This window comes from Rhizobium glycinendophyticum (assembly GCF_006443685.1).
Classification (GTDB): domain Bacteria; phylum Pseudomonadota; class Alphaproteobacteria; order Rhizobiales; family Rhizobiaceae; genus Allorhizobium; species Allorhizobium glycinendophyticum.
Genome location: NZ_VFYP01000002.1, coordinates 280,636 through 511,321, shown reverse-complemented (window position 1 = coordinate 511,321; position 230,686 = coordinate 280,636). Strand labels below are relative to the sequence as shown.

Annotated in this window: 205 protein-coding genes, 2 tRNA genes, 1 pseudogene and 3 riboswitches (2 of these 211 running past the window's edge); of the genes and pseudogenes, 103 read left to right on the top strand and 105 right to left on the bottom strand. The window is 59.9% G+C overall.

Annotated elements, in window-relative coordinates; translation table 11 throughout:
* From FJQ55_RS17010 to FJQ55_RS17000, 3 genes are all read right to left on the bottom strand, one after another.
* Positions 1-469: the 5' portion of an alpha-ketoglutarate-dependent dioxygenase AlkB family protein gene (locus tag FJQ55_RS17010; RefSeq protein WP_140829988.1), read on the bottom strand. The gene continues 161 nt to the left of window position 1, outside the view; 469 of the gene's 630 nt are visible here — the first part of the coding sequence; its start codon is at positions 467-469; its stop codon lies beyond the left edge, outside the window.
* A gap of 2 nt (positions 470-471) precedes the next feature.
* Positions 472-906 (bottom strand): alternative ribosome rescue aminoacyl-tRNA hydrolase ArfB, encoded by a 435-nt coding sequence (gene arfB / locus FJQ55_RS17005; protein ID WP_140829986.1) that lies wholly within the window; start codon positions 904-906, stop codon positions 472-474.
* A 112-nt stretch (positions 907-1,018) separates the two neighbouring features.
* Positions 1,019-2,629: a phosphoenolpyruvate carboxykinase gene (locus FJQ55_RS17000; protein WP_140829984.1), complete on the bottom strand. Its 1,611-nt coding sequence runs from the start codon at positions 2,627-2,629 to the stop codon at positions 1,019-1,021.
* A 344-nt stretch (positions 2,630-2,973) separates the two neighbouring features.
* Between FJQ55_RS17000 and FJQ55_RS16995 the strand changes: the two genes are divergently transcribed.
* From FJQ55_RS16995 to trxA (FJQ55_RS16940), 12 genes are all read left to right on the top strand, one after another.
* Entirely contained in the window at positions 2,974-3,702 is a 729-nt protein-coding gene (locus FJQ55_RS16995) for a response regulator transcription factor (RefSeq protein WP_140829981.1), read from the top strand.
* A gap of 69 nt (positions 3,703-3,771) precedes the next feature.
* Entirely contained in the window at positions 3,772-5,553 is a 1,782-nt protein-coding gene (locus FJQ55_RS16990) for a sensor histidine kinase (protein WP_140829979.1), read from the top strand.
* On the top strand, positions 5,550-6,011 hold the full coding sequence (locus tag FJQ55_RS16985; protein ID WP_140829977.1) for an HPr kinase/phosphorylase: 462 nt from the start codon (positions 5,550-5,552) through the stop codon (positions 6,009-6,011). The genes FJQ55_RS16990 and FJQ55_RS16985 overlap by 4 nt, the downstream gene beginning before the upstream one ends.
* Before the next feature lie 115 nt (positions 6,012-6,126).
* Entirely contained in the window at positions 6,127-6,528 is a 402-nt protein-coding gene (locus FJQ55_RS16980) for a PTS sugar transporter subunit IIA (RefSeq protein WP_062281551.1), read from the top strand.
* A gap of 4 nt (positions 6,529-6,532) precedes the next feature.
* A complete protein-coding gene (locus FJQ55_RS16975) occupies positions 6,533-6,811 on the top strand; it encodes an HPr family phosphocarrier protein (RefSeq protein WP_140829975.1) in 279 nt (92 codons plus the stop codon).
* A 163-nt stretch (positions 6,812-6,974) separates the two neighbouring features.
* Complete coding sequence (ahcY, locus tag FJQ55_RS16970; protein ID WP_140829974.1) at positions 6,975-8,372, top strand: adenosylhomocysteinase; 1,398 nt, start codon at positions 6,975-6,977, stop codon at positions 8,370-8,372.
* 375 nt (positions 8,373-8,747) lie between these two features.
* Positions 8,748-11,159, top strand: coding sequence for a PAS domain-containing sensor histidine kinase (locus tag FJQ55_RS16965; protein ID WP_140830093.1), 2,412 nt, complete (start codon positions 8,748-8,750; stop codon positions 11,157-11,159).
* Positions 11,156-12,685, top strand: a complete 1,530-nt coding sequence (gene tsaE, locus FJQ55_RS16960; protein WP_140829973.1) for a tRNA (adenosine(37)-N6)-threonylcarbamoyltransferase complex ATPase subunit type 1 TsaE — start codon at positions 11,156-11,158, stop codon at positions 12,683-12,685. The genes FJQ55_RS16965 and tsaE overlap by 4 nt, the downstream gene beginning before the upstream one ends.
* 5 nt (positions 12,686-12,690) lie before the next feature.
* Positions 12,691-13,425, top strand: a complete 735-nt coding sequence (locus tag FJQ55_RS16955; protein ID WP_140829971.1) for a nucleotidyltransferase family protein — start codon at positions 12,691-12,693, stop codon at positions 13,423-13,425.
* A gap of 2 nt (positions 13,426-13,427) precedes the next feature.
* Positions 13,428-16,616: a double-strand break repair protein AddB gene (gene addB / locus FJQ55_RS16950; protein ID WP_140829970.1), complete on the top strand. Its 3,189-nt coding sequence runs from the start codon at positions 13,428-13,430 to the stop codon at positions 16,614-16,616.
* Positions 16,609-20,172 carry a double-strand break repair helicase AddA gene (gene addA, locus FJQ55_RS16945; RefSeq protein WP_140829969.1) on the top strand — a complete coding sequence of 1,188 codons (3,564 nt, stop codon included), beginning with the start codon at positions 16,609-16,611 and terminating at the stop codon, positions 20,170-20,172. Before addB ends, addA begins: the two co-directional genes overlap by 8 nt.
* A 73-nt stretch (positions 20,173-20,245) precedes the next feature.
* Positions 20,246-20,566 (top strand): thioredoxin, encoded by a 321-nt coding sequence (trxA, locus tag FJQ55_RS16940; RefSeq protein WP_062281573.1) that lies wholly within the window; start codon positions 20,246-20,248, stop codon positions 20,564-20,566.
* A 52-nt stretch (positions 20,567-20,618) separates the two neighbouring features.
* On the opposite strand, the gene FJQ55_RS16935 is transcribed toward trxA (FJQ55_RS16940), so the two are convergent.
* From FJQ55_RS16935 to FJQ55_RS16900, 8 genes are all read right to left on the bottom strand, one after another.
* A complete protein-coding gene (locus tag FJQ55_RS16935) occupies positions 20,619-21,959 on the bottom strand; it encodes a bifunctional folylpolyglutamate synthase/dihydrofolate synthase (RefSeq protein WP_208758222.1) in 1,341 nt (446 codons plus the stop codon).
* 40 nt (positions 21,960-21,999) lie between these two features.
* Positions 22,000-22,896, bottom strand: coding sequence for an acetyl-CoA carboxylase, carboxyltransferase subunit beta (gene accD, locus FJQ55_RS16930; RefSeq protein ID WP_140829967.1), 897 nt, complete (start codon positions 22,894-22,896; stop codon positions 22,000-22,002).
* A gap of 38 nt (positions 22,897-22,934) precedes the next feature.
* Positions 22,935-23,774, bottom strand: coding sequence for a tryptophan synthase subunit alpha (gene trpA / locus FJQ55_RS16925; protein ID WP_140829965.1), 840 nt, complete (start codon positions 23,772-23,774; stop codon positions 22,935-22,937).
* Positions 23,775-23,776: 2 nt separating this feature from the next.
* A complete protein-coding gene (trpB, locus tag FJQ55_RS16920) occupies positions 23,777-24,997 on the bottom strand; it encodes a tryptophan synthase subunit beta (protein ID WP_140829963.1) in 1,221 nt (406 codons plus the stop codon).
* The gene (locus tag FJQ55_RS16915; protein WP_140829961.1) at positions 24,994-25,668 is read right to left on the bottom strand and encodes a phosphoribosylanthranilate isomerase; all 675 of its coding nucleotides are present in this window, start codon (positions 25,666-25,668) and stop codon (positions 24,994-24,996) included. The genes trpB and FJQ55_RS16915 overlap by 4 nt, the downstream gene beginning before the upstream one ends.
* Before the next feature lie 69 nt (positions 25,669-25,737).
* Positions 25,738-26,496: a M48 family metallopeptidase gene (locus FJQ55_RS16910; RefSeq protein WP_140829959.1), complete on the bottom strand. Its 759-nt coding sequence runs from the start codon at positions 26,494-26,496 to the stop codon at positions 25,738-25,740.
* A 91-nt stretch (positions 26,497-26,587) separates the two neighbouring features.
* On the bottom strand, positions 26,588-27,022 hold the full coding sequence (locus FJQ55_RS16905; protein ID WP_140829957.1) for a DUF2852 domain-containing protein: 435 nt from the start codon (positions 27,020-27,022) through the stop codon (positions 26,588-26,590).
* Between the two features lie 147 nt (positions 27,023-27,169).
* On the bottom strand, positions 27,170-28,450 hold the full coding sequence (locus FJQ55_RS16900) for a polyhydroxyalkanoate depolymerase (protein WP_140829955.1): 1,281 nt from the start codon (positions 28,448-28,450) through the stop codon (positions 27,170-27,172).
* Positions 28,451-28,733: 283 nt separating this feature from the next.
* On the opposite strand from FJQ55_RS16900, the gene FJQ55_RS16895 reads away from it, so the two are divergent.
* The gene (locus tag FJQ55_RS16895) at positions 28,734-29,324 is read left to right on the top strand and encodes a nitroreductase family protein (protein ID WP_140829953.1); all 591 of its coding nucleotides are present in this window, start codon (positions 28,734-28,736) and stop codon (positions 29,322-29,324) included.
* A 139-nt stretch (positions 29,325-29,463) separates the two neighbouring features.
* Here the strand turns inward: FJQ55_RS16895 and gyrB are convergent, their stop codons facing one another.
* From gyrB to FJQ55_RS16870, 5 genes are all read right to left on the bottom strand, one after another.
* Positions 29,464-31,899, bottom strand: coding sequence for a DNA topoisomerase (ATP-hydrolyzing) subunit B (gyrB, locus tag FJQ55_RS16890; protein WP_140829951.1), 2,436 nt, complete (start codon positions 31,897-31,899; stop codon positions 29,464-29,466).
* A 141-nt stretch (positions 31,900-32,040) separates the two neighbouring features.
* Positions 32,041-32,406 (bottom strand): helix-turn-helix domain-containing protein, encoded by a 366-nt coding sequence (locus tag FJQ55_RS16885; protein WP_140829949.1) that lies wholly within the window; start codon positions 32,404-32,406, stop codon positions 32,041-32,043.
* Positions 32,403-32,966: a Smr/MutS family protein gene (locus FJQ55_RS16880; protein ID WP_140829947.1), complete on the bottom strand. Its 564-nt coding sequence runs from the start codon at positions 32,964-32,966 to the stop codon at positions 32,403-32,405. The genes FJQ55_RS16885 and FJQ55_RS16880 overlap by 4 nt, the downstream gene beginning before the upstream one ends.
* Positions 32,967-34,082: a murein transglycosylase A gene (gene mltA / locus FJQ55_RS16875; protein ID WP_140829946.1), complete on the bottom strand. Its 1,116-nt coding sequence runs from the start codon at positions 34,080-34,082 to the stop codon at positions 32,967-32,969. It abuts the gene before it with no gap.
* Complete coding sequence (locus FJQ55_RS16870) at positions 34,079-34,777, bottom strand: Tim44/TimA family putative adaptor protein (protein WP_140829945.1); 699 nt, start codon at positions 34,775-34,777, stop codon at positions 34,079-34,081. Before FJQ55_RS16870 ends, mltA begins: the two co-directional genes overlap by 4 nt.
* 148 nt (positions 34,778-34,925) lie before the next feature.
* Between FJQ55_RS16870 and FJQ55_RS16865 the strand changes: the two genes are divergently transcribed.
* Together FJQ55_RS16865 and secB are read left to right on the top strand one after the other, a co-directional pair.
* Complete coding sequence (locus FJQ55_RS16865; protein WP_140829943.1) at positions 34,926-35,420, top strand: FxsA family protein; 495 nt, start codon at positions 34,926-34,928, stop codon at positions 35,418-35,420.
* 84 nt (positions 35,421-35,504) lie between these two features.
* Positions 35,505-35,981 (top strand): protein-export chaperone SecB, encoded by a 477-nt coding sequence (secB, locus tag FJQ55_RS16860; protein WP_140829942.1) that lies wholly within the window; start codon positions 35,505-35,507, stop codon positions 35,979-35,981.
* Between the two features lie 48 nt (positions 35,982-36,029).
* Here secB and dnaQ read toward each other — a convergent pair whose 3' ends face one another.
* The 5 genes from dnaQ to FJQ55_RS16835 are packed head-to-tail and all read right to left on the bottom strand — an operon-like array spanning position 36,030 to position 39,644.
* The gene (dnaQ, locus tag FJQ55_RS16855) at positions 36,030-36,731 is read right to left on the bottom strand and encodes a DNA polymerase III subunit epsilon (RefSeq protein WP_140829941.1); all 702 of its coding nucleotides are present in this window, start codon (positions 36,729-36,731) and stop codon (positions 36,030-36,032) included.
* Complete coding sequence (coaE, locus tag FJQ55_RS16850) at positions 36,724-37,338, bottom strand: dephospho-CoA kinase (RefSeq protein WP_140829939.1); 615 nt, start codon at positions 37,336-37,338, stop codon at positions 36,724-36,726. The genes dnaQ and coaE overlap by 8 nt, the downstream gene beginning before the upstream one ends.
* Complete coding sequence (locus tag FJQ55_RS16845; RefSeq protein ID WP_140829938.1) at positions 37,335-38,195, bottom strand: shikimate dehydrogenase; 861 nt, start codon at positions 38,193-38,195, stop codon at positions 37,335-37,337. The genes coaE and FJQ55_RS16845 overlap by 4 nt, the downstream gene beginning before the upstream one ends.
* On the bottom strand, positions 38,188-38,787 hold the full coding sequence (locus tag FJQ55_RS16840; RefSeq protein WP_140829936.1) for a Maf family protein: 600 nt from the start codon (positions 38,785-38,787) through the stop codon (positions 38,188-38,190). The genes FJQ55_RS16845 and FJQ55_RS16840 overlap by 8 nt, the downstream gene beginning before the upstream one ends.
* A gap of 35 nt (positions 38,788-38,822) precedes the next feature.
* Positions 38,823-39,644: a pyruvate, water dikinase regulatory protein gene (locus tag FJQ55_RS16835; RefSeq protein WP_140829934.1), complete on the bottom strand. Its 822-nt coding sequence runs from the start codon at positions 39,642-39,644 to the stop codon at positions 38,823-38,825.
* Between the two features lie 403 nt (positions 39,645-40,047).
* On the opposite strand from FJQ55_RS16835, the gene hemE reads away from it, so the two are divergent.
* The 8 genes from hemE to FJQ55_RS16795 all read left to right on the top strand — a co-directional run bounded on the left by hemE (position 40,048) and on the right by FJQ55_RS16795 (position 48,687).
* Entirely contained in the window at positions 40,048-41,079 is a 1,032-nt protein-coding gene (gene hemE / locus FJQ55_RS16830) for a uroporphyrinogen decarboxylase (protein ID WP_140829932.1), read from the top strand.
* On the top strand, positions 41,039-41,620 hold the full coding sequence (hemJ, locus tag FJQ55_RS16825) for a protoporphyrinogen oxidase HemJ (protein ID WP_140830088.1): 582 nt from the start codon (positions 41,039-41,041) through the stop codon (positions 41,618-41,620). Before hemE ends, hemJ begins: the two co-directional genes overlap by 41 nt.
* Before the next feature lie 190 nt (positions 41,621-41,810).
* Positions 41,811-43,076, top strand: a complete 1,266-nt coding sequence (gene rho, locus FJQ55_RS16820) for a transcription termination factor Rho (protein ID WP_140829930.1) — start codon at positions 41,811-41,813, stop codon at positions 43,074-43,076.
* Positions 43,077-43,128: 52 nt separating this feature from the next.
* Positions 43,129-44,457, top strand: a complete 1,329-nt coding sequence (gene mnmE, locus FJQ55_RS16815; RefSeq protein ID WP_140829929.1) for a tRNA uridine-5-carboxymethylaminomethyl(34) synthesis GTPase MnmE — start codon at positions 43,129-43,131, stop codon at positions 44,455-44,457.
* Positions 44,458-44,488: 31 nt separating this feature from the next.
* The gene (mnmG, locus tag FJQ55_RS16810) at positions 44,489-46,354 is read left to right on the top strand and encodes a tRNA uridine-5-carboxymethylaminomethyl(34) synthesis enzyme MnmG (RefSeq protein WP_140829927.1); all 1,866 of its coding nucleotides are present in this window, start codon (positions 44,489-44,491) and stop codon (positions 46,352-46,354) included.
* Complete coding sequence (gene rsmG / locus FJQ55_RS16805; protein ID WP_246085166.1) at positions 46,351-46,974, top strand: 16S rRNA (guanine(527)-N(7))-methyltransferase RsmG; 624 nt, start codon at positions 46,351-46,353, stop codon at positions 46,972-46,974. The genes mnmG and rsmG overlap by 4 nt, the downstream gene beginning before the upstream one ends.
* Positions 46,975-46,989: 15 nt before the next feature.
* Positions 46,990-47,784 (top strand): ParA family protein, encoded by a 795-nt coding sequence (locus FJQ55_RS16800; protein WP_140829925.1) that lies wholly within the window; start codon positions 46,990-46,992, stop codon positions 47,782-47,784.
* Positions 47,785-47,802: 18 nt separating this feature from the next.
* Positions 47,803-48,687, top strand: coding sequence for a ParB/RepB/Spo0J family partition protein (locus FJQ55_RS16795; protein WP_140829923.1), 885 nt, complete (start codon positions 47,803-47,805; stop codon positions 48,685-48,687).
* On the opposite strand, the gene holA is transcribed toward FJQ55_RS16795, so the two are convergent.
* From holA to leuS, 3 genes are read right to left on the bottom strand one after another with little or no spacing between them, the layout of a single operon-like run.
* Entirely contained in the window at positions 48,684-49,730 is a 1,047-nt protein-coding gene (gene holA, locus FJQ55_RS16790) for a DNA polymerase III subunit delta (RefSeq protein ID WP_140829921.1), read from the bottom strand. The genes FJQ55_RS16795 and holA overlap by 4 nt on opposite strands.
* A gap of 8 nt (positions 49,731-49,738) precedes the next feature.
* A complete protein-coding gene (locus FJQ55_RS16785) occupies positions 49,739-50,227 on the bottom strand; it encodes a hypothetical protein (RefSeq protein ID WP_167507746.1) in 489 nt (162 codons plus the stop codon).
* Between the two features lie 16 nt (positions 50,228-50,243).
* Positions 50,244-52,865, bottom strand: coding sequence for a leucine--tRNA ligase (leuS, locus tag FJQ55_RS16780; protein WP_140829918.1), 2,622 nt, complete (start codon positions 52,863-52,865; stop codon positions 50,244-50,246).
* Positions 52,866-53,055: 190 nt separating this feature from the next.
* Between leuS and FJQ55_RS16775 the strand changes: the two genes are divergently transcribed.
* Together FJQ55_RS16775 and FJQ55_RS16770 are read left to right on the top strand one after the other, a co-directional pair.
* Positions 53,056-53,715 (top strand): YggS family pyridoxal phosphate-dependent enzyme, encoded by a 660-nt coding sequence (locus FJQ55_RS16775; RefSeq protein WP_140829916.1) that lies wholly within the window; start codon positions 53,056-53,058, stop codon positions 53,713-53,715.
* A gap of 111 nt (positions 53,716-53,826) precedes the next feature.
* Positions 53,827-55,761, top strand: a complete 1,935-nt coding sequence (locus tag FJQ55_RS16770) for a propionyl-CoA synthetase (RefSeq protein ID WP_140829915.1) — start codon at positions 53,827-53,829, stop codon at positions 55,759-55,761.
* 93 nt (positions 55,762-55,854) lie between these two features.
* Here FJQ55_RS16770 and FJQ55_RS16765 read toward each other — a convergent pair whose 3' ends face one another.
* Positions 55,855-56,562, bottom strand: a complete 708-nt coding sequence (locus FJQ55_RS16765; protein WP_062281665.1) for a DUF1013 domain-containing protein — start codon at positions 56,560-56,562, stop codon at positions 55,855-55,857.
* A gap of 232 nt (positions 56,563-56,794) precedes the next feature.
* Between FJQ55_RS16765 and acs the strand changes: the two genes are divergently transcribed.
* Positions 56,795-58,747 carry an acetate--CoA ligase gene (gene acs, locus FJQ55_RS16760; protein WP_140829913.1) on the top strand — a complete coding sequence of 651 codons (1,953 nt, stop codon included), beginning with the start codon at positions 56,795-56,797 and terminating at the stop codon, positions 58,745-58,747.
* Positions 58,748-58,887: 140 nt separating this feature from the next.
* On the opposite strand, the gene bfr is transcribed toward acs, so the two are convergent.
* From bfr to FJQ55_RS23445, 5 genes are all read right to left on the bottom strand, one after another.
* Complete coding sequence (gene bfr, locus FJQ55_RS16755; RefSeq protein WP_140829912.1) at positions 58,888-59,373, bottom strand: bacterioferritin; 486 nt, start codon at positions 59,371-59,373, stop codon at positions 58,888-58,890.
* A 205-nt stretch (positions 59,374-59,578) separates the two neighbouring features.
* On the bottom strand, positions 59,579-59,899 hold the full coding sequence (locus FJQ55_RS16750; protein ID WP_140830083.1) for a (2Fe-2S)-binding protein: 321 nt from the start codon (positions 59,897-59,899) through the stop codon (positions 59,579-59,581).
* 99 nt (positions 59,900-59,998) lie between these two features.
* A complete protein-coding gene (locus tag FJQ55_RS16745; protein ID WP_140829910.1) occupies positions 59,999-63,376 on the bottom strand; it encodes an error-prone DNA polymerase in 3,378 nt (1,125 codons plus the stop codon).
* On the bottom strand, positions 63,373-64,962 hold the full coding sequence (locus FJQ55_RS16740) for a Y-family DNA polymerase (RefSeq protein WP_167507750.1): 1,590 nt from the start codon (positions 64,960-64,962) through the stop codon (positions 63,373-63,375). The genes FJQ55_RS16745 and FJQ55_RS16740 overlap by 4 nt, the downstream gene beginning before the upstream one ends.
* Entirely contained in the window at positions 64,850-65,794 is a 945-nt protein-coding gene (locus FJQ55_RS23445) for an ImuA family protein (RefSeq protein WP_167507745.1), read from the bottom strand. Before FJQ55_RS23445 ends, FJQ55_RS16740 begins: the two co-directional genes overlap by 113 nt.
* A gap of 160 nt (positions 65,795-65,954) precedes the next feature.
* Between FJQ55_RS23445 and FJQ55_RS16735 the strand changes: the two genes are divergently transcribed.
* Complete coding sequence (locus FJQ55_RS16735; protein WP_140829906.1) at positions 65,955-66,398, top strand: metallopeptidase family protein; 444 nt, start codon at positions 65,955-65,957, stop codon at positions 66,396-66,398.
* A gap of 46 nt (positions 66,399-66,444) precedes the next feature.
* Here the strand turns inward: FJQ55_RS16735 and ftrA are convergent, their stop codons facing one another.
* Entirely contained in the window at positions 66,445-67,449 is a 1,005-nt protein-coding gene (gene ftrA / locus FJQ55_RS16730) for a transcriptional regulator FtrA (RefSeq protein ID WP_425467544.1), read from the bottom strand.
* 90 nt (positions 67,450-67,539) lie between these two features.
* On the opposite strand from ftrA, the gene FJQ55_RS16725 reads away from it, so the two are divergent.
* Positions 67,540-67,947 carry a rhodanese-like domain-containing protein gene (locus FJQ55_RS16725; RefSeq protein ID WP_140829902.1) on the top strand — a complete coding sequence of 136 codons (408 nt, stop codon included), beginning with the start codon at positions 67,540-67,542 and terminating at the stop codon, positions 67,945-67,947.
* A 9-nt stretch (positions 67,948-67,956) separates the two neighbouring features.
* Here the strand turns inward: FJQ55_RS16725 and FJQ55_RS16720 are convergent, their stop codons facing one another.
* The 10 genes from FJQ55_RS16720 to obgE all read right to left on the bottom strand — a co-directional run bounded on the left by FJQ55_RS16720 (position 67,957) and on the right by obgE (position 77,921).
* On the bottom strand, positions 67,957-68,490 hold the full coding sequence (locus FJQ55_RS16720; RefSeq protein ID WP_140829901.1) for an RNA pyrophosphohydrolase: 534 nt from the start codon (positions 68,488-68,490) through the stop codon (positions 67,957-67,959).
* Positions 68,491-68,497: 7 nt separating this feature from the next.
* A complete protein-coding gene (locus tag FJQ55_RS16715) occupies positions 68,498-69,676 on the bottom strand; it encodes a divergent polysaccharide deacetylase family protein (protein ID WP_140829899.1) in 1,179 nt (392 codons plus the stop codon).
* 86 nt (positions 69,677-69,762) lie between these two features.
* Positions 69,763-71,082 carry a S41 family peptidase gene (locus FJQ55_RS16710; RefSeq protein ID WP_062281699.1) on the bottom strand — a complete coding sequence of 440 codons (1,320 nt, stop codon included), beginning with the start codon at positions 71,080-71,082 and terminating at the stop codon, positions 69,763-69,765.
* Complete coding sequence (locus FJQ55_RS16705) at positions 71,072-72,472, bottom strand: murein hydrolase activator EnvC family protein (protein ID WP_140830081.1); 1,401 nt, start codon at positions 72,470-72,472, stop codon at positions 71,072-71,074. Before FJQ55_RS16705 ends, FJQ55_RS16710 begins: the two co-directional genes overlap by 11 nt.
* Before the next feature lie 148 nt (positions 72,473-72,620).
* Positions 72,621-73,103, bottom strand: coding sequence for a 23S rRNA (pseudouridine(1915)-N(3))-methyltransferase RlmH (gene rlmH, locus FJQ55_RS16700; protein ID WP_140829897.1), 483 nt, complete (start codon positions 73,101-73,103; stop codon positions 72,621-72,623).
* Between the two features lie 104 nt (positions 73,104-73,207).
* On the bottom strand, positions 73,208-73,693 hold the full coding sequence (gene rsfS / locus FJQ55_RS16695) for a ribosome silencing factor (RefSeq protein WP_140829896.1): 486 nt from the start codon (positions 73,691-73,693) through the stop codon (positions 73,208-73,210).
* Between the two features lie 60 nt (positions 73,694-73,753).
* Positions 73,754-74,344 carry a nicotinate-nucleotide adenylyltransferase gene (locus FJQ55_RS16690; protein ID WP_140830078.1) on the bottom strand — a complete coding sequence of 197 codons (591 nt, stop codon included), beginning with the start codon at positions 74,342-74,344 and terminating at the stop codon, positions 73,754-73,756.
* Between the two features lie 37 nt (positions 74,345-74,381).
* A complete protein-coding gene (locus FJQ55_RS16685) occupies positions 74,382-75,665 on the bottom strand; it encodes a glutamate-5-semialdehyde dehydrogenase (RefSeq protein WP_140829894.1) in 1,284 nt (427 codons plus the stop codon).
* Complete coding sequence (proB, locus tag FJQ55_RS16680; RefSeq protein ID WP_140829892.1) at positions 75,658-76,833, bottom strand: glutamate 5-kinase; 1,176 nt, start codon at positions 76,831-76,833, stop codon at positions 75,658-75,660. Before proB ends, FJQ55_RS16685 begins: the two co-directional genes overlap by 8 nt.
* Positions 76,833-77,921: a GTPase ObgE gene (gene obgE, locus FJQ55_RS16675; RefSeq protein ID WP_140829890.1), complete on the bottom strand. Its 1,089-nt coding sequence runs from the start codon at positions 77,919-77,921 to the stop codon at positions 76,833-76,835. Before obgE ends, proB begins: the two co-directional genes overlap by 1 nt.
* An 86-nt stretch (positions 77,922-78,007) precedes the next feature.
* On the opposite strand from obgE, the gene FJQ55_RS16670 reads away from it, so the two are divergent.
* The gene (locus FJQ55_RS16670) at positions 78,008-78,868 is read left to right on the top strand and encodes an endonuclease/exonuclease/phosphatase family protein (protein WP_140829888.1); all 861 of its coding nucleotides are present in this window, start codon (positions 78,008-78,010) and stop codon (positions 78,866-78,868) included.
* A gap of 36 nt (positions 78,869-78,904) precedes the next feature.
* Here the strand turns inward: FJQ55_RS16670 and FJQ55_RS16665 are convergent, their stop codons facing one another.
* The 4 genes from FJQ55_RS16665 to rplU all read right to left on the bottom strand — a co-directional run bounded on the left by FJQ55_RS16665 (position 78,905) and on the right by rplU (position 80,876).
* The gene (locus tag FJQ55_RS16665; RefSeq protein WP_140829887.1) at positions 78,905-79,489 is read right to left on the bottom strand and encodes a GNAT family N-acetyltransferase; all 585 of its coding nucleotides are present in this window, start codon (positions 79,487-79,489) and stop codon (positions 78,905-78,907) included.
* A complete protein-coding gene (locus tag FJQ55_RS16660; protein ID WP_140829885.1) occupies positions 79,486-80,124 on the bottom strand; it encodes a GNAT family N-acetyltransferase in 639 nt (212 codons plus the stop codon). Before FJQ55_RS16660 ends, FJQ55_RS16665 begins: the two co-directional genes overlap by 4 nt.
* A 127-nt stretch (positions 80,125-80,251) precedes the next feature.
* Positions 80,252-80,521, bottom strand: coding sequence for a 50S ribosomal protein L27 (rpmA, locus tag FJQ55_RS16655; RefSeq protein ID WP_062281726.1), 270 nt, complete (start codon positions 80,519-80,521; stop codon positions 80,252-80,254).
* 40 nt (positions 80,522-80,561) lie between these two features.
* A complete protein-coding gene (rplU, locus tag FJQ55_RS16650; RefSeq protein ID WP_062281728.1) occupies positions 80,562-80,876 on the bottom strand; it encodes a 50S ribosomal protein L21 in 315 nt (104 codons plus the stop codon).
* A 271-nt stretch (positions 80,877-81,147) separates the two neighbouring features.
* Between rplU and FJQ55_RS16645 the strand changes: the two genes are divergently transcribed.
* A tRNA-Ser gene (locus tag FJQ55_RS16645) sits at positions 81,148-81,237 on the top strand.
* A 45-nt stretch (positions 81,238-81,282) separates the two neighbouring features.
* Here the strand turns inward: FJQ55_RS16645 and FJQ55_RS24010 are convergent.
* Positions 81,283-81,524, bottom strand: a pseudogene (locus FJQ55_RS24010) (hypothetical protein); the annotation flags it as partial.
* Between the two features lie 285 nt (positions 81,525-81,809).
* Here FJQ55_RS24010 and FJQ55_RS23440 point away from each other — a divergent pair.
* From FJQ55_RS23440 to FJQ55_RS16630, 3 genes are all read left to right on the top strand, one after another.
* A complete protein-coding gene (locus tag FJQ55_RS23440; RefSeq protein WP_167507744.1) occupies positions 81,810-81,947 on the top strand; it encodes a hypothetical protein in 138 nt (45 codons plus the stop codon).
* A 217-nt stretch (positions 81,948-82,164) separates the two neighbouring features.
* Entirely contained in the window at positions 82,165-82,818 is a 654-nt protein-coding gene (locus FJQ55_RS16635; RefSeq protein WP_140829883.1) for a thiamine diphosphokinase, read from the top strand.
* A 4-nt stretch (positions 82,819-82,822) separates the two neighbouring features.
* Positions 82,823-84,655, top strand: a complete 1,833-nt coding sequence (locus FJQ55_RS16630) for an ABC-F family ATP-binding cassette domain-containing protein (protein ID WP_140829882.1) — start codon at positions 82,823-82,825, stop codon at positions 84,653-84,655.
* 9 nt (positions 84,656-84,664) lie between these two features.
* Here FJQ55_RS16630 and FJQ55_RS16625 read toward each other — a convergent pair whose 3' ends face one another.
* Entirely contained in the window at positions 84,665-86,443 is a 1,779-nt protein-coding gene (locus tag FJQ55_RS16625) for an ABC transporter ATP-binding protein/permease (protein WP_140829880.1), read from the bottom strand.
* Positions 86,444-86,572: 129 nt separating this feature from the next.
* Positions 86,573-86,687: riboswitch (TPP riboswitch) on the top strand.
* A 44-nt stretch (positions 86,688-86,731) separates the two neighbouring features.
* Between FJQ55_RS16625 and thiB the strand changes: the two genes are divergently transcribed.
* From thiB to FJQ55_RS16605, 4 genes are all read left to right on the top strand, one after another.
* The gene (thiB, locus tag FJQ55_RS16620) at positions 86,732-87,757 is read left to right on the top strand and encodes a thiamine ABC transporter substrate binding subunit (protein ID WP_140829878.1); all 1,026 of its coding nucleotides are present in this window, start codon (positions 86,732-86,734) and stop codon (positions 87,755-87,757) included.
* Between the two features lie 7 nt (positions 87,758-87,764).
* Positions 87,765-89,417, top strand: coding sequence for a thiamine/thiamine pyrophosphate ABC transporter permease (thiP, locus tag FJQ55_RS16615; RefSeq protein WP_140829877.1), 1,653 nt, complete (start codon positions 87,765-87,767; stop codon positions 89,415-89,417).
* Positions 89,407-90,144: a thiamine ABC transporter ATP-binding protein gene (gene thiQ / locus FJQ55_RS16610; RefSeq protein WP_140829875.1), complete on the top strand. Its 738-nt coding sequence runs from the start codon at positions 89,407-89,409 to the stop codon at positions 90,142-90,144. The genes thiP and thiQ overlap by 11 nt, the downstream gene beginning before the upstream one ends.
* A gap of 249 nt (positions 90,145-90,393) precedes the next feature.
* Positions 90,394-91,893 carry a M48 family metalloprotease gene (locus FJQ55_RS16605; protein WP_246085164.1) on the top strand — a complete coding sequence of 500 codons (1,500 nt, stop codon included), beginning with the start codon at positions 90,394-90,396 and terminating at the stop codon, positions 91,891-91,893.
* Positions 91,894-91,962: 69 nt separating this feature from the next.
* On the opposite strand, the gene FJQ55_RS16600 is transcribed toward FJQ55_RS16605, so the two are convergent.
* Positions 91,963-92,835 (bottom strand): RNA polymerase factor sigma-32, encoded by an 873-nt coding sequence (locus FJQ55_RS16600; protein WP_140829872.1) that lies wholly within the window; start codon positions 92,833-92,835, stop codon positions 91,963-91,965.
* A 309-nt stretch (positions 92,836-93,144) separates the two neighbouring features.
* Complete coding sequence (gene leuB, locus FJQ55_RS16595) at positions 93,145-94,257, bottom strand: 3-isopropylmalate dehydrogenase (RefSeq protein ID WP_140829870.1); 1,113 nt, start codon at positions 94,255-94,257, stop codon at positions 93,145-93,147.
* A gap of 174 nt (positions 94,258-94,431) precedes the next feature.
* Here leuB and FJQ55_RS16590 point away from each other — a divergent pair, with 174 nt between their 5' ends.
* Positions 94,432-95,364: a pyridoxal-phosphate dependent enzyme gene (locus FJQ55_RS16590; protein ID WP_140829869.1), complete on the top strand. Its 933-nt coding sequence runs from the start codon at positions 94,432-94,434 to the stop codon at positions 95,362-95,364.
* Positions 95,365-95,415: 51 nt separating this feature from the next.
* Here FJQ55_RS16590 and leuD read toward each other — a convergent pair whose 3' ends face one another.
* Entirely contained in the window at positions 95,416-96,021 is a 606-nt protein-coding gene (gene leuD / locus FJQ55_RS16585) for a 3-isopropylmalate dehydratase small subunit (RefSeq protein WP_140829868.1), read from the bottom strand.
* Between the two features lie 179 nt (positions 96,022-96,200).
* The gene (locus FJQ55_RS16580; RefSeq protein ID WP_062281809.1) at positions 96,201-96,431 is read right to left on the bottom strand and encodes a hypothetical protein; all 231 of its coding nucleotides are present in this window, start codon (positions 96,429-96,431) and stop codon (positions 96,201-96,203) included.
* 111 nt (positions 96,432-96,542) lie between these two features.
* On the opposite strand from FJQ55_RS16580, the gene FJQ55_RS16575 reads away from it, so the two are divergent.
* The 3 genes from FJQ55_RS16575 to FJQ55_RS16565 all read left to right on the top strand — a co-directional run bounded on the left by FJQ55_RS16575 (position 96,543) and on the right by FJQ55_RS16565 (position 99,084).
* The gene (locus FJQ55_RS16575; RefSeq protein ID WP_140830076.1) at positions 96,543-97,466 is read left to right on the top strand and encodes an HpcH/HpaI aldolase/citrate lyase family protein; all 924 of its coding nucleotides are present in this window, start codon (positions 96,543-96,545) and stop codon (positions 97,464-97,466) included.
* Positions 97,463-97,669, top strand: coding sequence for a DUF1737 domain-containing protein (locus tag FJQ55_RS16570; protein WP_140829866.1), 207 nt, complete (start codon positions 97,463-97,465; stop codon positions 97,667-97,669). Before FJQ55_RS16575 ends, FJQ55_RS16570 begins: the two co-directional genes overlap by 4 nt.
* A 200-nt stretch (positions 97,670-97,869) precedes the next feature.
* Positions 97,870-99,084, top strand: a complete 1,215-nt coding sequence (locus FJQ55_RS16565; RefSeq protein ID WP_140829865.1) for a ubiquinone biosynthesis hydroxylase — start codon at positions 97,870-97,872, stop codon at positions 99,082-99,084.
* Positions 99,085-99,107: 23 nt separating this feature from the next.
* On the opposite strand, the gene FJQ55_RS16560 is transcribed toward FJQ55_RS16565, so the two are convergent.
* From FJQ55_RS16560 to FJQ55_RS16545, 4 genes are all read right to left on the bottom strand, one after another.
* Positions 99,108-99,302, bottom strand: a complete 195-nt coding sequence (locus FJQ55_RS16560) for a Trm112 family protein (protein WP_140829863.1) — start codon at positions 99,300-99,302, stop codon at positions 99,108-99,110.
* Positions 99,303-99,309: 7 nt separating this feature from the next.
* On the bottom strand, positions 99,310-99,987 hold the full coding sequence (locus tag FJQ55_RS16555) for an LON peptidase substrate-binding domain-containing protein (protein ID WP_140829861.1): 678 nt from the start codon (positions 99,985-99,987) through the stop codon (positions 99,310-99,312).
* 85 nt (positions 99,988-100,072) lie between these two features.
* Complete coding sequence (gene trxA, locus FJQ55_RS16550) at positions 100,073-101,047, bottom strand: thioredoxin (RefSeq protein ID WP_140829859.1); 975 nt, start codon at positions 101,045-101,047, stop codon at positions 100,073-100,075.
* A 66-nt stretch (positions 101,048-101,113) separates the two neighbouring features.
* Positions 101,114-101,635: a prolyl-tRNA synthetase associated domain-containing protein gene (locus FJQ55_RS16545; RefSeq protein WP_140829857.1), complete on the bottom strand. Its 522-nt coding sequence runs from the start codon at positions 101,633-101,635 to the stop codon at positions 101,114-101,116.
* 268 nt (positions 101,636-101,903) lie between these two features.
* Between FJQ55_RS16545 and FJQ55_RS16540 the strand changes: the two genes are divergently transcribed.
* Positions 101,904-101,978 (top strand) — tRNA-Gly (locus FJQ55_RS16540).
* Positions 101,979-102,064: 86 nt separating this feature from the next.
* Positions 102,065-102,832: an SDR family NAD(P)-dependent oxidoreductase gene (locus FJQ55_RS16535; protein WP_140829855.1), complete on the top strand. Its 768-nt coding sequence runs from the start codon at positions 102,065-102,067 to the stop codon at positions 102,830-102,832.
* A gap of 1 nt (position 102,833) precedes the next feature.
* On the opposite strand, the gene FJQ55_RS16530 is transcribed toward FJQ55_RS16535, so the two are convergent.
* From FJQ55_RS16530 to FJQ55_RS16520, 3 genes are all read right to left on the bottom strand, one after another.
* Positions 102,834-103,844, bottom strand: a complete 1,011-nt coding sequence (locus tag FJQ55_RS16530; protein WP_140829853.1) for an aldose epimerase family protein — start codon at positions 103,842-103,844, stop codon at positions 102,834-102,836.
* Between the two features lie 52 nt (positions 103,845-103,896).
* The gene (metA, locus tag FJQ55_RS16525; protein ID WP_140829851.1) at positions 103,897-104,826 is read right to left on the bottom strand and encodes a homoserine O-acetyltransferase MetA; all 930 of its coding nucleotides are present in this window, start codon (positions 104,824-104,826) and stop codon (positions 103,897-103,899) included.
* 89 nt (positions 104,827-104,915) lie between these two features.
* Positions 104,916-104,993, bottom strand: a riboswitch (SAM riboswitch).
* Between the two features lie 83 nt (positions 104,994-105,076).
* The gene (locus FJQ55_RS16520) at positions 105,077-106,027 is read right to left on the bottom strand and encodes a LysR family transcriptional regulator (RefSeq protein WP_140829849.1); all 951 of its coding nucleotides are present in this window, start codon (positions 106,025-106,027) and stop codon (positions 105,077-105,079) included.
* A 98-nt stretch (positions 106,028-106,125) separates the two neighbouring features.
* Here FJQ55_RS16520 and FJQ55_RS16515 point away from each other — a divergent pair, with 98 nt between their 5' ends.
* The 9 genes from FJQ55_RS16515 (at position 106,126) to FJQ55_RS16475 (ending at position 115,524) form a co-directional block, all read left to right on the top strand.
* Positions 106,126-106,998, top strand: a complete 873-nt coding sequence (locus FJQ55_RS16515; protein ID WP_140829847.1) for a dioxygenase family protein — start codon at positions 106,126-106,128, stop codon at positions 106,996-106,998.
* Positions 106,995-108,050 carry a maleylacetate reductase gene (locus tag FJQ55_RS16510; RefSeq protein ID WP_140829845.1) on the top strand — a complete coding sequence of 352 codons (1,056 nt, stop codon included), beginning with the start codon at positions 106,995-106,997 and terminating at the stop codon, positions 108,048-108,050. The genes FJQ55_RS16515 and FJQ55_RS16510 overlap by 4 nt, the downstream gene beginning before the upstream one ends.
* 61 nt (positions 108,051-108,111) lie before the next feature.
* On the top strand, positions 108,112-109,392 hold the full coding sequence (locus FJQ55_RS16505) for an ABC transporter substrate-binding protein (protein WP_140829843.1): 1,281 nt from the start codon (positions 108,112-108,114) through the stop codon (positions 109,390-109,392).
* Between the two features lie 67 nt (positions 109,393-109,459).
* The gene (locus tag FJQ55_RS16500) at positions 109,460-110,179 is read left to right on the top strand and encodes an ABC transporter ATP-binding protein (RefSeq protein WP_140829841.1); all 720 of its coding nucleotides are present in this window, start codon (positions 109,460-109,462) and stop codon (positions 110,177-110,179) included.
* 2 nt (positions 110,180-110,181) lie between these two features.
* Positions 110,182-110,901: an ABC transporter ATP-binding protein gene (locus tag FJQ55_RS16495; protein WP_140829839.1), complete on the top strand. Its 720-nt coding sequence runs from the start codon at positions 110,182-110,184 to the stop codon at positions 110,899-110,901.
* Positions 110,888-111,751, top strand: a complete 864-nt coding sequence (locus tag FJQ55_RS16490) for a branched-chain amino acid ABC transporter permease (protein ID WP_140829837.1) — start codon at positions 110,888-110,890, stop codon at positions 111,749-111,751. Before FJQ55_RS16495 ends, FJQ55_RS16490 begins: the two co-directional genes overlap by 14 nt.
* 7 nt (positions 111,752-111,758) lie before the next feature.
* Positions 111,759-112,874, top strand: a complete 1,116-nt coding sequence (locus FJQ55_RS16485) for a branched-chain amino acid ABC transporter permease (protein WP_425467541.1) — start codon at positions 111,759-111,761, stop codon at positions 112,872-112,874.
* Complete coding sequence (locus FJQ55_RS16480) at positions 112,867-114,621, top strand: FAD-dependent oxidoreductase (protein ID WP_140829835.1); 1,755 nt, start codon at positions 112,867-112,869, stop codon at positions 114,619-114,621. The genes FJQ55_RS16485 and FJQ55_RS16480 overlap by 8 nt, the downstream gene beginning before the upstream one ends.
* A gap of 9 nt (positions 114,622-114,630) precedes the next feature.
* A complete protein-coding gene (locus tag FJQ55_RS16475; protein WP_140829833.1) occupies positions 114,631-115,524 on the top strand; it encodes an intradiol ring-cleavage dioxygenase in 894 nt (297 codons plus the stop codon).
* A 91-nt stretch (positions 115,525-115,615) separates the two neighbouring features.
* Here FJQ55_RS16475 and FJQ55_RS16470 read toward each other — a convergent pair whose 3' ends face one another.
* The 5 genes from FJQ55_RS16470 to FJQ55_RS16450 are packed head-to-tail and all read right to left on the bottom strand — an operon-like array spanning position 115,616 to position 120,564.
* Positions 115,616-116,674, bottom strand: coding sequence for a DUF2218 domain-containing protein (locus tag FJQ55_RS16470; RefSeq protein WP_140829831.1), 1,059 nt, complete (start codon positions 116,672-116,674; stop codon positions 115,616-115,618).
* On the bottom strand, positions 116,671-117,501 hold the full coding sequence (locus FJQ55_RS16465) for an ABC transporter ATP-binding protein (protein ID WP_140829829.1): 831 nt from the start codon (positions 117,499-117,501) through the stop codon (positions 116,671-116,673). The genes FJQ55_RS16470 and FJQ55_RS16465 overlap by 4 nt, the downstream gene beginning before the upstream one ends.
* On the bottom strand, positions 117,498-118,532 hold the full coding sequence (locus FJQ55_RS16460; RefSeq protein ID WP_140829828.1) for a FecCD family ABC transporter permease: 1,035 nt from the start codon (positions 118,530-118,532) through the stop codon (positions 117,498-117,500). Before FJQ55_RS16460 ends, FJQ55_RS16465 begins: the two co-directional genes overlap by 4 nt.
* A 2-nt stretch (positions 118,533-118,534) precedes the next feature.
* Positions 118,535-119,578: a FecCD family ABC transporter permease gene (locus tag FJQ55_RS16455; RefSeq protein ID WP_140829827.1), complete on the bottom strand. Its 1,044-nt coding sequence runs from the start codon at positions 119,576-119,578 to the stop codon at positions 118,535-118,537.
* A complete protein-coding gene (locus FJQ55_RS16450; protein WP_140829825.1) occupies positions 119,575-120,564 on the bottom strand; it encodes an iron-siderophore ABC transporter substrate-binding protein in 990 nt (329 codons plus the stop codon). Before FJQ55_RS16450 ends, FJQ55_RS16455 begins: the two co-directional genes overlap by 4 nt.
* A gap of 305 nt (positions 120,565-120,869) precedes the next feature.
* Between FJQ55_RS16450 and FJQ55_RS16445 the strand changes: the two genes are divergently transcribed.
* Positions 120,870-123,011, top strand: a complete 2,142-nt coding sequence (locus FJQ55_RS16445; RefSeq protein ID WP_140829824.1) for a TonB-dependent siderophore receptor — start codon at positions 120,870-120,872, stop codon at positions 123,009-123,011.
* Positions 123,012-123,019: 8 nt separating this feature from the next.
* Here the strand turns inward: FJQ55_RS16445 and FJQ55_RS16440 are convergent, their stop codons facing one another.
* Positions 123,020-123,913 (bottom strand): helix-turn-helix domain-containing protein, encoded by an 894-nt coding sequence (locus FJQ55_RS16440; RefSeq protein WP_208758221.1) that lies wholly within the window; start codon positions 123,911-123,913, stop codon positions 123,020-123,022.
* Positions 123,914-124,369: 456 nt separating this feature from the next.
* On the opposite strand from FJQ55_RS16440, the gene FJQ55_RS16435 reads away from it, so the two are divergent.
* The 5 genes from FJQ55_RS16435 (at position 124,370) to FJQ55_RS16415 (ending at position 130,659) form a co-directional block, all read left to right on the top strand.
* Positions 124,370-124,708: a P-II family nitrogen regulator gene (locus FJQ55_RS16435; protein ID WP_140829823.1), complete on the top strand. Its 339-nt coding sequence runs from the start codon at positions 124,370-124,372 to the stop codon at positions 124,706-124,708.
* A gap of 27 nt (positions 124,709-124,735) precedes the next feature.
* Positions 124,736-126,097, top strand: a complete 1,362-nt coding sequence (locus tag FJQ55_RS16430) for an ammonium transporter (RefSeq protein WP_062281893.1) — start codon at positions 124,736-124,738, stop codon at positions 126,095-126,097.
* Between the two features lie 193 nt (positions 126,098-126,290).
* Entirely contained in the window at positions 126,291-128,942 is a 2,652-nt protein-coding gene (locus FJQ55_RS16425; RefSeq protein WP_140829822.1) for an FtsK/SpoIIIE family DNA translocase, read from the top strand.
* A gap of 131 nt (positions 128,943-129,073) precedes the next feature.
* Positions 129,074-129,730 carry an outer membrane lipoprotein carrier protein LolA gene (locus FJQ55_RS16420; RefSeq protein ID WP_425467547.1) on the top strand — a complete coding sequence of 219 codons (657 nt, stop codon included), beginning with the start codon at positions 129,074-129,076 and terminating at the stop codon, positions 129,728-129,730.
* Positions 129,731-129,852: 122 nt separating this feature from the next.
* The gene (locus FJQ55_RS16415; RefSeq protein ID WP_140829819.1) at positions 129,853-130,659 is read left to right on the top strand and encodes an exodeoxyribonuclease III; all 807 of its coding nucleotides are present in this window, start codon (positions 129,853-129,855) and stop codon (positions 130,657-130,659) included.
* Between the two features lie 4 nt (positions 130,660-130,663).
* Here FJQ55_RS16415 and FJQ55_RS16410 read toward each other — a convergent pair whose 3' ends face one another.
* Positions 130,664-131,122 (bottom strand): cyclic nucleotide-binding domain-containing protein, encoded by a 459-nt coding sequence (locus tag FJQ55_RS16410; protein WP_140829817.1) that lies wholly within the window; start codon positions 131,120-131,122, stop codon positions 130,664-130,666.
* A gap of 127 nt (positions 131,123-131,249) precedes the next feature.
* Positions 131,250-131,933, bottom strand: coding sequence for a response regulator transcription factor (locus FJQ55_RS16405; RefSeq protein ID WP_062281907.1), 684 nt, complete (start codon positions 131,931-131,933; stop codon positions 131,250-131,252).
* A gap of 176 nt (positions 131,934-132,109) precedes the next feature.
* Here FJQ55_RS16405 and FJQ55_RS16400 point away from each other — a divergent pair, with 176 nt between their 5' ends.
* The 6 genes from FJQ55_RS16400 (at position 132,110) to FJQ55_RS16370 (ending at position 138,170) form a co-directional block, all read left to right on the top strand.
* Positions 132,110-132,613, top strand: coding sequence for a L,D-transpeptidase family protein (locus FJQ55_RS16400; RefSeq protein ID WP_140830068.1), 504 nt, complete (start codon positions 132,110-132,112; stop codon positions 132,611-132,613).
* Between the two features lie 153 nt (positions 132,614-132,766).
* Positions 132,767-133,597: an aldo/keto reductase gene (locus FJQ55_RS16395; RefSeq protein ID WP_140829815.1), complete on the top strand. Its 831-nt coding sequence runs from the start codon at positions 132,767-132,769 to the stop codon at positions 133,595-133,597.
* Between the two features lie 209 nt (positions 133,598-133,806).
* Positions 133,807-134,604 (top strand): basic amino acid ABC transporter substrate-binding protein, encoded by a 798-nt coding sequence (locus tag FJQ55_RS16390; protein WP_140829814.1) that lies wholly within the window; start codon positions 133,807-133,809, stop codon positions 134,602-134,604.
* A 37-nt stretch (positions 134,605-134,641) separates the two neighbouring features.
* Positions 134,642-135,472, top strand: a complete 831-nt coding sequence (locus tag FJQ55_RS16385) for an amino acid ABC transporter permease (protein ID WP_140829812.1) — start codon at positions 134,642-134,644, stop codon at positions 135,470-135,472.
* Between the two features lie 261 nt (positions 135,473-135,733).
* A complete protein-coding gene (gene leuC / locus FJQ55_RS16375) occupies positions 135,734-137,143 on the top strand; it encodes a 3-isopropylmalate dehydratase large subunit (RefSeq protein WP_140829808.1) in 1,410 nt (469 codons plus the stop codon).
* 196 nt (positions 137,144-137,339) lie between these two features.
* Positions 137,340-138,170 (top strand): DMT family transporter, encoded by an 831-nt coding sequence (locus FJQ55_RS16370; protein WP_140829806.1) that lies wholly within the window; start codon positions 137,340-137,342, stop codon positions 138,168-138,170.
* A gap of 103 nt (positions 138,171-138,273) precedes the next feature.
* Here the strand turns inward: FJQ55_RS16370 and rplS are convergent, their stop codons facing one another.
* Positions 138,274-138,810, bottom strand: coding sequence for a 50S ribosomal protein L19 (gene rplS, locus FJQ55_RS16365; protein WP_062281921.1), 537 nt, complete (start codon positions 138,808-138,810; stop codon positions 138,274-138,276).
* 272 nt (positions 138,811-139,082) lie between these two features.
* Here rplS and FJQ55_RS16360 point away from each other — a divergent pair, with 272 nt between their 5' ends.
* The gene (locus tag FJQ55_RS16360; RefSeq protein WP_140829804.1) at positions 139,083-139,829 is read left to right on the top strand and encodes a sulfite exporter TauE/SafE family protein; all 747 of its coding nucleotides are present in this window, start codon (positions 139,083-139,085) and stop codon (positions 139,827-139,829) included.
* Here the strand turns inward: FJQ55_RS16360 and trmD are convergent.
* The 5 genes from trmD to ffh all read right to left on the bottom strand — a co-directional run bounded on the left by trmD (position 139,811) and on the right by ffh (position 143,550).
* Positions 139,811-140,503, bottom strand: a complete 693-nt coding sequence (gene trmD / locus FJQ55_RS16355) for a tRNA (guanosine(37)-N1)-methyltransferase TrmD (protein WP_140829802.1) — start codon at positions 140,501-140,503, stop codon at positions 139,811-139,813. The genes FJQ55_RS16360 and trmD overlap by 19 nt on opposite strands.
* Before the next feature lie 3 nt (positions 140,504-140,506).
* Complete coding sequence (gene rimM / locus FJQ55_RS16350; protein ID WP_140829800.1) at positions 140,507-141,085, bottom strand: ribosome maturation factor RimM; 579 nt, start codon at positions 141,083-141,085, stop codon at positions 140,507-140,509.
* 123 nt (positions 141,086-141,208) lie between these two features.
* The gene (gene rpsP / locus FJQ55_RS16345) at positions 141,209-141,583 is read right to left on the bottom strand and encodes a 30S ribosomal protein S16 (protein WP_140829798.1); all 375 of its coding nucleotides are present in this window, start codon (positions 141,581-141,583) and stop codon (positions 141,209-141,211) included.
* A 64-nt stretch (positions 141,584-141,647) separates the two neighbouring features.
* Positions 141,648-141,968, bottom strand: a complete 321-nt coding sequence (locus tag FJQ55_RS16340) for a chorismate mutase (RefSeq protein WP_113377843.1) — start codon at positions 141,966-141,968, stop codon at positions 141,648-141,650.
* Between the two features lie 10 nt (positions 141,969-141,978).
* Positions 141,979-143,550 (bottom strand): signal recognition particle protein, encoded by a 1,572-nt coding sequence (gene ffh / locus FJQ55_RS16335; RefSeq protein ID WP_140829796.1) that lies wholly within the window; start codon positions 143,548-143,550, stop codon positions 141,979-141,981.
* Positions 143,551-143,858: 308 nt separating this feature from the next.
* On the opposite strand from ffh, the gene FJQ55_RS16330 reads away from it, so the two are divergent.
* The 11 genes from FJQ55_RS16330 to FJQ55_RS16280 all read left to right on the top strand — a co-directional run bounded on the left by FJQ55_RS16330 (position 143,859) and on the right by FJQ55_RS16280 (position 154,516).
* Positions 143,859-144,944, top strand: coding sequence for an MBL fold metallo-hydrolase (locus tag FJQ55_RS16330; protein WP_140829794.1), 1,086 nt, complete (start codon positions 143,859-143,861; stop codon positions 144,942-144,944).
* Between the two features lie 47 nt (positions 144,945-144,991).
* Positions 144,992-145,125: riboswitch (TPP riboswitch) on the top strand.
* Between the two features lie 91 nt (positions 145,126-145,216).
* Positions 145,217-147,055, top strand: a complete 1,839-nt coding sequence (thiC, locus tag FJQ55_RS16325; RefSeq protein ID WP_140829792.1) for a phosphomethylpyrimidine synthase ThiC — start codon at positions 145,217-145,219, stop codon at positions 147,053-147,055.
* Positions 147,052-148,035, top strand: coding sequence for a glycine oxidase ThiO (gene thiO / locus FJQ55_RS16320; protein ID WP_140829791.1), 984 nt, complete (start codon positions 147,052-147,054; stop codon positions 148,033-148,035). Before thiC ends, thiO begins: the two co-directional genes overlap by 4 nt.
* A complete protein-coding gene (gene thiS / locus FJQ55_RS16315) occupies positions 148,032-148,229 on the top strand; it encodes a sulfur carrier protein ThiS (RefSeq protein WP_140829789.1) in 198 nt (65 codons plus the stop codon). Before thiO ends, thiS begins: the two co-directional genes overlap by 4 nt.
* Position 148,230: 1 nt before the next feature.
* Positions 148,231-149,007: a thiazole synthase gene (locus FJQ55_RS16310; RefSeq protein WP_140829788.1), complete on the top strand. Its 777-nt coding sequence runs from the start codon at positions 148,231-148,233 to the stop codon at positions 149,005-149,007.
* Positions 149,004-149,609, top strand: a complete 606-nt coding sequence (locus FJQ55_RS16305; protein WP_140829787.1) for a thiamine phosphate synthase — start codon at positions 149,004-149,006, stop codon at positions 149,607-149,609. The genes FJQ55_RS16310 and FJQ55_RS16305 overlap by 4 nt, the downstream gene beginning before the upstream one ends.
* Before the next feature lie 87 nt (positions 149,610-149,696).
* Complete coding sequence (dapF, locus tag FJQ55_RS16300) at positions 149,697-150,605, top strand: diaminopimelate epimerase (RefSeq protein ID WP_140829785.1); 909 nt, start codon at positions 149,697-149,699, stop codon at positions 150,603-150,605.
* On the top strand, positions 150,602-151,894 hold the full coding sequence (mtaB, locus tag FJQ55_RS16295) for a tRNA (N(6)-L-threonylcarbamoyladenosine(37)-C(2))-methylthiotransferase MtaB (RefSeq protein ID WP_140829784.1): 1,293 nt from the start codon (positions 150,602-150,604) through the stop codon (positions 151,892-151,894). Before dapF ends, mtaB begins: the two co-directional genes overlap by 4 nt.
* Positions 151,895-151,913: 19 nt before the next feature.
* Positions 151,914-153,260 carry a signal recognition particle-docking protein FtsY gene (gene ftsY, locus FJQ55_RS16290; protein ID WP_140829783.1) on the top strand — a complete coding sequence of 449 codons (1,347 nt, stop codon included), beginning with the start codon at positions 151,914-151,916 and terminating at the stop codon, positions 153,258-153,260.
* Between the two features lie 27 nt (positions 153,261-153,287).
* The gene (locus FJQ55_RS16285) at positions 153,288-153,929 is read left to right on the top strand and encodes a septation protein A (protein WP_140829781.1); all 642 of its coding nucleotides are present in this window, start codon (positions 153,288-153,290) and stop codon (positions 153,927-153,929) included.
* Complete coding sequence (locus tag FJQ55_RS16280; protein WP_425467540.1) at positions 153,926-154,516, top strand: DUF2585 domain-containing protein; 591 nt, start codon at positions 153,926-153,928, stop codon at positions 154,514-154,516. Before FJQ55_RS16285 ends, FJQ55_RS16280 begins: the two co-directional genes overlap by 4 nt.
* A 4-nt stretch (positions 154,517-154,520) precedes the next feature.
* Here FJQ55_RS16280 and FJQ55_RS16275 read toward each other — a convergent pair whose 3' ends face one another.
* Genes FJQ55_RS16275 through ccmA form a run of 5 tightly spaced genes read right to left on the bottom strand, consistent with a single transcriptional unit; the run spans position 154,521 to position 157,412 of the window.
* A complete protein-coding gene (locus FJQ55_RS16275) occupies positions 154,521-155,111 on the bottom strand; it encodes a DsbE family thiol:disulfide interchange protein (RefSeq protein WP_140829778.1) in 591 nt (196 codons plus the stop codon).
* Positions 155,108-155,284, bottom strand: coding sequence for a heme exporter protein CcmD (gene ccmD / locus FJQ55_RS16270; protein ID WP_140829776.1), 177 nt, complete (start codon positions 155,282-155,284; stop codon positions 155,108-155,110). The genes FJQ55_RS16275 and ccmD overlap by 4 nt, the downstream gene beginning before the upstream one ends.
* Positions 155,281-156,048, bottom strand: coding sequence for a heme ABC transporter permease (locus FJQ55_RS16265; protein ID WP_140829774.1), 768 nt, complete (start codon positions 156,046-156,048; stop codon positions 155,281-155,283). Before FJQ55_RS16265 ends, ccmD begins: the two co-directional genes overlap by 4 nt.
* Positions 156,049-156,108: 60 nt before the next feature.
* On the bottom strand, positions 156,109-156,768 hold the full coding sequence (ccmB, locus tag FJQ55_RS16260) for a heme exporter protein CcmB (protein ID WP_140829771.1): 660 nt from the start codon (positions 156,766-156,768) through the stop codon (positions 156,109-156,111).
* Entirely contained in the window at positions 156,765-157,412 is a 648-nt protein-coding gene (gene ccmA / locus FJQ55_RS16255; RefSeq protein WP_140830063.1) for a heme ABC exporter ATP-binding protein CcmA, read from the bottom strand. Before ccmA ends, ccmB begins: the two co-directional genes overlap by 4 nt.
* 274 nt (positions 157,413-157,686) lie before the next feature.
* On the opposite strand from ccmA, the gene acnA reads away from it, so the two are divergent.
* A complete protein-coding gene (gene acnA, locus FJQ55_RS16250; protein WP_140829769.1) occupies positions 157,687-160,380 on the top strand; it encodes an aconitate hydratase AcnA in 2,694 nt (897 codons plus the stop codon).
* A gap of 165 nt (positions 160,381-160,545) precedes the next feature.
* Positions 160,546-161,352 (top strand): DUF1223 domain-containing protein, encoded by an 807-nt coding sequence (locus FJQ55_RS16245; RefSeq protein WP_246085163.1) that lies wholly within the window; start codon positions 160,546-160,548, stop codon positions 161,350-161,352.
* A gap of 248 nt (positions 161,353-161,600) precedes the next feature.
* On the opposite strand, the gene FJQ55_RS16240 is transcribed toward FJQ55_RS16245, so the two are convergent.
* The 9 genes from FJQ55_RS16240 to chvE all read right to left on the bottom strand — a co-directional run bounded on the left by FJQ55_RS16240 (position 161,601) and on the right by chvE (position 172,358).
* Positions 161,601-162,233 (bottom strand): 2-dehydro-3-deoxy-6-phosphogalactonate aldolase, encoded by a 633-nt coding sequence (locus FJQ55_RS16240; protein ID WP_140829766.1) that lies wholly within the window; start codon positions 162,231-162,233, stop codon positions 161,601-161,603.
* A 4-nt stretch (positions 162,234-162,237) separates the two neighbouring features.
* Positions 162,238-163,167 carry a 2-dehydro-3-deoxygalactonokinase gene (locus FJQ55_RS16235; RefSeq protein WP_140829763.1) on the bottom strand — a complete coding sequence of 310 codons (930 nt, stop codon included), beginning with the start codon at positions 163,165-163,167 and terminating at the stop codon, positions 162,238-162,240.
* Between the two features lie 10 nt (positions 163,168-163,177).
* Positions 163,178-164,692, bottom strand: a complete 1,515-nt coding sequence (locus FJQ55_RS16230) for an aldehyde dehydrogenase (NADP(+)) (protein WP_140829760.1) — start codon at positions 164,690-164,692, stop codon at positions 163,178-163,180.
* 21 nt (positions 164,693-164,713) lie between these two features.
* Positions 164,714-165,643 (bottom strand): Gfo/Idh/MocA family protein, encoded by a 930-nt coding sequence (locus FJQ55_RS16225; RefSeq protein ID WP_140829758.1) that lies wholly within the window; start codon positions 165,641-165,643, stop codon positions 164,714-164,716.
* Between the two features lie 11 nt (positions 165,644-165,654).
* On the bottom strand, positions 165,655-167,400 hold the full coding sequence (araD, locus tag FJQ55_RS16220) for an L-arabinonate dehydratase (RefSeq protein ID WP_140829755.1): 1,746 nt from the start codon (positions 167,398-167,400) through the stop codon (positions 165,655-165,657).
* A 49-nt stretch (positions 167,401-167,449) separates the two neighbouring features.
* Positions 167,450-168,415 carry an AraD1 family protein gene (araD1, locus tag FJQ55_RS16215; RefSeq protein ID WP_140829753.1) on the bottom strand — a complete coding sequence of 322 codons (966 nt, stop codon included), beginning with the start codon at positions 168,413-168,415 and terminating at the stop codon, positions 167,450-167,452.
* Between the two features lie 10 nt (positions 168,416-168,425).
* Positions 168,426-169,637, bottom strand: coding sequence for a multiple monosaccharide ABC transporter permease (gene mmsB, locus FJQ55_RS16210; RefSeq protein WP_062282000.1), 1,212 nt, complete (start codon positions 169,635-169,637; stop codon positions 168,426-168,428).
* Positions 169,637-171,172, bottom strand: coding sequence for a multiple monosaccharide ABC transporter ATP-binding protein (gene mmsA / locus FJQ55_RS16205; protein WP_113377975.1), 1,536 nt, complete (start codon positions 171,170-171,172; stop codon positions 169,637-169,639). The genes mmsB and mmsA overlap by 1 nt, the downstream gene beginning before the upstream one ends.
* A 115-nt stretch (positions 171,173-171,287) precedes the next feature.
* Positions 171,288-172,358: a multiple monosaccharide ABC transporter substrate-binding protein gene (gene chvE / locus FJQ55_RS16200; RefSeq protein WP_140829751.1), complete on the bottom strand. Its 1,071-nt coding sequence runs from the start codon at positions 172,356-172,358 to the stop codon at positions 171,288-171,290.
* A 95-nt stretch (positions 172,359-172,453) separates the two neighbouring features.
* Here chvE and FJQ55_RS16195 point away from each other — a divergent pair, with 95 nt between their 5' ends.
* On the top strand, positions 172,454-173,470 hold the full coding sequence (locus tag FJQ55_RS16195; protein ID WP_246085162.1) for a LysR family transcriptional regulator: 1,017 nt from the start codon (positions 172,454-172,456) through the stop codon (positions 173,468-173,470).
* Positions 173,471-173,568: 98 nt separating this feature from the next.
* Positions 173,569-173,967, top strand: a complete 399-nt coding sequence (locus tag FJQ55_RS16190; protein ID WP_140829749.1) for a DUF2794 domain-containing protein — start codon at positions 173,569-173,571, stop codon at positions 173,965-173,967.
* Between the two features lie 3 nt (positions 173,968-173,970).
* Here the strand turns inward: FJQ55_RS16190 and FJQ55_RS16185 are convergent, their stop codons facing one another.
* On the bottom strand, positions 173,971-174,522 hold the full coding sequence (locus tag FJQ55_RS16185; RefSeq protein ID WP_140829747.1) for a GNAT family N-acetyltransferase: 552 nt from the start codon (positions 174,520-174,522) through the stop codon (positions 173,971-173,973).
* Positions 174,523-174,952: 430 nt separating this feature from the next.
* Between FJQ55_RS16185 and FJQ55_RS16180 the strand changes: the two genes are divergently transcribed.
* Both FJQ55_RS16180 and FJQ55_RS16175 read left to right on the top strand, forming a co-directional pair.
* Positions 174,953-175,987 (top strand): aspartate-semialdehyde dehydrogenase, encoded by a 1,035-nt coding sequence (locus FJQ55_RS16180; RefSeq protein ID WP_140829745.1) that lies wholly within the window; start codon positions 174,953-174,955, stop codon positions 175,985-175,987.
* A 171-nt stretch (positions 175,988-176,158) separates the two neighbouring features.
* On the top strand, positions 176,159-176,980 hold the full coding sequence (locus FJQ55_RS16175; protein ID WP_140829743.1) for a lytic murein transglycosylase: 822 nt from the start codon (positions 176,159-176,161) through the stop codon (positions 176,978-176,980).
* A gap of 105 nt (positions 176,981-177,085) precedes the next feature.
* Here FJQ55_RS16175 and FJQ55_RS16170 read toward each other — a convergent pair whose 3' ends face one another.
* Both FJQ55_RS16170 and pdxY read right to left on the bottom strand, forming a co-directional pair.
* Positions 177,086-177,736 carry a carbonic anhydrase gene (locus FJQ55_RS16170; protein ID WP_140829741.1) on the bottom strand — a complete coding sequence of 217 codons (651 nt, stop codon included), beginning with the start codon at positions 177,734-177,736 and terminating at the stop codon, positions 177,086-177,088.
* 72 nt (positions 177,737-177,808) lie between these two features.
* Positions 177,809-178,690: a pyridoxal kinase PdxY gene (gene pdxY, locus FJQ55_RS16165; RefSeq protein ID WP_140829739.1), complete on the bottom strand. Its 882-nt coding sequence runs from the start codon at positions 178,688-178,690 to the stop codon at positions 177,809-177,811.
* A gap of 189 nt (positions 178,691-178,879) precedes the next feature.
* Between pdxY and FJQ55_RS16160 the strand changes: the two genes are divergently transcribed.
* Both FJQ55_RS16160 and FJQ55_RS16155 read left to right on the top strand, forming a co-directional pair.
* Positions 178,880-183,667 carry an NAD-glutamate dehydrogenase gene (locus tag FJQ55_RS16160; RefSeq protein WP_140829738.1) on the top strand — a complete coding sequence of 1,596 codons (4,788 nt, stop codon included), beginning with the start codon at positions 178,880-178,882 and terminating at the stop codon, positions 183,665-183,667.
* Positions 183,668-183,765: 98 nt separating this feature from the next.
* Positions 183,766-185,094 carry an MFS transporter gene (locus FJQ55_RS16155; protein ID WP_140830057.1) on the top strand — a complete coding sequence of 443 codons (1,329 nt, stop codon included), beginning with the start codon at positions 183,766-183,768 and terminating at the stop codon, positions 185,092-185,094.
* A 79-nt stretch (positions 185,095-185,173) separates the two neighbouring features.
* Here FJQ55_RS16155 and purH read toward each other — a convergent pair whose 3' ends face one another.
* From purH to htpX, 4 genes are all read right to left on the bottom strand, one after another.
* The gene (gene purH, locus FJQ55_RS16150) at positions 185,174-186,790 is read right to left on the bottom strand and encodes a bifunctional phosphoribosylaminoimidazolecarboxamide formyltransferase/IMP cyclohydrolase (protein WP_140829736.1); all 1,617 of its coding nucleotides are present in this window, start codon (positions 186,788-186,790) and stop codon (positions 185,174-185,176) included.
* Between the two features lie 100 nt (positions 186,791-186,890).
* The gene (locus FJQ55_RS16145) at positions 186,891-188,567 is read right to left on the bottom strand and encodes a heparinase II/III family protein (RefSeq protein WP_140829734.1); all 1,677 of its coding nucleotides are present in this window, start codon (positions 188,565-188,567) and stop codon (positions 186,891-186,893) included.
* Positions 188,568-188,760: 193 nt separating this feature from the next.
* On the bottom strand, positions 188,761-190,152 hold the full coding sequence (locus FJQ55_RS16140) for an RsmB/NOP family class I SAM-dependent RNA methyltransferase (protein ID WP_246085161.1): 1,392 nt from the start codon (positions 190,150-190,152) through the stop codon (positions 188,761-188,763).
* Entirely contained in the window at positions 190,143-191,102 is a 960-nt protein-coding gene (htpX, locus tag FJQ55_RS16135) for a zinc metalloprotease HtpX (protein WP_140829732.1), read from the bottom strand. The genes FJQ55_RS16140 and htpX overlap by 10 nt, the downstream gene beginning before the upstream one ends.
* Positions 191,103-191,222: 120 nt before the next feature.
* On the opposite strand from htpX, the gene FJQ55_RS16130 reads away from it, so the two are divergent.
* Positions 191,223-191,426, top strand: coding sequence for a DUF1674 domain-containing protein (locus FJQ55_RS16130; RefSeq protein WP_140830054.1), 204 nt, complete (start codon positions 191,223-191,225; stop codon positions 191,424-191,426).
* Positions 191,427-191,478: 52 nt separating this feature from the next.
* Positions 191,479-191,928, top strand: coding sequence for a thermonuclease family protein (locus FJQ55_RS16125; protein WP_140829731.1), 450 nt, complete (start codon positions 191,479-191,481; stop codon positions 191,926-191,928).
* 46 nt (positions 191,929-191,974) lie between these two features.
* Here FJQ55_RS16125 and FJQ55_RS16120 read toward each other — a convergent pair whose 3' ends face one another.
* Positions 191,975-192,655, bottom strand: a complete 681-nt coding sequence (locus FJQ55_RS16120) for a GntR family transcriptional regulator (RefSeq protein WP_140829729.1) — start codon at positions 192,653-192,655, stop codon at positions 191,975-191,977.
* Between the two features lie 183 nt (positions 192,656-192,838).
* Between FJQ55_RS16120 and FJQ55_RS16115 the strand changes: the two genes are divergently transcribed.
* On the top strand, positions 192,839-193,525 hold the full coding sequence (locus FJQ55_RS16115; protein ID WP_140829728.1) for a type 1 glutamine amidotransferase: 687 nt from the start codon (positions 192,839-192,841) through the stop codon (positions 193,523-193,525).
* Between the two features lies 1 nt (position 193,526).
* On the opposite strand, the gene FJQ55_RS16110 is transcribed toward FJQ55_RS16115, so the two are convergent.
* Positions 193,527-194,438, bottom strand: coding sequence for a LysR family transcriptional regulator (locus FJQ55_RS16110; RefSeq protein ID WP_140829727.1), 912 nt, complete (start codon positions 194,436-194,438; stop codon positions 193,527-193,529).
* A gap of 119 nt (positions 194,439-194,557) precedes the next feature.
* Between FJQ55_RS16110 and FJQ55_RS16105 the strand changes: the two genes are divergently transcribed.
* Together FJQ55_RS16105 and FJQ55_RS16100 are read left to right on the top strand one after the other, a co-directional pair.
* The gene (locus FJQ55_RS16105) at positions 194,558-195,490 is read left to right on the top strand and encodes a ring-cleaving dioxygenase (protein WP_140829725.1); all 933 of its coding nucleotides are present in this window, start codon (positions 194,558-194,560) and stop codon (positions 195,488-195,490) included.
* A gap of 67 nt (positions 195,491-195,557) precedes the next feature.
* The gene (locus FJQ55_RS16100) at positions 195,558-196,163 is read left to right on the top strand and encodes an alpha/beta hydrolase (protein WP_140829723.1); all 606 of its coding nucleotides are present in this window, start codon (positions 195,558-195,560) and stop codon (positions 196,161-196,163) included.
* Positions 196,164-196,202: 39 nt separating this feature from the next.
* On the opposite strand, the gene FJQ55_RS16095 is transcribed toward FJQ55_RS16100, so the two are convergent.
* From FJQ55_RS16095 to FJQ55_RS16065, 7 genes are all read right to left on the bottom strand, one after another.
* Entirely contained in the window at positions 196,203-197,222 is a 1,020-nt protein-coding gene (locus tag FJQ55_RS16095) for a zinc-binding alcohol dehydrogenase family protein (RefSeq protein ID WP_140829721.1), read from the bottom strand.
* 78 nt (positions 197,223-197,300) lie between these two features.
* Positions 197,301-198,272 carry an ABC transporter permease gene (locus FJQ55_RS16090; protein ID WP_140829720.1) on the bottom strand — a complete coding sequence of 324 codons (972 nt, stop codon included), beginning with the start codon at positions 198,270-198,272 and terminating at the stop codon, positions 197,301-197,303.
* Positions 198,273-198,324: 52 nt separating this feature from the next.
* The gene (locus FJQ55_RS16085) at positions 198,325-199,878 is read right to left on the bottom strand and encodes a sugar ABC transporter ATP-binding protein (RefSeq protein WP_140829718.1); all 1,554 of its coding nucleotides are present in this window, start codon (positions 199,876-199,878) and stop codon (positions 198,325-198,327) included.
* A gap of 105 nt (positions 199,879-199,983) precedes the next feature.
* Positions 199,984-200,970, bottom strand: coding sequence for an ABC transporter substrate-binding protein (locus tag FJQ55_RS16080; RefSeq protein WP_140829717.1), 987 nt, complete (start codon positions 200,968-200,970; stop codon positions 199,984-199,986).
* A gap of 193 nt (positions 200,971-201,163) precedes the next feature.
* Positions 201,164-201,610, bottom strand: a complete 447-nt coding sequence (locus tag FJQ55_RS16075; RefSeq protein WP_140829715.1) for an RbsD/FucU family protein — start codon at positions 201,608-201,610, stop codon at positions 201,164-201,166.
* A gap of 8 nt (positions 201,611-201,618) precedes the next feature.
* Positions 201,619-202,638 (bottom strand): aldo/keto reductase, encoded by a 1,020-nt coding sequence (locus FJQ55_RS16070; RefSeq protein WP_140829712.1) that lies wholly within the window; start codon positions 202,636-202,638, stop codon positions 201,619-201,621.
* 28 nt (positions 202,639-202,666) lie between these two features.
* Positions 202,667-204,172, bottom strand: a complete 1,506-nt coding sequence (locus tag FJQ55_RS16065) for a UxaA family hydrolase (RefSeq protein WP_140829710.1) — start codon at positions 204,170-204,172, stop codon at positions 202,667-202,669.
* Between the two features lie 259 nt (positions 204,173-204,431).
* Between FJQ55_RS16065 and FJQ55_RS16060 the strand changes: the two genes are divergently transcribed.
* On the top strand, positions 204,432-205,319 hold the full coding sequence (locus tag FJQ55_RS16060; RefSeq protein ID WP_140829708.1) for a GntR family transcriptional regulator: 888 nt from the start codon (positions 204,432-204,434) through the stop codon (positions 205,317-205,319).
* A gap of 4 nt (positions 205,320-205,323) precedes the next feature.
* Positions 205,324-206,412 carry a mannitol dehydrogenase family protein gene (locus FJQ55_RS16055; protein ID WP_140829706.1) on the top strand — a complete coding sequence of 363 codons (1,089 nt, stop codon included), beginning with the start codon at positions 205,324-205,326 and terminating at the stop codon, positions 206,410-206,412.
* Positions 206,413-206,442: 30 nt separating this feature from the next.
* On the opposite strand, the gene FJQ55_RS16050 is transcribed toward FJQ55_RS16055, so the two are convergent.
* The gene (locus FJQ55_RS16050) at positions 206,443-207,369 is read right to left on the bottom strand and encodes a helix-turn-helix domain-containing protein (protein ID WP_425467539.1); all 927 of its coding nucleotides are present in this window, start codon (positions 207,367-207,369) and stop codon (positions 206,443-206,445) included.
* Positions 207,370-207,517: 148 nt separating this feature from the next.
* On the opposite strand from FJQ55_RS16050, the gene FJQ55_RS16045 reads away from it, so the two are divergent.
* The 10 genes from FJQ55_RS16045 (at position 207,518) to FJQ55_RS16000 (ending at position 219,882) form a co-directional block, all read left to right on the top strand.
* Positions 207,518-208,750 carry an ABC transporter substrate-binding protein gene (locus FJQ55_RS16045; RefSeq protein WP_140829702.1) on the top strand — a complete coding sequence of 411 codons (1,233 nt, stop codon included), beginning with the start codon at positions 207,518-207,520 and terminating at the stop codon, positions 208,748-208,750.
* 179 nt (positions 208,751-208,929) lie between these two features.
* Positions 208,930-209,748, top strand: a complete 819-nt coding sequence (locus FJQ55_RS16040; RefSeq protein WP_246085176.1) for a carbohydrate ABC transporter permease — start codon at positions 208,930-208,932, stop codon at positions 209,746-209,748.
* Positions 209,748-210,599, top strand: coding sequence for a carbohydrate ABC transporter permease (locus FJQ55_RS16035; protein ID WP_062282072.1), 852 nt, complete (start codon positions 209,748-209,750; stop codon positions 210,597-210,599). Before FJQ55_RS16040 ends, FJQ55_RS16035 begins: the two co-directional genes overlap by 1 nt.
* Positions 210,596-212,701 carry an alpha-galactosidase gene (locus FJQ55_RS16030; RefSeq protein ID WP_140829698.1) on the top strand — a complete coding sequence of 702 codons (2,106 nt, stop codon included), beginning with the start codon at positions 210,596-210,598 and terminating at the stop codon, positions 212,699-212,701. The genes FJQ55_RS16035 and FJQ55_RS16030 overlap by 4 nt, the downstream gene beginning before the upstream one ends.
* On the top strand, positions 212,694-213,788 hold the full coding sequence (locus FJQ55_RS16025) for an ABC transporter ATP-binding protein (RefSeq protein ID WP_140829696.1): 1,095 nt from the start codon (positions 212,694-212,696) through the stop codon (positions 213,786-213,788). Before FJQ55_RS16030 ends, FJQ55_RS16025 begins: the two co-directional genes overlap by 8 nt.
* Entirely contained in the window at positions 213,788-215,719 is a 1,932-nt protein-coding gene (locus FJQ55_RS16020; RefSeq protein ID WP_140829694.1) for a beta-galactosidase, read from the top strand. Before FJQ55_RS16025 ends, FJQ55_RS16020 begins: the two co-directional genes overlap by 1 nt.
* 124 nt (positions 215,720-215,843) lie before the next feature.
* Positions 215,844-216,701 (top strand): SDR family oxidoreductase, encoded by an 858-nt coding sequence (locus FJQ55_RS16015; protein WP_140829692.1) that lies wholly within the window; start codon positions 215,844-215,846, stop codon positions 216,699-216,701.
* A 51-nt stretch (positions 216,702-216,752) separates the two neighbouring features.
* Positions 216,753-217,559 carry an alkaline phosphatase family protein gene (locus FJQ55_RS16010; protein ID WP_140829690.1) on the top strand — a complete coding sequence of 269 codons (807 nt, stop codon included), beginning with the start codon at positions 216,753-216,755 and terminating at the stop codon, positions 217,557-217,559.
* Between the two features lie 71 nt (positions 217,560-217,630).
* The gene (locus FJQ55_RS16005; protein WP_140829688.1) at positions 217,631-218,347 is read left to right on the top strand and encodes an SDR family NAD(P)-dependent oxidoreductase; all 717 of its coding nucleotides are present in this window, start codon (positions 217,631-217,633) and stop codon (positions 218,345-218,347) included.
* A complete protein-coding gene (locus tag FJQ55_RS16000; RefSeq protein ID WP_208758219.1) occupies positions 218,341-219,882 on the top strand; it encodes a cryptochrome/photolyase family protein in 1,542 nt (513 codons plus the stop codon). The genes FJQ55_RS16005 and FJQ55_RS16000 overlap by 7 nt, the downstream gene beginning before the upstream one ends.
* Before the next feature lie 14 nt (positions 219,883-219,896).
* Here the strand turns inward: FJQ55_RS16000 and FJQ55_RS15995 are convergent, their stop codons facing one another.
* Positions 219,897-221,642 (bottom strand): glucan ABC transporter ATP-binding protein/ permease, encoded by a 1,746-nt coding sequence (locus FJQ55_RS15995; RefSeq protein WP_140829686.1) that lies wholly within the window; start codon positions 221,640-221,642, stop codon positions 219,897-219,899.
* Between the two features lie 290 nt (positions 221,643-221,932).
* On the opposite strand from FJQ55_RS15995, the gene FJQ55_RS15990 reads away from it, so the two are divergent.
* Positions 221,933-222,670: a LuxR family transcriptional regulator gene (locus FJQ55_RS15990; RefSeq protein ID WP_140829684.1), complete on the top strand. Its 738-nt coding sequence runs from the start codon at positions 221,933-221,935 to the stop codon at positions 222,668-222,670.
* A gap of 115 nt (positions 222,671-222,785) precedes the next feature.
* A complete protein-coding gene (gene pyc, locus FJQ55_RS15985) occupies positions 222,786-226,247 on the top strand; it encodes a pyruvate carboxylase (RefSeq protein ID WP_140829683.1) in 3,462 nt (1,153 codons plus the stop codon).
* A 99-nt stretch (positions 226,248-226,346) separates the two neighbouring features.
* Here pyc and FJQ55_RS15980 read toward each other — a convergent pair whose 3' ends face one another.
* Positions 226,347-230,686, bottom strand: the 3' portion of a protein-coding gene (locus FJQ55_RS15980) for a glycoside hydrolase family 94 protein (RefSeq protein WP_140829681.1). It continues 4,156 nt past the right edge of the window; the window shows 4,340 of its 8,496 coding nt (coding positions 4,157-8,496); the start codon falls outside the window, past its right edge; the stop codon is at positions 226,347-226,349.

Genomic DNA, 230,686 nt, shown 5'->3' with positions numbered 1-230,686 from the left:
CAGTCCGGGAGAGCCCGCCGATCCTAAACAGGCAGGTATTCCCAAGCGATATTGACAGCACCGGCGCCAGAAGATCCGTCTCATCGCGATCCTGATGAAGCCCCATTTTGGCGTCATCGGCATAAAAGTTGACGAGGCAAGCCTCGGGGTCCTTGGAATATCCCGACAGATCACGCCAGAGATCGAGCAGGACGTGCGGAATTTCTGGCCAGGGCTGGTTCGTCACTGGGTGCGTCGACTGATAGCGATAACCCCTTTCCTTATCGGTTACCCAGCCGAGCGGACCGCAATTGGTCATGCGCACCGACATCGGACGACCACTGCCCGGCATGACAGGGATGTAAAGGGGCGCTTGCTCGACGACGGCGCGGATTTGCTCGACCAGGCGCTCCTGAACCTCACGGTCTAGCCGACCCGGAAGATAGCGCAGACCTGGCGACAGGTTCAGTTCCTTCGCTGTGCTCGTCATCCTCAATCTCCCGCAGGTTTGCTCCGCATCTTCTTGACGTCGGCGCGACCCGATTTTTCCTTCAGGCGTCGCTCAATGGAGCCTTTCGTCGGTTTCGTCTTCTTGCGCGCGGGCGGTGGGGGCTTGGCCGCTTCAAGGATCAGTTCCTTTAGTCGTTCACGCGCGTCCTCGCGGTTGCGCTCCTGACTGCGATAGCGGCTGGCTTCCAGCATCAGGACGCCCTCTTTCGACAGGCGCTTGCCCGCGAGCTTTGCCGCGTTTTCCTTGACCCGGTCGCTGAGCGACGGCGAGCCCATGAGATTGAAGAAGAGCTGAACCGCCGTTGAGACCTTGTTGACGTGTTGACCGCCAGCGCCTCCCGCCAGAACGAATTGTTCCGTGAGCTCCCATCCCGCGATGATGATGCGGCTGTTGATCTGAAGGGGGTCGCTGGCCATGTCGTCGGTTCTTCCTTTGTCCGACCTCATATCGGCCGGGTCTTTTCAGAAGGCAAGCCCAACGCAAGAGCCCGGCTATTCGCCGGGCTCTTGTGGGTAGTGTCTGGTCACCTTATTCGGCAGCGATCCGGATACCCGGGGCTGCGTCGCGCACCTTGCCATCGACATGGGCTTCAAACTTGGCGAAGTTGTCGATGAACATGCCAACCAGCTTTTTCGCCTGGCTATCGTAGGCCTGTCCATCGGCCCAAGTCGAACGCGGGTCGAGGATCTTGGTATCGACGCCAGCGACGGCAACGGGGACGGCGAAGCCGAAATTGGCGTCGGTGCGCATATCGACCTTCTTCAACTCTCCGGTTAGCGCGGCCGTCAAAAGCGCACGGGTCGCCTTAATCGGCATGCGGTTACCAGTACCGAAAGCGCCGCCCGTCCAGCCGGTATTGACCAACCAGCAATCGACCTGGTGGCTAGCGATCAGGTCGCGCAGCAGGTTGCCGTACTCGGTCGGATGGCGCGGCATGAACGGCGCCCCGAAGCAGGTCGAGAAGGTCGCTTCCGGCTCCGTGACACCCTTTTCCGTACCGGCGACCTTGGCGGTGTAGCCGGACAGGAAGTGGTACATGGCCTGCTCGGGCGTCAGCTTGGCAATCGGGGGCAGCACGCCGAAAGCATCTGCCGTCAGCATGATGATTGTTTTCGGATGTGGTGCGCGACCGGTCTCCGAAGCATTCGGGATGAAATGCAGCGGATAAGCACAACGCGTATTTTCCGTCAGCGACCCGTCGTTGAAGTCCGGAACCCGGTCTTCATTCAGAACAACGTTTTCAAGAACGGTTCCGAAGCGCTTTGTCGTTGCATAGATTTCTGGTTCGGCCTCAGCCGACAGACGGATCGTCTTGGCGTAGCAGCCACCTTCAAAATTGAAGATACCGTTCTCGCCCCAGCCGTGTTCGTCGTCACCGATGAGCGTCCGGCTGGGATCGGCCGAGAGCGTGGTCTTGCCGGTGCCCGACAGACCGAAGAAGACGGCCGCGTCACCGTCAGGACCGACATTGGCCGAGCAATGCATCGGCATAACGCCCTTCGGCGGCAGGAGGTAGTTGAGCACCGTGAAGACCGACTTCTTCATCTCGCCGGCATAGGAGGTGCCACCGATCAGCACGAGGCCATTGGTGAGATCACAGGCGATGACCGTCTCGGTTCGGCATCCATGACGGGCCGGATCTGCGCGGAAGCTCGGTAGATCGATGATCGTCAGCTTAGGCACAAAGCTTTTCAAGGCCTCGCGCTCCGGGCGGATCAGCAGATTGCGGATGAACAGAGAGTGCCAGGCAAATTCTGTGACAACGCGTGTGGGAAGGGCATTGTCCGCGTCCGCTCCGCCAATCAAGTCCTGTACGAAGAGGTCCTTGCCGGCCGCATGAGCCAGCATGTCCTGATGCAGCACACGGAAATGCTCCGGCGACAACGGTTTGTTGTTGTCCCACCAGATCTGGTCCACGGTCTTGTCGTCGCGCACGACGAACTTGTCCTTCGCAGAACGGCCGGTGTGTTGCCCCGTGAGGGCGCGCAATGCGCCATCGGCCGTCAGCTCCGCCTCACCCCGACGAATCGCCTCTTCGTAGAGCGCACCCTCAAGAAGGTTGTAGCGAACGCTCGCGGCCCTTCCCAAGCCAGCTTCTGCGAGACCTGTCGCCAGGTTTCTGATGCCGAATTCCTCCATGATGCGCCGTCCTCTCGTATGGGCCACCTCTCCGATGGGAAAAACATAGATCGAAGACGGACGCGGCGCAAGGTAGCGTTCGAAAATAATCAACAATATCAATCATTTAATCGATTTAAAACACGGAACAGCCAGTTTAAATCGTTTAGTTCCCGTTATATTCCGTCAGTCCGCGACTGCTCTGGACGCTCCACAGAGGAGGCAAACACTCTTTTCGACCCGCCCTACCTTTCCCTTTGCCACAATTTGTTCCACCTTTATCCTCATGAAGCACTGCCGTGAAACCGGAGCTGGGCTGGGGTAGAGCCAGGAGCAGCGCTTAAGATATGATGGAGAGTTACATTATGCAGACGATCGCCCTGGTGGATGACGACCGCAACATTCTGACATCCGTCTCGATCGCGCTCGAAGCCGAAGGCTATAAGGTCGAAACCTATACCGACGGCGCATCGGCCCTTGATGGCCTCCTGGCACGGCCCCCGCAGCTTGCGATCTTCGATATCAAGATGCCTCGCATGGACGGGATGGAGCTGCTGCGCAGGCTGAGGCAGAAGTCCGATATTCCAGTGATTTTTCTCACTTCCAAGGACGAAGAGATCGATGAACTGTTCGGCCTGAAGATGGGTGCGGATGATTTCATCACCAAGCCCTTCTCCCAGCGCCTGCTGGTGGAGCGGGTGAAGGCCATTCTACGTCGTGCGGCAAGCCGGGAGAATCTGGCTGCGACCGGCGGAGCCTCTGCCAAGCCCGGCTCTGAGCAGCAGGCACGCACGCTGGAACGTGGTCAGCTGGTCATGGACCAAGAGCGCCACACTTGCACCTGGAAGGGCGATCCCGTCACCCTCACCGTTACGGAATTCCTGATTCTCCAGTCGCTTGCGCAGCGTCCGGGCGTGGTCAAGAGCCGTGACGCCTTGATGGATGCGGCTTATGACGAACAGGTTTATGTCGACGACAGGACGATCGACAGCCACATCAAGCGCTTGCGCAAGAAGTTCAAAATGGTCGACACCGACTTCGATATGATTGAAACCCTCTATGGTGTGGGCTACCGCTTCCGCGAGGCGGCTTAAGCTCCCGGCCTCGCCGATCTGCCGCGAATGGAGTTGCAGATTTAAGCGGCACGGGTGAAAGGGTGAGACTTGGCCAGGCAGATTGAAGATGGGGCATTGGAGGAGCTGGAGGGCGGCTCCGAACAGCGACGGCTGTTTTCCCATCCCTTCATTCTCATCCGACGGATCTTCGGCCACGCGCTGTTTTCCAGCCTGACGCGCCGGATCGTCTTCTTCAACCTCGCTGCGCTGATCGTGCTGGTCGGCGGGATCATGTATCTCAACCAGTTTCGCGAGGGTCTGATCGATGCGCGCGTCGAAAGCCTTCTGACGCAAGGCGAAATCATCGCCGCTGCGGTTTCGGCATCCGCCTCGGTCGACACGAACTCCATCACCATTGATCCGGAAAAGCTGCTGGAGCTTCAGGCCGGGCAAAGCATCACGCCGGTCCCCAATGACGAGGACCTCGAGTTCCCGATCAATCCGGAACGGGTCGCTCCCGTTCTCCGGCGGCTGATCTCACCGACCCGCATCCGCGCCCGGCTCTTCGATGCTGATGCCAATCTGCTGTTGGATTCGCGGCATCTTTATTCTCGCGGCCAAGTGCTGCGTTTTGACCTGCCGCCGGTGGACAACGACACGTCCAGCCTGACCGACTGGATTACCCGGATGTTCAATACCATCCTGCAACCCGGCAACCTTCCCATCTATAAGGAAGCGCCGGGCGGAGATGGATCGATTTACCCGGAAGTGATGAATGCGCTGACTGGCGTTCGTGGTGCGGTGGTTCGGGTCACCGATCAGGGCGAGCTGATCGTCTCCGTCGCCGTCCCTGTGCAACGCTCGCGTGCCGTTCTCGGTGTCTTGCTGCTGTCTACCCAGGCAGGCGATATCGACAAAATCGTTCATGCCGAACGTCTGGCCATCCTGCGCGTCTTTGGAGTGGCAACGCTTGTCAATATTGTCGTGTCGCTACTGTTGTCCTCGACGATAGCAAATCCCTTGCGCAGGCTTTCAGCCGCTGCAATCCGGGTGCGCCGCGGCGCCAAGGAGCGCGAAGAGATCCCTGACTTCTCCGTCCGTCAGGACGAGATCGGCAATCTGTCAATTGCGCTGCGCGAGATGACGACAGCACTTTACGACCGTATCGACGCGATCGAAAGCTTTGCCGCCGACGTCAGTCATGAACTCAAGAACCCGCTGACGTCGTTGCGCTCTGCCGTGGAAACCCTTCCCCTGGCGAAAACGCCGGAATCCCGGCAGCGGCTGATGGATATCATCCAACACGATGTTCGCAGGCTGGATCGACTGATCAGCGACATCTCCGACGCATCAAGACTCGACGCGGAACTGGCGCGCTCGGATGCAAAGCCGGTTGATCTGGAAATCCTGCTCTCAAGCCTTGTCGATATCTCCCGGGAAATCCGACACGGCAAGAAGGCTGTAAAGATTGACTATGTGATCGATCAGAAGCCAGGCTCCAGGCAGGGCTTCATCGTCAATGGACATGATCTGCGGCTCGGACAGATCGTCACCAATCTTATCGAAAATGCCCGCTCTTTCGTGCCAGAACAGGGTGGCTGCATCACGGTCCGTCTTTCGCGCACACGCACACGCTGCCTGATTCAGGTGGAAGACAACGGACCGGGTATTCAGGCGGAAGATATCGACCGGATCTTCGAGCGGTTTTACACCGACCGGCCCGAGGGCGAGAGCTTCGGCCAAAATTCGGGTCTGGGCCTTTCCATCAGCCGCCAGATCGCGGAAGCCCACGGCGGTACGCTGCGCGCGGAGAACGTCCTCGATGGCAAAGGGGGTCGCGTCACGGGGGCCCGCTTCATCCTGTCCTTGCCTGTCGAGATCGGCAATTGAGCGGCGAGCCGTCCAATGTGCACGGCACGGCCATTGTGGTCGATGGCACTGGGCTGCTGTTCATCGGCCCGTCCGGCAGCGGAAAGTCTGCCCTTGCATTTGACTGCCTGGCTGAGGCCAGTCTTCGCGGTCTTTCCGCGGCGCTCGTCTCAGACGATCAGGTTTTTCTGTCGCGCCGAAACGAACGGACTTTCGGGCAGAGGCCGGCGGCGATCCATGGCCTGATCGAGTTGCGCTACAGCGGCATCGTTGTTCTCGATAGTATCGAGGAAGCAGAACTCCATTTTGTTATCTCTCCTGTGGTCTCTGCGGACAGTCCTCGCCTGCCGCCGGAGGACGAACGGCTTTCGCTTTTGCGTGACATCGATCTTCCTGTGATAAGGGTACCGTTCTGGAGCCGTTTTCCGCTGGCTCTCATCTTGGCACAAATTGTCACGATGAAAGCAAAGCGCTCCTAAGCACGCGCTTTTGGCTTGCACTTCCCGTTTTCATGGACAAGATGGCGTCCTATCGATGGACGAACCACTGGTGTTGCGCTATCTGGCGACTTTTTCCGCTAAGGGGCAGTAGAGAATGATCGGACTTGTGCTTGTCACTCATGGCAAGCTGGCTGAAGAGTTTCATCACGCGGTGGAACATGTCGTCGGCCCACAGAAATGCATCGAGACGGTTTCCATTGGCCCCGAAGACGACATGGACCAGCGTCGTCAGGATATTCTGGATGCCGTCCTGCGCGCCGACGATGGGCACGGCGTGATCATTCTGACCGACATGTTTGGCGGCACGCCTTCCAACCTCGCCATCTCCGTCATGAACACCGGCCGGATCGAAGTCATCGCTGGGGTCAACCTTCCCATGCTCATAAAGCTCGCCGGCATTCGAGGCGACAACGACATGGACCGTGCCCTAGTGGAAGCGTCCGAAGCGGGCCGCAAATACATCAACGTCGCCAGCCGCGTCCTTAGTGGAAAGTGATGCAATGACTGCCCCACTTGCACGCGAGCTGCTGATCATCAACAAGCGCGGCCTTCATGCGCGCGCTTCCGCCAAATTCGTCCAGACAGTCAGCGGCTTCGACGCTCATGTTACCGTGTCGAAGGATGGAACCAGTGTCGGCGGCACCTCTATCATGGGCTTGATGATGCTGGCTGCCAGTCCCGGCTGCTCCATCAGCGTGACCGCATCCGGAAACGACGCCGAAGCGGTGCTCGATGCGCTCACGGCTTTGGTCGCAGATCGCTTCGGTGAGGAGATGTAAAGCATCTCCACATAAGGACATAAAGACTTCTTTATGTCTGATTGCCTTCTTTGACGATCCCTGCTAGGAACAGCGCAATCGCCGCGATATCAATGTCGCGGGTCGAGCGTTCCTCGTTTCTGCTTCAGGCGGAGACCGGGCCCAGATCCAGCCGGAGACTCTCATGAGCAAACATGACTACGTCATCGCCGACATCGGTCTTGCCGATTACGGTCGCAAGGAAATCAGCATTGCGGAGACGGAAATGCCGGGCCTGATGGCCTGCCGCGAAGAATTCGGCGCCAGCAAGCCGCTTACGGGTGCGCGCATCACCGGCTCGCTGCACATGACGATCCAGACTGCCGTGTTGATCGAGACGCTGGTTGCACTCGGCGCCGATGTGCGCTGGGCATCCTGCAACATCTTCTCGACCCAGGACCATGCGGCAGCCGCGATCGCCGCTGCCGGCATCCCGGTCTTCGCCATCAAGGGCGAGTCGCTGACCGACTACTGGGACTACACCGACCGCATCTTCCAGTGGGCCGATGGCGGCGTATCCAACATGATCCTCGACGATGGTGGCGACGCCACCATGTACATCCTGCTGGGTGCACGCGCCGAAGCAGGCGAAAACGTGCTGTCGAATCCCGGCTCTGAAGAAGAAGAGATTCTCTTCGCTCAGATCAAGAAGCGCCTCGCCGCCTCCCCAGGCTGGTTCACCAAGCAGCGGGATGCCATCAAGGGTGTCACGGAAGAAACCACCACAGGCGTGCACCGCCTCTACGAACTGGCCAAGAAGGGCCTCCTCCCCTTCCCGGCCATCAATGTCAACGACTCCGTGACCAAGTCGAAGTTCGACAACAAGTATGGTTGCAAGGAATCGCTGGTGGACGGCATTCGCCGTGGTACCGACGTGATGATGGCTGGCAAGGTTGCCGTCGTCTGCGGTTATGGCGACGTTGGCAAGGGTTCGGCCGCTTCGCTGCGTGGCGCCGGCGCCCGCGTCAAGGTGACGGAAGTCGACCCGATCTGCGCCCTGCAGGCTGCCATGGACGGCTTTGAAGTTGTCACGCTGGAAGATGTCGTTGCGTCTGCCGACATCTTCATCACCACAACGGGCAACAAGGACGTCATCCGCATCGAGCATATGCGCGAGATGAAGGATATGGCGATCGTCGGGAACATCGGTCACTTCGACAACGAGATCCAGGTCGCGGCTCTCCGAAACCTCAAGTGGACGAACATCAAGCCGCAGGTCGACATGATCGAGTTCCCCAAGGGCAACCGTATGATCCTGCTTTCGGAAGGTCGTCTCCTGAATCTCGGCAACGCAACGGGCCACCCGTCCTTCGTGATGTCCGCCTCGTTCACCAACCAGGTTCTGGGCCAGATCGAACTCTTTGTGAAGACCGACGAGTATAAGCCTGGCGTCTATGTCCTGCCGAAACACCTCGACGAAAAGGTCGCCCGCCTGCATCTGGAAAAGCTCGGCGTGAAGCTGACGACGCTTTCCGACGAACAGGCCGCCTATATCGGCGTCACGACGCAGGGTCCTTTCAAGGCAGAACACTATCGCTATTAAAATATAGCTGGATAATATCTACATCTAGTGGGCGACGCCTTGACAAAGGCGCCGCCTTCTTTTTTGGGCCTCGGCCTTCCCGCCACTTTCCATCGGCGGTATTGTTTTAGAACTTGATTCGTGGACCGCACGAGCGGACTGCGAACACGGATGTCTTGTCGACGATGCGGCACATAATGAGACGGAGACAGACCGAGAATGTCGGTAGATCAACGCACCCCGCGTTTGCGGGATACGGCTATGATGGCCGGTATTTCGAGCCTTTGGCGGCACAATCTTGAACTAAAACCTTCAGGGCGGAGCTCCACCGTCCCGCGGCAAAGCGTGGTCGGATCGCTGCGAAGGATCCTGGCTGGCAGCAGTGTGCTGGCGGGGATGCTGTCGCCATCGCTCGCTCGGGCGGAAGCGGTTCAATCCATCGTTGGCGATTTTAACAGGGTCGATGTTGCAGGCTATGCCCTTCTGCTTGGCGCTCTTTCGGCTGCCCTGGTGTCCGCGGGCTGGCTTGCGCGGCAGCGCAACCGCCTGGAATCCGAGAGCCGCGGCCTGCGTTCGGAACTCTCGGTCAGCCAACACAAGATTTCCAAATATCAGGCCTTCATTGCCGACAAGAACCGGCGTGTTGTCATTTGGGACGGCCAGAACAGCAAGGCCGAGCTTCTTGGCCAATTGCCGAGCGAAACCGGGGCGCCGCAGAACGATGGTGATTTCCTTGCGTTCGGCCGTTGGTTGACACCAGGATCCGCAAGTGAAGTGGAACGAGCTATCGAAGCTCTGCGCTCCCATGCCTCTACCTTCGATCTCGTGGTGGAGACCAGCCGTGGGGAGGTTATCGAGGTTCAGGGGCGCCTCTATGGCGGGCGTGCCTATGCCGTTTTCCTCGCCCTCAACAATCTATGGGCAGAGCTGGCAGAGCTGAAGATCGAGCGCAACCGTCTGCGCAACTCGATCGCTTCCTTCGAGTCCCTTCTGGATTCGATCGAGCAACCGGTGTGGCAGAGAGACGCCGAGGGACGGCTGACCTGGGTGAACCACGCTTACTGCGAGGCAGTAGAGGCGAGCTCCCCCAATCAGGCGGTCCAGGAGGGCCGGGAGATCCTCGGAACACTGACGCGCGAGAAGATCAAGGCCACCACCACGCCGGAATCGCCGTTCCGGGACACGGTCTCGACTGCAGTGCGCGGCGGGCGGACGTTCTTCGAGGTCGTGGACGTGCGCGGGCCGGCGGGATCCTGTGGCATGGCGATCGATGTCTCCTCGGCGGAGACTTTGCGTGAGGAACTTGTTCGCACCCTGAAAAGCCATGCCGAAACGCTTGATCATTTGGCAACGCCCGTGGCGATTTTCGATGCCGATAGACACCTGCAGTTCTACAATCAGGCCTTCGTGCAGCTTTGGGGTCTCGAGACATCCTTCCTCGAATCGCGGCCCGATCATGCGGAGCTCCTTGACCGGCTGCGCTCTGCGCATAAGCTGCCAGAACAGCTGAGCTGGAAGGCCTGGAAAGAGAGCTGCCTTTCGGTTTATCGCGCGCTGGAAACCCAGACCGACCTCTGGCACCTTCCGAACGGACAGACGCTCCGCGTTATCGCCTCGGCCCACCCGCAAGGCGGCGTCACGTGGATGTTCGAAAATCTGACCGAGCAGGTGAGCCTGGAAACCCGCTACAACACGCTGCTTCAGGTTCAGGGCGAGACCATTGATCACCTTTCCGAAGGGGTGGCGGTGTTTGGTCCAGACGGCCGAATCCAGCTTTCTAACCCCGCCTTTCGGGCGCTCTGGGGCATCACGGAAGCTCAGGCGGCCGTTGGAACCCATATCCGCCTGCTCGAAGCGGCCTGCAAGTCGTCCTATGACAAGGCTGACGGCTGGAAGGCATTCGGCAAGATGATCACCAGCTTCGAGGACGAACGCCCGTCGAGCCAGGGAACACTGGAGCTCTATTCCGGTCTTGTCCTCGACTATGCCGTAACGCCTCTGCCAAATGCCCAGACCATGCTGACCTTCGTCAACATGACCGATAGCGTGCGGGCCGAACGTGCGCTCAAGGAGAAGAACGAAGCGCTGCGCAAGGCGGACGAGCTGAAGAATGATTTTGTCCAGCACGTTTCTTATGAACTGCGCTCACCGCTGACCAACATCATCGGCTTCACCGACCTCCTGAAGACACCGGCCATCGGGCCGCTGAATGAGCGTCAGTCCGAATATGTCGACCACATCTCGACATCCTCGTCGCTGCTGCTGACGATCGTGAACGACATTCTTGACCTTGCCACCGTCGACGCCGGCATCATGCAGCTCGACTATTCCGAGATCGACCTCAGCGATCTTCTTGATGACGTCTCCATGCAGATGACGGATCGCCTGCAGGAAGGCGGCGTCACCCTCGAAATCTCGGCACCCTCGCAGCTAGGCCACATCATTGCCGATCGTCAGCGTTTGAAGCAGATCCTGATCAAGATCCTGACCAACGCGGTCAATTTCGCTCCCGAAGGGACAGCCGTGAAAATGAAGTGCTGGCGCGAAGGTGTCGACTTCGTGTTCTCCGTCACGGACCGTGGACGCGGCATGGAAGCAGAAATGCTGTCCTCAGCCTTCGATCGGTTCTCAACCAATCCCAAGGGCGGAAAGCGCAGCGGTCCGGGCCTCGGCCTCTCGATCGTGCGCAGTTTCGTCAACCTGCATCACGGTGAAGTGTCGATCGACAGTGCACCCGGCCAGGGCACCACCGTCAATTGCCGCATCCCGTCGGCCAGCATTCCGCAAGTGATCGCCGCAGCCGAATGACGGAGCAACTGGATCTGAACGAGCAGAACCTGCCGGACGAGACCGCAACGGTCGAGTTCGGCCAGGATCTGGCGCTCGCACTTCAAGCCGGCGACTGCGTTGCGCTGTGGGGAGATCTGGGCGCTGGAAAATCGACCCTCTGCCGCGCGCTCTTGCGCGCAATCGCAGATGATCCGGACCTTGAGGTTCCGAGCCCCACATTCACGCTCGTGCAGAGTTACGAGATTCGGATTCCGGTTTCGCATTTCGATCTCTACCGCCTCGCCGATGTCAGCGAGCTCGATGAGCTCGGCTTTGACGAAGCCCTCTCGGCAGGGATCTGTCTGGTGGAATGGCCCGAGAGAGCCGGCCGTGCCTTGCCTAAGAAGCGGATCGACATCCGCTTCCAGTTTACGGCAGAGGGCGGCAGGATCGTCTCGATCTCGGCGCCAGAGGCCAAGATGGCAAGGCTTCACCGTGTCTGGCAGATTAGGCGTTTCCTCGATGACCAAGGTTTTCCGCATGCGGCGAGACGCCATCTCACAGGCGACGCGTCCAGTCGCGCCTATGAGCATATTTATCCTGGGAACGGTGATGCGCGTCTGGTGCTGATGGACGCGCCGGCGCGGCCAAACGGACCGCCGATCCGGGACGGAAAGCCCTATTCACAGATTGTCCACCTGGCAGAGGACGTCTATCCCTTCGTTGCCATCGATGAAGCTCTTCGCGCACGCGGATTTGCGGCTCCGGCCATTTTGGCGGCAGATTGCGATTCTGGTATACTTCTGCTGGAGGATCTGGGCACGGAGGGCGTTCTCGACCCGCAAGGGAACCCAATCGAAGAACGCTATAGAGCAGCCGCGGCTTGTCTGGCCGCGATCCATGACGCTTCATTCGACCGTAAGATCCACCTCAAAGGTGGGGATTTGCACGTCATCCCGGACTTCGACCGGCCTGCAATGAAGATGGAAGTCGAGCTACTGCTGGACTGGCACCTTCCCTGGAAGCGGAACGGAGCAGCGGTCAACGACGTGGAGCGGGAGGCCTATCTCGGCATCTGGGACAGTCTGATCGATGAGCTGGCGGCGGTGGAGAAATCCATCGTGCTGCGCGACTTTCACTCTCCGAACATAATATGGCGGGGCGATCGCACCGGTCACGACCGAATCGGGCTCATCGATTTTCAAGATGCGATGATGGGGCCCTCGGCTTATGACTTGGTCTCTCTCGTTCAGGATGCGCGCGTGACCATCCCCCGGCCGCTGATGGATCAGTTGATGGCCGATTATCTCGCCCTTCGGAACAAGGCCGCAGGCTTCGACGAAGCCGGCTTCCTCAAGGGCTGGGCCATTATGTCCGCTCAGAGGGCCTGCAAGCTGAACGGACTTTGGGTTCGTTTGCTGAAACGAGATGGAAAGCCCGGGTATATGCGACATATGCCGAGAACACTCTGGCATTTGTCGGTGGCGTTTGAGCATCCCGTGCTTACCCCCTTGCGCAGCTGGTGCGCAGAGGCTGGAATCGAACTTCCCGAATCAGCGGCGTAGTTCAAATGACCATCACACAAGCCATGGTACTCGCGGCCGGTCTCGGTACGCGAATGAGACCTATCACCGACACGACGCCTAAACCGCTCGTCAAGATCGGCGGCAAGGCAATGATCGACTATGCGCTGGATGCTCTGAGAGAAGCAGGCGTTACGACGGTGGTGGTCAATGTCCATCATCATGCAGACCAGATGGAGCGCCATTTGGCGAACGTCGAAGGGTTGGACATCATCATTTCAGACGAGCGGGCGCGGCTGATGGATTCCGGCGGCGGGCTGGCCCGGGGCCTTAAACTCCTCGATCGCGCTGTACCGGCTCTCGTGATGAATGCGGATCTGTTCTGGATCGGTGAACCTGAGGGAAAACCTTCTAACCTCACGCGGTTAGGTAACCGTTTCGACCCCGGGACCATGGATATGGCGATGCTCTGCGTTGAAGAGAGCCGCACGACTGGCCACAATGGTAAGAACGACTTTTCCATGGCTGCGGACGGAGCGCTGACACGCTTTCGCGTCGGAGATCCTGCCCCGGTCGTCTATGCTGGTGCGCTGACCCTGATGCCGGCGCTGTTGTCCGACGCCCCGGAGGAACCCTTCAATCTCAACATCTATTTTGACCGTGCGATCGCCGCGCGACGGCTATTTGGAGAGCAACTCGAAGGACATTGGCTGACGGTTGGCACACCGGATGCTGTCGCACCGGCCGAGGCTATGATCGCTCGCTATCGGCAGGAGAGTTGAACGTGGCAGCGGAATCCCCCCGTGTCTTTACCATTCCACCGGGGCGTCCTTTCCTTAAGACGCTGACGCAGGCGCTGCTCGACGGTTCGCTGGTGCAAGGTTACCGCTACGACCCCAACGACCCCCTGTCCCTAGCCAAGGTGACCATTCTCGTGCCGACGCGACGCGCGGCACGTGTGCTGCGGTCGGAATTTGTGGATCTGCTGGGAGGTCGGTCCGCAATCTTGCCTAACATTCGACCTCTCGGCGAAACGGACGATGACATCGGCTATTTCGATCAGGGCACGCCTCTCCTGATGGATCTCGCCCCGCCGGTCAGCGGCACAGTCATGCTGCTTGAGCTTGCCCGCTTGATCCTCGCCTGGCGAAACCAGTTGCCGGAAATCGTGCGCTCAATTCACAGCGACACGCCTCTTGTCGCTCCCGCAAGCCCGGCCGATGCCGTCTGGCTTGCTCGAGCGCTCGTCGAGTTGATCGAAGCGGCTGAGACTGAAGGCTGCGACTGGGAAAACCTGAACAACCTCCAATCGGCAGACTTCGGTTCCTGGTGGCAGCTGACGCTGGAATTCCTCAAGATCGCAACGACTTTCTGGCCTGAACGACTGAAGGAACTGGTGCGTTCGTCGCCCGCCCGGCACCGCGACGCCGTGTTGCGGGCTGAGGCCGAGCGCCTTCGCCGGGCGGCGTCCACCGGGCCGATCATCGTTGCTGGGTCGACGGGCTCGATTCCGGCTGCGGCGGAATTAATCGCTGCGATTGGTGGACTTGATAACGGGGTCGTCGTGCTGCCCGGCCTCGACCAACATATGCCGGAAGAAGACTGGCTGAAGCTGAATGATCGAGGCATGTCGGCCCTTGCGCCCAACCCGGCCGTTCGCGGGCATCCTCAGTATGGCCTCGCCCAGCTTTTGCGACACATGGGTATGGAGCGCAGCGAGATTACTGCGCTCGCCCAAGCAGAGGCCGTGCTGCAGGATCGGACGGAGATCGTCTCCCGGGCCATGGCGCCGGCCGAAGCCACCGACAGCTGGAAGTCTTGGCGCGACGATTTCGCAACCGGGCGCGTCTTGGCGGCTTTCCAAGACGTATCTTTGATCGAAGCAGCGAATGAGAGAGAGGAGGCGACGGCTATTGCAATAGCGCTTCGGCTTGCCCTCGAAGAGACGGCCGATGTCTCGGAAAGCCGCGTTGCCTTGATCACGCCCGACCGCGCGCTTGCGCGCCGCGTCATGTCCGAGTTGGCTCGCTTCGGTATCGAGGCCGACGATTCGGCGGGTACGCCATTGACGGGTACTCTTGCCGCTACCCTGACCCAGATCGTCACGGAAGCCTGCCTGAGGCCCGGCGACCCAGTCCCGATCGTGTCCCTGATCAAGCATCCGCTTGCCCGGTTCGGATTTTCTGAGGAAGCGATGCGCAGGGCTGCCGATGCGCTTGAGGTCATCGCTTTGCGCGGCGGCATCCGCATGCTGGATCTTGCCGAGATGGAGGTCCTCTTCGAGGAGGGGATGGTCGAACATCTGGCGGACCGGCACAAGCCCCAGTGGCGCCTCTCCGTCCCGCCGGAAGACCTCGAACTTGCTCGCCTTCTGGCGAGCAAGATTGTTGCAGGGGTGGAGCCACTGATTTCCGCAGTTGTTCGATCGACGGACGGTTCATCGCTGACGCATCGGTTTACCCTTGCCGATTGGGCCGAACGGACGGGCCGTGTTCTGGAGGCGGTTTGCATTGACGACCGACAGAATCTCGCGGCCCTATGGGGCAATGAGGGCGGCGAGACGCTGGCGCAACTGCTAGGTCAGGTGATGGAGGCCGACGGACAGATCGAGGCGGACGGAGGGCAATGGGTGGAGATCCTGACGGCGCTGATGGCCGGTCAGGCGGTCAAACCGAGAGCCATGCGCCATCCACGCGTCTTTATCTTCGGTACGCTCGAAGCCCGCCTGCAGAATGTCGACATGATGGTCATCGGCGGCATGAACGAGGGCAGCTGGCCGGGCCAGACCAAAAACAATCCCTTCCTATCGCGGATGATGAAGACCGACATCGGACTCGAACCACCCGAGCGACAGACCGGTCAGGTCGCGCACGACTTCCAGATGGCCTGTGGGACGCGCAAACTGATCTTCACCCGTGCGCTTCGACAGGGATCCGCCCCAACCGTTGCCTCCCGCTGGCTCCAGCGGCTTTTGGCGCTGGGGGGGCGTGAACTCGAGGAAGCAATGAAGCTGCGCGGCCAGGTGTTTCGCCGCTATGCCGATTTAATCGACCAGGGAGACAGCCAGCCGCCTGCCCAGCGTCCGGCGCCCCGGCCCCGTCTCGAACTTCAGCCTCAATCCTTCAGCTTTTCCGAAGTTGGCCGGTTCCGACGGGACCCCTATGCGATTTACGCGCGACGCATCCTCAGGCTCGATGCCGTGGAGCCGTTCAATCAGGATCCCGGTGCGGCGGAGCGTGGTACCCTTTATCATCGAATTGTCGATCGTTTCGTTCGAGAGAACCACGATCCCAGTCGCCGCGACGCCATCGACATCCTACGTGCCATCACCGACGAGGAGTTCCTGACGGAGGCCCTTCCCCTGCACCTCGACGTCGTGTGGCGCCAGCGCTTCTACGCCGTGGCATCCGAATTTATCGAATGGGAACGCAAGCGACGTCCGGAACTGCGCCGGATCCTGACGGAGGTCCGGGGGAGCGTAGTTCTGGAGCCCGTCGGCATCACCATCAGCGGCCTCGCCGACCGCATCGATATCAAGGGCAGCGGTTATGCAGACATCATCGACTACAAGACGGGTTTGGCGCCCAGTGTCGGGCAAGCCCGCAGCCTGCTCGATCCACAGCTGGCGCTTGAAGCCGCCGCCCTTCTGCAAGGGGCGTTCAAACCCGCCGGGCAGGTGCGACCGGAAAACCTGATCTATGTTCGCCTGAGGCCTGGGGACCGGTTCAAGGTGGATCCCGTGAACAACGAACTTAGCGGGCGCGGAGACAACAAGAAATCGGCAGCTGATCTGGCATCGCAGGCGGTCGATGAACTTGGCCGCTTCGTTGCCGCTCTCCATAGCGGGGAGCGCGGTTATGTCTCAAGGCTCATTCCCGCCGAGCAAAACAGTTACGGTGGCGAATACGATCATCTCGCGCGCGTCGCCGAGTGGTCGACGGCCGATACCGAGGAGGCGAGCGCCGATGAGTGAAAGCGATCTCGGCATCGACACGTTGCCCAGCAACAGCGACCCCGCCGCGTTGCTGGACTGGACCTCGCGAGAACAGTCCCGGGCCTCCCATCCAGGCCAGTCGGCCTGGGTGTCTGCTAATGCCGGTTCCGGCAAGACGCATGTCTTGACGCAGCGGGTGATCCGCCTGCTGCTCGCTGGCGCTCGCCCCTCCTCTATCCTCTGCCTCACCTATACCAAGGCTGCGGCTTCAGAGATGTCGAACCGCGTGTTTCAGCGCTTGGCTGAGTGGGCGACGCTCGATGACGCCGAGTTGTCTCAGCGGATTGCCAGGATTGAGCAGCGACAACCGGATCGCGTGACGCTCGCAACTGCTCGACGGCTATTTGCAAAAGCTTTGGAAACACCGGGTGGGTTGAAAATCCAGACCATCCACGCCTTCTGCGAGGCCTTGCTGCATCAATTTCCGCTGGAAGCGAATGTTGCTGGCCACTTCAATGTCTTGGACGATCGTGCGGCCGTAACCGTTCTTGCAGAGGCCAGGCGATCACTTTTGACGGCGACATCCACGGAAAACGATCCCGCGCTCGCCGAAGCTTTCTCCAAGGTTCTGAGCATTGCGGATGAAAGCGGATTGGAGAACCTGATCGGCGATATCGTTGCCAATCGGCACGCCGTACGTGATTTTCGTGGGGCAGCAGAAAGGTTTGGCGGGCTTGATCTCGCGCTGCGGCAGCGTTTCGGCATAGGTCCGACCGAAACCGAACTCTCGCGCGCCGCGGATTACTGGCCCCTTGCTGGGCTCTCGGGACCGAGCTTTGCGCATTATATCCGGCTGGCTTTGGAGAAGGGTGGAGAAAAGGTCCGCGCCGTTGCCGAGACCTTAGAACGTGCTCTTGTCGAAACCGATCCCCTGCTACGGGTAAGCCTGATCGATAGTGCCTTTTTGACAAGTTCGGAAACTGCCAAGGCCGATAGTTCCCTTATCGCCGCAGCCATGACGAAAGCGGCGCCCGAGCTTAAAGATGCCGTCATCGCTGCGCGCGAGCATGTCATGACGAGGCGCGACAGACTGCGGATATTCCGCATGTACGAAGCGACAAAGGCAGCCCTAACGCTCGCCCTGCGGCTGGACACTGATTACGAGGAGCTTAAGAAGCGGCGTTCACAGCTCGATTTCGAGGACCTGATCGTCCGCACCGCACAACTGCTGACGCGCAGCGATGTCGGCGCCTGGGTGCATTACAAACTTGACCAGGGCATCGATCATATCCTGGTCGACGAGGCGCAGGATACGAGCCCTATCCAATGGGCCGTTATTCGGTCGTTGCGGGAAGACTTCTTCAGCGGAGCCAGCGCGAAAGCGGGCATCCGCACCTTTTTCGCCGTGGGTGATGAGAAGCAGTCAATCTATTCCTTTCAGGGCGCACGTCCGGAACAGTTTTCGGCCGAGGCGAAGCAGACACAAACGGCTGTGTCCCAGAGCGGCCAGACCTTCAACGCGGTCCGATTGCCCCTCTCCTTCCGTTCCACCGAATCCGTTCTGCAGGCGGTTGATCAGGTATTCCTTGCACCGGAGAACCGTCGCGGCCTAAGCGCCGGCGGAGATGATATTGTTCATCGCTCCAGCCGGATTGGGCAACCCGGCGTCGTCGACGTTTGGGATATGATTGTCGCCGACAAACAGGAAAAGACGGAAGACTGGACCGCGCCTTTCGATGCAACGCCGGAAAGCGCACCGTCTGCGCTTCTGGCCAGGCGGATCGCCTACCAGATCCGCGAGATGGTCGGGCGCCAAACGATCATCGAAGACGGGCGCGTGCGCTTGATTCGGCCGGGCGATATCCTGGTTCTCGTCCGCAAACGCGACAGTTTCGTCAATTCCCTGACCCGTGCACTCAAGCGGCCGTATAACATTCCTGTCGCTGGTGCCGATCGGTTGAAGCTAACGAGCCACATCGCGGTCCAGGACATGCTGGCTCTGGGACGCTTCATGCTGCTGCCGAACGACGACCTGTCGCTCGCGGCGCTCTTGAAGTGCCCGCTCTTCAATCACGCAGAAGACGATCTTCTGACGCTAGCTTCGGAGCGGCCGGAAGGCGAGAGCCTGTGGCACCGTTTGCAGCACCAGGCTGAGCCTGAGGATTCCCCCTGGCGCCGAACCTTCGAGACGCTCACCTTATTTTTCGAGCAGTCGCGTGTGTTTTCGGTCCACGACTTCTTCGCCCGCGTGCTTGGCGCTCACCATGGGCGCAAGGCGTATCTCGCGCGGCTCGGATCTGAGGTGAGCGACATTCTCGACGAATTCCTGAGCTTTGCCCTCGCATTCGAGACGGCTGGTCTGCCCGGCCTGCAATCCTTCATCTCGACGCTGGAGATGGAAGCGCCGGAGGTGAAGCGTGAGCAGGACAAGGAGCGGAACGAAGTCCGCATCATGACCGTGCATGCCTCCAAAGGATTGGAGGCACCGATCGTGTTTCTGGTCGATGGTGGTTCAAAGCCATTCAACAGCAACCACCTGGCGAAGTTTCGCCTGCTGGAGGCGGAAGATGGTGTTGCAACCCCATTCTGGGTGCCGGGAAAGTCTCTGTCCAACTCCCTGACACAGCGTGACAGCGATCGACTGCAAGCTCTTGCGGAAGAGGAATATCGCCGGCTGCTCTATGTGGCGATGACACGGGCAGCTGACCGACTGATCATCGCCGGTTATCGCGGCGTCAATGATCCCGGCGATATCTGGCACCGGATGGTCCTCGACGCCCTCAAAGCCGACGAAACACGCTGCGTACCAGCAGAGTATCATGGGCCGGATGGAACCTGGAACGGCGTCCGTTGGAGCATGCCGGATCGAGACCGCGAATTTCCCCAAGCGCTCGAATCCAGCGAAGAACAGCATACGATCGACCTGCCGAAACATCTGTGGCGGCCTCTTCCCCCGCCCATCGCGCTACCACGTCCTTTAAGCCCATCGACCGCGGGAAGCATTCTGATCGATGACGACAGCGAGGACATGATCACGGCCTCGGCTCTCTTCGTATCGGATGAGAAGCCGGACATTGCCCTTCAGCGGGGTCGCCTGATCCACCGCATGCTGCAAAACCTTCCCGAGGTTCCCCGGGCGGAGTGGGCCGATGCGGCGGAGCGCTACGTGAACAGGTCGGCCCGTTTCTGGCCAATGCCAGAACGCCAGCGCCTCATCTCGACGGTATTGTCTATTCTGGAAAATCCAGACCTGACATCACTCTTCACTGACAGAAGCCAGGCGGAAGTCTCCGTCATGGGAACGCTGATGCTGCGTGGTGAGCCCCGGGCCGTTTCCGGCCGTCTGGACCGCATGGCCGTCCTTCCGGACAAGGTCGTGATCGCCGACTACAAGACCAACCGAAAACCGCCCCGCGACGCTGCCTCAGCACCCCTCTCGCACCGCGCACAGCTTGCGATCTACAGAGAGATCCTGAAACCGCTTTACACCGAAAAGTCCATCGAATGCTGGCTCGTCTACACCGAGACCGGAAGCCTCGTCCGTCTTGACGACACAGTCCTTGCGCGCTCCCTTGCCGACCTTCAAACATCGTGACATACCGCATATTGAAATTCCCGCGACGCGGCATCACATATCTAGTCAATTCCAGTTCTATAAGGAGAGCCCCATGGCTACCGTGAAAGTCGACACATCCAATTTTCAGGCAGAGGTTCTCAACGCGTCCGAACCGGTCGTCGTCGATTTCTGGGCTGAATGGTGCGGCCCCTGCAAGATGATTGCTCCGAGCCTCGAAGAAATTTCGAACGAGATGGCCGGCAAGGTGAAGATTGCCAAGCTGAACATTGACGAAAATCCGGAGCTGGCTGCCCAGTTCGGCGTGCGGTCCATCCCGACGCTTGCTGTCTTCAAGGGTGGTGAAGTGGCTGACATCAAGGTCGGCGCCGCTCCGAAGACCGCGCTTACCAGCTGGATCGCCGGCGCGGCCTGAGTGGCTGCCGCACAGCTTTAGAGACAAGAAGCCCGGCTCAACCGGGCTTTTTTCATGTCGGGATAGTGCCGTTTTGGGCAAGGACGTTGCCGGCGAGATATAGCGATCCGCCAATCATGATGCGCGGCGGGGCAGAATCAGCACTGCGCGTACGAATGGCTTCCAGTGCTTCACCGACAGAACTCATCGGCAACGCCTTTAATCCAGCCTCTGCCGCGGATTGGGCAAGAGCCACCGGATCCAGACCTACATCCGAACCAAGGATCGGAACCGTGTAGACCTCGTGCGCGATATCCGTGAAGGCCCGGAAATATCCGATCGGGTCCTTGGTGTTGATCATGCCGACAATCAGATGCAGCGGACGCGCCTGCTTTTCTTCCATCGCGGCCATGGCTTCGGCAATGACTTCACCGGCACCCGGATTGTGTCCGCCGTCCAGCCAGATCTCGGCGCCAACAGGCGCGTGCTCGATGAGAGCGCCCTCCGTTAGACGCTGCAATCGACCAGGCCATTCGACTGACAACATCGCCTTCTCGGCGATCTGGTCGGTCACCGGGAATCCAGCGGCTTTCACGGCCCGAATAGCGGTCGCCGCATTGCCGATCTGGTGACGCCCCGGCAAGCGGGGGAGCGGTAGATCCATCAGGCCGAATTCATCCTGATAAACAAGCCGACCAAACTCCTCATAGCCGAGGAAATCTTGGGCAAAGACGGTCAGCGGACAGCCAAGTCGCTCAGCCGTGCTGATCAGAACGTCCTTGGCACCGTCGAATTCCTGATGGCCGATGACGACAGGAATGCCGCGCTTCATGATCCCGGCCTTTTCAGCCGCGATCAGTTCCACCCGGTCACCGAGATAGGCCTGGTGGTCGAGAGAGATCGGCTGAATGATGGACACGGCAGGTTTGTCGATCACATTGGTCGCGTCGAAGCGGCCGCCGAGGCCAACTTCGATGACGGCAACATCCGCCGGCTGCTCGGAAAACAGAATGAAGGTAACAGCCGTGAGGATCTCGAAAACCGTGATCGGCTTGCCGCCATTTGCATCTGCGACGCGGCGCAAGGCGTTTGCGAAGAGCTCATCTTCGACCAAACGTCCTGGACCACCCTTCACGCCGAGACGATAACGCTCATGCCAGCGAACGAGATGCGGTGATGTATGAACGTGGACCGAAAGGCCTTGGGCTTCCAGAAGGGCACGACAGAAGGCTGTTGCCGAGCCCTTGCCATTGGTGCCGGCCACATGGATGACCGGCGGAAGACGCGCTTGGGGATTTCCCAACACGTCGAGGAGACGGCGGATACGATCGAGCGAGAGATCGTATCCCTTGGGGTGCAACCCCATGAGCTTTTCGATCTCTGCGTCGGCCAAGCTGACGATAGGGGTTGTCATCACATATGTTCCGCTGCCGCGGCCTCGACGGAATGGGGTCTCAGGCCGATGCCTTAGCCGCCGGCACCACAACTGCGGTGTCGTTTGCCGGACGCTTGGTCATGATTTTCAAGAGGCGGGCCAGTGTGTCTGGAATGTCATGGCGCTTCACCACCATATCGACCATGCCGTGCTCCAGCAGATATTCCGAAGTCTGGAAACCTTCCGGCAGCTTTTCGCGGATCGTCTGTTCGATCACGCGCTTGCCGGCAAAGCAGATTTCGGCACCCGGTTCTGCAATGTGCAGGTCGCCTAGCATGGCATAGGAAGCCGTGACGCCGCCCGTGGTCGGGTTGGTCAAGACCACGATGTAAGGCTGGCCGGCTTCCTTCAGCATGTCGACGGCGACCGTCGTGCGCGGCAGCTGCATGAGGGAAAGAATGCCCTCCTGCATGCGGGCGCCACCTGAAGCCGGGAACATGACCAGCGGGCACTTTTCCTTGATGGCGCGTTCGAATGCCTTCACGATCGCTTCGCCAGCGGCGATGCCGAGCGAGCCGCCCATGAAGTTGAACTCATGCACGACGGCGACGAGCTTCAGGCCCCGGACAGTGCCGACGCCGGCGAGGATTGTGTCTTCCTGTTCGGTCTTCAGACGACTGTCTTTCAGGCGATCTGTGTATTTCTTGGAATCGCGGAACTTCAGTGGATCCTGCGCCACCTTCGGCTGCGGCAGAGCCTCGTACTGACCACTGTCGAAAAGGTCGGTCAGGCGGGCCTTGGCCGGCATCTTCATGTGGTAGCCCGAGGCCGGGATCACCCACTTGTTCTCTTCCAGATCCTTGTGGAAGACCATCTCGCCCGTTTCCGGGCACTTGATCCAGAGATTTTCCGGAACTTCGCGGCGGCCCAGCATGGAATTGATGCGCGGGCGAACATAGTTGGTGATCCAGTTCACGCGGTGTACTCCTGACGTTTCCAGTCCATATGGGAAAGTTATTCGGCCGCAGCAAGGCGCGCGCTGCGCACGCCGCTGGCAAGACCGCGAACAAGCGTAACGACGGCCTGTACCGTGTCAGCCGTGGCTTTCCCGTCGGTGGTGAGATTGGTGGCAACCTGATTGACAATCGCCGTGCCGACGACGACGCCATCAGCATTCGCACCGATCAACCGCGCATGTTCGGCAGTCTTCACGCCGAAGCCGACGCAGATTGGAAGGTTCGTGTGGTTCTTGATCCGCTGAACAGCGCCTGAGACGCGGGACGGATCCGGCAGCGAAGACCCGGTGATACCGTTCATCGAGACATAATAGACGAAGCCGGACGTGTTCTCCAGCACCTTGGGCAGGCGCTTGTCGTCGGTGGTCGGGGTCGCGAGACGAATGAAGTTGATATCGCGGCTGCGAGCCGGGATGCAGAGTTCGTCATCCATTTCCGGCGGAAGGTCGACGACAATCAGCCCGTCGATGCCAGCTGCGAGTGCGTCGTCAAGGAAACGCTCGACGCCATAGACGTAAATCGGGTTGTAGTAACCCATCATGACGATCGGCGTTTCGTTGTCCGTCTTGCGGAATTCGCGCGCCAGATCGAGCGTGCGCACGAGGGTCTGGCCGGCCTTGAGGGCCCGCTGGCCGGCAAGCTGGATTGCCGGGCCATCGGCCATCGGATCGGAGAAGGGCATGCCGAGTTCTATTACGTCAGAGCCTGCTTCCGGCAGTGCCTTCATGATGGCGAGAGAGGTGTCATAGTCCGGATCGCCGCCCATGAAATAGGTGACGAGAGCCGGACGGCCTTCCGCCTTCAAGTCCGCGAAGCGCTTATCCATACGAGCAGTCATGATCAGAGCCCCATTCCCAGAATCTTGCCGACGGTGAAGATATCCTTGTCGCCGCGACCGCAGAGATTCATGACAATGATCTGGTCCTTGTCCATGGTCGGCGCACGCTTGATCACTTCGGCAAGAGCGTGGCTTGGCTCAAGCGCCGGGATGATGCCTTCTGTACGCGTCAGCAGCTGGAAGGCGGCAAGCGCTTCGTCGTCCTTGATTGGAACGTATTCGACGCGGCCCATATCCTTGAGCCAGGAATGCTCAGGGCCAATACCGGGATAGTCGAGGCCTGCCGAAATCGAGTGGCCTTCCTTGATCTGACCGTCTGAATCCTGCAGCAGATAGGTGCGGTTGCCGTGCAGAACGCCCGGGCTGCCGGCCGTGAGCGAAGCGCAATGCTCTTCCCCTTCCAGACCCTTGCCGCCGGCTTCAACGCCGACGATGCGCACACTTGCGTCATCAAGGAAGGGATGGAACAGGCCGATGGCATTGGACCCACCGCCAACGGCTGCAATCAGCATGTCCGGCAGGCGGCCTTCGGCAGCCAGCATCTGCTCGCGCGTTTCCCGCCCAATCACGGACTGGAAATCGCGAACCATTTCTGGATAGGGATGCGGGCCAGCCGCAGTGCCGATCATGTAATAGGTGTCGTCAACATTGGTGACCCAGTCACGCAATGCCTCGTTCATCGCATCCTTGAGCGTGCCATGGCCAGCGGTGACAGGCTTCACTTCGGCACCGAGGAGCTTCATGCGGAAGACGTTCGGCGCCTGGCGCTCGACGTCGGTTGCGCCCATATAGACGACGCAAGGGATGCCGAAGCGGGCCGCAACCGTGGCCGAGGCGACACCGTGCTGGCCGGCACCGGTTTCGGCGATGATGCGGGTCTTGCCCATACGCTTGGCGAGCAGGATCTGGCCGAGGCAGTTGTTGATCTTGTGCGAGCCGGTGTGGTTGAGCTCGTCGCGCTTGAAGTAGATCTTCGCGCCACCGAGTTCCGCCGTCAGACGTTCGGCGAAATAGAGGGGGCTCGGACGACCGGTGTAATGGGTGTTGAGATGCGCCAGCTCCGCCTGAAATTCCGGATCCGTCTTTGCCTTTTCCCATTCCGCCTGCAGATCGAGGATCAGCGGCATCAGCGTCTCGGCCACGAAGCGCCCGCCGAAAATGCCAAAACGGCCGTCTTCGTCGGGACCTTCGCGGAAGGAATTCGGCTTGGGTGACTGGTTCACTTGACACTCCCTGATACCGGCGCTCGGCGGGTCGCCTCGGCGACCGCCGCGAAAAACTCATCCATCATCTGCAGATCCTTCACTCCGGGCGCAGACTCGACGCCTGAAGAGACATCGATCGCGCGTGCACCCGTTTCGCTCATCGCTTCTGCTATGTTGTCCTTGTTAAGACCACCGGAAAGCATGTAATCCACGCTGTCGTCAAGCGATCGCAACAAGCGCCAGTCGAAGCTCACGCCATTCCCACCCGGCAGATCGGAACCGGCGGGCGGTTTGGCGTCGAAGAGAAATCGATCTGCAATACCGATATAGGGCTCGATGCGCTTGAGATCATCAGCATCGCGGATGGAAAATGCCTTCATGATCGGCAGACCCGTCACCGCCTTCACCGTCAGCAGACGCTCCGGCGTCTCATGCCCATGAAATTGCAGGATGTCCGGCCGCAGCAAGGCGATGATCTCATCCAGATCATCATTGTTTGCATCGACGGTCACGGCCACGGTCTTCACTCGCCCGCGAACACGGTCTGCCAGCGCTCCTGCAATGTCGGGCTCGATGTTGCGCGGGCTCTTTTGAAAGAAAATGAAGCCAATATGGCTGGCACCGCGCTGGGCCGCACGATCAACCGCCTCCGGCGTCTTCAATCCGCAGATCTTGATATCGGGTTTCATGCGAGCGACGTCGCACGAAATCAAAAAAGAGTCGAGCCAAATTGCGACAAGAGATGATTGGTCGCGGCTTCAGCCGAAGTCTATTGCATGCAGCGATGACCCGTTTCGCTTCAACCACGACTTTGCCTGATCCATATGAGGACACAGCTCTTCGCAAAGCCTCCAGAAGGCCGGCCCATGATTCATTTCGCGCAAGTGCGCCACTTCGTGGGCGGCCAGATAGTCGATCACAATGGGTGGCGCCATGACGATGCGCCAGGAGAAGCTGAGTTTGCCGTCCCAGGAACAAGAACCCCAGCGGCTGCGGGTGTCCTTGAGACTGAGACTCTTCACCGGCTTATCCACGCGCCTGGCATACCGTGCCACAAGCACCTCGAGGTCCTTACGCGCTTCCTTCTTAAGAAAGTCCGCGACACGACGAGGCAGATGATCTTCAAGACCGCTGACGCTGAGGACGTGGCCGATCTCGCTGTCGATGGACTGAGTCAGCCCTCGAAGCTGGCCCGTGTGGACGACACGGTGGCTGATTCCGCGCAGGAGAATATCGCTGCCATCCTCGACCCGTGCACCGGCCTTTTGCCTAGCGAGGCGGGTGCGCAGCCAGCCACTGTGCCGTTCGAGGAAATCATCGACATCACGTTCCCGCAGCCCTGGTGGCACGGTCATCTTGAGCGCACGACCGCCGGGCTCTATGCGCAAGGTGATGCGGGTGGCTCTGCTGTTCCGGCGGATGGTCAGCGGCACGGCTCTGCCGTCGACGGGAACCACCCGTTCCAGCACCAGGGCCGGTTCACGCGCCGGCTTCAGCTTTTTCAACAGAGGAAACATCGGGATGTTCTAGCCGATTCGCCGTAAAAAACGGGACAGAAAAAGCCGGCATCCAGGATGCCGGCTCGATCGTTTGTCTGGTTCTCGCCGCTCAGTTGCCGGAATAACCGGCCGGCGGAGTGGTATCGCTTGAGGGCTTTACCTGTTGGCGATCGCGCATGAAGCGATCGAACTCATCCTGGTCCTTTGCCCGGCGCAATTCGCGGACATAGGTATCGAAGTCGGCACGCATCTCATCAAGCCTGCGGCGTTCTTCATCGAGCCGATCGAGTTCGGCCTTGCGCCAATCATCGAAAGCGACATTGCCCGTCGAGTTGACCGGGCCGGCATAACGGTTGGAGCGGCACCAGGCGTAGGCATCGTCGGCCTTGCGATTTGCTTCACGCTTGAAGTTCTGAAACTTCTCGCCAAACATGATGTAGGCAAGCATTGCCAGACCCAGCGGCCAGAAGACCACGAAGCCCAGCACCATCAACGCGACGGTTGCCGGAGTCCAATCCGGCCGAAGCAGTGCTGACTGGTTCATCATCGAGTACCCTCGTTTCCTCCGGGAGACAGGATGTCTCCCGATGATTTCGATGTGGGAAATGCGAGGGTCTGCTTCAAGAAATGCGCGGACCCAATCGGAGAACCATCTGAATCCTTTCACATAAATCGATGTTCCAAGAAGCGCTTAGCCTGCTTTGCCGCCCTTGATAGCGCGCTTGACGGGGGTCTGCTTCACCGTCTTCCCATGGGTCTTGGCAAACTGGACGATGCGCGGCGCGATTTCGCGACGGAAGCGGGAGCCGTTGAAGACACCGTAATGACCGACATCGGGCTGGACATAGTGCATGCGCATGTCGTCCGGGATGCTGGAGCAGATCGTCTGCGCCGCATGAGTCTGGCCGACACCGGAGATGTCGTCGTTTTCACCCTCGACCGTAAGAAGTGCAACATTCTTGATTGCGGTGGTATCGACCCGCTTCGTGCGGTGCATCATCTCGCCCTTCGGCAGAGCATGCTTGATGAAAACGGTATCGACCGTTTGGAGATAGAACTCGGCGGTGAGATCCATAACAGCCAGATATTCGTCATAGAAGTCGCGATGCTTTTCCGCCGGCTCCCCGTCATTCTTGACGAGGTGCATGTAGAAGTCCTTGTGGGCAATCATGTGCCGATCAAGGTTCATCGACATGAAGCCTGAGAGCTGCAGGAATCCGGGGTACACGCTGCGCATGACACCCGGTTGCGGCCAGGGAACCTGCATGATGACGTTGTCACGGAACCATTCGAGCGGCTTTTCCTGGGCCAGCTGATTGACGGCTGTCGGATTTATGCGGGTGTCGATGGGACCACCCATCAAGGTCATCGATGATGGTGCGCAGACATCGCCATCGGCTTCCATGACGGCGACCGCCGCAAGAACGGGGACGGAGGGCTGACAGACGGCAACGATGTGGGTGTCGGGCCCGAGATGATGCAGGATCTCGATCACATAGTCGATGTAGTCATCCAGATCGAAGTCACCCTCGGTCACTGGCACCATGCGGGCATCGATCCAGTCGGTGATGTAAAGATCAGCGCTCGGCAACAAAGCTTCGACGGTTCCGCGCAACAGCGTGGCATAATGCCCGGACATCGGCGCAACAATCAGGATGCGAGGGCCTTTATCGGCGCCCATCGGGAGGTGGCGCTTGAAATGGATCAGGTCGCAGAAGGGTTTGCGCCATACCACTTCTTCCTCAACGGTAACGCTGTCGCCATCAATAATCGTTGTCGGAAGCCCAAACTCGGGCTTCGAATATCGCCGAGTCATCCGCTCAAAAACTTCAAAACCCGCCGAGAAACTCCGGCCTACAACGGTATGAGACCAGGGATTGAGCGGGTTCTTCCAAGCGAGATTGAATGCATCTGCGCTGGCTCGGAACGGAGCCATCATCGCGTGGTTGAGTTCGTAGAGCTGATAGAACATCGCGTCTCTTACCTTTGCGTCACAGGCCATCGGCCTTCACAGAAGTGATACAGTATCAGAGTTTTTGCAGTGCAAAAACCCTCACCTTTCGTTGCGCCTGGCAGGCAACCTGCGCAGTGCAACCTGTCTTTATGATGCCCGAAAAGGCTTAAAGTTCCCTGCTAGACAGCGGGTGAAACGTCTGCGGCGAGCGACAATAAATTTCGAAAGACAGGGCTTTCGCAGTGCGGCATTTTGCTGTTTGTTCCACAGGTCATCCTCCCCTGACGCACAAAGGACCATTATGACTGACAGCAATCACCGTCACTCCGAGTACAATGTCGACCCGCTGTTCCTTGATCGGTGGTCACCGCGCGCATTTGACGGGAGCGCGATGCAGAAAAACGATCTTCTGACCATTCTGGACGCAGGACACTGGGCACCTTCGGCCTTCAACTATCAGCCCTGGCGTTTCGTCTATGGTCTAAAGGGCACTCCAGAATTCGAAAAGCTGCTCGGCCTTCTGATCGAGTTCAATCAAGGCTGGGCACGGAACGCGTCCGCGCTGGTCTTCGTCGTTTCTGATACTCTCAGCCGTCCCGCCGACGGTTCTGAAGCGAAGTCCTACCGCAGCCATAGCTTTGATGCCGGGGCTGCCTGGGGTCTTCTTTCGCTCCAGGCCGTCAAGCTCGGTTACTTTGCCCATGCCATGACGGGCGTGGATTTCGACCGTGCCATGACCGCGTTGAACGTGCCTGAAGGTTTCCACATCAATGCTGCCGTTGCGATCGGCAAGCTGGGCGACCTGTCGGTCCTGCCGGAAGGGCTTCGTGCTCGCGAAACGCCGAGCACTCGCAAGCCACTGGCTGAAGTGGCACTCGAAGGCGGGTTTTGAGGCACTCGGGTCTCAAGCCTCGGGTTTCACGTGAATCACGTTAACTACGTTTACAACCTGGCTCTGTTCCAAGCCAAAAAGGGCCGCTTCGATCATTCGAAGCGGCCCTTTTTCGAGATGCGATTGATTGCTCCTCCGATCAAATATCGAGGTTGGCAACGTTCAGCGCGTTCTCCTGAATGAAGTCGCGCCGGGGCTCGACCTCGTCCCCCATAAGGCGGGAGAACAGACCGTCGGCATCGGTCGCGTCGTTGACCTTGACCTGAAGCAGCGAGCGGACATTCGGATCCAATGTCGTTTCCCAAAGCTGCTCGGCGTTCATTTCGCCCAAGCCTTTGTAGCGCTGCATGGAGAGTCCCTTGCGTCCGGTCGCGAAAATGGAGTCCAGCAAGGCGCGCGGACCCGACATTTCCGTGCGTCCATCCTTGCGCATCAGCACCGGGGGCGCGGCATATACCTCGCGAAGACGCGTCGACATCTGATCCATGTGGCGGGCATCAGCTGATCCGATCAGGGCCACATCGACGGCAGCCACTTCCTTGACGCCACGGACCATGCGTTCAAAACGCAATCCGCCCTCGTCGGTGACGAAGCCCTGCCAGCCGCGTTCGGTTTCTTCGGCAATCATGTCGAGGCGACGCGCCACTTCCGCTGCAGTGGCTTCCGCCTGCTGACGGTTGCCCGTCAGTTCGGGATTCAGGGCACCGGCGATTGCCGCCTGTTCGATGACATTGCGATTGTAGCGTGAATGTAGGCCATCAATCAGAGAGCGGATCCGAAGCGCATCCTGGATCACATCTCTCAGGTCCTGCCCTGCCCTCACCTCACCATTGGAAAGCGTCAACGTCGCTTCTTCCAGGCCCATAGTGATCAGGTAATCTTCCAGCGCCTTTTCGTCCTTCAGATACTGCACCGACTTGCCGCGCGACACCTTATAGAGCGGCGGCTGGGCGATATAGAGGTGGCCGCGCTCGATCAGCGCCGGCATCTGGCGGAAGAAGAAGGTCAACAACAGCGTTCGAATATGGGCGCCGTCGACGTCGGCATCCGTCATGATGATGATCTTGTGGTAACGCAGCTTGTCGGCGTTGAACTCGTCCTTGCCGATTGACGTGCCAAGGGCCGTGATCAGCGTGCCGATTTCTTGGCTCGACAGCATCTTGTCGAAGCGCGCGCGCTCGACGTTCAAGATCTTACCGCGCAGCGGAAGGATCGCCTGGCTCTCACGAGACCGGCCCTGCTTGGCCGAGCCACCTGCGGAGTCACCCTCTACGAGGAACAGTTCGGACTTCGCCGGATCACGTTCCGAGCAATCTGCGAGCTTGCCGGGCAGTGAAGCAATGTCGAGTGCACCCTTGCGGCGGGTCAGTTCGCGCGCCTTGCGGGCGGCTTCACGAGCAACTGCGGCTTCCACGACCTTGCCGACGAGGATCTTCGCTTCTGTGGGGTGTTCTTCGAACCAGGTGCTGAGCGCCTCATTCACGAGGTTTTCGACCACCGGACGTACTTCGGAGGAAACCAGCTTGTCCTTGGTCTGCGATGAAAACTTCGGATCGGGAACCTTGACCGAGAGCACGGCCGTCAGGCCTTCACGGCAGTCTTCCCCTTGCAGGGAAACTTTTTCCTTCTTGGTGATACCGGAGGAATCGGCATAGGAGGTGACCTGACGCGTGAGGGCGCCACGGAAACCGGCCATGTGCGTGCCGCCATCGCGTTGCGGGATGTTGTTGGTGAAGCAGAGCACGTTCTCGTGGTAGCTGTCGTTCCACCACATCGCGACTTCTACGGTGATGCCATCCTTTTCACCCTTGATGGCAACGGGCTTGTCGACGAGGGGCTTCTTCGAGCGATCGAGGTAATGGACAAAGGCTTCCAGGCCGCCGTCATAGAGCATCTCTTCCTGGCGGATGTCCGACTTGCGCTTGTCGGTCAGGAGAATGCGCACGCCCGAGTTCAGAAAGGCAAGCTCGCGCAGGCGGTGCTCAAGCGTCGCGTAATCGAATTCGGTCTTGGTAAAGGTTTCGCTGCTCGGGAGGAAGGTGACCTCGGTCCCCGAGCGGCCTTCATAGTCGCCGATCACCTTCAACGGACCATCTGCCACGCCATGGGTGAAGCTGATTTCGTGCAGCTTGTTGTTGCGCCGGATCTTGAGGTTAAGCTTGACCGAAAGCGCGTTAACAACGGAGACACCGACGCCGTGCAGACCGCCAGAGACCTTGTAGGAATTCTGGTCGAATTTCCCGCCTGCATGAAGTTGGGTCATGATGACTTCGGCTGCAGACACGCCTTCACCGGTGTGAATGTCGGTCGGAATGCCGCGTCCGTTGTCGGTGACCGTGACGGATCCGTCCGCGTTCAGGGTCACCGTGACGATATCTGCATGGCCGGCCAGCGCTTCGTCGATGGCGTTGTCAACAACCTCATAGACCATGTGATGGAGGCCGGAGCCGTCATCCGTGTCGCCGATATACATGCCCGGCCGCTTTCGAACGGCGTCGAGCCCCTTCAGCACCTTGATGGAATCGGCGCCATATTCGGCCTGTCCGCCATTTTCCTCGATCGGCAAGTCGGTCATTCAGCAATCTTTCCAGTCATTTCTCAAAGGTTCCGCTGATTCGAATCAGCGGCTTCAAGCGCGTCGACTATAGGGGTTTTGGCAGGAGTTCCAAAGGCGAGAGCGTTGTTTCCCGTGGATAGCGCGGGGAATCAGACGCGTTCACGGCCGTTTTTTGGCGCCATCAACAATATCCTGCAAATTTCTTAGCACGTCCGGCGGCAGGTGGCGAATCACCCGAGCCAGGTCGTTGGCGAAGGCCGTGTATTCCGGCGGCATGCCAGAGGTATCTACGACGACGCGGGGGTGGGAAACTGCGGCGACGGAGAAGAGCTCTTCGGCCTCATCCCAGATAATGTTGAAGTAGCCCGCAACCCTTTGCAGAAAGTCGAAATTCGGCACACCACGTTTGCCGTGCTCCAGGGCCGAGAGATAGGCCGGGGACACGCCGATCGCAACCGCCATCTCCTTCTGCGAGACGCCCTTGCGTTTGCGCAAGTCTCTGACCGCATGGCCGAACGGCGTCATCGCCGGCCCTGCCCTTGGCGCGAGAGGCGCACGTACATGGCACCCTCTCCACCATGCTGGCGGGCAGCCGGCTCATAGGAGGAGATCAGGAAGCGGAATTCGGGTAGCGAAAACCAAAGGGGAACGGCACGCTTCAGCGCCCCGTCGCTGCCAAGCGAACTGCCTTTGCCCGTGATCACGAGGACGTGGCGCAGGCCCCGTTCATGGGCACGGATGAGGAAGTCCAGGAGCATTCCGTGCGCTTCGCTCTGGATCAGCCCATGCAGGTCGATGCGCGCCTCAAGCGCCAGATGGCCCCGGGACAGTTTCCGCTTGACCGGTCGCTCGAGCGGATGGTGATGACGAACCGGCGCATTACGATTGGTGGTCGACGACTGCGGATCTTCATTCTGGCTAAGCGAAGCACGGTTGAGTGGGGCGGGTTCTTCCTCGGGTAAGGGTTCGAACTCCTGCTCGAACGTAACAAGTTCTTCCATGCGGCCCGGCAGCGGTCGCGTGGAGCGGGCCACCTTGGCCCACAAAATTCGATCTTCCGGATTGAGCTTGGTCCCGCCCGACACTCAGACAAACCTCTCCGCTGCCTGTTTTGGAACGAGCATGTAGAAATCTGCGGCGTTACGCACCGCTCCTGCCCTATCGCCAGCTTCCGGGCCGGAGCCGGTGAAGATGTCGCCCCGCGCAGGACCGACGATCGCCGAACCGGTATCAAGGGCGAGCATCAGGCGGCTGAAGTCTCGGCCGCCGTCGAGCCGGGTGAGGCCTGGGGCGCGGACAAAGAAGGGAAAGCCGAAGGTGTGAATGGTGCGATCAACGGCGAGCGAGCGCCCTGCGATCAGAGGGACCTTGGCTGCGGCGATGGGACCACGGGTCAGGTCGGTAACTTCTGCCTCGCGGAAGAAAATGTAGGATCGATTATGCCAGAGGATTTCATCGACCCGCTTTGGATTGCTGCTCAACCAGGCGCGGATCGACTGCATGGAGATATCCTGCTCGCGGATTTCGCCCAACTCAATCAGATGTCGACCAATGCCGGAAAAAGGATGTCCGGCTTTGGCCGCATAGGTGATCCGAGCGATGTGCCCGTCCGGATATTTTAACCGAGCTGCCCCTTGGACATGGGTGAAGAAGACATCAACTTTGGACTTCGCCCAGGCAATCTCAAGGCCGCGACTATCGAGGTAACCTAGGTCTATCGCCTGACGATCAGGATAAGGCTTCAGCCCATCCGCATCTGCAAGAGCGAAAGCATAGTTCGGGTCCATTCCAGAGGGACGGTTGTCTTCGGTTAAGTCAACCAGATCATGAGGGCGGGCATAGAAGGGATATTTGTATACATCATCCGGCCGCGCGCTGACTTCGACTTCCGGCTCGTAGAAGGCTGTGACCAGACCGGACCCGTGCTCAGGGATGATCTGCAACACCTGACACTGAGCTTCGAAAAAATGGCGAGCCTCAGATGCATCCTGAGGAACCGCGCCGGCAGCGGCTTCCAGCAGTGGCAGCAAATCGGGCGCCGAAAGGCCGAGCGAGCCGCTTCGATAAGGCTTCGCATTTTGAAGATGTTTTAGGCAATCCGCCATGGCAGGCCACAGGCTCGAAGGATCGTCCTGTTGCCAGCCTGGAAGCTCGTCGAATCCGACGGGCTTCAGTCGGTATCTCCTAGATGCCTCGTTCATTGTTCGGCTTCGGTCGCAATCAGTTTCCAGTTTGGATCGCGCGAGCGAACATCGCGAGCGAATGTCCAAACGTCATTGACGTCGGCAACCGCCTCGGCATCGCCATCAATCAGCGCGCCGCTCTTGTCATAGGTCGCGGTAATCAGCTGGCTGAGGATTCGGACAGTCACCTGCTCCTCGTTGTCCTTAGCCGAGGCGTGCGTGATTTCAGCCTTCTCAATTCCGACGAAGGTCGACTTCATGGTTTCGCCGCGGCTCTCGCGATCTGCAATGGCGCTCTCGAAACCTTCGAAGACCTCTCGCGACAAGAGACCCTTCAACGTCTTGCGGTCGCCCTCGGCGTAAGCAAGCACGATCATCTCATAAGCAACCTTGGCACCGTTCAGGAACTCCTTCGGCGTAAATGCTGCATCGTGACGAAGGAGTTCGCGAAGCTGTTCATTGAGCGGGGTCCCGACGGGGGCATAGGCGTCGATAATCGAGAAGCGGTCTTCGCCATTCGCTTCGTCCCGGCGCTGCAGTGTCACAACCTTACCGTCGTCGCTGCCCGGTGCCTTCGTAGCTTCCCGCTGCGCCAGGGTTTCGAAGGGCGACTTTTCGTTGCCCGTGCGGCGGCCAAGCACACTGCGCAGCTGAAAAAAGATCAGCACCGCGGCGACCAGGAAGAACAAAGTGACAAAATCGCTAGATCCCATGGATACCGCCAGGCTTGATTGAATTCGCTTTTTCCATCTCCCATATAGTCTTGCGCGCCGCATCATTCAAATGGCGTGATGCATTCTTTGCAGCGAGTAGGCGCCGACTTCTGCGAAATCCGGATCACGAAGGCGTATGGAGATCGAAATGCGCCTTCCGCTGGTGCTTTTTCTTATTGCACCGTTTCTGGAAATCGCCAGCCTTATCCTCGTCGGACAGGCGATCGGGGTCCTTTGGACTCTCGCGCTCGTCGTCTCGTCCGCCGTCCTCGGCCTCTTCCTCTTAAAGCAGCAAGGCGGAGGTATACTGAGGCGGCTTCAAGAGGAGACGCAGCGTGGGATCGATCCCAGTCGTGAGATGGTGCATGGCGCCTTGCTCGTGGTTGCCGCCTTCCTGCTGATCGTACCGGGCTTTGCCGGAGACATCATCGGGCTGCTGCTCTTTATTCCAAAACTGCGCGATCTCCTGTGGCAGATGCTGAAGCCGCGGATCATTATAAAGGGCCAGTTCCGTCAGGCAGGAGGTCGGGGATACAGGAACGGTTTTGGCACAGAGACCGTGGTCGATCTCGACGACGGCGAATTCACCCGCGAGCCTCGCAGGAATTCCCCCTGGAATGGGCCGCGGATCGGAGGCGACTGAGGGGTTTGCGGCAGCCTGCGAGGGTTGTAAGCTCTGGGCTCAAATGTTAGATGGCCATAGCAATTCAATTCAAGGACATGGCCTATGGCTGACAACACTCAGGGAACGCAGTCTCCTTCCCTCAACATTCTTGCCCAGTATATCAAAGACTTTTCGTTCGAGAATCCCGGTGCGCCACGCTCGCTTCAGGCGCGTGACAAGGCTCCGGCGATCAATATCAATGTGAATGTCAACGCCAATCCGCTGTCTGATACCGATTTCGACGTCGTACTGTCGCTGAACGCGGAAGCCAAGGACGGTGATAAGGTCGTCTTCGTAACCGAACTGGTTTATGGCGGTGTCTTCCGGATCACCGGCTTCCCGCAGGAGCACATGCTTCCGGTTCTCTTCATAGAGTGCCCGCGCCTTCTCTTCCCGTTTGCACGTCAGATCGTTGCGGACGCTACGCGCAACGGCGGTTTCCCGCCGCTGATGATCGACCCGATCGATTTCGCCCAGATGTTTGCCCAGCGCGTTGCCGAAGAGCAGTCGCGGGCCCAGTCGCAGTCGGCTCCAAATTAATAGCCGAACATCCCCTGACAAAAAGAAGGCCCCTCACCGGGGCCTTTTTCAATTGGTGTATTTCGACCAGATCGCCTTTGATCCAAGGCTGGCCACCAGCTGGGCATGGCCTTCGATCTCTTTAGGCGACAGGCGTGCAGCCATAGGCCGGGGCCTCTCGTAGGAGATCTCTATGACTTCCGTGACCTCGACCACCTGGTTGCGTCTGGGGTCTACCGAGGTGAGACCGAGTGCCGCCTGGCGACCACCCAACATCTCGATATAGACCTCGGCTAGCAGTTCGGAGTCGAGCAGCGCTCCATGCTTGGTCCGATGCGAATTGTCGATGCCATAACGTCGGCAGAGCGCATCGAGAGAGTTCGGTCCCATCGGATGTTTGCGACGCGCCAGCGAAAGCGTATCGATTACGAGGTCCGGCGTGACAGGTGGCAAGCCAAGGCGATCGAATTCGGCGTTGATGAAGCCCATGTCGAAGGTGGCATTATGAGCCACCCACTTCGCGCCATCAAAGAATTCCAGCAGTTGCGGGACGATCTCTGCGAAGCTTGGCTTATCCTTGAGGAAGGCATCGGTGATGCCATGGACGGCCAGGGCATCCGGGTGCACCTTGCGATCACCGGGATTGATGTAGACGTGAAAGGTACGGCCCGTCGGGAAATGATTGAGCAGTTCCACACCGCCGATTTCAATGACGCGATCAGCCTTGTTTTCGAGACCAGTGGTTTCCGTGTCGAAGACGATCTCACGCATTGTCCGTCTTTCCTGATCGAGAGTTGCGTCCGCGCAGTGTCGCAAGAATGTCCTGCACCTGTCGTCTGGCATCTTCGATACTGACGCCAGTGTCCACGACGAAATCCGCGCGCGCCCGCTTTTCCCCATCCGGCACTTGTCTAGAGAGAATGAGATCGAGCTTTTCCTCTGTCATGCCTGGCCGCGCCAGCACACGCCGGCGCTGTATCGCTTCGTCACAACTCGCAACCACCTTTTGATCGACCCGCTTATCCGCCCCCGTCTCGAAGAGCAGCGGGATGTCGAGAACTGCGAAGTCAGCGCCTGATTGCCTTTGCTGCTCCAAGAACTTTTGCTCGCGCTGTCGCACTAGCGGATGGACTATCTTCTCCAACCGTTCGAAGTTAGCCGGATTCTTTGCCAGATTCTCGGCAAGAAGACGGCGATCGACTTGTCCCTCTTTCACAACCTCCGGGAAGACGGATCCGATCGGGGCAACTGCCTCGCCTCTGTAAAGATCGTGAACTGCGGCATCAGCGTCATGCACGGCTATTCCTTCAGCGGCGAACAGTCCGGCTGTCGTGGTCTTCCCCATTCCAATAGAGCCCGTCAATCCAATGACAATCATGAGCTTGCCTCGATATCCGCGAGGACCAAGCGGCGGAGCTGCTCTGTGACCTCAGGCCTTTCGCCGAACCATTTTTCAAAACCTAGAACGGCCTGATGCAGCAACATGCCGAGGCCGTCTACTGTCGACAAACCGGCCGCTTCCGCCTGCAAGAGAAATGGCGTCTTGAGAGGAACGTATACGATATCCGTGACGAGTGACCCTGTGCGCATGCTCTCGAACGGGAGGTCCGGTGCTTCGCTTCCGTCCATTCCGAGCGAAGTCGTGTTGACGAACAAAGTGGCGTCCTGCAGCAACTCCGGCAAAGCGGCCATCGGGTGGGCCTGCAAGCGGGGGCCGAAGCGATCAACCAGTTCCTGCGCGCGTGCCACTGTCCGGTTGACCACGTGAATCGTTCCCAAGCCCCGATCCCGCAGTGATTGCAGGATAGCCCGACTTGCGCCACCAGCGCCTAAGACAACGGCCACTTCTGCCTTGTCCCATCCGGGACAGCCTGCATCCAGGTTGCTCGCAAACCCAATGCCGTCGGTGTTGGTTGCCAGGAGCTGCCCTTCCGCCAACCAAAGCGTATTGGCAGCCCCAAGTTCCTCAGCCAAAGGATCAACCTGATCTGCGAGCCGCGAAGCTGCTTCCTTATGTGGTATCGTGATATTGCCACCGACATACTCTGCATCCCCGTTTTTCAGGTTGAGGATGAATGCCGGGAAGTCCTCCGGAGTGACGGCAACTTTTTCATAGGATCCTTGGATCGCGAGCTGCTTGAGCCAGTACCCATGTATGATAGGAGAGCGGGAGTGCTTGATCGGATAGCCGGCAACGAAAGCGCGGGGGGTGATTGTTTCACGTGAATCACGCATGGTTAACCCCAAGTTTACGCAGCTCTTCCAAGAGCGGGAGCAGCGGAAGTCCAAGGATTGTGAAATAATCACCCTCTATCGCCTCGAACAGCTGGATGCCCTCGCCTTCCAGCTGATAGCAGCCGACGCTCCCCAACAACCTGCTGCCGTTTCGTTCCAGGTAGGCATCCAAAAACGCATCCGAGAAAAGGCGCATCCGCATGGTCGCAACGGAAAGGTGGTTCCACAAAACTTCGTTATTGCGCACGAGGCAGACTGCACTGTTCAGGTGATGCGTCTTGCCGCGGAGAGCCTGCAATGTCTGTTTTGCCGACGAAAGATCAGGCGCCTTGTGGAAGAGCTCAAAACCGAGCGACATGGTCTGATCGCAACCGATAACGATCGACAGCGGATTCCGCATCGATACGGCCTTTGCCTTGGCTATGGCAAGATGTATTGCGATAGACGACGGCGTTCGCTCCGCCTCCGGCACCTCCTGCTCGACCTGCCTCTCGTCCACCTGCGCTGCTTCTGCGATATAGTCCAACCCCGCATTGTCCAAGAGGCTTCGGCGCGCGCTGCTGGCCGAGGCCAATATCAAAGGAGTCGCCATATCTTCTCACCTCCGGTTGCCTTGTTGTATGGCGATTAGCGCAGCTTCGGACGGAGGGCAACGATGGCCGCAGCCGTCTCCTCGATTGAGCGGCGTGTGACATCAATGACCGGCCAGTTGTTTCGCGCGCACAGCGCCCTTGCATACTTCAGTTCTTCCGTGATTGACGCGCGATCCACATAATCGCTTCGATCGTAACCTGGGGTATTCCCGAGGATCCTGTTTTCACGCACTTGGGAAATGCGGTCTGACGTGGCGATGAGGCCAACCACGAGTGGCCTCGTTGCGGTCAGCAGACTCTCTGGCAGGGGGACCCCTGGCACGACGGGAAGATTTGCGGTCTTTATTCCTCTGTTGGCGAGATAGATCGACGTCGGAGTTTTTGACGTCCGGCTGATGCCGATGATCACGACATCCGCTTCATTGTAATCTTCCTGCGCCTGGCCGTCGTCATGATCCATGGTGAAGTTGAGGGCCTCGATCCTGGCAAAATAATCAGCGTTGAGCACATGCTGTGCACCAACCCTGCCACGCGAGGGAGCGCCGAGATAGGATTGAAACTTTTCGATGATGGGCGCGAGGACGTTGACGCAGGGCAGTCCAAGTTCATGGCAACCGGCTTCGACCAGTGCGGCCAACTGATGATCGACGATTGTGTAGAGCACAATGCCGGGTTCACGATCGATGGCTTCAATCAGCGCCTTCACCTGCTTACGGCTGCGGATGAGAGGATAGACATGCTCAATGGCATTCGAGCCGCGGAATTGCGCCGCGGCGGCTCTGCCTGCGGAGATCAGAGTCTCACCCGTGGAGTCAGAAATGAGATGGAGATGGAAGAAGTTTTTCCGGTTCTCCACGATCTTCTCCTGGGGCTGTTGATAGTTCGGGATAAACAGAGGTAGCGAGCCCAGGCGAGAAAGGACAGGGGGAAAAAGGGCGATTTATCCACAAAGCGATTTGGCTTGGGATACGATGGCCGCGGTCTGTGGATTGTGGTGACAGGAGGGTGTTGTCAAATTCGGTCCCCAGACAATGAACGCAACAGTTCCCGATCTGCTCTTCGTGAAGCTTCTGGAATCACCGGTTAATTTCAACTTTTCCCCAGAGTTCACAACCGGGCTTCAATCATTCCAGGGCGAAAGGGGGCCGCTTGCGATCAAGGGAGATTCCTGTGGTCTTCCTTTAATCCTTGATAGTCACCGACTCTTAGAAATAGAAGAAGATTCAATATCTCTTTTCTTTATTGAAGGGGCATGAGCCTTGAGCAGCCAGAACCGCAAAGTCCTCGACGTGCTTGACGGGAAAACGGTCACGCCACCACCAATCTGGCTTATGAGACAGGCAGGACGTTACCTTCCGGAATATCGGGAAACGCGTCAGCAGGCCGGAAGTTTTCTCGATCTCTGTTATAATCCGGAACTGGCGGCAGAGGTGACGCTACAGCCCATTCGCCGATATGGCTTCGATGCGGCCATCTTGTTCTCGGACATTCTCGTGATACCCGATGCCTTGCAGAGGAATGTCCGTTTCAGCGAAGGGCACGGGCCTCAGATGGACCCGATAGACGAAGATGGGATCGAGCATTTGAAGGCCGATCACGTCGCTGATCATCTGAAGCCTGTCATTGAGACAGTACGCCGGTTGCGGCGTGATCTGCCGACGGAAACAACCCTGCTCGGCTTCTGCGGAGCGCCGTGGACGGTTGCGACCTATATGATTGCCGGGCATGGGACACCGGATCAGGCCCCTGCCCGTCTGTTCGCCTATCAACATCCTGAACCCTTTGCCCACCTCCTTGATTTTCTCGCAGACGTTTCGGCAGACTATCTGGTGGCCCAGATCGATGCAGGTGCGGATGCAGTCCAGATTTTCGATTCCTGGGCGGGTGTGCTCGGAGAAGCCGAATTCGAGAAATACGCCGTTAGACCAGTTCGTCGGATGATCCAGTCCGTGAAAGCGAGACGTCCCTCGGCCAAAATCATCGCCTTTGCCAAGGGCGCAGGCATTCTTCTCAGGAATTATCGTCAGGCGACTGGTGCGGACGCGATTGGTCTCGATTGGTCGGTGCCTTTGACCTTCGCGGTTGAACTCCAGAAGGAAGGGCCGGTTCAAGGCAACCTCGACCCAATGAGGGTTGTGGCGGGTGGAAATGCTTTGCGGGAGGGGATCGATGCAGTGCTGCAAGCACTGGGTCAGGGCCCCCTTATCTTCAATCTTGGTCATGGCATCACACCTCAAGCCAATCCCGCGCATGTCACCGACCTCGTCAACCAGGTGCGAAGCTTTGGTTGAAACGCCTGAAAAGCAAACGGATGTGCAGCCCGGGCGGGTTGCTGCCAAACGGGCGGCGGTCGCGCTCGGCTTCTTTGGGTTGATCGGGATCGCGGTTGTGGTCGCCGGTCCGGATACTGCTTATCCTTGGATCAAAGCGCTCCATGTGATTGCGATCATTTCCTGGATGGCGGGGATCCTTTATCTGCCGCGACTTTTCATCTATCACAGTGATTGTGAGTCGGGGTCAGATCAAGCCCGAACTTTCGCCGTGATGGAACGCCGGCTGGTCTCGGTAATCATGAACCCCGCCATGGTGGTGTCGTGGGTTCTGGGGCTCTATCTCGCCTGGTCAGTCTTCGGCTTTCAGGGTGGCTGGCTGCACATGAAACTTGTGGCCGTCACCGCGCTCTCAGGTGTGCATGGTTATTTTGCCAGGTCCGCTCGCTTGTTCGGCGAGGGTCGTTACGTCAAGACGCCGCGCTTCTGGCGGATGATGAACGAAGTGCCGACTTTGTTGATGATCGCAATCGTGATCCTGGTTGTCGTCAAACCCTTCTGATCGATAACCGGCTCCGCTTTATTTTAATTGCAGTCGGCTTTTCGCTTGCGGTTAAAAGCGTGAATCGCTATTTTCGCGCCACTCCTCTTTTTGGCTTGCGTAACATTCAGTCATTTGCGGCCCTCGCATCGTACCGAATTCCACCAGCTCGCCGCTCCCCAGAAAAATCTAGAATGACGTGGTCCTCTTCATGGCTGAAATGAAGCTACAAGAACTCAAGAGCAAATCTCCGACGGATCTGCTGACCTTTGCTGAATCCCTTGAAGTTGAAAACGCGAGCACGATGCGCAAGCAGGAGCTCATGTTCGCCATTCTCAAGATGCTGGCGAGCCAGGATGTCGAGATTATCGGTGAAGGGGTCGTGGAGGTCCTGCAGGATGGCTTCGGGTTCTTGCGGTCGGCCAACGCCAATTATCTGCCCGGTCCCGATGATATCTACATCTCACCCTCGCAGATCCGCCGCTTCTCGTTGAAGACGGGTGACACGGTTGAGGGCCCGATCCGTGGACCGAAAGAAGGCGAACGCTACTTCGCCCTCCTCAAGGTCAACACGATCAATTTCGAGGATCCGGAAAAGATTCGTCATAAGGTCCACTTCGATAACTTGACCCCCCTCTATCCGAATGAGCGGTTCAAGATGGAGCTGGACATCCCGACTTCGAAGGATCTGTCGGCGCGTGTGATCGATCTCGTCGCACCGCTTGGCAAAGGCCAGCGCGGCCTGATCGTTGCGCCGCCGCGCACCGGTAAGACGGTGCTGCTGCAGAATATTGCTCATTCCATCACAGCGAATCATCCGGAATGCTATCTGATCGTATTGCTGATCGACGAGCGTCCGGAAGAAGTCACGGACATGCAACGCTCGGTCAAGGGTGAGGTAGTCTCCTCGACCTTCGACGAGCCTGCAGTTCGCCACGTTCAGGTAGCCGAAATGGTGATCGAGAAAGCGAAGCGTTTGGTCGAGCATGGGCGCGACGTCGTGATCCTGCTCGATTCGATCACGCGTCTCGGCCGCGCTTACAATACGGTGGTCCCCTCCTCCGGCAAGGTTCTGACAGGTGGTGTCGACGCGAACGCGCTGCAGCGCCCGAAGCGCTTCTTTGGTGCTGCACGTAACATCGAAGAAGGTGGATCGCTGACCATCATTGCCACCGCGCTGATCGATACCGGCAGCCGAATGGACGAAGTGATCTTCGAAGAGTTCAAAGGCACCGGTAACTCGGAAATTGTGCTCGACCGCAAGGTCGCCGACAAGCGTATTTTCCCGTCAATGGACATTCTGAAGTCCGGGACCCGCAAGGAAGACCTGCTTGTTCCGCGCCAGGATCTGCAGAAGATTTTTGTTCTGCGTCGTATCCTTGCGCCGATGGGAACGACAGATGCGATCGAATTCCTCATCGACAAGCTCAAGCAGACGAAGAACAACGGCGACTTCTTCGATTCGATGAATACCTGAAGCAGAGGCGGCCACCATGGCGGCCGTATTCTGATCGGCGAGGAGCAAACGGTTGGCGGCTTTGTCAGATACCATTTTTGCTCTTTCGTCGGGCGCAGTACCTTCCGGCGTTGCCGTTTTGCGGATCAGCGGGCCACGGGCCTTCGAGGTCTCTTCAATCCTCTGCGACGGAGAATTGCCGCTGCCGCGCAGAGCCGGCCTGAGAACGCTCTCCCTTCCTGAGGGCGGTTTTCTTGATCAGGGCCTAGTGCTGATATTTCCCGGCCCGAATTCCTTCACTGGCGAAGATTGCGTCGAGTTCCATCTTCATGGAAGTCGCGCCGTCGTGGCAGCCGTTCTCGACTCCTTAGCCGGATTCGACGGAATGCGAATGGCGGAAGCGGGAGAGTTTTCGCGTAGGGCATTCCAGAACGGAAAGCTTGACCTCGTCGAAGTAGAGGGACTGTCTGACCTTCTTGTCGCAGAAACTGAAATGCAGCGCCGCCTTGCAGTGGAACAGGCCAGTGGCCATTTCTCGCGTGTCTATGAGGGCTGGCGGGAGAAGCTCATCTTTGCCCGAGCCATGATCGAAGCCGAACTCGACTTCAGTGACGAGGGTGATATCCCCGGCTCCGTTTCCGGCCGCATTTGGTCTGAAATTGAGCAACTGATTAAGGAAATGGACCAGACCGTTCAGAGTCAGAAGTCCGGCGAGATCATCAGGGATGGCTTCAAAATTGCTCTAGCGGGGGCGCCTAATGCCGGAAAATCGAGTCTGCTGAATGCCCTTGTTCAGAGAGATGTTGCAATCGTAACCGACATTGCAGGGACCACGCGTGATATCATCCGCTGTGAGCTCGATCTCGACGGATATAAAGTTGAACTCTTTGACACAGCGGGACTTAGGGAGACGGATGAGATTGTCGAACGGGAGGGCATCAAGCGAGCTGAGAGGGTGATCGCGGAGGCAGATCTGGTCTTGCATCTTGTTGATCTCGGCGAAGGCCGAGCCTCTGAATGCGTCGAAAGCCCCGCAGTATGGCGCGTCGGAACGAAGCTTGACCGGCTGAATGGAGAATCTCCCACGGTCGACGGCGTCGTGACGAGTCTGTCTTCGGTTACCGGAGAAGGGCTTCGAGATCTCCGCAGGCTCATTGTTCAGGAGATTGAGCGGCGGACGGCGACCGCAAGTCTGGCAGTGCCGAGCCGTTTACGGCAGGTTCAAAATATTGTATCTGCGGCTACTCATCTCCGGGAAGCGCTTTCTAGGCGGGACAAACCCTTAGAACTGCGCGCGGAGGATCTGCGCCTCGCCTCCGACGATCTCGCGAGGTTGACGGGACGAATCGATACCGAAACACTTCTGGGGAAAATCTTCTCCGAGTTCTGCGTCGGTAAGTGATTCACGTGAAACATGGCCAAGGACTAATTACATGGCAACGCATTATGACGTCATAGTCGTTGGCGGGGGACATGCTGGCACAGAGGCTGCGGCAGCTGCTGCTCGCATGGGCGCATCAACCCTGCTGGTGACACACAGGCGCGATACCATTGGGACGATGTCTTGTAATCCGGCAATAGGCGGTCTGGGCAAGGGCCATCTGGTGCGCGAGATTGATGCCCTTGACGGTGTGATGGCCAGAGCGGCAGATCGCGGTGGTATTCAGTTTCGCATGCTGAACCGAAAGAAGGGTCCGGCTGTCTGGGGCCCGCGCACGCAGGCTGATCGAGGCCTCTACAAAGCTGCGGTCCAGGACATTCTCACGGAATACCCACATCTTTCCATTGCTGAAGGGGGTGTTGTTGCGCTGAACCGAGTCGGAAGCGAAATAAACGGCGTGGTTCTTGAGTCCGGCGAATTGGTTCTTGCAAATGCTGTCGTCCTCACCACAGGGACTTTCCTCAAAGGATTGATTCATATCGGTGATCGCAGGACACCTGCAGGTCGCGCCGGAGAAGCGCCGAGCCTCGGTCTCAGCGACGATCTTGCAGCTCTTGGCCTGAAGCTGGGACGGCTGAAGACCGGGACGCCAGCCCGCCTTGATGGCCGAACGATTGCTTGGGATCGGCTTGAGATGCAGGAGGCGGATGAGGTTCCCAGGCCCTTCTCCTTCATGACTGATCGCATCGAGACGAGACAGATCAGCTGCGGGATTACGCGAACCACGGCAGAGACTCACCGCATCATAAGAGAAAATATCCACCGCTCCGCGATGTATTCTGGCCAGATAGAAGGCATTGGCCCCCGATATTGCCCCTCGATCGAGGACAAGATCAATCGTTTTGGTGATCGCGAGGGTCACCAGGTTTTCCTTGAACCGGAGGGCCTGGATGACGACACGGTCTATCCGAATGGGATCTCGACGTCTCTACCAGAAGATGTTCAGGAGGCAATGATCCGCTCCATACCAGGATTGGAGCAGGTTCAGATCCGCCAGTTTGGCTACGCCATAGAGTATGATTTTGTCGATCCGACGCAACTTGATTTGTCTTTGGCTGTAAAGTCCGCGAAGGGCCTGTATCTGGCTGGTCAAATCAATGGCACTACCGGCTACGAAGAAGCGGGCGCTCAAGGTCTGGTTGCAGGAATCAACGCAGCGCTCTTCGCGTCTGCGCGAGAGCCTGTCCACTTTAGCCGGACCGATTCTTATATTGGGGTCATGATTGATGATCTGACCACCCGCGGTGTAACGGAGCCCTATCGCATGTTCACCTCTCGGGCGGAATACCGTTTGTCGCTGCGGGCGGACAACGCCGATATGCGTTTGACCCCGAAAGGGATGAAGATCGGCTGCGTTGGCGCGGCACGTGCAGCGCGTTTCTTATCCTATTCTCAGAAACGCACGACATTGTCCCTGCAGCTGGAAAATCTGACTGCGTCTCCCAAAGAGATGGAAGCAGCAGGTATCTCCGTGAATCAAGATGGACGGCGGCGGACGGCGGCGGAGGTTCTTTCTTATCCAGATAGATCGTGGGATGATATTTGCCGGCTATGGCCAGCGCTCGTGGCCGTGGAAGCACCCATCGCGGAAGCCGTGCGGATTGATGCCCTTTATGCAGTTTATCTGGAACGTCAGGCCACGGACATTGCGCGCGTGACGTCAGAAGAGGCTCGGATTATTCCCGCCGACTTCGATTTTGACTCTATCTCGGGACTGTCCAATGAGCTGAAACTGAAGCTCACCCGCCAACGGCCAAACAATATTGCTCAAGCGGCTCGGATTGAGGGGATGACCCCTGCGGCAGTCGCACTGTTGATCACGCTGTTGCGGAAATCCGTGGATCGGTTGGCGTCGTGAATAAACAAGACCGAATAGCTAATGTTTCACGTGAAACGCAGAACCGACTCGAGAAATTTGCTGCATTATTCCTGAAATGGGCGTCGAAAATCAATCTAGTGGCGCCCTCAACGACTGAACAGCTCTGGACGCGTCATATTGCAGACTCGTTGCAACTCCGAAATATAGTTGCGGCTCCGGCAAACTGGATTGACTTGGGCAGCGGCGGCGGATTTCCAGGCATCGTCACTGCGATCACACTCGCAGAGCAAGGTGAAGGTTGGGTCCATATGGTGGAGAGCAACCATAAGAAATGTAGCTTTCTGCGCATGGCCCTGATCGAGACCGGGGGCCGGGGGTCAGTCCACCCGCTTCGCATTGAAGATGCGCAGAACACCCTGAAGGCACCAGACGTTATTTCCGCCCGCGCCCTTGCAGACCTTGATCAGCTTTTTAGCTTCAGCGAACCCTGGGGCCTACAGAACTCCGCGATGAAGATGCTCTTCCACAAAGGTAGGGATTATCGGGCCGAGATCGAGAAAGCGCGTGGTCGATGGGCGTTTGATCTGATAATACACGAGAGCGTCGTCGAGGCAGATTCAGTCATCCTGGAAATCTCTTCGCTTGAGCGCAGGGCCTAAGAACTCGGGTGCCAGATGAACATCGCAAAGAACCGCATCATCACCATTGCCAATCAAAAAGGCGGCGTTGGGAAGACGACGACTGCCATTAATCTGGCAACCGCGCTTGCGGCGATCGGCGAGCGTGTTCTGATCGTTGATCTTGATCCTCAGGGCAATGCAAGCACGGGTCTCGGCATCGATCGACGCGATCGTGTTTTGTCGTCCTATGATATCTTGGTAGGAACCCATTCGGTTTCTCAGGCGGTTCTTGAAACGGCTGTGCCTAACCTTTCCATTATTCCCTCCACTATGGACCTCCTGGGTTTCGAGATGGAAATCTCGCAGCAGGCGGACAGGGTTTTTCGGTTGCGCAAGGCGCTCAATCTCGATGATGCAAAGGCCTACAGCTATGTCCTGCTCGACTGCCCTCCGTCGTTCAATTTGCTGACAATGAACGCGATGGCCGCTGCGCATTCGGTACTTGTGCCGTTGCAGTGTGAATTCTTCGCTCTGGAGGGACTTAGCCAGTTGCTCGAGACGATCAATCAGGTGCGACAAACCGTGAATCCGACCCTCGACATTCAGGGCATCGTGCTGACGATGTTCGATTCCCGCAACAATCTGGCGCAGCAGGTCGTGAACGATGTTCGTGAACATCTGGGTGAGAAGGTCTATACGACGCTCATTCCACGCAATGTTCGGGTTTCAGAGGCACCCTCTTACGGCAAGCCTGCCATCCTTTACGATTTGAAATGCGCCGGAAGCCAGGCTTACCTCCAACTGGCTTCAGAAGTCATCCAGCGCGAACGGCTGCGCAAAGCGGCCTAATTCTACGGGGATAAGAGTATGAGTGAAGACGTATCGAAGCGGCGCCTTGGGCGCGGCCTGGCAGCGTTGATCGGGGAGATGGACCAGCCCATTCCCGTTGGCGACACGCGCCCCAGCGTCAATCCGGATCGTACCCTTCCGATCGAATTTGTCTCGCGGAGCCCAAAAAATCCTCGTCGCTATTTCGATGAGGCGGAACTTCAGGATCTTGCCGGCTCTATCAGGCAGCATGGGATTGTGCAGCCGGTGGTCGTTCGCACGATCGCGGGTAGTAATCGTTATGAGATCATCGCCGGTGAGCGCCGCTGGCGGGCCGCGCAACTTGCCGGACTCGTGGAAATCCCCGTGATTATTCGCGACGTCGATGATCGGACGGCCCTGGAGTTGGCAATCGTAGAGAACGTTCAACGGGCCGATCTTAATCCGTTGGAAGAGGCGCTTGGTTATGACCAGCTGATCGCCGAACACGGCTATACCCAGAATGATCTGGGTGAGATTATCGGGAAGAGCCGTAGTCATGTGGCCAACAGTCTGCGTCTGTTGAAGTTGCCGGAACCCGTCCGCGACATGCTCGCCGAGGGTACCCTCTCCGCAGGCCACGCCCGCGCGCTAGTGTCGACACCGGACCCCGTCAGCCTTGCCAAGGTCATCACTGCCAAGGGTATGTCGGTACGTGACGCGGAGAAGCTGGCGCAGAACCACATCAAAGCGCAGACCGCGCCTTCCCCGGCAGAACCTCGTGGCCAGAAAGATTCCGACACGATCGCGCTCGAGCGTAGCCTGTCCGATCGTCTGGGGTTGCAGGTTTCCATCAGCCACAAAGGCAGCGGTGGCCAGATGAAGATCAACTACGGGTCACTTGATCAGCTCGAGGAGATCTGCAGGCTTCTCGAAGCGCGTTAAGCGCGCCGATTGCGACGAGCGGATTGCAGGGTGGTTGCCAAGAGTGTTTGAATTGCCGCCTCGCCTTCAAGCGAGGCGCGCTGGCGTCCAATGAGGATGGCCGACTGCAGTTTCGAAGCCTCACGTCCCAGATCCGCACTGTTCCAGCTGCGTAACGTCTTTTCGACGACGGGCTTTCTGCGAAAATGAATGCCTCGGCCAAGAGTCTGCATGACCTGGGCCACCTGCTGCTGTTTGTCGTCCATCTCAAGGCGCATGGCCTCAAGCATCTGAAATTGTTTCATTGTCGACTGCAAGACCAGAAATATCGCCGTCTTTGACGCAATCACCTTCTGGACAGCATGCAGGAATGCGTCAGCATCCCCGTTCAAAACGGCATCCACTACCTCGTCCGTTGACGTGGCGCTCGCGTCGCCAATGATGTCAAGCACGTGCTGTTCATCGACTAACTCGTCGTGCAGGCAGTAAAGGACGAGCTTGCGGATCTCATTTCGGGAGGCGACTCGGTCGCCGCCTATCGATGCGAGAAGCAATTCCCGAGCCGCTGGCGTGATGCGCAGATTGGCCGATGCCAATTCCTGATCGACCAATGCGTTCAGCGCACGTGCGTCGTCGTGGTAGCAAGCGATGGAAGCGACCGAACGATGAGACTCGCCAACTTTCCTGAGTGCCGAGCCCTTCTTCAGGTCGCCGGCCTCGACAATGACATAGCTCCCTTCGGGAGGGTGACTTCCCAGATGTTGGAGCGCGTCTACCAACTGCTTTTCATTGGATGCGCCGCGGATCCAGATCAGCTTTTCGCCGCCAAAGAGGCCGAAGGAATTCACCTCGTCGAGAAGTCGGCCGGGGTCGCTCTGGATGTCACTGATATCCAGTTTTATCAAAGCGAAGCCGTCGTTCAGATCCACGCCGGTCACCGCCGCCAGAGCGATTGCCCGTTCCGCTACCAATCCCTTATCCGGGCCATAGACGATAAAGATGCGATATAGTTTCGCTTGCTTCTGCAGGAAGCTATCGACCTCGTGGGATTTGATCTCTGCCATGGCCGCCTTTAGCGACCCAAGGCCATGGTCAGATCTGCGTAAATCAGTTCCGCCAGTTCACGGGCGGCCCGTGTCTCGGCATCCCGAACAGAACGCAACTTGGCGAATTCCTGGCGCGGATAGTCGAAGAGCGCAACGGCTTGACGGCGTCCGGACTTCACGACCGTGTCGTCGGAAATCCTCTTGAGGGTGTAAGTGCCAGTAGCGACTGCCCTGCCCGCGTTTGCAGTGTCGGCAGCACGATCGAGCAGAACGCCTTCGACCGTACTGGTGACATCCAACTCTACCCGGTATTGCGGTGTCGTCGATTCAGCCCCGCCGGTCGTAAGGAAGAGGAGACGGTTACGGGTTTCCAGACCAACCCTTGAATCCGCGGGAGAGTAGGCGATCGCCGCCAAGGTGGCCTTCGTCCTGCCGTCCGGATCCTGGTAGAGGGGACGCGCCTGACATCCTGCGAGAAGCAGTGCGCCTGCGATCAAAACCGAGCGTCGCAGCATTTTAGACTTCCGAGGTTCAGAGAACAATGTTTACGATCCTTCCCGGAACGACGATGATCTTCTTCGGTGCTTGACCGCTCAGCGCAGTGCGAACCGCATCGAGTTCAAGAACCGCTTGGCTCACGGCACTTTGATCCGCGTCACGCGCGATTGTCAATTCCGCCCGCTTCTTGCCGTTGATCTGCACAGGCAGAGTCACTTCGTTCTCCGCGACCAGAGCCTCGTCGTAACGTGGCCACGAGGTGCGCGCGACAAGCTCTTTATTACCCAGCAAAGTCCAGCACTCTTCGGCCAGATGCGGCGTCATCGGCGCGATGAGGTGTATGAGAATCTCGGCCGCATCCCTGACAGCACCCTTCAATGCCGCGTCGGCTTTGCCGGCGGCGACTTGGGTAAACGATGATGCCAGCGAATTGACGAGTTCGTAGATCCGCGCGATAGCCTTGTTGAACGCCAGCTTGTCGAGATCGCTCTGCACCGCCATCAGGGTCTTGTGCGCTGCGCGCGATACGTCCAGCCCTACGCCCTCCTTAGCCGGATTCGCAGCAACTCCTTGCAATTCGGAAGCTGCCTCTGACAGCAGACGCCAAACGCGCTGAACGAATCGGTGAGCACCTTCGACCCCTGCCTCGGACCAGATCACGTCCCGATCCGGCGGTGAGTCTGACAGTACGAAGAAGCGAGCCGTGTCCGCGCCATAGGAGGAGATGATGTCGTCTGGATCGACGACATTTTTCTTTGACTTCGACATCTTTTCGATGGAGCCGATGCGTACCTCTTGACCGTTGGACGCCAGATAGGCCCGACGGTTCCCGTCAATTTCCTCGATCTTCAGATCGGCCGGAGCCACCCACTCGCGCTCCAGGCCTTCACCGATGCTGTAGGTCTCGTGGACGACCATGCCCTGAGTGAACAGACCCTTGAACGGCTCCTTGATGTCAACGTGGCCGGTTTCGCGCATCGCGCGGGTAAAGAAGCGCGAATAGAGCAGGTGAAGGATCGCGTGCTCGATCCCACCAATATACTGGTCGACCGGCAGCCATTTGTTGGCGGCGGTGACATCGGTCGGATTGTTTTCCCAAGGTGCGGTAAAGCGGGCGTAATACCAACTTGAATCGACGAAGGTGTCCATCGTGTCTGTTTCACGCCGTGCATCCTTGCCGCAGCAGGGGCAGGCAACATGGCGCCATGTCAAATGACGGTCCAATGGATTGCCTGGCTTGTCGAAGGTGACGTCGTCGGGCAAGCGAACGGGGAGGTCCGACTTCGGCACTGGCACGACGCCGCAATCATCGCAATGGATGACCGGGATCGGGCAACCCCAGTAACGCTGACGTGAAATACCCCAGTCACGCAGACGGAAATTGACCTTGCGCTCACCCTGCGGTGCATTGCCGAGCGATTGGCTGGACAGACGCTTGGCCACTTCTTCGAAGGCTTCCGCTGTCGAAAGACCGTCCAGGAAGCGGGAATTGATCATCACGCCGTCATCAGTAAAGGCAGTATCGCCAATCACGAAGGAGGCTGCGTCCCCTTCCTTCGGCATTACCACCGGAACTACCGGGAGATCATATTTGCGCGCGAAATCAAGGTCGCGCTGGTCGCCCGACGGGCAGCCAAAGATAGCGCCCGTCCCATATTCCATCAGGACAAAGTTTGCGACGTAGACGGGCAGCTCCCAATTGGGGTCAAGCGGATGCTTGACACGGATGCCGGTGTCGATTCCCCTCTTCTCGGCAGTCTCTAGGGCTGCCAGGGATGTCCCTGCATGGCGGCACTCCTGGCAGAAGACATCTACGTCCGGATTGGTTGCCGAGACTTCGCGCGCCATTGGATGATCGGCGGCAATGGCCAGGAACGATGCGCCGAACAAGGTATCGGGGCGTGTCGTATAAACGGTTACTTCTTTTTCCTGGCTACCGGATGCGACTTCCCAGCGGACCAGCATGCCTTCCGACCGGCCGATCCAGTTCTTCTGCATCAGCCGGACCTTTTCAGGCCATTGGTCAAGCTCATCCAGTGCATCGAGCAGGTCCTGGCTGAAGTCAGTGATCTTGAAGAACCACTGTGTCAGTTCCCGCTGTTCCACCAAAGCGCCCGAACGCCAGCCACGGCCGTCGATAACCTGCTCATTTGCGAGCACGGTCATGTCTTCGGGATCCCAGTTGACCTTGGAATTTTTGCGGTAGACCAGACCCTTTTCCATGAAATCGAGGAAAAGGTGCTGTTGGCGATGATAATAATCGACGTCGCAAGTTGCAAATTCACGCGACCAGTCGAGCGATAGGCCCATGGACTTCAGTTGGCCGCGCATCGTCGCGATATTTTCGTAGGTCCAGGCCTTGGGGTGGACCTTGTTCTTCATCGCCGCGTTTTCTGCCGGCATGCCGAAGGCGTCCCAACCCATGGGATGCAAGACATTATAGCCACGCGCGCGCTTGTAGCGTGCAACGACGTCGCCCATGGCATAGTTGCGCACATGGCCCATATGGATCCGTCCCGAGGGATAGGGAAACATCTCGAGCACGTAGTATTTCTCACGCGGGTCCGCGTTGTCAGTCTCGAAGACCTTCTCCTCGGCCCATTTGGCCTGCCAACGGGGTTCGGCATCGCGCGGGTTATAACGTTCGGTGGCCATGGATTGCAGTTCCGGAAATAGCGTCAAAAAGGAGGGCTGACCTTCATCACGAAACGGCCCAAGCGTCAAGTTTTTGAGGCGCTTCACTGATCGTCGATCGCCCCGTCTTGCCATGCGAGGCCGAGGCGCTTAACCCATTGCAGAAATGCATGATTGCCCCATGTCGTGGGTAGCGGGACGAGGAATTTCAATGTCTGTCGAACAAAGGCTGGGCGAGGTTCGCTCAAAGATCGCAGTGGCCGCCCGGGAATCGGGTCGTGAGCCGGATTCCATCCAACTGGTCGCGGTGTCCAAGACTTTTGACGCGCCCGACATCCTGCCGGCGATCGAAGCGGGTCAGAGGGTGTTCGGCGAAAATCGGGTTCAGGAGGCTCAAGGAAAATGGCCGGCGCTCAAGACGGATACACCTGAGATCGAACTGCATCTAATTGGGCCACTGCAGTCGAACAAGGCTGCTGATGCGGTTGCTCTGTTCGACGTGATCGAAAGTGTCGATCGTGAAAAGATTGCCCGAGCGTTGGCGGCCGAGATGGCGGCACAGCGCCGTCGATTGCGCGTTTATGTGCAGGTCAATACGGGGCTGGAGCCGCAAAAAGCCGGCATCGCGCCAGATGATGTGGCAAGTTTCGTGGCGATGTGTCGCGAGGACTTGGGCCTGCAGGTTGAAGGTCTGATGTGTATCCCACCGGTGGACGAGAACCCCGGGCCACACTTTGCGCTTCTCGCCAAGCTCGCTGGCGAAAACAACCTCGAAAAACTATCCATGGGCATGTCGGGGGACTTCGAGACCGCCATCGCTTTTGGTGCCACCAGCGTTCGGGTCGGGTCTGCCATCTTCGGCAGCCGCTGAGGGTTCTTAGACCTTCGGCATAGCGCTTTGGTCTGGCTTCTCACGCAGGGCCGGCAATCTTAAGATCGGGGGCAAAGGCCGAAGGGCCGGCCATGCCTTGGGAGGGTTGCCATGCACGAAAGCTACCTGGACATCTATTCCGCTTGGGAGGCGGATCCGAAAGCATTCTGGGCCAGGGCTGCCGAGGATATCCACTGGTACAACCCGCCGGAGGGGGTTTTCGACGAGACGCTGGGCGCCTACGGACGCTGGTTTGCGGGAGGCAAGACCAACACCTGCTATAACTGCATTGACCGGCATATCGCCGCAGGCAGGGGCGATGAGACTGCCGTCATCTATGATAGCCCCATGACCGGGCAGACCGCACGCTTCACTTACAACGACGCCTTGACCGAGATTTCAGCCATTGCGGGCGTTCTGCGCAACCACGGAGTAATGAAGGGCGACCGGGTCATCATCTATATGCCGATGATTCCAGAGGCCGTCTTCGCGATGCTGGCCTGCGCCCGGATCGGCGCCGTGCATTCCGTCGTCTTCGGCGGATTTGCAGCTCATGAACTTGCCACCCGTATCGACGATTCCGGTGCCAAGGTTGTAATCGGGGCCAGCTGTGGGCTGGAACCGGGGCGGATCGTTCCCTACAAGCCGCTGCTCGACCAGGCGATCGATATGGCGAAGGTAAAGCCGGATTATTGTCTTGTGTTGCAGCGGGATCAGTATCATGCGCCCCTGCGTTATGAGCACGGCGACATCGACCTGGCTCAGGCGGTTGAACAAGAGAAGTTGACGGGCAGGCTCGTCGAATGTGTTACCGTTGAGGCCACCGACCCCCTCTATATCCTCTACACCTCGGGAACGACCGGACAGCCCAAGGGCGTCGTTCGTGACACGGGCGGCCACATGGTCGCGCTCAACTGGACTATGCGCAATATCTACGGCGTGAAACCGGGCGAAGTGTTCTGGGCCGCGTCGGATATCGGTTGGGTCGTCGGCCATTCCTACATCGTCTATGGCCCCCTTCTCTCCGGCAATGCGACAGTCATCTTTGAAGGCAAGCCGGTGGGCACCCCCGATGCCGGGACTTTCTGGCGCGTCATCAGTGATCACGATGTGAAAGTGCTGTTTACGGCACCCACTGCTTTCCGGGCGATCCGCCGTGACGATCCTGAGGGCGAACATATCGCCCGCTACGATCTTTCCGGATTGCGCGCACTCTTCCTGGCGGGTGAGCGCGCGGATCCGGAAACTCTGAAATGGGCTGAAGCGAAGCTCAAGATCCCGGTTATAGATCATTGGTGGCAAACCGAGACGGGTTGGGCCATAGCGGCCAATCCGGTAGGGCTGGGGCTACTCCCCGTCAAGCATGGCTCGCCAACCAAGCCGATGCCTGGTTACGCGCTGGATGTGCTGGATGACGCGGGTCATCCCGTTCCCCCGGGCACACTTGGCAATATCGTGGCGAAGCTTCCCCTGCCTCCGGGCTGCCTGGTGTCGTTCTGGAATGCGGACGAACGGTTCCGTGCGTCCTGCCTGGAAGAATTTCCGGGATACTACAAGACCGCAGATGCCGGGATCATCGATGAGGACGGCTATGTTTTCGTCATGGCGCGTACGGATGACATCATCAACTGCGCAGGGCATCGTCTGTCGACCGGCGGCATGGAAGAGGTTTGTGCCATGCATCCGGATGTCGCCGAATGCGCCGTCATCGGCATTGCTGACGAATTGAAGGGACAGATCCCTTGCGGGTTCCTTGTTCTTAAGAAGAATGTCCACCGCGACCACGCGGTGATCGCCAAGGAGGTCGTCCAGCTCGTACGGGACGAAATCGGACCTGTTGCCGCCTTCAAGATGGTTTTGATGGTTGATCGTCTGCCAAAAACACGATCGGGCAAAATCCTACGCGGGACGATGCAGAAGATCGCCGACGGTCTGCCGTGGAAGATGCCGGCAACGATTGATGATCCGGCAATCCTCGACGAGATCACGGCCGTTCTGCAAGCCCATGGCCAAGTGCCCGTCGCTGCCAAGGCTGCAGCCGGATAATCGGCTAGCGCGTAATTTTCTGCCGGCTTCGATAAAAGAAAACCCCGGTCACCAGATGGTGCCGGGGTCTCGTTGGCGATTGCCGTATGAGGCTCAGTACTGGTCGTCTTCGTCGTCGTTGCGACGGTCTGACTTGAGCGACTGGAGCTTGGCAAAAACGGCGTTGGCGTCGATTTCCTTTTCCTTCTCTTCCTCGCGGCCATAGCCGAAGGGGAGATTCTCCGTTTCGAGGGTCGACTGCAGCGTGGCGCCAAGTTCAGCCGCGGTGGGCAGCGGACGGCCCTTCGACGCCTTTTCCACTTCCAGATCCAGATCGATCTGGCTGCAAAGGCCAAGTGTCACCGGATCCATCGGCGCGAGGTTGGTGGAGTTCCAGTGAGTGCGCTCGCGGATCTGTTCGATTGTCGACTTGGTCGTGCCGACGAGACGCGAGATCTGGGCGTCCTTCAGTTCCGGATGATTGCGCACCAGCCAAAGGATAGCATTGGGGCGGTCCTGACGCTTGGATACCGGCGTGTAACGCGGGCCACGACGTTTGGAATCCGGTACGCGTACCTTCGGTTCCGAAAGCTTCAGCTTGTGGTTCGGATCCTTCTCGGCCTTGACGATCTCATCACGCGACAGCTGGCCGGTGGCGATCGGATCGAGACCCTTGATGCCCTGGGCTGCTTCGCCATCTGCAATCGCTTTCACTTCGAGCGGATGCAGTTTGCAGAACTGCGCAATCTGGTCGAATGACAGCGCGGTGTTGTCGACGAGCCATACGGCAGTCGCCTTCGGCATGAGCAGTGTCTGGGCCATGGATACAATCCTTCTGAACGTCCGCGCCGGTTGTCGCGGGCCGTGGGTTTAAACCACTATTTCCGGGAATTCGGCGTCCTTATAGCGATAATGTAACGAAATTGCAATTCTCCAAGACACGAATGACCTTTGTCTAATTGCTGGCCGAATTTCTCCTGATATGAATAGCCGCAATAGGCCGGGGAGGACGGTCCTGGTCATTTGGAGTGGCCCGTCAACATGGGAGGAATTCATGTCAGCCAAAACCTATCCGGTGCTGAAATCAGCGAAGGCACAGGCGCTGATCGATGAGGACAAGTACCTGAAGTGGTACGAGGAAAGCGTCGAAGACCCGGAAAAGTTCTGGGGCAAGCACGGCAAGCGCATTGACTGGTTCAAGCCCTATACGAAGGTCAAGAACACCTCGTTCAAGGGCAAGGTCCCGATCAAATGGTTCGAGGACGGCCTGACGAACGTCTCCTACAACTGCATCGACCGTCACCTGAAGACGCATGGCGAGCGTACCGCCATCATCTGGGAAGGTGACAACCCCTATATCGACAAGAAGATTACGTATAACGAGCTCTACGAGCATGTTTGCCGGATGGCGAACGTCTTGAAGAAACACGGCGTGAAGAAGGGTGACCGCGTCACCATCTACATGCCGATGATCCCTGAAGCGACCTATGCCATGCTGGCCTGTGCTCGCATCGGGGCCATCCACTCCGTCGTGTTTGGCGGCTTCTCACCGGAAGCGCTGGCGGGCCGCATCGTCGACTGCGAATCGACCTTCGTCATCACCTGTGACGAAGGGGTGCGCGGCGGCAAGCCCGTCCCTCTCAAGGAAAACACCGACATCGCGATCGACATTGCAGCCAAGCAGTATGTCATCGTCAACAAGGTACTGGTCGTGCGTCGCACCGGCGGCAAGATCGGCTGGGCGCCGGGCCGCGATCTCTGGCATCACCAGGAAGTGCATACCGTGAAGGCCGATTGCCCGCCGGTGAAGATGAAGGCGGAAGATCCACTGTTCATCCTCTACACATCGGGTTCGACGGGCAAGCCGAAGGGTGTGATGCACACCACGGGCGGGTATCTCGTCTACGCGTCCATGACACACGAATATGTTTTCGATTATCACGACGGCGATATCTACTGGTGCACGGCTGACGTCGGCTGGGTAACCGGCCACTCCTACATCGTCTATGGGCCGCTCGCCAATTGCGCGACGACGCTGATGTTCGAAGGCGTGCCAACCTTCCCCGACCAGGGGCGGTTCTGGGAAGTGGTGGAGAAGCACAAGGTGAACATCTTCTACACCGCGCCGACGGCGATCCGGTCGCTGATGGGAGCCGGTGACGAGTTCGTCAAGCGTTCGAACCGCTCGTCGCTGCGCCTCCTGGGTTCCGTCGGCGAACCGATCAATCCAGAAGCCTGGGAGTGGTATTACAACGTCGTCGGTGAACAGAAGTCGCCGGTCGTTGATACCTGGTGGCAAACGGAAACAGGTGGCATCATGATCACACCGCTACCGGGTGCCACGCCGCTGAAGCCCGGTTCGGCAACCCGCCCCTTCTTCGGGGTGAAGCCGGAACTGGTCGACAACGAAGGCAAGGTGCTAGAGGGTGCCACCGACGGCAATCTTTGCATTACCGACAGCTGGCCCGGCCAGGCGCGTTCGGTCTATGGCGACCATGAACGTTTCGTCCAGACGTACTTCTCAACCTACAAGGGTAAGTATTTTACCGGTGACGGCTGCCGTCGCGACGAGGACGGCTATTACTGGATTACGGGACGCGTGGACGACGTGCTGAATGTCTCAGGACATCGGCTTGGTACGGCCGAAGTCGAATCCGCCCTCGTCTCGCACCATTTGGTGTCGGAAGCCGCTGTCGTCGGTTATCCACACAGCATCAAGGGCCAGGGCATCTATTGCTATGTCACGTTGATGTCGGGACATGAAGGCAACGAGACGCTGCGCGCCGATCTGGTCAAGCATGTGCGCTCGGAGATCGGGCCGATTGCAAGCCCCGACAAGATCCAGTTCGCGCCTGGACTTCCAAAGACGCGCTCAGGCAAGATCATGCGGCGCATTCTGCGTAAGATTGCTGAGGATGATTTCGGCGCACTCGGCGATACGTCCACGCTTGCCGATCCCGGTGTCGTTGATGATCTCATCGCAAACCGGCAGAACCGAAGCGCATGAACTGCAACATCCAGCGTCGTCGACGTCGGATGTTTTTTATCTGCTGTCAGCAAAAAGCCCGAAGGTTGTTCTCAACCTTCGGGCTTTTTGTGATTGTGTTCAGCTGGGTCGGCCGCGAGCGCCAAGCCGACTTAAGGTTGTTAATCGGCAGAATCCGCTGATTCGGCATTGAGCTGGCCGTATTTCTCTTCGCCAATCTTGGCGAGCAGATCCAATTGGGTTTCGAGGAAGTCGATGTGGCCTTCTTCATCCATCAGCAGAGTCTCGAAGAGTTTCATGGATACATAATCGCCGGCAGCGTGACAGATGTCGCGCGAGGCTTTGTAGGCAGTGCGGGCGTCGTACTCGCCGGCGAGATCGGCTTCCAGCACTTCCTTGACATTCTGGCCGATACGCAGCGGCGCCACGGTCTGCAGATTGGGATGGCCTTCCAGGAAGATGATGCGGTCGATGATCTTGTCAGCGTGCTGCATTTCCTCGATCGATTCAGCCCGCTCCTTCTTGGCGAGCTTCGTGTAGCCCCAGTCGTTGAGCAGCCGGTAATGCAGCCAGTACTGGTTGACAGCGCCGAGCTCGAGAAACAGCGCTTCGTTGAGCTGCTCAATGACCTTGGGATCACCCTTCATCTTCGTCGTCCTTTGCGTGAGTGTAATTCGGGAACACTAGCGTTGACGGGACGCTCTGTCGAGATGCCTTTTTAGAAGGATTCTAATTCTAAGGCGTTAGCAAAGTCATGCCTTCATCAGTCGAACATGGTATTGCACAAGAGGGTGATCAGGCACCAAGGACTGACGTCGCGCTCCGAGAGCTATTGGAAATATTGAAGATAGATCAGCCTACGCGACGGGCGGCGACCATAGCCTGACGCCGCTCTGCGAGCGCGACTTTCTGCTCTTCATGGAACAGCTTCAGACGTTCCATGAAATTGACGACCTTGGTTTCTTCGGTCTTGCGTGCCGCATGGTATTCGGCGGTGGTCTTGATGATCAGGTCGACCACGTTCGGGAAACAGCCACAGCAACGACCCCGCTTGCCCATGGCATGGTAGACCTTGCCCGGAACGATCAGCTGCCAACAGTCTTCATCCAGCAGTTCATTGATGACTGCCTTGATGTCCTTGTCGGTGATGTAATTGCAGCTGCAGACCAGCATGGGATCGGGAACCGTCAAACATGACACTTACTCTCTCCTTTCTGGTAAACCTTATGCTCTTTGTCAAGAAAATTCGCAGACACGTCAGCCGTCCAAATGTCAGTGGAAATTGCGTCCCTTGGGCAGTAAATCGGCCATGGCACTTCTGCGTGGATGGCCGGGAGGCGGGGCCGCCACGACCGGAGGTGCTTGTTTCTGGCGCATGACCTGGCGCTGATCGACGCCCGGCCTTCGGACTTCGTCGGCATGAGCCAGTGTGCTGAACGCTGCCAAATCCTTCTGCAGCAGGCCGAGGCGTTGTGTCGCATCGACCAGATGGTCGGCAACTACATGGATCACGCCATGGGCCTTTTGCAGTCTGCCGCGAAGGCAAACGAGGCGGGCCCCCATCACGATGGGCCGGTAGCGTTCGAAGATCTTCGGCCACACGATGACATTCGTGGTGCCCGTTTCGTCCTCAAGCGTCATGAAAATTACGCCCTTCGCTGAACCTGGCCGTTGGCGCACCAGGACCAAGCCTGCGACGGTGACTTTGGCGCCATGGGGCAGGGTCTCCAGATCCAAGGCTGATTTCAATCCAGCCTTTCGCATGTCTGGGCGCAGAAAAGAAATAGGATGAGCTTTCAGCGAGAAAGTGAGCGTTCGATAATCGCTCAAGACCTCCTCCCCCGGCAGCATGCGCGGCAGTGCAACCTCGGCCTCTTGCTGCAGGTTTTCGAGGGGTGCCGTCTCGAAAAGTGGCAAAACCTCGATGGCCGCTTCTGCATCGAGCGCCTGGGCTGCCCACAGCGCATCGCGGCGGGACAGGCCGAGGGAGGAAAAGGCGTCGGCATCGGCCAGTTTTTCGATGACGCTGCGGGGAAGGCGGGTGCGCAGCCAAAGATCGCGGACAGAATCATAGCCTTCACCCCTGCACGCCACCAGACGCTCCATATCCGCCTGGGACAGACCCTTGATCTGGCGGAAGCCGAGGCGCACGGCCTGCTTGGTTCTGATCACGGAAGTCATAGAGCGATGACGCGGTGCGATGCGGTTGGGATCAAAAACGGGGATCCCATCGACCCCGGCTTCAAGCCCGCAATCCCAATGGGAATGATTGACATCGACCGGCCTCACGTCGACGCCATGTTCACGCGCATCGCGCACCAGTTGTGCTGGGGCATAAAAACCCATGGGTTGGGAGTTTAGGATCGCGGCGCAGAAAACGTCGGGATAATAGGCCTTAAACCAGCAGGAGACATAAACCAGCAAGGCAAAGGAGGCCGCATGGCTTTCGGGAAACCCGTATTCGCCGAAACCTTCGATCTGGCTGAAGCAGCGGGCGGCAAACTCCGGATCGTAATTGCGTGCGACCATGCCCTCAATCATGCGCTTTTGAAAACTCGAGACCTGACCGGTGCGGCGGAAGGTGGCCATAGCACGGCGCAATTTATCGGCTTCAGCCGGCGTGAAGCCGGCAGCGGTGATGGCGATCTGCATTGCTTGTTCCTGGAAAAGAGGCACACCCAGCGTCCGTTCCAGAACACCGCGCAGTTCCGGACTGGGGTAGTCGATCTCCTTGCCCGCAAGGGAATCTTCCCGGCGCTTGAGATAGGGATGAACCATGTTGCCCTGGATCGGGCCGGGGCGAACAATCGCGACCTCGATCACGAGATCATAGAATATGCGGGGTTTGAGCCGTGGCAGCATGCTCATCTGGGCGCGGCTTTCGATCTGGAAGACCCCGAGTGTATCGGCCCGGCAAATCATGTCGTAGACTTCCGAACACTGGTCCGCGTTGACGGAAGCGAGGCTCTCGTGCCGATCGTAATGCTTTGATAGAAGAGCGAAGGCTTTGGCGAGACATGTCAGCATACCGAGAGCCAGCACGTCAATTTTCAAGATCTTCAGCGTGTCCAGATCATCCTTGTCCCACTCGACCATATATCGGCCATCAGCCGTGTTCATGATCGGCACAACTTCATCCAGCCGGTCGCGGGTAATGACGAAGCCGCCGACATGCTGGGAAAGGTGGCGCGGGAAACCTTGCAGAGCCTGGGCATAGGAAAGCACCCGGCGCGTGGTGGGGTCCTTCAGGTCGAGCCCGGCGGCATTCGCCTGTTGCTCGGTAAAATCACTCGTCCACCAGCCCCAGATCGAGCCGGCCAGAGCGGACTGGACATCCTCAGACAGACCAAAGGCTTTTGCCACTTCGCGGCCGGCCGAGCGCGCGCGGTAACTGATGACGGCAGCCGTGAGTGCGGCATGTTCACGGCCATAAGTCTGATAGATGAACTGAATTACATCCTCCCGCTTCTCATGCTCGAAATCCACGTCGATATCGGGTGGTTCATCACGCTCTGTGGAGATGAAGCGGTCAAACAGAAGCGTCGTCTTTTGCGGATCGACCTCTGTAATTCCAAGACAGAAACAGACAGCGGAATTCGCCGCCGATCCCCGCCCCTGACATAGGATCCCGCTCTCGCGAGCGTGGCAGACGATGCGGTAGACGGTTAGAAAATAGGGCTCGTAGCGTTTATCTGCGATGAGCTTCAGCTCGTAATCGAGCAAGCCGAGTACCTTTTCCGGAACGCCTTCGGGATAACGGTTTCTGGCGCCTTCATAGGTCAACCTGCGCAAGGCCAACGCCGGCGATTCTGCCCCGAAGCTTTCGTCTGGATATTGATGGGCCAGTTCATCGAGTGAAAAATTTAGCCGGCCAAAAAACCTGATGTTATTGGCGATGGCCTCCGGATATCCTCGCAGAAGTCGGGACATCTCCCGGCCACTTTTGAGATGACGTTCGGCATGGGCATGCAGCCGGAACCCTGCTTCCGCTACCCCCACATGCTCACGGATGGCGACAACCACATCGGCGAGAGGTTTTCGCTCCGGTGCGTGATAGAGGGCGTCATTGGTGGCAACCAATGGCAGGCGCAGGTTGCGGCTTATGAGTTCCAGTTCTGCAAATGTCTTGCGATCCAGGCCGTCATGACGCGGGGTGAGTGCCAGATGGAGCTTGTCCTTCAAGGTCGGCAGCAGGCTTTGCAGACGAAGCTCAAGAGCTTCGCTGTCACCCACCTCCGGCAAGGGTGGCGACATGGCGACAAAGAGGAGATTGCCAGACCATTCCAGGAGGTCTGCCTGGTAGAGCGTGCAGACGCCTTTTTGCGAGCGCAGATTTCCAACACTCAGCAGGCGACAGAGATTGCCCCAGCCTTTGCGATCGATGGGATAGGCGAGAAGTTCCGGCGTATCGTCGGCGAAGACAAGGCGCGCTCCGGGCCGAAAGGCTAGCCCCTTCTGCTTGGCCGAGGCGTGAAGCCGCACGACGCCAGAGACGGTGTTCACATCTGCAAGACCAATGCCGCGAAGGCCGAGGTCCAGAGCCTGCTGGACCAGTTCCTCGGCATGCGAGGCTCCGTCGAGGAAGGAAAAATTGCTCTTCAGACCAATCTCGTAAAATGGGTGCTCGTTCGTGGAGACGGGGGGTGTCACGAAAACATCCCCTGAAGAAACCAGGTGGGACGATTCTCCGTTTCCCGCTCGTAAAGCCCTTTGCGATACAGCCAGTAGCGCTGACCGATCGTGTCCTCGATGCGGAAATAATCACGCGGTTCCGCATTCTCACCATCTACCCACCATTCAGGAGCGAGACGCTCAGGCCCCTCGGCGCGCGTGATACGGCGCTGAACCCGTCGCCAGCGAAAGCTCGCAGGCGGACCATCAGGTACCGAGGACATGACCTCCACCTCCTCAGGGCGGGTGAGCAGACGCAAAGGCCTGATTCCCCTCACGGGGGGCTTCATGGCCTGCTCGCCGTCTCGACGGCCCAGTGTTTTCAATCCGTCGGTGAGCGGCGCATGGGTTGCCGCGCGATCCGGCCAATGGCTGGCGAGGGATACCGGCAGACGAAGCGCCCTTTCGCCGAGGCGCGCAAATACCTGATCCAGGAAGCGTGTGAGATGTTCGTCCTCCTCTTCCTCCTCTTCCTCCTCTACAAGACGGGCCTGACGAATTTCAAAAGGTTCGCTCAACAGCACGTTGAGGCGCAACAGTTCGAAACCGTATCCTGCCTCCAGTTCGTCCTTCAGGACAGACAGGCGCTCCTTGAAGAGGGCCTTGATGCGATGAGGATCGCGCAATGGAGCAGATGCGCCGACTTCGATGCGAAAGACGCGGCCGTCCACACGAAAGATCAGCAGTTCGAACAGGCGTCCACCTTCGTTTCTAGCTTCCAGGGCAGCTTTCAAGCCTGCAGCGAGACGTCCTGCAAGGTCCAGAATATGGTCTTCTGCGACAATCGGTTCGGCCAGTCGTCTTTCTGCAGAAAGCAGTGCCGGCGTCCGGCGTGGCGAGATGGCCTCCCCTTCCCGGCCCAGTGCCTGATCGAGCCGCAACAGCGGCGTGCGACCGAAACGACGGGTGATTGGCGCGCGGGCGGCAGCGAGGAGATCGCCAATGGTTTTCAGGCCGACCCTTGCCAGATCCATGACGGTTTGTGGCTCGAGACGAAGGGCTGCTACCGGCATCGGCCTAAGAATGTTCGAGGCTTCAGGACCGACAATCACCCGCGGTCCGCCGAACCGGCTGACGGCGCGGGCGAGGCCCGGGGTCGAGGCGACCGACACCTGCACAGCAAGGCCAAACCCCGTCAGCCGTCCGGCAAGATCCTCGACAAGGCAGATTTCGCCGCCAAACAGGTGGGCACAGCCGGTGATGTCGAGCGCAAGGCCATCTTCTCCATCCAGTGCCACCAGGGGTGTGTAACGGTCACACCAGTCTGCAATCGCCTCAAGGAAGGCCCGATCCGCTGCCGGATCGGCTTCAACGACATCCAGCGCTGCGCAGATGGCCCGGGCCTCTGCCAAACCCTGGCCTATGCGCAGGCCAAAGCCTTCGGCTACTTCATCGAGTGCGGTCAGCCGCATGACATTGGCGGTGCGGGCGGCACAGACGAGGGGTGGCTTTTCAGGATGCCCGGTCGAGGATAGGGCTGAACGCCACGACAGACCCCATCGCCGGCGCGCGATGCGATCTGTCGCGAGCCGTGGGAAGTAGAGGCAGAGAATCCGGCGATCCAATACCGGTTGATCCTGCATCAGTGAGGGGGCGAAGGCGGCGGTCATCAGGGTTCCACTCCAGGATTAGCTCGGTCTGTCCCAAGTATCGGGACTTCTCGGCAAGGATACGAAAGGCAGGAAACCCGATGCTGCCGCCCAGCAGGGTTCCGTCGGCGAGGAAGCGCGCCGCCGCCGGTGCGGTTTGGACAGACAGGCGAAGCGAGGCGCTCGAGGCCTCTTCTTCTCCTGCCTGCCGCAGCACAAATAGCCTGCCACCGGTGCCACGGGCCTTCAGGCTGAGGCGCCGGCTCTCGGTCAGGCCGAATTTCTTCGGGTTCCCAAACACTTCGAGCACAACGGTGGAAAAGGCTCGGGATGTCAGAGCCGCTTCTGCCAGCCAAAGCGCATCTTCGATGCGTCGTGGCAGCGCGTGCACCAGTTCGGCAGGCTCCAGCCCGAAATCCACCAATCCAGGAGCGTAGATGAGGCCAGCTTCCCGTACGACCTGCGGATCGGCGATGAAAAGCAAACGCTTTGAAGGGCCACCCGTCGCCGGTTCGGCGCCCATGATCGCCAACGCAAGCGCAAATCCGGTGGTGGTGCCGGCCTGCTGTAGCCGCTCACCCCGCAACTCGACCATCATGCCCGGCATCAACAGGTCCGTCGTCAGGCTTTCGAAAGTGAATCTCGACAGATCAACGCCCTCATGCCCTGTGTTGCCCCGCCTTTGGGGCTCGTTCTCCACGTTAAGTCCTGCGGCCAGACGGGCGTCATGGTGTGGCTTTCCCTCGATGCGGGCAATGGCTTGCCGCAGGGTAAAAAGCTCTCCATTCGCCTGAGGGCCCAAGCCCATGACGGTCTCTCCTACATCAGATGTTCTCTATATGTTCCTAGAGATTCCAGAGCTCGACAAAAGAGTCAACCGGATTTCAATAAGAATTTATTCCTCTTCCGGATTTGCTCTCGAAATAGCCGGGCAAAACGCCTATATCTTCAAGCAGTAAGGAGTAATCATGGCCCGTATTGACCAGAGCGAGGATTGGCGCGAACGCCATGCCCCGACGATCAGCACGTTCGAGTCGCTGGCGATTGAGGCCTATGGCCATCTGCCGCAGGAATTCCGCGACCTGACCAAAGATCTCATCATCGAGATCACCGATTTTCCAACGGATGAAGTGTTCGAGGATATGGCGTTGGAAACGCCTTTCGATCTGCTCGGCCTTTTCGAAGGGCGCGGCATTTCCGAACGTTTCACGATGGAAACAGGCCTGATGCCGAACCGTATCACCCTGTATCGCCGTCCCATCCTTGATTATTGGGCCGAAAACGAGGAGGCGCTGGGGGATATCATCACCCATGTGCTGATTCATGAAATCGGCCATCACTTCGGTCTCTCCGATGACGACATGGAGCGGATCGAAGAAAGTGCTGAAGAGGCTGCAGCGACGGATCGCTAGCCGTTTCCACTTACACCTGCCTTGTAAGCATCACCCTTGCCCGCTTTCAATCGGCATGCCGGAAACGGGTCCGGTAAGCGGCGGGACTGGTCGATAGGCGGTTGCGGAAATGATGGCGCAATGTCGCCGGCGTGCCGAAACCTGAGGCGAGTGCTATGTCATCGACCGAGATTGTCGCCTGCCGTTCCAGGAGATCGCAGGCGCGGCGCAGTCGGCGGGCGAGCAGAAATTCGCCGGGACTGCTGCCGGTGAGGTCGCGGAAGCGGCGCTGGAATGTCCTCTTGCTCATGCCCGCACGGTCGGCCATGTCCGCAAGGGTTAGTTCGTTCTGCAGGTTCGTATCGATCCAGTCGATGAGGGGGCCTAGCCGCTGCCCCTCGCGCTCCCTGGGCACTGGTCTCACGATGAACTGCGCCTGACCGCCCTCGCGATGGGGTGGCACGACCAGACGTCTTGCCACGCTGTTGGCCACGTCCGGGCCGAAATCCCGGCGCACGACATGCAGACAAAGGTCAATCCCGGCGGCACTTCCTGCTGCCGTCAGGATGTCGCCCTCGTCGACATAAAGAACATCCGGATCAAGATGGATCTGGGGGTGGCGGGTGGCGACTTTTTCGGCATATCGCCAGTGGGTCGTGGCGCGACGGGCATCGAGCAGACCGGTAGCAGCCAGCACCGCGATACCGGAACATAGAGACATCAGGCGCGTACCCCTTGCGTGGGCGCCACACAAGGCGTCAAGCAACGGGGCTGGAACAGGCGCGTCGATCCCCCGCCAGCCGGGCACCACGATGAGGTCCGCCTCTTCCAGCAGTTCCAGTCCACCCGCTGCCGTGGCGATCAGACCACCTGCGGCGCGCAGCGGTCCCGGTTCAATCGCCGCGGTGGCATGCCGATACCAGGTTTCTCCCATCTCCGGCCGGGCAAGTCCGAAGACTTCCACGGCAACCCCGAATTCAAAAGTGCAAAGGCCATCATAAACCAGGCTCACCACCCGAGGTCCTGTCAGGTGCGAGGATGAGAAGGGTGAACTCTGCTGCGTCATTGGCATGATCTTTACGCAAGTTGTCCTTCAGGCCAATTTCGCGAAATGGCACAAAAAGGCAAGTTCCGATCGTCGCCACCCGAAAGGAACTTGGAAATGCCCAGTCTTGTCAGTGAAGTACCCGCCGCAGAACCTGCTCTTGTCGCAGCGCATTACGCCGCTCGCCTATCCTTCGAAACAGATTGCTGGGATGTGCAGCACGCGCTTCAAGGAGGGAGCGCAGATTTCATCCTCCTCGACGTGCGCGGCCCCAAACTGTTCGAGGCGGCCCATGTGCCGGGTGCCATCAATCTGCCGCACGGCAAGATGACCGAGCGGAAGATGACGGAATGGCCGGAGGATACGCTGTTCGTTGTCTATTGCGCCGGCCCCCACTGCAACGGCACCGACCGTGCAGCGCTGAAGCTTGCCCGGTTGGGACGCAAGGTGAAGGTGATGATCGGGGGTATGACAGGATGGTCAGATGAGGGATTCGACTTCGCCACGGGGCCGTTGCCGGAGTAATCCTAGCTGTCAGTCCACCAAATGCGAGAACTCTGCTACGACCTCTTCATAGACACGACGCTTGAAGGGGACGATTAGATCAGGCAGATCCTGCATCGGCTTCCATTCCCAGGCATCGAATTCCGGTTCGTGGTCGCCGGGCGGCGGGTTGATGGCAATTTCGCTCTCGTCGCCCTCGAAGCGAAAGGCGAACCAGCGCTGCGTCTGGCCGCGATACTTGCCCTTCAGCCCGACGCCGATCAATTCGGCCGGTAGGTCGTAATTGATCCAGCGACCGGCTTCCGCGAGCAGGGAAACCGTCCTGATGCCCGTCTCCTCGTAAAGCTCGCGGATGGCGGCCGGCAAGGGGGCCTCGCCCGGGTCGATGCCGCCCTGCGGCATCTGCCAGAGTTGCGGTGAGCCGTCATATTCGGAATTGCCGATGGGAATGCGGCGACCGGACCAAACGAGGCCGGCCTGGTTGAGGACCATGATGCCAACGCAGGGACGATAGGGTAGATCTTCGGCCTTGATCTGGCGACTTGATGTCTCGTTCTTGCTCATGATGTCCTCAGGGTCTGTTTTCATTGGCAAGCGCCGACACGCCGACGAATTCGATGCCACGGGCTACAGCTTCATTGCGCCAATCTGTTACGGCCGCAATGGTTTCGTCGAAAGCTGCGCCGACTCCGATCGCCTGACCATTGCGGCGGGCAATCCGTTCCAACTCGTCCAGCTTGGACAGGATTGCCTGGCGGTCGACCTGACTGTCGATCACGACGTCGGCATAGGCATGCGGCAAGCCAATGGCCTTCGCAAAGTCACCAGAAAGCGAGCGTGCCGTCGAGCCGTCGTCGAGGAACATCAGGCCTCGATTGCCGATGTCGCGCATGACCGGGTCCATGGCCTTGTCGTCAGCTAGGAAACGAGCGCCCATATAGTTCATGATGCCCGTATAATTGCTGATCTGCGCCATCGCCTTATGCAGATTAACGAGATTGGCCGCGGCTGCCTTCTCCGCCAGAAGCGTGCCACGACCCGGATCGTTTGCCGGGTAATCGAAAGGTTCCATCGGCACCTGCAGGATGATTTCGTGGCCCTTCCTGCGTGCGTCCTGCATCCAACGTTGCAGGCTGTTGCCCGTTGCCGCAAAGGCCAGCGTAATATCCTCGGGCAGATCTTGGATGGCCTTCTGGCTGCCCGTCTGGCTGAGTCCGATGCCACCGACGACAATTGCAATGCGTGTGCCGCGCGCGCCCGACCAGGGGCGGGCGTAAAAGTCGAAGGGTCGTAAACCGCTTGCTGAAACCGTCGGGAGATCGCCTTCGGCGGCTCGTTCTATCAAATCCTCATTCGGCTGGCCAGCAAGTCTGGGATCCTGCGTGGTGCTCGTGCCGATGATGACGGGGCCCTTGCGACCGCCTGGCGTAAACGTCGTTACGACATTGCCGTCCGCTGTCGTTGTTCGACGGACATTGGCGCCGTCCTGGGGGCCACTGGTCTTGATGGGAGCGTCTTCGTTTCCGGATGTAGGTGGAGATACCTCCGCAGTCAGCTGATCTCTTGGCGGCGTTGGCGTCAGGCTGATCGGTGCATCCTGCCGCAAGGGAAGCGGCAAAAAGGCTGTCCATGCCGAAAGACCCAGCAGGGTCAGCGCAGCCATCGTCGAAGACAATGTCGAAAGGCGGAGGAACCGCTTGCCGCGCCCTCCGCCTTTTCGCTCTAGACCAAGCGGTCCATGCAGATCCATGCGAGACTTCCAAGATCCTGACGGGTCTCAAGACCCTGACGCCTGCGCAACGAGAAACGGCCTGCGCAGGCGATGGCTCCAGACGCTTACTGCAGCGATGCCTTCTGCGGATCGGCCGGGAAAGCCGGATCCGTCTTGTTGCCGCGAAGCAGGTCGAGTGCGTAGTTCAACTGGATGTCGTCCTTGGCTTCCGGCGGGACATAGGCGACCGAGCCCGAACCTTCTTCGGTTTCGGCATTACCCTTGATATGACCCGGGAGTGAGGATTCGCCTTCGGTGCGAACCTTGCCCTGCAGATCTTCCGGCAGCGGCTGTTCGACCTTGATATCAGGTTCAATGCCGGTGCCCTGGATTGAGCGGCCTGAGGGCGTGTAATAGAGGGCGGTCGTCAGACGCAGAGCACCCTTGTCGCCCATCGGGATGATGGTCTGGACGGAGCCCTTGCCGAAGGAGCGCGTGCCGAGAACGGTCGCACGCTTCAAATCCTGCAATGCGCCGGCGACGATCTCGGATGCCGAGGCGGACCCGCCATTGACGAGAACTATAACGGGCTTGCCGTCGGTCAGATCGCCTGCCGTCGCGTTGAAGCGACGGGTGTCCTGCGGATCGCGTGAGCGGGTCGAGACCACTTCGCCGCGTTCCAGGAAGGCGTCAGAGACGTAGATCGCCTGGTCGAGCAGGCCGCCCGGGTTGAGGCGCAGGTCGAGAACATAGCCCTTCAGCTTGTCAGCCGGTACTTCCTTCTTGATCTTTTCGATTGCGGCTTCCAGATCGTCGTAGGTCTTCTCGGTGAAGGAGATGACGCGAAGATAACCAACGTCGCCTTCAACACGGGATTTGACAGCGCGAATCGGAATGATTTCGCGGGTAACGGTGATGTCTAGCGGCTTGTCGGCGCCCTTGCGCAGGATCGTCAGCTTGATCGGTGTGTTGACCGCACCGCGCATCTTCTCGACCGCTTCTTCCAGCTTCAGGCCCCGAACGCTTTCGCCGTTGATCTCGGAGATGAAGTCACCGGCCAGAATGCCGGCCTTGGCGCCGGGCGTATCATCGATAGGGGTGATCACCTTGACCAACTCTTCTTCCATCGTCACTTCGATGCCGATGCCGCCGAATTCCCCGCGGGTCTGGGTCTGCATGTCAGCCGCATCCTTGGCGTTCATGTAGACGGAGTGCGGGTCGAGAGAGGTGAGCATGCCATTGATGGCGCTTTCCACCAGCTTGTTCTCGTCCGGCGGCGTGACGTACTGGGCGCGGATGCGCTCGAACACGTCGCCGAAAATCGACAATTCCTTGTAGGTGGAATTGCCTGCGGCCTGCGCCGGAATCCCCGAGGAGTAGATGAGGCTCATCGCGGTTGCACCCATCAGGGCGCCAACGAGGAGAATAGAGACCCTACGAATCATTCTGTGCCTTTCCAGAATCGCCTCCGACCCACCAGGGGCGGGAATCAACCGGTTTACCGTCTTTTCGAAGTTCAATGTAAAGTGTCGGGCGATCTGTTTCCAGCGCCAATCCAGTGGCGCTTGCCACTCTTTTTTCTCCCATGGTCGCCAGCGGCTCCCCTGACAGCACAAACTTGCCTTGGCTCGTGCTGATCCGGTCCATGCCTGACAACACCATGTGGTATCCGTCACCCGTATTCAGAATGATCATCTGGCCGTAGCTTCGGAAATTTCCCGCAAAAACAACCCAGGCATCGGCTGGGGCAGTTACGACCGAACCCGGCTGCGAAGCTATCACTGCCCCTTGAGCCTGATGGCCTGTCCCGTCCGGATCGCCAAACTGTCGCAAAACCTCTCCAGCAACCGGCAATTCCAGTTTCTGCTGCAGTTCGGAGAAAGGATATGCGGGCGCAATACGGTTTTTATCGGGCACTTCCGAGCGGGCAATCTCGCGGGTTCTCGCCTTCTGCTCCTCGCTCATCTGGTTGCGTTTCACCTCCTCCGCCTTGGCAAGCTCTGACGCCTGACGGACAGATGTAATTTCATTTTCCAGGGAGCGGATAAGGGCTTCCATGGTCGAGGCGCGTTCTGCAAGCGTCTCAGACTGTTTGCGTTCTGCCTGTAACTGCAGAGAATTGGTGCGGGCAAGCCGATCGTTTTCTGCAATCAGCAGATCCATCCGCCGTTCTTCCTCCTGTCGGCCGGCCATCGCCGTTACAAGGGCGTCCATTTGCTGCTTGCCGCTGTCGCGAAGCGTGATCAACTCTTTGAGATCCGTCGCGAGCTTTTCCGTTTCATGGCGAATGCCGGGGACGACTGCGCCGAGAAGGATGGCGGTTCGAACAGAGCCGAGTGCATCTTCGGGACTGACGAGCAGAGCCGGGGGCGGATTGCGTCCCATGCGTTGCAGCGCCGCCAAGACTTCAGCCAGCACGGCGCGTCGTTCGCGGAAGGAGTGGCGGATGGCATCCTCGCGAACACCGATAGAGGCAAGGTTCTTTTCACCCTCGCTGATCTGCTTCTCTATATCCTTCCGCCGCTTCGCGGAGTCGATCAGAGCCGTTTTGAGACTCTGGGTTGTCTTGCTCAGTGCCTCAATGCTTTTTTCGAGTTCTGCCGCCTTTTCAGTCGACAATTGCATGGTTCGGGCGATGTTTTGCAGCTCGCCGCTTACCTGGTCCCGTTTTGCCCTCAGCTCCAGCGCAGCGTCCGCGGGAGCATTGGCCTCAGTCCGGGCGAGCGCATCCACATTCGGGGGTACCGAACCGGTCGATGCTTCCGGTTCGGACGGTACGCCTGCTTCCTGAGCCGCGATATGAACGACCGGAATTGCTGCCAATCCGCATGCCATCAAAAACGCGCGCAAGGCCGCGAGGCGCGAGACGCGCCAAGGCGATTTGCTGGGGTTTTCGGTGGCAGAGGCGTGCAAGGACATTTCCCGGTTCGGTGGGAAAATACGCTGATTTGCGTTGAAGGCAAAGTGGCTTGGACGGGCAAGCTCAGACGCGGTGATAAGGGTGTCCGGTTAGGATGGTCACCGCCCGATAAAGCTGTTCTGCAATCAGTATTCGTACGAGTTGGTGGGGCCAGGTCAGGCGCCCGAGATTGAGCACGAGCCGCGCTTTTTCACGCAGTTCCGGATCTATGCCATCCGCCCCGCCGATCACGAATGCCATGTCCTTTTGACCGTTGTCGGCAGCTTCACCGACGAACTTTGCAAATTCGGCGCTGTCGAAAGCTTTGCCGCGCTCGTCGAGGACGACGATCAGAGCGCCATCGGGGATGTGTCGAGAAAGCTCCTGGGCTTCCTCGCGCTTTCTGGTGTCGGCATTGCCGGCGCGGCTTTCGTTCAGCTCCACGGAGCGGGTGAACTCCAGGCCGCATTGCGGTCCGGCCTTGGCGAAGCGGTCCAGATAGCGGGACGCGAGTTCCTTCTCCGGTCCAGCCTTCAGTCGGCCCACGGCATAGATGCCAATTTTCATGCGGTGATCCCAAGTTTATCGGTCACAAAACCAGCTCTATCGGCAGGATGACGCCTGCCGTGTCAATCCGGCGTCGAGACCGTCCCTTAAGGACGACCGGCCGTTCAGTGCAGGCGATCCTCGATATCCGGGGCCGACCACATCTTTTCGATGTTGTAGAACTCGCGGATTTCAGGTCGAAACACATGCACGATGATGTCTCCGGTGTCGATCAGAACCCAATCGCCGGTTTCAAGACCCTCGACACGGGCAGAACCCAGGCCTTCGTCCTTCAAGTCGGAAATGAGGTGTTCGCTGATCGCCGAGACATGCCTGTTCGAGCGTCCGGATACGACCACCATGTAGTCGCCCAGCGCCGATTTTCCGGCAATGTCGATGGAGACAATGTCTTCTGCCTTCGAGTCCTCAAGACTTGCGAGGACCAGCTCAAGCGCACGGGCTGCGGCATCGGCGCCACGTTCCGGGCGTTTCGGGACGGCGACAGGCGCACGTCCGCGGGTGTGTACTGTTGTCAGAGTTCGTCCTTTCCTTGGCAAAACAGAACAGCACGTCTGCGATTCCTCTCCGGAACCGCAATCAGAAGGTGGCATCGATCTGCCGTTCTTTCAAGGAGATGTCGAGGTTTTGCCTGATAATGATGCAATTCTGCCTCAACTCTCGTCGGCAGCGGCTCTCAGTGCCGTAGAGCTCAGAGCCGAGCGCGGGCCGTGGATGAAAGTCCAAGCGGGTGCCTTCTTGCGCCACAGCACGCCTGCATCTTCCTCGTCGACCCTCGCATAGTCGAAGGTCCTTGCCATCTTTGACGAGAGATAAGCAAGCGTCGATCCCGGACGGTCGATGACGGCGATCGGAAACGTCGTTGCGATCTTCTGCCAGCGCTGCCAGCGGTCGAAGCTGGCCAGATTGTCGGCTCCCATGATCCAGATGAAATGGACATCGGGGTGGCGGATTCGAACGAACTCAAGGGTCTTTGCGGTGTAGCTCGTGTTCAGCGCTTGTTCAAAGGCGGTAATCTTGATTCGGGGATCTTCCGCCAGCCTTTCACAGGCTGCGAGACGCTGGTCGAGCGGCGCAAGTTGAGTGCGGCTTTTCAGCGGATTGCCCGGTGTCACCATCCACCAGAGCTGATCGAGCCCCAGTCGCCGTAAGGCAATGTCGGCCACGAGCAAGTGACCCTGATGCGGCGGATTGAACGAACCGCCGAAGAGGCCAACGATCATTCCTCGCTCGACATGCGGCATGACCCTGTAGCGATGGGTTATGGCCGCTCCCTCCACGTCAGGGACGGACCTGGCCGGTACCGCGTACGCGGTACTTGAAGGAGGTGAGCTGCTCGACGCCGACTGGACCGCGTGCATGCATTTTACCGGTGGCGATTCCGATCTCGGCCCCCATGCCAAACTCGCCCCCATCCGCAAACTGGGTCGATGCATTGTGCAAGAGGATGGCAGAATCGATCTCGTTGAAGAAACGTTCGACAACTGCCGGGTCCTCGGCAATCACTGCTTCGGTATGGTTGGACGAATAGCGGGCTATATGATCAATGGCGCCGCCGATCCCGTCAACAACGGCGACTGTTATGATTGCGTCGAGATATTCGGTTCGCCAGTCGTCTTCGATTGCCGGTTTCAGGCCGGGCACGATCCTGAGCACAGTGGCGGATGCGCGGACTTCACATCCTGCATCGATCAGCGCCTCGATCAGCGGCTGCAGATGCGTGCCGATGGCCGCGCTGTCCACGAGCAGGGTTTCAGCCGAACCGCAGATACCGGTGCGGCGCATCTTCGCGTTGACCACGATCTTTCTCGCCATGTCCAGATCGGCCGAGCCATCGACATAGACGTGGCAGATCCCTTCGAGATGCGCAAAGACCGGAACGCGGGCTTCCTGCTGGACGCGGGCCACGAGGCTTTTTCCGCCGCGCGGTACGATGACGTCGATCGAGCCTTGCAAGCCGGACAGAAGGGCGCCGACTGCCGCACGGTCGGTGGTGGGCACGAGCTGGATGGCATCGGCAGGCAAGCCTGCAGCTTCCAGTCCCTTGACTAGGCAGGCGTGAATGGCACGCGAGGAATTGGCCGAATCGGAGCCGCCACGCAGGACAACCGCGTTGCCCGCCTTCAGGCACAAGGCACCGGCGTCGGCGGTCACATTGGGGCGGCTTTCGTAGATCACGCCGATGACGCCGAGCGGTGTGCGGACGCGCTCGATGTGCAGTCCGTTCGGACGATCCCATTCCGCGATTATGGTCCCCACGGGATCCGGTAGAGCCGCAATCTCGCGCATCGACTGGGCAATCGCGGCGATGCGCTCGGGGTTCAGTGTCAGCCGATCGACGAAGGACGCGGCAAGACCGGTTTCGGAAGCATTCTTCAAATCGATGGCGTTGCCGGCGAGGATCTCCTGCTCTGCGCTAAGAAGCGCATCTGCCATGGCAAGCAGGGCCTTGTTCTTCGCTTCGGTCGACGCCGTTGCGAGCGGGCGGGCAGCGGCGCGGGCACGGCGACCGATGTCCAGCATCAGGCCTTCGACGGAATTCTGGTTCGACACTGTATCAAGCATGGGCGGCATCCTTACGATCGGCAACAGCAGGTTCCCGCTGGCCGAGTTCAGTCATGACGAGGTCGTCACGGTGGATCATGGCGGCTCGCCCGGCATAGCCGAGGATCTTCTCGATCTCGTTGGACTTGCGGCCGCAGATACGCCTGGCTTCCTCGGCATCATAGCCCACCAGACCGCGGGCAATTTCACGACCTTCCGCCCCAATGATGGAAACCGTGTCGCCGCGGTGGAAGTTGCCCGAGACAGCCCGCACTCCAGCGGGCAACAGGCTCTTGCCGGATTTCAGAGCGCCTTCTGCGCCTGCATCTACATTAATCACGCCGGCGGGTTGCAGTTGGCCTGCGATCCAGGTCTTGCGCGCGGTGACAGGGGAGCGTGAGGCCGCAAACCAGGAATGGCGTGCGCCGTTCTCGATTGCGGCAAGCGGATTAAGGGGCTTGCCCGAAGCGATGATCATGGCGCAGCCGGCACTGGTGGCGATCTTGCCTGCATCGATCTTGGTGCGCATGCCGCCGCGCGACAGTTCCGAGGCGGCCCCGCCTGCCATGGCTTCAATCTCCGGCGTAATCTCCTCGATGGTGTCGAGGAAGCGGGCTTGGGGATCGAGGTGCGGGGGGGCGGTATAGAGGCCGTCAATGTCCGACAGCAGTACGAGCAAATCAGCGCCGGCCATCGTTGCTACACGTGCCGCCAGCCGATCATTGTCGCCGTAGCGGATTTCAGTCGTGGCGACAGTGTCGTTTTCGTTAATGATCGGAATGGCACCGATCTTCAGCAATTGCTGGAGGGTCGCACGCGCGTTCAGATAGCGGCGACGCTCTTCTGTGTCGCCCAAGGTCAGCAGGATCTGACCGGCGACGATCTGGTGGCGCGAAAGGCTTTCCGCCCAGTGGCGGGCGAGCGCGATCTGGCCGACGGCCGCGCAGGCCTGGCTTTCCTCAAGTTTCAACGCGCCTGACGGCATGGAGAGCACAGAGCGTCCCAGTGCGATTGCACCCGAGGAGACGACCAGCACGTCGGTGCCGCGTGACTTCAACGCGGCGATATCATCGCAGATGGCATCGAGCCAAGTCTTGCGAATGCCGCTTGCCCGATCCACGAGCAAGGCCGAGCCGATCTTGATGACGACACGTTTGACGCGGGACAGAGAACGGATCCGGGTAGACATCAGTCGTTGCCTTCTCCGTCGAGATCGTCTTCAAGATTGCCCTCAATGTCGCGATTCTTGCGATTCTTTTCACGCTTGGTCGGCAGGGGCGCATTGCCCTGGGCCGCGACAATGACGTCGCGCAAGGCGCGTAATGCATCCGTCATGCCTTTGCCGGTAATGGCGGAGAGCAGCAGCGGTGGCTGACCGCAAGCTTTCTTCAGCTCCGCCGCCTTCTTTTTCAGCTCTTCCTCGTCGAGCACGTCGATCTGTGAGAGCGCGACGATTTCGGGTTTGTCGTCCAGCCCGCCGCCATAGGCGTCGAGTTCATGACGGACCGTCTTGTAAGCCAGGCCGACCTTTTCTTCCTGGGCGGAGACGAGATGCAGCAGCACGCGCGTGCGCTCGACATGGCCGAGGAAGCGGTCGCCGATGCCGACCCCTTCATGCGCCCCTTCGATCAGGCCCGGAATATCGGCCAGAATGAATTCGCGTTCGTCGACGGTGGCAACACCGAGATTGGGATGCAGCGTGGTAAAAGGATAGTTGGCGATCTTTGGTCGAGCGCGCGTGACCGCAGCGAGGAAAGTGGACTTCCCAGCATTGGGCAGGCCGACCAGCCCCGCATCGGCGATCAGCTTCAGTCTCAGCCAGATGGTTTTTTCTTCGCCTTCCAGCCCAGGATTGGCCCAGTTTGGAGCCTGGTTGGTCGCGGTCTTGAAATGGGCATTGCCGAAGCCGCCATTGCCGCCTTTGGCGATGCGGAAGCGCTGCCCCTCGACAGTCAGGTCAACGATCAGCGTTTCCGAGTCTTCTTCGAAGATCTGCGTGCCGACGGGAACCTTCAGCGTCACATCCTCGCCATTGGCGCCGGTGCGGTTTCGGCCCATGCCGTGCGTGCCGGTCTTTGCCTTGAAGTGCTGCTGAAAGCGGAAGTCGATCAGGGTGTTCAAGCCGTTGACGGCTTCCACCCAGACATCGCCACCACGACCGCCGTCGCCGCCATCAGGTCCGCCGAACTCGATGAACTTTTCGCGCCGAAACGAGACAGCGCCGGCGCCGCCGTCGCCCGAGCGAATATATACCTTGGCCTCGTCGAGAAATTTCATCTTGCTGCCGTCAAATCTTGTGTCACGTTCTGCGGATGGATTGGGGCCATCGATATAGCCCGTTGAAGCAGAGGTCAAAGAGTATCGTGAAGTTCGTCAGCTACAACATCCAGTACGGGATCGGCCAGGACGGGCGTTTTGACCCCGAGCGTATTGCTTCCAGCATCCGGGGCGCTGATGTCATCGCCCTGCAGGAGGTGACGTGCGGCTACGAGCGGAATGGTTATGCCGATTTGGTGGAGACGTTCTCCGCGCTGTTTCCCGACTTTTTTTGCCGTTTCGGCCCTGCCTGCGACGTGCTGGTCGATCATGAGATGATCGGGGGGCGTTTGCGGGAGCGGCGCTTCCAGTTCGGCAACATGGTGCTGTCGCGCTTCCCGATCCGGGCCAGCCGAAACCTGCTGTTGCCGCGCGCCCGAACCTATGGAAAGCTGAACCTGCAGCGCAGCGCTCTGGAGACCGTGATTGAGGCGCCCGGTGGCGCGCTTCGCGTTTACAGCGTTCATCTCGACCACGTCTCTCCCGACGAGCGCATCGCCCAGATCGCCTTTCTCAAGGCGCGGGCCTGCAGTTTCCTTGAGGAAGGCGGTGCGTTGACGGGCGCCAGCGAGTTTGCGGTGGTCGATCCTCCCTCGCCTGCCGACTTCCTGATCATGGGTGACTTCAACATGGAACCGGAAAGACCGGAATATATCGCCATGACCGGCCATGCTGACGCCTATTACGGCCGCGCGCCGCGCGCCGGCTTTCCGACTGATGCGCAGGCGCATCTGAACAGCCGGGCCGATAACAGCTATAGCTGGGTGAGCGAAGATGGGTTGCGGCGTATGCATCTCGATTACTGTTTCGTGAGCGGCGGTCTGGCGCATCGCCTGAAAACGGCCTGGGTGGATACGAAGGCGAACGGGTCCGATCATCTGCCGGTGTGGACCGAACTCGCATGGTGAGCCGGGGCGGATGCCCCAGGCTCCACAATCGTCGGCTCATAGATGTCTAGCTGCGAAATCCGCCTGGTTCAGCCGCATGTCGACCAGAGTCACCATGCCGTTTCGACCGCGAGAATAGACATCGGTCACGCCGATGATCCGGCACCCGCGTCTTTCCAGAAGGCGCAGCGAGGCGGTATTATCGGTAAACGCGCCAACGGCGACCTCCGCTGCGGGTAAGCGGCGGAAGAAGCGATTAAGCGCCGCGTCCACGGCTTCGCTCATCAGACCCCTGCCCCAGTAGAAGCGGTTGAGCCAATAGCCGAGATGCCACAGACCATGGCGCAGTTCGATCGACACCACACCGACATGAACCTCATCAAGGGTGATGGCGAAAGACCAGTCAGGCTTCAGGCCTGATGTCACCATGTTCAGCCAGTCCAGCCCGTCCTGCCGGTCATAAGGGACCGGAACACGGGTCAACATGCGGGCCACGGCGAAATCCCCAAGCGATGTGGCGATCGCCTCCGCGTCGTCCAGCCGATGCGGCCGCAGCACGAGACGCTCGGTCTCGATGACCGGGCAAGGACCGGGTCCGACCGCAGAAGCGACCGTCCGGCGTTCTGCAACAAGCGCGCTCATCGCATCTCCCCCCAGCTCTTCAGCGACAGCCAGGTTTTGCGGTCGAGCCGGTACCATTCGACCGGTACCGTGCCGCCCATGGCGAGGTTGCCGACCATGCCGGAGCCCTGGAACTGGAAGCCGCACTTCTGGATGACCCGGCGCGAGGGGATGTTGGTGACCCTGCAACGCGCATCAATGCGCGTGATCCATTCGCGGGTGCGGAAGGCCATGTCGATCAGCGCGTGGGCTGCTTCCGTTGCATAACCCCTGTTCCAATAGGGTTCGCCCAGCCAATAGCCCATTTCGAGGATATCATCGTTTTCCGGATGCGGCTCAAGCGCGCAGCAACCGAGAAACTCGCCGTTGTCTGCTTTGGTGATGGCATAGACGCACTTGCCAATCTCGCCGATATTCGTGCGTCGCACGAAGTCCGCTGCGTCTTTTGCCGTGTAGGGGTGCGGCATGCGGGCCACCATGGTGGCGATCGCGGCGTTGTTGGCGAGATGGGCAAGGGCGTCAATGTCCTCGATGTGCGGTGCGCGCAGGACCAGTCGTTGCGACAACAAAACGGGGCAATCGCTCCGTGACCGATCGGGCCTTTGCCGATCGTCGGGCGACCGTGATTGGTCGTCCCTCAACAATAAACTCTGCATGGTTCAGTCTCCTTGGTTGGAAAAAAGGAAAAGGGGAGATGGCGCCCCATCTCCCCTTTCTTCAGACTGAACCTTTGCGCATTCAGCCGGGTCGATGAGACGCCGGCTGTTTTAGAGCGCTACCGGCTTATTCCGCTGCTTCGGCTTTCGGCATGACAGACACGTACACTTTGCCATTGGCCTTGGTACGGTAAGCAACATTGCCGGCGACGAGTGCAAAAACGGTATGGTCCTTGCCCATGCCAACATTGGCGTCGGGATGCCACTGCGTGCCGCGCTGACGAACGATGATGTTGCCCGGAATGACGGCTTCGCCGCCGAACTTCTTCACGCCGAGGCGCTTTGAATTGGAATCGCGACCGTTGCGCGAGGAACCGCCAGCTTTTTTGTGTGCCATTGGAGTTCTCCTTTAAACCTTGTTCTGAAACCCTGGCCGATCAGGCCGCGACGATGTCGGTGATGCGCACCACGGTGTGGTGCTGGCGGTGACCGCGCGTACGCTTAGAGTTCTGGCGACGACGCTTCTTGAAGGCGATGACCTTCTTGCCGCGATTGTGCTCGACGACTTCGGCCTTGACGGAGGCGCCGGCAACGAAGGGCGCGCCGATCTTGGCATCTTCGCCTTCGCCGACGATGAGAACTTCGGTGAATTCGATGGTTGCACCAGCTTCGGCTTCCAACTTTTCGATGGTCAGCACGTCGTTGGCGTTGACGCGGTACTGTTTACCGCCGGTCTTGATGACTGCGAACATTTTTTATCCTTTCATGTTCGTTCCGGCTCTCCTCTTGGAAGGGGCCGTCTTTTTGCCAGTCGGAGGAGCAGAGACTTTCTCTGCCGGTTCATTCCCGCGAGAGCGAGGCTTTCAAGAGGTATCGCTACACCTTTTAAGTCGAGGGTCGCATACGTGAGGGACCTAGAGCTGTCAAGATAAAAGCTGGAAAAACCGTCGCATTCACTCTTGCATGGGGTTTCAGTTGCCGCTATGAGACAGCCCGCGCCATGAAGCGCCGACCAGTGTGACCGGAGAGGTGGCTGAGTGGTCGAAAGCACCGCACTCGAAATGCGGCATACTCGCAAGGGTATCGTGGGTTCGAATCCCACCCTCTCCGCCATTGTGAACCTTTGTCCATACCGAAGACATAGGTAACATCGTGTACCTAAGACATGGGTAACATCCTTGCCGAAGGAGTTGTCGATGGTTTGCAAAGTCCTCTGTTCCAGGTCGATATATCCCAGATCATAGTGCATGAAGCTGACGAGAAAATGCCGTCATCGACTCTTGGATGCCGACCTTCTGGCCTGCCATGACGACTGAGATGTTGATCTTCTTGCGATGCATGCAGATGCGACCGCAGGAGGTGACTGTGACATCTGTGTCGTGGAACGGATTATCAACCTGCCGTGATCGCTTTCGAGTGCCGCGACCGTCGCGAACGGCATCTGTCCGGTCCCGCGGTTCAGCAAAAAAGACTTTCAATAATGCTCGATCATCGGATCGAGGGAACAACCGCTCCATTCTTGGCACCACGGACATCCAGATGGTTCTTGCTATACCGCCGTAGAGAGGCGTAGCGTGTCTCGATCGAAGCGGACCATTCCGACTGCTGCGTCGGTGGAAATGATACCGAATCCATCCGCACTCAGTCCCGTGATGGCTGCGAACTCCAGAACAGGGAAAGTCATCATGGCCAAAGGTCAGCAGCGGTCGAACCGCGAAGTGAGAAAGCCTAAGAAAGACAAGGAGAAGCCGTCTGCGGCCCCTGTGTCGAGCTTCAACACGCAGATGAAGAATGCGGAGTCCTCGACTCCCAAGAAGCGCTGACACCGAAAGGCGGGAGACCCTTGCCTTCAGACGGGCTTGGTATTCCAAAAGGGTACTCGGTCTCCCATCCCAACCGCACCGGACACTCGAGCGCTCAAAATCCTCCGGGTGGTCGTAAAGTGGGGGGCTGACCGCTGCTTGCTCCTTGAGACAGTTCTGCTCACAGCACTTTCAAACCGCTTTCCCTTTGCCCCTGACATGCGCTATGGGCAGGCCCATGACTCCTTCGTCCTTCACCATTCTTCTAGGTGGTCATCTGACCGTGACGGATCGCCTCAAGGCTCTGACCCAAGGCAGTCGTGCGATTGCCGCGGATAGTGGCATGCGGCATGCTTTAGCGCTCGGGGTCGTTCCCGAACTCTGGGCAGGCGACTTCGACAGCAGCGACGCAAGCCTTGTTGCGCAGTGGCCGCAAGTCGAGCGTCGCACCTATCCTGCCGCCAAGGCTGCGACCGACGGCGAGATTGCCGTCGCCGAGGCGATTGCCCGGGGTGCAACGCGGTTGATTTTTGCAGGTGCGCTCGGCGGTGAGCGCTCGGACCATGCCTTGCAGCACTACCTGAATGCGCTTGGCCTTGTCGAAGATGGGTTCGAGGTGGTGCTGACCTCCGGCGACGAAGAGGCCTATCCTTTTGCAGACGAGAGCCAGCTCGAGCTGGAATTGCCGAAGGGGGCGTTGTTCTCGGTTCTGGGTTTTACCGCGCTTGAAGGTCTGACGATCCGCAACGCGCGCTATCCGCTCACCGATTTTTCGCTGGCCTTCGGATCGTCGCGCACCATTTCCAATGTCGCCGAAGGTCCCATTTCGGTCTCGCTCACCCGTGGCCGTGCCGTCCTTCTGGCACGCCCTTACGATTTTTCCGGAGCCTGAAGCCTTGGCGCCTCCCATTCTGAAACTCGACGATATCTACCTATCCTTCGGCGGTACCCCGCTCCTCAACGGTGCCGGGCTGCAGGTTGAACCAGGCGACCGGATTTGCCTGGTCGGGCGCAACGGTTCGGGCAAGTCTACGTTGATGAAGATTGCCGCCGGTCTGGTGGAGGCACAGTCGGGGGAGGTTTTCCGTCACCCGGCCTCCACCATCCGTTATCTCGAGCAGGCACCTGATTTTGCCGGTTACGGCACCGTTCAAGCCTATGCCGAGGCAGGGCTTGGGCCGGGTGATGATCCGTACCGCGTGACCTATCTGCTGGAGCATCTGGGTCTGACCGGTCAGGAAGATCCGACGCGGCTTTCGGGTGGTGAAGCGCGGCGCGCAGCGCTTGCGCGCGTGCTGGCGCCCGAGCCTGACATTCTGATGCTTGATGAGCCGACGAACCATCTCGATCTGCCGACGATCGAGTGGCTCGAAGGCGAATTGCAGAAGACGCGAAGCGCGCTCGTCCTGATCTCGCACGACCGCCGCTTCCTAGAGAAGATCTCGACCGCCACGGTCTGGCTGGACCGCGGGCTGTCGCGCAGGCTTGCCCGTGGCTTTTCCTATTTCGAGGAATGGCGCGACAAGGTGCTGGAAGAGGAAGAAATCGAGCAGCACAAGCTCGGCCGCCAGATTGAGCGCGAGGAGCACTGGTTACGCTACGGCGTCACTGCGCGGCGCAAGCGCAATATGCGGCGACTGGGCAATCTCCAGGCGCTGCGTGCGGACTATCGGGGCCACAAGGGGCCGCAGGGCACAATCCAGGCTGCCGTCAGCGAAGGTCGCGAAAGCGGAAAGCTGGTCGTCGAGGCAGACAAGATCACGAAAACCTATGGTGACAGGACCATCGTCGCGCCCTTCTCCATCCGCGTGCATCGCGGCGACTGCATCGGTCTGATTGGCCCGAACGGTGCCGGCAAGACGACGCTTCTGAAGATGCTAACCGGCCAGTTGCGGCCGGACGGTGGGGTGATCAAGCTCGGGACGAACTTGGAAATCGCGGTTCTCGACCAGAAGCGCGAAGACCTCAATCCGGACGATACGCTGGCCCATTACCTGACCGACGGCCGTGGTGAGAATCTGCTCGTCAACGGCGAGCAGAAGCATGTCACCGGCTACATGAAAGACTTCCTTTTCCAGCCGGAACAGGCTCGCACGCCGATCCGTAATCTATCCGGCGGTGAGCGGGCCCGGTTGATGCTGGCGCGGATCATGGCAAAGCCATCGAACCTGCTGATCCTCGACGAGCCGACCAACGACCTTGACATCGAGACGTTGGATCTTTTGCAAGAAATTGTCGCGGGTTATGCAGGTACGGTCATTCTCGTCAGCCATGACCGTGATTTCCTCGACCGCACTGTGACCTCGACCATTGCGCCCGCCAATCCGGATGCCCCCGATGGCCGTTGGATCGAATATGCCGGTGGCTATTCGGACATGCTGGCCCAGCGCAAGGGCGTCGAGGACGAACGCAAGCGCGCCGAAAAAGCCGAAAAGGCTAAGGCGCAGGACATGTCTGGCGCAAAGACCACCGAAGCTGTCTCCAAGAGCAAGGGTAAACTGTCGTTCAAGCAGAAATTTGCTCTCGAAAATTTGCCGAAGGACATGGAAAAGGCGGAGAAAGAGATTGCCGCGCGCGAAGCCAAGATGGCGGATCCCAATCTCTTCTCGAAGGACCCGGCGACCTTCGCCCGGCTCGCTGCCGAAATGGAGAAGCTTCGCGCCGACATTACCCGCTGGGAAGAGGAATGGCTGGAGCTCGAGATGCTGCGCGAGGAACTCGAGGGGTAGAAGACCGCTTCACCTCGGGGGATCCATCATCCGCTCGAGATGCACCAACCTTGCTCCCGTTGCCTTGGCAAAGGCGGCGGAACGACCAATGTAGAGCAGGGAGGCGTCGGGCATTTCGCCGAGCAAAGCTGCCAAACGGATTTCGGTGTCCGGCTCCAACCCCTCCAGCACATCGAATAGCACGACCCAGCGCGGTTTGCGCAGAAGCATATTGGCAAAGGCCAGCGCCATCTGCTCATCCTTGTCGAGGAGCCTTTCCCAGCGGGCACGCTCGTAAAGACGGCCGCCAAGATTTCCAAGCCCCACCTTCTCCAGGGCAAGCTTCATGTCGGAATCGGTGAAGTTCGCGGAAGCCAAGGGGTAAGCGAGCAGACTGCGCAGGCTTCCCTCCGGCAGGTAGCCGATCTGTGGTATGAAGAGGATGTCCGTCGCTGCGGGGAGAAAGATCTTGCCCTTGCCGAACGGCCACAGGCCAGCAAGCGCATTGAAGAACAGCTTGCGATTCACGCCCTGGTCGCCGTTGACCATGACATGCTGGCCGGGAGCGATCTCGACGTCTCTTTCGACGAGGCGGAACGCGCCGCCATTGTTCTCGCCCTGCAAGCGGGAGCCGATCTCGAGCCCTCTCAGACGCAGTGCGCCATCCTCTGACGGTAAGATTTCGATCCTGCCTGGCATCTGCTCCGCATTGTCCATCGCATCGAGAGCAGCGCGGAAGACCGTGACGCGGAGGAGTGCTGCGCGCCAGTCGGCAATCTGCCCAAAATTGTCGACATACCAGCGCAGAGCCGAATAGACTTGGGTAAAGGCCGCGGCCGCCATCATCAGGCCACCGAAGGTGATGGTCCCGGAAAAATAGGCTGGCGAGGCGATCAGGATCGGGACGATGATTGCCAGCCAGCCGAAGCCTGCGGTCACCCAGGTGAGATTGGTGAGCGCGAGGGCGAGGTTGCGGATCGAGCCCAAAACGCCGTCCAGCGTTTCATGGATATGTCGCTTTTCGGCGTCTTCTCCGCGCGCCACGGCGATGGCGTCCAGGTTCTCGTTGGCGCGCATGAGGGAGAAACGTAAGTCGGCCTCGCGGGCATAACGCTCAGCATTCAGGTTCGACAGCCGATGTCCGACGAGGCGGCTCAAAAGCGAGGCGGCAAGGGCATAGAGAATGGCACCCCACACCATGTAACCGGGGATCTGAAAGCTCCAGTCTCCCAGCTTGAAGACGAGGTCGCTCGATAGGCCCCAGAGGACCCCGATGAAGCTCACCAGAAGAATGGTCGCATTGAAAAGACCGATCGACAGTGACGTTGTCATCTCTGCGAGCTTGCGCGCATCTTCGTGCAGGCGCTGGTCCGGGTTTACGCCGAGCGGGCTCGCCATGGAGAGGCGAAAGGCGCGACGTCCCGCAAGCCACTGGTCGATGACGTCGCGCGTCAGACCCTCCCGCATGTGCAAAGCCGTCATCTGGTTCAACCAGGCCTGGATCACGTTGAGCACGAGAAGCACACCGGCGATAACAGCGAAGTTGCGAAGTTCCTGCAGAAATGCCGGCAGGTTTCGCTGCTCCAGCGAATTGTAGAACGGCGCGTTCCAGTGGTTCAGCATCACGGTGCCATAGGCGGTTGCCAGGATGACAGCGACCAATGCGAAGGCGAAGACGAGGATGCGATTGCGAATTGCAGAGTGCCAGAAGCTATCCAAGGCGATGGCTATCTGGCGGCGAAAGCTCCCTTCGACGGCGGCAACAATCTGATCGACTGAGATCGGCCCTCCGCTCGTTTCACTCGTCATGCCATCAAGCCTCGAAAACGTTCAACTACAGTCTGTTGACTGCATAGCATGGCGAGATTGCGTTTGGCTTACCGTAGCACCAAGAGGTCTGCCATCTTGCGCTCCCCAACCTGCCGCGCTATTTCCATGACTGCTCTAACGGGGTGCCTTCTGATCCGCCGTGATCGGAATGCTGAGAGGCGTCAGCCAACCCGCGGAACCTGATCCGGTTAACACCGGCGGAGGGATTAGACGCGTCGATTGTAAACGCCCTATCCCGATATCATTGATCTTTTGGAGGAGGGCGTCATGCCGTCACATCTCGCTAAATTTGTTCGCGTCGGCCTTGCCGCAGCCTTGTTGCCAACCGGTCTATCCGCGTCGGCGCAGGCAGCTGACAAGGTTCTGACTGTCTATACCTATGAAAGCTTCATCTCCGAATGGGGACCGGGGCCGAAGGTGAAGGAAGCCTTTGAAAAGACCTGCGATTGCAGCGTCAATTTTGTCGGTGTTGCCGATGGAGTGGCCCTTCTGACCCGTCTCAAGCTTGAAGGTCAAAGCTCCAAGGCCGATGTCGTGCTGGGGCTGGACACCAATCTGGTGGAGGAAGCCAAGCAGACAGGATTGTTCGATAAGGCTGTGATCGACACGTCGACAGTGAAGGTTCCTGGGGGCTTCAGCGATGATGTGTTCGTGCCTTACGACTACGGTCATTTCGCAGTGATCTACGACACCCAGGCGATCCAGACGCCGCCGAAGAGCCTCAAGGAATTGGTCGAGGGTGACCCGAACCAGAAGATCGTCATTCAGGATCCCCGCACTTCGACGCCAGGCCTCGGACTCTTGCTTTGGGTCAAGTCCGTCTATGGCGAGAAGGCGCCCGAGGCCTGGGCCAAGCTGAAGAACCGTGTTCTCACGGTGACCCCCGGTTGGTCGGAAGCTTATGGTCTGTTTACAAAGGGGGAGGCGCCGATGGTATTGTCTTACACAACATCGCCGGCCTACCACATGGTCGCAGAAAATACCGAGCGCTATCAGGCAGCGGATTTTTCAGAAGGTCATTACATTCAGATCGAAGTTGCCGGCATTTTGAAGAACGCGCCGGATAAGGATCTTGCGCGGCAGTTCCTCGCCTTCATTCTTGAGCCCGGTTTCCAAGATACTATTCCGACGAACAACTGGATGATGCCGGCTGCTGATACGTCCGAGCCGCTGCCGGATGCCTTCGGCAAGCTCGTTCAGCCGAAGACGACCTTCCTGATGAGCCCGGCCGAAGTGGCGGCCAATCGTCAGGCCTGGATCGACGAGTGGCTGAAGGCGATGACGCTCAACTGACCCGCTGATGCTGCGCCCGCTGCACCAGTCGTGGCGTGTAAGACTGCCTGCTCTCGCGGGCGGTCTTTTTGTCTTGATGGTGATCTCTGGCTTCGTCGGGGTGGCGCTCGTGATGCTTCTGTCGGGGCCTGTCGCCGGTTTGGAGGTTTTCGCTGATCCGGTCGTGCGCTCCGTGCTCGGCTTTACCCTGTGGCAGGCTCTGCTTTCCACTTTGCTTTCCGTCGGTCTCGCCCTGCCGTTCGCCAGTGCTCTGGCGCGGCAGCCAAGCTTCCCGGGCCGGCCGTGGCTGATCCGGCTGATGGCGGTGCCGATGGGTCTGCCTGTGCTGATAGGCGCGCTCGGCCTTATCGGGGTATTTGGCCGCAACGGTCTGGTCAATCAGCTTCTCTCGTGGCTCGGGGTTTCGCAGCCCGTATCGATCTATGGCCTGTCTGGCATTCTCATCGCGCATGTCTTCTTCAACCTGCCCCTCGCGGCCCGCCTGATGCTGTCTGCGCTGGAACGCGTACCGGCGGAGTATTGGCGTTCCGCTGCCAGCCTCGGCTTTTCGCCGTTATCCACGTTCCGGTTCATCGAATGGCCAGTGCTTGCGCGGGTGATCCCAGGCGCTGCGGGGCTGATCTTCATGCTGTGTGTTACCAGCTTCACGCTGGTCCTCGTCTTCGGGGGTGGGCCGGCTGCGACCACGATCGAGGTGGCAATCTATCAGGCGCTGCGCTTCGATTTCGATCCTGTGCGGGCGGTCTCGCTCGCATGTGTTCAGATCACCGTGACCGGCTGCGTCCTCGCGGTCCTCAGCCTATTGCCCGTAGCCGGGGATTCGGGGACGACCAGCGGTCGCGGCTATGTGCGCTTCGATGGTCATCGTCCCCTTGTTCGGTTGGTGGATGGGTTAATGCTGGTGTCCGGCGGCCTCTTCCTTGTTCTGCCGCTCGGACAGGTGGTTGTATCCGGACTGCGGGCCGATCTCGTCCGGCTTGTCGAGCAAGAGGCCTTCCAACAGGCGGCGCTGACCAGCCTCATGGTCTCGCTGGGAGCAGGCCTCGCTGCCACGCTCGGAGCCTATCTGATTATTGCTGCACGAAGCCAGCTGTCGGGACACACTTCGCTCACCTGGACGGCACGTCTCTTCTCAATCGGTCTTGCGGGTGCCTCCTCGCTGGTGCTCCTGCTCCCGACGAGCATCCTCGCGACTGGCTGGTTCCTGGCCCTCAGACCGCACGGTGATATCGCGGATTTTGCGCCCCTCGTCGTGGTCGGTATCAACGCCCTCATGGCTCTTCCGTTTGCTGTGCGAGTTCTCGGGCCCGCCTTTTCCGAACACCGTGACCGCACCGGTCGGTTGTGTGAAAGTCTTGGCCTTTCGGTTGGTCAGAGGCTGCGTTTCGTCGATTGGCCGGCGCTTCGACGGCCACTCCTCACGGCACTCGCCTTCGCCATGGCTCTTTCGCTCGGTGATTTGGGGGCAGTCGCATTGTTTGGTTCCGAGAATATCACCACGTTACCGACACTCATTTATGCGCAGATGGGCAGCTATCGCAGCAACGATGCCGACGGTCTGGCGCTGCTTCTGGGTCTGATCTGCCTGGTGCTGGCGCTGATCGGCGCACCCGGCACCTCGCCGGGCTCTCTTGCAAAGGAGCGAGTCCATGCCGGCTAACGCCTCCGTCCATCTCGCCCATACCCGGTTGACGCTTAGCCAGAACCGATTCCATTTCGATTGCGAGTTTCAGGCTGGCGCGGTCACAGCGATTGTCGGCCCGTCTGGCGCAGGGAAGTCGACGTTGCTCAATCTGGTTTCCGGTTTCGAGCGGCCGGATAGCGGCACGGTCTGGATCGATGGATTAGACGTTACTCGGCTCCCGCCGGCAGAGCGCCCTGTCTCCCTCGTCTTTCAGGACAACAACCTGTTTTCCCATCTGGATCTCTTCACCAATATCGGGCTCGGCATCCATCCTGGCCTCAGGCTCCAACCAACCGATCGCGTGGCGATTTCGCAAGCCCTCGAACGCGTCGGCCTTGCGGGCTACGAACGACGGCTGCCCGGCTCTCTATCAGGCGGGGAGCGCCAGCGGGTGGCTTTCGCCCGGGCGCTGGTGCGCCGACGCCCGGTCTTGCTACTCGATGAGCCATTTGCAGCACTTGATCCGGCGCTGCGGTCATCCATGGTTGCTCTGCTCTCCGACCTGCATCGGGAGACTGGCTCAACCGTGCTTCTCGTCACACATGACCCGCGTGATCTGGAACGGCTTGCCCAGTATGTCGTCTTTGTCGACGGCGGGAGCGTGCTCGTCGAGGCTGAGACCGCGCGATTTCTCGCCCGACGCGACCTCCCACCGGTCCGTGACTTCCTCGGTCTCGGGCCTCAGGTGGAACCTTCGCCTTAATTTGGTCGTTCGCTCCTGTCATGCGGCCAGTGAATGGTTGCCAAGCGTAGCAAGGGCTTGGTCAATGCGGTCGCGGGCACTATGGTCTAGAGCATGCGACAGTTTCGCATTATGGAATGAGCCCAGGGACCGTGTTCGCACGATTCTGGTGCCAGGCAAGTGGATGCTGCACCCGGGACCGACCTGACAGGCGGAGCCTCGGGCACAGGGTTAAGGGGCAGGATGCAGTTTTTCAGCCGGAACAGCGCAATGGCTGCCGATGGTAATCGGCGGCGCCGGCCTGCAAGGCTTGCGTCGACGGCAGCTGCGTTCGTTGTAAGCGGGCTGGTTCTGTCGTCCTGTCAGTCGCTGTTCGAGCAGGCGTATGAGCCTTCCGTCTCGCCGTCCAGCAATCCGCAGATCGTCGAAGAAGTCCAGAAGGGCGATCCGCGTGCCCAGATGGGTGCCCGCGAGCATCCCCGTATTGTAGCCTCCTACGGCGGTGAGTATTCCGACGCCAAAACCGAACGGCTTGTTGCACGCATTGCCGGTGCGCTGACCGCTGTCTCGGAAAACCCCAACCAGTCGTACCGTATCACCATCCTCAATTCGCCTGCGATCAATGCCTTCGCGCTGCCCGGCGGTTACCTCTACGTGACGCGCGGGCTCCTGGCGCTGGCCAATGATGCGTCCGAGGTCGCCGCCGTGCTTAGCCACGAAATGGCGCATGTGACCGCCAATCACGGCATCGAGCGTCAGCGGCGCGAAGAGGCGGAAGTCATTGCAAGCCGGGTGGTGGCAGAAGTGCTTTCCAGCGATCTCGCCGGCAAGCAGGCGCTCGCGCGAGGCAAGCTTAGGCTCGCTGCCTTTTCCCGTCAGCAGGAACTGCAGGCCGACGTGATCGGCGTTAGGACCCTTGGCGAAGCAGGCTATGATCCTTATGCCGCAGCCCGTTTCCTCGATTCCATGGCACGCTATAGCCAGTTCACATCGGTGGATCCCGATGCCGACCAGAGTCTGGACTTCCTGTCGAGCCATCCCAATGCGCCACAGCGCGTCGAGCTTGCCAAGCGACATGCGCGTGCGTTCGGCCCCGAAGGCACGCATGGGGAGACTGGTCGCGACTATTACCTGAATGGTATCGACGGCCTTCTCTACGGTGACAGCCCTCAGGAAGGTTTCGTGCGCGGCCAGACCTTCCTGCATGGCCAGCTCGGCATCCGCTTTGATGTGCCGGTCGGCTTCCAGATCGACAACAAGGTCGAGGCGGTACTTGCCACTGGCCCCGGCGATGTTGCCATCCGCTTTGATGGTGTGGCCGACAATCAGAAGATCAGCCTGCCGAACTATATTTCAAGCGGCTGGGTCACCGGCCTTTTGCCGGATACGATCCAGACGATCTCGGTGAATGGCCTTGAAGCTGCGACCGCGAAAGCCTCCGCGGATCGCTGGGACTTCGACATCACGGTCATTCGCATCGGCCCGCAGATCTTCCGGTTTTTGACTGCGGTACCGAAGGGCAGTGCAGCGCTTGAGTCCACTGCTGCGCAGCTTCGGGCGTCTTTCCGCCGCATCACACCGCAAGAGGCCGCTTCGCTGAAGCCGCTGCGCGTGCGGGTTGTCACTGTCGGCACTGGCGACACCGTCGGAACTTTGTCAGCACGCATGATGGGCACCGAACGGAAGCTGGAGCTCTTCCGGCTGATCAATGCACTTGGACCGACTTCAACCGTCTCGCCCGGCATGCGGGTGAAAATCATCTCCGAGTGACGTCAGTTCTGTAGCCGACGAAAAAGCCGGCGTTCCCGCCGGCTTGCTCCTCTCAGCTGTCGCTACTGTTCAGTATGCCATCTCGTAACGAGCGGCCGTCGGAGCCTTATCAGTCAGGGCCAGCTTGAGTTTTTCAAGAGCCCGGGTCTCGATCTGGCGAACGCGCTCTTTCGAAATGCCGAGCTCCATGCCGAGTTCTTCCAAGGTCGCCCCGTCTTCCGTCAGACGGCGTGCCTTGATGATCCGGCTTTCCCGCTCGTTGAGCCTGTTCATCGCGTCCTTGAGCCAGCCGTTCCAGCGCTCCCCATCAATGATGGATGTGACCTGCTCGTCGGGCAGAGCCTCATTGCTCTCCAACATCTCCAGCTGCTCCGTGCCCTCGCCGTTGCGACCTGCAACAGGTGTCTGGAGTGACGCATCGTTGCCGGAAAGCCGCGCGTCCATCGATTGTACATCGGCAAGGCTGACGCCGAGTGCAGAGGCAATTTCCTGATGAATGGCCTGATCCGAGAGGCGGTTGTCACCCTGTGCCAGCTTGGCGCGGAGGCGGCGCAGGTTGAAGAACAAGGCCTTCTGGCTGGAGCTTGTGCCGCCGCGCACGATTGACCAGTTGCGCAGGATGTAATCCTGCATTGAGGCCCGGATCCACCAGCCGGCATATGTGGAGAAACGAACCTCGCGACCGGGGTCGAATCGCGCAGCTGCTTCCAGAAGGCCGATATAGCCTTCCTGGATGAGGTCGTTCAGCGGCAGACCGAAGCCGCGGAATTTCGATGCCATGGCAATGACGAGGCGCATGTGGGCCTGGGCGATACGATTACGAGCGCCCTGATCGTCCTGTTCCTTCCAGCGAATGGCAAGATCCAACTCTTCTTCTCGTTCCAGATAAGGCTGGGACATTGCGTATCTGATGATGTGTCTGTCAGCGGATATGGCCTTCATCGAAACATCTCCCTGGGTCTGGGGGACCGCACGCCGGCAGCCCGTTTTCCGGCATTTCCTGTTGAACGGCCCAAGGCCGTTCATGTTCCAACCGATTGCTGCCAAGTGTGGGCAGCAATTCCTTGGTTTGTATTCTGATGACGTTTACGCAGCGACGGGGGGTGCGGATTGGTGCCGCATGCTGGCTTTGTGTCGGGAAAGGCTCCCTCACGGAGAAGTGAGCGCGTGCCGGCCGTTCGGATCGGCGATCAACGCAAAAACGGCGCGGGTTGCCCCGCGCCGCTCAATCGATCATGTCTTGTTGTTAGATCAGGCGGAAAGCGCCTTAAACTCTGCGAGGATGGCATCCCCCATCTCGACAGTTCCAACCTGCCGGGCGCCTTCGGCCATGATGTCGCCCGTGCGAATGCCCTTATCCAGTACGTTGGCAATCGCCTTTTCCAGACGATCGGCCTCAGTGACCATGTTGAAGGAGTAGCGCAGGCACATGGCGAAAGAAGCGATCATGGCGATTGGATTGGCGATGCCCTTGCCGGCAATGTCGGGAGCCGAACCATGTACAGGCTCATAGAGCGCCTTGCGCTTGCCAGTCTTGCCGTCAGGAGCGCCGAGCGATGCAGAAGGAAGCATGCCGAGCGAGCCCGTCAGCATGGCGGCGACGTCCGACAGCATGTCTCCGAACAGGTTGTCCGTCACAATGACGTCGAACTGCTTCGGCGCACGGACCAGTTGCATGCCGCCGGCATCAGCCAGCATGTGGTCTAGCTGAACGTCGGCGAATTTCTCCTTGTGCGTCGCGGTCACCACCTGGTTCCACAACACGCCCGACTTCATGACGTTGCGCTTTTCCATCGAGCAGACGCGGTTGTTGCGGGTGCGTGCGAGCTCAAAAGCAACGGCGGAGATGCGCTCAATCTCGTAGGTGTCATAAACCTGGGTGTCGATTGCGCGCTTCTGGCCATTGCCGAGATCGGTGATGGTCTTGGGTTCGCCGAAATAGACGCCGCCGGTCAGTTCGCGCACGATCAGGATGTCGAGGCCTTCGACCAGTTCGGGCTTCAGCGAAGAGGCATTGGCGAGCGCCGGATAGCAGATCGCAGGGCGCAGATTTGCAAAGAGTTCAAGATCCTTGCGTAGACGCAAGAGGCCGGCCTCCGGGCGCACGTCATAGGGCACGTCGTCCCACTTCGGACCGCCGACGGCACCGAAGAGAACGGCATCTGCGGCAAGCGCCTTGGCCATATCCTCTTCCGAAATCGCCACGCCGTGGGCGTCGTAAGCCGAGCCGCCGACCAGACCTTCGTCGGTGACGAAACCCGCACCCTGTTCATCGTTCATATAGGCGATGATCTTGCGGACCTCGGCCATGGCCTCGGGGCCGATGCCGTCGCCGGGCAGGAGAAGAAGATTGCGAGCCGTCATGGATACCTCCACTCGAAAAAGAAGTCGCGGTTTCTTACGCGCGGGTCCCTGGCTTTTCAAGCGAGATAGGCCGGAAACGGTACGGTTTGCGGATCCCTTGGCGCCGGTGGAGGCAGTTGACCATGCTAAAGCAGCGGTTCATTAGAAGCCCAATCAGAATCGGATCTTGGCTCCATGGCTTCTCGTCCCCTGCATATCGAAACCCCGCTATTGCGTACCGCTGCCGACTACAGCGAAAGCGGGGTTCCTCTCTGGCTGAAACTCGATGCCCTGCAACCCTCCGGCAGTTTCAAGCTCAGGGGTGTCGGTTTGCTCTGCCAGCAAGAGGTTGCGAAGGGTGCCCTAGAGATTTTTTGTGCGTCCGGCGGAAATGCGGGTATCGCAGCCGCCGTCGCCGGCCGCTCGCTCGGGGTGCCGGTGACCATCGTCGTGCCCGAGACGACATCGGTCGAGGTGAGAGAGCGAATTTTGGCGACTGGCGCCCATGTTCTGGTCCACGGTTCTGTCTTCGATGAGGCGAACGCGCACGCCATTTCACTCGCTGCCGAGCGCAAAGCGGCGTACGTGCACCCCTACGACCATCCGGTTCTGTGGGACGGCCACGCCACGCTGATCGACGAAGTCGTCAGGGCCGGCGCGGTCTTCGATTGCGTGGTGACCAGCGTCGGTGGCGGCGGGCTGCTGGCCGGTATCGTGGAAGGATTGCGCCGCAACGGCCTCTCGGACATTCCTGTTATTGCGGTAGAGACTGAGGGCGCGGCATCTTTGAATGCCTCCATCACCGTACAGCAGCGCGTCATGCTGCCCGCAATCACCTCGATTGCAACCTCACTTGGCGCGCGCCAAGTCGCGCAGCATGTCTTCGACCTTGTCAGTCAACATTCGATTGAAAGCGTGACTGTTTCGGATGCAGATGCGGTCGCGGCCTGCCTGAAGTTTGCCGATGCCCACCGGATCCTGGTGGAGCCGGCCTGTGGCGCAGCGCTTGCCGTAGCCGATGTTCATGCGGGCTTGCTGTCGCGCTTCAAGGCCCCGTTGATCGAAGTCTGCGGTGGAATAGGCGTTTCGCTTGCGATGCTCGACAGCTGGCGCGCACGTTTCCTCTGAGCATTAAAAAAGCCGGGATGCCCGGCTTTTTGCGAAACGGTTTCGATCGACTTAAGCCCAGGGGCGCTGGGCTGCATTCGACTTTTCGAAATTCGCGATGCTGCTCGCCTTTTCCAGGGTCAAGCCAATGTCGTCGAGGCCGTTCAACATGCAATGGCGCTTGAAGGCATCGAGTTCGAATGAGATCTTGCCACCATCCGGACCGGTGATTTCCTGGGCTTCCAGGTCGACTGTCAGGACTGCGTTCGAGCCGCGGCTCGCATCATCCATCAGCTTCTCCAGGTTTTCCGGGCTGACGACGATTGGCAGAATGCCGTTCTTGAAACAGTTGTTGTAGAAAATGTCGGCGAAGGAGGTCGAGATGACGCAGCGGATGCCGAAATCGAGCAGCGCCCAGGGCGCATGTTCGCGCGAAGAGCCGCAACCGAAATTATCGCCGGCAACAAGGATCTGGGCGTTGCGGTAGGCCGGCTTGTTCAGCACGAAATCCGGGTTCTCCGAGCCGTCTTCCTTATAGCGCGCTTCGGCGAAGAGGCCGGTACCGAGACCAGTGCGCTTGATCGTCTTCAGGTAATCCTTCGGGATGATCATGTCCGTGTCGATGTTCACGACAGGTAGCGGTGCAGCGACACCAGTGAGCTTTACAAACTTGTCCATCAATCTGCCTTCGATCTGGCTGGAATGCTTCTCATGTCTCGCCCATAGAACAAAACACCGAAGAATTGAAGGAGAATCTTGAACGCCAGCCGACGTAGGGCGGCCGGTCGAATCGATATCGCGCCGGTTGCCAAGTGGGGCCGCCAATCAGGAGGATCGGAGGCAAACCAGCGAGGACATCACAAATCGATGATCGTGCCCTTACCGTCATTCCAGACGCGCAAGTCTTCGCGTCGTTTTGCCTTGGCGTACACAGGAGCCCGCTTGGTGCGACCCATCAACATTCGGGCGCCGAGGGACACGGTAAGCAGCGCGCCGATGACGATGGTGAGTGACACAGCGAAGGCGGCCGCGAGACCAACGAAAGCGAGACCGGCGAGGGCGATGACGGCGGAACGAAAATTCTGCATGATCTGTGTCCTTTCTCAGTCGCCAAGGTGGTCCTTATTCCGCTGCAATGCAAGGGCCTTTCACCGAATTGTCATCTTGCGCGGACTGGGAAAGATTGCCAAAACCCATGCATGTACCGTGTCCAAACAGAGTTCCGAGATCGTCACCCCCTTCGTCTGCGCCGTTCGGTTTTGACGGTGCCAGCCGTCAACGAGCGGGCTCTGGCGAAGATTTGCGATTTGGATTGCGATGCGGTGATCTTCGATCTTGAGGACTCGGTTGCGCCGGAGAAGAAGTCCGAAGCACGGGAAAACCTCAAGAATTTCTTGGAGCAAGCTGATCTGGACTGGCGCGAGCGGATCATTCGGATCAATGCCGTGGATAGCGTCCATCTGGCCGACGACCTGCAGTTGATCCGTGCGCTGATACCAGATGCCGTCCTTCTCCCCAAGGTGGAGGAGCCGGCATCGATTCAGAGCGTGGCGGATTGGCTGGCGGAAGCAGATGCGACGGAAAGTCTCAGAATATGGGCGATGATCGAGACACCGCGTGGCGTGCTGAATGCTACGACGATTGCGTCGTCGGGACGCACGGCGAACGGCCGGCTCGATACCTTCGTGCTGGGGTTGAATGATTTGCGCAAGGCGACGGGCATTCCGGCCGAACCGGGCCGCAGATATCTAGTGCCCTATCTGATGCAGGTAGTCCTTGCGGCCCGGGCCTATGGGCTCGATGTGATCGACAGCGTGTCAAATGACTTTCGTGACATGGACGCTTTCGCTGCAGAGTGTGCTCAAGCCCGATCGATGGGCTTCGATGGGAAGATGCTGATCCACCCCTCGCAGATCGGACCCGCCAATGATCGATTTGGACCTGAGCCGAACGCGGTCGCAGAGGCGCAGCACGTGGTGGCGCAATTTGCCGATCCACGGCATGCTGGATTGAATGTCATCAATGTCAACGGCCGGATGATCGAGCGGCTGCATGCCGAGGAGGCCGAACGGCTTTTAGGCATGGTGGCATTGATCGAGGCAAGAAAGGAAAGTCAGAAATGAGAGTCTATCGTTTTATCACCGGCCCGGACGATTCGTCGTTCTGCCATCGGGTGACCGACGCTTTGAATAAGGGTTGGGAACTGCATGGCTCCCCGAGCCTGACGTTCAACGCCGCCGAGAACAAGACGTTTTGCGGGCAGGCGGTGGTCAAGACCGTTCACGGCAAGGACTACCATCCGGACATGAAGCTCGGCGAACAGTAAGGCGTGCTCCGTCGAAGCAGCCGCATGCTCCTGCCTGTGGCCTGATGGCCGCAGGTTTCCTGCGCTTGCACACGAGTGTTTTTAGCTGGTTCGCAAAGCCGGTGCTCCGGTGCGACATAATGCATATCTTCCCTTATAGGCACCCGTGCAGGCGTGATCTATATAAGGGGCTCGATGTCTATGAGAGCAAAGGATTTGCCATGCTGGATGTGGTTGTCGTCGGCGGTGGCTATGTTGGTCTTTCCGTTGCAGTTTCGATTAAACAAGCCGCGCCCCATCTTGGCGTGGAAGTGATCGAGGCCGCGCCCGAGGGTGCCTGGAAGAAGGACCCGCGGGCTTCCGCCATCATCTCGGCAGCCACGAAGATGCTCGACGTTTTCGGCCTGTGGGATCGCATCGAGCCGGATGCGCAGCCGATCAACCGGATGATTGTGACGGATTCCAAAACATCCGATCCTGTGCGGCCGGTTTTCCTCACCTTCGACGGCGCGGTCGAGGATGGGCACCCCTTCGCCCACATGATTCCCAATGTCAGCATGGTTGCCGCGCTGCGTGACGCTTGCGCCGAGCGTGGAATCAACATCCGCCATGGCCTCAGAGCGACTGATTTTCGTGACACCGGCCCGTCGGCTGAGTTGACCTTGTCCGATGGAAGCAAGCTAAATACCCGGCTGGTCGTCGCTTGCGATGGCGTTCGCTCTAAGCTGCGCGACTTTGCGGGGATCAAGACGGTGACCTGGCAATATGGGCAGTCTGGTATCGTCACCACTGTCGAACACGAGAGACCGCATGATGGTGTTGCCGAGGAGCACTTTCTCCCGGCTGGCCCCTTTGCCATCCTTCCTCTCAAGGGCAATCGCTCCTCGCTCGTCTGGACGGAGCGGACGGAAGATGCCGACCGGCTCGTCGCTTCGGATGATCTCCTTTTCGAGGCGGAACTGGAGCGGCGTTTCGGGCACAAACTCGGAACCATCAAGGTCACTGCCGACCGTCGCGCCTTCCCCCTTGGGCTTACTCTCGCTCGGGCTTTCATCGCGCCGCGACTGGCGCTGGCCGGCGATGCTGCTCATGGCATCCACCCCATCTCGGGGCAGGGTCTCAATCTGGGCTTCAAGGATGTGGCAGCGCTCGCCGAGACGGTGGTCGAAGCCGATCGGCTGGGTCTCGACATCGGCTCGGTCAATGTTCTGGATCGCTATCAGATCTGGCGGCGGTTCGACACCTTCCGAATGGGCGTCACAACGGATGTTCTCAACCGTCTGTTTTCAAATGATGTCACGCCGATCCGCGTTTTACGCGACTTCGGACTTGGGATTGTCGAGGGGATTCCTGCTCTGAAGAACTACTTCATTCGTGAAGCTGCCGGATCAGCCGCGCATAATAGGCCCCGCCTGCTCGGTGGCCAGCAGATCTGACAGCCGCCTGGATTCCACCCGGTTCAGATCGGCATCTCCAACTTGCGGGCCTCGGAGACCAGCATGATCGGAACGCCGTCGCGAATCGGGTAGGCGAGGTGCGCTTTCTCAGAGACGAGTTCGTTCTTTTCCCGATCGAACTTCAGCAGCCCATGTGTCAGCGGACAGACGAGTAACTCGAGCATCTTCGGATCGGCACCAGTCGTCTTGTCGTCCATTGAGAGCCTATTGAAGCATGGTATCGCCGTCGCCGAAATTTCGGGCGAGGACGATCTCGGTGATGGCGATCAAGGTTTCGGCACGCGTCCGCAGATCCGGAGCCTCAAGCAGTGCCTGTTTTTCCGCAGGGCCGAAAGGCGACATCATCGACAGGGAATTGACCAGCGTGATGTTGGATGCCCGCTCCACGCTTTCCCAGTCAGCCTCCAGCTTGTTGGCTTCCAGATAAGCCCTGAAAGCCGACAACAGGCCCGAACGGTCCACCTGTGCTTCATCCTCCCCGGTGGTCAGGTCAGCCACGAACGGCGCAATCGTGAAGGTGCGGTATGGTTTTGTGCCGGCGACTTCTTCCAGCAAACGGAAGCGGCAGATGCCGGCGAGCGAGACAATGTAACGTCCGTCACCGGTCTCGGTGAAGGATGTGATCCGTCCGATGCAGCCGACCGGGGCCAGAGCCGGGCGCTCCGGCAGGATATCCGCCTGTACCTCGGTGAGTGCGGGCTGGATCATGCCGATCAGTCGGTTTCCGGCCATGGCGGCATCCAGCATGGCCAGATAACGAGGCTCGAAGATGTTGAGTGGCAATTGTCCGCCCGGCAGAAGCAGGGCACCCGAAATCGGAAAAACCGGTACCGTCTCAGGAAGATCTTCCGCCGTCAGATATCTGGCATTTCCCACTTGCATTGAAGCCCATCCTGTTCGGAAAATCTCCGCATTCTCATTCGCTTCTATCTGGGTCGCGCCGGGCAAAACTCAAGCCCGCAGCCCTTCACGAAAAGAGAATGGAAGAAAGCTTGCGGCGCGCCATGATGGTTGCCGGATCCTTTGGTCCCCAGACCTCGAAGAACTGCAACAGCTGCTTGCGCGCACCGTCATCTTCGAAGGTCCGGTCTCGCTTCATGATCAGAAGCAGGTGCTCGGCAGCTTCTTCCCGCCGGCCCTCGACGTTGCGGATCTTTGCGAGCTTCATGCGCGCTTCGTGATCGTCGGGGCTGAGGGACAGCGTGTGTTCTAGCGCCACCGGGTCGCCGAGCTTGCGTGCCTCCTCGATCTGGTCCAGTCGCTTCAGCTGCGCCTGCACTTCGGGCGCCTTAGACAATTCGTCCGGCAGCTGGCTGATAAGTTCACGCGCGCGCACATGCTGATTGGCTTCAATCATGCATTCGGCCATGCCGGCAAGTGCGCGAACATTATCAGGATCAGCCTGCAGGACCGCAGCAAAGAGTTGGGCTGCACCATCGATATCGCCGGCGACGACAAGACCGGCGGCCTCTTCGAGGACGGCGGCGATCTCTGCTGCCTGGTCTGCACCTGCCGGGCCGCCGATCTTGTCGATGAAAGCCTTGACCTGGCTTTCGGGCAGGGCGCCCATGAAACCATCCGCCGGGCGGCCGTCGACGAAGGCGACGACAGCGGGGATTGACTGGATGCCCAGCTGACCCGCAATGGCGGGATGGTCATCAATGTTCATCTTCACGAGCTTGACGCGGCCGCCTGCCTCTTTCACGGCCTTCTCGATGATCGGCGTCAGCTGACGGCAAGGACCGCACCAGGGCGCCCAGAAATCGACGAGAACCGGCTGCCGACGCGATTCTTCCAGCACATCCTTTCCGAAGGTGGCCGTGGTCGTATCCTTGACGAGATCCGCCTCAGTGGCCGCCGGCGCGGGGGAGGCCCCGAATTGTGCATTCGCCGTCATGGTTTGATTGCCGTAGCCGCCGTAAGGGTTCCCGTAGTCGCTCATCTCGCGCATCTCCGCATGTCGCGCCAGCATTTTATACAGGCTGGCATTTGCCGCTAAGATCGTATGTCAGGCCGTCACTTTCAAGACAAGCGGCGAGTGACCCGTTGCCTGCATGAACCGCAGCAGGTCATCGCGCCCGATGGAGGTCGTCGCCTCGTTTGTGAGCGGATGGCAGTTGATTATCTCGTGTTGCATCAGGTCCTTGTCGAGGACGAAAGTCACCTTATGGTCAGTGTCATTGATCGCCCCGAAAGCAGTGACTGAGCCCGGCGCCACACCGAGATATTCCATCAGCTTTTCCGGTTTGCCGAACGACACCTTGCTCGCAGCGCCGATGACCGTATGCACGGTCTTCAGATCAACGTTGGCATTCTCCTCAACCGTCAGCAGGAAGAACTGGTCCTTCTTGTCCTTCACGAAGAGGTTCTTCGTATGGCCTCCGGGGATCTCGTCACGCAAAGATACCGACTCGGCGACGGTGAATACCGGCGGGTGCGTTTTCGTCTTGTGCGGAATGTTCAGCGAGTCGAGAAGTCGGAACAGGTCGTCTGCAGTCTTCGGAGATGCGCTTTCGGTCTCAACGGTCATGGGCGGGCCTTTTTTTGCTGATTTTCCGGTTCTTCAGGCTGATATCGGCGACAGAGATAGGCCCGTCGCTCATCGCTTGCAATCTTCTTTGTCTCGAAAAATCCCGCATTTACGGGGGTTTGGCAGTTGCAGCACAGAGATTTTCATTTTTTTCGCGATGAACTGACATTTCCCTGTTGCATTTAAAAATCGTTTGGGCGATATAGCGCCCGTCGCCGCAAAACGGACGGCCCACGATCCAGACACTACCCCAGGATCGCGGTTATGAGCGGGTGTAGCTCAGGGGTAGAGCACAACCTTGCCAAGGTTGGGGTCGAGCGTTCGAATCGCTTCACCCGCTCCATTTTCTCTCTTCGATAAGACCGGCAGACTCTGGACGCCGATGCGGCGCTTGTGTCTATTTGCTCCGAATTTCATTCGGAGGTGAAGATGACGAATCGTCTGGCGGGCAAGGTTGCAATCATATCTGGTGGTGCGACCGGCATGGGTGGTGCATCCTCGCGGCTCTTCGCTGCCGAGGGGGCGAAAGTGGCGATCATCGATCGCAACGCTGATGCAGCAGAAGAAACGGCAGCCGCAATCCGCAAGGCCGGTGGCGTCTGCGAGGTTTTTGTCGCCGACGTCTCAGATGAAGCGCAGGTTGAGTCTGCGGTCCGACAGGTGGAATCAAGCCTTGGAACGGTTACTGTGCTGTTCAATCACGCCGGCACGATTGTCATCAAACCATTCCTCGAAACGACGCTCGAGGAATGGGACTGGCTGCATGCGGTGAATGTCCGTTCGATGTTTCTCATGACACGTGCCGTTCTGCCGGGCATGATTGCTGCCGGCGGTGGCTCGATCGTCTGCACCTCGTCGATATCGGCCGTCGCTGCAACGCCGATGGAGGTGCTCTACGACACCACCAAAGGCGCGGTCCATATGTTTGCTCGGGCGATCGCGGTGGAATTCCGCGACCGCAACATCCGCTGCAATGCTGTCTGCCCGGGCTTTATCCGGACCCCGCACGGCTTGCGCGAAGTGGCGGAACTGACTGCCCACGGCGTCGATGTCTCCGAATCCGCCATCGCCGCTCAGCAGGGTAGAATAGGCGAGCCCGAGGATGTTGCACGCGCCGCCCTCTACCTCGCCAGTGACGACTCACAATTCGTGAACGGGGTTCACCTGTTCGTCGACAACGGCTTTACCGCGATCTGATTCAGTTCTTGGAAAAGACGTAGTCCGTTTCCTGACGCAGGACTTCCCCGGGACGCAGGATAGCGTTTGGAAAGCCAGGATGGTTGACGGCGTCAGGCCAGACCTGCGTTTCCAGACAGAAGCCGGCATACCGTCCATAGGTATGTCCGTCGAGACCCGGAACGGCGACGTTGAGATAGACGCCGGCATAGAATTGGACGCCCGGCTCCGTCGTCAGAACTTCCATCGAAACGCCTGAATTGACGCTGCGGGCAAGGGCCACGCTGCGTTTGGCGATGCGGGTGCCGGATAGGCAAAAGTTGTGGTCGTAACGGAACTGCGCGCCGTCGACATCCAGCCGGATCGGGCGCATCTCGCGGAAATCGAAGGCGGAATGATCGACCTTCTTGATCTCTCCCGTCGGGATGAGCTTCTCGTCGACAGGCGTATAGTGGTCGGCTGCGATCATCAGATCGTGACCGAGAATGTCCGGCCGTCCATCGAGATTAAAATACGCATGATGGCAAACATTGGCGATTGTCGGTTTGTCCGTCACCGTTTCGTAGACGACGGAGAAGACGCCCTCGGGCTTGAGAGTGAAGACAGCGGTCGTGCGTGTGGTTCCCGGATAGCCGGCACGGCCTTCGGGATCGACGATTTCCATCGTCACGTGATCTGCACCGAGTTCGAGGATCGTCCAGTTGCGGCGTCCCATACCATCCGTGCCACCATGCAGATGGGTGACACCGCGTTCGTTTAACTCAAGCTGATAACTCACCCCGTCGAGCGTGAACCGACCGTCGCCAATGCGATTGGCACAACGACCCGGCGTCGCCCCGAAATAAGGGGAATGATCGAGATAGCTTTGAAGATTATCGAAGCCCAGCACCAGCGGCGCGTCATGGCCCTCAATCCGCAGATCCTGAAGGACCGCCCCAAAGGTCAGGATCGAGGCGGTCAGGCCTCCGCCGGTCAGGACGACCCGTTCCACACTTTCCCCCGTCGGCATCACGCCGAATAGCTGTCTCGTCATAAGTCCGTTTCCTCACCGTTTTGCCGTCTGCGCTTTCAGGCGGACATTCGACTCATTCCGCGACTGTCTCGCCGATCTCGTCAATATCATAAGGCGTCATCTGGTAGATCTCATTGATCCAGTTGCCGAACAGCAGATGCGCATGACCCCGCCAGCGATTGAGCGGCGTCAAGGTGTCGTCGTTGTGCGGGAAATAGTTGTGCGGCAGCTTGATCGGGAGGCCCGCGGATTTGTCGCGGAAATACTCATCGCCAAGCGAAGTCGAATCGTATTCCACATGGTTGAACATGTAGAGGCGGTTGCCCCGTTTCTCTTGTACGAGGCACACACCCATCTCGTCGGATTCCAGGAGGATCTTCAGGTCAGGCTTCTTTTCGATATCTTCGCGGCGGACCTCCGTCCAGCGCGATACCGGGACCTGGAAGTCATCCGAGAAACCGTTGAGGTAGACCGAGGATGGCGCGAGGTTGCGGTGGCGATAGACACCGAAGGCCTTCTCCTTGAGTGCATGTTTCGGCACTTTGTGGAAATGGTAGATGGCCGCCATGGCACCCCAGCACACGTTCATCGTCGAATGCACGTTGGTTTCGGTCCACTCGAGGATCTCCTCGAGCTCCGGCCAATAGGTGACCTCTTCGAAAGGCAAGGTTTCAATCGGCGCGCCGGTGATAATGAAGCCGTCAAACTTGCGGTGTTTCACATCATCCCATGTTTGATAGAAGCTTAAGAGGTGCTCCTCGGGTGTGTTCTTTGCCTTGTGTCCGCCCATGCGGACCAGCGTCAGTTCCACCTGTAGCGGCGATGCTCCAATGAGGCGTGCAAACTGAACTTCCGTCTTGATCTTGTTCGGCATGAGATTGAGAAGCGCGATCTGTAGAGGGCGAATGTCCTGGCGGACAGCCACGGTCTCGGTCATTACCCGCACGCCCTCATGCACGAGGGTCTCGAAGGCAGGCAGTGTATCTGGAATTCGGATCGGCATGTTACTCTCGACTTTCCTTGTCACGGCGGCTCGAGGGCCGCGGAAACAAAAATACCGGTAGCTTCAAATCGCCACCGGTCCTCGGAAAGTCTCGACTCGCCTCGGCCCTTTAGCGACTTATTTTACGTGGCTGCAAGCCGGCCGGCCAAATCACCACGGGACGAAGCCTTCTTTACGCCTCTCTCACACGCGAATCAATGGGCAAGCCCACCCGGGCTTTCCGTTGGACAATCGAACTGCAGGCACCGGATCAGTTGCCCCAGACCACCGCCTCTTCGTGTCGCTTGATCAGGTGTTTCAGATTGTCGAAGCTGGAGCGGACGAAGCCGGCAAATTGCTCCACGGCCGGAGAGCGAGGAGCATCGATACGGCGCAGGATGGCGAGTGCCCGTTCGGGATGCGGAATATTGATCGGAAGTGCCGTGATCGTCTTCTCTTTCCGTTGAGCAAAGACGACGCTGTGCGGCATCACGGTGAGCGCGTCTGCCGCCTTCAGGTAGTTGACGACACTGGCGAGCGATCCGCCGGAATAGCGGATCCGGATTTCCGTGGCACCGAAGGACAGCAGCAAGGCGCGCAGATCCGCCAGAAGAGGGCTGCCAGGCGGCGGTGCGACCCAGGCATGATCGAGCAGATGCGCGGGCTGCAGGCGGCGCTTGAGCAGAAGCGGATGGGTGACACGGCACGCAATCACGTTGCGACCCGGCAGGATCTGCTGAAAGGCGAGGCCGGACCCCTCATCCAGGATATCGATCGGGCAGATTGCCAGATCGATCTGGTCGGCCTTCAATGCCGCACGCAAATCCGGAAAATAGCCGTAGGACTGTTCGATATGAACATCCGGGTGGCTCGTTTGGAATTCGGCACAGATGCCGGCAATGAGCGCATCCATGAAGAAGGGAGTACCCCCCACCCGGACGACGCCGCTCTTGCCGACCCGGAAACTCTCCATCAGATCGGAGGCCTTGCGCGATGCGGCCAGCATGGCAAGCCCATGTTCGGCCAAGGCAATTCCGAGCGGCGTCGGCTGCAACGGCCGCCTGCCCTTGATGAAAAGCGGTTCGCCCACGCGCTTTTCCAGCATCGACAGAGTGCGCGACACCGCCGGTTGCGCCAGCCCCAGAAGGGCTGCACCTTCGGTCACACCGCCCGTTTTGACCACGGCAGCCAGCTGGATGAGATGTCGCTCGTCGAACTTCATAACCGATTGTTATATTGGCTCCCAAACAAATCATCAATTGTGCATCGAGGCCCTGCTAGCTTCCTTTCGACCAGCAATGCGGATTTGGGAGGAGATGCATGTCGCGGGCCGCAGACCTCATCACCTTCGACGAAGCGACGTCGACTGAAGCTTTCACGAGCCGCTTCGGCAAGCCCGATCATGACACGGCGCGCCTGCTGTCCGCCGTTGTCTGCCACGCCCACGCTCTCATCAAGGAATTCCGCCCCACACAGGAGCAATGGCGCAAGGTGCTCGACTTCCTGACCGAAGTCGGCCACGCTTCGGATGAGCGTCGTCAGGAATGGGTGCTGTTCTCCGATCTCGTCGGCGCCTCCGCACTTGTCGAGGAGATCAATTCCCGCCGCCCGTCCGGCGCCACCCCCAACACCATCCGCGGCCCCTTCTTCCGGACCGATACCCCCGAGCGGACGCTTGGCAGTTCCATCTCGCTCGACGGCGCAGGCGAACCGCTGCTGGTCGAGGGCCGGGTCGAAGATCTCGACGGTCTACCAGTCACGACAGCCGAAATCATCACCTGGCAGGCGAACGCCGAAGGCTACTACGAAAACCAGCAGCCGGATCTGCAGCCGGAATTTAATCTGCGGGGTCTGTTCCGCCCCGATCAGGACGGCAAGTTCCACTATCGCACAATCCGGCCGGCAGGTTACGGCGTCCCCGGTGACGGGCCTGTGGGACGGCTGTTCGCCCAGGCGGGTTATCCGCTGCACCGCCCCGCGCATCTGCATTTCGTCGTGCGCGCACCGGGTTTCGAGACCATCACCACCCACATCTACGATGCAGATGACCCAAGGCTCGGCGAAGACGCACTGTTCGGCGTCCGACCAGAACTGGTGCATTCCTTCGAGCAGACCCTGATCGACGGAAAGCCCGCCTCGCGCGTCAGCGTCAGGTTCGTCATGGTCCGCGCGCGCCCCGGGAGAGGAAAATGAAGAGCTTCACCTATGCCGGCAGCCCGGCGCGTATCCTCTTTGGCTCTGGCCGTAGCGCAGACGTGAGCAGCGCCGTCGAATCCCTCGGCTGCCGCCGTGCGTTGGTTCTGTCCACGCCGCATCAGAAGGCGGATGCGAAAGACCTGTCAGACCGCTTGGGCAGCCTCTCCGTCGGCATCTTCTCCGGTGCCGTCATGCACACGCCCGTCGATGTGACGGAGACTGCGCTGAAGGTCGTCAGGGACGCGCAAGCCGATTGCGTCGTTTCGCTCGGCGGCGGCTCTACCACAGGGCTCGGCAAGGCGATTGCCTACCGCACCGATCTGCCGCAGGTCGTCATCCCCACGACCTATGCCGGCTCGGAAGTCACGTCGATCCTCGGCCAGACCGAAAGCGGTCGAAAGACCACGGTCCGAAATGCGAGCATCCTGCCGGAAGTCGTCATCTACGATCCGGACCTGACACTTGGCCTTCCCGTCGGCATGAGCGTCACGAGTGGCTTGAACGCCATGGCCCATGCGGTCGAGGGCCTTTATGCCCAGGATCGCAACCCGGTCTCGACGCTGATGGCGCTCGACGGTTTGCGGGCATTTCGGGAAAGCCTTCCCGTTTTGGTGAAGAGCCCTCATGACCCAGATGCGCGGGCAGAAGCGCTCTATGGTGCCTGGCTCTGCGGCACCGTGCTTGGCACAGTCGGCATGGCGCTGCACCACAAGATCTGCCACACGCTGGGCGGTTCCTTCGATACGCCGCATGCGGAAACCCATGCGGTGATGCTGCCGCACACGGCCGCCTTCAACGCCGAGGCGGCGCAAGCGGAACTCGCTGTAGCCGCCGAACTCTTCGGCGGCTCCATGGGCGGTGGTCTCTGGGACTTTGCCAAGTCGATCGGCGCGCCGCTGTCGCTCAAGGATTTCGGGCTCACTGAAGCCGATCTCGATCGCGCTGCCGATATCGCCACGGAAAACCCCTACTGGAACCCGCGCCCGATCGACCGGGCGTCGATCCGCACACTTTTGCAACATGCCTGGGAGGGCGTCAGGCCCGACTGACCGAAACGACATCTCGCGCTTGGCGCACTCTTTGGGAGGAGAGACGATGATGGGAGGAAATATGATTACGCGACGCAAATTCCTGCAGACGACGGCAGCCGGCGGCGCCGTACTGGCGACCTCGGGCCTTGCGGCCCCTGCGATTGCACAGTCAGCAGCCGTGAAGCTCGGCTATGTCAGCCCGCAGACCGGGCCGCTTGCTGCCTTCGGCGAAGCCGACAAGTTCGTCATCGACAGCTTCCTCGCCACGACGAAGAAGATGGGCCTGAACTACGAGGTCATCGTCAAGGACAGCCAGTCCAATCCGAACCGTGCCGCCGAAGTCGCCAAGGAACTGATCGTCGACGACGAAATCAACCTGATGCTCGTCTCCTCGACACCGGAAACCACCAATCCGGTCTCGACCACCTGCGAAGCAGAGCAGATCCCCTGCCTTTCGACGGTCGCGCCGTGGCAGCCCTGGTTCATCGGGCAGCAGGGCAATCCCGGCGATCCCGCAAGCTGGAAGCCGTTCAATTATGCCTATCACTTCTTCTGGGGTCTTGAGGACATCATAGCCGTCTTCACCGGCATGTGGGGCCAGGTCGAGACCAACAAGAAGGTTGGCGGTCTTTTCCCGAACGACGGCGACGGCAATGCCTGGGGCGACAAGGTCGTTGGCTTCCCGCCGGTGCTGGAGAAGCTCGGCTATGGCCTGACCGACACCGGCCGCTATCAGAACCTGACGGATGATTTCTCCGCTCAGATCAACGCGTTCAAGCAGGCCGAGACGGAAATCCTGACCGGCGTGATGATCCCGCCCGACCTCACCACCTTCTGGAACCAGGCCAAGCAGCAGGGCTTGAAGCCGAAGATCGCCTCGATCGGCAAGGCGCTGCTATTTCCGCAGACCGTGGAAGCCCTGGGCGATGCCGGCCACAACCTCTCGACCGAAGTCTGGTGGACGCCGTCTCATCCCTTCAAGTCCTCGCTGACAGGCGAGACGGCTGCCGATGTGGCAACTGCCTTCACCACAGCGACCGGTCGCCCCTGGACACAGCCGATCGGCTTTGCCCATGCGCTCTTCGAACTGGCGGTCGACGTGATGAAGCGGGCGGAAGACGTGACGGATGGCGATGCGGTAGCCAAGGCTATCGGCGAAACCAAGCTCGACACGCTGGTCGGCCCCATCGCCTGGAACAACGCCAACCTGCCGCCCTTCGCCCAGAAGAACGTCGCCAAGACGCCGCTCGTCGGCGGCCAGTGGCGCCTCAAAACCGGCGGCGGTTACGACCTCGTCGTCGTCGAGAACGGCCAGGCAACGAACATTCCGCTCGGCGGCAAGATGGAAGCGCTCAGCTGAACCCTGTGAACCCATGGCAGCGGCGTCCCGATCGTCGGGGCGCCGCGAGCCTGACGGAGGAGTGTCCATGCCGATCCTGGAACTGAATGGTGTGTCGAAATCCTTCGGCGCCCTCGTGGTCGCCGAGGATATCGGCTTTTCCGTCGAACCCGGCGAGGCGCTCGGTATCATCGGACCGAACGGCGCCGGCAAATCGACGCTGTTCAACCTGATCACCGGCAACCTCTCCGTCGCCAAAGGCACGGTTCATTTCGATGGCCGAGACGTGACCAATGTCCCGCCCATGCAACGCTGCTTTGCCGGCATGGGCCGCACTTTCCAGATCCCGCAGCCTTTCGAGCGGCTGACGGTCTATGAAAACCTGCTCGTCGCCGGCGCCTTCGGCAGCGAGAGCAGCGAAGCGGACGTCGCCGAGTTCTGCGCCGAAATCCTGGTCGAGACCGGCCTCATCGCGAAAGCGAACCGCCCGGCCGGCAGCCTCACTTTGCTCGAGCGCAAACGGCTGGAACTCGCCCGGGCCCTTGCCACCAAGCCCAAGCTTCTGCTGCTCGACGAGATTGCCGGCGGGCTGACCGAGGGCGAATGCCGTCAGCTGGTTGCCACGATCAAGCGGGTCCACCAGCGCGGCATGGCGATCATCTGGATCGAGCACGTGTTGCATGCGCTGAACGCCGTCGCCGAGAAGATCCTCGTCCTGAACTTTGGACGGGTCATCGGCCATGGCGATCCGCAGACCATCATGAATTCGCGCGAGGTGCGCGAAATCTATCTGGGCATGGAGGTCTGACTATGAGCCTCATTGAAACGAATAACCTCACCGCCTTCTATGGCGACTTCCAGGCCCTGTTCGGCGTCGATCTCGTCCTCAACCCCGGCGAGACCATTGCCGTTATCGGCGCGAACGGCGCAGGCAAATCGACATTGATGCGCTCCATAGCAGGCGTGTTGCGCAACGAACCGGCATCAATCCTGCATCGTGGCCAGCCGATCGGCGCGCTTGGCTCCCCGGATGTCATGGCCCGTGGCATTGCGCTGGTGCCGGAAGGGCGTCGGCTTTTCCCGTCGCTCACGGTCGAGGAAAACCTGCTGGTCGGTCGCCACGGCCGAAAGGTTGATGGGCCATGGTCGCTTGAAACCGTCTACGAGCTCTTCCCGATCCTGAAAGAGCGGCGCCGCAATCCCTCGACGGCTCTCTCCGGCGGGCAGCAGCAGATGGTCGCAATCGGCCGCGCGCTTATGTCCAATCCGGAAGTGCTGCTCTGCGACGAGCTCAGCCTCGGCCTTGCCCCCGTCGTCATCAAGGACATCTATGCTGCCTTCCCGCGCATCCGGGAAACAGGTGCGGCCATCGTCATCGTCGAGCAGGACATCGCCCAGGCGCTCAAGGTCGCAGACCGCGTCTATTGCATGATGGAAGGCCGGGTCACCCTCGAAGGGCGCCCCGCAGAACTCGACCGTGCCGACATCCACGCGGCCTATTTCGGAGCGGAACCCCATGAACTGGCTTGATACCATTCTCCAGGGCATCCTGCTCGGCGGGCTCTACGCTCTCTTCGCGGCAGGCCTCTCGCTCGTCTTCGGCATCATGCGGCTGGTCAATCTCGCCCATGGTGATCTCATCGTCTTTTCAGCCTTCCTGATCCTGCTCCTCGTCTCGACGCTGGGGCTCAATCCATTCCTCGCGGCCCTGATCGCCGGTCCGCTGATGTTCGGGATCGGTTACCTTCTGCAATATCATCTGCTGAACCGGACGCTCGGCAAGGACATCCTGCCGCCGCTGCTCGTCACCTTCGGCCTGTCGATCGTGATCCAGAACGGCCTCCTTGAAGCCTTCACCGCCGACAGCCAGCGCATTCCTGCTGGCGCGCTGGAACAGGCGTCGCTCTCGCTCGGCGGCATCAATGCCGGCGTCATGCCGCTGCTCACCTTCGGCTCCGCGATCCTGGTCATCGTCGGCCTCAACCAGCTGATCTACAAGACGGCGCTGGGCCGTGCATTCCGCGCAACCTCAGACGATGTCGTGACAGCAGGCCTGATGGGCATTCGCCCGAACCAGATCTTTGCCATCGCAACCGGCCTTGCCATGGTGATCGTCACCATCGCCGCGCTTTATCTCGGCACCCGCGCCAATTTCGACCCGACCGCCGGTCCGGCACGCCTGATCTACGCCTTCGAAGCGGTCATCATCGGTGGTCTCGGCTCACTCTGGGGCACGCTTGCCGGCGGCATCATTCTGGGTGTCGCCCAAACGCTCGGAGCCGCCATCAACCCGGAATGGCAGATCCTCTCGGGCCACATCGCCTTCCTGCTGGTCCTCCTGTTCCGTCCGCGGGGTCTCTTCCCGCGCGCTGTCGATTGAGGTGACGATGAACGCCAACAGAGAATTCCTGTCGAACGTCATGCGCCCGATGCCATCCTGGCGGGTCGAAACCCGCACGCGCCTCTCCACGCTGTTTTCAGCCGCAGCCATCCTCTTCGTGCTGCTTCTGGCAGCGGCCCCCTTCGTCGTTTCGCGCGGCGTGGTGCAGGATCTGTTCTTTATCCTCACCATGCTGGCGCTCGCCCAGAGCTGGAACCTGCTCGCTGGATACGCAGGCCTGATCTCCGTCGGCCAGCAACTCTTCGTCGGCTGTGGTGCCTATGCGCTCTTCGGTTTCGTCATCCTGCTCGGTCTCGACCCGATCCTGGCCATCCCGCTCGCGGGCCTCTTTGCCGTGCTGGTCTCGATACCGACTGCCTTTTTCGCATTCCGCCTCTACGGCCCCTACTTCGCCATCGGCACCTGGGTCATCGCCGAAGTCGGCCGACTGCTCTTTGCCCAGTGGAAGGCGCTCGGCGGTGGCACCGGCACCTCGCTGCCGCGCGAGGCAACCCGTGACATGTTCGGCGTCGCACTGCTGGAAGACTGGTTTGGCATGCGGGCGGCAGCCGCAGCCGACGCCGTCGCCTTCTGGCTGGCGTTGATCGTTCTCGTCCTGACGATCTGGTTCGTCTACCGCCTGCTGCGCTCCAAACAAGGCCTGGGCCTTGCTGCCGTCCGTGACAACGAGACGGCCGCGCGTGCGCTCGGGGTTGATGCACAGAAGCTGAAGCTTGTGATCTACCTCTCTACCGCCTTCATCACCGGCGTCGTTGGCGCCCTCATCTACCTGCAAAAGGCACGCATCTCCCCCGATGCCGCCTTCTCGCTCACCGACTGGACGGCCTACGTGCTGTTCATCGTCATCATCGGCGGCATTGGCACCATCGAAGGGCCGATCGTCGGCGTCATCATCTTCTTCCTGATGCAGAATGCGCTCTCAAGCTACGGGTCCTGGTACCTGCTGCTGCTCGGGGCGATTGCCATCATCACCATGCTGTTTGCACCACGCGGGATCTGGGGACTGATCACCGACCGCACCGGCATCGAACTCTTTCCGGTCCGCCGCACCTTGAGGGGCGGATCGCTTGAACACACGACAAAGGGAGGGCCAAATGGCTGACATCACAACCGACGTCCTGATCATCGGCACCGGGCCGGCAGGCTCTGCAACGGCCGCATTGCTCGCAAGCTACGGCCTCGAGCCCATGGTCATCAACCGCTACCGCTGGCTCGCCAACACGCCGCGCGCGCACATCACCAACCAGCGCACGATGGAGGTGCTGCGCGATCTCGGCCGCGACGTCGAAGACGAAGCCTATATGTTCGCAACCGAACAGGACCTGATGGGCCAGAACGTCTTCTGCACGGCCGTCGCCGGCGAAGAAATCGGCCGCATGCAGAGCTGGGGCAACCATCCGCTCTCGCGCGCCGAACATCTCCTGTCCTCGCCCGGCCGGATGAACGACCTGCCTCAGACCTATATGGAGCCCCTTCTCTTCAAGACGGCCTGTTCACGCGGCGCGCAGTCACGCATGTCGACGGAATATGTGAGCCATGTGCAGGATGCCGACGGTGTCACCACCACTTGCCTTGACCGCCTGACCGGCAAGCAATTCACCGTGCGCTCGAAATTCCTGGTCGGCGCCGATGGCGGCAACTCCAAGGTTGCCGAACATGCCGGCCTCTCCTTCGAAGGCAAGATGGGCGTCGCCGGTTCGATGAACATCCTGTTCGAATGCGACCTCTCGCGCTATGTGGCTCACCGCCCCTCGGTGCTCTACTGGGTGCTGCAGCCGGGCGCCGACGTCGGCGGCATCGGCATGGGCCTTGTCCGCATGGTCCGGCCGTGGAACGAGTGGCTGATTGTCTGGGGCTACGACATCAACCAGCCGGCACCGGCCGTCGATGATGCCTTCGCCACCAAGGTCGTGCGCGATCTGGTCGGCGTCCAGGATCTGCAGCCGAAGATCAAGTCGGTCTCCACCTGGACCGTCAACAACATGTACGCGACCACGATGTCGAACGGCCGTGTCTTCTGCATGGGCGACGCCACCCACCGCCATCCGCCGTCGAACGGCTTGGGATCCAACACCTCGATCCAGGATGCCTTCAACCTTGCCTGGAAGCTCGCCGCCGTCATCCGCGGCCAGGCCGGCATTGGCCTGCTCGACAGCTACCAGGCCGAACGCGCCCCGGTCGCCAAGCAGATCGTCACCCGTGCCAACAAGTCGATCGAGGAATTCGGCCCGATCTTCAAGGCGCTCGGCCTGCTCGATTCCGTCGACCCGGTGAAGATGCAGGAGAATATGGACGCCCGCTGCAACGACACGGCGGATGCGGAAAAACAGCGTGAGGCGATCCGCCAGGCGATTGCCGCCAAGGTCTATGAGTTCGACGCGCACGGCGTGGAGATGAACCAGCGCTACAAGTCTGGCGCTGTCGTCACCGATGGCCAGCCGGAACCACCCTTTGAGAAAGACGCCGAGCTGCACTACCAGCCAACCACCTGGCCCGGCGCCCGTCTGCCGCATGTCTGGCTCTTCGGGCCGGAAGGCGAAAAGGTGTCGAGCCTCGATCTGACGGGCCATGGCGTCTTCACTGTTCTGACCGGCATCGGCGGCGATGGCTGGGTGGCGGCCGCAAAGTCCCTGTCGAAGGAATTCGGCCTACCGATCACGGTCCACAAGATCGGCCCCCGACAAACTTGGCAGGACTTCTCCGGCGACTGGGCCCGCGCCCGAGAGATCCGCGATTCCGGCGCACTGCTCGTCCGTCCGGACCATCACGTCGCCTGGCGCGCGCAAGCCGCCGTCAAGGACCCCGAAGGCGAGCTACGGCGCGTCCTGAAAACCATTCTGGACCGGTGAGGAGCGATCATGGACGCGCATGAAAAGGGCTATTTCACTGAGGAGACCTCCGTCGAGGTCGTCACTGGCCGCAACGCCAATGCCAAGGACGAGCGTCTCAAAGAGGTGATGGAGGTCATCACCCGCAAGCTGCACGAAGCGGTCAAGGAACTGGAGCCGACCCAGGACGAATGGATGGAGGCGATCCTCTTCCTCACCCGCACAGGCCAGATGTGCAACGAATGGCGGCAGGAATTCATCCTGCTGTCGGACGTCCTAGGCGTTTCTATGCTGGTCGATGCGATCAACAACCGCAAGCCTTCTGGCGCCTCCGAAAGCACGGTACTCGGCCCCTTCCATGTAGCGGACGCTCCGGAATTGCCGATGGGCGCCAATATCTGCCTCGACAGCAAAGGCGAAGACATGGTGATCGAGGGCCGGATCCTCGACACTGAGGGCAAGCCGATCGCGGGTGCCGTGATCGATGTCTGGCAGGCCAATGACGAAGGCTTTTACGACGTCCAGCAGAAAGGCATCCAGCCCGACTTCAACCTGCGCGGCGTCTTCCGCACCGGGCCGGACGGGCACTACTGGTTCCGTGCGGTGAAGCCGAAATACTATCCGATCCCAGACGATGGTCCCGTGGGCCAGCTATTGGGACATCTCGGTCGCCATCCCTATCGGCCGGCCCATCTGCACTACATCATCAAAGCCGACGGCTTCGAGACACTGGTGACCCATATCTTCGATCCTGACGATCCCTACATCCATTCCGATGCCGTTTTCGGGGTGAAGGAGAGCCTTCTGGCCCGGTTCGACAAAAAACATGAGCCCGACAGGGCAGCCGGTTACGGTTTCACGGGCGATTTCTGGGAGGTGAGACACGATTTCGTGCTCGCTCCAATCCGTCCCGGCGGAGCATAGGAGCGCGCGCGACGGGCGGGAGAGTTCGACGTGTCGTCCTCGCCCGTCGGTCTTTTGGAGGATGCCCGTCACCAGTATCGACCGGCGAGTGTCACGTGCGCTCCCAATACCAGGCAAGGTATTGCAGCTTGCGATCCCGCTGTTTGGGAGCCAGGAATTTGCGGACAGTCCGCACCTCCGCCTTTTCACAAGCGACCCAGACGAAGGTCTGCGCGTCGACATCGCCCAGTGCGTCACAGATTGTCTTTGCCAGAACTCCTTTTGCGTCGACCGCGTAGCTCGATCGGTGCAGCCACTCGACCTCGATCGAACCGCGCGACGACAGCTCCTGTTCTTCCGCCTCGTCGTGGACCTCGATGAGGGCCTTCAGGTGGGTGCCGGTTGGGATCTCCGCCGCGATCCGTGCGATGGCCGGAAGGGCGGTTTCATCGCCGGCGAGAAAGAGGGTCTGTGCAGAGGGAAGATCTCCGCCTCCAGGGCCGAGGAGCGCGAGCCTCTGTCCGGGGCGGGCGTCACGGGCAAAATCGGCACCAGGGGTCTTAACGCCCGGTTCAGGGTGCTGAAGCACGTCAATCCAAAGCTGGCTACGTTCGGCATCAACCTTCCGAATGGTATAGACCCGCGCCAGGAGCGTATCTTCCCCCGTGGGCCAGGCAATGCGTCCATTGTCGTGTATGCCCGGCCAGACCGGCTCCCGATCAACAGGCGGCACGAGAAGTCGGACATGCATGTCGCCGCCGATGAAGGGCTGAACATCGTCGCATGCGATCACAAGGCGGCGCATCCTCGGGGTTACGTTGAAGGCGGAGACAACGTTGGCTTCATGAAGATTTGTCGGTCGGTCCCTTCGCGCTGAGTTTGTCCAGGTGAGTTCCAGAGTCTCGTCGCCGGCAAAATAGAAGAGGTGTTCAGCAAGCATCACGCGGGTTGCCTGAACGGCTTCTTCACTTTCGCAGGCAATAGCGATCAGCATGCGATCATCGGTGACAGCAATGTCAACTCTCGCCTCTTCGCTTTCAAGGACAGCCGATGCTCCATCGCGGTTGACCTCGGCGTGTTCAACGAAATGTTCGCAGATCTCGTCCAGCATGGCCATCGCATTGTTTATGCGGCCGGTGCCGGAAAGCGTGAAAGCCTGGGCAGTCGTCATGGCTGGATATCCTTTTCTATGGTGGCTGGGCCAGTCATGCGATGACGGCCGATGGGTAGCATCATCGGTCGACCTGAGGTCGGATCGGCAATGATCTTGCTCTCCAGTCCGAACACGGTTTTCACCATTTCCTGGGTGAGAACCGCCTCAGGCGCGCCTTCGGCATAAGGGGACCCGTCGACCATCGCCACCAGATGGTCCGCGTAACGGGCCGCCAGATTAAGATCGTGCAGCACCATCACGATCGTTGTGCCGCGCCTCCTGTTGAGGTCGATGAGCAGATCGAGCACCTCTACTTGATGGCTGATGTCGAGGAATGTCGTTGGCTCATCGAGCAAAAGGATCTCGGTCTTCTGAGCAAGGGCCATGGCAATCCAGACGCGCTGACGCTGACCGCCGGATAGCTCGTCGATTGGCCTTTCCGCGAGATCCACGGTTTTTGTGACGTTGAGAGCTTCCGCAACGGCTTCATCATCTGCGTGGGTCCAGCGACCGAACAGACCCTGATGCGGATGGCGGCCGCGACCAACGAGATCAGCAACGGCTATGCCTTCTGGCGCCACCGGAGATTGTGGCAAAAGTCCCAGTTCGCGCGCAAGCTCCCGCGTTGGTCGCGCATGGATCGACTTGCCGTCGAGTAACACCTGGCCTGCTTTCGGCTGTAGCAACCGAGCAAGAACGCGCAGCAGCGTAGACTTGCCGCAGGCATTGGCTCCGACGATCGCCGTGATTCGACCTGATGGCAGGCCAAGCTCAAGCCCATCAAGGATCAGCGTCTCACCGTAGCCAACGGAGAGACCACGTGCGATCAGGGAGTGCTTGTTCACGCGGCGCCTCCGTTTCTGTTGGCCCGAATGATCAGGTAAATGAGGTAAGGTGCACCCAGCGCACCCGTGACGACGCCGACGGGGTAGCGGCTCGGCAACAGCACCTGCCCGACAAAATCGCCCACCAGCACGAGAAGGGCACCGACCAGCGCTGCGGGGACGAGGTTGGAGCGGGTGCCACCCATCATTCTCTGAGCGATTGGTCCGGATAGAAAGGCGACGAAAGCGATTGGACCCGTGACGGCCGTGGCAATTGAGATAAGCCCCACGGCGCAGAGGATGACCACAACTCGGGTGCTTGCAACCTGTACTCCGAGCGCGGCAGCGGTATCATCGCCGAGCTTCAAAGCTTCCAAATTCCGGCCGAGGCTTGCGAGAACTCCACCCAGAACAACGAGCGCGAGCAGAAGCGGCAGAGATTGGTCGAGTGTCGCCCCATTAAGGCTACCTGTCAGCCAGCGCAGAGCTTCCTGCAGGTTCCACGCGGGCGCGCGCGCAAGCACGTAGGCCACGACGCTTTCCAGCATAGCAGACACTGCTATCCCGACCAGGATGAGGCGAGCCCCCGCTACACCCTGATGGAAAGATAGACCATAGACCACGAGGGCGGTGGCGAGACCGCAGACGACGGCGAGGAATGAAACGGCTATTCCGTTCAGACCAAGAATGACGATGCCAAAGACGGCGGCAGCACTGGCACCGGAACTGATGCCGATGATGTCCGGACTCGCCAGAGGATTGCGCAGCATGACTTGGAACGCAGTGCCGCCCATGCCGAAACTGGCTCCCGCCAGCAGCGCAAGGATTGCTCGTGGCAGCCGAAGCTGCCCGACGGTGAAGGATGCGCCGGCCACCTGTTCTCCAAATAGGACACGCAACACGTCGCCGGGAGGGGTGTACGCTCTGCCGAGAAGGAGCGTGCAAGCGAAGGCCAGGATCGCGAGCGTCAGCATCAGCGCGGTGATCTGCAGACGCCGTTTGCCGTGTCGCTTTCGGCGAAGGCCGTTCTGTTGTGAGGTATAGGCTGCCATGCTCAAAGCTCCCGCACCTTCTGGCGTCTGATGATCCAGATGAAGAACGGGCCGCCGATCAGGGCCGTGACAATGCCGACGTCGATTTCCGAGGGGCGCGCCACGATGCGGCCCAAGATGTCGGCTGCCAACAGGAGTGCCGATCCGCCGAGTGTGGAGATGGGCAGAAGCCAGCGGTGATCGACACCGACAAAGAGCCGGCACGCATGCGGCACGACCAGGCCGACAAAACCAATGGGCCCACAGACGGCGGTCGTCGCGCCACAGAGCAGCACTGCGCCGAGGGACGCTAAGGCTCGAGCCCAGGCTACGCGCTCTCCCAGACCGGCTGCAAGCGCGTCGCCCAAAGCCAGAGAGTTGAGCTTGCGCGCCGAGGCGAAGCTGAGGAGCAGACCAGCGATGAGAACCGGCAGGACCGGGAGGATCCGCTCAAAGGTCGCTCCGCCTACTCCACCGATCTGCCAGGACCGGATCCCGCCAGCGATATCGCCGCGTGGCAGGATGACGGCTGTCACGAGCGAGGCAAAGGCAATGGAAGTGGCCGCACCTGCCAAAGCCAGCTTCAGCGGGGTTGGGCCATCCCTGCCTAGAGAACCGATAGTGTAGACGAGTATCGCGGTTGTGCCGGCGCCCGCAATTGCGGCCCAGATATAAGCTTCGGATGAGCTGATTCCAAACCAGGCAATTCCGATGACCACGGCGAGAGATGCGCCCATGTTGACGCCCAAAAGACCCGGATCAGCCAGCGGATTTCGCGTTACGCCCTGCATGACGGCACCGGCAAGACCAAGCGCCCCCCCGGCGAGAACAGCCAAAAGCGTGCGCGGAATACGAGCCGATGCTGCGGCCTCTCCGATACGGGAGGTGTGGCCGTGCAAGGCGGCTATGATGTCCACCCAATCGACCGCCCGTGTGCCGATCGACAGCGATGCAAGCGAGAGCAGGAAGAGCAGCACGGCACAGGCCGACAGCCAGAGGATGCGGCTGCTCGCCGATTTTTTCGAGCGTTGCGTTGCCTGCCGATGAGTTGCGAAGCTGGCGGTCATGGCGTTTTGCGCGCAGCGGCGGCGAGAAGCGCCACATAGTCCTTCAGAACCCAGCTGATCGACAGTGGAGTGGGATTGGCGGCGGTCCCTAAGGGATTGCGGCCGAGCAGCACAATGGCATCATGTTCGACTGCAGGCATGTGCGCGAGCAGCGGATTCGCCTTCATCGCGGCCAGCAGGTTGTCATCACCATAGGTAACCAGAATATCGACATCGTCGAATAAATCGACCTGTTCGGCGCTGATCGAACCGGCGAAGCTACCTGTGACCGAGGCCTTGGTAACGCTCTTCGGCATTTGCAGGCCCAAGTCCTGGAAGAAGCGCACCCGGGTATCCTGGGCGGTGTAGAAGTTGACGACGCTCAGATCGCTAGCGTCGAGATGCGTGACGAACATTGCCCTTTTGCCCTGCAGTTCGGGATATTTGGCGACTTCTGCGGCAATCTTCGCTTCGATGTCAGCGATCAGCGCCTCACCTTGCTGCGCCATTCCGAGACCGGCGCTGTCCATACGGATGGTCTCTCGCCAATCCGTCGACCAGGGGGCCTGCGGGTAGGCAATCACCGGCGCAATCTGGCTTAAGGTGTCGTAATCCGCCTGCGTCAGACCAGAATAGGCTGCGAGGATCACGTCGGGCTGCGTCGCGGCCACTGCCTCGAAGTCTATGCCGTCTCCTTCGTCGAACAGCACCGGCGTCGATCCGCCAAGAGCCTTCAGCTGTTCAGACACCCAAGGCAGCAGGCCATCGGCATCTTCGTCGCCGAAATTGGCAGCCGCCATGCCAACAGGGACTATTCCGAGGGCCAACGGGACTTCGTGATTGGCCCAGGCTACCGTCGCCACCCGCTTGGGCGTGGCTGCGATTTCGGTTTTCCCGAACGCATGTGAAATCGTCACCGGATAGGCAGTCCGCCCGTCGGCCCTCACCGCCCCCTGTGCGGCGGCAAATAACAGGGTCGATATCAGCGCCAGACGCCACAAACGCATATGCTCAGTCTCTTACAATTTAAGTTGACTTCAATTCTCAGCTTCATGCACAGAGGTCAAGCACTGCGGGCGCGGCCGGCTGGCGGGCGCTTTAACTTTCCGGGGTTTTCTACAAACCTGAGAAAAAATACAATACCTGACAATCACATTCCAGTTATTGCGGCCAAGGTGGGATTTTGCAAGGCGCAGTGACCAAGCTTTGAGATGGGGCAAGGTGTGGCGCGCCCGGAAGCTGGGGACGTGATCGTCACGTGGCTGCTGCAAAGCAGGATCGCTGCCGTCGCAACCTAGTTTCGGATTGAACAATGCCAAATGCACGACACGCCGCACGCGCCGGCCATTCCTCCTTCCGCCACCGGACGGCGGTCCTGCTCGCCTGCACCGCGATCAGCGCCCTTATCCCCGCGCTGGCGGCCGCGCAGGATGCGATAAGCGGAAACGATTCGACTGTCCTTCAGACCATCACGGTGGAGGGAAAGGGCCAGGCCGACGCTGATTCCAAGACGATCGTTGCCACGGAATCGACGGCGGTGGGCAAGATGCCCGGGGAAATCCTCACGACGCCCGCGACCGTCTCCGTCATTACCTCAAAGGAAGTCGAACAGCGCGCCGCTGACTCGGTCGAGAAGATCGTCCAGTACACGGCCGGCGTCATCACCGACTATTACGGCTCCGACGACCGCTACGATTACGTGAAAATTCGCGGCTTCACCCCCTACACCTATCGCGATGGCCTCGCCATCGGCCGGACGTGGAGTGGGGTGAAGGAGGAACCTTATGCCTTTGAGCGCCTGGAAGTGCTGAAAGGGGCGAACTCCACCGGCTATGGCGTTTCTGATCCGGGTGGTGCCATCAACTATGTTACGAAGACGCCGCGCAGTGAAAAGTTTGGCGAGGTCTATGGGACGACCGGTTCCTTTGCTCACAAGGAAGCGGGTTTCGATTTCGGCGACAACCTCACAGGAGATGATACTCTCTCCTACCGCCTGACGGGGAAGGTTCAAAGGGCGGACGGGGAATATGATTTTTCCGAGAATGATGAGAATTTCATTCAGGGTGGGCTGACCTGGCGCCCGACCGACGTGACCAGCATGACTTTTGTCTTCGATCATCTGGACCGCGACGGTACGCCCAGTGGGGGCGGTCATCCATTGTATACGGATTTCGACCGAGACCGCTTCTTCGGCGAGCCGGAATACAATTACAACACGACCAATCGCAATACGTTCACGGTCATGTTTGACCACGATTTCGGCGATGGTCTCACCTTCAACTCCAACGCTCGATACATGAAGTCGAAGACCGGCTTCGGCTATGCCTATATCTGGGATTCATTCGGTGCCAGCGATCCGTCAGATACGCTGGCCGACCGCTACTATTTCCAAAGCGAGAACTCGGCCGAACAGTTCGTCATCGACGCGCACCTTTTGTACGAAACACAGTTGGACAATGTCGAGAGCCGGACGTTGGTCGGGGCCGATTCCAACAACTCCGAATCCGAGGGTGTGCTGTATTATGCCCTCGCACCGCAAATCGACTGGGCCAATCCAGTTTACTCAGGTGGACCGGGCGCTCTGTCGCCTTACGACAGTTCCCATCTCGACCAGGACACGAAGGCCCTCTACCTGCAGCAGGATCTGATCTTCTCGGACAGGCTCACGGCGAGCGTCGGTTTGCGCAATGACTGGTTGGATCTTAAAGATACCGACCTACTGTCGGGGACGAGTGAAAGTGGCAGCTACAGCGAACTCAGCAAGCGCCTCGGGCTGAGTTACAAGATCACCGAGGAACTCGCGGCCTATGTCAGCTATGCCGAATCTGTGGCGCCTCCAAGTGCCGGCAACGAGCCAACCTATGGCACCCAATACGAGGCCGGGATCAAGTATCGTCCTGATGCATTCCCCGGGCTGCTGACAGCCTCGATTTATGACCTGACCCTAGAGAACATCACCACCTATGATGCTCCTCTCTATGTTGCTTCGACGGTCGACAAGATCCGCCACCGTGGATTCGACCTCGAGGCAAAGGTGGAAGTCACCTCCAATATCGAGATGATCGCAGGCTACAGCTACATCGGCTCGAAGATCGCGGACACCGATACCTCCAGCGCCTCGATCGATGGCAACCGCTTTGCTCAAGTTCCGGAACACATGGCTTCGCTGTGGGCGACCTATACCCTGGATGGCGACGGCGCTCGCGGTGACATGACCTTCGGTGCCGGAGCCCGCTATATCGGCTCCTATTACTTTGACAACGCCAATACCCGCAAATCGGACGGGGCGGTCATTTTCGATGCTTCCTTCACGTACGCGATCAAGGAGAACACGTCGTTTCAGCTGAATGTGAGCAACGTCTTCGACGAGAAGCACATCGCCAATAATGACGGCGGCGCCTATTACTACAACCCTGGTCGAACAGTTTACGCGACGATCCGCCAGACCTGGTGAGGCGTGGCCTAAGCTCGCTGGTTGAAACGCCGCCAAGCGGCCGGCGTTTCACCGGCCATCTGCCGAAAGACCTTGGTCAGGTGAGCCTGGTCCGAAAACCCCAGTTGGGCGGCGATGTCGGCGATGCTGAGCTGTGTGTCGGCCAGAAGCTTTTGAGCGGCTTCTATCCGGCGGCCCAGTTGCCATTGCAGCGGGCTCTTGCCGGTGGTCTGGCGGAAAACGGTCGCAAACCAGCTTTCGGACAAGCCGACCACATCGGCCATTTCCGCTACGGCCATGGGCCGCTCGCCCCGCAGACTGAAGCGCGCAATGAGCTTGTTCATCTGTGCCTGGGTCAGGCGGCCATTGGTCAGTTCTGGAGTCTCAGGGGGTAGTTCCAAAAGTGCCGTCGCAATGCTGCCCACCAGATTTTCTCCGAAGACAGCGTGCCGGCTGGGTTGCGAAATCTCATCCACGACAAGACCGGCAAGAGTTGCGACAGGTCCCAGATCCTGCAGTTCGACCGGTCGCTTGAGGACGTCGCGCGCCTTGGAACTGCCTAGGGATGGGGCGAGCGAGCGCAGGAGCCGATCCTGATGAATGTGTAGATCAAGATGGGAGAAGCGGTGCGTTCCATTGAACCGTGTCCACAGCGGCACTCCAGCCGGCACATAGATCGCCCGCGTCATCGGCCGGTCGTCACCTCCGAGTGCAGCCTCCCGGCTGGCGATGCGGATATGGCTTGATACATCGTTGAAGAAGACGACGATCCTGGGGTCTGGAGAGAGGTAGTAGCCCTGAGCTCCTGCTATCCCTTCGGCATCCCAATAAACTCCGACCGCGCCCTCGAACGATCTCCAACGTTCTGGAGCGACCGGCCTGATACCCTCGGTTCGGGTCACCATCGAATGAAGATATGTCACGCTGTCTTCCTCTTCCTGGTCTCCCCCCAACAAAGGACAATCAGAGGTACACTGCACCCCACGGGAACGCAAAGCCTCATCGAACGGTGTCGAACATCAGTTTCCGGTGGCGGCACTGCCGTGCATAAAGTCCGCATTGTCTTCGACATGGCTTACAGCGTCACATGCTCACGCGCCCTCACTGCCCGGCTCGCGCAGGCTCTGATCCGGAAACGGGCAAATGATTAATACTGCGCCATTTTCAAGAGTTTGCATATTTTTTATGCGCACATGGCGCATTCAATTGCCCTTTTATTGGCTTCGCTTTACGAAGCCTTTACATTTCAATAGGTTGGCCGTTGTCGCGAAACTGGCACACGATTTGAATGTGCACGGTTGGTCGCTAGCGAAACAGTTCCTGCCGGCGGCAAGGAGAGTCGGCTCCGAGCCGAGGACAAGCAAAGGATGGGAAACCAGATGAAGATTGTGATGGCTATCATCAAGCCGTTCAAACTGGACGAGGTGCGCGAAGCTCTGACGGGCGTGGGGATCCAGGGCCTGACCGTAACGGAAGTTAAGGGCTACGGTCGCCAGAAGGGCCATACCGAAATCTATCGCGGCACCGAATACGCCGTGAGCTTTCTGCCGAAACTGAAGATCGAAATCGCTGTCTCCTCCGAACTGGCGGACAAGGCTGTAGAAGCAATCGCTTCCTCCGCCAAGACCGGACAGATCGGCGATGGGAAGATCTTTGTCTACTCGATCGATCAGGCCGTGCGCATCCGCACCGGCGAAACCAATACCGAAGCTCTGTAAGAACGGCTTTTAGGGGAGTTGTTACTGATGTCACTTGCCAAGTTGAATTCCAATCTCGTGCGCCTTGGCGCCGCGTCGGCAGCTCTGCTGGCGCCGGCCATCGCCTTCGCGCAGGAAACTGCACCCGCTGCAGCCGAAGCAGTCGCTGCCGCGCCGGTGCCGAACAAGGGCGATACTGCCTTCATGTTCCTCTGCACCATCCTGGTCCTCTTCATGCTGGTCCCGGGCCTCGCCCTTTTCTACGGTGGTCTCGTTCGCGCCAAGAACATGCTGTCTGTGCTGATGCAGTGCACGGTCATCGGCTCGGCGATCATGCTCGCCTGGGTCATCTATGGCTACTCGTTTGCATTTGGTGGTTCCACCAACGCCTTCTTCGGCGGTTTCGGCAAGATGTTCCTTGCAGGTGTGACGCCTGACAGCACGGCGGCCACCTTCTCTGACGCCGTCATTCCGGAATACATCTTCATGCTGTTCCAGATGACCTTCGCGGCGATCACCCCGGCCCTGATCGTCGGCGCTTTTGCCGAGCGCATCAAGTTCTCGGCTTCCGTGCTCTTCTGCCTGCTCTGGGTCACTTTCGTTTACTTCCCCATCGCCCACATGGTCTGGGATGCCAACGGCCTGCTCTTCGGCTGGGGCGCGCTTGACTTCGCCGGCGGCACGGTCGTTCATATCAACGCCGGTGTTGCCGGTCTGATCGGCGCCATCATGGTCGGCAAGCGTACCGGCTATGGCAAGGACATGATGGCTCCGCATTCGATGACGCTGACGCTGGTCGGTGCGGCCATGCTCTGGGTCGGCTGGTTCGGCTTCAACGCCGGCTCCAACCTGGAAGCCTCCGGTGGAGCCATGCTGGCGACCGTCAACACCTTCATCGCGACTGCTGCTGCCGTCGTGTCATGGGTCCTCGTCGAGGCCTTCACCCGCGGCAAGGCCTCCATGCTCGGTGCTGCTTCGGGTATGATCGCCGGTCTGGTTGCCATTACCCCGGCTGCCGGCATCGCCGGCCCGATGGGCGCCATTGTCATGGGTCTTATCGTGTCGCCGCTCTGCTACTTCTTCGTCGCGGTGGTGAAGAACAAGTTCGGCTATGACGACAGCGCCGATGTTTTCGGCGTGCACGGTATCGGTGGTCTCTTCGGCGCACTTGCAACCGGCATTTTCGCTTCCGCCTCACTCGGTGGCATCGGCTATGCAGAAGGCGTAACCATGGCAGGTCAGTTTATCACCCAGGTTAAGGCAGTTGTCGTGACGCTCCTGTGGTGCGGTATCGGCTCGATCATCCTCTACAAGATCGTTGACGTTGTCGTCGGCCTGCGCGTCCCGGTCGAAGCCGAGCGCGAAGGTCTTGACCTCGCTTCCCACGGCGAAGCCGCCTATCACAGCTGATCGTCGGATCTCCTCCTCAAGCGGCGGCGGCGCCCGGGCTTCATGCCCGGGCGTTTTGCGTTCAAGATGATCCTGGAACTGGTGCATGGTTAATGCACCATTAACCGTCCGTGGCTTAGGTTGAGGACTGGTCAGAACTGTGCTGCCCTTCCAGCATCCCAGGCGCACGCCAACAGGACGGATTACGAGACCCATGAGCAGAGGCCATTCGACAGCGCTTCCGGATCATCCGGCCCGATTCGCGTTCACCGCTTTTCTGGTTCGACAACTGTCTGCTTTGTTGGGTTTCGCACTCTTCCTGGCGCTGGTGCTGGCGGTCGCGGCACTCGCCACGTGGAATGTCTCTGACCCGAGTTTGTCCTACGCCACAGAAAATCCGCCGACCAACATCCTTGGACTATCCGGTGCGGTCTTCGCCGATCTGATGATGCAGTTCTTCGGGCTCGGCAGCCTGCTTGCGCTCCTTCCCGTGCTCGCCTGGTCGTTTGCCTTGATCGGCGGGCGCCGCCTGCATCGCATTCCCGCGCGCATTGCCGCCTGGCTCGCTGGCGCCCTTGTGGCCGCTGCCGCTGTCGGTTGCTTTCCGCCGCCGACCACCTGGCCTTTGCCGAGCGGCACCGGCGGTGTCTTTGGTGATCTTATTCTGCGCTTCCCCGCCCTTTTCATTGGGGCGTATCCGACGTCCACCTTCGCCATGGTGTTGGGCACGATCCTGGCATTACCGGCCGCCTGGTTCCTGCTGTTTGCCGCCGGGATCTTCGGCAAGCCGGTCGAGGCCCCCGAAGACGATCTTCCTATCGCCAAGATCCCGTCCAAGGCGAAGGTACTGCCCAACCCCGTGGACGAGGAAGAAGACGAAGAGGACCAGGGGGGCATTTCGCTCTATTTTGGCGCTTTCGCCCATAACTGGTACCTGCTGCGCGCGCGCATGCGCCGTCTTTTCGGCGTCAAGCCTGCGGAGCGTCGCCAGCGCGAGTTCAACCAGCCCTATGATTTCAATGACGATGAATTCAGCACGCTGAACGAGCCGTCTCGCGCCAAGCCGACTGGACTGACCGCTCGCGTCGAACCCGTGCTTGATGGGGCGCCTCCTCGCGCAACCGGTCGTTCCATCGTGTCTCCGCCGCCGATGTCGAGCGGATCATTCGATGACGAGGATGATGATTTCGATCTGGATGACATGCCACGCCCCTCCGGCATTCTTCCGGACGAGCGGGGTCGTGGAGTTGCTCCTGCCCGCGCCGTGGCGGGTTCGCCTCGCATTGCCACGCCCGCCGCGCGACCGAAGCCGGGCGCCCGCCTGGACCGCGATGCTCAGGGTTCTCTGTTGAAGCCTGACGGATTTCAGCTCCCTTCGGTCCATCTGCTGGCCGAACCGCGTGCGGTTGCTCGGGATGCAACCCTGTCGGCTGAGGCTCTGGAGCACAATGCCCGCCTTCTCGAGGGCGTACTCGATGACTTCGGCGTCAAAGGTGAAATCATCCACGTCCGTCCGGGGCCCGTGGTCACACTCTATGAGCTGGAGCCGGCACCGGGCATCAAGTCCTCGCGTGTCATCGGCCTTGCCGACGACATTGCCCGCTCGATGAGCGCGATCGCAGCCCGTGTGGCAGTTGTCCCCGGACGCAATGCGATCGGCATCGAACTCCCGAACCAGAGCCGCGAGACGGTCTATCTGCGTGAACTGATCGCATCGCGCGACTTCGACGGCAACAAGGCGAAGCTGGCCATGGCGCTCGGCAAAACCATTGGCGGCGAGCCGGTGGTGGCTGACCTTGCGAAAATGCCGCATGTGCTCGTCGCCGGTACTACCGGTTCGGGTAAGTCGGTCGCGATCAACACGATGATCCTGTCGCTTCTCTACAAGATGACGCCGGAACAATGCCGCCTGATCATGATCGACCCGAAGATGCTCGAACTGTCGGTCTATGATGGCATTCCGCATCTGCTCTCCCCTGTTGTGACCGATCCCAAGAAGGCTGTGGTGGCGCTCAAATGGACCGTCCGCGAGATGGAAGAGCGCTACAAGAAAATGTCGAAGATCGGCGTTCGCAACATCGACGGCTTCAACGCCCGGGTTGCGCAGGCGCAGGAGAAGGGCGAGGTGCTGACGAGGACCGTCCAGACTGGCTTCGACCGCCAGACGGGCGAGGCGATTTACGAGACTGAAGAATTCGACCTGCAGCCGATCCCCTACATCGTCGTCATCATCGACGAAATGGCCGACTTGATGATGGTGGCCGGCAAGGATATCGAAGGCGCGGTTCAGCGGCTCGCCCAGATGGCCCGCGCGGCCGGTATCCACGTCATCATGGCAACGCAGCGCCCCTCGGTCGACGTTATCACCGGCACGATCAAAGCCAACTTTCCGACGCGCATTTCCTTCCAGGTTACATCCAAAATCGACAGCCGCACCATCCTCGGTGAACAGGGTGCGGAACAGCTGCTCGGCATGGGCGACATGCTTTATATGGCCGGTGGCGGCCGCATTCAGCGCGTGCATGGCCCCTTCGTCTCCGACCATGAGGTCGAAGAGATTGTCGCCTACCTGAAGACCCAAGGTTCGCCGCAGTATCTGGAAGCCATCACCATCGATGACGAAGACGATGAGGACGGCGGCGGGCCGGCCGGGACCGGAAATCTGGCAGATTCCGACGACCCTTACGATCAGGCCGTTGCCATCGTTCTGCGCGATGGCAAGGCGTCGACCTCCTATGTTCAGCGCCGGCTCGGTATCGGCTACAACCGTGCGGCCTCGCTGATTGAGCGTATGGAAAAGGAGGGCATTATCGGTCCTGCCAACCATGCGGGTAAACGCGAAATCCTGGTGCCGACGGAAGAATAATGTCCCGGGCAGCGTTCCCTGGTGGAACAACGTGCAGTCCCGACGAGTTGCCGCAGCGGCATGAGACATCACGGCCATGAAGCCGCCGCCTTTTTCGGCGAGACCGTGAGCATATGAAGGAGTATGGCATGATTGAAAAAACTGAACGCGATGCAGGAATGCCGGTACTGGCGAACCGTCGCCAGTTCGTGCTGGGAACCGCCGCATTCATGGCATGCGCAGCCCTGCCGTTTCCGAGCCTTGCTGCGACCGATGCAGCCCAGCAGATCGCCGACCATTTCTCCAGTGTGAAAACCATGATGGGCGAATTCGTTCAGTTCGGACCGCGTGGCGAACAGACCGGCGGCAAGTTCTTCATCGAGCGGCCCGGCAAGCTTCGCTTCAACTACGAAAAACCGTCACCGATGCGTGTTATTTCGGATGGCAAAAATGTCGTCATCGGAAACACCAAGCTGAAGACCTGGGACCTTTATCCCCTCTCGAAGACGCCGCTCAGCCTGTTGCTCGCCGACAGGATCGATCTCGGCAACAAACTGGTGCGCGACGTCAAGGAAGAGGCCGATCTTACAACGATCGTGCTTGGCGACCGGACGATCTTCGGCGATTCCACCATCACGCTGATGTTCGACCCTAAGACCTTCGATCTGAGGCAATGGACTATCTCGGACGTCCAGAAAAAGGATACATCGGTGATGATCTTTAATGTTCAGAACGGTGTTCAACTGGACCCTTCGGTTTTCGAGATCCCGTATTCCGAGGTGCATGGTCAGAAGCGGGGCGGCGGTTGAGCCTTGGGCTTCAGCGGAGTTGTGGAGAAGGCGGTGCAGGCGAAAAGCTGCGCCGCCTTATCCTGTTCAGGTCAGGCCTTTTGCCCTAAGACGCAGGGGCAACCGAGGACTATAGGCGCTCCATGACCCTTGCGATTACAACCTGGAATATCAATTCGGTGCGGCTGCGCCTCCCGATCGTCGAGGACTTCCTTCGTCAGCATAACCCGGACATCCTGTGCCTGCAGGAAATCAAGTGCCAGAACGATCAGTTCCCGTCTGAGCACATAGCAGCCCTAGGCTATTCCAATATCGTGATCCACGGCCAGAAGGGCTATCACGGCGTGGCGATCTGCTCGAAGCTGCCGCTGACCGAAGATCATCGCCAGGATTACTGCGGCATGGGGGACAGTCGGCATATTTCCGCCGTCTTCGAATGGGCGGGGCGGCGCATTCGCCTTCACAACTTCTACGTACCGGCCGGCGGCGATGAGCCCAATCGCGAGATCAATCCGAAGTTTGGTCATAAGCTCGATTTCGTCGAGGAAATGAAAGCTCTGTCAGCAGACGCCGAGCCGGGCACGGCCGCGATCCTCGTCGGTGATCTGAACATCGCACCGCTAGAACACGACGTGTGGTCGCATAAACAGATGTTGAAGATCGTCAGCCATACACCCGTGGAAACCGATGGCTTGATGGAGGTGATGCGTCGCGGTGCATGGGTGGATGTCATGCGGCAGCATGTACCCGCGTCGGACAAACTTTATACGTGGTGGAGCTATCGCGCCAAAGACTGGGCCGCCGCCGATCGGGGACGCCGCCTCGACCATATCTGGTCGTCAGCCGATCTCGCCCCGCTTCTGTCCCGGATCGAGGTCCTCAAGGAAGCACGGGGCTGGGCGCAGCCTTCTGATCATGTCCCGGTCACAGCCTTTTTCGACGCTCCATAGCCCGCTATTCAGCAAATCTCGGGGCGAGAGAGGCGGAGCCTTCCATCAGGTCCCCCAGAGTTTTGCGGATCCGGGTTTCGACATGCCGCGCCATGGCGGGATATTCCTCGAGCAGACGGTGGAAGAGTGAGCGGGTGATGCGGATAACATCTACATCGTCTGCGGCCACAGCCGTGAACTTGCGTTCCACCATGGTGACCAGTGCCAGTTCGGACAGCATCACACCCGGGCCGACGCTCGTCTCAAGCGTCTGAGTGCCGTCCCGGCCAATGACGTACAAATCGAGCTTGCCCCGCACCACGACATAGGCGCATTCCGCTGGCGCTTTTTCCCTGAACAGTGCCTGGCCGGCGCTGATCGGCCGGTGCTCTGCGCCGAAGGCGATCAGCCGGATCTGATCGGCGTCCAGCCCGGAAAAGAGCGGCACTGCCGACAGAAGCTCGATGTCGTCGCTGAGAGCCATGAAAGTCCCCTTTTCGTCGCCTAGCCGGTGTCCACGCCTAGCGTGTGGTCACTCCTAACGCAAAACGAGGATGGAGACGACCCTCAGGCCAGTCTCATCCCCGTCTGTCGCTACCTGTCTCGAACCGTCAGGGGACGATCTTGTAGCCACCGTTCTCCGTCACCAAGATTTCGGCGTTGGAAGGGTCGCGCTCGATTTTCTGGCGAAGCCGGTAGACATGGGTTTCCAAGGTGTGTGTCGTGACGCCGGAATTGTAGCCCCACACTTCTTCCAGCAGGATGTCGCGGGTGACCACTTTTTGTCCGGCCCGGTAGAGATAACGGATGATGGCCGATTCCTTCTCGGTCAGGCGGATCTTCTTGCCGTCCTCGGTCGTCAGCAGCTTCTGGCTCGGCTTGAACAGATAAGGGCCTACTCCAAAGGTCGCGTCCTCGCTCTGCTCGTATTGGCGCAACTGGGCGCGGATGCGGGCAAGAAGCACGGCGAATTTGAACGGCTTGGTGACATAATCGTTGGCCCCGGCTTCCAGGCCGAGGATGGTATCGGAATCGGTATCGTGGCCCGTCAGCATGATCACGGGCGACTTGAAGCCGCCCTTGCGCAGCAGCTTCACCGCTTCGCGACCGTCCATGTCCGGCAGACCGACATCCATGATCATCAGGTCAACTTGAGCAGCCTTTGCCGTCTGCATGGCCCGGGTCGCGTTGCTTTCCTGGAGCAGCGAGAACTCCTCATAGAGCGAAAGCTGCTCGACCAGGATCTGCCTCAGATCATCGTCGTCATCCACCAGCAGAATGGTCCGCGTCGTCATTCGTCTTCCTTCCAGAGTGATCCTTACCGAAGCTTGTCGCTTTAACGAAGGCCATGTAAGCCTGCGTGGCAGGCATTGAAGCCCTATGAATACAACATTCTTCACGAACAAGGCAAAATCTCGTGAGCATTCGACTGCGAAGCGCAACGAAACAAGGAAAAGCGATCACGCGAATTTTGGTGCGACCGACCCCGCTCTCTCGAAGCCGTGCGATCTTACAAGCAGGATGCCTTCGCATTCCCGCAGCGATTGGGCGAAGCGGTCGAACGAGCCGCAAGCGGGAGGGGGATGGCGCCACGCCCATTGCAATCATGCCGCTTCGGTTTGCCTATTTCCGCAGTGACAGGAAGACACCGTTGCAAACGAGGCTTCCCCTTGTGCCTATTCGCGCGACCATGCTCTGGTGTGACGCGCCCAGTCATCCAAGCTACAATCGACCGGTCATCGCTCCCTTCACCGCAGGTCACGAGACGCTCAAGCGTCAGGATCGGCTTTACGATGTCTGTGTCGTGATGGATTGGAATATGCGCATGCGCAAACGCGGCTGCGGGTCGGCGATCTTCTTTCATATTGCGCGCGAGGATTACGCACCGACGGAGGGGTGTGTCGCCATCAGCCCACAGGACATGAAACGCCTGTTGCCGCATCTTGGTCCTGGCACGCGGTTGCAGGTTCTCTGACAGAGCTGATGCTAAATCTGGACGTTCACGTCTTTCAATGCGGGGCATCCGGCCTACCTATAGGAACAGTGCCAGCCCCACCTTTGCAGCCTGTCCGCAATTCCACGGCGCTTGGCCTGCCGGCGTATCATTCAATTTTCCGGAGCTTCTCCCATGACCGATCAATCCATCATCACCCTGAACGACGGCAAGACGATCCCCCAGGTCGGACTGGGCGTCTGGCAGACCCCAAATGACGAGGCGGCGCCCGCCGTCAAAGCAGCTCTCGACGTCGGATATCGTCACGTCGACACAGCCGCCGTCTACGAGAACGAAGAGGGTGTCGGCGAGGGTATCCGTGGATCAGGCCTCGACCGCCGGGACATCTTTCTGACCACGAAGCTGTGGAACAATGATCAGGGTTACGATCAGACCCTGAAGGCCTTCGACGCCAGCCTGAAGCGCCTCGGCACCGACTATGTTGACCTCTACCTCATTCACTGGCCGTCCGCTCACCGTGGCCTATTCGTCGATACCTGGAAGGCCTTCGTCAAACTCCGGGAGGAGGGACGGGCAAAGTCGATCGGTGTGTCCAACTTCTATCCCGAGCATATCGAGCGAATTGTGGGCGAGACGGGTGTCGTCCCTGTTCTCAACCAGATCGAGCTGCATCCGGACTTCCAGCAGCGAGAGGCGCGCGCTTTTCATGAGAAGTACAAGATCGCGACCCAATCCTGGAGCCCGCTTGGCCAGGGCAAGCTGCTCAACCATCCTGAGATCGCGAAGATAGCGGGCCGCATTGGCCGCACACCGGCGCAAGTGATCATCCGCTGGCATATCGACAACGGCCTGATCGTCATCCCGAAGTCGGTGACACCGGCGCGCATCGCAGAAAACTTCAACGTCTTCGATTTTGAGCTCGCTGATGACGACCTAAGCGTGCTGAACGGCCTCGACGACGCAGGTGCCCGCATCGGCCCTGACCCGAAGACGGCCGCCTTCTGATTGATCACCGGTTCGAAGGGCTGTTTCGCTTCTGCTGGCATTTCTTCGAACTGCGTCTGATCGGCTCAGGTCCCTCCCGGAAGGCGCAGTGCGCCGAGCGCCCTCCTTGCCAGTCGTATTGTGAAGTCATTGGTTCGCTCAGTGCGGGTCCCTTGCCAGCCGGGAACAAGATGTGACACTCTGAGATGCCACAAATTTTGGAGATTTCCATGCTGTTTCGCCGCGCTGTGCTCGCCGGTCTGTCCACCCTTGCGCTTCTGCCCTTTGCCGCCCATGCCGAAACGCTGCCGGACCTTGGCGGCAAATCGGTCATCGTCGTGACGGAGAATGCTTATCCGCCGCTGCAATTCGTCGATCCGAAGACCGGCCAGCAGATCGGCTGGGAATACGACGCGATGAATGAGATCGCCAAGCGACTGAACTTCAAGGTGGAGTATCAGAACACCTCGTGGGATGCGATGATCCAGGCGGTTTCGGACAACCAGTACAACATCGGCATGACTGGCATCACCATCAAGGAAGACCGCAAGGAGAAGGTCGATTTCTCGGACCCTTACATGCGTTCGCAACAGCTGATGCTGGTGCGCGGTGACGAGAGCCGTTTCACCGATGCGAAGAGCTTTGCCGCACTCGAAAGCGGCCTCGTCGGCGCGCAGCCGGGCACGAGCCCGTTCTATACGGCTGTCTATGAAGTCCTCGACGGCAATGAGCAGAACCCACGCATCAAGTTGTTCGAGACTTTTGGCGCAACCGTCCAAGCGCTGAAGGCCGGAGACGTCGATCTCGTCCTCACCGACAGCACGGCCGGAAACGGCTATGTAGCAGCCTCAAACGGGGCTCTGAAGATCGTCGGCGAGCCGCTCGGCACGGAAGATTTCGGCTTCATCTTCCCGAAGGGCTCCGACCTCGTGGCGCCGGTCAATGCGGCGATTGCAGCGCTGAAGGCCGATGGCACGCTGGACGCGCTGAACAAGAAGTGGTTCCTCGACTACAAGATGGGCGAATGAGCGGCCTGGTTGCCTCTGTCCCGAAGGTCAGCGGCTGATGGCGTTTCAAACTCTGCCCCAGGGTGATCCAAAGGGCGACCGGCCGTGGTGGCTGGTCGCCTTCGTCGTGTTGGCCGTTGCGCTCGGTCTGGTCATCTTCTTCAGTGATCTCTACGCCCAGGTGTTCAACACGGTCGTGAAAGGCCTCGGCGTCACCGTCTTCGTGACGCTTATAGGATTCCTGCTGGCGACGGCGCTCGGCCTGCTCATCGCACTGCTCGGCATGTCGGACCACCTGGTCCTTCGCCAGACCGCGCGGTTCTATGTCGAAGTCGTCAGGGGGATCCCGATCCTGGTTCTCCTGTTCTACATCGCTTTTGTCGGAGCCCCGGCTTTTGTTGCGCTGTTTAACCTGATCGCCAGTCCGCTCATCCATGCCGGTTTCTTCGAGCCCATGGTCGTGCGGGATGTTTCTCTGATGTGGCGTGCGATCATCGCCTTGATGATCGGTTACTCGGCCTTTATTGCCGAGATCTTCCGGGCTGGCATCCAGTCGATCGACAAGGGGCAGATCGAGGCCGCGAAGGCACTTGGTCTCAGCCGCAGTCAGCGCTTTCGTCTCGTGGTCTTTCCGCAGGCCATCCGGGTCATCTTCCCGCCGTTGTCGAATGATTTCGTCGCAATGGTGAAGGACTCATCTCTGGTTTCCGTCCTCGGTGTTGCCGACATTACACAGATGGGCAAAGTCTATGCCTCCGGCTCCTTCCGCTTCTTCGAAACCTATTCGATTGTGGCCTATGTCTATCTGGTCCTGACCATCGGGCTGTCGATCTTGCTTCGCAACTTCGAAAGACGCATGCGGCAGCGGGGGGCACGTCGCGACGACTAGCGCGATCGTTTGATCCGAATCGAATTGCCGTTTTCGACGAGAAATGGTAAGAAGCGCGCCATGGGATCGAAATTCGGATGTCTCGGAAACCAGTTTATCGTGCTGCAGGACCATAAGCGTCTGCCGGCACGCTTTTTTGCGCGCGTTTCCGGCGCACTCGCCAGCCTTCGAGGCTGATCGCGATCCGCCGCGACTGCGGCATCGACCTGACTTTCAAAAATTGAAGTTTCCCCTTTTCCTCAGTCTGGATGGAACGCACCCATGAGCGCACCCCGCACCCTTTACGACAAGATTTGGGACGACCACGTCGTCGACCGCCAAGATGACGGTACCTGTCTTCTCTATATCGATCGCCACCTCGTCCATGAAGTGACGTCACCGCAGGCCTTTGAAGGGCTGCGCATGACTGGCCGCAAAGTGCGCGCGCCGCAGAAGACGCTGGCCGTTGTCGACCACAATGTACCGACCTCGCCCGATCGCCACCTCGGCATCAAGAACGAGGAAAGCCGGATCCAGGTCGAAGCGCTCGCCAATAACGCAGCCGAATTTGGCGTCGAATATTACTCGGCCTCCGACAAGCGCCAGGGCATTGTGCACATCGTAGGCCCGGAACAGGGCTTCACGCTGCCGGGCATGACCATCGTCTGCGGTGACAGCCACACATCGACTCACGGAGCTTTCGGTGCGCTGGCGCACGGTATTGGCACCTCCGAGGTCGAGCATGTGCTGGCCACTCAGACGCTGATCCAAAAGAAGGCCAAGAACATGCTGGTGCGTGTCGACGGCGTTCTGCCTGACCATGTCACCGCCAAGGACATCATTCTCGCGATCATCGGCGAGATCGGTACGGCCGGCGGTACCGGCCATGTCATCGAGTTTGCCGGCGAAGCAATCCGCGCGCTGTCGATGGAAGGCCGCATGACCATCTGCAACATGACGATCGAAGGAGGCGCGCGCGCTGGCCTGATCGCGCCTGATGAAAAGACCTTTGAATACATCAAGGGCAAGCCACGCGCGCCGAAGGGGGAAGCGCTCGAGCAGGCGATTGCCTACTGGAAGACCCTGCATACCGACGAGGGCGCTCACTATGATCGTGTCGTCGTGCTCGATGCCGCCAAGCTGCCGCCGATCGTGTCCTGGGGCTCTTCGCCGGAGGACGTCATCTCCGTGCAGGGCGTGGTGCCTAACCCGGATGACATCCAGGACGAGAACAAGCGCACCTCCAAGTGGCGTGCGCTTGAGTATATGGGCCTGACGCCCGGAACCAAGATCACCGATATCGCCGTTGATCGCGTCTTCATCGGTTCCTGCACCAATGGCCGTATCGAAGACTTGCGCGAAGTGGCCAAGGTCGTCGAGGGCAAGACCGTTGCGTCGACTGTCTCGGCGATGATCGTGCCGGGTTCCGGGCTCGTCAAGGAACAGGCGGAAGCCGAAGGTCTGGACAAGATCTTCAAGGCAGCCGGCTTTGACTGGCGTGAGCCGGGTTGCTCGATGTGCCTCGCGATGAACGACGACCGGCTGAAGCCGGGTGAACGTTGCGCTTCCACGTCGAACCGTAACTTCGAAGGCCGCCAAGGCTTCAAGGGCCGCACCCATCTTGTGTCGCCCGCCATGGCTGCTGCTGCTGCCGTTGCCGGTCATTTCGTCGATATCCGCGACTGGCAGTAAGCTCCCTCCCGCTTCCAATGACATCGGACCGCCCGCCTCGTTGCGGGCGGTTTCTTTTTTGCGTGTAACGCTGCTCTGGATTGCAACGGCGATGGAAGACGCTATCGTCGGGCTGTCATAAAATTGTCATGCTGCGCTTCCGGATTTTTTCCATGTCATTAGGCACCAGCCTTGTTTCCTGCCGCAGGTCGCGGTCGTGAGTATCGTTGCCGTCTGTTTAGCCCTGATCGCGGCTATTCTTCATGCCAGCTGGAATGCGTTCTTGCGCACGGGTGCGGACCGGCTCTGGTCGATTACCATCATGAGTCTGGCCGGCAGCATCATCACGCTACCCTTTCTCTTCGCATTGCCGTTTCCGGCTGCTCCGGCCTGGCCATATATTCTGCTCTCCGCCTGCCTTCAGGTCGGCTACAGCCTCTTCCTGGTGGCCGCTTACCGCCATGGCGAACTCGGCCAGGTCTATCCGATCGTGCGTGGCACCGTACCGCTCCTGGTGACGCTGGGAGGCTTTCTGTTCTTTGGTGAGGTGCTCGGGCCGTTCCAGACGCTTGGCGTGGTGCTGATCGCGGCCGGCATCATGAGCCTGTCGCTGGGCAAGACGCGGGCCGCGACCTCATCGATCCTGTTTGCGCTGACCACCGGGTTGATCATCGCTTGTTATTCCACGGTCGATTCCCGTGGTGTGAAGCTGGTCGCCCAGCCGGTTTCCTATGCGCTCTGGGTGCTCTTTCTCTTCGGTATCATGATCACGCTCGCCTATATCGTCACCCGTCGCGGGCTGAGCATCGACCTGCGTGCACCGGCCACCTGGAAGGCGGCCGGTGGCGGTGTTGTCGCCATGCTGGCCTATGGTTTGGTTGTCGTCGCCTACGCTTATGCTCCGGCCGGTCTTGTTACGGCGGTGCGCGAAACAAGCGTGGTCTTTGCCGTCTTGATCGGGGCTCTCGTCCTTGGTGAGCCTTTGACGCTCCGGCGGCTGCTGGCTTGCCTGATTGTGGCCGGCGGAGCAATCAGTGTCAGCCTCTGAGGCAAACCCTCAAATCCTCATTATTTACAGAAACGCAAAAGGCCCGGACAGAGCCGGGCCTTCGCAAAGAGTTTGAAAGGGCGGACGATCCGCCCAGATCAGCTTATTCAGCCGAGGTTTCTGCAGCGGCAGCGGCTTCTGCGGCAGCGGCCTTTTCAGCGGCTTCGGCTGCTGCCTTTTCGGCGGCCAGAGCCTGTGCTGCTGCGACCTTCTCAGCTTCCAGACGTGCCTTTTCTTCGGCAACAGCGGCGCGTTCGGCGTCGTTCAGCTTGCGGGCGCGGGTGCCGGTGTTCTCAACGATACGAGCCGACTTACCGCGACGATCGCGCAGGTAGTACAGCTTGGCGCGACGGACCTTACCGCGGCGGACAATTTCGACGCCTTCGACGAGCGGCGAGTAGACCGGGAATACGCGCTCGACGCCTTCGCCGTAGGAGATCTTGCGAACCGTGAAGCTCTCGTTGATGCCGGCACCCGAACGAGCGATGCAAACGCCTTCATAGGCCTGCACGCGAGTACGGTTGCCTTCCTTGACGGTGACGTTGACGCGCAGCGTGTCGCCCGGGGAGAAATCCGGAAGTTTGCGCTTGGCTTCGATCTTGGCGGCCTGTTCGGCTTCCAGCTGCTGAATGATGTTCATGTCTAACCTCAATTTCTTCTGAAACAGCCAGAGCGCTCAACGATCATCCCTTGGGTCATTGCCTTGGGATCTTGCCTCGAGAGGCTGGAGCGGATACGCAGTTCTTTGTTTTGGCAGACGGGCTTGTGCCCATGTCCGAAGGCGCCATTACACTATGGCGGGCGGCTTGTCACCCCTTGGTCACGCAATTTCTCTTGCTGCACAGGGCGTTGCGCCCGTCCTGGGCAGGGTGCTCTCCGTAAGACGGCCTCAATGTTGGAGACAAAGCCTACATGTCCATTGCCCTGATCGCCATTCTGTTCGTCGCCGGGTTCTTGTCCGGTGCTGTCAACGCGATCGCAGGCGGGGGGACGTTTCTTACCTTCGGTGCCCTCACCTTGGCCGGACTGCCTCCGATCTCAGCCAATGCGACTTCGTCGGTCATCCAGTTTCCCGGCTACATCACCTCGACTTTGGCTTACAGGCGTGAGTTCAAGACCATGTGGCGCGGTGCTGTCCTCCTGGCCATTGTTTCGGTCATAGGTGCTGTCTGCGGTTCCCTTTTCCTCATTTCGCTGTCAAACCCGGCTTTCCGCTCGATGGTGCCCTGGCTTCTGCTCGGCGCGACTGCGGTTTTCGCAGCCGGTCCGAAGCTGCGGCCGAAAACACAGGGCGAAAGCCATGCGGCAAGCCCGCTGGGGCTGGGTCTGCAAGGCATCACATCCTTTTACGGCGGATTTTTCGGAGCGGGGATGGGCATCATGATGCTGGCCTCGCTTGGTTTGGCCAGCGGTGGCGACTATCACCGGCTGAATGCGTTAAAGAACTTCCTGTCGATCGTCATTGCGGCCGTCGCCATCGTCATCTTTGCGAGCGCCGGTGCGCTGTCATGGCTGCATGCCGCCATCATGATTCCGGCCGTGGCAGTGGGTGGTTATGCCGGGGTGGCCGTCGCCAAGAAGGTGCCGCAGACCGTGCTGCGTTGGGTGGTGGTGGCTGCAGGGCTCGGGCTCGCCGCCTATTACTTCTTCACCGGCTGAATAGGCAAAAGATCGGGACGCCTTTCGCGCGTCAGGACAACAGCCTGTTCATGACGCCACTTCTCGATGGCCGCGTGATTACCCGACATGAGGATCTGCGGGATCTCCATGCCCTCGAAGATTTGGGGCCGGGTGTATTGCGGGTGTTCCAGCAATCCGCCCTCGAAGCTCTCATGCACGCCGGAAAGCTGGTTACCCATCACGCCGGGGAGGATGCGCACGACGGCATCGAGAAGGGTCAAGGCCGCCGGTTCACCGCCGGAGAGGATATAATCGCCGACCGACACCTCTTCCAACTGGCGCGCGTCAATTACGCGTTGATCGACACCTTCGAAACGGCCACAGACGATTACCACCCCCTCGCCAGCGCCAAGGGCGCGGACTCGTTCTTGCGTGAGCGGACAACCGCGCGGGCTCATCAGCAGCCGAGGTCTTCCATCGTCGGCTATGGAATCAATGGCGCGCGCGAGAACATCGGGCTTAAGGACCATGCCGGCGCCGCCGCCGGAGGGGGTATCATCGACGCTTCGATGCTTGTCTTCGGCGAAGTCGCGGATTTGCACGGCTTCCAGCGACCAGTCGCCGCGCTCAAGCGCGCGTCCCGCGAGAGCATGGCCCAGATGACCAGGAAACATGTCCGGATAGAGCGTCAGGATCGAAGCCTTGAAACCCATGGGTCAGCGACGCCCATTCGGGCGCGGCATTCCTCCACCGGCGCCATAGGGCTTCTCCTCGCCATCGTCCTTTAGGCCAGCTGCGATGGGATCGACCAGCAGGCGTCCACCTTCGAGATCGATCTCAAGGACGGCCGCTTCGGAGAAGGGAATGAGAACAGGGCGCTTACCGGGGCCTTTCAGCTCCAGAAGGTCGCCGGCGCCAAAATCATAAACCGCAGTGACTGCGCCGTAATGGTTGTTCTCGGCGTCATAGACTTGGAGGCCTTCCAAGTCGGCATAGTAAAACTCGTCATCGTCGAGATCCTCGTCGGGCAACGCGTCCCTGTTGACGAAGAGTTCGGTGCCGTTCAGCGCTTCTGCCGCGTTGCGGTCGTTGATGCCACGGAACCGGACAATGGCTACGGTCTTGCCGTCGCGAATGTCGAGGATCTCGAATTTGCGGCCATCGGCACTGTAGAGGACGCCGTAATCAGCCAGCCCAAGTTGATCTTCGGTGAAGGTCTTTACCCGCACTTCGCCGCGCAGGCCCTGGGCGGCGCCGATGACGGCCATCAGTATCGGATTTTCCAGCGTGCTCATGGCGATATGCAGTCCTGAAACATGTTCTCTTCGCTCCACCCTTTTAGGCGGAACCAAGGGCAAAGAAAACGCAAAAACGGGCGGTGGGAGACCCACCGCCCGCCTGCAACGATCCAAGATCGATTATTCCGCAGCGGCTTCTGCAGCAGCGGCCGCGGCGTCGGCAGCCTTCTGTGCCTTCTCGGCAGCGCGTTCCTGGGCCTTCTTGCCCGGCTTTGCCTTGTCCGGGTTGCTGCGAACAGCGCGTTCGGCCAGGCCGGCCTCAGCGAGGAAGCGCAGAACGCGGTCTGTCGGCTGGGCGCCCTTGGCAATCCATTCCTTGATCAGGTCAGCGTTGAGTTCAACGCGCTTTTCGTTGTCCTTGCCGAGCATCGGGTTCCAGGAACCGACCTTCTCCAGGAAGCGGCCGTCGCGCGGAGCGCGGGCGTCAGCAACGACGATCTGGTAGTACGGGCGCTTCTTGGAACCACCGCGGGCGAGACGAATCTTGAGGGACATGTAATTACTCCTTGAGGTTTAGTTCAGGCCGCCGCAGCGAACCCTATTCTTGTTGAGGCCGCCGTCAGGCGGTCTTTTCGGTGACACCGCCATGTTCGGCGGCAATGGCTTCATGATGCCGGATGACTTCCTTGATGATGAAGTTCAGGAACTTCTCGGCGAAATCCGGATCCAGATTGGCATCCTGGGCCAGACGGCGCAGGCGGGAAATCTGGTATTCCTCGCGCGCCGGATCGGCGGGCGGCAATTCGTGTGTGGCCTTCAGCACGCCGACAGCCTTGGTGCAGCGGAAGCGTTCCGCCAGCATGTGGACCAGCGCCGCGTCGATGTTGTCGATCGACTGGCGATAGCCGGAAAGCTGCTCCTTGACGGACGGATCAATCATCGGCGCCCTCTCACTTCTTCTTCGGCAGGCCGGGAAGGCCCGGGAAACCACCGCCGCCCAGGCCGGGAAGCTTCGCTCCACCAAGGCCCGGCAGACCGCCGCCACCGAGACCGGGCAGGCCGCCCGGCTTCATGCCGGCGGCTTCCGCCTGCTTGGCCAGCGCTTCGAGCTGCTTCGGATCCATTTTTGACAGATCCGGCATGCCCATGCCGCCAACCATGCCGCCGAGGCCCATTTTCGAGGCCAGGCCGCCCATCATCTGCTTCATCATGCCGCCTTTGCCTTTGCCGCCCATGGCCTTCATCATGTCGGCCATCTGGCGATGCATCTTCAAAAGCTTATTGATGTCGGCAGCATCCGTGCCGGAGCCGGCCGCGATGCGCTTCTTGCGGGAATGCTTCAGCATGTCCGGATTGGCGCGCTCGGCCTTGGTCATCGAGGAGATGATGGCGAGCTGGCGCTTGAAGACCTTGTCGTCGAGGCCGGCGGCGGAAATCTTGTCCTTCATGCCCGCCATGCCCGGCATCATGCCCATGATCCCGCCCATGCCGCCCATGGCCTGCATCTGCTTGATCTGCTCGGCCAGGTCGTTGAGGTCGAACTTGCCCTTGGCCATCTTCTCGGCCATGGCGCGGGCTTTTTCCGCATCGATATTCTCGGCGGCCTTCTCGACCAGCGAGACAATGTCGCCCATGCCGAGAATGCGGTCAGCGATACGGCGGGGGTGGAACTCGTCGAGCTCCGTCATCTTTTCGCCGACGCCGATCAGCTTGATCGGCTTGCCGGTGACGGCACGCATCGAGAGCGCCGCACCGCCACGGCCATCGCCGTCCATGCGGGTCAGAACGAGGCCGGTGATGCCGACGCGTTCGTCGAAATTGCGCGCCAGATTGACGGCGTCCTGCCCGGTGAGCGAGTCGGCGACGAGCAGGATTTCATGCGGCTTGGCGCGAGACTTGATCTCGGCCATCTCGATCATCAGCGGCTCGTCGATATGCGTACGGCCGGCGGTGTCGAGGATGACCACGTCATGGCCGCCGAGCTTGGCCGCTTGCACAGCACGCGATGCGATATCGGTCGGCGACTGGCCGGCGATCACCGGCAGCGTATCGATGCCGGTCTGGACGCCGAGCTGACGAAGCTGTTCCTGGGCGGCCGGCCGACGCGTGTCGAGCGAGGCCATCAGGACCTTCTTCTTCTCGCGATCGGTCAGACGCTTGGCGATCTTGCCCGTGGTGGTCGTCTTACCAGAACCCTGCAGACCGACCATCATGATTACGACGGGGGCCGGTGCGTTGAGGTCGATCGACACCCCTTCGGTGCCGAGCATTTCGACCAGCTCGTCATGGACGATCTTGACGACCATCTGCCCGGGTTTGATCGACTTCAGAACGGCGGCACCGACGGCCTTTTCGCGGACCTTGTCGGTGAAGGAGCGGACGACTTCGAGAGCGACGTCGGCCTCGAGAAGGGCACGACGGACCTCGCGCAGAGCAGCCGAGACATCCGCCTCGGACAGTGCGCCACGGCCGGTCAGTCCATTCAGAATGGATCCAAGACGGTCCTGGAGGTTTTCAAACATCGGCTCTTCCTTGCATGGTTCGGGGAAACCCAAACCTCGGTCTTCTCCACGCGGAAAACAAGACGCAAAGCCAAAAAGCACCCGAGGGCGCATCGCGCTGTCGGGTGTTGACCTCCGGGATCTCTTTACACCTTTTCGGGTCCCGGTCGGCGGCTCGGAGTTCTCGTCTCTTCGCAGATTGCGGCGGATAAACAGGAAAACACCCGGGAAGTCAAGCGAAGTCCCGATTTCCGGGGAGATCGCGGCCATCCGACAATCCGCGCCACGCCTATTGCCGTAGAAACGGCAGAACCACATATGGGTGAGCCATGAACAGACGCAGTTTTTTCAAATGGTCAGGCTTCGGGCTCGTCGCCGCTGCAATCGGAGGTCTCGGCTTGCGCGAAGCACAGGCGGGCAATCGCTATTACACCGGTCCGATCTCGGATCATTTCGACGGCAAGGTGTTCTTCAACCCGGGCGGCGAAGAGCCCCGTGGCTTCACCGATCTCCTGCGCTGGCAGCTCGGCGGCGGCAAGATAGACTGGCCGAAGGCCGTGGCTGCGGCCGATTTCGTTACGACCAGGCCGGAGCCGCGTGTCGAAGGGAGCCGACTGGTCGTCACCATGGTCGGCCATGCAACGCTTCTCATCCAGACGGCGGGGCTCAACATCCTGACCGATCCGGTCTGGTCGGAACGGGCAAGCCCCGTCTCGTTTGCCGGACCGAAGCGCAACAATCCGCCGGGTGTCGCTTTCGACGATGTGCCGAAGATCGACATCGTGATCGTCACGCACAACCACTACGACCATCTCGACATCGCGACCCTGAAGCGACTGATCGAGCGCGACAGCCCGCGCCTCGTCACGCCGCTCGGAAACGACACGATCATTCGCAGCGACGTGCCTCGGTTGGAGGCTGACGTCATGGACTGGGGTGACCGGATCGAGATTGGCAACGACGTCACCATTCATTGCGAGCCCTGCCACCACTGGTCGGCGCGCGGTATGGGCGACCGTCGCATGGCGCTCTGGGCGGCCTTCGTTCTGGAGACACCGGGCGGCAAGATCTACCATATCGGCGACACCGGCTATGCCGAGGGCAAGCATTATCGCGAGCTCAAGGCCAAGCACGGCGACATCAGGCTCGCGATCATGCCGATCGGTGCCTATGAGCCTCGCTGGTTCATGAAGGCGCAACATCAGAACCCGGAAGAGGCGATCGAAGGCTTCCGCTTGAGCGGTGCATCCTTCGGCATCGGCCACCATTTCGGCACCTTCCAGCTGACCAATGAAGGGATCGACGATCCGCCGAAGGCGCTTGTGACCGCCATGTCGGCAGCGGGTATCGGCAATGACCGCTTCAAGGGATTGCGACCAGGCCAGCAGTTCGAGGTGCCGCGCGCCGGCGCCTGAATGTTACCTCCCGCGTTGACAGCGGGACCGCTTTTGACCACACTTCACGCATTCACCAGGGGTGTCCCGACAAGGGGCTGAGATATCGCTACGCCAATCCCGCTAAGGACCATGGCAGCGCGGTGACCCGTTGAACCTGATCCAGTTCATACTGGCGTAGGGACGGTGCAAGCGCTGCAAAACGACGATTCGAAAACCCGAATCCCGTGGCGTCTTTCCATCATTCCGGCTGACATGACTGGGTCTCCAACCTGAACACTTGGAGCTCCACGATGAACATTGCCCCTAACTTCTCAAAGCCCGACGTCACCACCGGGCCACTACCCGCTTCGACCAAGATCTTGTTGGCAGGGGACATGCACCCTGACATTCGCGTGCCCCTGCGCCAGATCGCGCTGCACCCGACCTCCGGCGAACCGCCCGTAAATGTCTATGACGCATCAGGCCCCTATACCGACCCGCAGGCGACCATCGCCATCGACCAGGGGCTTGCCCGGCACCGGATAGCCTGGGTGGAGGCACGCGGGGATGTCGAGGCCTATGACGGGCGTGCCGTGAAGCCCGAGGACAACGGCTTCGTCTCGGCCGATAAGCTGACTCCGATGTTTCCCGTGAATCATCGTCCACTGCGCGCAACAGGCGGCAAGGCGGTGACCCAGCTTGCCTATGCCCGCGCCGGCATCATCACGCCGGAAATGGAATATGTGGCGATCCGCGAAAACCTTGGCCGGAAGGCTGCAAGGGAAGCGCTTGTCCGCGACGGCGAGAGTTTCGGCGCCGCGATCCCCGATCACGTGACGCCGGAATTCGTCCGCCAGGAGATCGCCTCGGGCCGGGCGATCATCCCGGCCAACATCAATCATCCCGAACTGGAGCCGATGATCATCGGCCGGAACTTCCTGGTGAAGATCAACGCCAATATCGGAAATTCCGCCGTCACCTCTTCCATGGCCGAGGAAGTCGAGAAGATGGTCTGGGCGATTCGCTGGGGGGCCGATACGGTCATGGATCTCTCGACCGGCCGCAACATTCACAACATCCGCGACTGGATCCTGCGCAATTCACCCGTGCCGATCGGCACCGTGCCGCTCTACCAAGCGCTGGAAAAGGTCGGCGGCATCGCCGAAGACCTGACCTGGGAGGTCTATCGCGACACGCTGATCGAGCAGGCCGAACAGGGCGTCGACTACTTCACCATCCATGCCGGCGTGCGGCTGCATTACATCCCGCTGACCGTCAACCGCGTGACCGGCATCGTTTCGCGCGGTGGTTCGATTATGGCCAAGTGGTGTCTGCATCATCACAAGGAGAGCTTCCTCTACGAGCATTTCGAGGAGATCTGCGACATCTGCCGCGCTTATGATGTCTCCTTCTCGCTGGGCGATGGCTTGCGCCCCGGCTCGATCGCCGATGCCAATGATGCCGCCCAGTTTGCCGAACTGGAGACGCTGGGTGAGCTGACCAAGATTGCCTGGGAGAAGGATTGCCAGGTGATGATCGAAGGCCCCGGCCATGTTCCCATGCACAAGATCAAGGAGAACATGGACAAGCAGCTGAAGACCTGCGGCGAGGCCCCCTTCTATACGCTGGGGCCGCTGACGACGGATATTGCACCCGGCTACGACCACATCACCTCCGGCATCGGGGCGGCGATGATCGGCTGGTTCGGTACGGCGATGCTCTGCTATGTGACGCCGAAGGAGCATCTGGGTCTGCCCGACCGCGACGACGTGAAGACCGGCGTCATCACCTACAAGATTGCGGCCCATGCCGCCGACCTCGCCAAGGGGCATCCGGCAGCGCAGCTGCGCGACGATGCGCTTTCCCGCGCCCGCTTCGAATTCCGCTGGGAAGACCAGTTCAACCTGTCGCTCGACCCGGAAACGGCGCGCTCCATGCATGACGAGACGCTGCCGAAGGAGGCGCACAAGGTGGCGCATTTCTGCTCGATGTGCGGGCCGAAATTCTGCTCGATGCGCATCTCGCATGACATCCGCGCCGAGGCCCAGAAGGAGGGCCTGACCGCCATGGCGGAGAAATACCGCGCCGGCGGCGATCTCTACATGACGGCGGACGAGGTCGCAGCGCTCGAAACGGGAGAGCGGCCATGACCGTTCTGGTGAAGGGCGCCGGTGTCGCGGGGCTGGCGACGGCGCTGGAACTGGCGCGCAGGGGTATCGCCGTCGAGGTCGTGGAGCGCCGGGCCGATATCGGGCTTGGCGCCTCCCATTGGGCGGGCGGCATGCTCGCCCCCTATTGCGAGCGGGAGGCGGCGGAAGAGATCGTGCTGACATCGGGTCTTGCCGCTGCCGACTGGTGGGACGAGGCCGTGCCGGGTCTCGTCCAGCGCCGGGGCACGCTTGTGCTGGCTAATCCCCGCGATCTCGCCGACCTCAAGCGCTTTGCGACCCGCACGCGCGGCCATCGCTGGCTGGGCGCGGACGAGATCGCAGAGCTTGAGCCGGATCTCAAAGGCTGTTTCGGCACCGGCCTCTTCTTTTCAGAGGAGGCGCATCTTCATCCACGCCAGGCCTTGCGGGGTCTGTATGAAGCCGCACGGAGGCTCGGTGTTTCCTTCCGCTTTGGGGAGGAGGCGGACGAGGCTGTAGGCTATTCAACGACCGTCGATTGCCGGGGACCACAGGCGATCGGCGAGATCGAAGGATTACGCGGTGTGCGCGGAGAGATGCTCTATCTGGAAACAGGCGATGTTGCCCTCTCCCGTCCCGTGCGCCTCCTGCATCCCCGCCACCCCCTCTACATCGTGCCGCGCGGCAACGGACTGTTCATGCTGGGCGCGACCATGATCGAGACTGACGACGACGGGCCGATCACCGCGCGCTCGATGATGGAGCTGCTCAACACCGCCTATGCGCTGCACCCGGCCTTTGCCGAGGCGCGCATCGTGGAAACCGGCACCGGCATCCGCCCGGCTTTCCCGGACAATGTGCCCCGCCTTATCGACACCTCCGAAGGCCTGGCAGTGGCCGGTATGCACCGCCACGGCTTTCTGCTGGCACCGGCCCTGGCGCGCGAGGCGGCGGAAAGGCTGACGAAGTTGGACGCTTCTGAGCGAAGGAGGACCGCATGAAGCTCACCGTCAACGGAGAAGCCCTGGAGCTCGATGCCGGTAATCTGGCCGATCTGCTCGCAAAGCTCGACTACGAGGGCGACTGGCTGGCAACCGCCGTCAATGGCGAGCTGGTTCATCGCGAGGAGCGATCCACGCATCACTTGAAGGAGGGCGATCGGATCGAGATCCTTTCGCCCATGCAGGGAGGCTGAGATGGCCCTGGAACTCTATGGCAAGGCAGTCTCCTCGCGCCTCTTGCTCGGCACCGCGCGCTACCCCTCGCCTGCGATCCTGGCCGAAGCCGTTCGGCGCTCGAAGACCGAGATCGTCACTGTCTCGCTGCGCCGGGAGACCGCAGGCGGCAAGGCGGGCGGGGCCTTCTTCCAGCTGATCCGCGATCTCGGTGTGCATGTCCTGCCCAACACCGCCGGCTGCCACAGCGCCCGAGAGGCGGTGCTGACGGCAAAGATGGCGCGCGAGGTCTTCAGCACTACCTGGATCAAGCTTGAGGTGATCGGCCATCACGACACGCTGCAGCCTGACGTTTTCGAACTCGTGGAAGCGGCGAAGATCCTCGGTTCCGAGGGCTTCGAGGTTTTCCCCTACACGACAGACGATCTGGTGGTCGGGGAAAAGCTGCTCGCCGCCGGATGCCGTGTTCTGATGCCATGGTGCGCGCCGATTGGCAGTGCCATGGGCCCGCAGAATCTGCCGGCGCTCAAATCCATGCGGGCGGAATTTCGCGACGTGCCGCTGATCGTCGATGCCGGCATCGGTCGCCCCTCCCATGCGACAACAGTGATGGAGCTTGGCTATGACGCCGTGTTGCTCAACACCGCTGTTGCCTCGGCCGGTGATCCGGCCGCGATGGCAGAGGCTTTTGCCAAGGCGATCGAGGCAGGACAAATCGCCCGTCAAGCCGGTATGCTGGAACCGCGCGACATGGCGGTACCGTCAACACCCGTCATCGGAAAGGGGGTCTTCGTATGAAGCTCGATCCCTTCTACCTCATCGTGGACAATGCAGACTGGATCGAGCGGCTGGTGCCGCTGGGGGTCAAGCTGGTGCAGCTGCGGATGAAGGACGCCGAGGAAAGCGTGCTTCGCCAGCACATCCGCCGCGCCCGGCAATGCTGCGCCGACCACGGCTGCCACCTCATCGTCAACGACTACTGGCAGATCGCCATCGACGAGGCCTGCGGCTTTATCCATCTCGGCCAGGAGGATCTGGCAACGGCAGACCTCGCAGCCATCCGCAGCGCAGGCCTGAAGCTCGGCCTCTCGACCCATGAAAAGGCCGAGCTCGAAACGGCGCTGGCTGCCAAGCCTGACTATGTCGCTCTCGGCCCCGTCTATCCGACGGTCCTGAAAAAAATGCCCTGGGCGCCGCAGGGTCTGGAACGGCTGACGGTGTGGAAGGAAAGGATCAGGCCCCTGCCCCTGGTCGCGATCGGTGGTCTTCGTCCCGACCGGCTACCCGGCGTCTTTGCGGCAGGTGCTGACAGTGCGGCGGTGGTGACAGACATTACCTTGCATGCCGATCCTGAGGCGCGAACCCGGGAATGGCTTGAGGTAACCGAACCATGGCGTTGACCATGCACGCGTGGTTTTGGCCGCTCTACTGGTAATTCGCTTGCATTTCCGCCATATAGGCTGAAAATGCAGCTTGCTGGAGTGACGATGTCGGATCGGGTCGAATTCGCGAGGATGAACGGGCTTGGCAACAAGATCCTGGTCGTCGACATGCGCGGTCGCACCGACCGGGTGACGCCGGCTGCCGCGATTGCGCTCGCCGCCGATCCCGCGACCGTCTTTGACCAGATCATGGCGATCCACGATCCGAAGCTCGACGGCACCGACGCCTATATCGACATCCTGAACTGCGATGGCTCGAAGGCGCAGGCCTGCGGCAATGGCACGCGCTGCGTGGTACAGGCACTGGCCAGCGAAACAGGTCGCAAGAGCTTCACCTTCCAGACCATCGCCGGCATCCTCAACGCCGTCGAGCATCAGGACGGGACGATCTCCGTCGACATGGGTAAGCCGGTCTTTGCCTGGGACAAGATCCCGCTGTCTGAAGAATTCCACGACACCAGCCGCATCGAGCTGCAGATCGGCCCGATCGACGCGCCGATCCTGCATTCGCCCTCGGCCATGTCGATGGGCAATCCGCATGCCGTTTTCTGGGTCGATCGCGATCCGATGACCTATGATCTGGAACGCTTTGGGCCGCTCCTGGAAAACCATCCGATCTTCCCGGAAAAGGCCAATATCACCCTGGCCCAGGTGACCTCGAAGACATCCATGGTGACGCGTACCTGGGAACGCGGCGCCGGCCTGACGCTCGCCTGCGGCTCTGCCGCCTGTGCCGCCGGCGTCTCTGCGGCTCGTACCGGCCGCACCGAGCGCAAGGTGACGATCACGGTGGCGTCGAGCCCCAATCGCGGCACGCTGACCATCGACTGGCGACCAGATGACAAGGTCGTAATGACCGGTCCCGCCGAATGGGAATGGTCCGGCACGGTTAATCCTACGACCGGGGACTGGCAGCGTGACGAGAGCGGGCAGGCAGAGGCCGCCACCCCGTGACGTCTGAGCAAAAAGGCGCCGTCGAGGTCATCACCTTCGGCTGTCGCCTGAACACCTATGAATCCGAGGTCATGAAGGCCGAAGCCGCCAAGGCCGGCCTCGAAAACGCGATCCTCGTCAACACCTGTGCGGTCACCTCGGAGGCCGTGCGCCAGGCCCGCCAGGCGATCCGACGTGCGCGCCGGGAGAACCCGGAAGCCCGTATCATCGTGACCGGCTGCGCCGCCCAGACGGAAGCACAAAACTTCGCTGATATGCCCGAGGTCGACGCTGTCCTCGGCAATGAGGAAAAGCTCAAGGCCGAACACTATCGCCGCCTGCCGGATTTTGGCGTCTCGGCGGAAGAAAAGGTGGCCGTCAACGACATCATGAGCGTGACCGAGACGGCGCCGCAGATGGTGGCGCATATCGATGGTCATGTACGCGGCTTCCTGCAGGTGCAGAACGGCTGCGATCACCGCTGCACCTTCTGCATCATCCCCTTTGGCCGCGGAAATTCACGTTCCGTGCCGATGGGCGCCGTCGTCGAGCAGGCGCGCAAGCTCGTCGAAAACGGCTATCGCGAGGTGGTGCTGACCGGCGTGGATGCGACGAGTTATGGCGCCGACCTGCCCGGCAATCCGACGCTCGGCCTTCTCGCCAAGACACTGCTCAAGCAGGTGCCGGAAATCCTGCGCCTGCGCCTCTCCTCGATCGACAGCATCGAGGCAGACAGCCATCTCTTCGACCTGATTGCCGATGAGCCGCGTTTCATGCCGCATCTGCATCTATCGCTGCAGCATGGCGACGACATGATCCTGAAGCGCATGAAGCGGCGGCATTCGCGCGCCGATGCGATTGCCTTTGCCGAACAGGTCCGGCGCTTGCGCCCCGGCTTTGCCTTCGGCGCCGACATGATCGCCGGTTTCCCGACGGAGACCGAGGAAATGGCGGCAAACTCCGCCAGCCTCGCCGAGGAGATCGGCATCGCGCATCTGCATGTCTTCCCCTACAGCCCGCGCCCGGGCACGCCGGCAGCCCGCATGCCGCAGCTCGACCGGGCGGTCGTCAAGGCACGCGCCGCAGAACTTCGGGCCGTCGCCGATCGATTGCAGGCTATCCATCTCGCCGCGCATGTCGGCACGCGCCAGAAGCTGCTGGTCGAGCGCAACGAAATGGCGCATACGGAAGACTTCACCCTCGTCGCAGCGCCCGGCATGAAACCGGGCAGCCTTGTCGAGGTTTCGATCGGTGGCCATACGGGCCGCCATCTGACGATTGCATCGGCAGCGGCAAGCGCGGCTGCCTGACAGACGGAATAGAGTGACCATGGCCCTCGGCTTCATCAAGAAAGTCTTCACCTTCGGCAAGGAGAAGCCCGCAGAAACGCCGACGGTGCCGGCGGAGTTGACGGCCGAGGAAGAGGTGGCGATTTCGGCGGAAAGCGAGCCGAAGGATCGCTTCGAAGACCTGCCTCTGGCCGAAGATCCGGTTCTCGTGGAGGAGATGGAAACGGCCGGCGGTCCATCCGACGATCTGTCACCTGAAGATCTCTCGATGGTGCCGCTCGAACTGCTCGAGGCGGAAGCCGAGGAAGAGAAGGCCGAAGCTGAGTCCGCGACCGCCGACGAGCCGGAAGCAGAAAATGAAGCCGTCTCGGATTTAGCCTTAGGGCCCGTGGTCCCCTTGCTGCCCAAGGGTTTCGCCACCGCTGAGGCGAGAGCGCCGGAGCCCGAGGCCGCTGCCCCGGCCGAAAAGCTGAGCTGGTTCCAGCGCCTGAAGGCCGGCCTATTTCGCACCTCCTCGCAACTGACCGGCCAGATCTCCGCTCTCTTCACCAAGCGCAAGCTGGACGACGAGACGCTGGAGGAGCTGGAAGACCTGCTGATCCAGGCCGACCTCGGCGTCGAAACGGCGCTGCGCGTCACGGACACGCTGGCCTCCGAGCGCTATGGCAAGGATGTGACCGGCGACGACGTCACCAAGATCATGGCGACAGAGATCGTCAAGGTGCTGAAACCGGTCGCCAAGCCACTGGCGCTTGATCTGAGCCACAAGCCGCACGTGATCCTTGTCGTTGGCGTCAACGGCACCGGCAAAACCACGACGATTGGCAAGCTCGCCGCCAAGCTTTCGGGCTCGGGGCTGAAGGTGATGCTCGCGGCCGGCGATACCTTCCGTGCAGCGGCCATCGAGCAGTTGAAGATCTGGGCCGATCGCACCGGTTCGACCTTTATCGGCACCAAGCTCGGCGCCGATGCGGCAGGCTTGGCCTATGAAGCATTCGAAAAAGCCAAGGCCGACAAGGCCGACGTCCTGATCATCGACACCGCCGGTCGCCTGCAAAACAAGGCAGAACTAATGGCGGAACTCGAAAAGATCGTCCGCGTTCTCGGCAAGCTCGATCCGGATGCGCCGCATACCGTGTTGCAGACGCTCGACGCGACGACAGGCCAGAATGCCCTGCAACAGGTCGAGATCTTCCGAAACATTGCGGGGGTCAACGGCCTGATCATGACCAAGCTCGACGGGACGGCGCGTGGCGGTATTCTCGTTGCTATTGCGGCCAAGCACAAACTGCCTGTCTATTTCATCGGTGTCGGCGAGGGGATCGACGATCTGGAGCCTTTCGAGGCGGAAGATTTTGCCAGTGCCATCGCCGGGATCGCGCGCTGAGGCGCAACAACTTCAAGGATGAGACTTATGTCGGACGCATCGACCGATACCCACGCCTCAAAGGCCGACAAGCAGCATCCGCTGTTGAAGATGGCGCTGGAACTCGGCCCGTTGATGGTGTTTTTCTTCGGCAATCTACGTGGGGAATGGCTGTCGCGGACATTTCCTGAACTGACTGCCATAGGGGGCCCGCTGTTGATCGCAACCGCCCTCTTCATGGCCGCGACGGTGATCTCGCTTCTGGTTTCGAAGATCGTCTTCAAGCATCTGCCTGTGATGCCGCTGGTTTCGGGTGTGGTCGTGATGGTTTTCGGTGGCCTTTCCATCTGGCTGCAGGACGAGACCTTCATCAAGATGAAGCCGACAATCGTCAACACGCTGTTCGGCGTCGTCCTTCTCGGCGGCCTCGCCTTCGGCACCTCGCTGCTCGGTTATGTCTTCAACGCGGCATTCCAACTTGATGCAGAAGGCTGGAAGAAGCTGACCCTGCGCTGGGGTGTCTTTTTCCTGTTTCTTGCCGTTCTCAACGAAGTGGTCTGGCGCAATTTTTCCGACGATGTCTGGGTGAGCTTCAAGGTCTGGGGCACTATGCCGATCACCATCCTATTCACACTTGCGCAGATGCCGCTGATCATGAAGCACTCCCTGGACGAGAAGGACGAGAAATGACCGCGATGACCAGCCAGACGGATAACCATTTTTCAACCCGTTTCTGGCTGGTGGTGACCGCGCTCATCATTCTGGTTCAGGTGCTGTCGCAGTACCTGATGGGCCGCATCTGGATTTGCGAGTGTGGCTATGTGAAGCTGTTCGAGGCCGGCGTGAATACACCTGGGAACTCTCAGCACTTGTTTGACTGGTACACGCCCTCGCACATCATTCACGGCTTTCTCTTTTATGGCCTTGGCTGGTTGATCCTGCGGCGCAAGCCGGTTGCGGCTCGGCTCGCGCTCTCCGCTCTGATCGAAGCGGGTTGGGAGATCCTGGAAAACTCGCCGATCGTGATAGATCGCTATCGTACCGCCACCATGGCCATCGGCTACACGGGTGACAGTATCCTGAATTCAGGGATCGATATGGTATCGATGATTGCCGGCTTTTTCTTTGCGGCCCGAGCGCCGGTGTGGCTCACCATTGCCATCGCCATTGGCTTCGAGATCCTGACCGCGCTGGTCATCAGGGACAACCTGACCCTCAACGTCCTGATGCTGGTCTGGCCCATTGAGGCGGTCAAGGTGTGGCAAGGCGGGGTGTGATCCCTCAGGAGCCGGCCAAGGCCTTCTCGACCGCTGGCATCAACTGCGTGTCGATCGACTGCTGATCGAAAGGACCGACCTTCTTGAACAGAATCGTGCCATCCGGGGCGACCAGATAGCTTTCCGGAATGCCGTAGACGCCCCAGTCAATGGCAGCCTTGCCATTGGGATCTACACCGATGGCTTGAAAGGGGTTACCGAGTTCTCCGAGGAAGCGCAGCGCGTTGTCGTTGCGGTCCTTGTAGTTGATGCCCACAAGGGTAATGCGCGGATCCTTCGACAGGGCGAGGAGCAGGGGGTGCTCTTCCCGGCAGGGGACGCACCACGAGGCGAAGACATTGACGAGCGTCAGTTTGCCGGCAATGGCCGCAGTGTTGAGTGCGGGCCGGTCGGACCCCTCAAGTGCCGCGAGTTCGAGAGCGGGTGCCTTCGTGCCGAGGAGCGCAGACGGGATTTCCGAGACGTCGCGTCCGGATTCGAGCTGAGTGGCGAACGCGATCGCCAGTGCCGCGAAAACCAGCAGTGGGAGCGCTGCGATGACGTAGCGCATCCGGCCTTTCGCGGCGGGCTTCGGAGTGTTTTCGGACGATGTCATGCGGCAGGGTCCTGCGGCGCTGTCGCCTGTGACCTTCTGCGTATTCCCTGGGCTTCAAGAAGCTTGAGTTCTGCCTGGCGTGCTCGACCGTCGAGATAGGTCCACAGCGTCAGCCCGAGGCAGATGCCGGCGGCGAGACCGTAGGATCCAAAGACATAGAAGGCGTGGCTCATGCCGCTTGCTCCCGGTTGGCCTGGCGGGCGGCCATGCGACGCTGGGCGGTGACGCGGCGGCGCCAGATCTCGTTGCGCATGGCCATCAGATGCAGAGTGAAGAACAGACAGGTAAAGGCGATTGCCATGACCAGAAGCGGCCAGAGGAATTCAGGATCGATGGTCGGGCCATCAAGACGCATGACGCTTGCCGGTTGGTGCAGCGTATTCCACCAGTCGACCGAAAACTTGATGATCGGGATGTTGACGAAGCCGATAAGGATCAGCACCGAGCTGACGCGCGCCGCACGAGACGGGTCATCCATGGCGCGGTTGAAGGCGATCAGGCCGAGATACATCAGGAAGAGCACGAAGACGGAGGTCAGGCGGGCATCCCAGACCCACCAGGTTCCCCACATGGGCTTACCCCAGAGTGACCCTGTCACGAGCGCGATCAAGGTGAATCCGGCGCCGAGCGGTGCTGCCGCCTTGTGGCTGACATCCGCCAAGGGATGGCGCCAGACCAGCGTGCCGATCGCAGACAGCGCCATCACGGAATAACACATCATCGAGAGCCATGCCGCAGGCACGTGCACATACATGATCCGGACCGTGTCACCCTGCTGATAATCCCCTTCGGTCGTAAAGCTCATGACGAGGCCGATCGCGAAGAGCACGAGCGTCACGCCGGCCAGCCACGGTAGGATCCGGGCTACAAGCGCCAGGAAGCGTGTCGGGTTGGCGAGGTCGCCGATCTTGGAGAAGGCAAGGCTGCTGTCGGTCATGTTACGTTTCTAGCCTGTCTCACATTGGCCTGCAATTGATCACGGTCAAACCGGCGCCCGTTAATCCGCGGCATTGCGAAGCGCGGCCGCTGCCGCAACGGGGCCGATCACAGCAAAGAAAAGCGTGATGGCGGCGAGGAAGAGGAAGGGCGGCAGGAAGGGTGCCGGATCCTCGACCGCCGCATAGGATGCGCTGACGCCGAAGATGAGAACGGGGATGGCGAGCGGCAAGACCAGAATGGACACAAGCAAACCACCTCGGGGGAGGGCCACGGCCACCGCAGCACCTGCTGCGCCAATGAAGGTGATTGCAGGCGAGCCGACGAGCAATGTCAGCATGACCGCCCCGATTGCCACCTCATCCATGTTCATGAACAGGCCAAGCAGAGGCGAGGCAATGACGAGTGGCAAACCTGTCGCAACCCAGTGAGCCAGACACTTGACGAGGACCGTCAGAACGAGCGGCGTCTCCTGCATCAGAAGGATGTCCAGAGAGCCATCGTCGCGCTCGGCCTGAAACAGACGATCGAGACCAAGAAGGGCGGAGAGCAGGGCGCCGATCCAGACGATGGCGGGGCCGATACGCGCCAGCAGATTGAGATCGGGGCCAACGCCGAACGGTATGACGGCGACCACCGTCATGAAGAACAGGACCCCGATCAAGGCACCGCCGCCGGAACGCACCGATAGCTTGAGGTCGCGAAGGAAAAGCGCCATCATGCCAGCGGCTCCAGATCGTGGAACTCGAAGCCCTTCATTTCCAGCGTCTGGGCACCCTCCATGCCGAGCGGCTGGTGGGTGGCGGCAAGGACGATGCCGCCTGACCTTCGGTGTTGCCGAACGAGGTCCTCGAACATGCGGTCGGCCCGGCTGTCGAGTGCCGCTGTCGGCTCGTCCAATATCCAGATCGGACGGTTTGCGACCAGCAGTCGTGCCATCGCGAATCGGCGTTGCTGACCGGCCGAGAGATATCCATAAGGGAGGTGCAGAATTCCAGCGAGGTCGACGGCCGAGGCGGCGTCCTGAATGCTCAGGCTCAGACCCTGGCCGACGTCGCCGAGATATTGTTTCCAGAATTGCAGGTTTTCCAGAACCGTCAGTTCGCGCTTCATCCCGTTGCGGTGACCGAGATAATGACTGAATTCGCGGGCGGGTCTTACCCCTTCCTCACCTACCACGTGACACCGGGCTTCGCCCGCTTCCGGCAACAAAAGGCCGGCGATAACGCGCAGCAAAGTCGATTTTCCCGAGCCGTTTCGTCCCGTCAGAACAAGCGCCTCTCCTGCTGCCAAGGTAAAGGAAATATTAGTAAAAATCAGATCTTCGCCCCTTCGGGCAGACAGAGCATCGGCGACCAGCCTGATCATGTGCGCTTTCCGGCAGGATGAGGCCTGCCTCATAAAAAATCTCGGTTTTCGCCCTTCGTCGGTCTGGCACCTTTCTTAGAAATTATCTATAAGACCTGCAACCACGCCAGCGGCCGGCGTGAAGTTCATCCTTGTGCCGAACTTGAAGATCGCCAGAAGCGATTTCCACGGGCGGACAGCGGAAATGGTCGTACCCGCATCCTGATGTGCATGAAGTGCATAGGCGTCCGCACGAATGTGTTGGCTATCAGTTTAAGCGGGGTTTCTATCCGTGGCTAAATCTCTCGACAGCTTCAATTGCCGGTCGGTTCTGACCGTCGACGGCAAAGACTACGTCTATTACAGCATTCCGAAAGCCGAAGCGAATGGCCTGGCGGGGGTCTCGAAACTTCCCTACTCGATGAAGGTCCTGCTGGAGAATCTTCTCCGCAACGAGGATGGCCGCTCGGTCACCAAGAAGGACATTCAAGCTGTTGCCGAATGGCTCGTCAACAAGGGTCTGACCGAAGCGGAAATCGCTTACCGCCCGGCTCGCGTTCTGATGCAGGACTTCACCGGCGTTCCCGCCGTCGTTGACCTTGCTGCCATGCGCGACGCCATGGTCAATCTCGGTGGTGATCCGGAAAAGATCAACCCGCTGGTTCCCGTCGACCTGGTTATCGACCACTCTGTTATCGTCGACGAATTCGGCACGCCAACGGCCTTTGCCCGAAATGTCGAGCTTGAATACGAGCGCAACGGCGAGCGCTATCGCTTCCTAAAGTGGGGCCAGCAGGCATTCAAGAACTTCCGGGTCGTGCCGCCCGGCACCGGCATCTGTCACCAGGTCAATCTGGAATACCTCGGCCAGACCGTCTGGACCAAGGATGAGGATGGCGAAACCACGGCTTATCCAGACACCTGCGTCGGCACCGACAGCCATACCACGATGATCAACGGTCTCGGCGTTCTCGGCTGGGGCGTTGGCGGTATCGAAGCCGAAGCCGCTATGCTCGGCCAGCCGGTCTCCATGCTGCTGCCCGAAGTCATCGGCTTCAAGCTCACCGGCAAGGTGAAGGAAGGCGTCACCGCGACCGACCTCGTGCTCACCGTCGTGCAGATGCTGCGCAAGAAGGGCGTTGTCTCGAAGTTCGTCGAATTCTTCGGCTCCGGCCTTGATTCGATGTCGCTCGCAGACCGTGCAACCATCGGCAACATGGGCCCGGAATACGGCGCGACCTGCGGCTTTTTCCCTGTTGATGGCGAAACCATCAATTATCTGACCATGTCGGGCCGCACAAAGGACCGCATCGCCCTCGTTGAAGCCTATTCCAAGGCGCAGGGCATGTGGCGCGACGGCGATGGCTCGGACCTCGTCTTCACCGACACGCTCGAACTCGATCTCGGTGACGTCGTGCCGTCAATGGCCGGCCCGAAGCGTCCGGAAGGGCGCCTGCCGCTCGAAACCATTGCGCCGAACTTCGCAACGGCTCTTGAAGGCGACTACAAGAAGCCTGGTCAGTTGACCAACCGTTATGCGGTGGAAGGCACGGATTTCGATCTGGGTCATGGCGATGTGGCGATTGCCGCTATTACCTCCTGCACCAACACCTCGAACCCGAGCGTTCTGATTGCCGCTGGTCTGCTCGCTCGAAACGCTGTTGCCAAAGGCCTGAAGACGAAGCCGTGGGTGAAGACGTCGCTAGCACCTGGATCCCAGGTTGTTGGCGAATATCTCGCCAAGTCGGGCCTGCAGACTTCGCTGGATGCGCTGGGCTTCAACCTCGTCGGCTTTGGCTGCACCACCTGCATCGGCAATTCCGGACCGCTGCCGGCGCCGATTTCCAAGACCATCAACGACAAGGGCCTGATCACGGCCGGCGTGCTCTCGGGCAACCGCAACTTTGAAGGTCGTATCTCTCCGGACGTGCAGGCAAACTACCTGGCATCGCCGCCGCTGGTCGTTGCCTATGCGCTTGCCGGTACCGTGCAGAAGGATCTTACCACTGAGCCGCTCGGTGAAGACCAGAACGGCAACCCGGTCTACTTGAAGGATATCTGGCCGACTTCGCACGAGATCCAGGAATTCATCCTGAAATACGTTACCCGCGAACTCTACGAATCTAAGTACGCAGACGTGTTCAAGGGCGACGAGAACTGGCAGGCCGTTCAGGTCCCCGCAGGCCAGACCTATGCCTGGGATGACAAGTCGACCTATGTGCAGAACCCGCCCTACTTCGTCGGCATGGGCAAGACAGGCTCGGGCCTGAAGAACATCAACGGCGCCCGCGTCCTCGGTCTCTTCGGCGACAAGATCACCACCGACCACATTTCTCCGGCTGGTTCGATCAAGGCGGCTTCCCCGGCTGGCGCTTATCTGACAGGCAATGGCGTCGCAGTGGCGGATTTCAACCAGTACGGCACACGCCGTGGTAACCACGAAGTCATGATGCGCGGCACCTTCGCCAACATCCGCATCCGCAACCACATGCTCGGCCCGAACGGCAAGGAAGGTGGCTACACCGTCCACTATCCGTCGAAGGAAGAGCTGTCGATCTACGATGCGGCGATGATGTACAAACAAGAGGGCGTTCCGCTCGTCATCTTTGCAGGCGTCGAATACGGCAACGGCTCGTCGCGTGACTGGGCTGCCAAGGGCACCAACCTGCTCGGCGTCAAGGCAGTCATCGCACAATCCTTCGAGCGTATTCACCGCTCGAATCTCGTCGGCATGGGCGTCGTGCCCTTCACCTTCGAGGAAGGCACGACCTGGGCTTCGCTGAACCTCAAGGGCGACGAGGTCGTCACGATCGAGGGTTTGGAAGGGGATATCAAGCCGCGCGAGAAGAAGATCGCGAAGATCACCTACTCCGACGGCACCGTGAAGGAGGTACCGCTGCTCTGCCGCATCGATACGCTCGACGAAGTGACCTACATGAACAATGGCGGCATTCTGCAGACTGTTCTGCGCGACCTCGCTGCCTGATTGTTTTGTGCTTTGCTTTGAGAGGCCGCCGGGGTACCGGCGGCCTTTTTGTGCCGATCTTGGCGACCGCCGTTGTGACGAAAGTTTCACCCCATCGTGACTTTGCGCACAGGGTGTAAGGGTCTATCAAGTGCACCATCAGGGATGAAGGCAAAAGTCAGACGAATGCTGCAGGTGACCATGCAAGCCGTTTCCAAACGCCAGTGCATCAATCGGGCCGCCAAATCTGCAGTGGCGATGGCGTTGGCGCTTCTGCCCTTTCAGGCCTTTGCCGATAGCTTCGTACAGCCGAAGGGCGTTATCGAACTCTTCACCTCGCAAGGCTGCCGGTCGTGCCCTCCTGCAGATCGCGCCTTCGAGCAACTGGTGCGTCAGGGTAATATCGTCGCGCTTTCCTATCACGTCGACTATTGGAATTATCTCGGATGGGCGGACACTTTGGGCACGCCGGAAAATACCGAGCGGCAATATGCCTATGCCAAAACATTCGGTCGTAGTGGCGTCTACACGCCGCAAGCCGTGCTGAACGGCCGCGATCATCTGAAAGGTACGGATGCGACCGAGATCAACCGTCGCCTTGAGGGGATGCGCAGCAGTGGCAAAGGTCTCGTGGTTCCGGTGAAGGCCAGGCAAAACGGGGATCAACTGGCCATCTCGGTCGGCAGCGGTATCGGCAAGGCCAATGTCGTGGTGGTGTATTTTCGCGAACATCAGACGGTGGAAATGCTCAAGGGCGAAAATGTCGGTAAGAGCATGGATTACTGGCACAGTGTCACTGACGTTCAGACAGTGGGTCTCTGGAACGGCGAGCCGCTCGATATAACTCTTCCGGCGCGGGCGATCAGTTCGGACAAAAGTGATGGATGTGCTGTTCTACTGCAAGGCGCGGACGAAGAGGGCAACCCATCGGGTATTGTCGGCGCAACCGTCATGATGGGACGGCACAACAGTCTCTGGTTGAGGAAATTCTAGAACCTGGTGCGGTCCGGCCCGAAGCATTGGGGGGCTGGGGGTAAGGGGTCAATGCGTCTGACCGGACCTTTTGGCGCATCGCGCCAACCAAGTTGGTTATACATTATCGCAAAAAGGGGCGCTGGTTTGGTGAAAATGCGGCGACGGCCGAATAATTCGCTCGGTGAGTGACATATGTCACACCGAGGCGCGACAACGCCGCCGTGTACCGGCGGCGGTCGGGTCTGCCTAGACTTCAGCTCAGGCCATTAGGCCTTCAACGCATCGTAGGCAGCGGCGGCCTTCAAGGCCTTTTCGCCGATCGACGATGCCGAATCACCTGGCCTGTAAAGGCTGGTGCCCAAGCCAAAAGCGCGAACACCCACTTTCCAGTAGTCGGCGAAGTTATTCTCCGAGACACCGCCCACAGCGCCAACCAGCAGGTTAGCCGGCAGAATAGCCTTGACTGCGGAAATGCCACCCGGACCCAGTGCGCTCGCCGGGAAGAATTTTAGCGCGGCCGCACCGCTTTTCGCGGCTAGAAGCGCTTCCGTTGCCGTGAAGACGCCGGGCATGGTGACCATCCCGTGGCCGACAGCGCGACGGATCACATCAGGCTCCACATTCGGCGTCACCAGCAAGTTGCCACCAACATCATTGAGGCGGTCCACCTGAGCGACTTCCAGGACGGTGCCTGCGCCGATCAGAACATTGGCGGGCGCCAGCTTCCGCGCCTTCTCGATCGAGACGAAGGGTTCCGGAGAGTTCAACGGGACCTCGATCGCCTCGAAACCAGCGTTGACAAGAGCGTCCACGGCAGCCTCGATCTCTTCGGGCTTGATGCCACGCAGGATCGCCACCAGATTGCGGCGGAGGGACGGCCAGGCGACGGTGGAGGTCATGGGGTCATTCCTTGAATTCGTGGTCGAACAATGAAAAAGCGCTAGCGAGCAGGCCGCGACGGACCAGCAGCCCGCCATCGAGCATGACCGCTTCCCCGCCGGCTCTGGCAATGGCGCGCGCATAAAGACGCGTCAGCTTGCCCGTCCCGATCAGGTAGGCCTTGCCGTAGCGTCTCAGATCCGACTGGATGGCGGCAATTTCTGCGCCGATCAGAAGTCCGGAGAGGCGGGCGGCGGCATTGATCTTCGTCCCTTGGGACAGAAGACTTTCGGCGCGGATGGAGAAAAGCGTGGAGGTCAAGGCAAAGTTTGGCGCGAGAGCAGCGTCCACTGCCGCGTTGAAAATGTCCGGATCCGCTTCTGCGTCCGCATCTTCCGGAACTGACAGCCGCAAGATCGACTGCCGGCTGATCAGATGGAACAACTCACCCGTCATGACTGTGGAGAAACGGCGAATGTGCCCGTCTTCTACCATTGCCCACTTGGAATGAGTGCCCGGCAGGCAAAACAACGCGTTGTCGAGGCCCTGTTCTAGAGCGCCGGCAAGCTGCGTCTCCTCGCCCCGCATAACGTCATAGCGGCCGTTCTCGCGTTGGCAAACGCCCGGCAGGATGTAGACGGGACGCGTAACGCCATCCGGGATCACGGCGTGCTGAAAGAGGCCAATGAGCGGCGCAGGCGTTTCCACATAAGGTGCCTCGCGCCAACCCGTCCGAGCCCCGGCCATTCCGGCGATGACCGCAGGCAAGTCAGATTCTGCCCCAAGGGCCGACAAATGGCCCTCAAGAATAGCGGGATAGGCCGAGCGATCGAGGTTGCCCATGCCTTCTGCCGATTGCCGCTCGGCGAGGACCCCGCCCTGGCTGTCAGTCAGCCAGAGGCGGAGATTGCTGGTGCCCCAGTCGACCAGGGCGGCAAACGGCTTTGTAGTCACTGCTTCTACCTCAGGCCAGGTCCACCGGCAGCAGGGCGGCCGGAATGTCCTGGAAGCAGACCGGCCGCAGGAAGCGGCGGATGGACAGCGTGCCGACAGACGTAGCGCCGAAGTTCGTGGAGGCCGGGTAGGGACCGCCATGGACCATCGAGTCAGCCACTTCCACACCGGTCGGGAAGCCATTGGCGAGCACGCGGCCCGCCTTGCGCTCCAGGATCGGCATTAGGCGCTTTCCAAGCGCTTCGTCGCCTGCATCCAGGTGCAGCGAAGCCGTCAGCTGTCCCGACAGGCTCCGCGCCATCGCGACCATTTCGTCTTCGCTGTCGGCGATGACGATGAGACCCAGCGGTCCGAATACTTCTTCGCCGAGGACGTGGTTTTCGAGCCAGTCCTTGGCTGTAGTCTGGAAGAGGTATGGCGTGGCATTCCGCAGGTCGCAGGTTGAGGTCAGAACCGAACGAACCCCTTCGGTGCCGGCAATGCGCGTTGCACCCTTGCGGTAAGCATCGGCGATACCGTCCGTCAGCATGGTCTGCGGACCGACAGCAGACAGCGCTTCCGTTGCCGTTTCGACGTACTTGTCCGCATCGCTGCCCTTCAACAGGACGACGATCCCCGGGTTCGTGCAGAACTGGCCGGCTCCCATGGTGAGCGAACCGACCCAGCCCTTGGCAATGGTTTCGCCGCGAGTAGCAACAGCCTTGGGCAGCATGAACATCGGGTTGACTGAGCCGAGCTCGCCGAAGAACGGGATCGGCTCCGGACGCTGGGCGCAGAGGTCGAACAGCGCGCGACCGCCGCCAAGCGAGCCGGTGAAGCCGACCGCCTTGATCAGCGGATGCTGGACGAGGGCCTGGCCGACTTCGCGGCTGCCACCATGCACCAGCGAAAATACGCCCGGATGCACGCCGCAACGCTTTATCGCGGCATCGATGGCAGAGGCGACGATTTCACCCGTGCCCGGATGAGCATCATGGGCCTTGACTACCACGGGGCAACCGGCAGCCAGCGCCGCCGCCGTGTCACCGCCTGCCGTCGAAAAGGCGAGCGGGAAGTTGGACGCACCGAATACGGCGACGGGCCCGATTGGACGCTGAATCATCCTGAGATCTGAGCGAGGCAGGGGCTTGCGGTCAGGCAGAGCCTCATCATGGCGGCGATCGAGGTAGTCACCCTTGCGGATGTGGGCGGCGAAGAGACGAAGCTGCCCGACGGTACGACCACGCTCGCCGATCAGCCGGGCTTCCGGCAGGCCGGACTCCTGGCTGCCAATCTCGGTGATCGCGTCGCCGCGCGCATCGATTTCCTCTGCGATTGCCTCAAGGAAGGCCGCACGCTCTTCACGTGTCGAATAAGCATAGGTTTCGAAGGCCTCTTCTGCGGCCTTCGCTGCCTGGTCGACCAAAGCCGGCGTACCCTTTGAGAAGGTGTGCGATGCGCCGGTTGCGGGGGAAGAAGAGAAAGTATCGGTGCTGGTAACCCAGTTGCCGGCGATCAGGTGTTTTCCGGTCGGTGTATAGGCCATGGGAGGGGCCTCCTTTTGATTTCAGTCTTCAAAGTGAGCGACGACTTTCCGCTCTCCGCAGAGGAAGGAATCCGCCACAATGCGCAGCGGCTGGTAGTCGGTGTCGCTCTGGCGAGAGCGGATAAGCTTGGCGAAGCGTTCGTAGATGCCCGCATATTCGCGATCCGGGCCAGACGCCTGTTCCTTACCCCCGATATAGAGTTCCGAACCGCCCTTTGAAAGGCGCAGTTCGCCTTCATTCGTCTGGACAGTGATATCCCAGGTCTGCGGGCCTTCCTGTCGCCAGTCGAATTCGGCCGTAACAGGCGCGCCTTCGACGGTCCGCATGGCGATGGACGCGGCAATGGGTTGCTTCTTGTTTTCCGGAAACTCAAGCGTCGACTTCTGAACCATGATGTGACCAGGCACGATCTCGGTCAGGATCGAGAGAGCATTGATACCCGGATCGAAGACGCCGAAACCACCCGGTTCCCAGATCCAGGCTTGGCCGGGATGCCAGCGGCGGACGTCTTCTTTCCAGACGATCGAAATCGACTGGATGACCTTGTCCGAAAGCCACTGTTTTGCCGGCTCGACACCGAGGGCGAAACGTGAGTGCCAGGTGGCGAAGAGCGTGACGCCAGCCTTGGCGGCGATCTCGCTTAGGGCTTCTGCCTCGCCCAAGGTCGTGGCCGGCGGCTTTTCCATCAATACGTGGCGACCGGCCGCGATCGCGGCCTTGGCCATGTCGAAACGGACTTCCGGCGGCGTGCAGAGCGAGACGACCTTGATGTCCGGGCGGGCAGCCAGAAAGGCATCGAAGTCTGTGAAGTTTTCCGCACCTTCGACCTTGCCGTGACGGCTGACACCGGCGGCAACGACAAAGTCGTTACCACCAGCGATCGACGGAATATGCTGGTCGCGGGCAATCTTGCCGATGCCCACGAGCGCGAGCGGGATACGATCTGCCATGATCAGGTTCCTCAGTGTGCATCCTTGCCGACCGGCGAACCGCGGCAGCCCTTCAGGAAGTCAAAGTCTGCACCGGTATCGGCGCCCTCGACATGATCATGGAAGAGTTTCGCATAACCGCTTGCCGGCGGTTCGACCGAGGGGCGCCAATCGGCCAGACGGTGCTGCATTTCCTCTTCCGAGATATCGAGATGCACCTTGCGGGCATCGACGTCGATCTCGATGAAGTCGCCGTTGCGGACAATGGCGAGCGGACCGCCACGGGCAGCTTCCGGCGAGGTGTGCAGGAGGACAGTTCCATAGGCGGTACCGGACATGCGGGCATCGGAGATGCGGACCATGTCGGTGATGCCCTTGCGCAGAACCTTCGGAGGCAGGCCCATATTACCCACTTCGGCCATGCCCGGATAGCCGCGCGGACCGCAGTTCTTCAGCACCATGACGCAGGTCTCGTCGATGTCGAGCGCCTCGTCGTTGATCTTCGCCTTGTAGTCGTCGATGTCTTCGAAGACCACGGCGCGGCCGCGATGCTTCATCAGGTGCGGGGAAGCAGCAGATGGCTTCAGCACGCAACCCTTCGGCGCGAGGTTGCCGCGCAGGACGACGATGCCGCCCTGCTGCGTCAGTGCCTTTTCGACCGGAAGAATGACGTCCTCGTTCCAGTTGCGGACATCCTTGACTTCGTCCCAGATGCTGACGCCGGAAACCGTGAGCGCATCTTTGTGCAGCTTGCCGGCTTCGCCGAGGCGCTTGATGACGACAGGCAGGCCGCCGGCATAGAAGAACTCTTCCATCAGGTACTTGCCCGACGGCATCAGGTTGACGATGGTTGGGATGTCGCGGCCGAGGCGGTCCCAGTCGTCGAGCGTCAGGTCGATGCCGACGCGGCCGGCCATGGCGAGCAGGTGCACGACGGCATTGGTCGAGCCGCCGATCGCACCGTTGACACGAATGGCGTTCTCGAAGGCTTCCTTGGTCATGATGTCGGAAGGCTTCAGGTCGTCCTTGACCATCTGCACGATGCGGCGACCGGAGAGTTGCGCCATCACCTTACGGCGGCTGTCGACAGCCGGGATGGCAGCGTTGCCGGAGAGCGCCATGCCCAAGGCTTCAACCATGGAAGCCATGGTGGAGGCAGTGCCCATCGTGTTGCAGGTGCCGCTCGATCGGGACATGGATGCTTCCGCTTCCACGAACTCTTCCTGGGTCATCTCACCCGCCTTGACGGCTTCGGAGAACTTCCACAGATGCGTGCCGGAGCCGACGCGCTCGCCACGGAAATAGCCGTTCAGCATCGGACCGCCGGTGACGACGATCGACGGAAGGTCCGTCGAGGCAGCGGCCATAACGAGCGACGGGGTGGTCTTGTCGCAGCCGACAAGCAGAACCGCGCCATCGATCGGCTGGCCGCGCATGGCTTCCTCGACGGCAAGGGCGGCGAGATTGCGATACATCATCGCCGTTGGACGGAAGGTGTTTTCCGATGCCGAGAAGACCGGGATCTCGACCGGGAAGCCACCCGCTTCCCAAACGCCTGCCTTCACCTTTTCAGCGAGTTCGCGCAGGTGACCGTTGCAGGGCGTGAGGTCCGACCAGGTGTTGAGGATGCCGATAACCGGGCGACCGTCGAACAGGTCGTGCGGGTGACCCTGATTCTTCATCCAGCCACGGTGATAGATCGTGTCGCGGGACGTCCCGCCATACCAGTGCTGAGATCTCAGTTGGCGCGGCCAGGCCGCCGGTTTGAACTTGCTCATAGCTTTTGTCCTGTCTCTGGAAAAATGGGCGGGTCGGTGACCGATCCGCTCAGAGCATCTTCACCTTGACGGTCTCTGCGGCAGCCTTGGCGAGGCGATTGCGCAGCGGAAGACCGAATTGCGGGGACTCGATTTCGAATACGTCGCCTTCCTGTGTGACGAAGCCGTCCGCCACGGAAAGGGTCGCCGTTCCATACATATGGACGTGCAGGTCGCCCGGCTGGCAGAACAGCGCATACTTGAAGTGATGGTATTCAAGGTTGGCGATCGTGTGGGACATGTTGGTCTCACCCGACAGGAACGGCTTTTCCCACACGGTCTTGCCGCCACGGAGAATGCGCGAGGTGCCTTCCACGTGATCCGGGAGCGCGCCGACGCGCAGTTCCGGGCCGAATGAGGCCGGGCGCAGCTTCGAATGGGCAAGGAACAGGTAGTTGAGCTTTTCCGTCACGTGATCGGAAAACTCGTTGGCGATCGAGAAACCGAGACGATGCGCAGTGCCGTCGTCGCCGATAATGTAGTAGCCTGCCATTTCCGGTTCTTCGCCGCCATCCAGCGCGAAGGAGGGCGAGACGAGGTCTTCGCCCGGAGCGACTGCATTGAAGCCGTTGCCCTTGTAGAACCATTCCGGCTGCACGCCGATTTCGCCGGGCTTCGGCTTGCCGCCTTCGAGGCCCATGCGGAACATCTTCATCGAGTCGCTCATGCCGGCGGTGTCGGCATGCATGCTGTCACGAGCCGATGCCGAACCGGTGTGGGTCAGACCCGTACCGGTCAGGTACATATGGGCCGGATCCGGATGTCGGACCGGGCAATCGAGTTTGCCTTCGCCGGCAAGTGCGAGCAGGTCAACCGTATCGCCTGCGCCCTGCTTTTCAATCATAGCTGCGACGGTCGTTCCGGCGGCAATGGCCGCCTTGGCGAGGTCGTAAGTGGTGTTGTAGCCGGGGACAAGGCGCGCGGCCTCACCCTGGCGGCAAATGACGCCGCCAGTCTTCAATTGCGAGAGAAACATAAGCCTATCCTCAGACTGCTTTGTTCTTGTTGTAAACGTCGAAGAAGACAGCAGCCAAAAGCACGAGGCCCTTGATGAGCTGCTGGTAGTCGATGCCGATACCCATGATCGACATGCCGTTGTTCATGACACCCATGATGAAGGCGCCGATGACTGCACCGGTAATCTTGCCCACGCCGCCGGATGCCGACGCGCCACCGATGAAGCAGGCCGCGATGACGTCGAGCTCGAAGCCAACGCCCGCCTTCGGGGTCGCAGAATTCAGGCGCGCCGCGATGATCATGCCGGCAAGTGCGGCAAGCACACCCATGTTCACGAAGGTCAGGAATACCAGGCGTTCGGTGTTGATGCCCGAAAGCTTGGCAGCCTTTTCGTTGCCGCCCAGCGCGTAGATCCGGCGGCCGATGGTCGTGCGAGACGTGACGAAGGAGTAGAGCGCGATCAGTATGCCCATTACGACGAGGACGTTCGGCAGACCGCGATAGGTGGCGAGCTGGTAGCCGAGGAAGATGGCGACCGCGCTGATGATGCCCATCTGAGCGACGAAGAAGACGAATGGCTCGTTCTCGCTGCCGTGTTCATCGTTCAGGCGACGGTTCTTCATGCCCGAATAGATAGCGAGAGCGACAAGAGCGACGACTGCGATAATGGCGACGTGGTTCGCGATCCCAGTCACCGCCGTGTCGGTCAGTGGCAGGAAGTCCGGGATGAAGCCGGTGGAGAGAAGGGTGAATTCCTTCGGGAACGGACCGATCGGGCGGCCACCGAGCGCGACATAGGTCAGGCCGCGGAAGACGAGCATGCCGGCAAGGGTCACGATGAAGGACGGGATCTTCTGATAGGCGACCCAATAGCCCTGGGCGGCACCCATCGCGGCGCCGAGCACCAGACACAGCGGAACGACCAGAGCAAAATGCCAGCCCCATTTGACCAGCATGATCGCCGATATGCCGCCGATGAAGGCGACGATCGAGCCGACAGAGAGATCGATATGGCCTGCGACGATGATCAGCAGCATGCCCAAGGCCATGATGACGATGAACGAGTTCTGCAGGACGAGGTTGGTGATGTTGACGGGCCGGAACAGCACGCCGCCGGTCAGAACCTGGAACAGCACCATGATGACGACTAGCGCGAGCAGAAGGCCGTATTCGCGGATGTTCTTGCGCAGGTAATCACCCACTGAGACCTTTGGGGTTTCGGTTCTTGTATCAATGGCCATTAGTTTTTCTCCCCAGAGCGCATGATGGCACGCATGATGGACTCTTGGCTTGCTTCTTCCTTGGACAGTTCGGCCACGATGCGCCCCTCGTTCATGACGTAGATGCGATCGCAGGTTCCGAGCAGTTCGGGCATCTCCGAGGAGATCATCAGGATGCCCTTACCTTCGGCGGCAAGCTGGTTGATGATGGTATAAATTTCGAACTTGGCGCCAACATCGATGCCGCGCGTCGGTTCGTCGAGAATGAGCACTTCCGGATTGGTAAACAGCCACTTGGACAGAACGACCTTCTGCTGGTTGCCACCCGATAGGTTGACCGCTTCCTGATAGATCGAATGCGACCGGATGCGAAGTTTCTGACGGTAATCGGTCGCAACCTTGGCTTCCTTGCGGTCGTCGATGACGGCACCGTTGGAAACGCCGTTCAGGTTTGCCAGCGTGGTGTTTTCCTTAATGTTGTTCTGCAGGACCAGGCCGAGATGCTTGCGATCTTCCGTCACATAGGCGAGGCCGGCATCAATCGCCTTGGGGATTGTCGAGACATCCACGGGCTTGCCATGCATCAGCACGTCGCCGGTGATCTTGTGGCCCCAGGACTTGCCGAAGAGGCTCATGGCGGTTTCGGTGCGACCTGCACCCATGAGACCGGCGATACCGACGACCTCACCTGCGCGCACGTTGAAGGCCACATCGTGAAGGAACTGCCGGTCGCGGTGGTTCTGGTGGAAGACGTTCCAGTTCTTCACTTCCAGGAGCACGTCGCCGATCTTCGGGTCGCGGGGCGGATAACGGTCTTCCATGTCACGGCCGACCATGCCCTTGATGATCCGGTCTTCCGTGATTTCCTGGGTATGACAGTCGAGCGTCTCTACGGTGCCGCCATCGCGCAGAATGGTGATCTGGTCGGCGACCTTGCGGATTTCGTTGAGCTTGTGGGAGATAATGATCGAGGTCATCCCCTGCTTACGGAATTCCATCAGCAGGGTGAGCAGGGCGTCGGAATCCGTCTCGTTGAGCGAAGCGGTCGGTTCGTCCAGGATCAGCAGGCGGACCTTCTTCGATAGCGCCTTGGCGATTTCAACCAGCTGCTGCTTGCCGACGCCGATATCGGTGATGCGCGTAGAGGGGCTGTCCTTCAGGCCGACCTTCGCCAGCAGCTCTTTCGTCCGCGCAAAGGTTTGGGGCCACTGAATGACGCCACTGTTGGCAATTTCGTTGCCGAGGAAAATGTTTTCGGCGATCGATAGGAGCGGCACAAGGGCCAGTTCCTGGTGGATGATGATGATGCCGAGCTCTTCGCTATTCGAAATCGTGCTGAAGCGACGAACTTCCCCATCATAGAAGATGTCGCCGTCATAAGTTCCGGCGGGATAAACGCCGCTGAGCACTTTCATCAGGGTCGACTTGCCGGCACCGTTTTCGCCGACGAGCGCGTGAATCTCGCCCTCGCGCACCTTGAAGCTGACATTGTCCAGGGCTTTGACGCCCGGAAATGTCTTTGTGATGCCGCGCATCTCGAGAATGATGTTGTCCATGGGCAGAATTCCGGCAGCCATTGGCGACGAGTGTCAAGCCAAAGGCGCGAGCTCCTTCAAAGCATACAGAAAATGGGTCCGCGATAGCTCGCGGACCCGAGAATGATCCTGAGGATCAGTTGTCGATCTGGTCGGCCGTGTAGTAACCGGCGCCGACGAGAACGTCCTTGGCATTGGCCTTGTCGACAGCGACAGGCTTCAGCAGGTAGGACGGAACGACCTTCACACCGTTGTTGTAGGTCTTTTCGTCGTTGATCTCGGGGGTCTTGCCACCCATGATCGCGTCAACCATCGAAACGGCAACCTTTGCCAGTTCGCGCGTGTCCTTGAAGACGGTCGAGTACTGTTCGTCAGCGAGGATCGACTTGACGGACGGCAGTTCGGCGTCCTGACCGGTGACGACCGGCATGGTCATGTCGCCAGAACCGTAGCCAACGCCCTTCAGAGCCGACAGGATGCCGATGGACAGGCCGTCATACGGAGAGAGAGCGCCGTGCAACTTGTCTTCGGTGTAGGTCGAGGACAGCAGGTTTTCCATGCGAGCCTGGGCGACCGTGCCGTCCCAACGCAGGGTACCAACCTGATCCATGCCCATCTGGCCGGACTTGATGACGATGTCGCCACTGTCGATCAGGGGCTGCAGGACCGACATTGCGCCGTCATAGAAGAAGAAGGCGTTGTTGTCGTCCGGCGAGCCGCCGAAGAGTTCAACGTTCCACGGCTTGGTGTCCGGGAACTTTGCCTTCAGACCGTTGACAAGGCTGGTGGCCTGGAGAACGCCGACCTGGAAGTTGTCGAAGGTAGCGTAGTAGTCGACATTGCCCGAGTCGCGGATCAGGCGGTCATAAGCGATAACCTTGACGCCGGCATCAGCAGCCTTCTGCAGGATGTCGGAGAGGGTCGTGCCGTCGATAGCGCCGATGACGAGAACCTTGGCACCCTTGGTGACCATGTTTTCGATCTGGGCGAGCTGGTTCGGGATATCGTCGTCAGCGAACTGCAGGTCCGGCGTGTAGCCAGCTTCCTTGAACAGCTTTTCCATGGTCTCGCCGTCGGAGATCCAGCGGGTCGAGGTCTTGGTCGGCATGGAAATGCCGACGACGCCCTTGTCCTGTGCATAGGCGAAGGGTGTAAAGGATGCGATGCCGATTGCAAAAGATGCAATCAGGGCTCCAAGTTTCTTCATGGTAACCTCCCTGGTCATACCGTGCGAGGCCAAGCTCCTCCTGGCACTCGCTGAAAAACAAGAACGAGCGGCTGACGCAGCAGCCCCCAGCTCCGTTGGGACTCTTATCCTGCCTCATATACCGATCAAATGATTATTTTGACTTTCTGCATACCGTAGTTGATATATCGTTCATGTCCGAGAACCATATTTACCGACTGCAGCCCAAACATTTTAGCCTCGTCAGCGCGATTGCCGAGCTGGGACAATTAAGCCTTGCTGCTCAGTCACTTGCGCTTACTCAACCCGCCGCATCCCGGATGCTGGGAGAGATCGAGCGCTATGTCGGATCGTCAATTTTCGTCAGAACCCCGAAGGGTATGGAGCCGACGGCGGTCGGCAGTGCACTGATCCGCCGGGCGCAGAATGTCCTGGAGGAGATTCGCGAAGCGGGGCGGGAGGTAGACGCGATTCGGCGCGGACTGACGGGCAAGGTGCGGGTCGGTGCCGTGACCGGCGGTGCGGTCGGCTACGTGGTTCCTGCTATCAAGGCGTTGAAAGCCGAAGCCGCGACGGTGGACATCCATGTGGACGTGGCCTCCAGCGGCGAGATGATCCGTGACCTTCTTTCGGGGCAATATGATTTCGTTCTGGGGCGGATACCGCCCGGGATCGATGCACGACAGTTTCACGTCGAAGGCGCCACCATGGAGGAGGTCGAGATTGTGGTGCGGCGGACGCACCCGCTTGTGAATGTGGATCGCCTCAATCTCTCCGATATGGCACATTTTCCCTGGATCATGCAGGCGCCCGGCACGCCTCTGCGGCAAGCGGTCGAGAATGTGTTTATCGAAGAGGGCGCACCAATTCCGCGCAACATCGTTAACACGACGTCTCTGCTTGTGATGATCGCGATGCTGGCATCGTCCAATGCAATCGCGCCGATGTCGCGCGAAGTTTCAGACCTTCTCTGTCGGCAAACCCCTGTAGGCGATCTCTGCACCCTGCCGCTCGACACCCCGATCGTGGTTACGCCCTACCATCTGATCACCGTCAACGGAAAACGGCTGTCGCCGATCGCCGCCCGTCTCAGAGATCTGCTTCTCAGTCGCTTTCTCAACCGGGGACGCTGAGTCCGGTGACCTGACTCAGAGCCTTCCGCGCTTGCATTTCAGGCCGTGTCAGGCACACTGTCCTCCGATAGTCATGAATGAGAGCTCGAGGAGCATTGATGACCGAGCAGCCTGAAGGGCAGCGTCAGGACGCCGAGGGCGCCGATAAAAGTCCGACAAGCGTGGTCGATCTGGAGATCTACCGGCAGTCTCTCGATCCCTTGCCCGTCACGTTTCATCGCCGCGAGTTGGACGCCATCCTCTGGATCTACGGTCGCATGGTCGGGGAAGGCGACTGGCGGGACTATGCCATCGACCACCTCAAGGACAAGGCTGTCTTTTCAGTGTTCAAACGGGCTGGAGAATATCCACTCTATCGCATCGAGAAGAACCCGAAACTTGCAGCCAAGCAGGGTGCCTTCGCGGTGGTGGCGACAGACGGCCGGATCCTCAAGCGCGGCCATGACCTGAAGCAGGTGCTGAAGGTCTTCGACAAGAGCCTGAAGGCGCATGACTGACTGTTAGGCAAGCGTACCCGGATACGTGGAGAGGTCAGGATTGCTGCTCTGTGCCTCGCCAAGCGGTCTTTGCATGAAGATGGTGTCGAGCCAAGTGCCATGCTTGAAGCCCGTGCCGTCGAGGCGGCCGGCAAAGGAAAAACCGCAGGAGCGGTGGACCGCAACAGAGGCTTCGCTCGCACCTCCAACGACCGCCACAATCTGTCGGAAACCGAGGGCCTCACAGCGTAACACCAGCGCCTTGAGGAGCGCTTTCCCGACCCCCAGGCCGCGCGCCTGCTCGGCAACATAGATCGAATCCTCGACCAGCCAGCGATAGGCGGGTCTGGTGCGAAAAGCCGACGCATAGGCATAGCCGAGCAGTGTGTCCACCTCGTCCACCGCTGCGATATAGGGATATCCCTTCCCGGTGATCGCCTTGAAGCGTGCCGTCATCTCATCGAGATCCGGCGGCACGAGTTCATAACTTGCGGTGCCGTTGAGGACGGCATCGGCGTAGATGGCCGTTACTGAAGGGAGATCGTCAGGCGTCAGGTCGCGAATGGAAAGGACCATGCAGTGCTCCATGGGAAATGCAGTCTTGTTCCATGAGAGCCACGACCAAGCAAGGGCGGGAATGTCATGGGGACAGCGGGCGCTTCTAGCGGAACTGCCGCCTGCCGCTGCCGCACGGCGTTTTCGTCTTCTGTGGCGCGCGCGCGGCTTGACTCGACGCAAAAACCTTGTAATCCCTCGCCGCGAAGAGGAATTCGGTTCATGCACGCTTTCGGGCAGTCCTTCGCGGTCTCAAACCACCTGCAGCAACCTGCTGCCGGCGGCGCATGCATTTCTCTCGCATCCACGACCAAGGCCAAAACGACGACTAAAACCGTCTGACGTCTTCGGCCACCGCTCTCTCCCCGGCACGGCCGGGGACAGGTAAGGCTGCGCACCCTCGCAGGCTTCCTCCTCACCATCCGCGGAGAGACAGAAAGAGAGCATTGACATGGGTTTCAAGATTGCAGTCGTAGGCGCCACCGGCAATGTCGGTCGCGAAATGCTGAACATCCTCTCCGAACGTGGCTTTCCGGCGTCGGAAGTGGTCGCACTGGCGTCCGCCCGTTCACAGGGTACCGAAGTCTCCTTTGGCGACAAGGTTCTCAAGGTTCAGAACCTGGAGCACTATGATTTCTCTACGACCGACATTTGCCTGATGTCCGCCGGCGGCACCATCTCGCAGAAGTGGTCGCCGAAGATCGGCGCACAGGGTTGCGTCGTCATCGACAACTCGTCTGCCTGGCGCTACGACGCTGACGTGCCGTTGATCGTTCCGGAAGTGAACCCGGATGCTGTGGTCGATTTCAAGAAGCGCAATATCATTGCCAACCCAAATTGCTCGACCGCCCAGCTTGTCGTCGCGCTGAAGCCGCTACATGACTTTGCAAAGATCAAGCGCGTCGTCGTCTCGACCTACCAGTCAGTGTCCGGCGCCGGCAAGGAAGGCATGGACGAGCTGTTTACCCAGACCCGCGCCGTCTTCGTTGCCGATCCGGTCGAATCGAAGAAGTTCACCAAGCGCATTGCCTTCAACGTCATTCCGCACATCGATAGCTTCATGGAAGATGGCTATACGAAGGAAGAGTGGAAGGTTCTGGCCGAAACCAAGAAGATGCTGGATCCGAAGATCAAGGTGACCTGCACTGCCGTGCGTGTTCCGGTCTTCATTGGCCATTCGGAATCCGTCAACCTCGAGTTCGAAAACGAGATCACGGCGGATCAGGCTCGCGACATCCTGCGCGAAGCGCCGGGTTGCCTCGTGATCGACAAGCACGAGAACGGTGGCTACATCACCCCGGTCGAATGCGCCGGTGAAGACGCGACCTACATCTCGCGTATCCGCGAAGACGCGACGGTCGAAAACGGTCTCAACATGTGGGTCGTTTCCGACAACCTGCGCAAGGGTGCAGCACTCAACGCCATCCAGATCGCCGAACTGCTGGTGAACCGGGGCCTGATCGCACCTCGCGCCGGGGCCAACTGATCGCATCTCGACGACCGCCCGGCGTTCAGCCGGGCGGAGAACCCTTCTGTCTCATGCGAATGTGATCCACTTTCAGGCATGTGCTGCGCTTCATTAGGGGTTGATTGATGACATGATCATGTTTCGCTGCCATGGTGCGCCCTACTCAAAACAGTCAATGACGAGGCCTTGATGCGACTGAACTTCACATTGTCCGCAGCCCTGATTTCAGTGGTTTCCATATTCGCTGGTTCGGGCTCGGCACTCGCTGCTGCTTGTAGCAATACCTCCGCCGGCTTTGAGCAATGGACAGAAGCCTTCAAGGAACAGGCTGCCGGAGCAGGCTTCAGCCAGCGCATGCTCGACCAAGTCTTCAGCTCCGTCAGCTACAGCCGCAGCACGATCAGCGCAGACCGCGGTCAGAAGAGCTTCAAGCTCTCCTTCGACCAGTTCATGCAAAAGCGCGGCGGGCAGGCGATCATCAGTCGTGGCAAAGGCATGAAGAAGAGCAACGCTGCTCTCTTCGCAAAGATCGAGCGCCAGTATGGCGTTCCGGCCGGTCCGCTGATTGCCATCTGGGGCATGGAAACCGGCTTCGGTTCCTTCCTCGGCAAGGAGCACACCCTGTCCGCAGTGACGACACTTGCCTTCGATTGCCGCCGCAGCGAGTTCTTCACCGATCAGCTTTATGCGGCGCTTGAACTCGTTCAGGCCGGAAATCTCGACATCAACGCCAAGGGGGCGGCACACGGCGAAATCGGGCAGACGCAATTTCTGCCGCGCAACGTCGTTCGCTTCGGTGCCGATGGAGACGGTGATCGCCACATCGATCTCGTGCATTCGAGAGCCGATGCATTGGCCTCCACGGCGAATTTTCTGAAGGGCCATGGCTGGCAGGCCGGTGCCGGTTATCAGCAGGGCGAACCGAATTTTGCTGCGATCCAGGGATGGAATGCGGCTACCGTATACCAGCAGGCCATCGCCTATATCGGCGCTCGTATCGACGCTGAGTAAAGGCTAATCCGGCGCGACGGAGATCTCGTCGCGCCGCACGAATAGCGTGACCAGCCTCGCAGAGGCTGGTTTTCGACAAGACCAGTGCAGGAGACGGTGCTCGGCTCAGCCGTCCTGTCCATCCAGGCGGACGAAGTCGCGTGTCTGCGGGTCCATCAGCCAGAGTTCACCATTGCTGATGTCGAACCAAGCTCCGTGGATGCGCAGCTTGCCGCGCTCCTCCAGGATCTTCACGCAAGGGAATGTGCGCAGGTTGCTGATGGAATTGCGGATCGAGATGCGCTCCAACGCCGTTTGACGCTCGACCGCGGTCATTACGGAATTCCCTTGAATCTGCTCAGCGGCTGGCGCCACCAAGTTCATCCACTTGCCAATGAAGTCACCCGGCGACAGCGGTTCGGCATTCGGGTCCAGAGCAGCTCTTATGCCGCCGCAGCGTCCGTGTCCCATGACAATGATGTCCCTGACCCGCAGGGCCTGAACGGCAAACTCAAGCGCAGCGGACGTCGAGTGGTACTGACCGTCCGGCTCGTAGGGCGGCACCATGTTTGCGACATTGCGCACGACAAAGAGCTCGCCCGGATCTGCATCGAAGATCATCTCGGGCGCCGCGCGGGAATCGCAACAGGCGACAACGAGCGTATGGGGCTTTTGTCCCTGCTCGGCAAGGACGCGGTAACGCTCGCGCTGGTCGACATAGCGGCCACTCATGAAGTTGCGGTAACCGCTAAGGAGGGTAGACGGAAAGCTGCTCATGGATTTCGGCTTACAGGGCATGGGGCCCCAAGGCAACAGTGCGCCGTTGCGCGGGGCGATTCGATGTCTGTCTCAGCCCGGCTTGCGCGGGCGCTGGGCCGGGTGCATCAGGCGACGCATCTGAACCAGCGCCATTGGAGTGGACAGACTGGTGGCATCACTCTCCAGCGTCAGTTCATCGCCGCCCCGCTTTGTGGTTCGGGCCAGGACCTCGAAGACGCTGGCGGTGGCAAGCTGCAAGGCCTTCTCCTCACCCAGACCCTCCAATATGCGCGCCAGAAAGACAGCGGCCAGCAAGTCACCAAGTCCGTTGGGTGGGTTGTCGATCAGGCGATGTTCGGCGAGGATGGCGTTGCGACCGGACAGGAGCAGATTGCCTGTGCCCCCCGTCATCATGGGTATGGCCGATGTCACGAGCATGCGTGGCGGTCCGAGCGAAAGTGCGGCCTCCATGATCGTCTGATTGCTGTTCAAGCTGCTGCCGACCATCCACTGAAGTTCGTAGCGATTGGGAGTGGCGATTTCGGCAAGAGGAATGAGGTGATCGCGAATTGCCGCCGCCGTTTCCTCGGGTATATACAATCCACCGAGGTCACCCATGACCGGATCGCAGACATAAATGAGCCGCGGATTGGCCGCCTTGGCTGCCTGAACCAGTTTAGCGACAGCAGCCGGTTGCGCGGGACTGCCGAAATAGCCCGTGAGGATCGCTGAGACTTCTCCAAGCCAGGGTGCTTTCACCAGATCATCGATCGCGCTCTCGAACTCTGAGTCGGCAAAGCGCAGCCTCGTCGATGGCCCCTTTCCGGGGTGCCATGGCATGACGATCGTGGGCATGGCCCAGACCGGGTGTCCCAAAGTTTCCAATGCGAAGACGGCGGCACGGTTGCCCACCGAACCCCGCACGACATGGCTGGAAATCACGATGACGGCGTTCTGCGACTGCTCATGCATTTTCGGCACTTTCGGATTGAAAATCGATCTTTTGGTTCGATTTGCGTCTATTTTTTACGAGAAAATCGGATTTTTCTCACTTTTCGGAGCGCTTTTCGCCGAATTTGCCCTCATTTTCGATTCATACATACTTTCGCAAAACATTTGCAGAATCATGACGGCTAACAGCCGCTGCCGAAGGAGAGGCACATGACCAGGACGGGCAACCCCAAGCGAGATCACCTGTTGCGATCCGCCGATGAAACCGCCGGCAAGCTGGGAGTGGCATTCATCGCTCCTTCCATGATCTTCGGTCGCGCCAGCAACGACGACCTCGACCGTTACCCTGCCGATATGCTCGCCCACTCCTCGGCACGCGCCGCAGAGGACCTTGCCGCTTGGGACAGGCAAAAACCGCATATCCGTATCGAAACCCTGGCCTCCGTACGACCGAACGGTATTCCGGTCAGCGTGCTCTCGATCGTCGACCACAACAAGTCGTTTCTCTATGACTCGTTGATGGGCGAGGTGACCAGCGCTTACCGCGACATCTACATGGCCATTCACCCCATTCTTGCGGTCACGCCGGACGGCAACGTCTCCCTGTCCAATCCGGACCAGGATCCGGAGGGGGCGATCAAGGTCAGCTATATCCAGTTGCACCTTGCACCTTTGAACCAGGAACAGGCTGAGGAACTCATTCGCCGCATCGACCACGTGCTGGCGCAAGTGAAAATGGCTGCTTCCGACTGGAAGCCGATGCTCGGCCTTCTCGAAGAGGCGCTCTCCGAATTGCGGGCGCTTTCGGCGGGTCGCAGCGAGGCGGAACGCGAGGAGGCCATTGCCTTCCTCGAGTGGTTGCGCAACAACAATTTCACCTTCCTCGGCATGCGCGAATACACCTATTCGGGTGAAGGCGAGAAAGCGACGGTCGAGCGTGATCTTGGTAGCGGCCTCGGCATTCTGTCGGATCCCGATGTGCTCGTTCTGCGCCAGGGCCAGAATCAGGTGACCACTACCCCGGAAATTCTGGCCTTCCTGCAGGGCCCCGATTTCCTGATCGTGACAAAGGCGAACGTCAAGTCCGTCGTCCACCGTCGGGCCTATATGGACTATGTGGGGGTGAAGCGGTTCGGCCCCAATGGCAAAGTCGTCGGTGAATTGCGCATCGTCGGCCTGTTTACCGCAACCGCCTATACCCGTTCCGTCAACCAGATCCCTCTGCTGCGGGCGAAGGTGGAAAAGGTCGTTTCGCATTTCGATTTCGACCCGCGCAGCCATTCCGGGCGGATGCTGCAGAACACGCTGGAGAGTTATCCGCGCGACGACCTGTTTCAGATCACGCCGGAATTGCTGGCGAAGTTCTGCGAGCAGATCAATGATCTCTCCGAGCGCCCACGTGTGCGCGTTCTGCCGCGCATCGACCACTTCGATCGGTTCGTCTCGTTGATCGTCTATGTGCCGCGCGAGGACTATAATTCACTGGTGCGGGAAAAGATCGGCGACTATTTCCGCTCGGTCTACAAAGGGCACGTCTCGGCCTATTATCCGGCCTTTCCGGAAGGTGGCGTGGCCCGTGTCCACATCATCATCGGCCGCCGCGAGGGCACGACACCGCAGATCGAGCAATCGACGCTGGAAGAGGCCGTGCGTCGGATCACCGCGCGTTGGAGCGACAGGTTCGCTTCTCTGGCCGGGGCCGGGGCTCCCCATCTCGATGTGACGGAAGCGTTCCAGGAAGCGTTCACCCCGGAGCAGGCGGTCAACGACCTGCGCCACATAGAAGCGTGCCTCGCCGGTGCGCCGATTTCGCTGGAGTTCCACCAGGTGGATGGGGAGCAGGGCTCCCTGCTCTATCTCAAGATTTTTCATGCGGGCGATCATCTGCCGCTGTCGCGGCGCGTGCCGCTCCTGGAAAATCTGGGCTTCGGCGTTATCAGCGAACGCACCTTCGACATCGGTATCGCAGCCTCGGGGCACCAACGCCAATCGGTGGTGCTGCACGATATGGAGCTTGCAGCTCCCTCATCGATCCATTTCGACATCCGCCAGCACGGAAAACTGCTCGAGGACACCTTCCTCGCAGCCTTCACCGGCATGGTCGACAATGACGGGTTCAACCGCCTTGTCCTGGCTGCCGGCCTGACCGCACGTGAGGCTTCTATCCTGCGCGCCTATGCCGCCTATCTGCGTCAGGCCGGTGCCGTTTACCCGCTGAACTACATGGCGGAGACACTGGTCAAGCATCCGGCGATTGCTGCAGATCTCGTCGCTTTGTTCCGCAACCGTCTTGACCCATCGGCGGCTGCGAAGGCGCGGGAAAAGCGGAACGAACAGTTGCTCGCCTCACTCGAAGGCGGTCTCGGGGCCGTGCGCAGCCTGGACGAGGATCGGATCTTACGGCGCTACATCAACGCCATCGAGGCGACCTTGCGGACGAATTTCTTCCAGAAGGGCTATCAGCAGAGCGCGCGCCCCATGCTGGCGTTCAAATTCGATCCGCACAAACTCGATGGTCTGCCGGAACCGAGGCCTTTCCGCGAAATCTTCGTCTATGGCGTCGAGGTCGAGGGCGTGCATCTGCGCTTCGGCAAGGTCGCTCGTGGCGGCTTGCGTTGGTCCGATCGCGCCCAGGATTATCGCACGGAAGTGCTCGGTCTGGTGAAGGCGCAGCAGGTCAAGAATGCGGTCATCGTGCCGGTCGGCGCGAAGGGCGGCTTCTTTCCGAAACTCCTGCCGCCGCCGAGCGACCGGGAAGCCTGGCTGGCAGCCGGCACCGAGGCTTACAAGACTTATATCCGCACGCTCCTCTCCATCACGGACAATATCGTTTCCGGCAAGGTCGTTCCGCCGGCCGATACGCTCCGGCTCGACGAGGACGATCCGTATTTCGTCGTGGCGGCGGACAAGGGGACGGCAACCTTCTCGGATACCGCCAATGGTCTCGCACAGGCCGCCGGTTTCTGGCTGGACGACGCGTTCGCGTCCGGCGGATCTGCCGGCTACGACCACAAGAAAATGGGTATCACCGCGCGGGGAGCGTGGGAAACCGTTAAGAGACACTTCCGCGAGATCGACGTCGATATCCAGACGACACCGTTTACCGTTGCGGGCGTTGGCGATATGTCCGGCGACGTATTCGGCAACGGCATGCTGCTGTCCGAGCAGATCAAACTGATCGCCGCCTTCGACCATCGCGACATCCTTATTGACCCAAAGCCCGACCCGGCGATCTCGTTCGCCGAACGCCGCCGGATGTTCGCCCTGCCGCGGTCGAGCTGGCAGGATTATGATCGGGCAGCGCTTTCTGCGGGTGCCATGATCATCTCGCGCTCGGAGAAGTCGGTCACATTGACCCCCGAGGCGGCCGAAGCCATCGGCCTGACTACGCAAACTGTGACACCCTTCGACATCATGACGGCGATCCTGCAGGCCCCGGTCGACCTGCTGTGGTTCGGCGGGATCGGGACCTACATCAAAGGGCCGACCGAGACCGACGCGGAAGTGGGCGATCGGGCCAATGATGCAATCCGCGTCAACGCCGACGAAGTGCGCGCGAAGGTCATCGGCGAAGGGGCCAATCTTGGGGTCACCCAGAAGGGGCGCATTGCCTATGCACTGAATGGTGGACGCTGCAATTCGGACGCCATCGACAATTCGGCGGGCGTTAATTCGTCCGACGTCGAGGTCAATATCAAGATCGCGCTCAGCCCTGCGATGCAGGATGGTCGCCTGCCGCGCGAGAAGCGCAATATTCTGCTGGCGGCTATGACGGATGAGGTTGGCCACCTCGTCTTGCGCAACAACTATTTGCAGTCATTGGCCATCTCGCTGACAGAGGCAAAAGAGGCAGGGAATCGCGAGCAACTTAGCCGGCTTATGGATTACCTGGAGGGTCAGGGGCGCCTAAACCGAAAGGTCGAGACGCTGCCGGATGGCGCGGCGGTTGCGGAACGTTATGTCTCGGGCAAGGCGCTGACCCGCCCCGAAATTGGCGTGCTGCTCTCCTATGCCAAGATCGCACTCTTCGATCAGCTGATCGAGTCCGACCTGCCGGATGACCCCTATTGCGAAGCGACCTTGTTCAACTATTTCCCGGCCGAGATGCGGGAGCGGTTTGCTGGCGATATCGCCAATCATCGTCTCCGCCGCGAAATCATCGCGACTGTGCTTGCCAATCACGCCATTAACCGCGGCGGGCCGGCCTTTATCGTCTCCGTCGGCGATGCCACAGGGGGGGCGCCCGACGATGTGGTGAAAGCGGCGCTGGTCACACGCGATGCTTTGGGGCTCAGTGCTCTCTGGGAGAGGCTCGATGCACTGGATGCCCAGATGCCGGGCCAGACACAAAACAGGCTCTATTCCATCGTCTCGGAAGTCTATGTTGCGATGACACGCCTGCTGATCGACACCGGCCTTTCGAAGGGAACGCTCGGAGAGGCTGTCGCGCAGCTTTCCGCTGCCGTGCAGACCGCGACGCCTGTCTTCGCGGCAGCCCTTCCGGCGGTTCTTCGGCAGCATTTCAACGAGCAGATTGCCGAACTCGTTGAAGCCGGGGCGCCGGAAGCCATTGCAACCGAGGTCGTCAATCTACAGACCCTCCAGCTTCTGCCGGAGGTTCTGCAGATCGCAGAGCGCACGGATGCAGATTTCGCGGCGGCCATGCAAGGTTTCTTCGCTGTCTCCGAAGCGTTCAGGATCGGCCGCATCATCGAGAACGCGCGGCGACTACAGCCTTCGGATCACTACGATAGCCTCGCTTTGACACGCAGCCTTGATCGTATCGGTCAGGCACGGCGCCTTATTGTCTGTAAGGCTCTTACCGATCATGCGGATGAAGCCCACCCCGTTGAGGCCTGGCTCGCCGCCGACAGGTCTCAAGTGGAGCGGATCGGTAAGGAGATATCGGCGATCGTCGACAGCGGCGAGCCGAGCATCTCCAAGCTCGCGGTCGCTGCAGGGCTGCTCGGCGATCTTGCGCAGGATCACGCGAGGTGACACTGTCCGGAGCAAAATAGGCTCAGGGGATCATCGTGAACACGCGTGCAGATACAAACCCCAGCCCGGCCCCCATCGACAAGGGGGTGGCGGGCTGGATGTTTTTCGACTGGGCCGCCCAGCCCTTCTTTACCGTCATCACGACCTTCATCTTCGGTCCGTATTTCGTCTCCCGGATGACCGCCGATCCGGTCAGCGCGCAGACTGCATGGAGCAATGCGGCCACCATCTCCGGTATCGCGATCGCGATCCTCGCACCCGTGCTCGGCTCCATCGCGGATCAGTCCGGCGCGCGCAAACCCTGGATCGCCTTCTTCGCGGTGATCAAGATCGCCTGCCTCATGCTTCTGTGGACCGCAGCCCCGGGATCGTCGGTTGCCCTAGTGATGCTCCTGATGATCCTTGCCAGTGTGGCAGCGGAATTCTCGATCGTCTTCAACGATTCCATGATGCCGCGGCTGGTCGGCCAGCAGGATGTCGGACGGATCTCCAACATCGCCTGGGGGCTTGGTTATCTTGGCGGCATGATTGTGCTGATCTTCGTGGTTCTGTTCCTGGCCGCCAATCCGTCTACCGGTCTGACATTGCTGGGTGCGCAGCCGCTGTTCGGGCTTGATCCGGTTCTTGGCGAGGATGCCCGGATCACCGGACCCATTTCTGCCATATGGTACTTCATCTACATACTACCGATGTTCCTGTTCACGCCCGATGCCGCCAAGGGCAAGGCGCTTGGTACTGCCATTCGCTCCGGTTTCACGGAAATCGGGCACACGCTTTCGGAGCTGCGGCATCGGACGCCCGTGCTGCGATTTCTGGTGGGACGTATGATTTATCAGGATGGCGTCAATGGACTGCTCATCCTCGGCGGAGTCTTCGCCGCTGCCATGTTTGGCTGGTCGACGATGGAAGTCGGCATCTACGGCATCATCCTCAACGTCATTGCGATCTTTGGTTGCATGCTTGCCGGTCGGATCGACCGTCTGTTCGGTTCGAAGGTGGTCGTGGTCAGCAGCCTCAGCCTGCTCATCCTCGCCACGCTGGGCATCATCTCCACCGGCGTCGACTTCACATTGTTCGGCCTGGTCAGCCTGCCGGTCGGCACCACTCAGGGTCTTTTCGCCACGCCGGCAGAGAAGGCCTATATTCTCTACGGATTGTTGATCGGTGTCTCCTTCGGACCAGTTCAAGCCTCGTCGCGGTCGTACCTAGCTCGTAGTGTCGAATTGCATGAAGCCGGCCGCTATTTCGGCATCTATGCTCTTTCGGGCCGAGCAACCAGCTTCATGGCGACGTTGTCTTTCTCGCTGCTGACGGCATGGTCGGGTTCTGCGCGGGTCGGCATGGCCAGCATGCTGATATTCTTGACAGTCGGCCTGGCCTTCCTGTGGAAGACACCTTATCCGGCGACGAACACCGCCGAAAGTTGAGTGGAATGCAGACAAAGACAAAGGGCCGGAAGAGTGGTCTTTCAGCCCTTTGTATCTTTAAACTCTAGCGCTGAACGGCTCAGTGACGGAAATGGCGAACGCCGGTGAAGACCATGGCGACGCCATGTTCGTCGGCCGCCGCAATGACTTCCTCGTCGCGCATCGAACCGCCCGGCTGGATGACTGCGGTCGCACCGGCAGCGATCGCTGCGAGCAGACCGTCGGCGAAGGGATAGAAAGCCTCCGACGCCACCGCTGAGCCCTTGGTCAAGGGTGCGGCAAGGCCCAGTGCCTTGGCGGCATCTTCGGCCTTCAGAGCTGCGATCCGGGCGGAATCGACTCGGCTCATCTGGCCGGCGCCAATGCCGGCCGTCTGTCCGTCCTTGGCATAGATCACCGCGTTCGACTTCACATGCTTGGCGATCTTGAAGGCGAACTTCATATCTTCGAGTTCGACCGTCGTCGGCGCTCGCTTGGTGACGACCTTCAGATCGAGATCCTCGACCATGACGTTGTCACGGGTCTGAACCAGCAGACCACCGGAAACGGTCTTGGCCATCAGGCCGCGGGCACGCGGATCCGGCAATGCCCCTGTGGTCAGCAGGCGCAGATTGGGCTTGGCGGCGATGATCGCCTTGGCCTCGTCGGTCACGTCTGGGGCGATGATGACTTCGGTGAAGAGCTTGACGATCTCGGTGGCGGTCGCTCCATCCAGAATCTGGTTCAGAGCGATGATGCCGCCGAAGGCCGAGACGGAATCACAGGCGAGGGCCCGCTTGTAAGCCTCGACCAGGCTCGAACCGGTCGCCACGCCGCAGGGGTTGGCATGCTTGATGATCGCGCAGGCGGGGCCATTTTCTGCCGGGAATTCGGCAACCAGTTCGAATGCGGCGTCCGTGTCGTTGATGTTGTTGTAGGACAGTTGCTTGCCCTGCAAGAGGGTGGCGGTCGCCACCCCCGGCCGATTGTCGCCGGTTACATAGAAGCCAGCGGCCTGATGCGGGTTTTCGCCGTAGCGCATCGCCTCCTTAAGCGCGCCGCCGACGACGCGATAAGCCGGCATCTCGATCTCCAGGGCCTCGGCAAACCAGTTGGAAATCGCGGCATCATAGGCTGCCGTACGGGCATAGGCCTTGGCGGCAAGCTTCTGGCGCAGGGCATAGGTGGTCTGGCCGTCATTGTCCGAGAGAGCGGCGATCACGGCCGGATAATCTGCAGCATCGGTCACGACGGTGACATAGGCGTGGTTCTTGGCAGATGCGCGGATCATGGCGGGACCGCCGATGTCAATGTTTTCCACCGTCGTGGGGTAGTCGCCGCCAGCCTTGCGCACCTGCTCGAAGGGATAGAGGTTGATCACGGCGAGATCGATGGCCTCAATGCCGTGCGCTTTCATGGCCTCGACATGCTCGACGTCATCCCGGATCGACAGCAGGCCGCCATGGACCTTCGGGTGGAGGGTCTTTACCCGGCCGTCCATGATCTCGGGGAAGCCGGTAATTTCAGAGACGTCGATGACCGGGAGACCTTCGGCTGCGAGTGCCTTGTGGGTGCCGCCGGTCGACAGAAGGCGCACACCTCGCTCATGCAGACCGCGAGCGAATTCAACGATACCAGTCTTGTCGGAGACGGAGAGCAGAGCCGTGCGGACACGCACGAGGTCTGGTGCAGGGATCTTCTTTGAAACGACGGCCATGGTGTATCTCCGAGCTTGCGGGGCGCCCGAAGGTGACGTGGGCGCGATGCGGGCGCCCTAGCACAGCTTGTTGCGAGAGGAAACCTTAACCAGCCCTCTGTCAGGCGTGGTGGGTGAGAAACCAACGGATCTCGGGGCCTGCAAAGCGGATTTCAATCTGACGAGACGGTCGGATGCCCGAGACGTCGGCAAAGAACACGTCTTCCTCGAGCGTCAGTTCGCCCAGTGGAATAGAGAAGTTCCAACTTTCGCCGTCGGGTGCCGAAAGTCGCACTTTCTTCGGATCGAGTTGCTCGAGCACGATTGAGGGATGGATATGGAAGCGCGCTATCGCTTCGGCAGAGGGAAGGTCTACGATAGGCTGGCCGTCAGGCTGCAGCAGCCGATCCCGTCCTGCAATCTTATTTCCCGCCTGGTTCATCCGGATTTCCCGCTCGTGCAGGATCCCGAAGCGCTTCAGGTAGCCGTCATGGCGAGCTGAAAGCCGGTCGCTTCCGTCCGGCCCCGACTGGCGCTCCACGTCCACGGCCAAGGGGCCGACGGTGAAGACCGGGCCGAGATAATCCGATTGCATGACTCGCGCCGAGGACACGTCGCCCACCGAGACGGTGCTGTGGGCGGCGGTGGTCCGGGCCAGCTGCCGCAGTTTCTCACCTGCGAAGCGCGGCAGGCCACTGTTGATGATGAAGCGGTTGCGGCCGGAAGAGAGTTCGAAAGACAGGCAGCCGGCATGCGCGCTAGCGGACAGGCGCATCGAGTGCGGCTTGCCTGCGTCGACAAGAAGCACGGTATCTCCGCCCGAAAGTCGGTGGTAACCCCCGTGCGGAAGTGCTTTGAAAGGCTGACCCGCCGTCTCGTCATAGCGCAGGACGCTCATGAGATCGGTTGCCAGCGTCGAGCTCGCTCCGTTAAACAGCGCCAGATCTCCACCGGAATGGCGGAAGAAGCGGACGGCAGGATAGATCCGATCGACTACGGAAATCAGCCTCTGTGGCAGATCGTGGCCGAGATTGATGTAGGTCTGGCGCAGCGGTAGCAGGTCGAAAAGAAGATCGACGCAGGCCTGGGGGTTTCGAGATATATGGGTGCCGTCCGGCAGGATCTGGCGCTCCAGTTCACGGTCGAGTTGGCGGCCGGAGCGGCGAACCACCGACGGTCGCGCCTCAGTCGAAATCGAAGCCATGGCAAGTGCAATCCGTGCCTTTAGGCGCGGCAAACCCTCGGGCAGATGGTCGACCCGGCGCTGCAGGTACCGAAGCTGGCTGTTCAGCGAGCCGATAAAGCGCCGGTAGAAGCCGACTTCTGCTTCCTGAAGGACGACCGGAGAGTGGGAGAGCCAGCTGATGATGCGGCGGGAGACGACCTCGGGATCCCAGGCGATGCCCGTCGCGCGAACGCCATGGAGGCCAATCCATTGGTCGACAATCCACCGGGCATTGTCGCAAGCCTCGGGTGTCTTGTCTGCCCTGATGTGACGGAGCCAGCCGAATCCATGCAGTCGCACCGCGAACTGGTGGGTTGGAAGTTCAAGAGAGAAAGGCGAGTCCCCACCGGCATCCAGCACTCGGCCGGCCAGAGGGTAACGACCCTGCAGGATTTCCTCCGCGACAAAGGGGTCAACTGCGCGCAGGTCAGTCGGAGCGACGACCACCCGGGTGACCTTGAAGCTTCCGATCCCCAGGAGTGGTGGAACGGTAAGGGCAACTGCCTGCCGCGTCCGACGCCATGTCTCGTCGAGATACAGGCCAATCAATTTCCGACGGTCGGTTATCCGCATTCCTGTTCCTGTTACCGCAATCTTCCTGATCGGGCTCTCCGCGGACCAGACCGGTCCGGACGCCAGGACTGATAAAGGCGCCGCGGCGCCTCGGGCGCCATTGATGTCATCTCGACGACAAAGTCATAAAGCACGTGCCGGGCGCTCTCGGAACGCCCGGATGTCTATTCCGCAAAGTTTATTCAGAGATTCGTTAAGTTTTAGCAATCACGCAGGCGTAGAAGCCGTCAAGTCCGCCCTCGCTTGCCAACATGGCCGGGGTCGTCCGGAATTCGCCTCGTGATGTGATGGCCTCTTCGAGCCCGTGCCAGTTGGCGGGATCTACCGGTACGATCTGCAGTTCGGGATGGTCTGCCGTCACCTTGTCGACCAAAAGCTCACCCTCGATAGGGTCGATCGAGCAGTTCGAAAACACGATCCGGCCACCAGGCTTCAGCAATGTGATCGCATGGCGCAGAAGCCGTTCCTGCAGCGCCGCAAGCTTGGCAATATCCGCGCTGTCCTTCGTCCAGAGGACGTCGGGGTGGCGACGTGTGGTTCCGGTGGAGGAGCACGGTGCGTCCAGGAGGATTGCATCGAAGCCCTGCTCGTCTTCGAGCTCAAGTAAGTTGACGCAACGCGTTTCAGCCTGGAACTGCAAGCGATCGAGATTGGCCGAGAGACGGCGAAGTCTCGATTGCGACTGCTCGATCGCCGTCACATGGGCGCCAGCCAGCACGAGCTGGGCCGTCTTGCCGCCTGGGGCTGCGCAGAGATCGGCCACCCGTTTGCCATCCAGGTCGCTAAATAGCTGCGCCGGGATCGACGCGGCAGCGTCCTGCACCCACCATTCGCCCGCATCGAAGCCCTCCAAAGCGGTGATCGTGCCCTTGAAGGGGTCCAACCTGACGGTTCCGGTCGGGAGAACGCGTCCACTGAGCTTCTGCGCCCACTGTTCAGGGTCCGCCTTGACCGTCAGATCAATTGTCACAGGCTCCAGCTGGGCGGCGGCGATCGCCAGCGCATGGTCTTCGCCGTAGATCTCCGTCAGGCGGTCGAGGAACCAGTCTGGCATGCAGGGTACGTCGGAGACATAATCGAGCAGTTCCTGCTTCTCGCGACCGATACGGCGGAGAATTGCGTTGACCAGCTTGGCGAAGCGGCGGCTTCGCGGGTCTCGGTTGGCCTGCTCCACGGCAAGATCGACTGCCGAGTGATCGGGGATATCGAGATAGATCATCTGGGTCGCGGCGACGATCAACAGGTGATGCAAGGCCCGTGCACCTTCCGGGAGCGGGGTGTCGAGAAGTGCCTTGAGGATCAGTTCCAACCGCGGCAGGTGACGCAGGGCCGTCTGCAGGATTGCGCGCACGAGTGCCCGATCGGCATCGTTGAGGGCCGTGAAGGCCGGGTTTCCATGTTCGGCATCGAGCATTCCGTCCAAAGACGTCTTGCGATCAATCACGGCACCAAGGATTCGACTTGCAGCCATACGCGCGTCGAGACCCGGCTTTGCCTCCAATTGGGGACGCTGGCGTTCGCCGCCGTTTCGCGGTCCGTTGCGCTTCGGATTTGGCATGCCTGCGTTTTTGTCGTTCAAGACCACGGTCCTTTGGATGAAGCGCTCGGCCCGCGACCCCAGCCGGTGGTGGGAACGGAACGCGCCTTGCGCGTTGCCTTAACAGCGGGCTCGGGCGGCGTCGATCCCCCCGGGCTAATATCCGTCATGGCGAGCAATGCCTCGATGCGGTTGCGGGTGTCGGGATGAGTTGAGAAGAGGTTGTCCATCCGCTGGCCGTTCAAGGGGTTGATGATGAACATGTGGGCCGTGGCCGGATTGCGTTCGGCCTCGATGTTTTCGATGTGCGACGCATCGCCCGCTATCTTCTGCAAGGCAGAGGCGAGCCAGCGGGGTTGGCCGCATATTTCTGCGCCGCGCCGATCTGCGGCATATTCGCGTGTTCGACTGATCGCCATTTGAACCACCATGGCTGCAAGCGGCGCGACAATCATGGCGAGGATAACGCCGATAAAGCCCAGCGGATTGCGATTGTCCCGGCCGCCGGAAAATAGAAATGCGAAATTGGAAAGCATGGAGATGGCACCGGCGAGGGTTGCCGTGATGGTCATGGTCAGCGTGTCGCGGTTTTCGATATGGGCCAACTCGTGGGCCATGACGCCTGCGACTTCCTCGGGTGTCAGACGCTGCAGGAGGCCGGTAGACGCAGCTACAGCGGCATTCTGAGGATTGCGGCCGGTAGCAAAGGCGTTGGGTTGAGGGCTGTCAAAGACATAGACCTTCGGCATTGGCAGTCCCGCCTTCGCCACCAGATCACGGACCAAAAGGTAGAACTCCGGTGCGGTGCGTTCATCGACCTCCTGGGCCCCGTAGGCGCGCAGGACCATGCTGTCGGAATTCCAATAGGAAAAGAAATTCATCCCGGCTGCGACGACGAAGGCGATCATCATGCCGCCTCGACCGCCGATAAGAAAACCGACGCCCATAAAGAGTGCTGTCATGAAAGCGAGCAGGATGGCGGTGCGCATGGTGTTCATGTCGGGTCCTCCGGCGTGATGCGGCAACGCTACACGTTGCTGTTTTCGTCTGTTGATTTAAAAAGCGGATGCCCCAATTTCAATGTCGGGGCCGAAATTGCGCATCCGAGGTGGCTTACCATGCAAGACGAGCAAGACAGAACACCGGTTGACGAAAGGCCGCGCGAACTGAGCCCGGCCGCGCAGCGGGCACTCGCCGAAGCGGAAGAGCGCCGCAAGAGGGAAACGCCGTTGCAGCCAGTTCCTGAGGTCGGCGGGCGCGGCGGTGCGGATCCAGCACGGTTTGGCGACTGGGAAATCAAAGGTCGGGCAATCGACTTCTGATAAGAAAAAATACCTATTGTGCTTCATAATTTTCGGGAATATGTTCCTTTCTATGAACAAGATCTCGAACATTGCGATTTATTTCCTGTTGTTCGGTTCGGCGACGGGCTCCGAGGCGGCTTCGCGCTTGGTGCATGGACCCGTCAATGCCGAGGTCGTGCGCGTCATCGACGGAGATACGGTTCTGGTCGAAGCGATGCCTTGGCCGGATCAGAGGATCAGCACCTATGTGCGTCTGCGTGGTATTGATGCACCGGAGCTCAAGTCCAAATGTGCAGCATTTAGAGAAAACGCCCGTCAGGCCCAGGAGCAGTTGAGGGCGATGATGGCGGGCCAGCGCCGGGTCAGTCTGACGGATATCTCGGGTGACAAGTATTTCGGCCGGGTGGTGGCCGATCTCAGCCTCGAAGACGGACGGCGACCGGCTGTCCTGCTTCTGGAAGAGGGGCTGGTGGAGCCATATCAGGGCAAGACCAAGCCAAAGCGCCCCTGTCCCGATTGATTGCCAGCGCGCAGCGCTTGTCTTGGCGTCGACCTCTTATTCGGCTCTAGGCCTTCGATGGCACCCCGCCGTCGCTCAGGAAGAGGCGGCCGAGGTGGCCGATGCCATCCTGAATGTCGGCGGTGATGGCGGTCTTCAAACCGATGGTATCGCCGGATCGGATCGCGTCCATGGCTTCGGCATGGCGGTCGATCCTATAACTTTCTTCCAGATTGGCCGTCGCCAGACGCATGAAAGGACCAAGGCGCAGCCAGACGGATTCCATCAGGTCCAGCAGGACCGTGGCGGCCTTTGGCTCGTACATCGTGCGGTGAAAGGCGAAATTGAGCTCGGTGGAACGCAAGAGGTCGTCGGCCGCATAGGCCTCACCGATATCGGCGTCGATCTTCTGAAGGCGATAAAGGCGCGCTTCGTCGATGTGTGGCAAGGCGCGCTCGGCAGCCAGAGGCTCAAGTGCCAGACGCGCGGCGATGATCTCTTCGAATTTGGCCGGGGTCATGCGCGGTACTCGCACGCGCCGATTGTCCATATGCTCAAGAGCGCCCTCGGCTACCAGCCGATGTAGGGCTTCGCGCACGGGCATGGTGCTCACACTAAGGTCGGCCGCTACGCCCTGAATGGTGATCGCAAGCCCTGGAGCGACAGCGCCACACATTACCCGTGCGCGCAAGGTCCGATAGACCCTTTGCTTGACTGATTCCTCCGTCTTGCGTTCGCCCACTGCCATTTTTGACCAAACCACTGTCTGATTGAGATCTCTATAAAGGGCTGGCCAAGCGGTGATACAAGCATATTTTACCTTGCAATCATTGCTTCCCTTGAAATTTGATCAAAGTGGCATTTGGTATAGTCATTGCCGTTGATTTGCGCGGCGCGAAGGATGTGCCTTGAGCGGCTCCAGGGACTGAACATGACAAAGAAGACCATCGGCATTCTCGTTACCGGCCATTCCCCGGCTGAACTTGAGGAGACGTACGGCAATTATGCCGACATGTTCACGCGCCTGCTCGGCGGATTCGACTTCCAGTTCAAGCGTTACTTCGTCGTCGACGGGGAATTTCCTTCCTCCCCCGAGGATGCTGACGGATGGTTGCTGACGGGTTCGAAGTTCGGCGTCTACGAAGAGCATGACTGGATCCGTCGGCTCGAACAGTTCATTCGTGATGTGCATGCCGCGAAGGTGCCTATGGTCGGGATCTGTTTTGGACACCAGGTGATGGCCAAGGCTCTCGGTGGCCATGTCGAGAAATTCAAGGGCGGGTGGTCTGCGGGACCGGTCACCTATAGACGGTCAGACACCGGTGAGGAGCAGGTTCTGCTTGCCTGGCACCAGGACCAGGTCCTGACGGTGCCGGACGGCGCCGAGGTTGTCGGCAAGACCGAGGCCTGCGAGAATGCCGTGATCCGCTACGGCGATTGGGGGCTGTCCTATCAACCGCATCCGGAATTCACGCCGAGCTTTTTTGAAGGACTGGCCGAGGCGCGCAAGGCTGCTATCCCTCAGAGCCTGTTTGAGCGTGTCAAAAAGGTCGACGCACCCATCGCGACGGACCGTATCGCGCGTGAGATCGGCGAGTTTTTCGAGCGCCCGCGCTGAGCTAGGCGTCTACTGTTTCTCCCCAGCGTTCCTTTACATAGGCTTCGAAGAAATCTGAAAACGTGGCCACCCTGAGCGGAAGGTGCTCGTAGGGCGGGTAATACAGTGTAAGCCAGATGTCCGGCGCGCTCCAGTCCGGAAGGACCTCGACCAGCCGGCCCGACCTCAAGTGGTCTTCGACGATAAAGCGAGGTAAAAGCGCAACGCCTTCACCGGCTAGGGCGAGCTCGCCGAGGAAGTCACCGTTGTTGACTGAAAAGCGGCCCCGAGCCTCAACGATGCGGGTATAGCCGTTGCGCGTGAGTTCCCATATTTCCGTCTTAGAATGGTCGTGGTAGCTGAGGCATTCCAGGTTTACCAGGTCTTCGGGCTGTTGCGGAGCGCCATGCAGGCTGAGAAAACTGGGGGAGGCGACCAGCAGGCGGGGGACAGGTCTGATCTTTCGCCAGATCGTCGATTTGTCGGTGGGCGGGCCGGAGATGCGGATCGCCAGATCGTAATCCTCCTTAACGATATCAACGAAGCGGTCGGATAGATCGATCGCGACGCTTGTCTTCGGATGGATGAGTGAAAACTGGCTGAGCACACTCGGCAGGACCTTCATGCCAAGCGACATGGGCGCCGATACCCGCAGCGATCCAGCCGTTACTTTCTGCAAGTCTCTCGTCTCTTCGGTGGCCCGGGCCAGCCCCTCGACAAGCGGGGCAACGCGGGCCGCATAGGCGGCACCGGCGGAGGTCAGCGACACCTTTCGGGTGGTTCGCAGCAGGAGTTGCACACCCAGCCTTTCTTCGAGTGCAGAAACCGTGCGCGTGACGGAAGCCGGCGTGCTGGCAAGCAGACGAGCGGCCCCAATGAAGCTGCTCTGATTGGCGACGGCAAGGAAGGTACGGATCGATTCCAGTTCGCCCATAATTATTGCTCCCGACGGAATAATATCTGCAATATTATCGCTATTCTAAACCGATAATCCAGACCGCATATTGGCTCCATCAACACCGCCGGCAGTCGTGCCGGGAAAGGATCAGAGCCATGCTTACCCAGATCAAAGGCCTGCACCATGTCACCTCGATGGCTGCCGATGCGCAGGAGAACAATCGCTTCTTCACCAAGACCCTCGGCCTGCGCCGGGTGAAGAAGACAGTCAATTTTGACGCGCCTGACGTCTATCATCTCTACTACGGCGACGAAGTCGGCAATGCCGGTTCGGTCATGACCTATTTTCCCTTCCAGAATATGGGCAAGGGTGCACGTGGTGCTGGCGAGGTCGCGGATACGGTCTTCTCGGTGCCAAAAGGCACGCTCGGCTTCTGGCAGGAACGGCTTGCTCAGGAAGGCGTCAAGGAACTTGCTCCCTATTCGCTATTCGGTGAAAGCCGGCTGCGATTCGCCGGCCCGGATGGAGATGGTTTTTCACTGGCTGAAGTCGATGGCGACGATCGTCTGCCGTTCGCCGATGGACCTGTCGGTGTTTCGGAAGGCATTCATGGGTTTCGTGGCGTAACCATGCGTCTACGGGACGAAGGCGCCACCGGCGAACTTCTGAAGTTCATGGGCTATCAGGCCGTGGAGAAGCAGGGTGAATTCGTCCGCTACGCCGTGCCAGGCGGCAATGGTGCCGACTATATCGATCTCGAAGTGCTGCCGGGTGCCAGCCGTGCCGCGCAGGGGGCCGGATCCGTGCACCACGTCGCCTTTGCCGTTGAAGACCGTGCCGCCCAGCTCGAAGTCCGCAAGGCGCTTCTCGACACCGGTTACCAGGTGACCCCGGTCATCGACCGCGATTACTTCTGGGCGATCTATTTCCGCACGCCCGGCGGTGTGCTGTTCGAAATCGCCACGAACGAGCCCGGTTTCAATCGCGACGAGGACACCGCGCATCTCGGGGAGGCGCTGAAATTACCGACCCGCTACCAGCAGTATCGCTCGCAGATCGAGGCCCATTTGCCCCCGATCCAGGATTGAACCGAGAGACCAGGCGCAAGGCAGGCGCCGGCCTAGCGCCGGCGTCGCGTTGGCGACGGAGGATATCATGACGACTACAAGCTACGTCCATCACTACGAGGCCCCTAAAGGTTCGGCCCCGCTGGTCTTCACCTTCCATGGCACCGGTGGGGACGAGCATCAGTTTCCGGGGCTGATCGAGCGCATTCTGCCGGATGCCGGTGTCGTATCGCCCCGTGGCGACGTTTCCGAATATGGCGCCAACCGCTTCTTCCGCCGCACCGGCGAGGGCGTCTATGACATGGCGGATCTGGCGCTCCGCACCCGGCAGATGATCGCGTTCATCCGGGCGCACAAGGCGCAGCATCCCGACCGGCCGGTTTATGGGCTCGGCTATTCCAATGGCGCCAATATTCTCGCATCGGTGCTGTTCGAAGCCCCTGATCTCTTCGACCGCGTCGCTCTCATGCATCCGCTCATCCCATTCCAGCCCGCGCCGCAGCCGGGCTTGAAAGGCGCAAACGTGCTGATCACGGCCGGCCAACGGGACCCGATCTGCCCGTTGCCGCTGACGGAAGCGCTGGCCGGTTATTTCAACGGGCAGGGAGCGGCGGTTGAGACTTTCCTGCATACCGGTGGACATGAAATCTCGCAGGGTGAGATCGACACGATCACCCGTTTCCTGCAGGCCTGAACCTTTGCAGATCGGCGGAGGGGATCGGCAGTCTGCCGGTCATCCGCCGATCTTGATCACAGCCTTGATCAGGCCGGTCTTTTCGCTCGCCCAACGCGGCAGGTCCCTGGACACGTCATCCAGCGTGGTTCGGTGCGTGATCAACTGCTCCACCGGCACGGCCCCATTGGCGATCGATTGCCGGACATGGTCGAAATCGACCCTCGTCGCATTGCGACTGCCGATCAGCATCATTTCGCGCTTGTGGAATTCCGGGTCGGAGAAGGTGATGTCTTCCTTGACGACGCTCACCAGCACCAGGTTTCCGCCATGGGCAACGAAATGGAAAGCTTTTTCCATCGAGGCGCGGTAACCCGTTGCGTCGAAGACGGTGTCGAAGCCTTCGCCACCGGTCAGTTCAGCAACTTTTGCGTCAACGCCGTTGCCAGCGAGGATGCCTGAAGAGAAGCCCAACCGTTCGGAAGCCATGGTGAGGCGCTCCGGGCTGGTGTCCAGCAATGTCACTTCATGGCCGGCAATGCGGGCGAAGATTGCAGTTCCGAGGCCAATGGGGCCAGCACCGATCACGAGGGAGCGCGAGCCGGCCGGTGTCATCGACCGGCGCACGGCATGGGCACCGATAGCGAGGAATTCCACGGTCGCAGCTGCTTCCAGAGACAGGTCGCCCGCCGGATAGAGGTTTGTGGCAGGAACGAGGATCTCCTCGCACATGGCGCCGTCGGCATGGACGCCGAGAACACGGATGGCCGTGCAGCAATTTGGCTTGTCCTTGCGGCACGCGATGCAGGTTCCGCAGGCGATGTAGGGGTTGACGATGACAGGCGTGCCGGGTGCAAGATTGACGCCCTCGCCGGCTTCGGCGACGACGGCCGATATCTCGTGACCCATGACACGGGGATATTCGAGGAAGGGGTGTTTTCCCTCGAAGATGTGGTAGTCGGTGCCACAGATGCCGACATGGCTGACCTTTAGTCGCGCCTCACCCGGCCCCGGCTTTGCGGGCTTGACGCGCTCGACGATATCAAGCTGACCGGGTTGAACGCAGAGCGCGGCTTTCATCACATTGTCCTTTCGGAAAACAGGCACTGTTCTGGCATGGAAAGCGGGAGGAAGTCTTCTGTCCCTCCCGCCTTGAGATCATCGGCTGCCGCGGCGGCGAAGCTGGTCGAAATAGACGATCAGGATGATCAGGGCGCCGGTGATGATGCGCTGCCAGAAAGAGTTGACGTTCAAGAGGTTCGCGCCGTTGTTGATGGTGGCGAGAATGAAGGCGCCGAGGAGCGGTCCCTGGACAGAACCGACCGCGCCGAACAGGCTGGTGCCACCGATAACCGAGGAGGCGATTGCCTGTAGTTCCCAGCCTTCAGCCTGGGTGGCATTGCCGATGCCGATGCGCGAGGCAAGCAGGATGCCGACGAAGGCCGCACAGGTCGAAGATAGGATATAGGCCAAGTAGATCGTGCGGTTGACGTTGACGCCGGACAGGCGCGCGGCTTCACTGTTAGAGCCGACGGCGAAGAGATAACGGCCCCAGCGGCTCAAGTGCAGGAAGACATAGGCCGGGATCGCCACCACTATGACCATCCAGAAGAGGCTGGGAATGCCGAGGAAATCCGCACGGGCGAAGTTGGTGAAGGCCTCGTCGGTGATCGAAATGGTCGAACCATTGGTGATAAGGAGGCCGATGCCGCGCAACGACGTCAGCGTGGCCAGAGTGATGATGAAGGGTGGCAGGCCCATCCGAACAATGCCGAATGCGTGGAACATGCCGATCGCGACACCCATGAGAAGGGTGAGGATGATCGCCAGCCAAACTGGAAGGCCCGCCGCGAGGAACCAAGCGACGATGACGCTGGCGAACCCGACGACGGCGCCCACGGAGAGGTCGATGCCGGAGGTGATGATGACAAAGGTCTGGCCGACGGCGAGAATTGCCGTCATCGCGCCCTGACGCAGCAGGTTGCTGATGTTGTTGGGCGTCCAGAAGCTGTTGGTGGCAAAACCGAGGATGAGCCAGAGGAAGAGCAAGAGGCCGAGAAGCGTCAGGCTGAACAGGATGCTCATACCTCGCTTCGGCGCAACTTTCGTCTCGGTGGTGTCCAGGCTCATGGTCGTTCTCCCTGTCGTCTTTTTTCGTATGGTCCGTGTGTCGATGTTCGGCTCACACGCCGATGGCTTCCGTCAGCACGTCTTCATGTGAGGCACCGCGATAGTCGTGGCTCGCGACCAATCTCCCCTGGCGGAAGACATGCAGCCGGTCGGAGAGTTCATAGACCTCCGGAAGATAGGAGGAGATCAGGATGATGCCCGCGCCCTGCTTCAGGAGTTCTGCGAAAAGCCGGTAAATTTCGGCCTTGGTGCCGACGTCGACGCCGACCGTCGGTTCGTCGAAAATGAACAGTCTGGCACCATGGCTCAGCCATTTGCCGATGACAATCTTCTGCTGATTGCCGCCCGACATCGCCGAGGCGAGTACAGCGCGGGTCGGTGTCTTGATCTTCAAGTCGTTGATCTGCTTGTCGGCATTGGCCCGTTCGCGACTGCGGCTGATCGTGAGACCACGGCTGAGGCGATCAAAGATCGGCAGGTTGATGTTGAGGCCGATGGGTAGGTTTAGACATAGGCCCTGGTCGCGGCGACTTTCCGGCGCCAGCGCAATGCCGAGATCCATCGCCTTACGCTCGTTGTCGATCAAGACCTTGTTGCCGTCCCAGAAAACCTCGCCGCCCGTCACCTTCTGGCGGCCGTAAAGACCAAGCGCGAATTCGCTGCGACCGGCGCCGATCAGACCATAGAGGCCGACGATTTCGCCCGCGCGCACGGACAATGAGATATCATTGAAGCCCGGCCCCGAAAGTCCCTTGGCCTCCAGGATGGTCGCGCCGATCGGCAGCTTTTCCTTGTGATAGATCTGTTCGATCGAGCGATTGATCATCAGCGAGATCAGCTCGGCGTCATTGGTCTCGCCGATCAGGCGTGTGCCGACATGGGTGCCGTCGCGTAGGACCGAGACGCGGTCGGCGAGTTCGAAGACTTCTTCCATGCGGTGACTGATATAGACGATGGTCACGCCTTCCGCCTGCAGCCGGCGGATCAGCCGGAAGAGTTGAGCCGATTCCTGGCGCGTCAGATAGGCCGTCGGTTCATCGAAAATAAGGAAACGGATACCGCGCATGGCGGCGCGGGCGGTGGCGACCAGCTGTTGCTGGCCGATGGTGAGATTGGCCAGTGTTTCACCGGCAGGCAAGTTGAAGCCGAGATCGTCGAGAACATTCTGCGCGGCCGTGGTCATGGCGGCCTTGCGCATGATGCCGCCGGACGACATTTCGTCGCCGAGAAACATGTTGGCTGCCACCGAGAGATGCGGGCAAAGCACGACTTCCTGGTGGACGGCATTGATTCCGCGGCTGATGGCCTCATTGGGCGTTGCCAAGGCTACATTCTTTCCGCACCAGCGGATTTCGCCGGATGTGCGCGGAATCACACCGGTCAGCAGCTTGATGAGAGTGGACTTGCCGGCGCCGTTTTCGCCGACGATGGCGTGGATTTCGCCTGCCAGAAAGGAAATGGTCGCGGGCTTCAGCGCTTCCACGGCCCCGTATTTCTTCTGAAGGCCGATCAGTTCGAGAATTGGTGTTCCCGGCGGGATGCGATCCGTCTCCAGGTATTGCGTTTCGCCATCATGCCGGTGGCTCAGTTCATGTAGTCCAGTCATGTTCATCCTCCCGCGACAGCGGACATCCCGGATCAGCCAAGCTGACCCGGGTGCCGTTCCCTGGTCTGCCACGCGCCGCCCTCGGCCGCGCGCGACATCATCAGATCAGTTGACCTTCGGGTTCAGAAGGGCATCGATCTTGGGTTCAGCCATGTTGGCCTTGGTCACGAGGTTTGCGCCCGTGTCGACGAAGGTTTCCACCTTCTCGCCCTTGGAGACGGCAAGTGCTGTCTTCACGCCATCATAGCCCATGCGGTAGGGGTCCTGGACAACCAGGCCGGCCAGCACGCCTTCTTTCAGGAAGCCGACGGTCTTTTCGTCCGAGTCGAAGCCGATGACTTTGATCTTGTCGCCGAGCTTGTTTTCGGCGATCGCCTGGCCCACGCCCTGCGCCATGATCAGGTTGGACGCAAAGACACCGACGAGGTTCGGGTTGGCGGTGATCAGGTCGGTCATCATGTTGAGGCCGGTGGTGGCCTGGCCGTCAGCATATTTGTCGGCGACGACCTTCAGGCCCGGATACTTGGCCTTGATCTGTTCCATAAAGCCTTCATGGCGCTGATCGAGAGAGCCGACGCCCGGCAGGCTGGTGATGATGGCGATTTCGCCCTCTTCCTTGCCGGTCGCTTCCTTGATGGCCGCGGCAAGACCGTCAGCGGCAATGCGGCCGCCCTGGACGTTGTCGGTGGTCAAGAAGGAGGTGAAAGCCTTGGAATCGGCGCTAGAGTCGATGCCGATGATCGGAACGGACTTTGCAGCTTCGTCGATCGGCTTGCCGAGTGCCTTGAATTCGGTCGGCGAGATGACGACGGCAGCCGGCTTACCAGCGACGGCATTTTCGAGAATGCTGATCTGGCCATTGATGTCGGATTCCGACTGAGCGCCGAGTTCTGGAACGCTGACACCGAGATCCTTGCCAGCGGCGCGAGCGCCGGCGAGCACGATCTGCCAATAGAAGGACGTGGTATCCTTAACGATGATCGGGATGGTGACGTCCTGAGCGAAGCCGGCAGCCGGCATCATCGAGGTCATCATTGCGGCACCGGCGATGCCCATGAGGGCGCGGCGGGTCATGCTCTTCAGAATGGTCATGTGGGTTCTCCTCTCAACGCGTCCTGTTCCTCCGGTGAAACCAACCCGCAGAACGCAACCGGGATGATCTTTATCGATAAAAAACATTTTATCGAGGCAAGCTACTCCAGCAATCTGGAGAATGCAAGTGAGCAAAAATGGACTCCCATCCAGCTTTGCCCTTTTGTTTCTGGGAGTTTTCCGCCGGGCCTCCTCAGACCCGATGGGCCTCCTCCGGATACACGACACCTTTCTTCAGAATGACGTTTCCATAAATGCGAAGCTCCGTCGTCGCGACTATATAGGCCGCTTCTGCCGCGCGCTCGTAGAAGGCGAAGCGCTCCAGCGAGGCCAGTTCGAACCCACCCGCAAGCCGTGTGATCGTTGCCTGGAACTCCTGGCAAATTTCCGGTTTAGCGGCGGGGTCGCCGACGACTTGCATGTGCCAGGCTGCCTTGTCGGTGAACTGGTCGAGCGGCATGTGGGCGAGGATAGCCTCGAGGATTTGGACGGCACCCACTCCATCGGCACGAACGACCGGCGGCCCGATCGTGCTGGCCGGAAAGTTTCCGTCGGCAATGACGATCTCGTCGCCATGGCCCATGGTGGCGATTGCATGCAGAAGTTCAGGTCCGAGCAGGGGATGAATACCCTTCAGCATGGTCGCTCCTATTCTCGGACGGGTGCATCGCCGAGCGGCGGTGCGACCAGTGTATGCGGTTCGAACGATGCGAAGGCCGATGCCGACAATTCGTCGTGGGTGAGGGCCATATTGCGGTTCAGGCTTTCGGGCCGTGCCGTGCCGATGATCACTGAGGCGACCGCCGGATGATGCAGTGGGAACTGGAGTGCAAACTGCGCGAGCGGCTTGCCAGCTTCAGCTGCTACGGCCTCCATCGCTCGCACCTTGCCCAAGATCTCATCTGTCGCCGGCGTGTAGTCGAAATGCGAACCGGGCACTGCGCCGGTCGCAAGGATGCCGGAATTGAATACCCCGCCTGCAGTGATGGAGGTACCGCGCTTTTCGCAGAGCGGCAGCAGTTCTTCGACAGCAGACCGGTCGAGCAACGAATAGCGGCCGGCCATCAGGATAACGTCGATGTCGATATCCGCCATCATATCGAGGCAGGCAGGAACCTCGTTGACGCCGAGGCCGAAGGCCTTGATGGCGCCTGAGGACTTCAGCTCCTGCAGGGCGCGGTAGCCACCGTCACGCAGCTGTTTGACATAGCGGTCATTCACCTCGCGGCCGTGCGTATAGACGCCAATATCGTGCACATAGAGGATATCGATCCGGTTCAGGCCGAGACGGGCATAGCTGAAGTCGACCGAGCGCATGATGCCGTCATAGCTGTAGTCGTAGACCAGTTTGAAGGGCAGGGGATCGACAAAGCCGACCTTCGGGATCTGATCCTTCGGCACCGGAGCGAGCAGGCGTCCAACCTTGGTGGACAAAACATAGCTGTCCTCCGGCTTGTCGCGCAGGAAGTCACCAACATACCGTTCGGCTTGGCCGAAGCCGTAGTGCGGCGCGGTGTCGAAATAGCGAATGCCGTTGTCCCAAGCAGCCTGCAGGGTCGCCATGGCGGCGTCGCGCGGGCAGGCGCGGTATAGACCGCCGAGCGGCGCCGTGCCGAAGCTGTATTCGGTGACCTGAAGGTCCGTCTTGCCGATACGTCTGGTCTTCATCGTGTCAATTTCCGTGTCGTTTCGTCGATCAGAGCGTGGCACCGAGGTGCCAGGGCACGAATTCATTGTCGCCGTAGCCGAAGAGCTCGCTCTTGGTCTTCTGACCCGAGGCCGTCTCGATGATCAGGTCGAAGATCTCGCGGCCGAGCCCGGAGACGGAGGCATCGCCACTGGCGATGACGCCGCAGTCGATGTCCATGTCCTCTTCCATCGACCGGTAAAGGGCCGTGTTGCTGGTGAGCTTGATCGAGGGCACAGGACGCGATCCGAAGCAGCTGCCGCGGCCGGTGGTGAAGGCAATCACGTTGGCGCCGCCCGCGACCTGGCCCGTGGCCGAGACAGGATCATAGCCGGGGGTATCCATGAAGACGAGGCCGTGTTCGGTAACCCGCTCTGCATAATTATAGACGGCCTTAAGCGGCGAGCGCCCGCCCTTTGCGACCGCGCCAAGGGACTTTTCCAGGATGGTGGTGAGGCCACCCTTCTTGTTGCCGGGAGAGGGATTGTTGTCGAGCGAGGCGCCGTGCTGCGCGACATAGGCTTCCCACCAGGAGATGAGGCCGTCTAGCTTGATGGCGACGTCTTCGTTGACGGCGCGGCTGCGCAGAAGATGTTCGGCGCCATAGATCTCTGAAGTCTCCGACAGAATTGCCGTTCCACCGGCACCGGCCAGAAGATCGACCGCTACGCCGAGTGCAGGATTGGCCGTGATGCCGGAGAGGCCGTCGGAACCGCCGCATTGCAGGCCGACGATGATCTCGCTAACGGAGATCGGTTCGCGGCGCATCGTGCCGACTTCCGCTGCGATCTCCTTGAGGATCGCAAGCGCGTTTTCGACCGCCCGGCGGGAGCCGCCCGCATCCTGGATGTTGAAGTGCCGCTTCGAAGCTCCGGCGCCGCTCTGACCGTAGAGCGTGAGTTGATTGACTTCGCAGCCGAGGCCGACCATCAGGACGCCACCGAAATTCACATGTCTCGTATAGCCGGCTATCGTTCGATGAAGCGTGCGCATGCCGTCGCCCGTCGAACTCATGCCGCAGCCTTGGTCGTGGACAATTGGAACGAAGCCGTCGATGCCCTCGTAATGCGGCAGGATCGAGCGATTTGCTGCATCCGCGATTGCGCGACAGACTGTGGTGGAACAGTTCACGCTGGCAATGATGCCAATATAGTTGCGGGTCGCGGCGCGGCCATCGGCGCGGCGGTATCCCATGAAGGTGCGTGCCTTGTCCGCCTCAGTCGCGCCCTCCGGTTGCGCCAGGCCGGACACCGATAGGCGGTCTTCATCGAAAGCGAGATTGTGGGAGTGAACGTGTTCGCCCGCTGCGATATCCGTTGTCGCGCGCCCGATTGCCTGGGCATATTTGACCACGGGTTCGCCTTTGTGGATGGCACGGACAGCGACCTTGTGGCCGGGGTCGATCTTGGCCGAAGCTGCGGCGCCACCGGGCAGGACATGCCCCGCTTCGATCGCAACAGTGGTTACGGCGACATTGTCTTCCGGCGACAACAGAATGCAGGCTTGCTTAGTCACCCGTTTTCTCTCCCTTGCGACCGGTAGAATGTCCGGTTCGTCTGCTTTTGTCTTTTATCGGCAATAGACAGTTGCTCGTCAATGGGTATGATGGCAACAAATGACGAAACCGTGGAAACGGTCGTCCGGAGGAAGCAGGCAGACAAGTAATATGTGATCTATCCCCTTCTTTTTGCGAGTTGTTCTCTTTCCATGTGATTGAGGCTACAGCGGAAAGAGCGCCTTGCGCAGGAGCAACAAAAACAACCGCGGCAGATCCATGGCCAAACAAAACACCGTCTTCAAGGACGCCTATAACCGAACGCTGAAGCTGATCGAGGACACCGATACCCTGCCTTCCGAGCCGGAACTGGGTGGTCTTCTCGGCGTCAGCCGCACGACCGTGCGTGCCGTCTTGACGCGCCTCGGGGAGCTTGGCCTGATCACCTGGGACAAGCGGGCGAAGACGGTCTTGAGGCGGCCAAAAAAGGGCGATTACTTTCCTGCGGAAGAAACCGACTCTCTGTCGGAGATCATCGAACGCAGTTTCATGCGGCGGATCCTGGCAGGTGGCGCGCAGCCTGGCATGCAGATCAACGAGCTGGAACTCGCCCGAGAGATCGGCATCGGGACGACGAGCGTGCGCGAGTTTCTCATTCGCTTCAGTCGCTTCGGACTGATTGAGAAGCGTCCCAATAGCCATTGGGTGCTCAAAGGTTTTACACGGGAGTTCGCGCTGGAATTGACGGAAGTGCGCGAGATGTTCGAACTGCGCTCCGCCATCGGTTTTGCCCATCTGGCGGAGGATCACCCAGCCTGGGATGAACTCCGTGAAGTCGAGGCGCAGCACCATGAGCTGCTCGGCGACATCGATAAGCGCTACACCGAGTTTTCCGAGCTCGACGAGCGCTTCCATCTTCTGGTGCAGCGGGCATCGAGCAATCGCTTCATCATCGATTTCTACGACATCATCGCCATCGTCTTTCACTACCACTACCAGTGGAACAAGACGAATGCCCGTGCCCGCAATGCCCGGGCGCTTGAGGAGCATCTCGACTACATCCACGCCTTGTTTTCTCGCGACCCGACCAGGATCGAAAAGGCTTGCCGGCAGCATCTTAAGTCAGCGCGTGAGACCTTGCTGCAATCCATCCAAGAGGCTGCCTGAACCCATGAATACACCGATTTTACAGTTCGGCACGAGCCGCTTCCTCCAGGCGCATGCGGATCTATTTGTTAGTGAAGCGCTCGACCATGGCCATGCGATCGGGCCAATCACGGTTGTCCAGACGAGCGGTGATCCGGGCCGCGCAACACGGGTCGGCGCGCTTGCTGCACAGAATGGTTTCCCTGTGATCGTCAGGGGTATGGAGGGGACCACACCGGTGGAGAGGGAGGTGCGGGTTCGCAGTGTCCGTCGGGCCCTTTCAACCGCGACCGACTGGCAAGAAGTCCGCCGCGTCTTTGTCGAGGAGGCCGAGGTGGTTCTCTCGAACACTGGTGACAGGGGTTATGCGCTTGCCGATCAGGACGGGTTGGAAGGCGTGCCAAGATCCTTCCCGATGAAGCTGCTGGCACTTCTTCAGGCCCGATATCAGGGTGGCGGGCGGGCGCTCACGATCCTGCCGTGCGAGCTCATTTCGCGCAACGGCGAGGTGCTGCAGGCACTTATCATGCGGCTTGCTGCAGAACACGGGCCGGATGCCGGGTTTCAAACGTGGCTTTCATCTGATGTCGTCTGGGCGAATTCGCTCGTCGACCGCATCGTCTCCGAGCCGATCGAGCCGGCAGGCGCGATCGCGGAGCCCTATGCCTTGTGGGCGATCGAACAGCAGCCCTGTCTGGTCGTACCCTGCACCCATCCGGCGATCCGCGTCGTGCCCGACCTCACGCCCTATGAAAAGCTGAAACTCCATATCCTTAATCTCGGCCACACGCTGCTTGCCGAACGCTGGTTGAAGGACGGACGTCATGTGGAAGAAACTGTGCGGGAAATTCTGGAGGATGGAGCGATCTCGGCTTATCTGAGCGGGATTTACGAAAGCGAAGTGATCCCCGGTTTCGAGAGCCATGGGTTGGGCGATGAGGCGCAAGCCTATGTCGAGACGACCCTGGCGCGGTTCCGCAATCCCTATCTCAAGCATCGGCTGAGCGATATTGCCGGTAATCACGCAGAGAAAATCCAGCGACGGTTTGTCGGCTTCATGGACTGGTGCCCTGGCATCGCCACGCCGGAGCTGAAGCGTATTGCTACAGGCTGACTCGCAGCTGTTGGTGGCCAACGCCGGAGATCATGCCGCAGCCGGGGTTCCCTTGGAGCGCATGCGGCGTCTGAAGGCTGTCGGTTTTTCCCGAAACCGATCGGCAAAAGCTTCGTAAAAGCGCGACGCGGAGCCGAAGCCACTTTCGAAGGCAACGTCGGTGATCGATAGATCCGTCGAAATCAGCAGCGACTGGGCCGTGTCGAGGCGATGTCGGACGATAGCCTGGTTGATCGTGTGGCCGACAGCGCGCTTGAAGATCGCCATCGCATAGTTTGGGTGCAGGCCGACGTCGCGCCCGACGTCTTCGGCGGAAATCTCTTCCAGCGCATGTTCGGCGATGAAGCGCAGCATGCGCTCGATGTGCTCGACCCGTTCGCTTTCATTGGCGCTGAAATTGGCGATGGCCGAGCCTTCCTCGCGCAGGTCGCGCCAGCCTTCACGCTCGACCCTGAGAACACGTGCCGTCAGTTCGTTGCGTACGATCTCCATGAGATCCGGATCGCCTGCCAGCAGCTCCTCACGCCAGCGCTCGAAGATATCCCTGTCGTAGGGGCGGATATGTAGCGCCTCGATCATGGCGCCACGGAAGACGGCGTCGCGGAAACGGTTGAGATTGGCAAGGCCGAGAAAGACGGACATCGGCACGTAGAGGCAGATGAACTGCGTCCCCTCCCGGCGATCGATCACCTGGTGCGGGATCATCCCCCAGAACAGGCAGAGGCGGCCTTCATCGACCGTCAGCTCTCGGCCGTCAAACCAATAGGTCATGGCTCCAGACAGCACGAAGTTCAGCTCGATCTGACTGTGCATATGCGGACCTGCCATCTTGTGCACGGTCAGGCTTTCGCCAGCGCAGAAGCGATGGTCGCCAAAGATCACCAACGGATGACGTGGATCGTGCTCCGGATGCACGGGAACCGATTCATCGCGAAGCAGTGGTTCTGGTGATTCCAAGCTTAGGATCCCGGAGAAGTTTGCCCAAATGTCGGTAGATTATTACGGGTTTGAATCGGATGATCAAGATGAGCTTATCTTATGCCCGGTGGGATCCGGGACGGTGAGCTGCACATACTCGATGCATGCCGGTCATAGGGAGGAAAACATGACCCTTTTCAAAAGCCTGAGCGGGCTCGCCTTGAGCGCTGCGCTCTTTTCGTCCACCGCGTTTGCCGGTGAGATCATCCTCAATTCCGACCATTCCGACCCGGCGCCGAAGAAGGCCATGGAAGAGCTGATTGCCGACTTCCAGAAGGCTAATCCGGACATCACGGTCAAGTGGAACAATTTCGACCACGAAGGCTACAAGTCGGCCATTCGCAACTTCCTGACCGCTGACGCACCTGACGTCGCTGCCTGGTATGCCGGTAACCGCATGGAGCCCTTCGTCAAGGCAGGCCTCTTCGAAGACGTCACGGACGTCTGGGAAGCGAACGGCCTCAACGATCAGCTGAAGTCGGCTTCCGCCTCGATGACCATCGATGGCAAGAAGTGGGGTGTGCCCTACACCTACTACCAGTGGGGCATTTACTATCGTAAGGACATCTTCGCCGAACAGGGCATCACGCCGCCGAAGACCTGGGCCGAATTTCTTGCTGCCTGCGAAAAGCTGAAGGCTGCCGGCATTGCGCCGATCACCATCGGCACCAAGGCGCTGTGGCCGACGGGCGGCTGGTTCGACTATCTCGACCTGCGCGTCAACGGCTACGAATTCCACATGGAGCTCACCTCCGGCAAGGTGCCGTATACCGATCCGCGCGTGAAGGCCGTGTTCGAAAAGTGGGGTGAACTGGTCAAGGCCGGCTACTTCATTGAGAACCATGCCGCCATCGACTGGCAGGATGCCATTCCGCAGATGGTGCAGGGCAAGGCTGCCATGTATCTGATGGGCAACTTCGCCGTTGCAACCATGAAAGACGGCGGTCTGAAGGAAGACCAGATCGGCTTCCTGCAGTTCCCGGAAATCACCCCCGGAATCCCGGTGTCCGAAGAAGCTCCGACCGATACCTTCCACATCCCGTCGGGTGCGAAGAACAAGGAAGACGCGAAGAAGTTCCTCGCCTACCTCGCTTCGCCGGAAGCCCAGACCAAGATGAACGCGACGCTCGGCCAGCTGCCTGTGAACAACAAGGCGGAACAGCCGGCAGATCCGTTCCTCAAGGCCGGCTTCGAGATGCTATCCAACGCCCACGCGCTGGCGCAATTCTACGATCGTGACGCCAATGCCGAAATGGCAAAGGCCGGGATGGAAGGTTTCCAGGAATTCATGGTCAAGCCCGACAAGCTGGATGCCATTCTCGAGCGTCTCGAGAAGGTACGCGCACGCGTCTACAAGTAAGCTCTAAGAGCTCCCTGCGCCGGGTGCCATGGTCCTTCTGGATCGTGGCATCCGGTTGCCGTTCCCGAAACTTTTCCAAAGGTGTCGCCGTGAACAACGCCGTCTCCCCTTCGTCCGGCTTCTGGAAGCGTAACCAGCAGAAGCTGGCGCCTGCACTGTTCCTGGCGCCCGGCGTCATCATGTTCCTGGTCTATGTCCTTGTGCCGATCTTCCAGTCGATCTGGATCAGTTTCCACGACTGGGACGGGCTTGGGGCCAAGACCTGGATCGGCATGGCGAACTATGTAGAGCTGCTCGATGACGACACCTTCTACACGTCGCTGAAGAACAATCTGATCTGGCTCGTTCTTTACCTTCTGTCGATCCCTGCCGGTCTTGCCGTCGCGCTCTTCCTCAACCAGACCGTCCCCGGCATCCGGCTTTACAAGTCGCTGTTCTTCTTCCCCTTCGTGATCAGCCAAGTCGTCGTGGGTCTGATGTTCACGTGGTTCTATGCGCCGGATTTCGGTCTGTTCTCGAAGATCATCGAATGGCTCACCGGCGAGCAGATCGCCATTCTCGCCGACGAGCGTTACGTCACCTACGGGATCATCGTCGCGGGTCTTTGGCCTCAGACGGCCTATTGCATGATCCTCTACCTGACGGGTCTCAACAACATCAATCCCGAACAGGTCGAGGCTGCCCGCATGGACGGCGCGAAGGGTGCCAAACTGTTGTGGTACGTGATTCTGCCGCAACTGGCTCCCGCAACCTTCATCGCCATGGTGGTGACCGTCATCGGTTCGCTACGCTCCTTCGACCTCGTATCAATCATGACCGCCGGCGGCCCGTACGGATCGAGCGAGGTTCTCTCCTACTTCATGTATGAACAAGCGCTATCGGAATACGGCTTCCGCATGGGCTATGGCGCGGCGATTGCCGTCGTGCTGTTCCTGATCATGATGGTCTTCATCTCGCTGTTCATCGTTCGCATGCTGTCCCAGGAAAGGAACGCCTGATGTTTCCTACTCCTATCCAGAAGGCATCACCTTTCGTCCGCACTGGCTATCAAGTGCTGTTGCCCATTGCTCTCGTGCTGTGGCTTCTGCCGCTGATCGGAGTGGCGATCACGTCGGTTCGTCCTGCCAGCGATCTCGCTGCTGGCAACTATTTCGGCATCCCCTCGGGCTTTGCCGGCTTCGAAAATTATTCCGCGGTCTTCAATAACTCACCGATCGGCTACTACATCCTCAACTCGTTCAAGGTGACGATCCCGACCGTGATCGGCGCCGTGGCGCTGTCCTGCCTCACCGGGTTTGCGCTCGCGGTCTACAAGTTCAAGGGCAATCTCGTCCTGTTCTTCCTGTTTGTCGCCGGCAACTTCATTCCGTTCCAGATCCTGATGGTGCCGGTGCGCGACCTGACGCTCAGAGCCGGGCTCTATGACACCACGCTCGGCCTCGTGCTCTTTCACGTCGCTTTCCAGACCGGGTTCTGCACGCTCTTCATGCGCAATTTCATCAAGGGCCTGCCCTTTGCGCTGATCGAATCCGCCCGCGTCGAAGGCGTCTCGGAATGGCGGATTTTTCGCTACATCGTGCTGCCACTGATGCGCCCGGCGATTGCGGCCCTTTCCGTGCTCGTCTTCACCTTTGTCTGGAACGACTACTTTTGGGCGACGGTCCTGGTGCAGGGCCAGCATGCCATGCCGGTGACGGCCGGCCTTTATTCGCTGAACGGCCAGTGGGTCGCGGCCTGGCACCTGGTTTCCGCCGGTTCGATCGTCGCGGCGCTGCCGCCGGTCGCAATGTTTTTCCTGATGCAACGGCATTTTATTGCCGGCCTGACGCTTGGAGCGACCAAGGGATGAGCGAGATTATTACCATCGATTCTGGCCAACTGGCGCTCAGCCTGCGTCTGCCGGAACTCGGCATGCCGGAAATCCTGTCTTTCGGTGCCGAGCCTGTTTCTGCCGATCCGCTGTTCGAGATCGAGCGCTCCAGCCGCGTCAATGGGATGGATATCGCTGTTCCATCTGCGGTTCTCCTGCCCACGGGCGGCATGGGCTTCTTCGGCTGGCCGGCGATATCAGGACATCGTGGCGGCCGTGATTTCGTCGCGCAGTTCGGCGGTTGGACTGTTAGGCGCAATAGTAACCGTACGGTTCTGACTGGCGTGGACGCCGTCGCCTGTCTCTCGCTTGCAATTACGCTGACCGCCCACGCGTCGGGCCTCATATCCATGGCCACCACGCTTACCAATACCGGGCATGAAGACTACCAGCTCGACCGCTGCATGTCGGGGACCTTCCTGGCGCCTGCAGGTGACGTGCAGGTGATGAGCTTTACCGGCATATGGGGCCGCGAATTTCAGACGCGGCGCGAGCTTCTGGGCAATGGCACCTGGATCCAGGAGAACCGCCGCGGCCGCACCTCGCACGATCGCTTCCCGATGCTATTCATCGAAAGCGAAACCCAGATCTTCGGGGTGACCCTCGGCTTCAGCGGCAACCATCAGATCGTCATCGACCGCACCGACGACGGTCGTCGTCTGGTTCATCTCGGTGAGCTGTTCGAACCCGGTGAGATCATCCTTGGGCCCGGCGAAAGCTATCAGAGCCCGATCGCCTATGCCGGTGCCGACACGGAGGACTTCCATGCCTTCGTCCGCGAAGAACTGACGACATGGCCAAGCGGGACCATGAGCCCGCGCCCGGTGACACTCAATACCTGGGAAGGCAATTACTTCGACCATCAGATGGATTCTCTGAAGGCTCAGGCTACGGCTGCTGCCGAACTCGGCATCGAGCGCTTCGTGCTCGACGACGGTTGGTTCGGCAAGCGTGACAACGACACGACGAGCCTCGGCGACTGGGATATCGACCCGCGCAAATACCCCAGCGGCTTGAAGCCACTGGTTGATCACGTCACCGGTCTCGGTATGCAGTTTGGCATCTGGTTCGAGCCGGAAATGGTCAACCCTGTTTCTGAACTCTACAAGGAACATCCGGACTGGGCGTTGACGATTGAGGGCCGTCCGATTCTGGAATCACGCACCCAACTGGTGCTAGACGTTTCGCGTCCTGACGTGTCCGATTACCTGTTCGGCAAGATCGACGCCGTACTCTCCAACCACGCGGTGTCCTACATCAAATGGGACATGAACCGAGACCTTACGCATGCGGCTGGTCGCGACGGAAAGCCAAAGATTGCGGCCCAGACGCGAGCTGTCTACGCGCTCATGGACCGCGTTCGCGCCGCCCATCCCGATGTCGAGATTGAAAGCTGCGCTTCCGGTGGTGGGCGTATCGACTACGGCGCTCTTGCCCGCACCCATCGCGTGTGGACGTCGGATTGCACCGATGCCTTGGAGCGGCTGGAAATCCAGCGCGGCGCGTCCGTCTTCGTGCCGCCGGAAATCCTCGGCAGCCATATTTCCGCGTCCCCTAATCACCAGACGGGTCGGCGTCACAGCCTCTCCTTCCGGGCCATCATTGCGCTCGCCTACCATCTCGGTGTCGAGCTAAACCCACTCGAACTGACGGATGAAGAACGCTCCGAACTGAAGGTCTATATCGAGACCTACAAACGCCTGCGTGACCTTTTCCATGCACCGGGTGCAAGCTTCCGCATTGAGCCGCTCGATGGGCGTTACGTCTGGGGTGCGTCCAGTGACGAGCGCATCGTGGTGATCGTGGCGCAGGGGCCGCAGATGGTTGGTGAACAGCCGGTGCCGTTGAGGTTGCCGGACAGCGTCACGCAGATTGGTGGCCAGTGGACGATCGCCAAGATCCTCCCCGTCGAACCAAGCTTCATCCGAATCTCCGAGGGGCAGAAGAGGCTACTGTCGGGCAATGTCAGTTTCGATCTGAACAATGCCGGGCTATCTGGCCTGCCGCTACCGATGTTGCAGCCGGAAAGCGCCCTTCTCCTCGAACTCATTCCTTCAAAGGGAGACAAGACCCATGGCTGACGTGAGCCTTCGCGGCGTCAAGAAACAGTTCGGCTCCTTGAGCGTCATCAAGGGCGTCGACCTCGATGTCAAGGACGGCGAGTTCTGCGTGTTTGTCGGCCCGTCGGGCTGCGGCAAGTCCACGCTGCTCCGCATGATTGCGGGCCTTGAGGACATCACCTCGGGCGGACTTTCGATCGGTGGCAAGGACATGACCAGTGTCGGTCCGTCGGAGCGCGGTGTCGCCATGGTCTTCCAGTCCTATGCGCTTTACCCTCATATGACGGTCGAGGATAACATCGGTTTCGGTCTGAAGATGACCGGGCATCCAAAGGCGGAGATTGCCCAACGCACTGCGGTTGCCGCCAAACTGCTGCAGCTAGAACCGCTTCTCCAACGCAAGCCAGGCCAGCTCTCCGGCGGTCAGCGTCAGCGTGTCGCCATCGGTCGCGCCATCGTGCGCAATCCGGAAGTGTTCCTGTTCGACGAACCGCTGTCCAACCTCGATGCGGCGCTTCGCGTCCAGATGCGCACGGAACTTTCCAAGCTGCATCAAGACCTCAAGGCCACGATGATCTACGTTACCCATGATCAGGTCGAGGCCATGACCATGGCCGACAAGATCGTGGTGTTGTCGGCGGGAAAGATCGAGCAGGTGGGTTCGCCGCTCGAACTTTACCACCGGCCAAACAACCTGTTTGTTGCGGGTTTTATAGGCTCTCCGAAGATGAATTTCCTGAAGGTTAAGGTCTCTTCTATCGATGGCGGAGGAGCGGTCGTCTCCCTTCCCGGTGCATCAATCAGCCTTCCGACCGGCGGACGGACCGTGACATCTGGAGAGATGACTTTTGGTTTGCGTCCGGAGCACGTGGACGCGACGGGCAAGGGTGATGTGGTGATCGAGGCCACGGTCCGATACGCCGAATATCTGGGCTCCGAAACGCTATTCTTCGTGACCTTGGCAGACGGCTCAGAGCTGGCCGTCAAGGCTGACGGTCTCGCGACCGAGCGTCCCGGCGACACGCTGAAGCTCGGCATCAATGCCAAGGCCTGCCATCTGTTCGATAAGGACGGCATGGCCGTCGTCAACGGGGATCTCACACGATAATGCTGGGCGTCTGCTACTATCCGGAACACTGGGATGAGACCCGGTGGGAAACCGATGCGCGCCGCATGCGCGAACTGGGCATCTCCTTCGTGCGGATCGGCGAGTTCGCCTGGTCACGGCTTGAGCCGCGTCGCGGCGAGTTCGACTTCGCATGGCTCGACCGCGCGATGGACATCCTTCACGCCGCTGGGTTGAAGATCGTGCTCGGCACGCCGACCGCCACGCCGCCGAAGTGGCTGGTGGACGAACATCCTGACATCATTCCCTATGACGAGCAGGGTCGTCCGCGCGGTTTTGGCTCACGTCGCCATTACACATTTTCCTCGGAGACATGGTGGACGGAAAGCGCCCGCATCGTCGAAATCGTCGCCGAACGTTACGGTCATCATCCAGGTCTCGTCGGCTGGCAGACCGATAACGAATATGGCTGCCATGATACGACAGTGTCATGGGGGCCGGAAGATCTGAAAGGCTTCAAGAGCTGGCTGCGGCTCCGCTACCAGTCGACCGATCAGCTGAACGAAGCTTGGGGCTCGGTCTTCTGGTCGATGGAACTCAAGAGCTTCGATGAGGTGGCACTGCCGAACCTGACGGTGACGGAGCCCAATCCGGCCACGCGGCTAGATTTTTGGCGCTTTCATTCGGATCAGGTCGCGGCCTATGACAAGATGCAGTGCGAGATCATCCGCAAGCATTCGCCCGAGCGGTGGATCACCCACAATTTCATGGGCTTTGTCTCCGACTTCGACCACTTCAAGGTCGGCGACAATCTCGATCTCGCTTCCTGGGATAGCTATCCGATCGGTTTCGTGGAAAAGTTTCCTTTCTCGGAGGTCGAGCGCAATCGCTGGGCCGAGACTTCGCATCCCGATATCGCGCCCTATCACCACGATCTCTACCGTGCCGTCGGCAAGGGCCGCTTCTGGGTGATGGAGCAGCAGCCGGGGCCGGTGAACTGGGCGCCGTGGAACCCGGTGCCGAAGCCAGGCATGGTGCGGCTTTGGACTTGGGAGGCGCTTGCGCATGGCGCAGACGTGGTCAGCTATTTCCGCTGGCGTCAGGCGACCTTCGCGCAGGAGCAGATGCATGCCGGCCTGAACTTGGCGGGCCTCGATGAGCTTTCTCCGGGCGGTCTTGAGGCGCAGCGGGTCGCAGGCGAGCTTGCCGCACTTGGACCGCTGCCTGTGACGCAGCAAGCGTCTGTGGCCCTGGTTTTCGACTACCAGAGCTACTGGACGACGATGATCCAGCCGCAGGGTAAGGATTTCCGATACGAGGAATTGTGCTTCCGCTGGTATGAGGGGCTTCGCCGCCTTGGCCTCGACGTCGACTTTGTCCGCCCGGGTGCTTCGCTTGACGGGTACGCGCTCGTGGTCGTGCCCTGCATGACGGAAGTCACCGAAGAGGCTCGTGCAGCACTCGAAGCTGCGACCGGAACAGTGCTGATCGGCGCGCGAACGGGTTCGCGGGATCGAAATTTCGTCATTCCGTCCAACCTGCCGCCCGGGCCGCTCGGGTATGCAACTGGCAACCGGGTCATCCAGGTCTCTACGTTGAGGCCGGGTTTATCGGACAAGGTTTCGGGAGCGATTGCAGGCGCTGGCATTCGCTGGCGTGAAACCCTCGAGGCTTCAGGCGAGGTACTCGCCCGCTTCCACAATGGGGATCCGGCTCTGACCAAGAAGGGTAACATACTTTATCTCGCCTGCTGGGCGGACGAGGCCCTTCTCGGCAGTCTCCTGTCCCTCGCCGCCGAGAAGGCCAAGCTGGAAACGCTTCCGGTGCCCGATTATATCCGCATCCGCCGACGTGGCGACCTGACCTTCGCCTTCAACTACGGTACGGAAAACTGGGCGTTGCCTGCTGGTTCAAAGCCGGTCCTGGGTGGGGGGGTGCTGGAGCCGCAAGCCGTTGCCGTCTGGCGTCACTGATCTCAATCTGATTGTTGAAGGCCGGCTTTGAGCCGGCCTTTTGCTGTTTGGCGATCGTCGCGAACTTCGGAACCTCTGCTCTCCTGACCGGTTTGACCCCAGACCCCAGACAAGGAGATGCATCATGGCAGACTATCCAACCCCGCCGTTCGACCAGCCGAAAGTTCCGATGCCAGGCCAGACCGCCGACATGAACCCGAGGCCCGACCATGGTGAGAAGAGCTACAAGGGTTCCGGCAAGCTCACCGGGTTGAAAGCGATCATTACAGGCGGTGACAGCGGGATTGGACGCGCTGTTGCGATCGCCTATGCGCGCGAAGGTGCGGATGTGTTGATCTCTTATATCGATGAACAGACCGACGCCGAAGAAACCAAGCGCCTGGTCGAGGAGGCGGGACGTAAGGCCGTTCTGGTTCCCGGTGATATCCAGAACGCGGATCATTGCCGAAAGATCGTCGATACGGCTGTCGATGAACTCGGCGGTCTTGACATTCTCGTCAACAATGCCGCGCATCAGGCGACCTTTGATGACATTACCGAGATTCCGGACGAGGAATGGGAACTCACCTTCCGCGTCAATATCCACGCCATGTTCTACCTGACCAAGGCAGCCGTCCCTCACATGCAGAAGGGTGGATCCATCATCAACACGGCGTCCATCAATTCGGATAGCCCGAGCCCGCATCTGCTGGCCTATGCGACCACCAAGGGCGCGATCCAGAACTTCACGGCTGGTCTTGCACAGATGCTGGCGGAAAAGGGCATCCGGGCCAATTGCGTTGCCCCGGGTCCAATCTGGACGCCGCTTATTCCCTCCACGATGCCTGAGGATTCGGTGAAGAACTTCGGCAAGCAGGTGCCGATGGGACGGCCGGGACAGCCGGCAGAATTGCAGACGGCCTATGTCATGCTCGCCGATCCGCTCTCCAGCTATGTATCAGGTGCGACGATTGCAGTGACGGGCGGCAAGCCGATCCTCTGATACAAGCTTGAGGGGATTGCTTTTCGTTTGCCGCGTGGCAAGTTGCGCGTCATGACCAAAGTTATTCTCATCGTTCTTGACGGGCTGCGTTACGACGCGGCCCGTGTCTGTCTCGGCTATTTGGAAGGCTTGGTCGAAACGGGCCGTGCGGCGGTTCTTAAACTGAGATGCGAACTGCCGGCGATGTCGCGGCCGCTTTACGAAACGCTTCTGACGGGGCGCAAACCTGTCGATCACGGCGTGGTCAGCAATGGTGTTGTCCGACGCTCCGAGGGCCACAATCTCTTTGCCCGCTGCCGGGAAGCCGGAAAAGTGACAGCTGCAGCCGCCTATCATTGGGTCTCAGAGCTTTATTTGTCATGCCCGTTCGATCGCCACCGTGACCGCATCTTGATCGATGGGACAGGCGACATCACACATGGGCTCTTCTACTGGGACGACGATTATCCCGACAGCCATCTCTTTGCAGATGCTGAGTGGCTTATCCGGGCAAAGCAGCCCGATTTCCTGTTGCTGCACCCGATGAACGTCGATGATGCTGGCCACAAGCATGGCGGAGACAGCGTTGGTTATCGGAATGCGGCGCGAACCCAGGGTGATCTGCTTGCACGCCATCTACCCGGATGGCTGGCTGCGGGCTACTGCATTATTGTCACCGCCGATCACGGCATGGGCGACGACGGCAATCACGCAGGTCCGACGGCAGCAGAGACAGAGGTCCCTTTCTATAGCCTCGGGTTCCGGCTTGGTGCCGATGCGGCCTTGAGCCAGATCGAGATCGCCGGACTTATCTGCCGGCTGCTTGAGATCGATCCCGGCACCATGCCCGTCTATGTCGGCCCGCTTTCGTTAGATTGAGACAATTTGCGCCTGATCCGGTTACCGCCTCCGAGACGTAGTCGTTGGAAAATACCAGTCAGGAGCCGACCATGCCAGACACCTCCGTAATGACATCGCTGGGTGGACACTACCGCGCGCTCGTTCTCGGATCGAGTGGAGGAATAGGTCGAGCCTTTGTCGAGCGCTTACGCTCAGATCCGGCCTGCGCCGACGTCATTGGTCTTTCCCGTAGCGACGATAGATTCGATGTTACGAAGGAAGAAAGTGTTGCTGCGGCAGCGGCCAGGTTCACAGAGGCGGAACGGCGTTTCGAGTTGGTGATCGTCGCAACCGGCGCATTGGTGATCGACGGCAATGGGCCTGAAAAGACGATCAAGGCGATCCGGGCCGATGTGATGGCGGCGCAATTCGCTCTCAATGCCATCGGACCGGCTCTTGCCATCAAGCATTTTGCGCCGCTTCTTTCGAACGAGGGCAAAAGTGTTTTCACCGTGCTGTCGGCGCGCGTCGGGTCGATCGGCGACAACAGGCTCGGCGGATGGATATCCTATCGATCGTCCAAAGCGGCGCTCAACCAGATCATGCGGACCTCCGCGATCGAAATATCGCGTCTTAGGCCAAAGTCTGTCGTGGTGAGCCTCCACCCTGGTTCAGTTGATACCGGTTTTTCGGGCGGCTTTTCCAAGGGCCATGACCGGGTTTCGCCCGGCGAAAGCGTTGAAAATATGCTATCCGTGCTGGATCGCCTCGAGCCCGCACAAACCGGGGGCTTTTTTGCGTACGATGGGCAGCCTGTCGAATGGTGAATTCGAACATCCGCCTGCATCTGGTTCTTGGCGATCAGTTAAGCCACTCTCTTTCTGCGCTTCGCGATGTCGACAGCGGGTCCGTCGTCCTCATGGCCGAAGTGATGTCGGAGGCGACCTATGTGCGGCATCACAAAAAAAAGATTGCCTTCCTCTTTTCCGCCATGCGGCACTTTTGCCAAGAGCTAAAGGCGCGTGGCGTCACGGTCCGCTATGTGACGCTGGATGATCCGGACAATTGTCAGGATCTTGTCGAGGAGGTACGGCGGGCCATCTCGGCGACGGGTGCGGGCGGTGTTGTGACGACGGAGTGTGGCGAATGGCGTCTCGCGTCCGAGATTGCCTCCTGGACTGAACAGCTTGGCGTTCCCGTAGAGATTCGCGATGATGATCGGTTTATCTGTTCGATCGCTGACTTTCAGGACTGGCGGCGCGATCGCAAGCAGTTGCGGATGGAGTATTTCTACCGCGAGATGCGCAGACGGCACCGTGTTCTGCTCGAAGAGGGCGATCTGCCGGTCGGTGGGCAGTGGAACTTCGACGCTGATAACCGCAAGCCACCTGTTGCCGGTCTCAAGGGGCCCAAACGCCTGAGCCACCGCAAGGATGACACTACCAAGGCAGTGCTTGGTCTGGTTGAAGACCGTTTCTCAGCTCATCTTGGAAACTTGCAAACGTTCCATTTCGCGGTGACGGCAGATCAGGCAGAAGCAGAGCTTCAACAGTTTATCGATGAGATCCTGCCGAATTTCGGGGATTACCAGGATGCGATGGTCAGGGGTGAGCCGTATCTCTACCATTCAATGATCTCGGCCTATCTGAATGCCGGTCTTCTTCTGCCGCTGGATGTTATCCGCCGGGCCGAAGCCGCTTGGTACGAGGGGCGTGCGCCACTGAACGCGGTCGAAGGCTTCATCCGCCAGATCCTTGGCTGGCGGGAGTATGTTCGCGGCATTTATTGGACCGAAATGCCTGATTATGCAGAGCGTAACCATCTAGAGGCCAGGCGCGCCTTACCCCAAATGTACTGGACCGGAAAGACGGATATGGTTTGTATGGCTGCGGCAATCGGCGATACGATCGAGCACGCCTACTCGCACCACATCCAGCGGCTGATGGTAACCGGCAATTTCGCGATGCTGGCAGGCCTTAATCCCGCTGAAGTGTCGGAATGGTATCTTGCCGTCTATGCCGACGCCTATGAGTGGGTGGAACTCCCCAACACGCTTGGTATGGCGCTCTATGGCGATGGCGGCATAATGGCCAGCAAGCCTTATGCCGCGAGCGGCAAATACATCGACCGGATGAGCAATTTCTGTGGTGGCTGCCATTACGACCCGAAGCTGACCACCGGGCGAAAGGCTTGTCCATTCAACGCGCTTTACTGGGACTTCCTCGACCGCAATTCGGAAAAGCTGGCGCGCAACCCGCGGCTCTCCAACATGTATGCGACCTGGCGGCGGATGGACCCTTTCAAGCAGGACGCCATCCGAAAGCATGCTACTCAGGTATTGGAAACGCTTGAGACGATCTGAGTGAGGCCACTCGCTCAGATCGCCGGGCTCGGTTCTTCCTTCAGCAGACCGCTCGTGCGCAAGAGCGAACTGAAGCGACCACCGAGGGCGCTCAGCTGGTCGTAATTGCCCATTTCGATAACCCGACCGTGATCGAGGAAGACGACGAGATCGGCTTCGCGGATTGTGGAAAGCCGGTGAGCAATGATGAAGGTCGTGCGGTTCTTGCGCAGCCGGTCGATCGCTTCCTTCACCCGAGCCTCGGTCTCCACGTCCAACGCACTGGTTGCCTCGTCGAGAACGAGGATCGGCGCATTCTTCAGAATTGCGCGCGCGATCGCGATGCGCTGACGCTCGCCGCCGGAGAGGCGGTTGCCTCGCTCGCCGACATGGGTGTCGTAACCGATCATGCGGCTTTCGATAAAGTCGGTTGCCGCTGCCGCTTCTGCTGCTTGGATAATCTCCTCCTCGGTCGCGTCCTCGCGTCCCAGGCGGATGTTGTCCTTGATCGAGCGATTAAGAAGGCCGGCGTCTTGGAAGACGGTGGCGATGGCGTGGCGCAGCGATTTTCGCGTCACCTTTGAGATGTCCTGGCCGTCCACCAAGATCTGGCCCGACTGGGGCTCGTGCACCCGCTGCAGGAGATTGATCAGCGTCGTTTTGCCAGCGCCTGTTGGGCCGACGATGGCGACCGTCTGACCGGCATTCACCGTAAACGATACATCGCGGACGCCTTGTGTGGTCGAAGCGAAATCAAAGCAGACATCCCGAAATTCCACGTCGCCCTTCACATTCTGAAGCTCCGTCGCACCGGCCCGTTCTTCGCGCTCCTGAACCGCGTCTTCCAGCAGGTAGAAGTCCTCTAGCTTCGAGCGCGCTTCGAAGATCTGGTTGACGAAGGTGATCATCTGATCGAGGCGGGCGATCAGCAGGCCGGCAAAACCGGTAAAGGCGATGATGTCGCCGACCTTCAGTTCGCCGCGCTGAACAAGAAGCGTACCGATGACCAGAATGACCAGCATCGAAAGCGTCGAGGCGATACGGTTGAGTGCGCCCGCCAGCGCCCACCAGTCGAGCACCGGATACTGGGCTGATAGCAGTTTGGTGGTGTAGTCCTTCAGCGCCCGCGTCTCCGCCTCGATGCGGTTGTAGCTATGAAGCACCGACACGTTGCTGATCGAATCGCTCACATGCGAGAACACCGTGTGGTAATGACCTTCAACGGAGGCCTGCCCTTCCTTCGTTTTCACCATGACCGTGCGACCGATGATGACATAAAGGACCGCCAGGACGACGAGAACAGACGTCAGGCGGATATCCATCGAGAAGGCGGTCGGCAAAAGCAGCGTCAGGGCGACAGCCGTCGCCAGATGGGTGCGCATGAATTCCAGCCACAGGCCGAACAGCGTCTCGCCGGCGCGCAGCAGCGTGTGAAGTGCGTTGGATGTGCCGCGCTTGTGGTGCCAACTCAACGGCATGGAGATGATCTTGGCGAAGGACTCCGTCAGCAGGTCTGCGCGACGTCCATGGGCCAGTCTGTCCGCTTGGCGCGCCACGAGAACATAGGCCACCGTGTTGAAGACGCCGAAGCAGCCCCAGAGAATCAGGATCTGTGTGGCATCTCGCTTCTCTGAGATCGCGTCGATGATGCGCCCGAACAAAATGGGTTCGATGATGGTGATGGCAGCCAGTACCACATTGGCGACAACCACCAGAGACACCCGCAGGCGATAGGTGGCGAGATATTTGAGGGCCTTCAGATAGACCTGGAGCAGTGACACGAGCGATTACCTCCGGCTGGCACGGCAGGCGCCAATGCTGGGATTTATCATGTTGCTACCGCATCGGGTAGTGAAGCCTGGACTGCCTAATGCCGACATCGCTCATGCGCAAGATCCTGTCTGAGAACGCCGAATTCGACGCGCCGACCGTTGCAAGATTCCAGCGCCCAGTCTTAAACTTCTCCTAACGGAACTTGGCAATAAGCGTTCATATTGCTTCCGGCATGAGACAAGGCATTTGGCTCGTGGCTTTTTAATGTTTTTTGAAATACAGATCTTTGGGGGGATTGGTGAATATAAACCAGTTGCTACATTTTTTGGTCGTTATCGACGAATGCCGTTCTGCTGCTGATGTGGTCTCCGAGCTTGAAAAGCTCGTTCGGTCCTATGGCTTCGAATATTACGGCCTTGTCCGGCAGCCCAAGCCGGATGAAAATCCGATGCAATTGGTGCTGGCAGGACACTGGCCCGAGGGCTGGCCGCAGCTATACATTGCCAAGAAATATGTGCTGATCGACCCGACGATTCGCTATCTCGGACAGGCACGGGCCGGCTTTCGCTGGCGCGATGCGTTGCACGCCTTTCGGGCAGACCCTCATCGCAAGCGGATGGAACGCATGCTGGGGGACAGCATGCGGTATGGGCTGACGGATGGATACATCTTCCCGGTTCACGGTCGTGCGGGGCTCATGGGCAACATGACCGTGGGCGGCAAGCCGATCGATCTTTCGCCCATTGAGGTCAGCCTGTTCGACGCCGTCGCCAAGAAGGCGTTCTGGCGGCTCGCCGAATACAAGCACGGCGATCTGCTTGCCCCGTCAAAACCCATCGACACACGGATGACCCGTCGTGAAATGGAGGTGCTGAATTATCTGGCAGATGGTCTGACGTCGAACGAGATCAGCCGGATCCTGAAGATCTCCAATCATACCGTCGACTGGTACATGAACGGCATTCAAGACAAGTTGAATGCGAAAAACCGTCAGCATGTGGTGGCGCTTTCCTTCAGACTTGGACTGGTGACCTGACCGCAAGGGATTTTTCTTGGCTTCGATCAAGGCAAATTGAACTTCCTAAAACAACGCGCTATGACTTTTCTTCGCAGGTGCACAATGCCCTGGCATATCGTTTGGGGAGATCGAATTGCCAATATCCAAGATCCTTGTCGCCAACCGTTCCGAAATTGCCATTCGTGTCTTTCGTGCGGCCAATGAACTGGGCCTGAAAACGGTCGCCATCTGGGCCGAGGAAGACAAACTCGCGCTGCATCGGTTCAAGGCGGATGAAAGCTATCAGGTGGGACGTGGGCCGCACCTGGCACGGGATCTCGGACCGATCGAAAGCTATTTGTCGATCGAGGAAATCATTCGCGTCGCCAAGCTTTCTGGCGCCGACGCTATTCACCCGGGCTATGGACTTCTCTCTGAAAGTCCAGAGTTTGTAGAGGCCTGCAACGATGCAGGTATCATTTTTATCGGTCCTCGTGCCGAAACCATGCGTCAGCTGGGCAACAAGGTCGCTGCACGTAACCTGGCAATCAGTGTTGGTGTGCCGGTCGTTCCTGCGACGGATCCGCTGCCGGACGACGAGGCGGAGATTCACAGGCTTGCCGAGGAAATCGGCTACCCGGTCATGCTGAAGGCTTCCTGGGGCGGTGGCGGTCGCGGCATGCGCGCCATCCGCGATCCAAAGGACCTTCTGCGCGAGGTGACGGAAGCCAAGCGCGAGGCAAAGGCCGCCTTCGGCAAGGACGAAGTCTATCTGGAAAAGCTCGTCGAGCGCGCGCGCCACGTCGAAAGCCAGATCCTGGGCGATACTTATGGCAATGCCGTGCACCTTTTCGAGCGCGACTGCTCCATCCAGCGCCGAAACCAGAAGGTGGTCGAGCGTGCACCGGCGCCGTATCTGTCGGAGGCGCAGCGCCAGGAACTGGCGGACTATTCGCTCAGGATTGCCAAGGCGACCAATTATGTCGGCGCCGGCACCGTCGAATACCTTATGGACGCCGACACCGGCAAATTCTACTTCATCGAGGTCAATCCGCGCATTCAGGTCGAACACACGGTCACCGAAGTCGTCACCGGCATCGATATCGTGAAGGCGCAGATCCACATCCTTGACGGCTTTGCCATTGGAACACCGGAATCGGGTGTGCCGCAGCAATCGGACATTCGCCTTAACGGCCACGCCCTGCAGTGCCGCATTACGACGGAAGATCCCGAGCAGAACTTCATCCCGGATTACGGTCGCATCACCGCCTATCGTTCGGCGGCCGGCTTCGGTATCCGCCTCGATGGTGGTACAGCCTATTCCGGCGCGATCATCACACGCTACTATGACCCGCTTCTGGTCAAGGTGACGGCTTCCGGCAGCACCCCGCAGGAGGCGATCAGCCGTATGGATCGTGCACTGCGCGAATTCCGTATCCGCGGCGTTGCGACCAATCTCACCTTCCTCGAGGCGATCATCGGACATCCGAGCTTCCGGGACAATTCCTATACGACTCGCTTCATCGATACGACGCCGGAACTCTTCCAGCAGGTGAAGCGCCAAGACCGTGCGACGAAGCTTCTGACTTATCTCGCCGATGTCACCGTCAACGGCCATCCGGAAGTAAAGGGCCGGCCGAAGCCGCCTGAGGATGCGGCAAAGCCAGTCGTGCCTTTCATCGATGCGCAGATTCCCTCTGGCACCAAGCAGTTGCTCGACGAACTCGGTCCGAAGAAATTCGGCGAATGGATGCGCAGTCAGACGCGCGTCTTGATGACCGACACGACGATGCGCGATGGTCATCAGTCGCTGCTGGCGACCCGCATGCGCACCCACGACATCGCGCAGATCGCGGGTACATATGCCCGGGCTCTGCCTGAGCTTTTGTCGCTGGAATGCTGGGGTGGTGCGACCTTCGACGTTTCCATGCGCTTTCTGACGGAAGATCCATGGGAACGCCTGGCGCTGGTGCGCGAGAGCGCGCCGAACCTGCTTCTGCAGATGCTGCTGCGCGGTGCGAACGGCGTCGGCTACAAGAACTATCCCGACAACGTCGTGAAGTACTTTGTTCGCCAGGCGGCAAAGGGCGGGATCGACCTCTTCCGCGTTTTCGACTGCCTGAACTGGGTCGACAACATGCGCGTGTCGATGGATGCGGTGGCCGAAGAGAACAAGCTTTGTGAGGCGGCGATCTGCTACACCGGCGACCTCTTGAATTCGGCGCGTCCGAAATACGATCTGAAGTACTATACGGCGCTGGCTGCTGACCTCGAAAAGGCCGGTGCCCATATCATTGCCGTCAAAGATATGGCCGGGCTGCTGAAGCCGGCTGCCGCCAAGGTGCTGTTCAAGGCATTGCGCGAGGCGACCAGCCTACCGATCCACTTCCATACGCACGACACGTCGGGCATTGCCGCCGCGACTGTGCTTGCGGCGGTCGATGCAGGCGTTGATGCCGTGGATGCGGCGATGGACGCCTTCTCCGGGAACACATCGCAGCCCTGCCTCGGCTCGATTGTGGAAGCGCTGCGCGGTTCGGAGCGGGATCCGGGTCTCGACCCGCACTGGATCCGCCGCCTGTCGTTCTACTGGGAAGCCGTGCGTACCCAGTATGCGGCTTTCGAGAGCGATCTGAAGGGGCCGGCATCCGAAGTCTACTTGCATGAAATGCCGGGTGGCCAGTTCACCAATCTCAAGGAACAGGCGCGCTCGCTGGGCCTTGAAACCCGCTGGCACGAAGTGGCGCAGGCCTATGCCGATGCCAACCAGATGTTCGGCGATATCGTCAAGGTAACGCCTTCGTCGAAGGTCGTTGGCGACATGGCCCTGATGATGGTCAGCCAGGATCTGTCCGTTGCCGACGTCGAGAACCCGGCCAAGGATATCGCCTTCCCGGATTCCGTCGTGTCTATGCTGAAAGGCGACCTCGGTCAGCCGCCGGGTGGCTGGCCGGAGGCATTGCAGAAGAAAGCTCTGAAGGGTGAGGCGGCCTATACTGCGGTGCCGGGTTCGCTGCTGCCGGACGCCGATCTCGGTGCCGAGCGCAAGGCGATCGAGGAGAAACTCGGTCGCGAGGTCTCCGACTTCGAGTTCGCCTCTTACCTGATGTATCCGAAGGTCTTCACGGATTATGCAGTGGCCGCCGACACCTATGGTCCGGTCTCAGTCATTCCGACGCCGCAGTATTTCTACGGCCTGCCGGCCGGCGAGGAGCTGTTCCTTGACCTGGAGAAGGGCAAGACCCTCGTCATTGTCAACCAGGCGATCGGACATACGGATGATAAGGGCATGGTCACCGTGTTCTTCGAACTGAATGGCCAGCCGCGCCGCATCAAGGTGCCGGATCGCGTCCATGGAGCCTCCGGCAGTGCAGTTCGTCGCAAGGCGGATCTCGGCAATGCTGCCCATCTGGGTGCGCCGATGCCAGGCGTCATCTCGGCCGTTTCCGTTGCGGTGGGCCAGGCCGTGAAGTCCGGTGATATCCTGGTATCGATCGAAGCGATGAAGATGGAAACGGCGCTGCATGCCGATCGTGACGGCACTATTTCGGAAGTTCTGGTCAAGATTGGCGACCAGATCGACGCGAAGGATCTACTGATCGTCTATTCGGCCTGAGCTGGCCCACAGGGGCCATCCAGGTAGCAAGTCGATACGAAAAAGGCCTCGCCGGTTGATCCCGGCGAGGCCTTTTCGTTTTCGTCCTATCCCTTGGCTTTACGTTGTCTTGGGACGGCGCGTCGCTTTCTTGGGCTTTGCAGGGGCTGTGGCTGCAGGTTCGGTTGGCTGTGGCTCACCATCAATGGTGATGTCATAGCCACTCGCCGTCCGCTTGACGTCGATCTCCACCTGACGGCCGTCGAAGGCGACCTTGGTCCGGTATCCCTGCCAGTGTTCGGGCAATGCTGGCTCGATATGGATGGCGCCAGCCTTGCGGGTGATGCCGAGGATGCCCTCCACCGCAAAGCGATAAAGCCAACCGGCCGATCCCGTATACCAGGTCCAACCACCCCGCCCGGCATAACCTTCACCGCCATAGATATCGGCGGCCACGACATACGGCTCGACGCGGTAGCGCTCCGCCGCATCGGCATCCAAGGCGTGGTTGATCGGGTTGAGGATCGTGAATACACGCCAGGCATCTGCCATGCGGCCTGCTTTCAGCAAGGACAAGCCGAGCCAGATGGCTGCATGTGTATACTGGCCACCGTTCTCGCGAACTGCGGGTGGATAGGCGCCGATGTAACCGGGATCGAGCGTCGATTTCTCGAAAGGTGGGGTGAAGAGGCGGACGATGCCTTGCTCGTCGTCCACCAACCGTGTGACGGCTTCGTCCAGAGCCTTGACGGTGTGTTCCTGGTTGCCGAGACCCGACAGCACGCTCCAGGACTGGGCCAGAGAATCGATCTGGCACTGGAGCGATTCGTTCGACCCGAGCGGTGCACCATTGTCGAAATAGCCGCGACGGTAATGGCTGCCGTCCCAGCCCGCGGTTTCGAGTGCTGCCTTCAGTGTTTCGACATGAGCGGCCCAACGCTGGCGACGCTCCTTGTCTTTGCGCTTGTCCGCGTGAGGCAGGAAGTTGGTCAGCGTGCTGGCGAGGAACCAGCCGAGCCACACGCTTTCACCCTTCCCTTCGATCCCTACCCGGTTCATGCCATCGTTCCAGTCACCACCGAGGATGAGCGGAAGATTATGCTGGCCGGTGCGGGCGATGGCCAGGTCCAGCGCCTTGGCTGCATGTTCGTAGAGGCTGGCCCTCGTTTGCGAAGAGCTCGGCTGGAAGAAGGAGTCGTGTTGTCCAGCTTCGAGCGCTGCACCCTCGATGTAGGCAAGTTCCTCATCGAGAATGGTCTCGTCGCCGGTTGCTGCGACATACTGGTCGATCGCATAGGCGAGCCACACAACATCGTCCGAGATCATCGTGCGCACGCCGGCTCCGGTTCGCGGCAGCCACCAATGCTGGACATCGCCTTCCGGGAACTGTCGAGAGGCGGCGTTCAGGATCTGCCGGCGGGCGAGCTTCGGGTCCGTCAGCAGGAAGGCGAGCGTATCCTGCAGCTGGTCGCGGAAGCCATAGGCGCCACTCGCCTGGTAGAAGCCGGCCCGGGCGAATATGCGGCAAGCCAGTGCCTGGTAGGGCAGCCAACCGTTGACCAGATAGTCGAAGGCCTTGTCGCCCGTCTGCACCGAGACCTGGTTCGCGACGCTCTTCCAGAAGCTGCTGGTTTCATCCAGCACGGTCTTGAACCCGGTGGTCCGGATCGACTTGACCAGCTCGACCGCCCCTTCCATGGTCTCGGTCTCGCCAAGGTAGAAGGTCAGTTCTCGTGACTGGCCAGGTGCCAGTTCGATGTCGAATGCGAGCGCGGCGCATGGGTCGCTCTCGCTGTCGATCGAGTCCGACAGTTTCGACAGGCGGGCGACCGCCTGCGGCAGTTTGATCGAGCCGTTTCGGCCAATGAACTCCCGGCGGCTCGTCGAATAGCCCACGGGCTGATCGGGACCGGCGAGGAAGGCATAACGACCGGGATAGTTGATCTCATAGGGGTTGGAGGCCAACAGTGCTCCGGTCTCTGCGTCATAGGACGAGAGAACAAAGGGTGCGGTCCGGGCGGCATTGTTGCCGAGGACCCATTCCGCATAACCGTAGACCCGGAGGCTTCTTGCGGCATCGCTGGCGTTCTTTATCCGGATCTTCGCAAGCTTGACCGGCCTGTTGCGGTCAACGGTCTGGGTCATCTCGATCTCGAGATCGTCGTGACTGCTGGCGAACGTCGAATAGCCGAGACCGTGACGGGTTTCGAACTGTACCGAAGGATCGGAGTTCAGGGCACTTACGGTCGCATAGGAGCGGCCGCTTGCGAGATCGGTGACGTAGAAGGCTTCGCCGGGACGGTTTACGACCGGGTCGTTCGTCCAGGGCGTCAGCTGGTAATCGCGGGAGTTCTGGCTCCAGGTGAAGCCTGCGCCCTCCGCCGAAACGTGGAAACCGAACTGCTCGTTGGTGATGACGTTGATCCAGGGCTGCGGTGTTGCAGCCGTGCCGGACAGGCGGACCAAATATTCGCTGCCGTCCTTGGAGAAACCCCCGATGCCGTTCCAGAAGTCCAGATCGCGGCCATCGATGGCAGCTGTTTCAGCTTGCGGTGCAGGAAGGGCAGGCGGCAGGCCCGCCCAGTCACCATCGCTGTCAACGGCGCGTGGTGCCGCGAAGAGCGAAACGGCTCGGTTGATCTGGTCGACGATCTTGCCGTTGCGGGTGTGCAGCACGACCCGTGCTGCGGCGAGCAGCGAGAGGGTCGCGCCTTCGTCCATGAGGTCGTCCCGAACGGTGAAGACATGCGGGCGACCCGGTGGCAAGCGATGCTTCAGGTTCTCGGCCAGATGGTCGAGCGCATGCTGCATGTCCTGAGCATAGGAGGTCGCGCGCTCGTTGATGATCGCGAGGTCGGCGATGACCCCGCGGCGGCGCAGATATTCCAAAGCGCTCATCGCTTCGCGGGCGATGTCCATGTCCATGTCGTCGTTGATGCGGAGCGCAAAGATCGGATGGTCCCCCGAAATCGCCATGGGCCAGAGTGCCGACTGCGATTTCAGACCTTTGCGAACCGTTTCCGGATCTGCCCGCAGATGGGTGTCCGGATAGACGAGGTAGCGGCCGAGATGCTGGAAGGCGGCAGCCTGCTGTGACGTGATGCCGATGTGGCGCAGTTCGACCTGGGTGCGCGTCCAGGCATGAATGAGTTCGTGGCTGAAGGCGTCCGGATGGCGGTAACGCTCGATCGCCTTGTCGATTTCCTCGCGGTTCGGGGCTGCCATCGTCCAGAAGATCACGGAGACCTTCTTGCCTGCCGGTACGCGAACGACTCGGCGAAGGCTGAGGATCGGATCGAGGGTGAAGCCCTCGGTACCGGACAAGGTGGCGCCGGGATCGAAAGCTGCGGCCTCACCGAGCGTGCGGCCCCGACCAAGGAAGCGGCGGCGATCGGTCTCGAATTCCGTCGGACGGCCCTGACCTGCGCTATCGACCACGAGGTGCGCGACGCACATATCGGGATCGCCCGGGCTGCGCTTGTTTCGTTCGGCGCGGATCACATCCCTGCGGCGGCCGAACTCAGTCTTGACGAACATGCGCGAGAACAGCGGGTGGGCGCTGTCGGTGTCATCATAGGCCAGTACCGGCTCGAGATACGAGGTCACTTCGATGAAGCGGTCCTCGGTGCCGGTGTTTAGGATGGTCAGGCGACGCCCTTCAGCATCGTGCTCGGTTCCGACGATGCATTCGAGCGTGGTTGCGATGTCGCCGACGGTCTTGAAGAACTCGGCCTTGTCATCGCCGAAGATGACCTTGCTCTTTTCGTCCTCGGCACGGCGCGGGGCGGCCGTTGCTGACCACCATTGATTGCTTGCCATGTCGCGGAGGAAGAGGAAGGTGCCCCAGCGATCTTCGGTCGGATCGGGCTTCCAACGGGAAACCGACTGGCCGTTCCAGCGGGAGAAGCCGGAGCCGGTCGCGGTCAGCATGACGGAGTAGTGGCCGTTTGACAGGAACACCAGTTCCCGATCCTTGGTCGCCGGATCGTTGATCGTGCGGATCTCTGCGCGCAGCAGGTCTGCCTGACCCTTGGCCGGCGTCTGAGGCTCATACTTCGCGCTCATCACGGGAATTTCACGCGGGGCCTTTTCCTGCAGCAGAAGCTCCGCCGCTTCGATCACCGGATCGGCATGGAAGAGGGCACGCAGGCGACCGTTGAAGGCCACGTTGGCGATGGCCGCGATCGACATGCCGTGATGGTGGGCATAGTAGTTGTAGACGACCGCGCATTTCTTGCCGTCGGGCAGACGGGTCGGGGTGAAGTCGACAGCATCGTGGAAACCATAGGCGCCGAGCGCGCCTAGTTTGCGCAGCCGCTGCAGGTTTTCGAGCGAGGCTTCCGGATAATACTGGCTGGCCAGGATCGAGGCATAGGGCGCGATGACGGCGTTTTGGCCGAGGCCGCGTTTGAGACCCAGCGTCGGCACACCGAAGTTGGTGTACTGGTAGTTCATGTCAT

Coding starts and splice junctions, on each gene's coding strand:
- FJQ55_RS16865 (WP_140829943.1), top strand. CDS start 34,926: ATGCGCCTTCCGCTGGTGCTTTTTCTTATTGCACCGTTTCTGGAAATC.
- FJQ55_RS16795 (WP_140829923.1), top strand. CDS start 47,803: ATGAGTGAAGACGTATCGAAGCGGCGCCTTGGGCGCGGCCTGGCAGCG.
- FJQ55_RS16665 (WP_140829887.1), bottom strand. CDS start 79,489: ATGAGCGCGCTTGTTGCAGAACGCCGGACGGTCGCTTCTGCGGTCGGA.
- FJQ55_RS16840 (WP_140829936.1), bottom strand. CDS start 38,787: ATGGCGACTCCTTTGATATTGGCCTCGGCCAGCAGCGCGCGCCGAAGC.
- FJQ55_RS16785 (WP_167507746.1), bottom strand. CDS start 50,227: ATGCTGCGACGCTCGGTTTTGATCGCAGGCGCACTGCTTCTCGCAGGA.
- FJQ55_RS16500 (WP_140829841.1), top strand. CDS start 109,460: ATGCCGATCCTGGAACTGAATGGTGTGTCGAAATCCTTCGGCGCCCTC.
- FJQ55_RS16110 (WP_140829727.1), bottom strand. CDS start 194,438: ATGGGCGAACTGGAATCGATCCGTACCTTCCTTGCCGTCGCCAATCAG.
- FJQ55_RS16800 (WP_140829925.1), top strand. CDS start 46,990: ATGAACATCGCAAAGAACCGCATCATCACCATTGCCAATCAAAAAGGC.
- mmsA (WP_113377975.1), bottom strand. CDS start 171,172: ATGGACAACATCATTCTCGAGATGCGCGGCATCACAAAGACATTTCCG.
- FJQ55_RS17000 (WP_140829984.1), bottom strand. CDS start 2,629: ATGGAGGAATTCGGCATCAGAAACCTGGCGACAGGTCTCGCAGAAGCT.
- FJQ55_RS16975 (WP_140829975.1), top strand. CDS start 6,533: ATGACTGCCCCACTTGCACGCGAGCTGCTGATCATCAACAAGCGCGGC.
- FJQ55_RS16490 (WP_140829837.1), top strand. CDS start 110,888: ATGAACTGGCTTGATACCATTCTCCAGGGCATCCTGCTCGGCGGGCTC.
- FJQ55_RS16995 (WP_140829981.1), top strand. CDS start 2,974: ATGCAGACGATCGCCCTGGTGGATGACGACCGCAACATTCTGACATCC.
- mmsB (WP_062282000.1), bottom strand. CDS start 169,637: ATGGCCATTGATACAAGAACCGAAACCCCAAAGGTCTCAGTGGGTGAT.
- coaE (WP_140829939.1), bottom strand. CDS start 37,338: ATGATTGTCATTGGATTGACGGGCTCTATTGGAATGGGGAAGACCACG.
- FJQ55_RS16060 (WP_140829708.1), top strand. CDS start 204,432: ATGGCCAAACAAAACACCGTCTTCAAGGACGCCTATAACCGAACGCTG.
- FJQ55_RS16515 (WP_140829847.1), top strand. CDS start 106,126: ATGTCGCGGGCCGCAGACCTCATCACCTTCGACGAAGCGACGTCGACT.
- leuD (WP_140829868.1), bottom strand. CDS start 96,021: ATGGACAAGTTTGTAAAGCTCACTGGTGTCGCTGCACCGCTACCTGTC.
- secB (WP_140829942.1), top strand. CDS start 35,505: ATGGCTGACAACACTCAGGGAACGCAGTCTCCTTCCCTCAACATTCTT.
- FJQ55_RS16765 (WP_062281665.1), bottom strand. CDS start 56,562: ATGGCCCAGACACTGCTCATGCCGAAGGCGACTGCCGTATGGCTCGTC.
- FJQ55_RS16470 (WP_140829831.1), bottom strand. CDS start 116,674: ATGACGACTGCCCAGGCTTTCACGCTTTCCGGCACCGGCCGCATAAAC.
- leuB (WP_140829870.1), bottom strand. CDS start 94,257: ATGACGGCTCGCAATCTTCTTCTCCTGCCCGGCGACGGCATCGGCCCC.
- FJQ55_RS16160 (WP_140829738.1), top strand. CDS start 178,880: ATGACCAGGACGGGCAACCCCAAGCGAGATCACCTGTTGCGATCCGCC.
- arfB (WP_140829986.1), bottom strand. CDS start 906: ATGGCCAGCGACCCCCTTCAGATCAACAGCCGCATCATCATCGCGGGA.
- FJQ55_RS16390 (WP_140829814.1), top strand. CDS start 133,807: ATGCTGTTTCGCCGCGCTGTGCTCGCCGGTCTGTCCACCCTTGCGCTT.
- FJQ55_RS16240 (WP_140829766.1), bottom strand. CDS start 162,233: ATGACCTCCACCGTCGCCTGGCCGTCCCTCCGCCGCAATCTGGTGGCG.
- FJQ55_RS16000 (WP_208758219.1), top strand. CDS start 218,341: ATGGTGAATTCGAACATCCGCCTGCATCTGGTTCTTGGCGATCAGTTA.
- FJQ55_RS16105 (WP_140829725.1), top strand. CDS start 194,558: ATGCTTACCCAGATCAAAGGCCTGCACCATGTCACCTCGATGGCTGCC.
- FJQ55_RS16055 (WP_140829706.1), top strand. CDS start 205,324: ATGAATACACCGATTTTACAGTTCGGCACGAGCCGCTTCCTCCAGGCG.
- FJQ55_RS16895 (WP_140829953.1), top strand. CDS start 28,734: ATGACTGACAGCAATCACCGTCACTCCGAGTACAATGTCGACCCGCTG.
- FJQ55_RS16360 (WP_140829804.1), top strand. CDS start 139,083: ATGTCCATTGCCCTGATCGCCATTCTGTTCGTCGCCGGGTTCTTGTCC.
- FJQ55_RS16475 (WP_140829833.1), top strand. CDS start 114,631: ATGGACGCGCATGAAAAGGGCTATTTCACTGAGGAGACCTCCGTCGAG.
- FJQ55_RS16905 (WP_140829957.1), bottom strand. CDS start 27,022: ATGAACCAGTCAGCACTGCTTCGGCCGGATTGGACTCCGGCAACCGTC.
- FJQ55_RS16415 (WP_140829819.1), top strand. CDS start 129,853: ATGACCCTTGCGATTACAACCTGGAATATCAATTCGGTGCGGCTGCGC.
- FJQ55_RS16185 (WP_140829747.1), bottom strand. CDS start 174,522: ATGGTCCTTTCCATTCGCGACCTGACGCCTGACGATCTCCCTTCAGTA.
- FJQ55_RS16225 (WP_140829758.1), bottom strand. CDS start 165,643: ATGGCAGATCGTATCCCGCTCGCGCTCGTGGGCATCGGCAAGATTGCC.
- FJQ55_RS16025 (WP_140829696.1), top strand. CDS start 212,694: ATGGCTGACGTGAGCCTTCGCGGCGTCAAGAAACAGTTCGGCTCCTTG.
- FJQ55_RS16310 (WP_140829788.1), top strand. CDS start 148,231: ATGGCCCTGGAACTCTATGGCAAGGCAGTCTCCTCGCGCCTCTTGCTC.
- dnaQ (WP_140829941.1), bottom strand. CDS start 36,731: ATGCGTGAGATCGTCTTCGACACGGAAACCACTGGTCTCGAAAACAAG.
- FJQ55_RS16910 (WP_140829959.1), bottom strand. CDS start 26,496: ATGTTTCCTCTGTTGAAAAAGCTGAAGCCGGCGCGTGAACCGGCCCTG.
- FJQ55_RS16575 (WP_140830076.1), top strand. CDS start 96,543: ATGTACCGTGTCCAAACAGAGTTCCGAGATCGTCACCCCCTTCGTCTG.
- FJQ55_RS16330 (WP_140829794.1), top strand. CDS start 143,859: ATGAACAGACGCAGTTTTTTCAAATGGTCAGGCTTCGGGCTCGTCGCC.
- FJQ55_RS16015 (WP_140829692.1), top strand. CDS start 215,844: ATGGCAGACTATCCAACCCCGCCGTTCGACCAGCCGAAAGTTCCGATG.
- FJQ55_RS16115 (WP_140829728.1), top strand. CDS start 192,839: ATGACAAAGAAGACCATCGGCATTCTCGTTACCGGCCATTCCCCGGCT.
- FJQ55_RS23440 (WP_167507744.1), top strand. CDS start 81,810: ATGGCCAAAGGTCAGCAGCGGTCGAACCGCGAAGTGAGAAAGCCTAAG.
- FJQ55_RS16980 (WP_062281551.1), top strand. CDS start 6,127: ATGATCGGACTTGTGCTTGTCACTCATGGCAAGCTGGCTGAAGAGTTT.
- obgE (WP_140829890.1), bottom strand. CDS start 77,921: ATGAAATTTCTCGACGAGGCCAAGGTATATATTCGCTCGGGCGACGGC.
- FJQ55_RS16660 (WP_140829885.1), bottom strand. CDS start 80,124: ATGCAGAGTTTATTGTTGAGGGACGACCAATCACGGTCGCCCGACGAT.
- thiS (WP_140829789.1), top strand. CDS start 148,032: ATGAAGCTCACCGTCAACGGAGAAGCCCTGGAGCTCGATGCCGGTAAT.
- proB (WP_140829892.1), bottom strand. CDS start 76,833: ATGTCTACCCGGATCCGTTCTCTGTCCCGCGTCAAACGTGTCGTCATC.
- ftrA (WP_425467544.1), bottom strand. CDS start 67,449: ATGCCAATGACGCAGCAGAGTTCACCCTTCTCATCCTCGCACCTGACA.
- FJQ55_RS16720 (WP_140829901.1), bottom strand. CDS start 68,490: ATGAGCAAGAACGAGACATCAAGTCGCCAGATCAAGGCCGAAGATCTA.
- acs (WP_140829913.1), top strand. CDS start 56,795: ATGTCAGCCAAAACCTATCCGGTGCTGAAATCAGCGAAGGCACAGGCG.
- rpsP (WP_140829798.1), bottom strand. CDS start 141,583: ATGTCCCTCAAGATTCGTCTCGCCCGCGGTGGTTCCAAGAAGCGCCCG.
- trxA (WP_140829859.1), bottom strand. CDS start 101,047: ATGAGCGACTACGGGAACCCTTACGGCGGCTACGGCAATCAAACCATG.
- FJQ55_RS16635 (WP_140829883.1), top strand. CDS start 82,165: ATGACTCCTTCGTCCTTCACCATTCTTCTAGGTGGTCATCTGACCGTG.
- FJQ55_RS16410 (WP_140829817.1), bottom strand. CDS start 131,122: ATGGCTCTCAGCGACGACATCGAGCTTCTGTCGGCAGTGCCGCTCTTT.
- FJQ55_RS16690 (WP_140830078.1), bottom strand. CDS start 74,344: ATGCCGCATGTCGAGCGAGGAATGATCGTTGGCCTCTTCGGCGGTTCG.
- FJQ55_RS16545 (WP_140829857.1), bottom strand. CDS start 101,635: ATGACCGTTGAGACCGAAAGCGCATCTCCGAAGACTGCAGACGACCTG.
- FJQ55_RS16155 (WP_140830057.1), top strand. CDS start 183,766: ATGTTTTTCGACTGGGCCGCCCAGCCCTTCTTTACCGTCATCACGACC.
- FJQ55_RS16070 (WP_140829712.1), bottom strand. CDS start 202,638: ATGAAGACCAGACGTATCGGCAAGACGGACCTTCAGGTCACCGAATAC.
- araD (WP_140829755.1), bottom strand. CDS start 167,400: ATGAGCAAGTTCAAACCGGCGGCCTGGCCGCGCCAACTGAGATCTCAG.
- rho (WP_140829930.1), top strand. CDS start 41,811: ATGGCTGAAATGAAGCTACAAGAACTCAAGAGCAAATCTCCGACGGAT.
- FJQ55_RS16280 (WP_425467540.1), top strand. CDS start 153,926: ATGACCGCGATGACCAGCCAGACGGATAACCATTTTTCAACCCGTTTC.
- rplU (WP_062281728.1), bottom strand. CDS start 80,876: ATGTTCGCAGTCATCAAGACCGGCGGTAAACAGTACCGCGTCAACGCC.
- FJQ55_RS16245 (WP_246085163.1), top strand. CDS start 160,546: ATGCTGCAGGTGACCATGCAAGCCGTTTCCAAACGCCAGTGCATCAAT.
- FJQ55_RS16285 (WP_140829781.1), top strand. CDS start 153,288: ATGTCGGACGCATCGACCGATACCCACGCCTCAAAGGCCGACAAGCAG.
- FJQ55_RS16600 (WP_140829872.1), bottom strand. CDS start 92,835: ATGAAGGCCATATCCGCTGACAGACACATCATCAGATACGCAATGTCC.
- FJQ55_RS16425 (WP_140829822.1), top strand. CDS start 126,291: ATGAGCAGAGGCCATTCGACAGCGCTTCCGGATCATCCGGCCCGATTC.
- FJQ55_RS16455 (WP_140829827.1), bottom strand. CDS start 119,578: ATGACCGCCAGCTTCGCAACTCATCGGCAGGCAACGCAACGCTCGAAA.
- pdxY (WP_140829739.1), bottom strand. CDS start 178,690: ATGCATGAGCAGTCGCAGAACGCCGTCATCGTGATTTCCAGCCATGTC.
- purH (WP_140829736.1), bottom strand. CDS start 186,790: ATGGCCGTCGTTTCAAAGAAGATCCCTGCACCAGACCTCGTGCGTGTC.
- ftsY (WP_140829783.1), top strand. CDS start 151,914: ATGGCCCTCGGCTTCATCAAGAAAGTCTTCACCTTCGGCAAGGAGAAG.
- thiC (WP_140829792.1), top strand. CDS start 145,217: ATGAACATTGCCCCTAACTTCTCAAAGCCCGACGTCACCACCGGGCCA.
- FJQ55_RS16915 (WP_140829961.1), bottom strand. CDS start 25,668: ATGAAACCCGATATCAAGATCTGCGGATTGAAGACGCCGGAGGCGGTT.
- trxA (WP_062281573.1), top strand. CDS start 20,246: ATGGCTACCGTGAAAGTCGACACATCCAATTTTCAGGCAGAGGTTCTC.
- FJQ55_RS16705 (WP_140830081.1), bottom strand. CDS start 72,472: ATGGCATGCGGATTGGCAGCAATTCCGGTCGTTCATATCGCGGCTCAG.
- FJQ55_RS16125 (WP_140829731.1), top strand. CDS start 191,479: ATGAACAAGATCTCGAACATTGCGATTTATTTCCTGTTGTTCGGTTCG.
- htpX (WP_140829732.1), bottom strand. CDS start 191,102: ATGAACACCATGCGCACCGCCATCCTGCTCGCTTTCATGACAGCACTC.
- holA (WP_140829921.1), bottom strand. CDS start 49,730: ATGGCAGAGATCAAATCCCACGAGGTCGATAGCTTCCTGCAGAAGCAA.
- FJQ55_RS16430 (WP_062281893.1), top strand. CDS start 124,736: ATGTCACTTGCCAAGTTGAATTCCAATCTCGTGCGCCTTGGCGCCGCG.
- FJQ55_RS16770 (WP_140829915.1), top strand. CDS start 53,827: ATGCACGAAAGCTACCTGGACATCTATTCCGCTTGGGAGGCGGATCCG.
- FJQ55_RS16565 (WP_140829865.1), top strand. CDS start 97,870: ATGCTGGATGTGGTTGTCGTCGGCGGTGGCTATGTTGGTCTTTCCGTT.
- FJQ55_RS16555 (WP_140829861.1), bottom strand. CDS start 99,987: ATGCAAGTGGGAAATGCCAGATATCTGACGGCGGAAGATCTTCCTGAG.
- leuS (WP_140829918.1), bottom strand. CDS start 52,865: ATGGCCACCGAACGTTATAACCCGCGCGATGCCGAACCCCGTTGGCAG.
- FJQ55_RS16495 (WP_140829839.1), top strand. CDS start 110,182: ATGAGCCTCATTGAAACGAATAACCTCACCGCCTTCTATGGCGACTTC.
- FJQ55_RS16230 (WP_140829760.1), bottom strand. CDS start 164,692: ATGGCCTATACACCGACCGGAAAACACCTGATCGCCGGCAACTGGGTT.
- FJQ55_RS16010 (WP_140829690.1), top strand. CDS start 216,753: ATGACCAAAGTTATTCTCATCGTTCTTGACGGGCTGCGTTACGACGCG.
- FJQ55_RS16570 (WP_140829866.1), top strand. CDS start 97,463: ATGAGAGTCTATCGTTTTATCACCGGCCCGGACGATTCGTCGTTCTGC.
- FJQ55_RS16580 (WP_062281809.1), bottom strand. CDS start 96,431: ATGCAGAATTTTCGTTCCGCCGTCATCGCCCTCGCCGGTCTCGCTTTC.
- FJQ55_RS16035 (WP_062282072.1), top strand. CDS start 209,748: ATGTTTCCTACTCCTATCCAGAAGGCATCACCTTTCGTCCGCACTGGC.
- FJQ55_RS16145 (WP_140829734.1), bottom strand. CDS start 188,567: ATGCGGATAACCGACCGTCGGAAATTGATTGGCCTGTATCTCGACGAG.
- FJQ55_RS16450 (WP_140829825.1), bottom strand. CDS start 120,564: ATGCGTTTGTGGCGTCTGGCGCTGATATCGACCCTGTTATTTGCCGCC.
- FJQ55_RS16180 (WP_140829745.1), top strand. CDS start 174,953: ATGGGTTTCAAGATTGCAGTCGTAGGCGCCACCGGCAATGTCGGTCGC.
- thiP (WP_140829877.1), top strand. CDS start 87,765: ATGCTGCGCCCGCTGCACCAGTCGTGGCGTGTAAGACTGCCTGCTCTC.
- FJQ55_RS16170 (WP_140829741.1), bottom strand. CDS start 177,736: ATGAGCAGCTTTCCGTCTACCCTCCTTAGCGGTTACCGCAACTTCATG.
- rpmA (WP_062281726.1), bottom strand. CDS start 80,521: ATGGCACACAAAAAAGCTGGCGGTTCCTCGCGCAACGGTCGCGATTCC.
- FJQ55_RS16275 (WP_140829778.1), bottom strand. CDS start 155,111: ATGACATCGTCCGAAAACACTCCGAAGCCCGCCGCGAAAGGCCGGATG.
- FJQ55_RS16510 (WP_140829845.1), top strand. CDS start 106,995: ATGAAGAGCTTCACCTATGCCGGCAGCCCGGCGCGTATCCTCTTTGGC.
- FJQ55_RS16130 (WP_140830054.1), top strand. CDS start 191,223: ATGCAAGACGAGCAAGACAGAACACCGGTTGACGAAAGGCCGCGCGAA.
- FJQ55_RS16710 (WP_062281699.1), bottom strand. CDS start 71,082: ATGATTCGTAGGGTCTCTATTCTCCTCGTTGGCGCCCTGATGGGTGCA.
- FJQ55_RS16395 (WP_140829815.1), top strand. CDS start 132,767: ATGACCGATCAATCCATCATCACCCTGAACGACGGCAAGACGATCCCC.
- FJQ55_RS16460 (WP_140829828.1), bottom strand. CDS start 118,532: ATGGCAGCCTATACCTCACAACAGAACGGCCTTCGCCGAAAGCGACAC.
- FJQ55_RS16020 (WP_140829694.1), top strand. CDS start 213,788: ATGCTGGGCGTCTGCTACTATCCGGAACACTGGGATGAGACCCGGTGG.
- FJQ55_RS16445 (WP_140829824.1), top strand. CDS start 120,870: ATGCCAAATGCACGACACGCCGCACGCGCCGGCCATTCCTCCTTCCGC.
- FJQ55_RS16965 (WP_140830093.1), top strand. CDS start 8,748: ATGCTGTCGCCATCGCTCGCTCGGGCGGAAGCGGTTCAATCCATCGTT.
- FJQ55_RS16480 (WP_140829835.1), top strand. CDS start 112,867: ATGGCTGACATCACAACCGACGTCCTGATCATCGGCACCGGGCCGGCA.
- FJQ55_RS16175 (WP_140829743.1), top strand. CDS start 176,159: ATGCGACTGAACTTCACATTGTCCGCAGCCCTGATTTCAGTGGTTTCC.
- FJQ55_RS16900 (WP_140829955.1), bottom strand. CDS start 28,450: ATGTTCTATCAGCTCTACGAACTCAACCACGCGATGATGGCTCCGTTC.
- metA (WP_140829851.1), bottom strand. CDS start 104,826: ATGCCGATCCGAATTCCAGATACACTGCCTGCCTTCGAGACCCTCGTG.
- FJQ55_RS16625 (WP_140829880.1), bottom strand. CDS start 86,443: ATGACGAGTGAAACGAGCGGAGGGCCGATCTCAGTCGATCAGATTGTT.
- thiQ (WP_140829875.1), top strand. CDS start 89,407: ATGCCGGCTAACGCCTCCGTCCATCTCGCCCATACCCGGTTGACGCTT.
- FJQ55_RS16120 (WP_140829729.1), bottom strand. CDS start 192,655: ATGGCAGTGGGCGAACGCAAGACGGAGGAATCAGTCAAGCAAAGGGTC.
- FJQ55_RS16340 (WP_113377843.1), bottom strand. CDS start 141,968: ATGATTGATCCGTCCGTCAAGGAGCAGCTTTCCGGCTATCGCCAGTCG.
- bfr (WP_140829912.1), bottom strand. CDS start 59,373: ATGAAGGGTGATCCCAAGGTCATTGAGCAGCTCAACGAAGCGCTGTTT.
- trmD (WP_140829802.1), bottom strand. CDS start 140,503: ATGGGTTTCAAGGCTTCGATCCTGACGCTCTATCCGGACATGTTTCCT.
- ffh (WP_140829796.1), bottom strand. CDS start 143,550: ATGTTTGAAAACCTCCAGGACCGTCTTGGATCCATTCTGAATGGACTG.
- chvE (WP_140829751.1), bottom strand. CDS start 172,358: ATGAAGAAACTTGGAGCCCTGATTGCATCTTTTGCAATCGGCATCGCA.
- hemJ (WP_140830088.1), top strand. CDS start 41,039: ATGTCACCGACCTCGTCAACCAGGTGCGAAGCTTTGGTTGAAACGCCT.
- FJQ55_RS16935 (WP_208758222.1), bottom strand. CDS start 21,959: ATGACAACCCCTATCGTCAGCTTGGCCGACGCAGAGATCGAAAAGCTC.
- ahcY (WP_140829974.1), top strand. CDS start 6,975: ATGAGCAAACATGACTACGTCATCGCCGACATCGGTCTTGCCGATTAC.
- leuC (WP_140829808.1), top strand. CDS start 135,734: ATGAGCGCACCCCGCACCCTTTACGACAAGATTTGGGACGACCACGTC.
- FJQ55_RS16100 (WP_140829723.1), top strand. CDS start 195,558: ATGACGACTACAAGCTACGTCCATCACTACGAGGCCCCTAAAGGTTCG.
- FJQ55_RS16885 (WP_140829949.1), bottom strand. CDS start 32,406: ATGACGCCGTTCGGCCATGCGGTCAGAGACTTGCGCAAACGCAAGGGC.
- FJQ55_RS16485 (WP_425467541.1), top strand. CDS start 111,759: ATGAACGCCAACAGAGAATTCCTGTCGAACGTCATGCGCCCGATGCCA.
- FJQ55_RS16040 (WP_246085176.1), top strand. CDS start 208,930: ATGTTCCTGGTCTATGTCCTTGTGCCGATCTTCCAGTCGATCTGGATC.
- FJQ55_RS16725 (WP_140829902.1), top strand. CDS start 67,540: ATGCCCAGTCTTGTCAGTGAAGTACCCGCCGCAGAACCTGCTCTTGTC.
- FJQ55_RS16085 (WP_140829718.1), bottom strand. CDS start 199,878: ATGACTGGACTACATGAACTGAGCCACCGGCATGATGGCGAAACGCAA.
- araD1 (WP_140829753.1), bottom strand. CDS start 168,415: ATGTTTCTCTCGCAATTGAAGACTGGCGGCGTCATTTGCCGCCAGGGT.
- trpA (WP_140829965.1), bottom strand. CDS start 23,774: ATGACTGCTCGTATGGATAAGCGCTTCGCGGACTTGAAGGCGGAAGGC.
- ccmB (WP_140829771.1), bottom strand. CDS start 156,768: ATGATGGCGCTTTTCCTTCGCGACCTCAAGCTATCGGTGCGTTCCGGC.
- FJQ55_RS16775 (WP_140829916.1), top strand. CDS start 53,056: ATGTCTGTCGAACAAAGGCTGGGCGAGGTTCGCTCAAAGATCGCAGTG.
- FJQ55_RS16520 (WP_140829849.1), bottom strand. CDS start 106,027: ATGAAGTTCGACGAGCGACATCTCATCCAGCTGGCTGCCGTGGTCAAA.
- FJQ55_RS16590 (WP_140829869.1), top strand. CDS start 94,432: ATGGCTTCTCGTCCCCTGCATATCGAAACCCCGCTATTGCGTACCGCT.
- thiO (WP_140829791.1), top strand. CDS start 147,052: ATGACCGTTCTGGTGAAGGGCGCCGGTGTCGCGGGGCTGGCGACGGCG.
- FJQ55_RS16305 (WP_140829787.1), top strand. CDS start 149,004: ATGAAGCTCGATCCCTTCTACCTCATCGTGGACAATGCAGACTGGATC.
- FJQ55_RS16870 (WP_140829945.1), bottom strand. CDS start 34,777: ATGGGATCTAGCGATTTTGTCACTTTGTTCTTCCTGGTCGCCGCGGTG.
- FJQ55_RS16030 (WP_140829698.1), top strand. CDS start 210,596: ATGAGCGAGATTATTACCATCGATTCTGGCCAACTGGCGCTCAGCCTG.
- FJQ55_RS16845 (WP_140829938.1), bottom strand. CDS start 38,195: ATGCGTGATTCACGTGAAACAATCACCCCCCGCGCTTTCGTTGCCGGC.
- FJQ55_RS16075 (WP_140829715.1), bottom strand. CDS start 201,610: ATGCTGAAGGGTATTCATCCCCTGCTCGGACCTGAACTTCTGCATGCA.
- FJQ55_RS16530 (WP_140829853.1), bottom strand. CDS start 103,844: ATGACGAGACAGCTATTCGGCGTGATGCCGACGGGGGAAAGTGTGGAA.
- rplS (WP_062281921.1), bottom strand. CDS start 138,810: ATGAACATCATTCAGCAGCTGGAAGCCGAACAGGCCGCCAAGATCGAA.
- dapF (WP_140829785.1), top strand. CDS start 149,697: ATGTCGGATCGGGTCGAATTCGCGAGGATGAACGGGCTTGGCAACAAG.
- FJQ55_RS16715 (WP_140829899.1), bottom strand. CDS start 69,676: ATGGATCTGCATGGACCGCTTGGTCTAGAGCGAAAAGGCGGAGGGCGC.
- FJQ55_RS16005 (WP_140829688.1), top strand. CDS start 217,631: ATGCCAGACACCTCCGTAATGACATCGCTGGGTGGACACTACCGCGCG.
- FJQ55_RS16750 (WP_140830083.1), bottom strand. CDS start 59,899: ATGCTGGTCTGCAGCTGCAATTACATCACCGACAAGGACATCAAGGCA.
- mnmG (WP_140829927.1), top strand. CDS start 44,489: ATGGCAACGCATTATGACGTCATAGTCGTTGGCGGGGGACATGCTGGC.
- rsfS (WP_140829896.1), bottom strand. CDS start 73,693: ATGCCACCTTCTGATTGCGGTTCCGGAGAGGAATCGCAGACGTGCTGT.
- mltA (WP_140829946.1), bottom strand. CDS start 34,082: ATGAACGAGGCATCTAGGAGATACCGACTGAAGCCCGTCGGATTCGAC.
- thiB (WP_140829878.1), top strand. CDS start 86,732: ATGCCGTCACATCTCGCTAAATTTGTTCGCGTCGGCCTTGCCGCAGCC.
- rlmH (WP_140829897.1), bottom strand. CDS start 73,103: ATGAAAATTGGCATCTATGCCGTGGGCCGACTGAAGGCTGGACCGGAG.
- FJQ55_RS16535 (WP_140829855.1), top strand. CDS start 102,065: ATGACGAATCGTCTGGCGGGCAAGGTTGCAATCATATCTGGTGGTGCG.
- FJQ55_RS16435 (WP_140829823.1), top strand. CDS start 124,370: ATGAAGATTGTGATGGCTATCATCAAGCCGTTCAAACTGGACGAGGTG.
- FJQ55_RS16560 (WP_140829863.1), bottom strand. CDS start 99,302: ATGGACGACAAGACGACTGGTGCCGATCCGAAGATGCTCGAGTTACTC.
- FJQ55_RS16090 (WP_140829720.1), bottom strand. CDS start 198,272: ATGAGCCTGGACACCACCGAGACGAAAGTTGCGCCGAAGCGAGGTATG.
- tsaE (WP_140829973.1), top strand. CDS start 11,156: ATGACGGAGCAACTGGATCTGAACGAGCAGAACCTGCCGGACGAGACC.
- rimM (WP_140829800.1), bottom strand. CDS start 141,085: ATGAGCACGCTGGAAAATCCGATACTGATGGCCGTCATCGGCGCCGCC.
- FJQ55_RS16685 (WP_140829894.1), bottom strand. CDS start 75,665: ATGCTTGATACAGTGTCGAACCAGAATTCCGTCGAAGGCCTGATGCTG.
- addA (WP_140829969.1), top strand. CDS start 16,609: ATGAGTGAAAGCGATCTCGGCATCGACACGTTGCCCAGCAACAGCGAC.
- FJQ55_RS16405 (WP_062281907.1), bottom strand. CDS start 131,933: ATGACGACGCGGACCATTCTGCTGGTGGATGACGACGATGATCTGAGG.
- FJQ55_RS23445 (WP_167507745.1), bottom strand. CDS start 65,794: ATGGGCTTGGGCCCTCAGGCGAATGGAGAGCTTTTTACCCTGCGGCAA.
- FJQ55_RS16045 (WP_140829702.1), top strand. CDS start 207,518: ATGACCCTTTTCAAAAGCCTGAGCGGGCTCGCCTTGAGCGCTGCGCTC.
- FJQ55_RS16735 (WP_140829906.1), top strand. CDS start 65,955: ATGGCCCGTATTGACCAGAGCGAGGATTGGCGCGAACGCCATGCCCCG.
- FJQ55_RS16190 (WP_140829749.1), top strand. CDS start 173,569: ATGACCGAGCAGCCTGAAGGGCAGCGTCAGGACGCCGAGGGCGCCGAT.
- FJQ55_RS16605 (WP_246085164.1), top strand. CDS start 90,394: ATGGCTGCCGATGGTAATCGGCGGCGCCGGCCTGCAAGGCTTGCGTCG.
- gyrB (WP_140829951.1), bottom strand. CDS start 31,899: ATGACCGACTTGCCGATCGAGGAAAATGGCGGACAGGCCGAATATGGC.
- FJQ55_RS16080 (WP_140829717.1), bottom strand. CDS start 200,970: ATGACCATTCTGAAGAGCATGACCCGCCGCGCCCTCATGGGCATCGCC.
- FJQ55_RS16095 (WP_140829721.1), bottom strand. CDS start 197,222: ATGAAAGCCGCGCTCTGCGTTCAACCCGGTCAGCTTGATATCGTCGAG.
- FJQ55_RS16385 (WP_140829812.1), top strand. CDS start 134,642: ATGGCGTTTCAAACTCTGCCCCAGGGTGATCCAAAGGGCGACCGGCCG.
- FJQ55_RS16265 (WP_140829774.1), bottom strand. CDS start 156,048: ATGACCGACAGCAGCCTTGCCTTCTCCAAGATCGGCGACCTCGCCAAC.
- FJQ55_RS16955 (WP_140829971.1), top strand. CDS start 12,691: ATGACCATCACACAAGCCATGGTACTCGCGGCCGGTCTCGGTACGCGA.
- ccmD (WP_140829776.1), bottom strand. CDS start 155,284: ATGAGCCACGCCTTCTATGTCTTTGGATCCTACGGTCTCGCCGCCGGC.
- FJQ55_RS16505 (WP_140829843.1), top strand. CDS start 108,112: ATGATTACGCGACGCAAATTCCTGCAGACGACGGCAGCCGGCGGCGCC.